The sequence below is a fragment of the Streptosporangium sp. NPDC006930 genome (assembly GCF_040635605.1).
GTDB lineage: Bacteria > Actinomycetota > Actinomycetes > Streptosporangiales > Streptosporangiaceae > Streptosporangium.
In genome coordinates this window covers 402407-604794 of the sequence record NZ_JBEYID010000002.1, presented here as the reverse complement: position 1 = coordinate 604794, position 202388 = coordinate 402407, and the positions used below count along the sequence as shown (strand labels likewise).

The 202388-nt window shown below is 68.2% G+C and carries 197 protein-coding genes, 2 tRNA genes and 3 pseudogenes (1 of these 202 cut by a window edge); 123 read left to right on the top strand and 79 right to left on the bottom strand.

The window, feature by feature from the left end; all coding sequences use genetic code 11:
• Positions 1 to 80: 80 nt before the first annotated feature.
• On the bottom strand, positions 81 to 1262 hold the full coding sequence (locus tag ABZ664_RS06080) for an acyl-CoA dehydrogenase family protein (protein ID WP_362503674.1): 1182 nt from the start codon (positions 1260 to 1262) through the stop codon (positions 81 to 83).
• Between the two features lie 68 nt (positions 1263 to 1330).
• Here ABZ664_RS06080 and ABZ664_RS06075 point away from each other — a divergent pair, with 68 nt between their 5' ends.
• From ABZ664_RS06075 to ABZ664_RS06060, 4 genes are all read left to right on the top strand, one after another.
• A complete protein-coding gene (locus ABZ664_RS06075) occupies positions 1331 to 1927 on the top strand; it encodes a TetR/AcrR family transcriptional regulator (RefSeq protein ID WP_362503671.1) in 597 nt (198 codons plus the stop codon).
• 354 nt (positions 1928 to 2281) lie between these two features.
• Positions 2282 to 3019 (top strand): GntR family transcriptional regulator, encoded by a 738-nt coding sequence (locus tag ABZ664_RS06070; RefSeq protein WP_362503668.1) that lies wholly within the window; start codon positions 2282 to 2284, stop codon positions 3017 to 3019.
• Positions 3020 to 3149: 130 nt separating this feature from the next.
• The gene (locus tag ABZ664_RS06065; RefSeq protein WP_362503665.1) at positions 3150 to 4328 is read left to right on the top strand and encodes a CaiB/BaiF CoA-transferase family protein; all 1179 of its coding nucleotides are present in this window, start codon (positions 3150 to 3152) and stop codon (positions 4326 to 4328) included.
• 223 nt (positions 4329 to 4551) lie between these two features.
• Complete coding sequence (locus tag ABZ664_RS06060; protein ID WP_362503662.1) at positions 4552 to 5700, top strand: acetyl-CoA C-acetyltransferase; 1149 nt, start codon at positions 4552 to 4554, stop codon at positions 5698 to 5700.
• A 356-nt stretch (positions 5701 to 6056) separates the two neighbouring features.
• Here the strand turns inward: ABZ664_RS06060 and ABZ664_RS06055 are convergent, their stop codons facing one another.
• The 9 genes from ABZ664_RS06055 to ABZ664_RS06015 form a co-directional block, all read right to left on the bottom strand.
• The gene (locus ABZ664_RS06055; RefSeq protein WP_362503659.1) at positions 6057 to 6752 is read right to left on the bottom strand and encodes an ABC transporter ATP-binding protein; all 696 of its coding nucleotides are present in this window, start codon (positions 6750 to 6752) and stop codon (positions 6057 to 6059) included.
• Positions 6739 to 7536 (bottom strand): ABC transporter ATP-binding protein, encoded by a 798-nt coding sequence (locus ABZ664_RS06050; RefSeq protein ID WP_362503656.1) that lies wholly within the window; start codon positions 7534 to 7536, stop codon positions 6739 to 6741. The genes ABZ664_RS06055 and ABZ664_RS06050 overlap by 14 nt, the downstream gene beginning before the upstream one ends.
• Positions 7533 to 8441: a branched-chain amino acid ABC transporter permease gene (locus ABZ664_RS06045; RefSeq protein WP_362503652.1), complete on the bottom strand. Its 909-nt coding sequence runs from the start codon at positions 8439 to 8441 to the stop codon at positions 7533 to 7535. The genes ABZ664_RS06050 and ABZ664_RS06045 overlap by 4 nt, the downstream gene beginning before the upstream one ends.
• Positions 8434 to 9285 carry a branched-chain amino acid ABC transporter permease gene (locus tag ABZ664_RS06040; RefSeq protein ID WP_362503649.1) on the bottom strand — a complete coding sequence of 284 codons (852 nt, stop codon included), beginning with the start codon at positions 9283 to 9285 and terminating at the stop codon, positions 8434 to 8436. The genes ABZ664_RS06045 and ABZ664_RS06040 overlap by 8 nt, the downstream gene beginning before the upstream one ends.
• A 189-nt stretch (positions 9286 to 9474) precedes the next feature.
• Positions 9475 to 9975: a VOC family protein gene (locus tag ABZ664_RS06035; protein WP_362503646.1), complete on the bottom strand. Its 501-nt coding sequence runs from the start codon at positions 9973 to 9975 to the stop codon at positions 9475 to 9477.
• A 110-nt stretch (positions 9976 to 10085) separates the two neighbouring features.
• Positions 10086 to 11270 (bottom strand): ABC transporter substrate-binding protein, encoded by a 1185-nt coding sequence (locus ABZ664_RS06030; protein WP_362503643.1) that lies wholly within the window; start codon positions 11268 to 11270, stop codon positions 10086 to 10088.
• 212 nt (positions 11271 to 11482) lie between these two features.
• Positions 11483 to 12472, bottom strand: coding sequence for an aldo/keto reductase (locus ABZ664_RS06025; protein WP_362503640.1), 990 nt, complete (start codon positions 12470 to 12472; stop codon positions 11483 to 11485).
• 41 nt (positions 12473 to 12513) lie between these two features.
• Positions 12514 to 13038 (bottom strand): MaoC/PaaZ C-terminal domain-containing protein, encoded by a 525-nt coding sequence (locus ABZ664_RS06020; RefSeq protein ID WP_362503637.1) that lies wholly within the window; start codon positions 13036 to 13038, stop codon positions 12514 to 12516.
• Entirely contained in the window at positions 13035 to 13505 is a 471-nt protein-coding gene (locus tag ABZ664_RS06015) for a MaoC family dehydratase N-terminal domain-containing protein (protein WP_362503635.1), read from the bottom strand. The genes ABZ664_RS06020 and ABZ664_RS06015 overlap by 4 nt, the downstream gene beginning before the upstream one ends.
• Positions 13506 to 13659: 154 nt before the next feature.
• Here ABZ664_RS06015 and ABZ664_RS06010 point away from each other — a divergent pair, with 154 nt between their 5' ends.
• Entirely contained in the window at positions 13660 to 14604 is a 945-nt protein-coding gene (locus tag ABZ664_RS06010) for an LLM class flavin-dependent oxidoreductase (RefSeq protein WP_362503632.1), read from the top strand.
• Positions 14605 to 14644: 40 nt separating this feature from the next.
• Here the strand turns inward: ABZ664_RS06010 and ABZ664_RS06005 are convergent, their stop codons facing one another.
• Positions 14645 to 15097 carry a TIGR03618 family F420-dependent PPOX class oxidoreductase gene (locus tag ABZ664_RS06005; RefSeq protein WP_362503629.1) on the bottom strand — a complete coding sequence of 151 codons (453 nt, stop codon included), beginning with the start codon at positions 15095 to 15097 and terminating at the stop codon, positions 14645 to 14647.
• Between the two features lie 159 nt (positions 15098 to 15256).
• Here ABZ664_RS06005 and ABZ664_RS06000 point away from each other — a divergent pair, with 159 nt between their 5' ends.
• The 3 genes from ABZ664_RS06000 to ABZ664_RS05990 are packed head-to-tail and all read left to right on the top strand — an operon-like array spanning position 15257 to position 18046.
• On the top strand, positions 15257 to 16270 hold the full coding sequence (locus tag ABZ664_RS06000) for an alpha/beta fold hydrolase (protein ID WP_362503626.1): 1014 nt from the start codon (positions 15257 to 15259) through the stop codon (positions 16268 to 16270).
• The gene (locus ABZ664_RS05995) at positions 16267 to 17055 is read left to right on the top strand and encodes an SDR family oxidoreductase (protein WP_362503623.1); all 789 of its coding nucleotides are present in this window, start codon (positions 16267 to 16269) and stop codon (positions 17053 to 17055) included. The genes ABZ664_RS06000 and ABZ664_RS05995 overlap by 4 nt, the downstream gene beginning before the upstream one ends.
• Before the next feature lie 52 nt (positions 17056 to 17107).
• Positions 17108 to 18046: an NAD(P)-dependent oxidoreductase gene (locus ABZ664_RS05990; protein ID WP_362503620.1), complete on the top strand. Its 939-nt coding sequence runs from the start codon at positions 17108 to 17110 to the stop codon at positions 18044 to 18046.
• A 159-nt stretch (positions 18047 to 18205) separates the two neighbouring features.
• On the opposite strand, the gene ABZ664_RS05985 is transcribed toward ABZ664_RS05990, so the two are convergent.
• Genes ABZ664_RS05985 through ABZ664_RS05975 form a run of 3 tightly spaced genes read right to left on the bottom strand, consistent with a single transcriptional unit; the run spans position 18206 to position 22326 of the window.
• Positions 18206 to 20164, bottom strand: coding sequence for an AMP-binding protein (locus ABZ664_RS05985; protein WP_362503617.1), 1959 nt, complete (start codon positions 20162 to 20164; stop codon positions 18206 to 18208).
• The gene (locus tag ABZ664_RS05980; RefSeq protein ID WP_362503614.1) at positions 20161 to 21138 is read right to left on the bottom strand and encodes a cyclase family protein; all 978 of its coding nucleotides are present in this window, start codon (positions 21136 to 21138) and stop codon (positions 20161 to 20163) included. Before ABZ664_RS05980 ends, ABZ664_RS05985 begins: the two co-directional genes overlap by 4 nt.
• Before the next feature lie 54 nt (positions 21139 to 21192).
• The gene (locus ABZ664_RS05975; protein ID WP_362503611.1) at positions 21193 to 22326 is read right to left on the bottom strand and encodes an alpha/beta fold hydrolase; all 1134 of its coding nucleotides are present in this window, start codon (positions 22324 to 22326) and stop codon (positions 21193 to 21195) included.
• A 369-nt stretch (positions 22327 to 22695) separates the two neighbouring features.
• Here ABZ664_RS05975 and ABZ664_RS05970 point away from each other — a divergent pair, with 369 nt between their 5' ends.
• Positions 22696 to 25692: a BTAD domain-containing putative transcriptional regulator gene (locus ABZ664_RS05970; protein ID WP_362503608.1), complete on the top strand. Its 2997-nt coding sequence runs from the start codon at positions 22696 to 22698 to the stop codon at positions 25690 to 25692.
• Positions 25693 to 25936: 244 nt separating this feature from the next.
• On the opposite strand, the gene ABZ664_RS05965 is transcribed toward ABZ664_RS05970, so the two are convergent.
• The 4 genes from ABZ664_RS05965 to ABZ664_RS05950 form a co-directional block, all read right to left on the bottom strand.
• On the bottom strand, positions 25937 to 27085 hold the full coding sequence (locus ABZ664_RS05965; protein WP_362503605.1) for an amidohydrolase family protein: 1149 nt from the start codon (positions 27083 to 27085) through the stop codon (positions 25937 to 25939).
• 137 nt (positions 27086 to 27222) lie between these two features.
• On the bottom strand, positions 27223 to 28404 hold the full coding sequence (locus ABZ664_RS05960; protein ID WP_362503602.1) for an alpha/beta hydrolase: 1182 nt from the start codon (positions 28402 to 28404) through the stop codon (positions 27223 to 27225).
• 35 nt (positions 28405 to 28439) lie between these two features.
• Complete coding sequence (locus ABZ664_RS05955; RefSeq protein ID WP_362503599.1) at positions 28440 to 28919, bottom strand: flavin reductase family protein; 480 nt, start codon at positions 28917 to 28919, stop codon at positions 28440 to 28442.
• A complete protein-coding gene (locus ABZ664_RS05950; RefSeq protein ID WP_362503596.1) occupies positions 28916 to 30067 on the bottom strand; it encodes an acyl-CoA dehydrogenase family protein in 1152 nt (383 codons plus the stop codon). The genes ABZ664_RS05955 and ABZ664_RS05950 overlap by 4 nt, the downstream gene beginning before the upstream one ends.
• 141 nt (positions 30068 to 30208) lie before the next feature.
• On the opposite strand from ABZ664_RS05950, the gene ABZ664_RS05945 reads away from it, so the two are divergent.
• Genes ABZ664_RS05945 through ABZ664_RS05925 form a run of 5 tightly spaced genes read left to right on the top strand, consistent with a single transcriptional unit; the run spans position 30209 to position 35553 of the window.
• Positions 30209 to 31102 (top strand): SDR family NAD(P)-dependent oxidoreductase, encoded by an 894-nt coding sequence (locus tag ABZ664_RS05945; RefSeq protein WP_362503592.1) that lies wholly within the window; start codon positions 30209 to 30211, stop codon positions 31100 to 31102.
• A 1-nt stretch (position 31103) separates the two neighbouring features.
• On the top strand, positions 31104 to 32693 hold the full coding sequence (locus ABZ664_RS05940) for an AMP-binding protein (RefSeq protein ID WP_362503589.1): 1590 nt from the start codon (positions 31104 to 31106) through the stop codon (positions 32691 to 32693).
• Positions 32690 to 33922: an acyl-CoA dehydrogenase family protein gene (locus tag ABZ664_RS05935; RefSeq protein WP_362503586.1), complete on the top strand. Its 1233-nt coding sequence runs from the start codon at positions 32690 to 32692 to the stop codon at positions 33920 to 33922. Before ABZ664_RS05940 ends, ABZ664_RS05935 begins: the two co-directional genes overlap by 4 nt.
• Before the next feature lie 27 nt (positions 33923 to 33949).
• Entirely contained in the window at positions 33950 to 35119 is a 1170-nt protein-coding gene (locus ABZ664_RS05930) for an acetyl-CoA acetyltransferase (protein WP_362503583.1), read from the top strand.
• On the top strand, positions 35116 to 35553 hold the full coding sequence (locus tag ABZ664_RS05925) for a Zn-ribbon domain-containing OB-fold protein (protein WP_362503580.1): 438 nt from the start codon (positions 35116 to 35118) through the stop codon (positions 35551 to 35553). The genes ABZ664_RS05930 and ABZ664_RS05925 overlap by 4 nt, the downstream gene beginning before the upstream one ends.
• A gap of 303 nt (positions 35554 to 35856) precedes the next feature.
• Here the strand turns inward: ABZ664_RS05925 and ABZ664_RS05920 are convergent, their stop codons facing one another.
• Together ABZ664_RS05920 and ABZ664_RS05915 are read right to left on the bottom strand one after the other, a co-directional pair.
• Positions 35857 to 37062, bottom strand: coding sequence for an alpha/beta fold hydrolase (locus ABZ664_RS05920; protein ID WP_362503577.1), 1206 nt, complete (start codon positions 37060 to 37062; stop codon positions 35857 to 35859).
• Between the two features lie 217 nt (positions 37063 to 37279).
• Positions 37280 to 38524 (bottom strand): LLM class flavin-dependent oxidoreductase, encoded by a 1245-nt coding sequence (locus ABZ664_RS05915; RefSeq protein WP_362503574.1) that lies wholly within the window; start codon positions 38522 to 38524, stop codon positions 37280 to 37282.
• A 166-nt stretch (positions 38525 to 38690) separates the two neighbouring features.
• On the opposite strand from ABZ664_RS05915, the gene ABZ664_RS05910 reads away from it, so the two are divergent.
• The 7 genes from ABZ664_RS05910 (at position 38691) to ABZ664_RS05880 (ending at position 45839) form a co-directional block, all read left to right on the top strand.
• Positions 38691 to 39713 carry a fumarylacetoacetate hydrolase family protein gene (locus ABZ664_RS05910; RefSeq protein ID WP_362503571.1) on the top strand — a complete coding sequence of 341 codons (1023 nt, stop codon included), beginning with the start codon at positions 38691 to 38693 and terminating at the stop codon, positions 39711 to 39713.
• On the top strand, positions 39713 to 41440 hold the full coding sequence (locus ABZ664_RS05905; RefSeq protein ID WP_362503568.1) for a CocE/NonD family hydrolase: 1728 nt from the start codon (positions 39713 to 39715) through the stop codon (positions 41438 to 41440). Before ABZ664_RS05910 ends, ABZ664_RS05905 begins: the two co-directional genes overlap by 1 nt.
• Before the next feature lie 69 nt (positions 41441 to 41509).
• Complete coding sequence (locus ABZ664_RS05900) at positions 41510 to 42640, top strand: ABC transporter substrate-binding protein (RefSeq protein ID WP_362503566.1); 1131 nt, start codon at positions 41510 to 41512, stop codon at positions 42638 to 42640.
• The gene (locus ABZ664_RS05895; protein ID WP_362503563.1) at positions 42637 to 43512 is read left to right on the top strand and encodes an ABC transporter permease; all 876 of its coding nucleotides are present in this window, start codon (positions 42637 to 42639) and stop codon (positions 43510 to 43512) included. Before ABZ664_RS05900 ends, ABZ664_RS05895 begins: the two co-directional genes overlap by 4 nt.
• Positions 43509 to 44177, top strand: a complete 669-nt coding sequence (locus ABZ664_RS05890) for a hypothetical protein (protein ID WP_362503560.1) — start codon at positions 43509 to 43511, stop codon at positions 44175 to 44177. Before ABZ664_RS05895 ends, ABZ664_RS05890 begins: the two co-directional genes overlap by 4 nt.
• Positions 44174 to 44956 carry an enoyl-CoA hydratase/isomerase family protein gene (locus ABZ664_RS05885; RefSeq protein ID WP_362503557.1) on the top strand — a complete coding sequence of 261 codons (783 nt, stop codon included), beginning with the start codon at positions 44174 to 44176 and terminating at the stop codon, positions 44954 to 44956. Before ABZ664_RS05890 ends, ABZ664_RS05885 begins: the two co-directional genes overlap by 4 nt.
• 16 nt (positions 44957 to 44972) lie before the next feature.
• Entirely contained in the window at positions 44973 to 45839 is an 867-nt protein-coding gene (locus tag ABZ664_RS05880; RefSeq protein ID WP_362503555.1) for an ABC transporter ATP-binding protein, read from the top strand.
• Positions 45840 to 46011: 172 nt separating this feature from the next.
• Here the strand turns inward: ABZ664_RS05880 and ABZ664_RS05875 are convergent, their stop codons facing one another.
• Both ABZ664_RS05875 and ABZ664_RS05870 read right to left on the bottom strand, forming a co-directional pair.
• Positions 46012 to 46917 carry an SDR family NAD(P)-dependent oxidoreductase gene (locus ABZ664_RS05875; RefSeq protein ID WP_362503552.1) on the bottom strand — a complete coding sequence of 302 codons (906 nt, stop codon included), beginning with the start codon at positions 46915 to 46917 and terminating at the stop codon, positions 46012 to 46014.
• 360 nt (positions 46918 to 47277) lie between these two features.
• Positions 47278 to 47403: a hypothetical protein gene (locus ABZ664_RS05870; protein ID WP_362503549.1), complete on the bottom strand. Its 126-nt coding sequence runs from the start codon at positions 47401 to 47403 to the stop codon at positions 47278 to 47280.
• A gap of 332 nt (positions 47404 to 47735) precedes the next feature.
• Between ABZ664_RS05870 and ABZ664_RS05865 the strand changes: the two genes are divergently transcribed.
• Positions 47736 to 49208 carry an ATP-binding protein gene (locus tag ABZ664_RS05865; protein WP_362503546.1) on the top strand — a complete coding sequence of 491 codons (1473 nt, stop codon included), beginning with the start codon at positions 47736 to 47738 and terminating at the stop codon, positions 49206 to 49208.
• Positions 49209 to 49365: 157 nt separating this feature from the next.
• Here ABZ664_RS05865 and ABZ664_RS05860 read toward each other — a convergent pair whose 3' ends face one another.
• Positions 49366 to 50349, bottom strand: coding sequence for a BtrH N-terminal domain-containing protein (locus tag ABZ664_RS05860; protein WP_362503543.1), 984 nt, complete (start codon positions 50347 to 50349; stop codon positions 49366 to 49368).
• Between the two features lie 209 nt (positions 50350 to 50558).
• Here ABZ664_RS05860 and ABZ664_RS05855 point away from each other — a divergent pair, with 209 nt between their 5' ends.
• The 5 genes from ABZ664_RS05855 to ABZ664_RS05835 all read left to right on the top strand — a co-directional run bounded on the left by ABZ664_RS05855 (position 50559) and on the right by ABZ664_RS05835 (position 52539).
• Positions 50559 to 50894, top strand: coding sequence for a hypothetical protein (locus ABZ664_RS05855; protein WP_362503540.1), 336 nt, complete (start codon positions 50559 to 50561; stop codon positions 50892 to 50894).
• A complete protein-coding gene (locus ABZ664_RS05850; protein WP_362503537.1) occupies positions 50891 to 51427 on the top strand; it encodes a MerR family transcriptional regulator in 537 nt (178 codons plus the stop codon). The genes ABZ664_RS05855 and ABZ664_RS05850 overlap by 4 nt, the downstream gene beginning before the upstream one ends.
• On the top strand, positions 51411 to 51740 hold the full coding sequence (locus ABZ664_RS05845) for a hypothetical protein (protein ID WP_362503534.1): 330 nt from the start codon (positions 51411 to 51413) through the stop codon (positions 51738 to 51740). Before ABZ664_RS05850 ends, ABZ664_RS05845 begins: the two co-directional genes overlap by 17 nt.
• On the top strand, positions 51737 to 52069 hold the full coding sequence (locus ABZ664_RS05840; RefSeq protein ID WP_350942990.1) for a YnfA family protein: 333 nt from the start codon (positions 51737 to 51739) through the stop codon (positions 52067 to 52069). Before ABZ664_RS05845 ends, ABZ664_RS05840 begins: the two co-directional genes overlap by 4 nt.
• 167 nt (positions 52070 to 52236) lie before the next feature.
• Positions 52237 to 52539, top strand: coding sequence for a hypothetical protein (locus tag ABZ664_RS05835; protein WP_362503531.1), 303 nt, complete (start codon positions 52237 to 52239; stop codon positions 52537 to 52539).
• Between the two features lie 276 nt (positions 52540 to 52815).
• On the opposite strand, the gene ABZ664_RS05830 is transcribed toward ABZ664_RS05835, so the two are convergent.
• Positions 52816 to 53394 (bottom strand): hypothetical protein, encoded by a 579-nt coding sequence (locus tag ABZ664_RS05830; RefSeq protein ID WP_362503528.1) that lies wholly within the window; start codon positions 53392 to 53394, stop codon positions 52816 to 52818.
• A gap of 248 nt (positions 53395 to 53642) precedes the next feature.
• Here ABZ664_RS05830 and ABZ664_RS05825 point away from each other — a divergent pair, with 248 nt between their 5' ends.
• Together ABZ664_RS05825 and ABZ664_RS05820 are read left to right on the top strand one after the other, a co-directional pair.
• A complete protein-coding gene (locus tag ABZ664_RS05825; protein WP_362503525.1) occupies positions 53643 to 54245 on the top strand; it encodes a class I SAM-dependent methyltransferase in 603 nt (200 codons plus the stop codon).
• Positions 54246 to 54616: 371 nt separating this feature from the next.
• On the top strand, positions 54617 to 55420 hold the full coding sequence (locus ABZ664_RS05820) for an SDR family NAD(P)-dependent oxidoreductase (RefSeq protein WP_362503522.1): 804 nt from the start codon (positions 54617 to 54619) through the stop codon (positions 55418 to 55420).
• Between the two features lie 23 nt (positions 55421 to 55443).
• Here the strand turns inward: ABZ664_RS05820 and ABZ664_RS05815 are convergent, their stop codons facing one another.
• Complete coding sequence (locus ABZ664_RS05815; protein ID WP_362503519.1) at positions 55444 to 55653, bottom strand: hypothetical protein; 210 nt, start codon at positions 55651 to 55653, stop codon at positions 55444 to 55446.
• A 71-nt stretch (positions 55654 to 55724) separates the two neighbouring features.
• On the opposite strand from ABZ664_RS05815, the gene ABZ664_RS05810 reads away from it, so the two are divergent.
• The 4 genes and pseudogenes from ABZ664_RS05810 to ABZ664_RS05795 all read left to right on the top strand — a co-directional run bounded on the left by ABZ664_RS05810 (position 55725) and on the right by ABZ664_RS05795 (position 57773).
• Positions 55725 to 56390: a hypothetical protein gene (locus ABZ664_RS05810; protein ID WP_362503516.1), complete on the top strand. Its 666-nt coding sequence runs from the start codon at positions 55725 to 55727 to the stop codon at positions 56388 to 56390.
• A gap of 18 nt (positions 56391 to 56408) precedes the next feature.
• Positions 56409 to 56702, top strand: a pseudogene (locus ABZ664_RS05805) (alkene reductase); the annotation flags it as partial.
• A 436-nt stretch (positions 56703 to 57138) separates the two neighbouring features.
• Positions 57139 to 57468 carry a type II toxin-antitoxin system RelE/ParE family toxin gene (locus ABZ664_RS05800; protein ID WP_362503513.1) on the top strand — a complete coding sequence of 110 codons (330 nt, stop codon included), beginning with the start codon at positions 57139 to 57141 and terminating at the stop codon, positions 57466 to 57468.
• 5 nt (positions 57469 to 57473) lie between these two features.
• On the top strand, positions 57474 to 57773 hold the full coding sequence (locus tag ABZ664_RS05795; RefSeq protein WP_343976147.1) for a helix-turn-helix transcriptional regulator: 300 nt from the start codon (positions 57474 to 57476) through the stop codon (positions 57771 to 57773).
• A gap of 273 nt (positions 57774 to 58046) precedes the next feature.
• Here ABZ664_RS05795 and ABZ664_RS05790 read toward each other — a convergent pair.
• From ABZ664_RS05790 to ABZ664_RS05770, 5 genes are all read right to left on the bottom strand, one after another.
• A protein-coding gene (locus ABZ664_RS05790; RefSeq protein WP_362503508.1) for an IS5 family transposase occupies positions 58047 to 58888 on the bottom strand; the annotation gives its coding sequence in 2 pieces (ribosomal slippage) (positions 58047 to 58540 and positions 58540 to 58888; 843 coding nt in all).
• Between the two features lie 149 nt (positions 58889 to 59037).
• Entirely contained in the window at positions 59038 to 59484 is a 447-nt protein-coding gene (locus ABZ664_RS05785) for a cytidine deaminase (RefSeq protein WP_362503505.1), read from the bottom strand.
• Between the two features lie 281 nt (positions 59485 to 59765).
• Positions 59766 to 59915 carry a hypothetical protein gene (locus ABZ664_RS05780; RefSeq protein ID WP_362503502.1) on the bottom strand — a complete coding sequence of 50 codons (150 nt, stop codon included), beginning with the start codon at positions 59913 to 59915 and terminating at the stop codon, positions 59766 to 59768.
• 76 nt (positions 59916 to 59991) lie between these two features.
• On the bottom strand, positions 59992 to 62940 hold the full coding sequence (locus ABZ664_RS05775; protein WP_362503499.1) for an immunoglobulin-like domain-containing protein: 2949 nt from the start codon (positions 62938 to 62940) through the stop codon (positions 59992 to 59994).
• A gap of 569 nt (positions 62941 to 63509) precedes the next feature.
• On the bottom strand, positions 63510 to 63698 hold the full coding sequence (locus ABZ664_RS05770) for a hypothetical protein (protein WP_362503496.1): 189 nt from the start codon (positions 63696 to 63698) through the stop codon (positions 63510 to 63512).
• A 112-nt stretch (positions 63699 to 63810) separates the two neighbouring features.
• On the opposite strand from ABZ664_RS05770, the pseudogene ABZ664_RS05765 reads away from it, so the two are divergent.
• The 8 genes and pseudogenes from ABZ664_RS05765 to ABZ664_RS05730 form a co-directional block, all read left to right on the top strand.
• Positions 63811 to 64658: pseudogene (locus ABZ664_RS05765) on the top strand (replication initiator); the annotation flags it as partial.
• A gap of 11 nt (positions 64659 to 64669) precedes the next feature.
• Complete coding sequence (locus ABZ664_RS05760; protein WP_362503493.1) at positions 64670 to 64876, top strand: helix-turn-helix domain-containing protein; 207 nt, start codon at positions 64670 to 64672, stop codon at positions 64874 to 64876.
• 92 nt (positions 64877 to 64968) lie between these two features.
• On the top strand, positions 64969 to 66207 hold the full coding sequence (locus ABZ664_RS05755; protein WP_362503491.1) for a site-specific integrase: 1239 nt from the start codon (positions 64969 to 64971) through the stop codon (positions 66205 to 66207).
• A 386-nt stretch (positions 66208 to 66593) separates the two neighbouring features.
• Entirely contained in the window at positions 66594 to 66839 is a 246-nt protein-coding gene (locus tag ABZ664_RS05750) for a hypothetical protein (RefSeq protein WP_362503488.1), read from the top strand.
• Positions 66836 to 67261 (top strand): PIN domain-containing protein, encoded by a 426-nt coding sequence (locus ABZ664_RS05745; RefSeq protein WP_362503485.1) that lies wholly within the window; start codon positions 66836 to 66838, stop codon positions 67259 to 67261. The genes ABZ664_RS05750 and ABZ664_RS05745 overlap by 4 nt, the downstream gene beginning before the upstream one ends.
• 460 nt (positions 67262 to 67721) lie before the next feature.
• The gene (locus ABZ664_RS05740; protein WP_362503482.1) at positions 67722 to 68093 is read left to right on the top strand and encodes a type II toxin-antitoxin system RelE/ParE family toxin; all 372 of its coding nucleotides are present in this window, start codon (positions 67722 to 67724) and stop codon (positions 68091 to 68093) included.
• Complete coding sequence (locus tag ABZ664_RS05735) at positions 68090 to 68446, top strand: helix-turn-helix transcriptional regulator (protein WP_362503479.1); 357 nt, start codon at positions 68090 to 68092, stop codon at positions 68444 to 68446. Before ABZ664_RS05740 ends, ABZ664_RS05735 begins: the two co-directional genes overlap by 4 nt.
• Positions 68447 to 68863: 417 nt before the next feature.
• Positions 68864 to 69406 (top strand): hypothetical protein, encoded by a 543-nt coding sequence (locus ABZ664_RS05730; RefSeq protein ID WP_362503476.1) that lies wholly within the window; start codon positions 68864 to 68866, stop codon positions 69404 to 69406.
• 504 nt (positions 69407 to 69910) lie between these two features.
• On the opposite strand, the gene ABZ664_RS05725 is transcribed toward ABZ664_RS05730, so the two are convergent.
• On the bottom strand, positions 69911 to 70156 hold the full coding sequence (locus ABZ664_RS05725; RefSeq protein ID WP_362503473.1) for a hypothetical protein: 246 nt from the start codon (positions 70154 to 70156) through the stop codon (positions 69911 to 69913).
• A gap of 375 nt (positions 70157 to 70531) precedes the next feature.
• Between ABZ664_RS05725 and ABZ664_RS05720 the strand changes: the two genes are divergently transcribed.
• A complete protein-coding gene (locus ABZ664_RS05720; protein ID WP_362503470.1) occupies positions 70532 to 71719 on the top strand; it encodes an ATP-binding protein in 1188 nt (395 codons plus the stop codon).
• A gap of 107 nt (positions 71720 to 71826) precedes the next feature.
• On the opposite strand, the gene ABZ664_RS05715 is transcribed toward ABZ664_RS05720, so the two are convergent.
• The gene (locus ABZ664_RS05715) at positions 71827 to 73119 is read right to left on the bottom strand and encodes a hypothetical protein (RefSeq protein ID WP_362503468.1); all 1293 of its coding nucleotides are present in this window, start codon (positions 73117 to 73119) and stop codon (positions 71827 to 71829) included.
• Positions 73120 to 73465: 346 nt separating this feature from the next.
• Between ABZ664_RS05715 and ABZ664_RS05710 the strand changes: the two genes are divergently transcribed.
• The 10 genes from ABZ664_RS05710 (at position 73466) to ABZ664_RS05665 (ending at position 82875) form a co-directional block, all read left to right on the top strand.
• Positions 73466 to 73756: a hypothetical protein gene (locus tag ABZ664_RS05710; protein WP_362503466.1), complete on the top strand. Its 291-nt coding sequence runs from the start codon at positions 73466 to 73468 to the stop codon at positions 73754 to 73756.
• A gap of 264 nt (positions 73757 to 74020) precedes the next feature.
• The gene (locus ABZ664_RS05705) at positions 74021 to 74752 is read left to right on the top strand and encodes a GntR family transcriptional regulator (RefSeq protein ID WP_362503464.1); all 732 of its coding nucleotides are present in this window, start codon (positions 74021 to 74023) and stop codon (positions 74750 to 74752) included.
• 593 nt (positions 74753 to 75345) lie between these two features.
• Entirely contained in the window at positions 75346 to 75786 is a 441-nt protein-coding gene (locus ABZ664_RS05700) for a plasmid replication, integration and excision activator (protein ID WP_362503461.1), read from the top strand.
• On the top strand, positions 75786 to 76064 hold the full coding sequence (locus ABZ664_RS05695) for a hypothetical protein (protein ID WP_362503458.1): 279 nt from the start codon (positions 75786 to 75788) through the stop codon (positions 76062 to 76064). Before ABZ664_RS05700 ends, ABZ664_RS05695 begins: the two co-directional genes overlap by 1 nt.
• A gap of 81 nt (positions 76065 to 76145) precedes the next feature.
• Positions 76146 to 77585, top strand: coding sequence for an FtsK/SpoIIIE domain-containing protein (locus ABZ664_RS05690; protein WP_362503456.1), 1440 nt, complete (start codon positions 76146 to 76148; stop codon positions 77583 to 77585).
• Positions 77586 to 77762: 177 nt separating this feature from the next.
• Positions 77763 to 79466 carry a replication initiator gene (locus ABZ664_RS05685; RefSeq protein WP_362503453.1) on the top strand — a complete coding sequence of 568 codons (1704 nt, stop codon included), beginning with the start codon at positions 77763 to 77765 and terminating at the stop codon, positions 79464 to 79466.
• A complete protein-coding gene (locus ABZ664_RS05680; RefSeq protein ID WP_362503450.1) occupies positions 79463 to 79717 on the top strand; it encodes an excisionase family DNA-binding protein in 255 nt (84 codons plus the stop codon). Before ABZ664_RS05685 ends, ABZ664_RS05680 begins: the two co-directional genes overlap by 4 nt.
• Positions 79717 to 80892 carry a site-specific integrase gene (locus tag ABZ664_RS05675; protein WP_362503447.1) on the top strand — a complete coding sequence of 392 codons (1176 nt, stop codon included), beginning with the start codon at positions 79717 to 79719 and terminating at the stop codon, positions 80890 to 80892. Before ABZ664_RS05680 ends, ABZ664_RS05675 begins: the two co-directional genes overlap by 1 nt.
• Before the next feature lie 247 nt (positions 80893 to 81139).
• Positions 81140 to 81838, top strand: coding sequence for a DUF6188 family protein (locus ABZ664_RS05670; protein WP_362503444.1), 699 nt, complete (start codon positions 81140 to 81142; stop codon positions 81836 to 81838).
• A gap of 377 nt (positions 81839 to 82215) precedes the next feature.
• Positions 82216 to 82875: a hypothetical protein gene (locus ABZ664_RS05665; RefSeq protein ID WP_362503442.1), complete on the top strand. Its 660-nt coding sequence runs from the start codon at positions 82216 to 82218 to the stop codon at positions 82873 to 82875.
• A gap of 309 nt (positions 82876 to 83184) precedes the next feature.
• Here ABZ664_RS05665 and ABZ664_RS05660 read toward each other — a convergent pair whose 3' ends face one another.
• Entirely contained in the window at positions 83185 to 83367 is a 183-nt protein-coding gene (locus ABZ664_RS05660) for a hypothetical protein (protein ID WP_362503439.1), read from the bottom strand.
• A gap of 216 nt (positions 83368 to 83583) precedes the next feature.
• Between ABZ664_RS05660 and ABZ664_RS05655 the strand changes: the two genes are divergently transcribed.
• Positions 83584 to 85896 carry a hypothetical protein gene (locus ABZ664_RS05655; RefSeq protein ID WP_362503436.1) on the top strand — a complete coding sequence of 771 codons (2313 nt, stop codon included), beginning with the start codon at positions 83584 to 83586 and terminating at the stop codon, positions 85894 to 85896.
• A 226-nt stretch (positions 85897 to 86122) separates the two neighbouring features.
• Here ABZ664_RS05655 and ABZ664_RS05650 read toward each other — a convergent pair whose 3' ends face one another.
• Positions 86123 to 90496, bottom strand: coding sequence for a hypothetical protein (locus ABZ664_RS05650; RefSeq protein WP_362503433.1), 4374 nt, complete (start codon positions 90494 to 90496; stop codon positions 86123 to 86125).
• Positions 90497 to 91218: 722 nt separating this feature from the next.
• On the opposite strand from ABZ664_RS05650, the gene cutA reads away from it, so the two are divergent.
• Entirely contained in the window at positions 91219 to 91479 is a 261-nt protein-coding gene (gene cutA / locus ABZ664_RS05645) for a divalent-cation tolerance protein CutA (protein ID WP_362503430.1), read from the top strand.
• Here cutA and ABZ664_RS05640 read toward each other — a convergent pair.
• Complete coding sequence (locus ABZ664_RS05640) at positions 91445 to 92878, bottom strand: helix-turn-helix domain-containing protein (RefSeq protein ID WP_362503930.1); 1434 nt, start codon at positions 92876 to 92878, stop codon at positions 91445 to 91447. The two genes, cutA and ABZ664_RS05640, sit on opposite strands and share 35 nt — an antisense overlap.
• Positions 92879 to 93254: 376 nt before the next feature.
• On the opposite strand from ABZ664_RS05640, the gene ABZ664_RS05635 reads away from it, so the two are divergent.
• The 9 genes from ABZ664_RS05635 (at position 93255) to ABZ664_RS05595 (ending at position 100623) form a co-directional block, all read left to right on the top strand.
• On the top strand, positions 93255 to 93605 hold the full coding sequence (locus ABZ664_RS05635; RefSeq protein ID WP_362503427.1) for a hypothetical protein: 351 nt from the start codon (positions 93255 to 93257) through the stop codon (positions 93603 to 93605).
• A gap of 464 nt (positions 93606 to 94069) precedes the next feature.
• Positions 94070 to 94765 (top strand): GntR family transcriptional regulator, encoded by a 696-nt coding sequence (locus tag ABZ664_RS05630; protein WP_362503425.1) that lies wholly within the window; start codon positions 94070 to 94072, stop codon positions 94763 to 94765.
• Positions 94766 to 94887: 122 nt separating this feature from the next.
• The gene (locus ABZ664_RS05625; RefSeq protein WP_362503422.1) at positions 94888 to 95328 is read left to right on the top strand and encodes a plasmid replication, integration and excision activator; all 441 of its coding nucleotides are present in this window, start codon (positions 94888 to 94890) and stop codon (positions 95326 to 95328) included.
• The gene (locus ABZ664_RS05620) at positions 95325 to 95654 is read left to right on the top strand and encodes a hypothetical protein (RefSeq protein ID WP_362503419.1); all 330 of its coding nucleotides are present in this window, start codon (positions 95325 to 95327) and stop codon (positions 95652 to 95654) included. The genes ABZ664_RS05625 and ABZ664_RS05620 overlap by 4 nt, the downstream gene beginning before the upstream one ends.
• Positions 95655 to 95738: 84 nt before the next feature.
• A complete protein-coding gene (locus tag ABZ664_RS05615) occupies positions 95739 to 97163 on the top strand; it encodes an FtsK/SpoIIIE domain-containing protein (protein ID WP_362503416.1) in 1425 nt (474 codons plus the stop codon).
• Positions 97160 to 97354, top strand: a complete 195-nt coding sequence (locus ABZ664_RS05610; RefSeq protein ID WP_362503412.1) for a hypothetical protein — start codon at positions 97160 to 97162, stop codon at positions 97352 to 97354. Before ABZ664_RS05615 ends, ABZ664_RS05610 begins: the two co-directional genes overlap by 4 nt.
• A complete protein-coding gene (locus ABZ664_RS05605) occupies positions 97351 to 99069 on the top strand; it encodes a replication initiator (protein WP_362503409.1) in 1719 nt (572 codons plus the stop codon). The genes ABZ664_RS05610 and ABZ664_RS05605 overlap by 4 nt, the downstream gene beginning before the upstream one ends.
• 19 nt (positions 99070 to 99088) lie before the next feature.
• Positions 99089 to 99295 carry a helix-turn-helix domain-containing protein gene (locus ABZ664_RS05600; protein ID WP_030924563.1) on the top strand — a complete coding sequence of 69 codons (207 nt, stop codon included), beginning with the start codon at positions 99089 to 99091 and terminating at the stop codon, positions 99293 to 99295.
• Positions 99295 to 100623 (top strand): tyrosine-type recombinase/integrase, encoded by a 1329-nt coding sequence (locus tag ABZ664_RS05595; protein ID WP_362503406.1) that lies wholly within the window; start codon positions 99295 to 99297, stop codon positions 100621 to 100623. Before ABZ664_RS05600 ends, ABZ664_RS05595 begins: the two co-directional genes overlap by 1 nt.
• A gap of 101 nt (positions 100624 to 100724) precedes the next feature.
• On the opposite strand, the gene ABZ664_RS05590 is transcribed toward ABZ664_RS05595, so the two are convergent.
• A tRNA-Gly gene (locus ABZ664_RS05590) sits at positions 100725 to 100798 on the bottom strand.
• A 130-nt stretch (positions 100799 to 100928) separates the two neighbouring features.
• On the opposite strand from ABZ664_RS05590, the gene dcd reads away from it, so the two are divergent.
• The 3 genes from dcd (at position 100929) to ABZ664_RS05575 (ending at position 103671) form a co-directional block, all read left to right on the top strand.
• The gene (gene dcd / locus ABZ664_RS05585; RefSeq protein ID WP_362503403.1) at positions 100929 to 101504 is read left to right on the top strand and encodes a dCTP deaminase; all 576 of its coding nucleotides are present in this window, start codon (positions 100929 to 100931) and stop codon (positions 101502 to 101504) included.
• Positions 101505 to 102048: 544 nt separating this feature from the next.
• Positions 102049 to 102666, top strand: coding sequence for a DUF47 family protein (locus tag ABZ664_RS05580; protein WP_030924556.1), 618 nt, complete (start codon positions 102049 to 102051; stop codon positions 102664 to 102666).
• On the top strand, positions 102667 to 103671 hold the full coding sequence (locus tag ABZ664_RS05575; protein WP_362503400.1) for an inorganic phosphate transporter: 1005 nt from the start codon (positions 102667 to 102669) through the stop codon (positions 103669 to 103671).
• A 116-nt stretch (positions 103672 to 103787) separates the two neighbouring features.
• Here ABZ664_RS05575 and mshD read toward each other — a convergent pair whose 3' ends face one another.
• Entirely contained in the window at positions 103788 to 104705 is a 918-nt protein-coding gene (gene mshD / locus ABZ664_RS05570) for a mycothiol synthase (protein WP_362503397.1), read from the bottom strand.
• A gap of 131 nt (positions 104706 to 104836) precedes the next feature.
• Here mshD and ABZ664_RS05565 point away from each other — a divergent pair, with 131 nt between their 5' ends.
• Positions 104837 to 106642 (top strand): bifunctional metallophosphatase/5'-nucleotidase, encoded by a 1806-nt coding sequence (locus tag ABZ664_RS05565; protein WP_362503394.1) that lies wholly within the window; start codon positions 104837 to 104839, stop codon positions 106640 to 106642.
• Positions 106643 to 107169: 527 nt separating this feature from the next.
• Here the strand turns inward: ABZ664_RS05565 and ABZ664_RS05560 are convergent.
• Positions 107170 to 107883: a response regulator transcription factor gene (locus ABZ664_RS05560; protein WP_362503392.1), complete on the bottom strand. Its 714-nt coding sequence runs from the start codon at positions 107881 to 107883 to the stop codon at positions 107170 to 107172.
• Between the two features lie 206 nt (positions 107884 to 108089).
• Here ABZ664_RS05560 and ABZ664_RS05555 point away from each other — a divergent pair, with 206 nt between their 5' ends.
• The 4 genes from ABZ664_RS05555 to ABZ664_RS05540 all read left to right on the top strand — a co-directional run bounded on the left by ABZ664_RS05555 (position 108090) and on the right by ABZ664_RS05540 (position 110543).
• The gene (locus ABZ664_RS05555; RefSeq protein WP_362503389.1) at positions 108090 to 108341 is read left to right on the top strand and encodes a MoaD/ThiS family protein; all 252 of its coding nucleotides are present in this window, start codon (positions 108090 to 108092) and stop codon (positions 108339 to 108341) included.
• 100 nt (positions 108342 to 108441) lie between these two features.
• Positions 108442 to 109122 carry a DUF2993 domain-containing protein gene (locus ABZ664_RS05550; protein WP_362503386.1) on the top strand — a complete coding sequence of 227 codons (681 nt, stop codon included), beginning with the start codon at positions 108442 to 108444 and terminating at the stop codon, positions 109120 to 109122.
• A gap of 48 nt (positions 109123 to 109170) precedes the next feature.
• Entirely contained in the window at positions 109171 to 109683 is a 513-nt protein-coding gene (locus ABZ664_RS05545) for a sigma-70 family RNA polymerase sigma factor (RefSeq protein WP_350943074.1), read from the top strand.
• Entirely contained in the window at positions 109680 to 110543 is an 864-nt protein-coding gene (locus ABZ664_RS05540; protein ID WP_362503382.1) for a zf-HC2 domain-containing protein, read from the top strand. Before ABZ664_RS05545 ends, ABZ664_RS05540 begins: the two co-directional genes overlap by 4 nt.
• Here the strand turns inward: ABZ664_RS05540 and ABZ664_RS05535 are convergent.
• Complete coding sequence (locus ABZ664_RS05535) at positions 110524 to 110682, bottom strand: hypothetical protein (protein ID WP_362503379.1); 159 nt, start codon at positions 110680 to 110682, stop codon at positions 110524 to 110526. The genes ABZ664_RS05540 and ABZ664_RS05535 overlap by 20 nt on opposite strands.
• Positions 110683 to 110812: 130 nt before the next feature.
• On the opposite strand from ABZ664_RS05535, the gene ABZ664_RS05530 reads away from it, so the two are divergent.
• From ABZ664_RS05530 to ABZ664_RS05510, 5 genes are all read left to right on the top strand, one after another.
• Positions 110813 to 111169 carry a thioredoxin family protein gene (locus tag ABZ664_RS05530; RefSeq protein WP_362503927.1) on the top strand — a complete coding sequence of 119 codons (357 nt, stop codon included), beginning with the start codon at positions 110813 to 110815 and terminating at the stop codon, positions 111167 to 111169.
• Between the two features lie 61 nt (positions 111170 to 111230).
• Positions 111231 to 111344 (top strand): putative leader peptide, encoded by a 114-nt coding sequence (locus ABZ664_RS05525; RefSeq protein ID WP_362503376.1) that lies wholly within the window; start codon positions 111231 to 111233, stop codon positions 111342 to 111344.
• A 62-nt stretch (positions 111345 to 111406) separates the two neighbouring features.
• Complete coding sequence (locus tag ABZ664_RS05520; protein WP_362503373.1) at positions 111407 to 111805, top strand: DUF4395 domain-containing protein; 399 nt, start codon at positions 111407 to 111409, stop codon at positions 111803 to 111805.
• 15 nt (positions 111806 to 111820) lie between these two features.
• Positions 111821 to 112660, top strand: coding sequence for a sulfurtransferase (locus tag ABZ664_RS05515; RefSeq protein ID WP_362503370.1), 840 nt, complete (start codon positions 111821 to 111823; stop codon positions 112658 to 112660).
• A complete protein-coding gene (locus tag ABZ664_RS05510; RefSeq protein ID WP_362503367.1) occupies positions 112660 to 112956 on the top strand; it encodes a DUF1416 domain-containing protein in 297 nt (98 codons plus the stop codon). Before ABZ664_RS05515 ends, ABZ664_RS05510 begins: the two co-directional genes overlap by 1 nt.
• Before the next feature lie 299 nt (positions 112957 to 113255).
• Here the strand turns inward: ABZ664_RS05510 and ABZ664_RS05505 are convergent, their stop codons facing one another.
• A complete protein-coding gene (locus tag ABZ664_RS05505) occupies positions 113256 to 114320 on the bottom strand; it encodes a DsbA family protein (protein ID WP_362503364.1) in 1065 nt (354 codons plus the stop codon).
• Between the two features lie 97 nt (positions 114321 to 114417).
• Here ABZ664_RS05505 and ABZ664_RS05500 point away from each other — a divergent pair, with 97 nt between their 5' ends.
• Positions 114418 to 115713, top strand: a complete 1296-nt coding sequence (locus ABZ664_RS05500; RefSeq protein WP_362503361.1) for a hypothetical protein — start codon at positions 114418 to 114420, stop codon at positions 115711 to 115713.
• Here ABZ664_RS05500 and ABZ664_RS05495 read toward each other — a convergent pair.
• The 3 genes from ABZ664_RS05495 to ABZ664_RS05485 are packed head-to-tail and all read right to left on the bottom strand — an operon-like array spanning position 115703 to position 118187.
• A complete protein-coding gene (locus ABZ664_RS05495) occupies positions 115703 to 116929 on the bottom strand; it encodes a hypothetical protein (protein WP_362503357.1) in 1227 nt (408 codons plus the stop codon). The two genes, ABZ664_RS05500 and ABZ664_RS05495, sit on opposite strands and share 11 nt — an antisense overlap.
• Entirely contained in the window at positions 116929 to 117534 is a 606-nt protein-coding gene (locus tag ABZ664_RS05490) for a hypothetical protein (RefSeq protein WP_362503354.1), read from the bottom strand. The genes ABZ664_RS05495 and ABZ664_RS05490 overlap by 1 nt, the downstream gene beginning before the upstream one ends.
• Positions 117531 to 118187 carry a hypothetical protein gene (locus ABZ664_RS05485; protein ID WP_362503351.1) on the bottom strand — a complete coding sequence of 219 codons (657 nt, stop codon included), beginning with the start codon at positions 118185 to 118187 and terminating at the stop codon, positions 117531 to 117533. The genes ABZ664_RS05490 and ABZ664_RS05485 overlap by 4 nt, the downstream gene beginning before the upstream one ends.
• 176 nt (positions 118188 to 118363) lie before the next feature.
• Here ABZ664_RS05485 and ABZ664_RS05480 point away from each other — a divergent pair, with 176 nt between their 5' ends.
• The 4 genes from ABZ664_RS05480 (at position 118364) to ABZ664_RS05465 (ending at position 125761) form a co-directional block, all read left to right on the top strand.
• Positions 118364 to 120301, top strand: coding sequence for a hypothetical protein (locus ABZ664_RS05480; protein WP_362503348.1), 1938 nt, complete (start codon positions 118364 to 118366; stop codon positions 120299 to 120301).
• Between the two features lie 273 nt (positions 120302 to 120574).
• Positions 120575 to 123547 carry an ATP-binding protein gene (locus ABZ664_RS05475; protein WP_362503345.1) on the top strand — a complete coding sequence of 991 codons (2973 nt, stop codon included), beginning with the start codon at positions 120575 to 120577 and terminating at the stop codon, positions 123545 to 123547.
• Between the two features lie 221 nt (positions 123548 to 123768).
• Positions 123769 to 125055 (top strand): MurT ligase domain-containing protein, encoded by a 1287-nt coding sequence (locus ABZ664_RS05470; protein ID WP_362503342.1) that lies wholly within the window; start codon positions 123769 to 123771, stop codon positions 125053 to 125055.
• The gene (locus ABZ664_RS05465; protein ID WP_362503339.1) at positions 125045 to 125761 is read left to right on the top strand and encodes a glutamine amidotransferase; all 717 of its coding nucleotides are present in this window, start codon (positions 125045 to 125047) and stop codon (positions 125759 to 125761) included. The genes ABZ664_RS05470 and ABZ664_RS05465 overlap by 11 nt, the downstream gene beginning before the upstream one ends.
• A 33-nt stretch (positions 125762 to 125794) precedes the next feature.
• Here the strand turns inward: ABZ664_RS05465 and ABZ664_RS05460 are convergent, their stop codons facing one another.
• A complete protein-coding gene (locus ABZ664_RS05460; protein WP_362503336.1) occupies positions 125795 to 126157 on the bottom strand; it encodes a DsrE family protein in 363 nt (120 codons plus the stop codon).
• A gap of 67 nt (positions 126158 to 126224) precedes the next feature.
• Here ABZ664_RS05460 and ABZ664_RS05455 point away from each other — a divergent pair, with 67 nt between their 5' ends.
• Both ABZ664_RS05455 and ABZ664_RS05450 read left to right on the top strand, forming a co-directional pair.
• Entirely contained in the window at positions 126225 to 126734 is a 510-nt protein-coding gene (locus ABZ664_RS05455; RefSeq protein WP_362503333.1) for an FABP family protein, read from the top strand.
• A 108-nt stretch (positions 126735 to 126842) separates the two neighbouring features.
• Positions 126843 to 127148: a DUF2470 domain-containing protein gene (locus ABZ664_RS05450; protein WP_362503330.1), complete on the top strand. Its 306-nt coding sequence runs from the start codon at positions 126843 to 126845 to the stop codon at positions 127146 to 127148.
• Between the two features lie 497 nt (positions 127149 to 127645).
• Here ABZ664_RS05450 and ABZ664_RS05445 read toward each other — a convergent pair whose 3' ends face one another.
• From ABZ664_RS05445 to ABZ664_RS05435, 3 genes are all read right to left on the bottom strand, one after another.
• The gene (locus ABZ664_RS05445; RefSeq protein ID WP_362503327.1) at positions 127646 to 127858 is read right to left on the bottom strand and encodes a hypothetical protein; all 213 of its coding nucleotides are present in this window, start codon (positions 127856 to 127858) and stop codon (positions 127646 to 127648) included.
• Between the two features lie 423 nt (positions 127859 to 128281).
• Positions 128282 to 128530, bottom strand: coding sequence for a hypothetical protein (locus tag ABZ664_RS05440; protein ID WP_362503324.1), 249 nt, complete (start codon positions 128528 to 128530; stop codon positions 128282 to 128284).
• On the bottom strand, positions 128527 to 128685 hold the full coding sequence (locus ABZ664_RS05435) for a hypothetical protein (protein ID WP_362503321.1): 159 nt from the start codon (positions 128683 to 128685) through the stop codon (positions 128527 to 128529). The genes ABZ664_RS05440 and ABZ664_RS05435 overlap by 4 nt, the downstream gene beginning before the upstream one ends.
• Before the next feature lie 116 nt (positions 128686 to 128801).
• Between ABZ664_RS05435 and ABZ664_RS05430 the strand changes: the two genes are divergently transcribed.
• From ABZ664_RS05430 to ABZ664_RS05415, 4 genes are all read left to right on the top strand, one after another.
• A complete protein-coding gene (locus ABZ664_RS05430) occupies positions 128802 to 129683 on the top strand; it encodes a helix-turn-helix transcriptional regulator (protein WP_362503318.1) in 882 nt (293 codons plus the stop codon).
• Positions 129680 to 129898, top strand: a complete 219-nt coding sequence (locus ABZ664_RS05425; protein ID WP_362503315.1) for a DUF397 domain-containing protein — start codon at positions 129680 to 129682, stop codon at positions 129896 to 129898. Before ABZ664_RS05430 ends, ABZ664_RS05425 begins: the two co-directional genes overlap by 4 nt.
• A gap of 128 nt (positions 129899 to 130026) precedes the next feature.
• On the top strand, positions 130027 to 130440 hold the full coding sequence (locus tag ABZ664_RS05420; RefSeq protein WP_362503312.1) for a Fur family transcriptional regulator: 414 nt from the start codon (positions 130027 to 130029) through the stop codon (positions 130438 to 130440).
• Positions 130441 to 130617: 177 nt separating this feature from the next.
• Positions 130618 to 131601, top strand: a complete 984-nt coding sequence (locus tag ABZ664_RS05415) for a glycine cleavage T C-terminal barrel domain-containing protein (RefSeq protein WP_362503309.1) — start codon at positions 130618 to 130620, stop codon at positions 131599 to 131601.
• A gap of 53 nt (positions 131602 to 131654) precedes the next feature.
• Here ABZ664_RS05415 and dtd read toward each other — a convergent pair whose 3' ends face one another.
• Positions 131655 to 132080: a D-aminoacyl-tRNA deacylase gene (dtd, locus tag ABZ664_RS05410; protein ID WP_350943120.1), complete on the bottom strand. Its 426-nt coding sequence runs from the start codon at positions 132078 to 132080 to the stop codon at positions 131655 to 131657.
• A 57-nt stretch (positions 132081 to 132137) separates the two neighbouring features.
• Here dtd and ABZ664_RS05405 point away from each other — a divergent pair, with 57 nt between their 5' ends.
• A complete protein-coding gene (locus ABZ664_RS05405) occupies positions 132138 to 133079 on the top strand; it encodes an asparaginase (protein ID WP_362503305.1) in 942 nt (313 codons plus the stop codon).
• Between the two features lie 39 nt (positions 133080 to 133118).
• On the opposite strand, the gene ABZ664_RS05400 is transcribed toward ABZ664_RS05405, so the two are convergent.
• On the bottom strand, positions 133119 to 134924 hold the full coding sequence (locus tag ABZ664_RS05400) for a DUF2207 domain-containing protein (protein ID WP_362503302.1): 1806 nt from the start codon (positions 134922 to 134924) through the stop codon (positions 133119 to 133121).
• Positions 134925 to 135058: 134 nt separating this feature from the next.
• Here ABZ664_RS05400 and ABZ664_RS05395 point away from each other — a divergent pair, with 134 nt between their 5' ends.
• The 3 genes from ABZ664_RS05395 to ABZ664_RS05385 all read left to right on the top strand — a co-directional run bounded on the left by ABZ664_RS05395 (position 135059) and on the right by ABZ664_RS05385 (position 137514).
• Complete coding sequence (locus ABZ664_RS05395) at positions 135059 to 136102, top strand: neutral zinc metallopeptidase (protein WP_362503299.1); 1044 nt, start codon at positions 135059 to 135061, stop codon at positions 136100 to 136102.
• Between the two features lie 159 nt (positions 136103 to 136261).
• Complete coding sequence (locus tag ABZ664_RS05390; RefSeq protein ID WP_362503296.1) at positions 136262 to 136900, top strand: SGNH/GDSL hydrolase family protein; 639 nt, start codon at positions 136262 to 136264, stop codon at positions 136898 to 136900.
• Between the two features lie 284 nt (positions 136901 to 137184).
• Positions 137185 to 137514 carry a hypothetical protein gene (locus tag ABZ664_RS05385; RefSeq protein WP_362503293.1) on the top strand — a complete coding sequence of 110 codons (330 nt, stop codon included), beginning with the start codon at positions 137185 to 137187 and terminating at the stop codon, positions 137512 to 137514.
• Between the two features lie 173 nt (positions 137515 to 137687).
• Here ABZ664_RS05385 and ABZ664_RS05380 read toward each other — a convergent pair whose 3' ends face one another.
• The 16 genes from ABZ664_RS05380 to ABZ664_RS05305 form a co-directional block, all read right to left on the bottom strand.
• Positions 137688 to 139247, bottom strand: coding sequence for a cellulase family glycosylhydrolase (locus ABZ664_RS05380; protein WP_362503290.1), 1560 nt, complete (start codon positions 139245 to 139247; stop codon positions 137688 to 137690).
• A 238-nt stretch (positions 139248 to 139485) separates the two neighbouring features.
• On the bottom strand, positions 139486 to 142287 hold the full coding sequence (locus ABZ664_RS05375; RefSeq protein ID WP_362503287.1) for a glycoside hydrolase family 9 protein: 2802 nt from the start codon (positions 142285 to 142287) through the stop codon (positions 139486 to 139488).
• Between the two features lie 129 nt (positions 142288 to 142416).
• On the bottom strand, positions 142417 to 145356 hold the full coding sequence (locus tag ABZ664_RS05370; protein WP_362503284.1) for a glycoside hydrolase family 48 protein: 2940 nt from the start codon (positions 145354 to 145356) through the stop codon (positions 142417 to 142419).
• 716 nt (positions 145357 to 146072) lie between these two features.
• Entirely contained in the window at positions 146073 to 147398 is a 1326-nt protein-coding gene (locus ABZ664_RS05365; protein WP_362503281.1) for an ice-binding family protein, read from the bottom strand.
• Positions 147399 to 147843: 445 nt separating this feature from the next.
• Positions 147844 to 149058 (bottom strand): ice-binding family protein, encoded by a 1215-nt coding sequence (locus ABZ664_RS05360; RefSeq protein ID WP_362503278.1) that lies wholly within the window; start codon positions 149056 to 149058, stop codon positions 147844 to 147846.
• A 313-nt stretch (positions 149059 to 149371) separates the two neighbouring features.
• Positions 149372 to 150949, bottom strand: coding sequence for a cellulase family glycosylhydrolase (locus ABZ664_RS05355; protein WP_362503275.1), 1578 nt, complete (start codon positions 150947 to 150949; stop codon positions 149372 to 149374).
• A 540-nt stretch (positions 150950 to 151489) separates the two neighbouring features.
• Positions 151490 to 152887 (bottom strand): serine/threonine-protein kinase, encoded by a 1398-nt coding sequence (locus tag ABZ664_RS05350; RefSeq protein WP_362503272.1) that lies wholly within the window; start codon positions 152885 to 152887, stop codon positions 151490 to 151492.
• On the bottom strand, positions 152874 to 153878 hold the full coding sequence (locus ABZ664_RS05345) for a LacI family DNA-binding transcriptional regulator (protein WP_362503269.1): 1005 nt from the start codon (positions 153876 to 153878) through the stop codon (positions 152874 to 152876). Before ABZ664_RS05345 ends, ABZ664_RS05350 begins: the two co-directional genes overlap by 14 nt.
• Before the next feature lie 105 nt (positions 153879 to 153983).
• The gene (locus ABZ664_RS05340; RefSeq protein ID WP_362503266.1) at positions 153984 to 154499 is read right to left on the bottom strand and encodes a GNAT family protein; all 516 of its coding nucleotides are present in this window, start codon (positions 154497 to 154499) and stop codon (positions 153984 to 153986) included.
• A gap of 253 nt (positions 154500 to 154752) precedes the next feature.
• Complete coding sequence (locus ABZ664_RS05335) at positions 154753 to 155082, bottom strand: DUF2516 family protein (protein WP_362503263.1); 330 nt, start codon at positions 155080 to 155082, stop codon at positions 154753 to 154755.
• A 419-nt stretch (positions 155083 to 155501) separates the two neighbouring features.
• Complete coding sequence (locus tag ABZ664_RS05330; RefSeq protein WP_362503260.1) at positions 155502 to 155972, bottom strand: hypothetical protein; 471 nt, start codon at positions 155970 to 155972, stop codon at positions 155502 to 155504.
• 3 nt (positions 155973 to 155975) lie between these two features.
• Positions 155976 to 156506 carry a helix-turn-helix domain-containing protein gene (locus ABZ664_RS05325; RefSeq protein WP_350943146.1) on the bottom strand — a complete coding sequence of 177 codons (531 nt, stop codon included), beginning with the start codon at positions 156504 to 156506 and terminating at the stop codon, positions 155976 to 155978.
• A gap of 313 nt (positions 156507 to 156819) precedes the next feature.
• Positions 156820 to 157743, bottom strand: coding sequence for a M56 family metallopeptidase (locus ABZ664_RS05320; protein WP_362503257.1), 924 nt, complete (start codon positions 157741 to 157743; stop codon positions 156820 to 156822).
• A complete protein-coding gene (locus ABZ664_RS05315) occupies positions 157744 to 158118 on the bottom strand; it encodes a BlaI/MecI/CopY family transcriptional regulator (protein ID WP_362503254.1) in 375 nt (124 codons plus the stop codon).
• A gap of 120 nt (positions 158119 to 158238) precedes the next feature.
• Positions 158239 to 159030, bottom strand: coding sequence for a class I SAM-dependent methyltransferase (locus ABZ664_RS05310; protein WP_362503251.1), 792 nt, complete (start codon positions 159028 to 159030; stop codon positions 158239 to 158241).
• 2 nt (positions 159031 to 159032) lie between these two features.
• Positions 159033 to 159770, bottom strand: a complete 738-nt coding sequence (locus ABZ664_RS05305) for an SDR family NAD(P)-dependent oxidoreductase (protein ID WP_362503248.1) — start codon at positions 159768 to 159770, stop codon at positions 159033 to 159035.
• A gap of 107 nt (positions 159771 to 159877) precedes the next feature.
• On the opposite strand from ABZ664_RS05305, the gene mshA reads away from it, so the two are divergent.
• From mshA to ABZ664_RS05290, 3 genes are all read left to right on the top strand, one after another.
• Positions 159878 to 161161 carry a D-inositol-3-phosphate glycosyltransferase gene (gene mshA, locus ABZ664_RS05300; protein ID WP_362503244.1) on the top strand — a complete coding sequence of 428 codons (1284 nt, stop codon included), beginning with the start codon at positions 159878 to 159880 and terminating at the stop codon, positions 161159 to 161161.
• 174 nt (positions 161162 to 161335) lie between these two features.
• A complete protein-coding gene (locus tag ABZ664_RS05295; protein WP_350943155.1) occupies positions 161336 to 161815 on the top strand; it encodes a YbjN domain-containing protein in 480 nt (159 codons plus the stop codon).
• Between the two features lie 99 nt (positions 161816 to 161914).
• The gene (locus ABZ664_RS05290; RefSeq protein ID WP_350943156.1) at positions 161915 to 162658 is read left to right on the top strand and encodes a phosphoglyceromutase; all 744 of its coding nucleotides are present in this window, start codon (positions 161915 to 161917) and stop codon (positions 162656 to 162658) included.
• Between the two features lie 140 nt (positions 162659 to 162798).
• Here ABZ664_RS05290 and phoU read toward each other — a convergent pair whose 3' ends face one another.
• The gene (gene phoU, locus ABZ664_RS05285) at positions 162799 to 163458 is read right to left on the bottom strand and encodes a phosphate signaling complex protein PhoU (protein ID WP_362503239.1); all 660 of its coding nucleotides are present in this window, start codon (positions 163456 to 163458) and stop codon (positions 162799 to 162801) included.
• A 158-nt stretch (positions 163459 to 163616) separates the two neighbouring features.
• On the opposite strand from phoU, the gene ABZ664_RS05280 reads away from it, so the two are divergent.
• Positions 163617 to 164798, top strand: coding sequence for an ATP-binding protein (locus ABZ664_RS05280; RefSeq protein ID WP_350943564.1), 1182 nt, complete (start codon positions 163617 to 163619; stop codon positions 164796 to 164798).
• Positions 164795 to 165484, top strand: coding sequence for a response regulator transcription factor (locus ABZ664_RS05275; RefSeq protein ID WP_329089757.1), 690 nt, complete (start codon positions 164795 to 164797; stop codon positions 165482 to 165484). Before ABZ664_RS05280 ends, ABZ664_RS05275 begins: the two co-directional genes overlap by 4 nt.
• A 233-nt stretch (positions 165485 to 165717) precedes the next feature.
• Here the strand turns inward: ABZ664_RS05275 and ABZ664_RS05270 are convergent, their stop codons facing one another.
• Complete coding sequence (locus ABZ664_RS05270; protein ID WP_362503235.1) at positions 165718 to 166305, bottom strand: copper chaperone PCu(A)C; 588 nt, start codon at positions 166303 to 166305, stop codon at positions 165718 to 165720.
• Positions 166306 to 166566: 261 nt separating this feature from the next.
• Here ABZ664_RS05270 and ABZ664_RS05265 point away from each other — a divergent pair, with 261 nt between their 5' ends.
• From ABZ664_RS05265 to ABZ664_RS05250, 4 genes are all read left to right on the top strand, one after another.
• A complete protein-coding gene (locus ABZ664_RS05265; RefSeq protein ID WP_030924410.1) occupies positions 166567 to 167049 on the top strand; it encodes a CarD family transcriptional regulator in 483 nt (160 codons plus the stop codon).
• Between the two features lie 17 nt (positions 167050 to 167066).
• Complete coding sequence (gene ispF, locus ABZ664_RS05260) at positions 167067 to 167525, top strand: 2-C-methyl-D-erythritol 2,4-cyclodiphosphate synthase (protein WP_350943159.1); 459 nt, start codon at positions 167067 to 167069, stop codon at positions 167523 to 167525.
• Between the two features lie 206 nt (positions 167526 to 167731).
• Positions 167732 to 167998, top strand: coding sequence for a GlsB/YeaQ/YmgE family stress response membrane protein (locus ABZ664_RS05255; protein WP_350943160.1), 267 nt, complete (start codon positions 167732 to 167734; stop codon positions 167996 to 167998).
• Between the two features lie 92 nt (positions 167999 to 168090).
• A complete protein-coding gene (locus ABZ664_RS05250; protein WP_362503229.1) occupies positions 168091 to 168357 on the top strand; it encodes a GlsB/YeaQ/YmgE family stress response membrane protein in 267 nt (88 codons plus the stop codon).
• Positions 168358 to 168959: 602 nt separating this feature from the next.
• Here the strand turns inward: ABZ664_RS05250 and ABZ664_RS05245 are convergent.
• Positions 168960 to 170492: a hypothetical protein gene (locus ABZ664_RS05245; protein ID WP_362503226.1), complete on the bottom strand. Its 1533-nt coding sequence runs from the start codon at positions 170490 to 170492 to the stop codon at positions 168960 to 168962.
• Between the two features lie 82 nt (positions 170493 to 170574).
• On the opposite strand from ABZ664_RS05245, the gene ABZ664_RS05240 reads away from it, so the two are divergent.
• The 5 genes from ABZ664_RS05240 (at position 170575) to ABZ664_RS05220 (ending at position 174204) form a co-directional block, all read left to right on the top strand.
• Complete coding sequence (locus ABZ664_RS05240; protein ID WP_362503223.1) at positions 170575 to 170979, top strand: PPOX class F420-dependent oxidoreductase; 405 nt, start codon at positions 170575 to 170577, stop codon at positions 170977 to 170979.
• Positions 170980 to 171082: 103 nt separating this feature from the next.
• Positions 171083 to 172480: a cysteine--tRNA ligase gene (gene cysS / locus ABZ664_RS05235; RefSeq protein WP_362503220.1), complete on the top strand. Its 1398-nt coding sequence runs from the start codon at positions 171083 to 171085 to the stop codon at positions 172478 to 172480.
• Between the two features lie 23 nt (positions 172481 to 172503).
• Entirely contained in the window at positions 172504 to 173472 is a 969-nt protein-coding gene (gene rlmB / locus ABZ664_RS05230) for a 23S rRNA (guanosine(2251)-2'-O)-methyltransferase RlmB (protein ID WP_350943169.1), read from the top strand.
• 72 nt (positions 173473 to 173544) lie between these two features.
• A tRNA-Thr gene (locus ABZ664_RS05225) sits at positions 173545 to 173617 on the top strand.
• A gap of 191 nt (positions 173618 to 173808) precedes the next feature.
• The gene (locus ABZ664_RS05220; protein ID WP_362503217.1) at positions 173809 to 174204 is read left to right on the top strand and encodes a VOC family protein; all 396 of its coding nucleotides are present in this window, start codon (positions 173809 to 173811) and stop codon (positions 174202 to 174204) included.
• Between the two features lie 134 nt (positions 174205 to 174338).
• On the opposite strand, the gene ABZ664_RS05215 is transcribed toward ABZ664_RS05220, so the two are convergent.
• The 7 genes and pseudogenes from ABZ664_RS05215 to ABZ664_RS05185 form a co-directional block, all read right to left on the bottom strand.
• On the bottom strand, positions 174339 to 174659 hold the full coding sequence (locus ABZ664_RS05215) for a hypothetical protein (protein WP_362503214.1): 321 nt from the start codon (positions 174657 to 174659) through the stop codon (positions 174339 to 174341).
• Positions 174660 to 175028: 369 nt separating this feature from the next.
• Positions 175029 to 175295 (bottom strand): hypothetical protein, encoded by a 267-nt coding sequence (locus ABZ664_RS05210; RefSeq protein WP_362503211.1) that lies wholly within the window; start codon positions 175293 to 175295, stop codon positions 175029 to 175031.
• A gap of 331 nt (positions 175296 to 175626) precedes the next feature.
• Positions 175627 to 176253 carry a response regulator transcription factor gene (locus ABZ664_RS05205; protein ID WP_362503208.1) on the bottom strand — a complete coding sequence of 209 codons (627 nt, stop codon included), beginning with the start codon at positions 176251 to 176253 and terminating at the stop codon, positions 175627 to 175629.
• A gap of 15 nt (positions 176254 to 176268) precedes the next feature.
• Entirely contained in the window at positions 176269 to 177591 is a 1323-nt protein-coding gene (locus ABZ664_RS05200; RefSeq protein ID WP_362503205.1) for a sensor histidine kinase, read from the bottom strand.
• The gene (locus tag ABZ664_RS05195) at positions 177588 to 178310 is read right to left on the bottom strand and encodes an ABC transporter permease (protein ID WP_362503202.1); all 723 of its coding nucleotides are present in this window, start codon (positions 178308 to 178310) and stop codon (positions 177588 to 177590) included. Before ABZ664_RS05195 ends, ABZ664_RS05200 begins: the two co-directional genes overlap by 4 nt.
• Positions 178307 to 179023 carry an ABC transporter ATP-binding protein gene (locus ABZ664_RS05190; protein ID WP_362503199.1) on the bottom strand — a complete coding sequence of 239 codons (717 nt, stop codon included), beginning with the start codon at positions 179021 to 179023 and terminating at the stop codon, positions 178307 to 178309. The genes ABZ664_RS05195 and ABZ664_RS05190 overlap by 4 nt, the downstream gene beginning before the upstream one ends.
• A gap of 83 nt (positions 179024 to 179106) precedes the next feature.
• Positions 179107 to 179253 (bottom strand): annotated as a pseudogene (locus ABZ664_RS05185) (multicopper oxidase domain-containing protein); the annotation flags it as partial.
• A gap of 307 nt (positions 179254 to 179560) precedes the next feature.
• Here ABZ664_RS05185 and ABZ664_RS05180 point away from each other — a divergent pair.
• The 10 genes from ABZ664_RS05180 (at position 179561) to ABZ664_RS05135 (ending at position 189214) form a co-directional block, all read left to right on the top strand.
• Positions 179561 to 180619, top strand: coding sequence for a hypothetical protein (locus ABZ664_RS05180; RefSeq protein ID WP_362503196.1), 1059 nt, complete (start codon positions 179561 to 179563; stop codon positions 180617 to 180619).
• Between the two features lie 159 nt (positions 180620 to 180778).
• Entirely contained in the window at positions 180779 to 182722 is a 1944-nt protein-coding gene (locus ABZ664_RS05175) for a glycosyltransferase family 2 protein (protein WP_362503194.1), read from the top strand.
• A gap of 69 nt (positions 182723 to 182791) precedes the next feature.
• On the top strand, positions 182792 to 183841 hold the full coding sequence (locus ABZ664_RS05170) for an energy-coupling factor ABC transporter permease (protein ID WP_362503191.1): 1050 nt from the start codon (positions 182792 to 182794) through the stop codon (positions 183839 to 183841).
• Complete coding sequence (gene cbiQ, locus ABZ664_RS05165; RefSeq protein ID WP_362503188.1) at positions 183841 to 184605, top strand: cobalt ECF transporter T component CbiQ; 765 nt, start codon at positions 183841 to 183843, stop codon at positions 184603 to 184605. The genes ABZ664_RS05170 and cbiQ overlap by 1 nt, the downstream gene beginning before the upstream one ends.
• Positions 184602 to 185381, top strand: coding sequence for an ABC transporter ATP-binding protein (locus ABZ664_RS05160; protein WP_362503185.1), 780 nt, complete (start codon positions 184602 to 184604; stop codon positions 185379 to 185381). The genes cbiQ and ABZ664_RS05160 overlap by 4 nt, the downstream gene beginning before the upstream one ends.
• A 121-nt stretch (positions 185382 to 185502) precedes the next feature.
• Positions 185503 to 185841, top strand: coding sequence for an STAS domain-containing protein (locus ABZ664_RS05155; RefSeq protein WP_350943203.1), 339 nt, complete (start codon positions 185503 to 185505; stop codon positions 185839 to 185841).
• Positions 185842 to 185904: 63 nt separating this feature from the next.
• Positions 185905 to 186678 (top strand): SDR family NAD(P)-dependent oxidoreductase, encoded by a 774-nt coding sequence (locus ABZ664_RS05150; protein WP_350943205.1) that lies wholly within the window; start codon positions 185905 to 185907, stop codon positions 186676 to 186678.
• Positions 186679 to 186688: 10 nt separating this feature from the next.
• Complete coding sequence (locus ABZ664_RS05145; RefSeq protein WP_362503181.1) at positions 186689 to 187453, top strand: crotonase/enoyl-CoA hydratase family protein; 765 nt, start codon at positions 186689 to 186691, stop codon at positions 187451 to 187453.
• Between the two features lie 161 nt (positions 187454 to 187614).
• A complete protein-coding gene (locus ABZ664_RS05140) occupies positions 187615 to 188265 on the top strand; it encodes a rhomboid family intramembrane serine protease (protein WP_362503178.1) in 651 nt (216 codons plus the stop codon).
• Positions 188266 to 188809: 544 nt separating this feature from the next.
• Positions 188810 to 189214 carry a BlaI/MecI/CopY family transcriptional regulator gene (locus tag ABZ664_RS05135; RefSeq protein WP_362503175.1) on the top strand — a complete coding sequence of 135 codons (405 nt, stop codon included), beginning with the start codon at positions 188810 to 188812 and terminating at the stop codon, positions 189212 to 189214.
• A gap of 117 nt (positions 189215 to 189331) precedes the next feature.
• Here ABZ664_RS05135 and serC read toward each other — a convergent pair whose 3' ends face one another.
• Both serC and ABZ664_RS05125 read right to left on the bottom strand, forming a co-directional pair.
• Positions 189332 to 190441, bottom strand: coding sequence for a phosphoserine transaminase (serC, locus tag ABZ664_RS05130; RefSeq protein WP_362503172.1), 1110 nt, complete (start codon positions 190439 to 190441; stop codon positions 189332 to 189334).
• A 248-nt stretch (positions 190442 to 190689) separates the two neighbouring features.
• Positions 190690 to 191796 carry a citrate synthase 2 gene (locus ABZ664_RS05125; RefSeq protein WP_362503169.1) on the bottom strand — a complete coding sequence of 369 codons (1107 nt, stop codon included), beginning with the start codon at positions 191794 to 191796 and terminating at the stop codon, positions 190690 to 190692.
• A 169-nt stretch (positions 191797 to 191965) separates the two neighbouring features.
• On the opposite strand from ABZ664_RS05125, the gene pdxH reads away from it, so the two are divergent.
• The 5 genes from pdxH to ABZ664_RS05100 all read left to right on the top strand — a co-directional run bounded on the left by pdxH (position 191966) and on the right by ABZ664_RS05100 (position 197957).
• Complete coding sequence (gene pdxH, locus ABZ664_RS05120) at positions 191966 to 192619, top strand: pyridoxamine 5'-phosphate oxidase (RefSeq protein WP_362503166.1); 654 nt, start codon at positions 191966 to 191968, stop codon at positions 192617 to 192619.
• Between the two features lie 95 nt (positions 192620 to 192714).
• The gene (locus tag ABZ664_RS05115) at positions 192715 to 193923 is read left to right on the top strand and encodes an MFS transporter (RefSeq protein ID WP_362503163.1); all 1209 of its coding nucleotides are present in this window, start codon (positions 192715 to 192717) and stop codon (positions 193921 to 193923) included.
• A gap of 159 nt (positions 193924 to 194082) precedes the next feature.
• The gene (locus tag ABZ664_RS05110) at positions 194083 to 194787 is read left to right on the top strand and encodes a metal-dependent transcriptional regulator (protein WP_350943215.1); all 705 of its coding nucleotides are present in this window, start codon (positions 194083 to 194085) and stop codon (positions 194785 to 194787) included.
• A gap of 117 nt (positions 194788 to 194904) precedes the next feature.
• Positions 194905 to 197130, top strand: coding sequence for a SpoIIE family protein phosphatase (locus ABZ664_RS05105; protein ID WP_362503159.1), 2226 nt, complete (start codon positions 194905 to 194907; stop codon positions 197128 to 197130).
• A gap of 53 nt (positions 197131 to 197183) precedes the next feature.
• Complete coding sequence (locus ABZ664_RS05100; protein WP_362503156.1) at positions 197184 to 197957, top strand: alpha/beta fold hydrolase; 774 nt, start codon at positions 197184 to 197186, stop codon at positions 197955 to 197957.
• 65 nt (positions 197958 to 198022) lie between these two features.
• On the opposite strand, the gene ABZ664_RS05095 is transcribed toward ABZ664_RS05100, so the two are convergent.
• Entirely contained in the window at positions 198023 to 198184 is a 162-nt protein-coding gene (locus tag ABZ664_RS05095; protein WP_350943219.1) for a hypothetical protein, read from the bottom strand.
• A 100-nt stretch (positions 198185 to 198284) separates the two neighbouring features.
• On the opposite strand from ABZ664_RS05095, the gene ABZ664_RS05090 reads away from it, so the two are divergent.
• Positions 198285 to 198821: a hypothetical protein gene (locus tag ABZ664_RS05090; protein WP_362503153.1), complete on the top strand. Its 537-nt coding sequence runs from the start codon at positions 198285 to 198287 to the stop codon at positions 198819 to 198821.
• A 220-nt stretch (positions 198822 to 199041) separates the two neighbouring features.
• Here ABZ664_RS05090 and ABZ664_RS05085 read toward each other — a convergent pair whose 3' ends face one another.
• Positions 199042 to 200187 (bottom strand): acyl-CoA dehydrogenase family protein, encoded by a 1146-nt coding sequence (locus ABZ664_RS05085; RefSeq protein WP_362503150.1) that lies wholly within the window; start codon positions 200185 to 200187, stop codon positions 199042 to 199044.
• Positions 200188 to 200448: 261 nt separating this feature from the next.
• Between ABZ664_RS05085 and ABZ664_RS05080 the strand changes: the two genes are divergently transcribed.
• Together ABZ664_RS05080 and ABZ664_RS05075 are read left to right on the top strand one after the other, a co-directional pair.
• Positions 200449 to 201912, top strand: coding sequence for a hypothetical protein (locus tag ABZ664_RS05080; protein ID WP_362503147.1), 1464 nt, complete (start codon positions 200449 to 200451; stop codon positions 201910 to 201912).
• A 12-nt stretch (positions 201913 to 201924) separates the two neighbouring features.
• A protein-coding gene (locus ABZ664_RS05075; protein WP_362503144.1) for a class F sortase crosses the window boundary here: on the top strand, positions 201925 to 202388 show its 5' portion. Its footprint extends 370 nt past the window's final position; 464 of the gene's 834 nt are visible here — the first part of the coding sequence; the start codon lies at positions 201925 to 201927; its stop codon lies beyond the right edge, outside the window.

Here is a 202388-nt window from a genome sequence, read left to right as displayed (position 1 = left end):
GTCCTCCCGCGGTCTAGACCACGAGATCGTTGGGCGACAGAGGCCAGGCGACCCCCGTCAGGTCGGTGCGCCGCTCTTCTTCAGCTCCGCTCCCCGTCGGCGGTGGTGATCGTCCCGCCTGGGTTCCCGGCGAGTGCGCGGCCGATGACCAGGCGCTGGATCTGGTTGGTGCCCTCGAAGATCTGCATGACCTTCGCCTCGCGCATGTAGCGCTCGACCGGGAAGTCGCGGGTGTAGCCGTAACCGCCGAGGACCTGAACGGCGTCGGTGGTGACCTTCATGGCGTTGTCGGTGGCGACCAGCTTGGCGATGGAGGCCTCCCTGCCGAACGGGAGCCCTCGGTCTTTCAGGCGCGCGGCGTGCAGTGTCGTCGCGCGGGCGCTCTGGACGGCCGCCTCCATGTCGGCGAGCAGGAACGCGAGGCCCTGGTGCTCGATGATCGGCTTGCCGAAGGTCTGCCGCTCCTTCGCGTACGCCACGGCCTGGTCGAGCGCCCCCTGGGCCAGCCCCGTGGCGACCGCCGCGATGCCCAGCCGGCCGGAGTCGAGGCCGGCCAGTGCGATCTTGAGGCCGTCGCCCTCCGCGCCGATCCTGCGTCCGGCGGGAACGCGGACGTGGTCCAGGCGTATGGTCGCGGTCGCCGATCCGGTCAGGCCCATCTTGTGCTCGGGCGGGTCGGCGCTCAGGCCTTCGGCGTCGGCGGGGACGAGGAAGCAGGAGATGCCCTTGCGGTCGTCGGAGGTCCGCGCCATCACCTGGTAGAAGTCGGCGTGCCCGCCGTGGGTCGTCCACGCCTTCGCGCCGTCGAGTACGTAGTCGTCGCCGTCCCGTACGGCGCGGGTGCTCATCGCGGCGGGATCGGAGCCCGCGTGCGCCTCGCTCAGGCTGTACGCGCCGAGCAGGTCGCCGCCGAGCATGTCCGGCAACCACTCTCGCCGCTGTTCCTCGGTACCGAACCTGACGAGCCCGAAGCACGACAGGGCGTGCACGCTGACGCCGACGCCGACGCTCGACCAGACCGCCGCGATTTCCTCAAGCACCTGCAGGTACACCTCGTACGGCTGGCCCGCGCCACCGTACTCCTCGGGGTAGGGGAGACCGAGGAGGCCGACGGCGCCGAGGGTCCTGAAGACCTCGCGCGGGAACTCCTCGTCGGCCTCGGCCTGGGCGGCTCTGGGCAGGAGTTCCTTGGCGGCGAGGTCTCGGACGAGGGTGATCAGGTCGGCGCTCTCGCTGGTGGGCATGACACGTGACGCGGGCATGGGATCCTCCAGAAACCGATATGAGTACCACGGTATCAGTTTCGGTACTCTGTCGTAGAGTCGGCCTCATGCCGATTCCAGGGAAGGCTCGCATGCGCCGCGAGGAGATGCTGGTCCAGCTTCGAGAGCTGTTCCTCGGTGAGGGATTCTCCTCGTTCGGCATCGGAGACCTGGCGGAACGGCTGAGGTGTTCGAGAACCACCCTGTACGCCGTGGCGCCGAGCAAGGAGCAGATCGTCGTCGCGGCCGTGCGCTCGTTCTTCAAGAACACGGCGGAACGCATCGAGGCCCGGGTTGCGGCCTCCGACGACCCGGCGCGACGACTGGTGATCTATCTAGAGGCCGTCGCCTCGGAGCTCCAACCGGCCTCGGCCAGGTTCTTCGCCGACGTGGCCGACTTCGGCCCGGCCAACGACGTGTATCAGGAGAACACCCGGTACGCGGCCAGGCGGGTGCAGGCCCTGGTGACCGAGGGAGTGCGGGCGGGTGCGCTGCGCCCGGTGCACGCGTCGTTCGTGGGAGCCGTCGCGGCCGAGATCATGGGCGCGATCCAGCGCGGGACCATCCAGTCGAGCACCGGCCTCGACGCCGCCGAGGCGTACCGGCAACTCGCCGACCTGGTCATGACCGGCCTGACCGATCCGAAGGAGAGAACGACGACCTGACCGCCGACGGCCAGGTCTCGGTTCATGTGACGAGGTGGACGTCTGTCACACGGACCCCGGCCACGCCGTGACCGTGACGGTGACCGCCGGTCTGCGCGGCATGGTCGAGGTCCGGCGCGGCGAGCTGAGCCGGTCGGACGCGCTGCGCCTCCACGCGGTCGAGGTGCGGGGGCCGGAAGCGTTGCGCCGCGCCATGCCCCGGCGGTTCACACTCCCCGCGTGGGTCTTCCGTGCCCCGGCCCGTCCAGTGTCCGCCCATCGAGGCCGTGTCGTGGCCCTTCGTATCCACCTAGGATCGTCGGCGCAGGTGGGACGCGAAGAAAAGAAGTCCCGATCGAGGCGAGAGGTCGTGCGTTGAGCGGCAGAATGACCGAGGGCGCGGGAACGGCCCCGACGGACGGTCCGCCCCGGACCTCCGAGGCGGACCGTCCCCAGCTCAGCGACGCGGCCGCCTCCTACATCCGCAGCATGATCATGTCGGGTCGGTGGCGCCCGGGCGACTCGGTCCGGCCGGAGGCGGTGGGCCAGGCACTGGGTATCTCCGCGACGCCGGCCCGCGAGGCGCTGCACGTGCTCCGGGTGGAGGGCTTCCTGCAGCTGCTGCCCCGCCGCGGATTCCAGGTCGCGCCGCTGACCGGTCAGGACGTCCGCGACCTGTTCGAGGCGCACGCGCTGATCTCGGGTGAGCTCGCGGCCCGCGCCGCCGTACGGGTGACGCCGGAGGATCTGGCCGAGTTGGAAGCGCTGCACCACGAACTGCTGGCCGCTGCGCACCGCAAGGACCTCACTCTGCTTGAGGAGAGGAACCACGCCTTCCACCGGCACATCAACCTGGTGGCGGGCGCCAGAAAGATCACCTGGGTGCTCGGCCTGACCGGCCGCTACATCCCCACCCGCTTCTACTCCGCGATCGAGGGCTGGCCCGAGGCGACCCTGCACGACCACGCCGGGATCCTGGCCGGGCTGCGGGCCGGGGACGCGGAGGCCGCGCGCAGGGCGATGCACGATCACATCGTGAACTCCGGCGACCTGCTGGCCAGGCAGTTCGATCGGCAGACCGTGGACAGCGAGACCCCGTCAGGGACCTCGTAGGATATTTTCTCTCAGTTCACGTCCCCGGTCATGAATCGGCTGATCAGAAGGCATCCCCGAGTAAAGCCTGATCACCCTGATGCCCTAGAGTAAAACTCTATATTTTATATTGACCAACCGAGGGGGAGCCGTGCTGCCGCTGACCGGGATCACCGTCGTGACGTTGGAACACGCGGTCGCCGCGCCGTTCGCGACCCGCCAGCTCGCCGACCTCGGCGCCCGCGTGATCAAGATCGAGCGACCGGGCTCCGGCGACTTCGCCCGCCGCTACGACGAGTCGGTGCACGGCCAGTCCAGCTACTTCGTCTGGCTGAACCGCTCGAAGGAGTCGGTCACCCTGGACGTGAAGTCCCCGCACGGCAGGGAGATCCTGCACGAGCTGGTGGACCGGGCCGACGTGCTCGTCCAGAACCTCGGCCCCGGCGCCGCCGACCGGCTCGGGCTCGCCGCCGCCGCCGTCAGGGAGCGGGACCCACGCAAGATCGTGCTCGGCATCACCGGGTGGGGTGGTGACGGCCCGTGGGCCGGGCGCAAGGCGTACGACCTGCTGGTCCAATGCGAGGCCGGGCTGGTCTCGCTGACCGGGTCGGCGGACGAGCCCGCCAGGGTCGGCGTCTCGGTGGCCGACATCGCCGCCGGGATGTACGGCTTCAGCGCGGTGCTGACGGCCCTGTACCAGCGGCAGGTCACCGGGCGGGGGGCCACGCTGGAGGTGTCGCTGTTCGAGGCGCTCGCCGAGTGGATGGGGCAGCCGGCCAACTACACCGCGGGCAGCGGGCGCCAGCAGCCGCGTGCCGGCGCCCGGCACGCCACCATCGCCCCGTACGGACCGTTCACCGCCCGCGACGGGCGGACCGTGCTGCTCTCCATCCAGAACGAGGCCGAGTGGATCCGGTTCTGCGCGGTGTTCCTCAAGGATCCCGAGCTCGCGACCGACCCGCGTTTCGCCACCAACACGCTGCGGGTGGCCGATCGGGACACGCTGGAGGCCATCGTCGACGCGCGCTTCGCCGAGCTGGACGGCGCCGACGCCGCCGAACTGCTCGATCAGGCCGGGGTCGCGAACGCCGGGGTGAACACGGTGGCCGACTTCCTGGACCACCCGGTGCTGCGCGAGCGTGACCGATGGCGGGACGTCGGCACACCCGGTGGCCCCATCCGGGCGCTGTTGCCGCCGATCTCCCTGGACGGGGCCGAGCCGCGGATGGACCCGGTGCCCGAGCTGGGGCGGCACACGGCCGACGTACTGGCCGAGCTGGGCCGCTCGCCGGAGGAGATCGCCGACCTCGTCGCCCGGTCCGTCGTCTGACCCTCGCCCTCGCCCTCGCCCTCGCCAAGCCGGGCAGGGCAAGGGCGAGGGCCGCGGTGCGGTCGACGACGCGCACGCGCGACAACGCGCGACAACGCGCGACAACGCGAGACGACGCGAGACGTGCGGGCGGCCGATCCGGCGTCAGGGGACAGGGGCGGGGTAACGCCGCCCGATCGGGCGGCGTACGGCCGGTTAACGTTTCGTCCGTACGGTCGGCGGCATGGCTGAAGCATTCATCATCGACGCCGTCCGCACTCCGGTGAGCAGGCGCGGCGGGGCGCTGAGCACGATCCATCCGGCAGACCTGGGAGCGCACGCCATTCGCGCGTTGATCGAGCGGGCCGGGGTGGACCCCGCGCTCGTCGACGACGTGGTGTTCGGCAACGTGGACTCGGTCGGCCCGCAGTCCTTCGACATCGCCCGCACCTGCTGGCTGGCGGCAGGCTTCCCGGTCCACGTGCCGGGGGTCACCATCGACCGGCAGTGCGGCTCGGCGCAGCAGGCCGTGCACTTCGCCGCCCAGGCCGTGATGAGCGGCACGATGGACCTGGTCGTGGCCGGCGGCGTACAGAACATGAGCATGGTGCCGCTGATGTCGGCGGCCGACTCCGGTAGGGCACTCGGGTTCGAGGACCCGTTCTCCACCTCCGAGGGGTGGACGAGCCGGTTCGGGAAGGGGGAGGTGAGCCAGTTCCGGGGCGCCGAGATGATGGCGACACACTGGGACATCTCGCGCGACGAAATGGAGCGGTTCGCGGTCGAGTCGCACACCCGTGCCCTGCGCGCGAACGCCGAGAGGCTGTTCGAGCCGGAGATCGCGCCGCTGGGCGGCCTGTCCGCCGACAACGGCCCGCGCGAGCCCGACTGGGAGAAGATCAGGTCGCTGCCCACCCTGCTGCCCGACGGCCGGATCACCGCCGCCTGCGCCAGCCAGATCAGCGACGGCTCGGCCGCCCTGCTGATCGCCGGGGAGCGCGCGGTGAAGCATCTGGGGCTGACACCGCGGGCGCGTGTTCACCACATGACGGTGATGGGCGACGACCCGCTGATGATGCTCTCGGCGCCGATCCCGGCGACCAAGCGGGCACTGGAGCGGACCGGGCTCACCCCTGACGACATCGACACCGTGGAGATCAACGAGGCATTCGCGCCGGTGGTGCTGGCCTGGCTGAAGGAGACCGGGTTCGACCCGGCCAAGGTGAACCCGGACGGCGGGGCGATCGCGCTCGGCCACCCGCTCGGGGCGACCGGCGCGCGGCTGATGACGACGATGCTCAACCGGCTGGAGCGTACGGGCGGCAGGTACGGGCTGCAGACGATGTGCGAGGGCGGCGGCCAGGCGAACGTCACGATCATCGAGCGGTTGTAGGGCCCCGGGGCGCGTGCCGAACCGGAGGGCGCGAGCCAGACCACAGGGCACGGGCCAGGCCGGAGAACACAGGTCTGACCGAAGGGCGCCGGCCTGGTCGGAGGGCGCGAGCCGAACCAAAGGCACGAGCCGATCCGGAGAGCACAGGTTGACGCTGAGGTACGAGCCGAAGCGGCCGGGCCGGCGGATTCATCCGCCGGCCCGGCCGCTTCTCTCGGTGTACGGGGCGTCGTCCTCGTACGTCCCGGCTTCCTGGCCGGATGGCCAGGAAGCCGGGAAGGGCGCCGCCCCGTACATCCCGGTGATCCGGGCCGGGGGAGGCCGGACCAGCGGGACGCCGGAAAGAGGGGAAGACCTCAGGCCAGGTACGTCTCCAGCAGGCTGTTCTCGTCCATGTCCTCGCTGCGCCCGGACGCCACGATGTCCCCGACCACCATCACGTACGCCCGGTCGGCCACCTCCAGCGCGAGGCCCACGTTCTGTTCCGCCACCAGCACCGCGGTGCCGGTGGCGACCACGCGGTGCAGCGCGTCCAGCACGTCGCCCACGATGCGCGGGGCGAGCCCCATCGACGGCTCGTCGATCATGAGCAGCCGCGGGCGGGCCATCAGCCCGCGCGCGATCGCGAGCATCTGCTGCTCGCCGCCGGACAGCACGCCCCCGAGGGAGTCGATCCGCCGTCCCAGCACGGGGAACAGCTCGATCATCTCGTCCATCCGCTCGCCGGCCTCGGAGCCGGGCAGCCGGCTGCCGCCCATGAGCAGGTTGTCCTTCACGGTGAGGGGGGACAGGATCGCCCGGCCCTCGGGCACGTGGCTGACGCCCAGCCGGGCGACCCGGTAGGCGGCGCGGCGCCCGGTCGCCTTGCCGTCGATCGTCACGCTCCCGGCCGTCGGCCGTACCAGGCCGGAGATCGTACGCAGCAGGGTCGTCTTGCCCGCGCCGTTCGGCCCGACCAGGGCCACGGCCTCGCCCGCACCGACCTCCAGGCTCACCCCGTGCAGCGCTTCGACGGCGCCGTAACGGGTGACCAGGGAATCAACGACCAGCATCCGGTGCCTCCACGGTGTCCGCTGTGCGACGTTCCTTGACGCCGAGGTAGGCCGTCTTGACCCGCTCGTCCTGCCACACCTCGTGCGGGCCGGCCTCGGTGAGCACGCTGCCCCAGTCCAGGACGACGACCTGGTGGCAGACCTCGGTGACCAGTCGCACGTTGTGGTCGACGAGCAGCACGGTCACGCCCTCGTCGTTGATCATCTGGATGAGCCGGCCGATGTCGTCGGACTCGGCCCGGTTCATCCCGGCGGTCGGCTCGTCGAGCAGCAGCAGCCGAGGCTCGGTGGCCATCGCCCTGGCGATCTCGACCCGCCGCCGCATGCCGTAGGAGAGCTCGGCCACGTCCACGTCGATCACCGAGGTGAGGCCGACCCGGTCGATCAACCGCCGCGCCACCTCGTGCTGCTCGGCCTCCTCACGCCTGCGCACCCGGCCGAGCTGCCAGCGGCGGCCCTTGAAGGACAGATGCCGGCCGATCAGCACGTTCTCCAGGACGGTGCTCTCGTCGAAGAGCTTCAGGTTCTGGTAGGTGCGGGCGATGCCCGCGGCGGCCAGCCGGTGCGGGCGCAGATCGGCGAGATCGGACCCGGCGAGGGTGATCCGCCCGGCGGTGGGCTTCAGGTAGCCGCTGATCAGATTGACCACCGTGGTCTTACCCGCGCCGTTGGGACCGATCAGGCCGTAGATGGCGCCCTCTCCCACGGAGAAGGAGACGTCGTTCACGGCCTTCATGCCGCCGAAATGCTTGCTGACTCCGGACAACTCCAGCAGCGCGGTCATCGGCTCGCCACCTTCTCAGCAGGGTCTTGGACGGTGGGCGCGGGCTGGTCCCGTCTGCCGCGCCAGCGGCGCCGCAGGCCCCGGTAGAGCGAGCGGTCGGACAGGCCGTTCGGCGCGACCAGCAGGATCACGACGAGCAGCACGCCGTAGATCACGTCCTCCCAGTTGGAGCCCGCGAAGTGCAGCGAGTCGCGCAGGATCGTGAGCCCCCAGGTGACCAGGATCGGCCCTGCCCAGTGCCCGTTGCCGCCCACCAGCACGTAGGTGAACACGATGACCAGCGTGGCGAAGCCGTACTGGTCGGGGCTGATCACCGTGGTGCGGTGCGCCTCCAGGGCGCCCGCGCACCCGGCGACGGCGGCGGCCGCGGTGAAGCTCACGAACCGGACGCGGAACACGTTCACGCCCATGCCCTCCGCGGTGCGCTCGTCCAGCCGCACCGCCTTGGCGGCCCGGCCGAAGTGGGAGCGGTGGCTGAGCTCCAGCAGTACGAACGCCACCAGCAGCGCGACGACCAGGTACTCGGTCTTGACCTCGATCGGGATGCCCGCGATGCCGTTCGGACCGTTGGTGTAGTCGTTGATCCGGATCAGCACCACGATGGCCTGGGCGAGGGCCAGGCTGCCCAGGGCCATGTAGATGCCGCGCAACCGCAGCACCGGCGGGGCGAACAGCGCGCCGATCATGCCCGCCAGCACCGTGGCGACGAGCAGGCCGATCGCGAACGGCAGCTCGGACTTGGTCGCGATGAGGGCCGCGGTGTAGCCGCCGACCGCGGCGAACCCCATCGGGGCGAGCGACATGATGCCGACCCGGAACGTGATGTGCACGCTGATCACGAGCAGGGTGAGGATGAGTGCGGTGTCCAGCCGGAACAGCTGGAGCGGTTCGAGCCACTCAAACACGGGCGGCCTCCTTCTTGCCGAAGAACCCGGACGGCCGCGCGACCAGCATCGCGAGGATGACGGCGAAGGCGATGATCTCCCTGAACGAGCTGGAGACGTAGGTGGTGGCGTAGACCTCGACCACACCGAGGACGAGACCGCCGATGATCGCGCCCTTCACCGAGCCCATGCCACCGAGGATGATCACCGCGAAGGCGATGAGCAGCAGCCCGTCGCCGGACGAGTACGACACCTGCGCCGCCGAGGCGGCGACGAAGATGCCCGCCACCGCGGCGAGCGCGCCGGCGACGAAGAAACAGATCGAGAAGACGAGCTGGCTGTTCACACCGAGCAACTCGGCGGTCTCCCGGTCGTGGGCCACCGCGCGGACGGACCGGCCGGACTTGGTCCGGTTCAGCCAGTACGCGAGGCCCACCATCGCCACCACGGCGATCACGAACATGACCACCTGGAGCCGGGGCACGTTCTGGCCGGCGAAGTCGAAGGCGCCGACCGGGAAACCCTGACGGGGGAACGCCTCGGTCTGCGCGTCGGTGTAGGTGCGCAGCACCGTGGTGAGCACCAGCGAGACGCCGATCGTCGCGACCACGAAGGAGAACTCCGGTGCCTTGCGACCGCGAAGCGGCGCGAGGACGGCCAGGTCGATCAGCACCGACAGCACACCGGCCGCCACCATGCCCACCAGGATCGCGACCGGTACGGGGACGCCCAGGCGCAGCGCGGCCAGGGCGGCGAAGGTGCCCCAGGTCAGGATCTGCGCATGGGCGAAGTTGAGGAGGTTGAGGACACCCCAGACCAGGGTGACGCCCACGCCCAACAGGGCGTAGGTACTCCCCAAGGCCAAGCCGTTAATGGTCTGTTGCACACCATCCTCCGTTCCCTCTCGCGGCCTCGGCCCTGGCTGTCCGCGGTATGACGAGATCGGGGCCAGCGTTGCGTTTCCTCGTTAACACCGGCGTTACGTGAACCGGAGAGCCCGGCGGGGGTATGGCCGCGGCCGTTATCGGTGCCCCGCGCGGGGCGGCGGCGCCGGTCATCCGCGCCCGCTCCCGGCCGGGGACGCCGAGGACCCCGAGAACTCCATCAGGTTCAGCAGCGTCCCGTCCGGGTCGAGGATGGTGACCACGCGCCGCTCGCGGCCCGGCATGGGGACGAGGGTGACCGGCCCGCCGACCACGGGGATGCCGTGCTCGGTGATCCAGGCCATCGTGGTGTCCATGTCCTCGACCCGCAGCCCCAGGCGGGCGAGCCCCGCGTCCTTGGCCGTGCGCGGCGCCGGTGCGCCGCCGTCGTCGGTGAAGTGCAGCAGGTCCAGATAGGTGTCGGTGTCCCGGGAGCTCCAGCTGAGCAGGGCCGCCTTGCAGCGGACCGGCCCTGTGACGTCCAGGATCGTACGGAAGTCGTCTCCGGCGTCGAACTCGAACGGCTGCCCGAGGATCCGGGCGCCGAGCAGGCGGGTGTAGAAGTCGAGCGACCGGTCGAAGTCGCTGCAGACCACGTTGGCGTGGACGAGGTGGTCGATTTTGAAGGTCATCGCGAGGTCTCCTCCGTAATGGGCGACAGGGGCACCCGCCAACGACGCCGCCCCGGCACACCGTGGTGCGGCGTGCCGGGGCGGCGGGTCGGTCGGGGCGGGGGCGCGGGTCAGCGCGCGCAGCTGGGGGACTTCTGGTCGTCGAACAGGGTGATCTTGCTGTCCACGATCTGGAGCTTGGTGCCCTTGACGTCGGCGGCCCGGTTCTGGGTGAAGCCGATCTTGCCGAACGGGGTGTCCAGGCCGTTCAGGGCCGCCAGCGCGTCCCGGACGGCCTTCTTGTCGTTGCTGCCGGCGTTCTTGAAGGCGTGCGCCATCGACCACAGCGACGCGTAGCCGGCCGCCTCGAAGACGGTGGCGGAGCGCTGCGCGCCGTTCTGCTTCCAGTAGTCCAGGAAGTGGCTGTTGTTGCCCTCACTGCTCTGGCCGTTCCAGGCCGTCACGTACACGAAGCACTGCATGGCCTCGCCGGCCTGCTCCATGGTGGCGTCGCTGACGTCCGGTGCCATGAACACCGGCTTGTCGAAGCCGATCTCGTCGAGCTGCAGGTAGATCGTGCTCATCATGCCGGGCAGCGGCATGGTGACCAGCACGTCGGGGTTCAGCTGCTTGAGCTTGGTCAGCTGGGCCCGCACGTCGGTGTCGGTGCCGACGAAGGTCTCGGTGCCCAGGGTCTGGAGACCGGCGCCCTCCAGCGCCTCCTGACGCTTGCCGATGACGTTCTTGGCCGCCTCGGAGTCGCTCTGGTACAGGTACGCCGCGGACTTGAGGCCGCTGAACGCTGCGGCGAACTCCTTGTCGGCCGGGGGCATCACGTTGGCCATGTCGGGATAGAGACGGAACATGTAGTCGCCGATCTCGGTGACGCCACCCGAGGAGAGGCCGACCGCCATGGTCGGGATGCCGTTCTGCTGCAGCTGCGGCCCCGCGGCGAGGAACGACGGGGTGAGGGTGAAGCCGACGACCGCGTCGACCTGGTCGGAGGCGAGCTTGAGCACCGCCTGCACGGCCTCCTGCTTGTCCGCCTTCGTATCGATCTCCACCAGCTCGATCTTCGAGCTGCCCAGGAAACCGGTGTCGTTGATCTCCTTGGTCGCGAGTCGCACGCCGTCGCGCTCGCTGGTCCCCACACCGGCGATGCCCGCGGCGCCGCTGACGTCCAGCGGAACACCGATCTTGATGGTGGCGGGCAGGCCGCCCGACTGCGCGGTGCTTCCCTCGTCACCGCCGGAGCCGCACGCCGTCGCCAGCATGGCCACCCCGAGAACAGCTATTCCGAGTTTGCTCTTTCGCATTTGAACCTCTCATATCGCCGGCTCCGCTGCGGGGAGCCACCTGGAACGTGACGGCGAAGCGCCGGCAGGACCAGATACTGCGGAGGTCTCGTTAACGTGCGCGTTACGTTGGGCGGGCGGAGTCACGGGGTCACAGACGGCAACGGTCGAATCAGGACGGACTCGGCCGATTCGCGGACGGCAACGGTCGATTCAAGACGGACTCGGCCGATTCAAAGACCCAGCAGGTTCTCGGTGGGCCGGTTGGCGGCCGACAGGATCTCCGCCACCCGGGCGAGCACCTCCTCGTCGAGCTCCACCGCGAGGCCGCTCAGCCCGTCCGCCACCTCGGCCGCGTTGCGGCAGCCGAACAGCGCGACGTCCGAGTACGGCTCCCGCACGGTCAGGGCGAGCGTGAACGCGGCCAGCGAGAGGCCCAGCGACCCGGCCAGCTCCCGCAGCCGCCCGGCGATCGCGACGTTGGCGGCGAAGGCGTCCCCGGCGAAGAACACGTTGCCCGACGTCCCCGAGCGGCCCTCGCGCCGGCTGCGACCGCGCCAGTCCTCCGGCTCGAACTCGTGGTCGGGGCGGAAGTTCTCCGACAGCAGCCCGTGTACGTACGAGCCGTAGGTGACGCGCAGCCCGCCGCGCGCCCCGGCGTCCGACAGTTCGGTCAGGTAGCGGTGGTCGAGCAGGCTGAAGCTGTACTCGACCGCGGACGGGATGCCGGTGGCGAGGGCCCTTCGGCTCGCCTCGGCGCCGAAGTTGCAGAAGCCGACGTCGCTGACCAGGCCCTCGTCCTTGAGCCGCTGCAGGTTCTCCATCTGCTGCTCGGGGGTGAGCGCCGGGTCGAACTGGTGCAGCAGGTACACATCGACCCGGTCGGTGCGCAGCCGGGTCAGCGACTCGTCCATGAACCGGCGCAGCGCGTCGTAGGAGGAGTCGCAGACCAGGGTGAGCAGGTTCGTCGGGTCGCTGTAGCGCACGCCTCCCTTGGTGCACAGCCGGACCTCCTCGCGCCGGCCCTCCAGCATCTCGCCGACGATCGCCTCCGACCGGCCCGAGCCGTAGAAGTGCGCGGTGTCGAAGAACCGCACCCCGGCCAGGTACGCGGCGTCGACGGCGCCCCTGGCGGACTCCTCGTCCACCGCGCCGTACCCCTGCGCGATCATCGTGCCGCTTCCGAAGCCGACGCGGCCGATCAGCTCGTTCCCATCAGGCATGACGGTTTCCTCTCCTTCGTCGGCGCGCGGTGCGGCGGCCGTCACTTGTCCTCGGAGCCGGTGCCACCGGCGGCGGATGTGCGTACCACGGCGGTGCCCGTCATCACGACCGCGCCGTGCTGGTCGGTCACGGTCAGCGTGACCGTGGCCGTTCCCGCAGAGCCGTCCACCGACTCGACCTCGGCCCGCGCGGTCAGTGTCGCGCCGGGGAAGACCGGGGTGCGGAACCGTGCCTCGTACCGGAGTGGCGACTCGGGGCCGAACCACTCGGTGATCACCCGGCCGGCCATGCCCATCGTGAGCATGCCGTGCGCGAACACCGACGGGTAACCGGCGGCCTCCACCGCGAACCGCTCGTCGGTGTGCACCGGGTTGAAGTCGCCGGACGCGCCCGCGTACTGGACGATCCTGGTCCGGGTGAGGTCCCTGACCAGCGTCAGCTCCCTGGTCTGGCCCACCGAGACGTCCACCGAGACGTTCGCCGCGACGTCCACTGCGCTGTTCGCCGCGACGTCCACTGCGCTGTTCGCCGCGCTGTTCGCGGCGGCGGGGGAGGCGGCGCTCATTCGCCCGCTCCGACCGGACGGGCGGTCCGCACCGTCACCAGGGTCGAGGTGACGACCGGTTCGCCGTCCTGGTCGCGGTACTCGGTGACCCGCTCGGCGAAGGTGAGCACACCGCCGCGCCGGCCCTCCTTGGTCCAGGTACGGCCGGGGCGTTCCACCGAGCTCAGCACGTCGCCCTCGCGCACAGGCCGGTGGTACTCGAACCGCTGCTCGGCGTGCAGACCGAGGTCGGAAGGCTCGGGACCGCCCGTCCCCGACGGCGTGCTCCCCGACCCGACCCACGGCTCGCCCGGCTTCGGGCGGACCGCGCTGTCGGGGTCGTAGTGATCGGCCGCCCAGATGAAGGTCGGCGGGGCGATCGCGGGAGCACCGGTCATCGCGCCGTGGTAGGCGGGGTCGAGGTCGCCTATGGCCCGCGCGAACATCATGATGTGGCCCCCCTCGACCGGGAAGCGTTCGACTGCCATGCTTGTCCCTCCTGCTCGGTGATCATGATCTTCGCGCGTCGTCGTTTACCCCGGGGTTACGGACGTGGTTCGTAACGTCGTGGGTAACGTGCGCCCGGACACGCTGGCCGCCACCGTTTCGCGACGGCGAGACGCCGTCGCCGAGGAGGCACGAGTGTCCGCCGTTGCACGACCGCGGATCGGGCTCAACCTGCCGCTGCGCTTCGCCGCCGGCACCGCCCCCAAGGAGATCGCGACCTGGTTGCGCGAGGCCGACGCCTCGCCGATCGACGCGCTGTGGACCCTGGACCAGCTCGCGGGCCGGACGCCGACGCCGGAGCCGGTCGGCATGCTCGGCTTCGCCGCGGCGCACACCTCCCGGGTACGGCTGGGGGTCGCGGTGCTGGTCGCCCCCGGGCGCAACCCGATCACCGCTGCCAAGGAGCTGGCGAGCCTCGACCGGCTCGGCGGCGACGGCCGGTTGGTCGTCGGGGTCGGCAGCGGCGACCGCCGGCTGTTTCCCTCGCTGCGACTGGACGACTGGGGGCCGGGGGCGGTGCTGGACGAGTTCCTCACCGCGGTGCGCCGGCTCTGGACCGAGGACGAGGTCGACCACGAAGGCCCGATCTGGCCGTTCACCGGGGTCGGGATCAGCCCGCGTCCGATCGCGCCGCCCCCGCTCTGGGTCGGCGGCGGGTCGGTCCCCGCGCTGCGCCGGGCGGCGCGGCTCGGGTCGGGCTGGGTCGCCGCCGGACGGCAGCCCACCGCGCGGTTCGCCGAGCTGGCCGCCCGGCTGGACGAGGTCCTCGCCGAGGAGGGGCGGGCCAGGGAGACACTGGCCGTGGCCAAGCGGGTGTACCTGCTCGTCGAGCCGCGGCGCTCCCGGGCCGAGCGGACGGTCGACGCCTGGTTCTCCGCCTTCTACGGAGGCCCCGAGCACGGCAGGGAGGCCACCGTCTACGGGGACGTCGAGTCCTGTGCCGAGCAACTGGCCGAACTGGCCGGTCTCGGCGTCACCGACCTGATCCTGCACCCGCTTGACGAGTCGGACCGGCACGGGGCCGCCGTGCTCGGCGAGTTGCTGCCCGCCCTCGCGACGGCCCCGGTTCCGAGGGGCTGAGTGGTTTCGCGGCCGGGCGACCTCGGCCGGCCGAGCGGTCCTAGCGGCGCTTCACCGTCCGGGCGAAGTCCCAGCTCGACCAGTGCTCGGGGCGGACCACGATGCCGACCCGCAGGCCCGACAGCGCCATCTTCCGGTAGTCGGGCCTGTTGGCCTCGGTGTAGTTGCGCGAGATGATCGCCTCGCCGATGCGCAGCATGGTCTCGTCGTCCTCGACGAGGTCCACCCGGCCCGACACGGTCAGGCCCTTCAGCTCGGAGTAGTCGTCGCCGGACTCCACCAGGCAGGTGATCCGGGGGTCGTTCCGCAGGTTGCGCGCCTTCACCGAGCTCCGCTGGGTCCACATCACGATGTCATGGTCGATCAGGCCGAACCACATCGTGGCCAGATGCGGTGAGCCGTCGGGGTTCAGCGTGGCCAGGTGCAGGCTCTTGCGCGTCAGCAGGTAGTCGTACAGTTCGTCCGCCTCGATCGGCAGCGGTCCCTTGCCCATGCCGGGCTCCTTTCTCCCGCCCTCACTACACCCGGTCGAGAGCACCCGGTCGCACCCGCGCACGGCGTAACGCGGCGGGTAATGGGGGGTCGCGTTACGTGGCGCGGAGTACCGGAAACCAGCCGAGTACCGGAACCATCCGAACGGGGGTCCTGCCACGTGATCGTGTCGGCAGACGACGGCATCCAGCTCAACCTCTCCGGCGGCCCCGAGGTCGACGCCGAGATCGTCCACTTCCAGAGCGACGGCCTGCGGTTGCGCGGCGTCCTGGTGACGCCGAGGGAGCGGGCCGGGGCGGTACCGGCCCTCGTCGCGAGCCACGGCTGGAGCGGCGCGGTGAACTTCCGTGTGCTGCCGCTCGCCGGGCGGCTCGCCCAGCGAGGGTACGCCGTCCTCGCCATCGACCACCGCGGTTTCGGCGACAGCGAGGGCGCCCGGCTGCGCTGCGACCCGGCCGAGCAGGTACGCGACGTCTCCGCCGCCGCGACCTACCTGGCCGGACGGCCGGAGATCGACGGCTCGGCGCTGGGCGTGATGGGCGCCAGCTTCGGCGGGGCGATCGCGGTCGCCGCCGCGGCCGCCGACGAGCGGCTGAAGGCGTGCCTCTCGCTGGTCCCGCTCGCCGACGGGCGGCGCTGGCTGGAGGAGCTGCACGGTGCGGACCTGCCCGCACTGCTGGCGCGGCTGGAGCGCGACGACGCGGAGCGGGCGCGCAACGGGTCCGGAGGGGACGACGCGGAGGGTGCGCGTACCGGGTCGGGGGAGGGCGACGCGGAGGGTGCGCGCACCGGGGCGGGTGAGCGGGTGCCGCTGTCGGTGCTGATGCCGCTGCCGCCGAGCCCGGCCCTCGACGCCGAGGCCGCGTTCATCCGGTCGGTCTACCCCGAGGGATATCCGCTGGAGAACGCCCGGCTGGCACTGGACTTCTCGCCGGAGAGCCTCGCGCCCGCCATCGCGCCGCGCGCGCTGTGCCTGATCACCCCGGTCGACGACACGGTGATCTCCGCCGACCACTCCCGGGCCGTGTACGCGCGGGCCGGGGAGCCGAAGGAGCTGCACCTGCCGCCGGAGGGCGGCCACGGCGGGCCGATGGGACCACTGGTGGACACCACCGCCGAGATCGCCGGGGCCTTCCTGGACAAGCACCTGCGCCTGTCGGGCGGTGCCTCGTGACCGGCCCTGTGACCGGCCCTGTGACCGGGCGGCTGGACGGCCGTACGGCAGTGGTCACCGGCGGCGGCTCGGGCATCGGACGCGCCACGGTCGAACGCTTCTTCGCCGAGGGCGCCTCGGTGGTGCTCGCCGACCTCGCCGAGTCGGCCGCCGCCGTCGCCGCCGAGATCGACCCCTCGGGAGAGCGGGTGGTGTTCCAGCGCACGGACGTCGGCAGCGCCGAGCAGGTGGAGGCCGCCTTCACGGCGGCCGTGAACCGTTTCGGCCGGTGCGACATCGCGGTGAACAACGCCGGCGTCATCGCCGGGGGCCCGATCGACGCCGACGGCGCGGACGAGGACTTCGAGCGCCTGTGGCGGATCTGCGTGGCCGGGGTCTGGTACGGCTGCCGCGCGGCCCTCGCGTCCATGCGGCCGCGCGGCGGCGGCGTCATCCTGAACACGGCCTCGGCTGCGGCGCTGTGGCCCACCCCTGGTGCCCCGGCGTACGGGCTGGCCAAGGCGGCCGTGGTGCACCTGACCCGCTCGCTCGCCCTCGCCTACGGCCCCGACGGGGTGCGGGTGAACGCGGTCGTGCCGGGTCCGGCGAAGACCGCGATCTTCGCGGCGGCGGGCGCGGCGGACGACGGCCTGGAGGCGAGGTACGCGGCCAAGACGGCGCTCGGCCGGATGATCGATCCACAGGAGGTCGCGGCGGCCTTCGCCTACCTGGCCTCGGACGACGCCCGCTCGGTCACCGGTGCCGCGCTCCAGGTCGACGCCGGATACCGCCCGAGCACCGCGTGACGCCCCCTCTCCCCGCACTTCCTCAACCCCTTGAAAGTCAGGAGTAATCACGATGACCTATCTGGTCACCGGCGCGACCGGGTTCATCGGCTCGTACGTCGTCGACCGGCTGCTGCGCGACGGCCACCGGGTCGTCGCGCTCGACCGGCGGCCCGAGTGGGCGGCCGAGCCGTCCGGCGCCCCGGACGCGCTCACCTTCGTCGAGGGGGACGTCACCGACTTCGCGCTCGTCGCCGACCTGGTCAGCACGCACCGGGTGGATCGGGTCATCCACCTCGCCGCCGAGTTGCACGACCGGTCGGCGGCGCAGCGCGGGCAGTGCATCCAGTCGAACATCGTCGGCACCTACAACGTGCTGGAGGCGGCCAGGCTGCTCGGCGTGGAGCGCACGGTGCTGGCGAGCAGCGCCGCCCTGTTCGACCCGGCCGAGTACGGCGCGGGGGAGCCGATCACCGAGGACGCCAGGATCCACGCCGGCGACGTGTACGAGGGCAGCAAGGTCTTCGGCGAGACGATGGGCGAGTACTACCGGAGCTCGCTGGGCGTGGTGAACACCTCGATCAGGATCGGCCTGGCCTACGGCGCCGCCTGCCTGATCGGCACCGCCCGCCGACTGATCGACGAGCTGGTCACCAAGCCGCTGGCCGGCGAGACGGGGCGGCCCGCGTTCCACTCCGGGTCGATGATGAACATGGTGTACATCCACGACACGGCCGACGCGTTCGTCCGGGCGAGCCAGGGGCCCGAGCCCCTGCACAACGCCTACCACGTGCGCGGCGACTACCGCAGCGTCGGGGAGATGGCGGAGATCGCGCGCGGGTTGATCCCCGGCGCCAGGATCGAGCCCGCCGACGCCGACCACCGCTGGCCGATGAACTTCGACGACACGTACTTCCGGCGGGACTACGGCTACGAGACGCGCTGGCCGCTGGAGGAGGCCCTCGCCGAGATCGTGGCGGAGAAGCGCGCCCTCCTCGCCCCGGCCGGCTGACCGGCCGCGACCACGGCGCCCCGGCTGACCGGCCGGGGCGCCTTTCGGTATGACGGGCGACCGCGAGCCGCGACCGGTGCACCCGCGACCGGCAGGGTGCTTCGGTACGCGTGACGCCGACGGCGCCCCCGCGACTCGCGGGGGCGCCGTCGGCGCGGGTCAGACGGTGCTCGCCTGCCGTGGCAGCGAGGCCAGCGGCTCCGGGCTCTCCAGCGCGGTCACGTCGCCCGGGTCCGCCCCGATGTAGACCGCCCGCGCCACCCGTCGCATCACCTTCCCGTTGCGCGTTTTCGGCAGAGCGGGCACCGCGTGCACCGCCTTGGGCCGGGTCGCCTTGCCCTCCCTCGCCACCACCGACGCCTCCAGCCTGGGCAGGACCAGGGCCGGGTCGGCGCCTTCGGCGAGCACGACGAAGCAGACCAGCGCCTCGCCCTTCAGCTCGTCGGGGACGCCGACCGCCGCCGCCTCGACCACCTCGGGGTCGTCGACGAGCAGCGACTCGATCTCGGCGGGGCCGACCCGTTTGCCGGCCAGCATGATGGTGTCGTCGGAGCGGCCCAGCAGGAACCAGTGCCCGTCGGCGTCGACGTAGGCGAAGTCGCCCTGCTGCCAGGTGCCCGGGTAGCGGCTCCAGTACGTCCGCAGATACCGCTCGGGGCCGTCCCACAACCCCTTGGTGATGCCCGGCCACGGACCACGTACCACCAGCTCGCCCACCTCGCCCCGGATCGAGCGCCCGTCGGGGTCGAACACGTCGGCCGCCATGCCCAGGGTGGGGCCGGAGAACCCGGCGGGTTTGATCGGCCGGTGCACCGAGCCGCTCACGATGGACGCGCCGCACTCGGTGCCGCCGCTCATGTTGACGATCGGCATCCGCCCCTTGCCCACGTGGCGGAAGCACCACCACCACGGTTCCAGGTTCCACGGCTCGCCGGTGCTGCAGATCGCCCGCAGGTCGGGCAGCTCGTGCGCGTCCGGCCACTGGTCGCCCAGGCCCGCCAGGATCCTGACCAGGGTGGGGGAGACGCCCAGCACCGTCACCCGGTGCCGCTCGACCAGCGACCAGAGCCGGTCGGGCGTGGGATGGTCGGCGGTGCCCTCGTACAGCACGGCGGTGGCGCCGTTGGTGAGGGCGGCGGTGATCGTGTAGACGCCCATCACCCAGCCCATGTCGGTGAGCCACAGCAGCCGGTCGCCCCTGTCCATGCCGTACCCGTGCCTCGCCTCCTGCGCGAACTTGAACGGCAGGCCGGAGTGGGTGTGCAGGCAGCCCTTGGGCCGGCCGGTGCTGCCCGAGGAGTACAGCAGGATGCACGGGGTCTCGGCGTCCAGGACCGGGGTTTCCTCGACGGGCTCGGCCGCGGCGAGCGCCTCGTCCCACCATTCGTCGCGGCCCGCGGCCATCGGGGCGTCCCGGCCCAGCCGACGCACCACCAGTACGGTGCGCAGCTCCGACAGGCCCTCGGCGGCCTCGTCGAAGGTCTCCTTCATCGGGACGAGTTTGCCTCGGCGCTCGAAGCCGTCCGCGGTGACCATCAGTTTGGCGCCGGAGTCCAGCAGCCGTTCGCGCACCGGGGTGGGGCCGAAGCCGCTGAAGAACGGTGCCACGACGGCGCCGATCTTGGCGGCGGCCAGTACGACCACCACGGCCTCGGGCACCATCGGCAGGTACAGCGCGACCACGTCGCCCATGCCGACGCCGCGCGCGGTGAACGCGCCCGCGGCCCGGTCGATCTGCTCCTTCAGTTCGCCGTAGGTGACGGTGCGGACCGAGCCGTCGTCGCCCTCCCAGACGATCGCCTCGTCGTCGCCGCGGTTCTCCTCGACCCATCGGTCCACCGCGTAGTCGGCCCAGTTGAGCCCGCCGCCCTTGAAGAAGTGCGGGAACTGCGGGCCGTCCGACAGGTCGAGCACCTTGTCGTACGGCCGCCGCCAGCGCAGCACGTCGTCGGCGGCGGCGCCCCAGAACCACTCGGGGTCGGCGGCGGCGCGGGCCGCCACCTCCTCGAAGGTGGTGATTCCGTGCCTGGCCGCCATCCGTCCCAGCGGGGTGGCGGGGAAGTCGGCGGGGTCCGGCTCCCAGGCGACCGGGAGCCGGTCGAGTTCGTCGATGTTCATTTGATCGCCATCGGGTTGAGGGGAGAACCGACCGCCTTGGTGAACGGGAGCGGCCCCGCGGCGAACATGAACTCGTACACGCCGTCGCCCGCGCAGTCCTCGGCCAGCTTCTCCAGGTCGAAGATCTCGCCGATCAGCAGTCCCGCGTTGACCAGCAGCACGATGTGCACCGGCTGGAAGATCTCCTCCAGCTCGTTCGGCCGCACCTCCATGCCCCAGGTGTCGGTCGCGACCCCGGCGATCTCGTTCCCGCAGATCCAGTGCGCCGAGTCCAGGGTGAGGCCGGGGGCGTCGCCCGCGGCGTAACCGCCCCAGGCGCCCTGCTCCCGGCACATCGCCATGTGACCGGTCCTGACCAGCACGAAGTCACCGCGGCCGACGACGACCCCCTGGGCCTCGGCGCACGCGGCCAGTTCGGCGCTGTCGATCCCCTGACCCGGCTCCAGCCAGGGCACGCCGCGGTGGCGGGGGATGTCCAGCAGCACACCGCGTCCGACGACCTTCTCGGTCATCAGGTGGATCGCGTTCTTCTCCGCCCCGGTGCTGGAGACGTGCTCCTGCCCGTAGCCGTTGTACATCTTGCCGTCGTAGAACACGTGCGACAGCGCGTCCCACTGGGTGCCCGACTGCAGGGGCATGTAGATCGCGTCGTCGGCGTACCTCAGCCGGGCCATGTGGTCCTGGGCGCCGATGGCCGCGTCGCCGCCGTCCTGCAGCATGAAGTGCAGCGGGTTGACCCGTCCGCCCCAGCCGTTCTGGGGGCCGTTGCCGTCGTAGGGCAGCGCGCAGGAGATGATCTTGCCTTGCCGGACCAGCCCCGCCGCGGCGACGATCATCTCCGGCTCGATGTAGTTGAGTGTGCCGAGCTGGTCGTCCGGGCCCCACTTGCCCCAGTTCCGGTACCGGTCGCACAGTGCGTGCACGTCGTCGAGCGTCACCTTGCGTGCGGACACGCCGCCGGTGTCACTACTCATGCCGATGTCTCCTCATTCTCACGAAATCCTGGCGAACTCGTGGACGGCGGCGGGTCAGTCCTGCGCCGGCAGGGTGCCGAAGCGCTGGCCGAACCAGTCGGCGATCAGCTGGCGGGCCGGGTCGGGCTCGTCGGTCTGGCAGTGCTCGGCGCCGCCCTCGGCGACCGTGAAGATCCGCAGCGTCTTGTCCGCGGAACCGGCCGCCGCGTAGGCCTTGTGCGCGTCCTCGACCGCGACCTGGCGGTCGTTCTCGCCGTGCACGATCAGCAGCGGTTGGGTGATCTTGGGGAGTACGTCCACCAGCGTCCACTGCCTGACGCGCTCCAGGCCGGCCTCCATGGTGTCGGTACCCATCACCCAGGGCAGCTGGAACCACGGCACGGACACGGTCTTGGACCGGGTCGCCCAGCGCTTCTCCCAGGTGGCGCCCCAGTCCCAGATGCCGCCCCAGGCGGCGCAGGCCTTGATCCTGGGCTCGAACGCGGTCGACCGCGGCGCGTAGTAGCCGCCGAGGCTGATCCCCATCACGCCGATCCGGCTCGCGTCCACGTCGGAGCGGGTCTCCAGGTAGTCGATCACGGCAGCGGTCGGCACCTCGTAGTCGGGACGCGAGGGCACGTCGCGCAGCCGCAGCGGCTCGCCCACGCCGGGACTGTCCATCACCAGGCAGCTGATGCCCCGGGGGACGAACTCCTCCTCGATGAAGCCGTAGAGGAACTCCTTGGTGACGTCGAAGCCGCCGTAGAAGATCACGACCGGGGCGGGTTCGGCGGTCCTGGCCGGGATGAGGTAGCCGGGCAGTACGCCGTCGGGCGAGTCCACCTCGATCCGCTCCACGTTCAGCGGCACCAGCTCGATCGCCTTCTCGAAGGCGTCCAGCGAGGCCTGGTAGCTCGCGCTCTTCTCAGGGCCCGGGGGGATCTGCCGCTCACCGCTGGCGTGGTAGACCGAGGCGCGCAGGTAGCGAAGGCCGGCGCTGCGGCGCAGCCCGGCGGAGAGGTCCTCCGCGGCCTGCGTCTCCTGCTGCTCGGCCATCCCCGCCCACGCCTTGCCCCAGGCCTCGTTGTCTGGTTCGCCCTCGCGCAGCGGCGACAGCCACCGGTTCATCTCGCCGAGCGAGCCGCCCGCCATCAGGGCGAGGTTGAAGGCCGACGACCACATGTAGTTGTCCGGGAAGTAGTAGAACACCGAGGGGCTCCGTTCGCGTACGGGAAGGGTGGCTCTACGGTCACCTCACCCCACCCGGCGTTACCACCACCGTTATGGGCCCGGGGCCGGATCGGGGGGCGTCACGGCGGTGGCCCGGGTGATGGCCGAGGTGACGCCCGGCGGCGCAGCATCGACGGGCGGGGACCGCTGGAAGCCGACGGCGATCCTCACTATCCGTTACTTAGGTCGCAGTGATCAATAAAGCCCACAATGTGTCGAAAAGGGTATTAAAAACGGCAAGACTCTTGACATAAGTATTGCCATAGCACTTGATTGAAGTGCGGTTTCACTCGACGGGGGTTTCTGTGGAGTTGCCGTGAAGCTACGTTCTGGTGAACTGAGGCTGGCATGATCTTGAGTCACAAAGTCCAACCCCCTGGACTGCCGCGTGGGACGATCACCAGGGACCGGCTGGACGAACAGTTCGCCGCCTTCCTGGAGTCTCACGAGACGATTGTGATCTTCGCTGCGGCCGGCTCGGGCAAGACCGTGCAGACCCGGATGTTCGCCACGCGATTCGGCTGGCCGCTGGCCTGGCTCACGCTCGACGCCGGCGACCGCAGCCCGTCCCGGCTGATGGTCTACCTGGCCGAGGCGCTGTCCGGCCTGAATCCCGAGGCGCCCAGGACGGTGGAGTCCGCCCTGGCGGAGGGCTTCCCGACGACCGAGGTGGCCGCGATGCTCGCCGAGAGCGTCGCCGACACGTCCCTGCTGCTCGTCCTGGACGACTGCGAGTGGCTGGTGGACGCGGACGAGGCGCTCGCCGTACTCGGTATCTTCCTCGACTACCTGCCGCCGGGTGTCCGTACGGTCATCCTGAGCCGCGAGGACCTGAGCGGCCCGATCGGCCGGATGATGATGCAGGGCAGGATCGCCAGAATGAGCGGCGAGGACCTCGCCCTCGACATGGACGAGGCCCGCACGCTGCTCGCCGCGCACGGCCAGGACGGACGGGACCCGGCGCCGCTGATGGAGGCCACCAAGGGCTGGATCGCCGCCGTCGCCTTCGACATCGTCCCCGGCCTCAAGTCCGAGAACGGGCCGGACGCGCTGGCCGGCTTCGTCTCCAGGGAGATCCTGGCCCGCCTCCCGCAGGAGGAGCAGGACTTCCTGCTCCGCACCTCGATCCCGGCCATCGTCACCGCGCGGGCCGCGGTCGCCCTCTGCGGCGAGGAAGGCTACCGGCTGTGGCAGTCGCTCGGCTCGCGGCACCTGCCGGCGACCAAGGCCGACCGCGCGCTCGTCTACCACCCCCGGTTCCGCCAGTACCTGCGCGAGCAGCTGCAGGCGCGGCTGCCCGGCGAGCTGCCCGGCCTGCAGAGCCGCTACGCCCGGCTCCTGGAGGAGACCGGGATGCACGAGGACGCGGTCGAGACCTACCTGGAGGCGGGGGAGGTGGAGAAGGCCGCGGACGTGGCCGAGAGCGCCGTCGCCGCGCTGTCCGCCCGCGCCGACTGGCGGGTCCTGCTGCGCTGGCTGGAGACGTTCGGCATCCAGGTGGTCGAGTCCCGGCCGGTCCTGCTCGGTGCCCTGCTGCGCGCGCTGTACGGGGTGCGGCGCATCCCCGAGGCGCAGGCGCTGATCGGCAGGCTGCACCAGGAGGGCGTGCTCGGCGACGTGGCCAAGTCCGACCCCGGCGCGGTCGCGTTCGTCGGATACGCCATGCAGTGGCGCCCGGCGCAGGCGCTTGAGCTGATCCGCAACTACGAGGGCGACTTCAGGGCCGAGGCGGTCCGCTACGAACTGGAGGCGGTGGCGGGCCGCGAGCCGGTCGCCTCCCCACCCGGCAGGGACTGGGTGGACAGCGAGCGCGTGTACTCCTGGGGTCTGCTGGTGCAGGGGCGGCTGGACCAGCTGCTGCGGATGCTGCCGGAGGAGGGCGACTGGCCGCCGCGCTCGTTCTTCCGCACCCCGCACCCGCTGCTCGCCCTGGTCTGGCGCGGCGAGCTGACGCTCGCCCGCGAGTTGCTGGACGAGGTTCCCGAGACGATCAAGTTCGGCGCGCACACCGACCTGTGGTTCTTCCACGAGGCGTGGCTGCTGTGGGCCGAGGGGCAGACGGAGAAGGCGCTGTGGGCCGCCGAGTCGGCGGTCGAGCACAGCCGCAGGACCCGGTTCGGCTGGGAGCCCTGCTTCGAGGTCGTGGTCGGCGTCCTGCAGCTCACCCTGGGCAGGGTGGACGACGCCCGGATGACCCTGGCCGACGCGATCAGCCGCTCGGCCGCGAGCGGCAACCGCTGCTACGCCGAGTGGGGCCAGACCTTCCAGGGCCTGGCCTACCTGCGGATCGACCGGCCGGAGGACGCCGCGCGGGTGCTGCGCAGCGCGACCGAGGCGATGCGGGCGGCGGGCCGTACCCTGATGCTGCCCTTCGCCGCCACCTACCTGGCCGAGGCAGAGGCCAGGCTGGGCAACGCCGAGGCGGCGTCGGCCTCGGTCGAGCTCGCCTACGAGACCGCGAACGCGATCGGCTGCCTGTTCATCCTGAAGAACGCGCTGAACGACGTGCCGGGGGTGCTGCGCCGCCAGATCGAGAACGACGTCGGCGGCACCCGCTGGCGTCAGCTGGTCGGCCACCAGCCACCGGAGGCGCGCAAGCGCCAGCCGGTCGCGGCCTCCGAGCGGGTGATCGTCGTCGACGTGCACACGCACGGCCCGGTGCTCGACCTGATCGTGGACGGTGTGCCGCGCTGCTCGCGCCGGACCAAGGTGCTGGAGCTGGCCGCCTACCTCACGCTGCACCCCGAGGGGGTGGAGCGGCACCGGTTGCAGGAGCGGCTCTTCCCCGACGCCGATCCGCGCCGAGGCGGCAACTACTTCCGCCAGGTGGTGCACAAGCTGCGCCAGGCGACCGGGGTGAACCTCGCCAGGACCTCGCAGAGCCACGTCCGCTGGGCCGACGGCCTGTACGTGGACAGCACCGACCTGCGCTTCGAACGGATGATCAAGGACGCGTACGGGTTGCGCGGCGTGGAGCGGCTGGAGCGGATCGAGTCGACGCTGGAGCTGGTCGAGGGGCCCTACCTGCCGGAGAGCGAGCTGGAGTGGGCCGAGGAGCGCCGGCACGAGCTGGAGGTGATGATCGTCAACGCGGCGGTCGACGCCGCCGAGGTGGCGCTGTCGCTCGGCTATCTGGAGCGTGCCAGGGGGGCGGCCTCGTTCGCGATCAACCGGGATCCGTTCTGCGAGTCCGCCTACTGCGTACGGATGCAGGTGGAGGGGGCGCTGGGCGCGCCGCACGCGGTGCTGGCCGAGTTCCAGCGGCTCACCAAGGCCCTGGCCGAGCTCGGAGTGGGGCCGACGCCGACGACCCGGCAGCTCGTCAGCGAGCTGCGCGGGAGCTGACCCCGCGGCCTTCCGAGCACGTCGCTCGGGCCGTGGACGCGGGCCGGGGAAGCGGTCCGGCGGCGGTCGTGACGACCGCCGCCGGATCCGGACGTGCCCGTCAGACCTTGACGGGCCGGGAGACCGTCGGGCCTTGACGGGCCGTCGAAGGGCCCCAGACCGTCAGGCCTTGACGAGCAAGGAGCGCCGTCAGGGCCTGACGAGCAGGGGCACGGTCAGGCCCTGACGGTCTGGGGCGCCACCGTCAGGCCTTGACGAGCCTCGGCAGCGAGAGGCCGAACAGGTCGATCGCGTTGTCGTGGGTGATCGCGGAGACCACCGACTCCTCGATGCCCTGGAAGTCGTGCGCGACCTGCTCCTGCGAGTAGGGGAAGTTGCCCTCGGTGTGCGGGTAGTCCCCGGCCCACATCAGCCGCTTCTCGTCCAGCATGGGCAGGGTGAGGATGCCCGGCCGGTCGTCCTCGAAGGTGGCCCAGAAGTTGCGGTTGAAGTAGTCGCTGGGCTTCATCGCCAGCTCGGGGATCGTCCAGCGGTGGTGGTCGGTGAACAGGTGGTCCATGGTGTTGAGCTGGAAGGCGATCCAGCCGATGCCGCCCTCGACCAGGATGAACCGCAGGTTCGGGTGGCGCTCGGGGACCGCGCCGTAGACCAGCTGCATGAACACCCAGCCCAGGCTGATCTTGTTGCCGACGGCGGTGGTCCAGAACACGCCCGGGGTGGTCTTGTCGTTGAACATGGCCACCTGACCGGCGGCCTGGTGGAACCCGACGGGCAGCCCGATCTCCTCAAGGACCGACCACAGCGGCTCCCAGTGGTCGTCGCCCCAGGCCATGCCGGGGACCGCCTGCGGGAGCAGGAAGGTCTTGGCGCCGCGCTCGGCCCAGCGCCTGGCCTCCTCGATCGCGGGCTCGACGGGGCCGGGGCCGACGGGGAGCGCGACCGCGCCGATCAGCCGGTCGGGGTTGTGCGAGCAGAACTCCTCGAACAGCCAGTCGTTGTACGCGCGCACGCAGGCGACCTTGAGCTCGAAGTCGGGGATGCTGTGCACGATCAGCCAGCCCGGGTAGACGATCTCGGCGAGGATGCCCTGGCTGTCCTGGTCCTCCAGCCGGGCGACCGGGTCGTACGCACCGGGCCGCTGGTCCTCGAAGCGGTAACCGGTGGGCTTGGTGATCACACTGTTGATCTTTGTGTTGATCATCGCGCCCTCGGTGCCGACCGGCTTGGGCGACATTCCGGTGTTGGGCACGATGAAGAAGTCGCCCTTGTCGGTGGACTGGACCTGGGGTGCCTGGTGCTGGAAGCGCTGCGGCAGCCGCTTGAGCCAGAGGTCCTTCGGCTCCACGACGTGGGAGTCGACCGAGATGAGCGGGCGGGGCTTACCAGTGGTCATCGAAATCTCCAGATGGGTCGTGCCGGGCACGGCGGTCGTGGTGGATCGTGGGTGGAGCGACCGCTCTCCGACAGGAGCACGCTAGGCCGCCCGCCGTTAAGCCGGTCGTTATCCGAACCTGCGCCTTCGCAGGGCCGTTATCCGGCGGAGGCGCCGAGCCGGTCGGCGAGCCAGCCGTTGATCTCGGGCACCGCGATCGACAGGTTGTCCATGTGGCAGTGCTGCGCGGCCCCCTCCTCGTTGGTGAAGATCCGCAGCGTCTTGTCCGCAGAGCCGCAGGCGTCGTACAGCAGGTGGGCGTCCGACACCGGCACCTGCTGGTCGTCCTCACCGTGCGCGAGCAGGAACGGGCAGGTCATCCGGGGCACCACGTCGGCCAGCCGGAAATCCTCCAGCAGCCGCAACGCTTCGGTGTTGGAGGAGGTCCCGGTGGACCAGACCAGGTGCTCACCGGGGACCGGCAGCTGCTTGGCGTACGCGGCCTCGATCCGCTCGCTCCAGATCCGGTGGTAGTCCCAGATCGCGCCCCAGGCGACGCAGGCCTTGAACCGGGGCTCCATGCTGGCGCAGCGCGAGGCGTAGTAGCCGCCCAGGCTCAGCGCCATCACGCCGATCCGGTCGGCGTCCACGTCCGAGCGGCCCTCCAGCCAGTCGATCGCCGCGCCGCCGGCCACCTCGTAGTCGTGCCGCAGCGGAATGCCGCGGAAGCGTACGGCCTCGCCGACGCCGGGACTGTCCAGCGACAGCACCGAGACGCCGCGGGCGATCAGGTCCTCGGCGCCGAGGAACCAGTTGTGCTCCTTGTTGCCGTCGAACCCGCTCATGAACAGCACCGCGGGCCGCCGGTCGTCGGGAGAGGAGGCTGCGGAGATGAAGATCGCGGGCAGCGCGGTGTCCTCGTACGGGATCTCCACGTGCTCGATCGTGTACCGGTCGTCCAGCTCGGCGGCGAGCCGGAAGCAGTCCGTCATCGCCCGGTAGGAGGTCAGTGCCTCCTCGTCCTTGGGGAAACGGAACCGCTCGGCGGCGAAGTAGTAGCTGGTGGCCCGGCGGTAGTGCGCGACGGCCGCGCGGCGGTCACCCCGCGCCTCGGCCTTCTCCGCGAGGCCCCGGACGTGGTCGCCCATCGCGCCCCACTCGCGGAACCAGCGCTCGTCGTCACCCACGTGACCGGCGAGCCGCCGACAGACCCGGTCGATCTCGCCGACCTCGGCACCGCCGGTCGGCACCACGGCGAACACCAGCATCACGTTGTACGACCACCGGTAGTCCTCAGGGAACCAGGCGCACCACTCGGCATTGCGGATCGCGGCAACCACTTGTCACTCCTTCGTCGAGTCCATCGGGATCTTGGTCAGAACAGCCGGTAGGCGCTGCGGTAGAAGAGCAGCGGCGCGGCCTCGTCGTCGGCGGCGAGCTCCAGCACCCGGCCGAGCACCAGGGTGTGGTCGCCGGCCTCATAGGTTTCGACGATCGTGCACTCCACGTGCGCGTGCACGTCCCTCAGCACGGGGGCGCCGGTCCTGCCGGGGCTGTGCGACACGCCCGCGAACCGGTCGCCGCGGCGGGCGAACTGCCTGGCCAGCCCTTCCTGGTCGGCCGTGAGCACGTTGGCGCAGAAGTGCCCGGCGGCCTGGATCGCCGGCCAGGTGGTCGAGGTGCGCGCCGCGCAGAACAGCACCAGCGGCGGGTCCAGCGACACCGAGACGAACGAGTTCACCGCCATCCCCACCGGGCCGTCCGTCCCCGAGGCGGTCACCACGACCACCCCGGTGGCGAAGCAGGCCATCACGCTGCGCAGGTCGTCGCCCGCGATGACCGGCTGCGTGCTCACAGTCCCACCCCGTCGGCGTACCGGGCCCGGTGATGGTCGGGGTCGCCGAAGAGCAGCGCCGAGGACGCCGCCCGCTTGAAGTACAGATGTGCCGGGTGCTCCCAGGTGAACCCGATGCCCCCGTGCACGTGGATGTTCTCGCCCGCGACCATGGTGTAGGCCTCCGAACAGTAGGACTTGGCCAGGGCGGCGACCACCGGGAGCTCCGGCAGGTCCTCCCCGGCCGCGTACATCGCGTAGTGCGCCGCCGACCGGGCCGACTCGACCGCCGTCAGCATGTCCGCGCACCTGTGCTTGATCGCCTGGAAGGAGCCGATCAGCCGGCCGAACTGGCTGCGCACCTTGGCGTACTCGACCGACATCTCCAGGCACCGCTGGGCGCCGCCGACCTGCTCGGCGGCGAGGCCGACCGCGGCCAGGTCCAGCAGGCGCTCCAGCACGGGGCCCGCGGCGCCCTCCTCGCCGATCAGCCGGGCCGGGGTACGGTCGAACTCCAGCACCGCCTGCCGACGCGTCCTGTCCATCGTCGGCAGCTGCGTCCTGGTCAGCCGGGACGCCTCCCCGAAGACGGCGAACAGCGAGAGCCCGGCGTCGGTTCGGGCGAAGACCAGCACCAGATCGGCCGCGTGCCCGTCCAGTACGAACGACTTGGTTCCCGACAACCGCCAGACGTCGTCCTCGTGCGACGCCCGCAGCGCGATGTCGCCGGGCGACCAGGACCCCGACGACTCGGTGATCGCCACCGAGGCGATCGTGTCACCGGCGGCGATCCCCGGCAGGAAGTCCTCCTGCGCACGCTCGTCGCCGGACAGGAGCAGGGCGTTGGCGGCGAGCACCACGGTGGCGAAGAACGGCCCGCCCAGCAGGGCACGGCCCGTCTCCTCCAGCACCACACCCAGTTCGAGGAAGGAGGCCCCCGAGCCGCCGAAGCGCTCGGGGATCGCGATTCCCTGCAGGCCGAGCTGATCGGCCATCTGCCGCCACACCCGCGGGTCGTAACCCGGCTCGGTGTCCATCAGGCGGCGTACCTGTGATTCCGGGGAGACCTGCTCCACGAACGACCGCACGCTGTCCCGGAACTCCTCGTGCTCCTCGGCGAGGCCGGTGAACGCCGCGGTCGCGTCGGCCAGTTGTTGAAGTCCGCTCATGGCCAGGACGTTAGAAGGGGCATGTGCACTCGGCATGAGCGGCGAGAGCCGTAACGCCCACAGTAACTCCCCATGGGCGATCGTTCCTACCGATGCCGAGCCGACACCGGTATGGGGCCACAGCCAGAGGAGGAAGTCACCGTGGATCTTAGCTTCGACGGCCGGGTCGCCGTGGTCACGGGAGCGGGCGGAGGGCTCGGCCGGGCCCACGCTCTCGAACTGGGGCGCCGCGGCGCGAGGGTCGTCGTCAACGACATGGGCACGTCCCTGTCGGGGGACGGCGTCGAGAGCGGCCGGGCGGCGATCGTGGTGAAGGAGATCGAGGCGCTCGGCGGCACAGCGGTGGCCGACGTCAACTCCGTCGCCACCCCCGAGGGCGGCGAGGCCCTGATCCAGACCGCGCTCTCCGCGTTCGGGCAGGTGGACGTCGTGGTGAACAACGCGGGCATCCTGCGCGACAAGACCTTCCACAACACCGGCCCCGACGATGTGGACCCGGTGCTGGACGTGCACCTGAAGGGCGCCTTCAACGTCACCCGCCCGGCCTGGCGGGTCTTCCGCGAGCAGGGCTTCGGACGCGTCGTGGTGACCTCGTCCTCGGCCGGCTTCTACGGCAACTTCGGCCAGGCGTCGTACGCCTCGGCCAAGATGGGCCTGATCGGGCTGATCAAGGTGCTCGCGATCGAGGGCCGCAAGTACGACATCAAGGCGAACGCGATCGGCCCGGTGGCGCTCACCCGGATGACCGAGGGCTTCGAGAACCCGATCGCCGACAAGATGGACCCCGCGCTGGTCTCGTCCGTGGTCGCCTACCTGTGCCACGACTCGTGCGAGCTGTCCGGCGAGGTGCTCAGCGCGGGCGCCGGACGGGTGGCCAGGGTGTTCGTGGGCATGACCCGCGGCTACGTCAACGACTCCCTCAGCGCCGAGGACGTCCGCGACCACCTGACCGAGATCTTCGACGACACCGGCTACCAGGTGCCGGGCAACAGCATGGCCGAGATGGAGCTCCTCGCCGAGATGCTGGGGAAGTGAGATGACCGAGCAGCGCACCCGCCCGGTCCCGCTGACCGGGCAGCGCCTGTCGGGGATCCGGATCGGGGAGTGGATCGACATGGCCGCGCGGCGCTCCCCGAACCGGGAGTGCTTCGTCACCGCCGAAGGCTCGCGCACCTTCGCCGAGGTTCGCGACCGGGTGCACCGGCTCGCCCGCGGCATGCAGGAGACGGGCCTGCGGCAGGGCGAGCGGGTCGCGATCCTGGACACCGACTCGCCGGAGTACGTGGAGATCCTCCTCGCCCTGTTCAAGCTCGGCGCGGTGGCGGTGCCGCTGAACTACCGGCTGTCGCCCGCCGAGATCACGACCCTGCTGCGCACCGCCGAGGCGTCCTGGATCTTCGTCGGCGAACGGTACGCGCCCGACGTGCTGCGGTCCCGGCCGGAGCTGCCGCAGCTGGCGCACGTGATCGGCCGCGGCACGGCGGTCGAGGGGACCGTCCCGCTGGAGGAGATCCTGGCGCTCGGCGCCGCCGGCGACCCGACACCGGCCGCGGTCGAGGACGAGGACGTGGTCGCGCTCGCCTTCACCAGCGGCACGACCGGCCTGCCCAAGGGCGTGATGCAGTCGCACCGCATGTGGAAGACGATGGTCTCCAACGCGGTCCTGGAGTACCGCTTCCTGCGGGACGAGTTCCGCTACTCGGCCTCCCCGCTGTACCACGTCGCCGGGCTCGGCCTGGTGCTCAACGCGATCCAGAGAAGCTCGACGTCACTGATCATTCCGCAGTGGGACCCGGCGGAGCTGCTGAGGTGGTGCCGCAAGGGCCTCACCGACGTGTTCCTGGTACCGACCATGATCAGCGCGCTGCTGCGGGAGCCGGACGTGGCCCCGGCCGACTTCGCCGCGCTGCGGTCGGTCTTCTACGGTGCCGCGCCGATGTCGCCCGACCTGCTGGTGCGGGCGATGGCGGTGATGGACTGCGACTTCTACAACGGCTTCGGCGCAGGCACCGAGGCGGGCATGCAGAGCGTGCTCACCCCCGAGGACCATCTGCGCGCGCTGAACGGGCACCCGCACCTGCTGAATTCGGTGGGGCGCCCCGGCTACAACATCGACCTGCGGATCTGGGACACCGAGGACCGGGAGTTGCCGACCGGCGAGGTCGGCCAGATCGTCACCCGCAGCGACATGGTGATGAGCGGCTACCACGGCCGCCCGGAGAAGACCGCCGAGGTGGTGGTGAACGGCTGGTTCAAGGGCGGCGACCTCGGCTACCTCGACGAGGAGGGCTACCTGTACCTGGCGGGCCGCAAGGACGACATGATCATCCGTGGTGGTGAGAACGTCTACCCGATCGAGATCGAGACGGTCCTGTCCTCCTACCCCGGCGTGGTCGAGTGCGCCGTCGTCGGCGTCCCCGACCCGCACTGGGGCCAGACCGTGCGAGCCCACGTCGTCCTCACCGAGACGGCCGCGGCCGAGGCCACGCCCGAGGGCATCCAGGGCTTCTGCCGGGACCGCCTCGCGAAGTACAAGGTGCCCGACGAGATCCGAATCCACACCGGCACCCTGCCCAAGAACGCGAGCGGCAAGGTGCTCCACCGTCTGCTGCGGGAGCAAGCGTGAGCGACCAGACAGAAAACCCACCCACCGGCGACGCCGCGTTCCAGGACGCCGTCCGGGCGTTCCTCGACGCGCACGCCAAGCCGCTCCCCGAGGCGCAGGAGGGCTGGGGCGTCGGCTCCGACGAGCTGAGCTCCGGCGCCGAGCCGACCCGCGAGGAGGAACTGCGGATGGTGGAGGCCGCGACGGCCTTCCGCCGCGAGCTCTTCGACGCCGGCTTCGGCTGGCTCACCGGCCCGGCCGAGTACGGCGGCGGCGGCCGGGAGGCGCGCTTCCAGGAGCTGTTCGACGAGGTGGCCGCCGACTACGAGCTGCCCTCGGAGGCCTGCTTCGTCGTCGGCCACCACATCGTCGCGCCGACCCTGCTCGCCTGGGGCACCCCGGAGGTGAAGGAGAAATACCTCCGCGCGCTGTACCGGGCCGACCTGCTCGCCTGCCAGCTCTTCTCCGAGCCCGAGGCCGGCTCCGACCTGGCCGGGGTCCGCAGCCGAGGGGTCCGCGACGGCGACGGCTGGCGGGTGAGCGGGCAGAAGGTGTGGACCTCCGGCGCCCACTACAGCGACATCGGCGAGATGCTGGTCCGCACCGACCCCGAGGCTTCCAAGCACGGCGGTCTCACCATGCTGATGATCGACATGCACGACCCAGGCGTGGAGATCCGTCCGCTGCGCCAGATGACCGGCGGCGAGGCGTTCAACGAGGTGTTCGTGGACGACGTGTTCGTCCCCGACAGCCATGTGCTCGGTAAGCCGGGCGACGGCTGGAAGGTGGCGATGACCACGCTCGGCAACGAGCGGGCGTCCATGGGCTACCGGACCTCCCCGCCCGCCTCCGACCCGGTCGAGCGGCTGCTCGGCCTGATCCGGCACTTCGGCCTCGAAGGCGACACCGGCATCCGGGCGGAGTTCGCGCGGATCGCGATCCGGCGCGACATCATCCGGTGGACCGCCGCGCGTGCCGCCGCCCGCGCGGCAGGGGGCGAACCCGGCGCCGAGGCCTCGATCATCAAGCTGATGGACTCGGAGAACGTACGCGCCATCGGCGCGCTCGCCGGCCGCGTCCTCGGAGCCCGCATGACCGCCGACACCGGCGAGTGGGGCACCTACGTCTGGGCCGAGCTCATGCTGAGCGCACCGTCCCTGCGCCTCGCCGGGGGCACCGACGAGATCATGCGCAACATCATGGCCGAACGCATCCTCGGCCTCCCGCGCGAGCCGGCTCCCAACCGCTGACCACCCTCACGAGGAGAGACCACACCCATGGTTGACCGCACGCCAGTCATCGCCGGGATCGGCCTGAGCGACTACCCCAAGGCTCCGCATCTCGACGCGGTCGGGCACCACGTGCTCGCCGCGCAGCGGGCACTCGCCGACTGCGGCCTCGCCAAGAGCGAGATCGACGGGTTCATGTGCGCCCAAGGAGACTTCGCGCAGCCCGACAACGCCGGCACCATGGCCGAGATCCTGGGTATCAACCCGCGCTACTTCGACGGCACCGCCGTCGGCGGCTCCAGCTTCGAGCTGCACGTCCAGCACGCGGCCGCCGCGATCCGGGCCGGCCTGTGCGACAACGTGCTCATCGTCTACGGCTCCGACCTGTACACCAAGTCGGGCACCAACCCCGGCTTCGGCGCCAAGAAGCCCGGCGAGGCGGTTCCCGGCGTCCTGCAGTTCGAGTCGCCCTGGGGCAACTCGCTGATCGGCGCCTACGCGATGGCCGCGCAGCGGCACATGCACGAGTACGGCACCACCTCCGAGCAGCTGGCCGCGATCGCGGTGGCCTGCCGCACGCACGCCGCGCTCAACCCGAACGCGCAGTACCGCAAGCCGATGACGGTCGAGGACGTGGTCAACTCCCGCATGATCGCCGACCCGCTGCACCTGCTGGACTGCTGCGTGATCTCCGACGGCGGCGGCGCGGTGATCGTGACCACCGCCGAGCGGGCCCGCGACCTGCGCCAGCCGCCGGTGTACGTGCTGGGCGCCGCGTCGGCGCAGACGCACTGGAACATCAGCCAGATGCCCGACTACACCCGCACCGCCGCGGAGCGCAGCGGGAAGGAGGCCTTCGCCCAGGCGGGCCTCACCCCCGACGACGTCGACACGGTGCAGCTCTACGACAGCTTCACCATCACCGCGCTGCTCATGCTGGAGGACCTCGGGTTCTGCAAGAAGGGCGAGGGAGGCCCGTTCGCGGCCTCCGGCGCGCTGCAGCTCGGCGGCGCCCTGCCGCTGAACACCGACGGCGGCGCGCTCAGCTCCTGCCACCCCGGCATGCGCGGCATCTTCCTGCTCATCGAGGCCACCAGGCAGCTGCGCGGTCAGGGTGGCGAGGCGCAGGTCGAGGGCGCCGAGGTCGCCCTGGCGTGCGGCTCGGGCGGCTGGCTGTCGGCGATGGGCACCGTGATCCTCGGAAAGGACAAGGCATGACGAACGTCACCACACCCGCTGACGCGCCCCCGATGGAGGGCCGTCCGGTACCGCTGCTCGACGCCTCCACCCGGCCGTACTGGGAGGCCACGCTGCGCGGCGAGCTGCTGGTGCAGGAGTGCCCGGAGTGTAACCACCGGCAGTTCTACCCCCGGCAGATCTGTGTCGAGTGCGGCGCCGTGCCCGGCTGGCTGACCACCGAGGGCAGGGGCGTCGTGCACACCTTCTCCGTGGTGCGGCAGAACGGGGCGTTCCCCTTCAGCCAGTGGACCCCGTACGCGGTCGCCGTGGTCGAACTCGACGAGGGGCCGCGGATCATGGGCAACGTGATCGGCTGCGAGGTGGACGAGGTCCGGATCGGGATGCGGGTCGAGGTCGACTTCGTCCCGCTGAACGATGAGGCGTCCCTGCCGTTCTGGCGTCCCGCGGGCTGACGCGGGCTCGCGCACCGTACCCGGCCGGGGCGTACCCCGGCCGGAGCAGGGCCGGTCGGCGCGGCCCCCGACAGGTGAGGACCTGGTCGGCGCGGACCGGCGGCACAGACTCGGCCGGCGCGGCCCCGACCGGCACGGACCTGGTCGGCGCGGACCCGACCGGTGAGAACCCGGCCGACGCAGACCCGGCCGGACAGACGGAGAAGCGCCCCAAGGTGGCGGGGCGCTTCTCCGTCGGTGTTTCCGATGCCTGGGATAAGAGGCCGTCGGTGTCTCGGATGCCTGAGGCCGGAGGCCCGGCGGTCAGACCGCCTGCGGCGAGGGTGCCCGCAGGTTCGTCCCCACGGGCAGGTCGCCCGCCTCCGCCGGTATCCGCAGCGACAGCCACTCGGCGATCAGCCGCAGGGTCGGGTCCGGGTCGTCGGTCTGCATGTGCTCGGCGCCGCCCTCCCCGGAGGCGAACACGCGCAGCGTCTTGTCCTCCGCCCCGGCCGCCTCGAAGGCGCGGCGCGCGTCGGCGACCGGGATCTCCCGGTCGTCCTCCCCGTGCACGATGAGCAGGGGCTGGGTCACCTGCGGCCACACGGTCGCGAGCGTCCACTCCTCCAGCCGTTCCAGGGCCCGCTCCACGCTCGGTGTGCCGAGCACCCAGGGCAGGAACCACGACGCCGGCTCGTACCCGGAGCGGTCGTCCCAGCGTCGTCTCCACACCGCGCCGCAGTCCCAGTTGCCGGCCCACGAGACGCAGGCCGAGACCCGCGGCTCGAACGCCGCCGCGCGGGCCGCGTAGTACCCGCCGAAGCTGATACCGAGCACGGCCACGCGCCGGGCGTCCACGTCACGCCGGGTCTCCAGGTAGTCGATGATCGCCGCGGTGGGCACCTCGTAGTCCGGGCGCGAGGGCACGCCGCGCAGCCGGACCATCTCCCCGGTGCCGGGGGTGTCGATGACCAGGCAGGTGACGCCCTGGCGGGCGAACGCGGTGCCCATCACGGCGTACATCAGCTCTTTGGTCAGGTCCAGACCGCCGTAGACGATCACCACCGGCCGCGGGTCACCGGCGTCCGGCGCGATCAGGTAGCCGGGCATCATGCCGTCGGGGGAGTCGATGTGGACGCGCTCAAGCGGCAGGGCCGCGCACTCCATCGCGTTCCCGAACGCCTGCAGGGCCGCGGCGTAGCTCTCCGACTTCGCGGGCCCCAGCGGGATCTCCCGCTGCCCGCTCGCGTGGTACACCGAGGCGCGCAGGTAGCGCGCCCCCGCCGTCGTCGGGTACCCGGCCTTCAGGTCCCGGGCGGCGAGTTCCTCCTGCCGGTGCGCCATCCCCGCCCAGGCGGCGGCCCAGGCATCCAACCTCGTCAGCGGCGGGTCCACAGCCGAGGGGGCCGCCGCCGGCAGGTCGCGGAGCGGGCCCAGCCAGCACTCCATGTCGCCGAGTGAACCGCCGGCCATCAGGGCCAGGTTCACCGTTGACGACCAGGCATGGTCGCCTGGGAAGAACTCGAACACGACGACTCCTCGCGAAACGGCGAGACGGGCGGCGGACGCGCACGCGTGCGAGCGTGCTTTCGTCCGCTGGCATCTGAGATTGGTAGTTGAGGTTCATATTGATAGCGCCACCGCATTACGGGTGGCGTTACCCGGTGCGCCCGCCGTCACCGGACGGCGGGCGCACCGCGCCGCCGCCCCGGGTCGAGGGCGGCGGCGGTCGTACGCGGGCGCCGGGTCAGATCGTGGCCCACTGCGCCAGCGGACGCTCCTCCGGACCGGCCATGCCGCCGATCTCCGGGTAGACCTTGGTGGCCATCAGCTCCATCTCGCGGATCACGTCGTCGGCGGGCTGCTGCGCCCAGTGCCAGATCAGCACCGAGTACTCGTAGGGGACCCGCTCCCACTCCGCGGAGAACTGGGCCCGCGCCTGGTCGACGGTGCCGCCCAGGAACAGCCCTGAGTCCTTGACGGCCTGCAGCACGTCGTCGCCCATCGCCATCTTCTTCTTGAAGAACTTCGCGTAGAAGTGCTCGTAGATCTCGGCGTCGTAGTCCATCAGAGCCTTGTCGAACGCCGCCTGGGAGTCGGTGATGTGCGGCCAGCGCACCGGGGCCTGGTTGGCGCCCAGCGGCAGCGGGTGCCCGACCGCGGCCGCCTCCTCGGCGTACACGCGGGCGAACTCCTCGGTGCGGGAAGCGGGCGAGAAGCTGGTCAGCACGAAGCCGTTGCGCGCGCAGTAGCGGACCGACTCCTCCGAGCTGGAGGACGCCACGAACACCGGCGGGTGCGGCCGCTGGTACGGCGGCGGCGTGACCGAGATCTTCCGGATGGCGCCGTTCTCGTCGACCTCGTCCGTCGCGCCCATCCGCGACGCGGTGTCGGTGGCCGGGTAGGTGGTGATGCCGGTGTCGTAGGGGAAGGGGACCTGGACCTTGGAGCCGTTGAAGTCGAAGGAGTCCTGGGTCCAGGCCTTGAGCATCAGCTCGACCTGCTCCTCGAAGATCCCCCGGTTGGCCTTGTCGGCCGCGCCGCCGTCCGACAGCGTGGCCTGGGTGCCGAGATGCTGGCCGAGCACGTCGGTCCAGCGCGACTGGTAGCCGCGGCTCACCCCGGCCCAGAAGCGGCCTTCGAGCATGTGGTCGAGCACGGCGCACTCCTCGGCCACCCGGATGGCGTCCTGGGTGCCCAGCACGTAGCCGTTGGTGCCGATGTTGATCCGGCTGGTGTGCGCGCCCAGCCAGGCGTTGATCACCCCGGGGGACGGGGAGACCTCGTAGCCCTCGGAGTGGAAATGATGCTCGATGCCGGCGATGCCCCAGTACCCCAGGTCCTCTGCGGCCTTGGCGATCCTTGCCCAGTCTCGCATGATCTTCTGGAACTCATCCCGATCGCGCCCGAGCGGTCGCCGGGCCGCGCGACCGGCGGCGCCGCCTTCGACCGGGATGACCGGGTACAGCTGAACGATCGCCTTGACGCCCACTGTCTTACTCCTCAGCAGTCACAGACCGAATTCACTGCCCATATCAAAAGGGGCGGCCAGTTACCGGGCCGTTCCCCGTGATCCGTAACGACGGAGTAACGGCTCCCGCAATAAACCGCACTTCACAACGGAACGACCATTCGGTCGCGATCGACGGAGGGTTCCCATGAGGATTTGCCGCTTCACACCGCATGGCTGGCCGGACGCCGAGGTACGCACGGGAGCCGCGGTCGGAGCACTCGACGCACCGATCGTCGTCGACCTCGCTGCGCTCCTCGCCTCGGAGATCCTCGCCGATGGCGGAGAAGCCGGCCGTGCCTCCGAGCTCGCCCGCGCGACCTTTCCCGGAAGCACCGTCGCCCTGCTGGGGTCGGGCGGGCGCGCCGAGGCCGAGGCGCGGCGGCTGCTCGACGCGCTGGGCGACGCCGAGGCCGCGCTGGGACGGTCGGGCCCGCTCGGCGCGCACGCCTACCGGCGCGACGCGGTCCGCCTGCTCGCCCCCGTCGACCGGCCGCCGACCGTGCGCGACTTCTTCGCCTTCGAGGACCACATGGTCAACGCCCTGCGCAACCTCGGCCGCGAGGTCCCGCAGGAGTGGTACGAGGCCCCGTCGCACTACGTGACGCGCAGCGCCTCGGTGTTCGGCCCCGACGAGCCCGGCCAGTGGCCCGCCTACACCGAGAAGCTCGACTACGAGCTGGAGTTCGCGATCGTGATCGGCCGCCGCGGCCGGGACATCCCGCCGGAGCGGGCCTGGGAGCACATCGCCGGGCTCACCATCTTCAACGACCTGTCCTGCCGCGACGTACAGGGCCGCGAGATGGGCACCCGGGTCGGACCGGCCAAGACCAAGGGCTTCGACCGAGGCTGTGCCACCGGGCCGTACCTCGTCACCGCCGACGAGATCCCCCGGCCTTTCGGCGCGGGGATGCGGGCCTTCGTCAACGGCGAGCTGTGGTCGGAGGGGTCCGCCGCGACGATCCACTGGTCGATCGAGCAGATCGTCGCGCACGCGTCGGCGGGGGAGACCCTGCTGCCGGGCGACCTGCTCGGCTCCGGCACGGTCGGCACCGGCGCGGGAATCGAGATCGACCGCTGGATCAGGCCGGACGACGTGGTCCGGCTGGAGATCGACGGGCTCGGCGCGTTGGAGACCCGCGTGGTGCGGGCCACCGCGGGCGAGGACTGATGCGGCCCCCGGTCCTGCGCGAGCGGGACGTGCGGATCCCGCTGCCCGACGGGGTGATGCTGCGCGCCGACGTCTACCGCGACCCGGCTTTCGGCCCGCGGCCGGTGCTGCTCCAGTACACCGCCTACGACAAGTCGAACTGGGCCTCGGTCTACGGTGTGATCAACCCCGAGCGCGCGGTGGACGAGGGGTTCGCCGTCGTGGTGGTGGACGCGCGCGGCCGGTTCCGCTCCGGCGGCGACGAGCCGTTCCGCCCGTTCGAGGACTCGGGCGCGGACGCCGCCGCCTGCGTGGAGTGGGCCGCCGCGCAGCCGTGGTCCAACGGCAGGGTCGGCATGTACGGGGCGTCGAACAACGGCGTCCCGCAGTGGCAGGCGCTCCGGCGCCGGCCGCCCGGGCTGCGTACGATCGTGCCGCACTTCACCGCGTCCGAGTTCGACGGCGGCTGGGTCTGGCGCGGCGGCGCGTTCCAGCTCGGCTTCAACCTCTGGTGGAGCCTCGCCAACCTCGCCCCCGACCAGCTCCGCCGCGCCGTCGTCCGTGACGGCGCGGACGCCCACCGGACGGCCTCCGGCGCCCTGGCGCGCGCCCTGCGCGACCCGGACGCCGCCTTCCGTGCTCTCCCGCTCTCCGACGTGCCCGCCCTGGACGGCGTCGCCCCGCACTACGGGGAGTGGCTCGCCCACCCCCCTGGCGACCCGTACTGGGACCGGCTCAGCGCCCGCGAGGCGCTGGCGGAGACCGACCTCCCCGTGCTGCACGTGGCCGGTTGGTACAACGTGCACCTGGACGGCAACCTCGCCGCCTACCAGGCGATCAAGGACGCGGGCGGCCCGGCCGCCGAGGCGCAGCGCCTCGTCATCGGCCCGTGGACCCAGTGGGCGCCCGCGCTGTTCGGCGACTCCTGCGGTCCTGAGCGGCGCTTCCCCGTCGGGATGGACCTGGAGGGGATCCAGCTCGCCTGGTTCGGGCGGCACCTCGCCGACGGCCCAGGCCCCGACCTGCCGCCGGTGCGCGTGTTCGTGATGGGCGCCGACGAGTGGCGCGACGAGCAGGAGTGGCCGCTCGCCCGCGCCCGCCCCACCCAGTGGTACCTGCGCGGCGGCGGAACGGCCAACTCCCGGCACGGGGACGGCCGGCTGAGCACCGAGCCGCCGCGCGGCGACGAGCCGTACGACGCCTTCCTGTACGACCCGCGCCACCCGGTGCCCACCCGAGGCGGCGCCGTCTACCTGCCCAATCCGGCCGCCAACTCCGGCCCGATGGACCAGAGCGCCGTCGAGGACCGCGACGACGTCCTGGTCTACAGCGGAGACCCGCTGAGCGAACCGGTCGAGGTGATCGGCCCGGTGCACGCCGTGCTGTACCTGCGCACCACCGCCCCGGCCACCGACGTGACCGCCAAACTGGTGGACGTCCACCCCGACGGCCGGGCGTACCTGCTCTGCGACGGCATCCGGCGGATCACCGCGGCGGAGGTCACGGCTGCGGGGGACGGGCCGATCCGGGTCGAGGTGGACCTGATCGCCACGGGGAACGTCTTCCTGCCGGGACACCGGATCCGGCTGGAGGTCTCCAGCAGCTCGTTTCCCAAGTACGACAGGCATCCCAACACCGCCGACGGCACGGCGGCCTCGCACCGGGACCTGCGGGTCGCGATGCAGACGATCCTGCACGACGCCGAGCACCCTTCGGCGATCGTTCTGCCCGTCACCCCCACCCGGTAACGGCGGGGATAACGGCCCCGGGGTGAGGTCGGGGCACCGCAGCATCCCGAATTCCGGCAAGGAGATTCGATGCCCCCCATGCGCGCCCCCCTCACCCTCCTCCGTTCCGCGGCCGCCCTGTGCCTGCTTCTGACGGTCGCGGCGTGCGGCTCCGGAGAAGAACCCGCCGCCCCCGCACCTCAGGGCGGCTCGGCCGCACCCGAGGCGACTCTTGAAACGCAGAAGGTGACCTTCAGCGGGGTCACCCCCAACGCAGGCAACTGGGCCATCCAGGTCGGCGTCGAGTTCGGCGTCTTCCGCCAGTACGGTCTCGACGTCTCGATGATCTATTCGCAGTCCAGCCCGAACGCGCTCGCCGCCATGATCGGCGGTTCGGTGCAGTTCACCTCCACCGTGTACGACGCCGCGATCCTCGCCCACCAGAAGGACCCCCGGGTCATCGCGGTCGCCGAGGGCTACCGGTCCTACCCCGAGTATCTGGTCGTGCCGCCGGAGGTGACCTCCTTCGCCGACCTCAAGGGCGCCACCTGTGGCGCGCAGAACCCCGAGGGCATCGGCGACGCGCTGTACCTGTCCAAGATGATGGAGCACGGCGGACAGCTGAAACTCGGTCAGGACTACAAGCTCACCAACGTCAACCTCAACGCCGGGCCGGCGCTCGCCGCGCTGAAGTCCGGGCAGATCAAGTGCATCGCGGTGCTCCCGCCCACCTCCACCCTGCTGGAGAAGCAGGGCTACAAGATTCTCTACGACCTGCAGCAGGTGCCCGAGTACAAGGACCTGTCCTTCTTCGGGATCAACGCGATGCGGACCTGGGTGAGCGAGAACCCCAACGCCGCCCGCGCCTTCCTCAAGGGCTACCTGGCCTCGATCGCCTACCTGTACGACCCGGCCAACAAGGAGAAGGCGATCGACCTGCTGGCGAAGAACGCGCAGGTCGAGCGGAGCGTCGCCGAGGCCTCCTACACCTGGGTGACCGCCGGCGCCTACCCGCGCGACGGCGCGATCGCCGCCACCGTGGTCCCGCGTACGGTCGCGTTGATGAAGTCCGGCGGCTCACTGGAGGCCTCCGCGCCCGACGACGTGGCCGGCCTGGTCGACAACTCCCACGTCAAGGCCGCGTACGAGGAACTGCCGGACTCGGTGAAGAACGGACCGGGACCCAAGGGAGTGCTCCCGGAAGGCCAGCAGCCCGCATGAGCCGACCGGTCTCCGGCGAGTCCGGCACCGGCCCGACCGCCGCCCGGCAAGCGGGGCGGCGGCCGGGCGGGGGACGGTGGCCGGCACGATGGCGAGCCCGGCGCGCGGGGAAGGGCGCGGGACCGCGCGGGCGCCGCGCCACGCTCAGCTTCCTCGGCTTCCTCCTGGTGTGGCACGTCGCCGCCGAGTACGTAGTGGACAACCCGCTCTTCCTGGCCGGCCCGATCAGCACCGCCGCCGCGATCGTGACGATGTGGCAGAACGGGACGCTCCAGCAGGACGTGCTGGTCAGCACGGGTGAGTTCACCAAGGGATTCGCGGCCGGCCTGGTGGGCGGCGTCCTGCTCGGCCTGCTGCTGGGGACGAGCCGCCGGGCCAAGGACTACATCGACCCGCTGATCAACGGGCTCTACGCCACCCCGATCGTCGCGCTCGCGCCGCTGTTCATCCTGTGGTTCGGCATCGGCGAGACCAAGACCGTACTGCTGGTGTTCATGCTGGTGGTGCTGCCGATCGCGATCAACACCGACGCGGGTATCCGGGTGACCGACCCGCAACTCCTGGAGGCGGCCCGGTCCTTCGGCGCGAGCCGCTTCCAGCTGTTCACCAAGGTCCGGTTCCCGACCGCGATCTCGTTCCTGATCGCGGGCATCCGGATGGGCATCGGACGAGGGCTGATCGGTGTCGTGGTCGGCGAGCTCTTCGGCTCGCAGAGCGGTCTCGGCTACCGGATCCTCGTCTCCTCGCAGTACTTCCAGACCGACGCCCTGCTCGCCGGGGTGCTCATCTTCGCCGTCACGGGTGTGCTGCTCGTAAAGCTCTTCGAATGGCTCGAACATCGTGCCGCGCCGTGGAAGAAGGACCGTCCGTGATCCCGCCCGTGCCGAACGCCTACCAGAAAGGGGCGGCCATGCCGACCGACGAACCCCAGGGGCTCATTCCGATGCTCCCCGTGGAGGAGGCCGCGCGGATCGCGGTCGAGGTGGGGATGCGCGAGGAGATGTCGCGGATCCACTTCTACCGCCTGCTGATGAACTCCCCGCAGTCCGCCCGGGTGGAGAACGAGATCAACGACCGGATCCTGTGGGAAGGGCGGCTCACCGTCCGTCCGGAGGCCACCCGGCTGCGCGAACTCGCGATCATGCGGGTGGCCTGGGTCACCGGCTCCGAGTACCTGTGGGCACACCACTACTCCCCGACGGTCGACGTCGACCTGCCGGGCAAGCGCCCCTCCGACGTGCTCGGCGTCCGCGAGGGCGCGGACCATCCGGGGTTCGGGTCCGCCGAGCGCGCCGTGATGCGCGCGGTGGACGAGATGGTGCGCGACGACCGGATCTCCCCGGAGACCCTGGGCGACCTGAGGTCGGAGCTGGCGAACGACGGCGAGGTCGTCGAGATCTGCTACGTGATCGCGATCTGGCGCGCCCTCACCACCCTGATGGCCACCTTCGAGGTGCCGCTGGAGCCGGGCTACCGGCCCTGGGCGCCCGACGGCCGCCGCCCTGAGAGCCGCGAGGCGGGGGTGCCGGGCCGGTGAGCAGGTTCGAGGAGTACCGCGACCGGTTCGCCGACGTCGCGATGGAACGGCACGACGGCATCCTGCAGGTCTCGCTGCACACCGACGGCGGATCGCTGAAGTGGAGCGAGCGGGCGCACCGCGAACTGCCGGAGGCGTTCCGGCAGATCGCCACCGACCCGGACAACCGGGTGGTCATCCTGACCGGCACCGGCCCCGACTTCCTGACCGAGATGGCCTTCGAGCGGCGCAACACCACCCCGCTGGGCTGGGACCGGATCGCCCACGAGGGGCGGCACATGCTCTTCGACCTGCTCGACATCGAGGTCCCGGTGATCGCCGCGGTGAACGGCCCCGCCACCGAGCACGCCGAACTCGCGCTGCTCTCCGACATCGTGCTCGCCTCCGAGACGGCCGCCTTCGCCGACCACCAGCACGTGGTCGCCGGGGTGGTGCCGGGCGACGGCGTGCACATCGTCTGGCCCTGGCTGCTCGGGATGAACAGGGCGAGGCACTTTCTGCTCACCGGCCGGACCATCGACGCCCACGAGGCGCTGGAACTCGGCCTGGTCGCCGAGGTGCTGCCGCAGGAGCGGCTGCTGGAGCGCGCCTGGGAACTCGCCCGGCAGCTCGCCGGCAACACCACCCTCACCCTGCGCTACACCCGCGCCTGCCTGACCATGCTGATCCGGCGCGAGCTGCGGTTCGGCCTCGCACACGGGCTCGCCCTGGAGTCGCTCGCCGCGGTCGACGCCCGTTCCTTCCCGTCCTCGCCCCCGCCGGCCTCAGGGCAGCCGTGACCGAGAGGAAGACCTGATGTTCGGGTATCCGCGCCGTCGCCCCGCCGACGACCCCCCGCCCCCCTCGCGGTCCGGGGCCCCGCTGCTGGAGATCGACGGGCTGTCGGTCGGCTACGAGCGGGCCGGCGCGTACACGCCGGTCCTCGAGAACGTCGGCCTCACCGTGCAGGACGGCGAGTTCGTCTGCGTGGTCGGCGCCAGCGGCTGCGGCAAGACCACGCTGCTCAAGACCATCGACGGCCTGATCGCCCCGGCGGCAGGCGAGGTCCGGGTGTCGGGCCGCCCACCCGACCCCCGCCGAGGGGACATGGCCGTGGTGTTCCAGCAGGACTCGCTCTACCCCTGGCGGACCGTGCTGGCCAATGTCAGGTTCGGCCTCGACCTGCGGGGGTCCCGCTCGGCCGCCACGGACGCGCGCAGCCGCGAGTGCATCGAGCTGGTCGGCCTGCGCGGCTTCGAGGACCACTACCCGCACGAGCTGTCCGGGGGGATGCGCCAGCGGGTCAACCTGGCGCGTGCCCTGGCGGTCGATCCGACCGTGCTGCTGATGGACGAGCCGTTCGCCGCGCTGGACGCGCAGACCCGCGAGGTGATGCAGACCGAGCTGCTGGACATCTGGACCCGGCACCGCAAGACCGTGGTGTTCATCACCCACCAGCTCGACGAGGCCGTACTGCTCGCCGACCGGGTGATCGTGATGGCCGCACACCCCGGGCGGGTCAGGGAGGAGATCCTGATCGACATCCCTCGCCCACGTGACCTGCACACCAAGCGCGGCGAGAAGTTCACCCGGTACGTGGACCACATCTGGAAGCTCATCGAGAACGAGGTTCGCAGTTCCCTCATCCCCGGCACCACCGCCTCCGGCCGAGATGGGACCTGACCTCTCCCGCCGTCCGCCCGCGCCGGCCTGTCGGGACAGGGCGGGCGCGGCGGGTGGCGATCTCCCGGTCCGTGTCCGTACGACCGGCGGCGGAGATCCCCTGGTCCGTGCCCGCTCAGCCGGAGGCCAGGTCCTCTTGGCCGGGGATCGGAACCTCTCGGTCCGTGCCTGCTCAGCCGAGCCCTTCGCCGGACCCCTCGGTGAACAGGACGCCGATCGGAGCGGGCTCGTACCGGGTCTCGTCCCCCGCGAACAGCCCGTCGCGGAACCGCGCGGCGGACTCCGCCGACCAGTCGGCCGGTTGCAGGGCCGTGCGCACCGGCGACCAGGTTCGCATCCGCCGCACCGTGTTCCCGGCGACGACGAAGACCTGTCCCGTCACGTCCTCGCCCTCGGGACCGGCCAGCCAGGCCACCACGGTCGCGACCTGTTCGGCGGGCAGTGCCCCGTCGGGCAGGCCGCCGAACGCCGCCTCGCTCATCGGGGTCCGCGCCCGAGGCGCGATCGCGTTGACGCACACCCCGTACCGGCCCAGCTCGGCCGCCATGGTCAGGGTGAGCGAGGCCAGCCCGGCCTTGGCCGCCGCGTAGTTGCCCTGCCCCGCGTTGCCGTACAGGCCCGACTCGCTGCTCGTGTTCACGATCCGGCGCCCGCTCCCCGGTCGCGCCCGCCAGTATCGGGCGAGCGCCCGGCACAGCCGGAAGGGCGCGGTCAGGTTGACCGCGAGCACCGCCTCCCAGTCGTCGTCGTCCAGATTGAAGACCATCCGGTCCCTGACGATCCCGGCGTTGTTCACCAGCACCGACACCGGCACCCCGAACCCCTCCGCCGCCTCCAGCACGTCCTCGGCCGCGCCCTTCTCCGCGAGGTCTCCCTGCCAGGCCACGGCGGTGCCGCCCGCGTTCCGGATCTCCTCGGCCAGCGGTCCGCTGTCCGCGAGGTCCGCGCACAGCACCGCCGCCCCGCGCCGCGCCAGCAGCCGAGCCTCGGCCGCCCCGATGCCCCGCGCGGCTCCGGTGACGATGCAGGCCCGCCCGCTCAGGTCGAGCCCGCCGCGGGTGCCGGATGAAGCCGTCATACCACTCTCCATGCATTGGAAATCGAACTCCGCCGAGACCCCGCGGAAAGCTCCGCCAGGACGAACGGAAGAACCTTCCTTATTGTAAATAAAGCCGAGTTCCCACATCAATGCATATCGGACATTATCTGTCGGTCGGCGAAATATGTCTGCCGTCCCATTGTCATATTCTTTTTTGAATTCAGGTGTGCGGGAAGTGGGTGCGATTCGCCGTGAAGGCTTTTCCCCTGTCGCGCTGTGCGGCGACATCGCTCGTCCTCCCAGGGGAGGGCGGGCGATGTCGGGGACGGGGTCGCGAAGGGCCTGCCGCCGGGTGTGCCGAGGACCGTTTCCGGCAGGCGCCCCATGAGCCGTTTCCGGCTACAGCCGACGCAGCACCCGCATGGCGTCCTTCTCGATGCGCGAAAGATCGTGGAGGGTGGCGCCGGCCTGCTGGAGACGGTCCGCGCCGCCGCTCTCTCCGGCCTTCGTGATCAAGGTGGCCACGTCCGTCCACAGGACGGCGGCCTCGGTCCCCGAATGCGTTTCCGCGTCGGCCTCCAATTCGTCTGTGGCCCCGGTGTCGCCGTCACCTTCTGGTGCACTACAGCATCCTCTGGCGCAAACCGCAGGACTGGGCAGGCTCAGCCGATGGCCTTGGAAATGATGGGGTCTCGGCAGAGACATGACCTCTGGCCTGGCCCTTCGCGCCTGGAGTGAGCGACGGGGATCGACCCCGCGCCTGTCGGCTTGGGAAGTGTGTCAACCGCATGGTGCTCGTGCGCGCGTTTTTAGGAGTACACTTTTAAGTACTGTACTCCTAAAAAGAGAAGGTCAAGATGTCGCTGCCGCGGCCGTCGGACATGTTCGACCGCGAGTGGGAGTGGGAGCAGCTCTCGCGGTTCGTCGCCAACGACTCCCAGGGGGCCACACTCGGGGTGGTCTCCGGACGACGCCGGCAGGGCAAGACGTTCCTGCTGGAAGCCGTCTGTGAGGCGACCGGTGGTTTCTACTACGCCGCCACCGAGGCCGTGCCCAGGGCGGAGGCGCTGCGCCAGCTCGGGGAGGCCGTCTCCGCGTTCGCCGGGACACCGGGACGGGTCAGGTTCGAAAACTGGGAGGAGGGAATCGACGGCCTGCTCTCCTTGGGGGATGAACGGACCGTTCCCGTCGTTCTCGACGAGTTCCCCTACCTGGTGCGTGATGCCAAGGACCTGCCTTCGGTCATCCAGAAGGCTCTGTCGCCGCGCCGCAAGCAGCGGGGGGCGTCACGGTCGCGTCTGCTGCTGTGCGGGTCGTCGATCTCCTTCATGGGCGGCCTGCTCTCCGGGCAGGCGCCACTGCGCGGGCGGGCCGGGTTGGAACTGGTGGTGCCCACCTTCAACTTTCGGCTGGCCGCCGAGTTCTGGGGGCTGACGGCCGAGCCTCGACTGGCGGCCCTGGTCTACTTCGTCGTCGGCGGCACCCCCGCCTACCGCACCGAATATCTGGCCGGGATCGCCCCGGCGGGTCTGGCCGACTTCGACCGCTGGGTCGTGGAGTACGTTCTCAACCCGGCCAGCCCTCTTTTCCGCGAGGTGCGTTTCCTGCTGGCCGAGGACCCGGCGCTGCGCGACACCGGCCTTTATCACACGGTTCTGGCCGCGGTCGCCGAGGGCAATGCGACCCGCAGTGGTATCGCGAGCAGAATCGAGCGCAAAGCCGTCGACATTTCTCATCACCTGACCGTTCTGGAGGACGCCGGCCTCCTCGTGGCCGACCCGGACGCCTTCCGCCGGAACCGCTCCGAGTATCGGATCACCGAGCCGCTCGTCCGCTTCTATCACGCGATCATGCGCCCCTACTGGGCGCAGCTGGAAAGGGCGCGGGAGGGGCGTACCGAGCGGATCTGGCGTGCCGCTCAGCCTCGCTTTCGCAGTAACGTCGCGGGGCCGGTGTACGAGCGAATGTGTCGGGTGTGGTGTGAAGGCTTCGCGTCCGAGGAGACGCTGGGTGATATGGCGGGAAGTGTCCAGTCGGGGGTTGTTCACGATGTCACCAGCCGTACAGGCCATGAGGTGGACGTCGCTGTCCACAGCCCTGACGGCGCACTACTGGCCATTGGGGAGGCCAAGTGGGGGGACGTTGTGGGGCTCGGGCACCTGGAGAGGCTTGAGCGGGTGGCGGCGCTCCTCGCGGCCAAGGGCGAGGCGCCGGGGCGGCTGCTGCTGTTCAGCGGGATGGGGTTCATGCCGGCGTTGCAGGACGCGGCGGCGCGCAGCGGTGGACGGGTGCAGTTGGTGGGGCTGGAGCGGTTGTACACAGGTTCGTGATCGCGATCGGACCGGTCCGAGCTTTTTCAGTAGTCCGGACACTGCGGCATGCATCCCTACGAGCAGGCCGATGAGCTCCGTAGACCCTCAACGTGCCGGGGCCCTGCCAGGTATGCCGAGGACCGTTTCCCGCAGGTGCGCCGTGAGCCGTTTTCGGCTACAGCCGACGCAGGACCCGCATGGCGTCCTTCTCGATGCGCGAAAGATCGTGGAGGATGGCGCCGGCCTGCCTGAGGTATTCCGCGTCGCCGCTCTCTCCGGCCTTCGTGATCAAGGTGGCCGCGTCCGTCCACAGGACGGCGGCCTCGGCGTACAGCCGGTGACCGGTGCGGAGGTCGTCGTTGTCGATCAGCCGGGTGCATTCGTCGAGGAAGTCGCGATAAAGGGCACGAAACAGGGCGCCGCCGGTGCCGCCCTTCTCCATGAGAAGGGCGGCCTGCGGCAGATCCTGCTTCGGCTCCCCGGCCCGTAGCAGCCATCCGGGCACCTTTTTGCCGGCCTTCTCGATACCGCGATGCCCCACGTTCGAGATGGGGGCGGAGAGAAAGGCGTCGGCGCAGTCCCTGACGGCGGGGATGATCTGCTCCTGCCAGGAGAGCGGGCGAGCCGGCGCGGTGACGGTGAAGGATCGGTTCCTGGCGGTCATCGGGCCGCGTTCGGCACGCGCCCTGGCGAGGCCGGCCCGGTTGTTGCGCACCGCTCCTCCCTGCTGGTCGGTGTCCACGAGATAGACGTCGTGCTCGTCGTAGCCGTACATCGCGACGACATGACCGCCGAAGTGCACCTTGGACCGGAAATAGTCCAGGTGGTAGCAGTCGAGCTGGAGGCCGACCGGACGACCGGCGTCGATGGGGGCGGCCACGTTCTCCCACGCCTTGCGCGCCGAGGTGGTCTCCTCGACCGTCAATGCCAGCCCCAGCCTGGCGGCCAGGTTCCTGGTGAGTTCGAAAGGCTTGACACGGCCTCCGAGAAAGGGGAACGCCATGGCCTTGCTGTCCCAGTAGATGAAGGACAGGCCGGAGCCCAGCCCGAACAGCATCGGCTCGGAGAGATCGAGCCCCTCATGCCGCAACAGCACTCCCAGCGCCGTCGTCTCGCAGTGCTGCGTGCCGCGGGCCTCGACGTCCTTCACGACGGTCATGTTCCGCCCTTCTCGTGTCGGTGCGGCGAACGGTCATACCGCTCCCATTCTCGACATCTTCTTGATCGATCGATGGGGGCGCAGAGACTAGCACGCGGCCTCCCGGGGTGGGCGGTGGGGAAGGGGCGCCCGTTCGGGGTTGCATCCTGTACCGGGGTACAGGCTTACCGTCGGATCGGTAGGGATCGCTCCCGATACTTGGAGGGCTCATGGAATGGGCACCGGCCGAATGCACGCTTCCGACCGAGGAACGGCCGCTGAGGGTGGCGGAGTTCGACGAACTGTTCGCCTCCGCACTACGCGGAGTGGAACGAGTGGGGCCGACACACCTACGGCTCACGCTCGATGCCGGAGCACGGGCGGAGGAGACCGCGCGTGACCTGACGGCCCGGGAGACGGGCTGCTGCGCCTTCTTCACCTTCACCCTCACCCCCGGCCGTGAGGGGCTGGCCGTGGACGTCGAGGTCCCCGAGGTTCACACGAGGGTGCTCGACGGCCTGGCGGTCCGGGCGACCGAGATGTCTCCCCGGACGGTCACGTCATGAACGGGGAATGGCTACGCACCGGAGAGGTCGCGGAAGCGGCCGGGGTCAACACCCAGACGCTGCGCTACTACCACCGGCGGGGCCTGCTGCGAGAGCCACGACGCAGCAACGGAGGGCACCGGCTCTATCCGCCGGAGACCGTGACCGTCCTGCGCGTGATCAAGGTGGCGCAACGGCTGGGCTTCACCCTGGAGGAGGTGGCCGACCTGGTCGAGGCGACCGCCCACCGTCACGGCAGACCGGACGGCGGCCTGCGGGCACGGGCGACGGCCAAGCTCGCCGAGGTGGAACAGAAGATCGCAGACCTTGGGACGATCCGCGAGACGCTGATCCGGGCGATGGACGCCGGATGCGACGACCTGGTGGCGTGCGCGGAAAGTTCGTGCTGCCCACTGCCGTTCCCCGGCCTGGCGGACGAGGGCCGGAATGCCGACCTCTTGGCGGGCGGGAGCCGACATGCCGACCTCTTGGCGGGCGGGAGCCGACATGCCGACCTCTTGAAGGACGGGAGCCGACATGCCGACCTCGACTGATCCCGACCGTCGTAAGCGCTTGTTCCCGGCCGGCCTGACGGGCTTGGCCGCGGTGGCCTGTGCCGCGTGTTGCGCGCTTCCCGTGCTGCTCGCCGCCGGGGTGATCGGGGGCACCGGGGCCGTCGCGCTCACCGGCGTCATGCCGACGGTGGCCCTGATCCTGGCGGGCGTGGCCGCGTCGGCCTGGGGGCTGGTGTGGTTCCTGCGCGGGAGAAAGCAGACCGGCGGATGCGCGGGCGAAACCGGCTGCGGCTGCCGGGGCGAAGGGAGGCGCCAACACGCCGAAGGCGATCCTCTACATTCGCAGTCGTGACTGTCGCACGTTCTCTTCTCCTGTTCGTGGTGGCCGCGCTCGCCGAGATCGGCGGGGCCTGGCTGGTCTGGCAGGGCGTGAGAGAACAACGTGGGCTGTTGTGGATCGGCGCCGGATTCATCGCCCTGGGCCTGTACGGGCTCGTGGCCACCTTCCAGCCGGATGCCAACTTCGGCCGCATCCTCGCCGCCTACGGCGGCGTGTTCGTCGCGGGCTCGCTGGGATGGGGCATGGTGGTGGACAGGTTCCAGCCCGATCGCTGGGACGTCATCGGGGCCGCCATATGCATACTCGGTGTGCTGGTCATCATGTACGCCCCGCGCGGTTAGCCGGAGTCGACCCCGGAGCACCCCGAGCCGGTCGAGGACCTCGATGACAGGCCGGTCCTGCCGGACTTCGAGGACGAGCCGATACGTACGCCACGAATTCGGCATGAGCCATCGACCGTGTGGGACAGTCGAGACACTGTTGTCCACCCGGTTTCGAAGTGGGAGCTATGGCGGCGGAGTTTCAGGTCGGCGACCACATCCTGGTGCAGGACGGCAGGACCCTCGAAATCTTTCACCGGGGCCTGTCCGAGAGCAGCCGCTACCACGTGGCGTTTCTCGGGGTGGACGTCCAACCACACGGCGACGGGTTCAAGGTTCGGCTCGGCGCCAGGCGAGGCGAGGGCCAGGTGGTGGGCGGGGTGAGGCTGAAGATGGATCAGGCGGAGTTCGCGCGCTTCCGCGATTTCATCGCCCTGGCCATCGCGGCCCGCGACCAGACGAGCCCTCCGAACGAGCCCACCTCACCCTGAACCACCTCGCCCCGAACCACGGAGGCTTCGACTCGCCCCGGGTTCGGAAGGGCCGCCCGCTCATGGTGCCGGAGGTGGTTCCGTCCTGCCCTGGCTTTCGGATGAGAGCGGGTGGCGGGAATCGAACCCGTGCGCCATCCACGCCGCAGGTTACGACGAGGAGTGGACGAGGGGTGTGCAGGGATCGTTGAACAGGCGGGTCCGCAGGTGCTCAGCCGTCGAGCGCCTGAGCCAGGGCGACGCCGGCGGATTCCGCCTGCTCGACGATCTCCGGCTCTAGACGCCCCAGGCCGGAACGGTGGCGATGGTCGTCCGCGTGTAGTCGTTCATGCCGCTCACGATGATGGCAGGAGGCTGGGCGGCCACGTCACCGAGCCCTTGGCAGTGGCCCCAGAGATCGATGACGAAGGCGTCCTTGTTCCACTCGGAAAGTTTGCCGTTGATGGTTCCGCTCGTGCGGCCGGCCACGAGGACGTAGTGGTTGTCGAAACCGCCCGTGCCTCCCTTCATCTCGACGACCTCAATGGGGACGGTGAAGCGCGGCGCGGTGGTCTTGAGCGCGTAGACGCACAGATGGGCGAACAGGATGCAGGTCAGGGGCCGGGTGGAGTCCTTTTTGAGGGCAGTCGCGACTATTTCGCCGCCGGCAATCCAGTAGTCGGAGGTGGTCTTCCACTCCTTGATCTTGCTCGGGAGCAGGCTGGCACCGTCCGAAGGCCTGACGAGCGCGATTTTCTTTTCGATTTCGCCGGCAGCCCTGAGTTTTTCCTGGTCGGCCGTCTCGTCGATGGGATTGGCGACCTTTGAGTCCGCGTAGACGCTCAACACTTTACGCGCGATCTCGGCATCACTCATTTGCATACCCCTCCGTCGTGCGCGGCGCTTTTCTCGGCCCCCGAATGCGTTTCCGCGTCGACCCCCAATTCTGTTGCCGCGTGCCGCTACGGCGAGTATCCGAACGGACACAATTAGGTGGCGTGCGTGCCCTGCATGAGTCATCGTGGTTCCCCGGCTGTTCTGGCACGAAAAGGCACGATCAACAGTGCCGCTCCGGAATCGCCGTCTCAGGGAATCCGTCGACGGCTGTTCGGCAGGATGAACACATGACCGTGAAGAACCGCAGGCGATGGAACCACAACATCCATCACCATCCCCACATCCTGCGCGCGATCCCTGGCGGTGCCCAGCGCGCCCTCGACGTCGGTTGTGGCGAGGGCACGCTCGCCCGCGAACTGCGGCGGACCGTGCCGAGTGTCACCGCGATCGACCTCGACGCGCCCAGCATCGACCAGGCCCGCGAGCACCCTGACGACGTCGACTACATCCTCGGTGATTTCCTCACCCACCCCTTCGAGCCCGCCTCTTTCGATGTCATCGCATCCGTGGCCACCCTTCATCACATGGACGCCGCCGCCGGGCTGGCCCGCATGCGCGAGCTGCTGCGCCCCGGTGGTGCCCTGGTCATCGTCGGCCTCGCCCGTAGCGTCATGCCCAACGACCTGCCACGCGAACTGGCCGGTGTCGCCGTCGGTGCCCTCCATCGCGCCATGAAGGGTCACTGGGAGCATCCGTCCCCCATGGTGTGGCCACCGCCGCTGACGTACCCGCAGATGCGAGCCCTGGCCGCCGAGACCTTGCCCGGTTCCCGGTATCGCCGTCACCTTCTGTGGCGCTACAGCATCGTCTGGCGCAAACCGCAGGCCTGAGCAAGCTCAGCCGACGGCCCCGGCCATCAGGCTCGTGACCTCAGCCGTTGCCACCAGGAAGGCTTGATGATCCGAGCAGTCGTTCCTCGCGGTGCCTCGCCTGCGACGGCGTACGTGAAGAACATCTCAAGAGCGCGCTCGGTCCTGCTGTCGAGATGAACAACCGTGCCCTCTTGGCCCGGTCCGCTCGCCGAACGATGGGCCACGCGTCTGCTCGTAAAGCACGCGCGAATATATGAATGCCGCGTCTGATTTCCGCCAGAATTGCTCGTCCGAATTGCGCCACCCCTCGTCACATGACGACTCGTAACGTCTTCGGCGAAGAGAACCATCCGCTTTGTCGGATGGAAACCAAAACGAGGGAAGACGATATGGATCTCCAGCTTTCCGGTCGGGTCGCGGTCGTCACCGGTGCTTCCAAGGGCATCGGTCTGGCCGTCACTCGCACCCTCCTCGCCGAAGGCGTCCGTGTCGTGGCGGCTTCGCGGAAGAGCACCCCCGAGTTGGAGGCGCTCAGCGGTGACCTGATCCATGTTCGGGCCGACCTGATGGACCCCGAGGCTCCCGTGAGGATCGTGGAACAGGCCGTGTCGGAGTTCGGCGGGCTCGACATCCTGGTGAACAACGCCGGCGGACCGCCGCCCGGCGTGGCCCTGCCGCGCTTCTCGTTCCTGACCCCCACCGACGAAGACTGGCGGGTGATGTTCGAGTTCAACCTGTTCTCGGTCGTGCGTACCATTCGGGCGGCCATCCCGCCGATGCTCGCCCGTGGCGCAGGCTCGATCGTCAACGTCTCCTCGGGCAGCGCCCGCCTGCCCGCTCCCGTGAACGTCGACTACAGCGCGGCCAAGGCGGGTCTCAACAACCTGACCAAGGCCCTCTCCGAGGAGTTCGCACCCCAGGGCATCCGAGTGAACACCATCTCCCCGGGGCCGGTGCGTACGGCATGGTGGACGGAGAGCGGCGGAGCGGCCGACATCATCGCCGCCCAGGTCGGAACGGACCGCGACAGCGTCATCAACCAGGTGGCACCGGAAATGATGAAGCTGTCGACCGGCCGTCTGGTCGAGTCTCAGGAGATCGCCGACGTGGTCGCCCTGCTCGCCTCACCTCGCTCGGCCAGCACGACCGGCGCGGACTTCGCCGTGGACGGTGGGTTCCTGAAGCAGACCTGACCATCGACCTTGATGCCCCCGGCTCAGATCTCCGGACTCATTGGGCGATCTGAGCCTTCAAGGTCGGAAAGGGCGACGGGATCGGAGAGGATCCGCTCCCGAGAGAGGTTTCTTTCCGGGAGCCGGTTGACCGCCTCCACCAAAATGTTTTCGAGAAAGTCCAGGTCATCGGCTTCAGCGGCTCGATTGACAAGGTCGGTGAGGGGGCGGCGGTCGATGCCGAACGCGGCCATGCCCTCGAACGTCCATCGATGACGGGTGAAATCTCGCTTGCCGGGGTCTTCGAGGAAGGAGACACTGCGGCATGCATCCCTACGAGCAGGCCGATGAGCTCCGCCAGGCCGTCGACGAGTTGGGCGTCCGCATCTACACAGCGTTGCGCGACGGTGGTCTCGACGTCGAACCCCTCATCGAGTTGGCCTGCCTGATGGAGGACTGGGGCGCGTCCACTCCTGTCACGCGGGAACTCCTCGAACGTCTCGCTACCGAGTTGACGACCGCCGACCTGGCCCGGCTGGGTGAAGCCCTTCTCGGCGGGATCGGCTTCATGCCGAGCTTCGCTCTGGAGCCGGGTCTGTTGGTGTCGATGGAGGAGGCACTGAAGGACGTGGAACGTGACCTCCGTGCTTCGGGGATCACCGGGACTCTTCGGGTGATCGTCCCTGACTGGGACAGCATGGGCATGGCATGGGTGGAGTTCGAGGGCATCTGCCAGGGCAACGGCATCAGTCCCCGGGCTGAGCCGCTCGGGGCCGTGGCCGACGCCACCCAGGAAGTGGTCATGGAGGTGCTCTGGAGGGCGTGGCCCGTCTGTCCGGTGCACAACCGGGGCCTGCGCGTCGAACCGGAAGACGGGATCGCCGTGTGGCGCTGTACAGGCAGCGGGACGCACACCGTTGCGCCGGTGGGTGAACTGCCGCCCGAACGGCGTCGGAGGTCTACCGATCCGCCGACTTGCCTCAACACCTGACGGAGCCAGGCCCAAGCGCGGACGTTGGACACCGCCGAAGTGCCCGAGCAGGCGCGTTCCTACGCCGAGGCCGCCCGCCGGGCCGTCGACGCCGGCTTCGACGGTGTGGAACTGCACGGCGCGAACGGGTACCTCATCGCCCACTTCCTTTCCAGCACCGCCAACCTTCGCACCGACGCGTACGGCGGATCGATCACCAACCGGATCCGGTACGCGGTGCAGACGGTCTTCATGACCGTAGAGGCGGTGGGTGGCCACCGCACAGGTCTCCGCCTCTCGCCCGGCGCAGGCATCTGGGGTGCCGAGGATACCGAGCACGTCGCCAGCCGCGGCCTTGAACAGTGCCTCGAAGGTCGCCGGGTCCTCGTGAGGCCAAGGCTGACAGCGGTCGCACACTATTGGCCCTCCCCTCGTACCGTGGAGATATGGCGGGGCGGAGTCCGCCAGAGCCGGGCCTACTGAGCCTGATGACACACCGCCGGTGTCCGGGCTAAGGGGGAACCTCAGATGCAGGTCAGCGTGGGAACGGTTGACTGTGAGTCCCCGTGAGTGACCTCGGTTCCCCGCCTGTTCTGGTACGGATCCGGCACGTGATCAACGTTGCGTGGGAAGCCGGACGACTGCCCTCGGGGGCGGAGTGTGCTGGGGAGCGTCCCGGTGCGGACCTTTCTCGACAGGAAGAACAGGAGCGTTTCCCGGACGTGATACTTGCCGTCGCTATAACGTCCGTGTTATGAATCGGGGAGAGGTGGAACTGGAGCCAGAGGTCGATGAGTGGTTCGACACGCTTGATCAAGAGAGGCAGGAGACGGCGGCGTTCTATGTCGACCTGCTGGCCGATCGTGGTGTCCTGCTGGATGAGCCCTACACTCGTCAGCTCCGCGGCAAGTTACGTGAGCTACGTTTCCACCTCGACCGGGAGGCGGTACGGATCACCTACTGGATCGCACCGGGTCGGCGGATCATCATGCTGACGGTGTTCCGCAAGCAGCGGATGCGCGAGTCCGCTGAGATCGAGCGGGCGTGGCGGGCCATGCAGCGGTGTAGCGCCGAGGCTCACACGGTGGATGAGGAGTGAGCGGTATGGGTGAGCGCAAGAGCTGGGGTGCCAAGCGGGCTGAGATCATGAGCCGTCCAGGGGCGGGTGCGGCGTACGAGGCCGCCAGGATCCGGTTCGAGCTGGGTGAGGCGGTACGGCTGCGCCGTGAGCAGCTCGGCTTGACCCAGAGTGAGCTGGCCGAGCGCGCGGGGTTGAAGCAACCTGCGGTGGCGCGGTTTGAGGCAGGCGGGACGATGCCGACCATCCCGATGCTGGAGCGGCTCGCGGAGGCTCTGGAGATGCGGCTGAGCGTTCAGTTCCAACCCCTGCGTGAGGCGAGCTGATCTTCTGAGGTATTTCCGGAGCCGCAGATCACCGAAGTGGGAACAGCCGAGCCGAACGACGCTGAAAACAGGGCCCAGATCGGGAATCATCCCTGAGCTGGGCCTTTGAGTGTGGAGCGTGTGACGGGAATCGAACCCGCGCTGTCAGCTTGGGAAGTGCATCAATCACGCCTTGTGGGGCGGCTGACCTGGGTGTTGGGCTGGTCGTGAGTGACCGTGGTTGCCCCCTCGTCACCCTGGTTAATGGCCCGCTAGAGGGTGTCTGAAAAGTCGTTAGGTTGGTGCTCGGGTGAGCCGGTGGAGCAGGGTGAAGCCCATAGCCAGGTAGATGGTGTTTTCCGAGGTGGCCGGCAGGTACTCGTAGTCCTTGGCCAAGCGGCGGTAGCGGCCCAGCCAGGCGTAGGTTCTTTCCACGACCCAACGGCGCGGGACGACGGCGAACCGAGGCACGATCCGGGGCGGTGTTCCCACAGGTGCCCAGGTATGCCGCATGCCGCCGTCGCGGCGAGCGACCACCTGCACGGTGATGCCGGCAACCCGGCGGGCCCATTCCAGGAATGGGCCACGGTAGCCCTGGTCGGCCCAGCGATGGCCAAGCCGCGGGAAGTCGTGCCGGATGTCGTGCAAGAGGAGGGTGGCGCCGACGCGGTCGTCGACGTTGGCCGCACTCACCTGGGCCTTGAGCACGATGCCCAGGGTGTCGACGAGCAGGTGTCGTTTGCGGCCGTTCACCTTCTTGGCGCCGTCGTAGCCGTGCAGCCCTCTTTTTCGGTGGTCTTGACGCTCTGGCTGTCCAAGATGCCCGCGCTCGGCTGCGAGAGTCGGCCCTGCCGGGTGCGTTCTCGCTCCCGCAGCACGGTCAGAATCTCCTGCCAACGGCCCTCGATCCGCCACAGCCGCCAGTAGTGATAGACCGTCTGCCACGGTGGAAAGTCGTGCGGCAGCAGCCTCCAGGCACACCCGGCCCGAAGCCGGTACGCCAGCGCGTTGACGATCTCACGCCGCTCATGCGCCGCCGGACGTCCACCCAGCTTGACTGGCGGGATCGACGGAGCAAGAGCCTCCCACTCGACGTCACTCAGGTCGGTCGGGTATGTGGCACGCTTCTCGGTCATCGACGACCTCCCGCGCTCCGACACGGGTCATTACATGGTCGACATACCCCATTAATGGACTTTTCAGACATCCTCTAATGGCGCGGCGATCACCGGCTGGTGAGGGGTATCGGCCAGGACTCTGTCACTGCGGGCCGTACTTGCGTCGGTCAGGAGAAGTGGACTTCAGGGGCCGGCCAGGTCCCGTCTTCGGTGAACTGCGGTCCCCAGTAGAACGGGTTCACGTCGCGAAGAGTGCGAGCCCTCCATCCCGTCGCGCTGGAGTCGTCGGGTACACCGACCTGGACGTCAGGTCCCCACAAGGCCAGACGCTCCTGGCAGATGCCACACGGAGGAAGGACGAGGACGCGCTCACGTTCGGGGTCCCGATATACGCATACGGAGGCGGTGATCTTCTTATCGAGTGTGTAGGCCTGGCAGAAGGCGCCGGTCTCGTGGCATAGGGATACTCCGCCGTTGAGGTTGTCCAGGCCGACGCTGGTCAGGATTTGCCCATCGTTCAAGTAGACGGCCGCAGCGCCGCCCTGCTCACCAGGGGGCCATCGCCGATCTATCTGTGCGATGGCCGCGTCAACAAGGTTTTGATCAAGCTGCATGTCAGCATCGTGACATATCAAGGCGTAGTAGAGCCCCGCCGGCTGCCCGGTAGACCGCCCGGGCTCGTATGAGCCCCGCTCGCGTACGGCTCGACGGCCACCTTGGTGGTGGTCGTGACGTCGCTGTTCGGGATCCCGCGGATGTCGTTCCACTCACGGACGGTGAGCGGGCTGCCAGTTGCTGCCATTTGGCGCCAGACTGGCAGTTCGCGGAACGCTTGCTCGTGCAGCGGCGTGATGAACCGCTGGTCTGGGCGCCCATCGCGCCTGCTCGCCTGGAGTCATTGGTTGCCGATGAGTTCCAGCAACGCGGCATGATCGGGAGCTCTGCGGATGTCTGCGACGCCGCTCTGCTGCGACGCGCTATGGGGGATCGTCGCGACCCGGTGATCGGTGTGGATTGTTCCGGTCACCGGGTCTTCATGCGACATCGATCTATGGGGACGGGGCCGACCGGTACGCGACCGGCCCCGGTTCAGTAGCGGGAATGCGCCGTGGCCGGTCGGGTTAGGCGCAGTTGATGGCGGTGTAGGAGGGGTTGTAGGTCGAGGTGACCTGCCGGCCATCGATCGTCGCGGTCGCCGTCACGGTCGCACTGCCCGTGGCGATCTGCCCGGCCCTGGTGCTGAAGGACTGGTAGGCCTGCTTGCCTTGGGCGACGTCGGCCACGGCCTTCGAACCGTAGGGGGTGGTCAGCGTCACGTTCGCCGGCACGGCGGCGTCGTTGACCGCGGTCACGGCCACGTACGCCGTGGTGCCCACGCAGCGGGTGGTGGCGGTCACGGTCAGCGCGAGCTCCGGAGCGCCCGGCACCGTGAACGACGCCGCAGCTTCCGACGCCTTCAGATAGTCGAAGCCGAGGTACTCGGCCTTGACCGTCCGGGTACCCGCAGGCAGACCCTCCGGCAGCGTGACCGTGGCCGCGCCGTCCTTCAGGTGGGCGAGCTCCGACCACGAGCCGACGCTGAACCGCACCTGACCGCCGGTCTCGAACCCGTCAGCGGCCTCGACGGTGGCGGTGGCCGTGGTCGTCTGGGCCCCGCTCGCGTACGGCTCGACGGCCACCTTGGTGGTGGTCGTGACGTCGCTGTTCGGGATCCCGCGGATGTCGTTCCACTCACGGACGGTGAGCGGGATCACGGTGCCGTGACGCGGACGGACGACGCCCGCGTTGGTCATCGTGAGCGGCTTGGCGTTCCAGGTCGGAGCCTCGATGTTCTCGTGGCACGCGGCCTGGTACCCACCACCGTTGGTGTACCGGTCACCCCAGAGGTAGAACTGGCCGGGGCAGGAGGTGTCACCGGGGTTGGCCTTGAAGATGACCGGCCCCTCGTACCCCTGGTTGGCGACCCACGTCGTGCGCCCCAGAGCCGGAGCGAGCGACGTCCAGTTGTTGATGTTGCTGTCCAGGAAGTCGGTGTGCTTCTCCGAGAAGATGTCCGAACCCTGGTTGCCGGCCTCGTTCTTGGTCACACGGTAGTAGTGGTCACCGACCCGGATCGCGGTCGTGTCGATCCGCGACAGCGGGGCCGGGTCCTGCCAGACCTTGGGAGCGGAGAAGGTCTGGAAGTCGCGCGTTGTGGCGTACCACATCTGCGCGTTCCCCTGACCGGTGCGGTTCACGGGGTCGTTCCACAGCGACTGCGCCCAGAACACGGCGTAGGCGCCGATCTCCTCGACCCACAGCGACTCGGGTGCGAAGGCGTTGCCCGCGTTGTCGGGCGCGACCTTCACGTGCCGCTGAGGAGTCCAGTTCACCAGGTCGTTCGACTCGAACACCTCGATGTACTGGGTGTCGTTGATCGCGTATCCGCCCTGGTCGTACCAGTTCAGGTCGGTGGCGATCATGTAGAACGTGTCGCCGTCGGGCGAGCGGACGATGTGCGGGTCACGAAGCCCCTGGTCGCCCAGCTGGGAGACGAGCGACGGCCAGCCCCCGGTCAGACCGGTCCAGTCCAGAGCGGTGTTTCCGTTGGACGTCGCGAACATGATCTGCTCGCCGTCGGCGATCCCCTCGCCCTTGAAGTACCCCATGAAGTACCGTTCGTGCTTCTCGGAACGGGGCTTCGCGGTGATGGTCACCGGGAACGACTTCGTCTTCGAGGCCGAACCCTTGGTGATGGTCGCCGTCAGGGTGGCGGTGACATCCGCACGGCCGAAGGCCGGGCGGGTCACCTCACCCGTCGGGGTGACGAGGTCGGTGGTCGACTTCCAGGTGATCGTGGATCCGAACTCGCCGTCGGCCGGAAGGTCGATGTTTCCGCGCACGTCGTCGGTGGCGTACAGGGCCAGGTCGAACGCGTCACGGTCGACCGCCTGCGCGTCGTCGAACTCGGCCTTCACCACAATGGGGATCTCCCGTGTGGTGACCTCTTGGGCGCCCTTGCGGACGGTCGCCGTGAGCGTGGCCGTCGCGTCGGGCTGCCCCTGCGCGGGTCGGGTGATCTTGCCGGTCACCGCGACCTTGCGTGCGCTGGGGACGGCCGGCGGGGTGTAGACCTCGACGACCGACGGGTCCGAACTCGTCCACGTGATGGCCGAGCCCGCCACGGAGCCCACCTTGGGCAGAACGATGTCGCGTACGATCGCACTGGTCAGGCCGAGGTCGATGGCGGCGGCGTCGGCGCTAACGCCATTGGAGACGGTCTTTTTCGCCAGGGCGAGTGTCTCTTCGGGGCTCACTGCCCTGTCGTAGACCCGGAAGTCCCGGAGCGTTCCGCGGAATGAGTAGTGGCCCGACGTCTGCGAGCGAGCGAGGAAGTTGCAGTTGGTCCCCGCGGCGTTCACCGACGGCGGCGTGGTCAGGTTCGTTGACGTCGCGTGCTGCACGCCGTCGAGGTAAAGCGTGCCGGTCCAGCTCGTGCCGTTCGCGTTCAGGGACTGGGTGTAGGTGACGTGCGTCCAGGCTCCCTCGGTCATGCGGACCCGGTTCTGCTGGAGGTTCGCCGAGCCCACCGCGACGCGGAACCGCTGGGTGTTCGACGCGAAGATGGAGCCCTGGGCGCCGGTGTCGACGTCGCACGAGCCGGACTTCCTGCCGAAGCCCCACATCTGGTGCTCGCCGACGTTCGCCGGGTCGATCCACACGTCATAGTCGACCGTGAGGTTCGACATGTCGGCGGTGATGTCCTTCGGCAGCGTCACGTACGCACCGTCGAGGGCGCTCGCGTAGGAGTCGGGGTTGAACCTGACTCCGTTGCCGGTCAAGGTCGCCTTCTCCGGATTGACGAGCGTGGCGTTCGCCGCCGAGCCCGCGCTACCCGAGTTGACCAACGTCGTCCCACTGGTCTCGTCGAGGGCGAAGTGGTGCACCAGCCCCTCGTTGAGCTGCTCGTCGGCAGCGTGCGAGGGTGTCGCTGCCAACGAGACGGAGAGAAGCACGCCCAGGGCCAGGCCCGCGACACCTCTCCCCTTCCGGATCAGCCGGTGGCGCGACCTTTGCTGTCGCAATCTCACTTGATCCTCCTTAGTCCGGTCGCTGTGGACGCGTGGGGCACGGCCCCGTTCGGGGCGGGGGCGACCGCACTCGCGGGAGAGGCGAAGCCCGAATGGATGGTCAGCGCGCCGGCGAGGCCCAGCGTGATCAGGCCTGGTTGAGCGCTCCGACGAGACGAGGGCAGCACAGACAAAGGTTCACCTCGTTGTGAGATGTGGGGGGATGGTGCTAACTGGGGGAGACGGGGCTATATATCACAAATGTCCGGGTCTCGAATGCAGACACTAACCGCCAGTCCCGGCGAAAGATAGCCTCAATTGCACCCAAGCTTTTGCGTGAACCGACGGAAATTATGCGAGCCCTGGATGAAAGTCTCGTCCTTGTCAGCACTGCGCAAGCATCAAAGCGACCATAGGGACGGGAATTACCAGGTCACGTGGGGTTCTTACCGCCGGTGCCGGCCGCCTGCTGCCCGCCGCATCCCCCGCCCAGGCCGACCCAGACGGGCGGAGCGGCGTCGGACGACCACGGCAAGCAGGGACCGCCAGCACATCGAGGAATGCGACCTCCACCGCGACGACGTGCCGTTTCACGTCAAGTACGCCCGCACGTGGTTCGATAGCGGCTCTGTTACTTGACTGCCGGCGAGATTGAGCAGTGCGCGCACGATCCGCTCGGCGCCGTCGATCGGGCGCAGCGCGGCACCGGCGACGCCGCCGCCGTCGGCGACGAGGGTGGCGTCGGGGGCGAGCAGGCCGATGAGGGCGTCGATGTCCATGGCCTGCCATGCATGCTTGAAGTCCTTGACGATGCCGGCGTGGCGGGCCGTCGAGGTGGCGGTGGGCTGCGCCGCGCGGATGCGGAGGCGGGCCGAGTAGGCCGGCTGACCACCGGTCGACCCGGAGACCTACGACTACCGGCAGGCCGCCCGGGACGCGCTGCACTTCTCCAAGCTGGTGGATCGGTTCGTGCAGAACCTTCGCCGCGTGGTGGGGTACGACGTGCAGCACTTCGCCAGTGTGGAGCCGCAGAAGCGGCTGGCTCCGCACCTGCACATGGCGGTTCGGGGCACGATGCCGCGTGCGGAGATCAAGGCTGTTGCCGCTGCCACGTATCACCAGGTGTGGTGGCCCAAGGCAGACCGGGTCGTCTTCGAGGGTGAGCACCTGCCGGTGTGGGTCGAACGCGACCAGGAGGCCGGGGATGTCGACCAGCGGGCCGGCGACTACCTCGACCCAGTGACCGGGGAGATCCTCCCGGCCTGGGATGAAGCGCTCGACCAGCTCGACGCCGACGAGGACGCCGAACCGCTGCACGTGATCCGGTTCGGTACCCAAGTCGAGGTCCAGGGTGTGCTGGCCGGCACCTCGGACGCCGACCAGTGCATCCGGTACCTGTCCAAGTACCTCACCAAGTCCATCGGCGACACCCGTACGCGGGCCGCCGCGTCCTGGTCTCGCGGAAGTGGTCGAACAAGACCCTGACCGAACACAAGCAGGACCGCCGCACCTGGGTTCTGGAAGCCCTCGGCCTCGGCGGCGACCAGACGGCCACCGACCCCGACCGCTACATCTGGCGGCCCGTCCCGAATGGCGATGCCAACGTGCCGCCGATCGCCATGCGGCTGCTGCGTTCGGTGGCGGAACGCCAACGTTGGCGCGCCACCCTGCAGCAACTACAGGCCAGAGCAGAGGGACAGCCGAGCTCTGATCTTTCGGCAACTCGTCCGGCGGCATGAGGGAGGGACAGTTGGATCAACTTCTCACCGTCATTGAAGCGGCGGACCTGCTGCACACATCCGTCCGCTTCGTCCGTCGCCTGGTCGCGGAACGGCGTATCGAGTTCGTGAAGGTCGGCCGTCACGTCCGCATTCGAGAGTCCGCACTGGTCGCCTATGTGGTGGCCGGAACCGTCCCGCCGATGTCGACCCATGACGTGACAAGGAGCGTGGCCTGATGGCCGGCAAGGAGAGCCGCCGTCGTTTCGGCAGTATCCGCAAGCGTGAGTCCGGCCGCTATCAGATTCGGTATCCCGGGCCTGATGGACAGATGCGGAGCGGTACCGAGACCTACGAGCGGAGGTCCGATGCCGAGCGGGCGCTGTCGCTGATCGAAGCCCAGATCATCAGAGGAGAGTGGACCGACCCCGACCGAGGCAAGGTCAAGGTGAAGGACTACGCCGAGACGTGGATCTCTCAGCGTCCCGGGCTTCGTCCCCGCACTGTTGATCTTTATAGGTGGTTGCTCAAGAAGCACATCACGCCCTCGCTCGGGAATGTCGCGGTCGGCAAGCTGTCCACGGCGATGGTCCGGCAGTGGCGGGCTGATCTTCTCGGCAACGGGGTCTCGATCAGTGTGGCGGCCAAGGCGTACCGCCTGCTCCGGGCCGTTCTCATGACGGCTGCTGAAGAAGGCCACATCATCCAGCGCAACCCGTGCCGGATCCGCGGGGCCGGCGACGAGCAGGCCGGAGAGCGCCCCGTGCTCACGGTCGACCAAGTCTTCGATCTCGCGGATCGGGTGGGCCGTCGCCCGATCGGCAACGTACGCAAGCTCAGCACCGGCTCTTACCGTCTGCGATACCAGCGGAACGGCGAGATGCGTACGCATCCCGAGACCTTCGCCACGCGAGGTGCGGCGGATGGTGCGCTGTGGAAGTTGGGCATGGACGGCCGGGCCGACTGCACGCAGGATCGACGGTTCCGCGCCCTGGTGCTCCTCGCCACCTTCGCCAGCCTGCGATGGGGAGAGGTGAGCGCACTTCGTCGTACGGATGTCGATCTCGACGCCGGGACGGTTCGCATCCGGGCGGCCTTCATCGAGCGTTCGACGGGCGGGCTCGTTCTGGGTCCTCCCAAGTCCAAGGCCGGCCGTCGCACTGTGGGCATCCCTAAGGCGATCGTTCCGGCGCTGCGCGATCATCTGAAGATCTACGTCAAGGACGGACCCGACGCGCTGATGTTCCCGGGAGCGAAGGGCGGCCCGCTGCGCCGTAGCGGTTTCAACACCCGTACCCGTTGGGTTGATGTGGTCAAGGAGATGGGGCTGCCTGGCCTGCACTTCCACGACCTTCGCCACACGGGCAACATGCTCGCCGCGGAGTCTGGCGCGGGGCTCAAGGATCTGATGGCCCGGATGGGGCACGACAACGTCCGAGCAGCCATGATCTACCAGCATGCCGTACGCGGGGCCGACAAGGCGATCACGGACGCGATCGACAGGCGGCTCGGAGAGCGAGAGGACGAGGAGGGGGACGGTATGGCCGGGGCAATGGTCCCTGCGGGCTGATCACGAGCTAATGGCCCGTGGATGGCCCGAGAAGATCGGAACGACCTACGAAACAATCAAGGCCCGGGTCGAGGACTATCCTCTGACCTGGGCCTTCGAGCGTGGAGCGGGTGACGGGAATCGAACCCGCGCTGTCAGCTTGGGAATCGTCTACTGACCTTGCTGCCCTGAGCTGGGAAAACAGGGGTGCAGGTCGGGGTGGATCGAGTCCCCGTGAGTCCCCATGGTTGACCGTGAGTCCCCGCCTGTTCCGGCACGCATCTGGTACGAAATCTCGATGTCGAGAGATCCCTTGACACTTTAAAGGACAGTGACCGGTTGGCTCGTAGCCGTTGGCGTGTACGCGCTGCTGCCGCAAGCGGAACCACTTGCGTAGACTCGTGTTCATGACCGCTGGACATGCGCATGAGGAGCTTCACCACCTGGTGGACCGGCTTTCGCCGAACCAGGCGCGTCGTCTACTGCGCCTGGTGAAGACAGATCCGGAACTGGCCGAGGCCGCAGAGGATCAGCCAGATGAGTCTGGTCGCCGTCGTCGGTTGTCGATTGCCGGTATCGGCGCATCTGGGGAGGGCGATCTGTCGGAACGGGTCGAAGATCTGCTGGCGGAGCGGTTCAATCGGTCAGTGTGAACGCCACGCTCTTGGACACCGGACCTTTGGTCGCCATCGTTGATCGAGATGACAAGCACCACGCCTCATGCCTGCGCCTCCTGGAGGAGCTGGAGGGACCACTGCTGCTGCCTTCGACGGTCCTTATTGAAGCTGGTTGGATCATCAACAGGCATATGGGCTCCGCAGTACACGCGCAGTTCCTTGATCACGTGATTGAAGAGTTCGAGTTGGTCGATCTGCTTCCTGCCGACGTGCGGCGCATGGCCGAGCTCGTCCGGCTCTACAAGGATGCTCGCCTCGACCCTGCTGACGTGTCCGTAGTCGCCATCGCGGAACGTCTCGGTGTTACCCAGATCGCCACGATCGATCGCCGTGACTTCACCCTGATTCGGCCTCGACATGTGTCGGCGTTCGCATTGCTGCCTGAAGTGCTCGTCTGAGTGGATCTCAAAGCATGGAGCGGGTGACGGGAATCGAACCCGCGCTGTCAGCTTGGGAAGTCTCTATCGCATCTGGTCGCTGAGCTGGGAAGATGCTGACCTGCGGGGGAGCGGGTCAAGTGACCGTGATTCCCCGTGGTTCCCCCTTGATCCCCCTCCTGACGGGCACGCAACGGGCACGGGGTCATGCGCCAGCGTGATCGGTGAAGTCTCCACGTGCCATGGCGATGGCCTACCAGGACGGCGAACCACTACGCAGGCGAATCCCCTTGACCTCAACCCCGTACAGGCCTAGCAGACGGTCGGCGGGGCCAACTATCGCCTCAGCTAGGCCAAGGGCTCAGCTGAGGGCATAGCGGCTGATCTGGGATGGCAACCAAGATCGAGAAGTGGACACGAGGTCAGGCCTGGTGCTCATCTCCGCCGCGGGTTACCATCGAGTGCATATACTATTGATGGTATGTCTCAGTGGGAGATCGACCTGGAGCCGGAGGTGGAGTCTTGGCTGGACGGACTTTCCTTTCTGCTCTATCAGCGGGTCATGCGGAACGTAGACGACTACCTCGTCACCGGTGGCATCCCTGATGGGGATCACGTGAAGAAGCTGAAGGATGCCGAAGGGGTGCACGAGCTGCGTGTTGCTCTCGACCGCACGACCTGGCGGTTGACCTTCTGGAAGCCATCCAACAAGGTGATCGTGGTCCTGACGGTCTTCCGCAAGACACAGGACGGGACGCAGGCCGCCGACATCGACCGAGCGATCGCTGCTAAGAAGCGGTGTGAGGTAGAGCATGACCTAACCACCACGCACGTGTTCGAGAGGAGCGCATGATGGGGCACAGCCGTTGGGAGACCTACAAGGCGAAGCGTCTGCGCGCGATGGAGGCGGATGCGCAGCCCCACTCCGAGTACGAGCAGGCGGGCCGTGACCTGGAGCTTGGAGACCAGTTGCGTGAAATCCGTAAGCGCCGAGGCTTGTCTCAGAAGGTCGTAGCGGAGCGCTCCGGGATGTCCCAGCCCGCCCTGTCTCGCATCGAGGGCGGTGGTGGCATTCCGGATATAGCGACACTGCTGCGCCTCGGTGCGGCAATGGGGGTGCGGTTCCGCGTCGAGCTTGTCGTCGACGACGACACCACTGAAATTGAGCCCCTAACGGTGCATCACCGACAGCTCACGAACGCATAAGTCGCAGGCGGCAACTTCGAGGCTCAGACCGTAGGCTTCCGCTGTTCCTTCCGCGGTAGCGGTCTTCAGCCGTGAGAGGCTTGCTCGGGAGTCGCCAGCGCCAGGGGAACGAGGAAGGGCCCGGCTCTAGATCACATTTTTGAGCCGGGCCTTCGAACGTGGAGCGGGTGACGGGAATCGAACCCGCGCTGTCAGCTTGGGAATCATCTACTGACTTTGCTGCCCTGAACTGGGAAAACGGGAGTGCAGGTCAGGGCGGGTCGAGTCCCCGTGAGTCCCCCTGGTTGACCGTGGTTCCCTGCCTGTTCTGGCACGGATCTGGCACGGAAGCCGCTCGATATCCATCGCTCGCGGGCAGCCCGGTGGCGCTGCCCTGATAGCCGAAATTGTCGCTGACGGACTCTATGCTTCCCGCCCATGAGCAGAGATGAGACCCCTGTCGTGCACACCAAGCAGATGGAGGTGGAGGTGGAGGACTGCGGTTCGGTCTATCTCCTGGATCGGGAGGACTACGAGGCCGACGTTGGGTTAGATGACTCCCCGACTAACTCCATTGGGCTCATCGAAGTGGAGGGTAAAGGCATCGCCTGCCTGAATATCGCCGCTCAGTGCGGGGAGGTGTCCTTCACGGTGGCTGTCGCCGATCGGGATCCGGGTGCCCACTTTGACGGCTACGAAGACATCGTGGAGATCAGTTTCGAGTCCACGTCGGGCGAGCTCCTCCTGGCGGGATGGCAGACGGATTGGGACGATGAAAAGGCGCACAGCCTTCCTCCGTTGCCTGCTGGTCCCGGAACATACCGCTTGCGGTATCACACCCAAGGGGATATGGAGAGCTGGTCCATAGATGGCTACTACCTTCAAATATGGCCCGCGCCGCAGCATGACCCCGCCGTGCTGAAAACTACGAGTCAATTCCTCCAGTACTTACTGAACCCCAAAGCTTGGAAATCGCAATGATCACGGACTTTGGGCACTGGAGCCCCTGGTCAAGGACAGCCTCGGGCCAGCCGTGAGTGCCCGTAGTTGACCCCTCGTCACCCTGGTTAATAGCCCGAGGATGAGCTGTCTCCGACTCCGAGAGCCCCGGCCGGCGAAATGCCATAGGTGCACGTAGAAGGGGAATCGAACCCCTGACCTACAGTTTACAAGATCTCGGTACGCGACCCTGTGAGCTGCTGCATTCCAGGTCAGAGGTGGTTTCGCCTTGCCCGTGAGTCCCCGTGATTCCCCCTTGGTGACCCTCTTGATGGGCACGCAACGGGCACGGCCAGAGAACCCCGTGCAGACGCACATACCTCGCCCGCTGGATCTTCCCGTCGCCGTCGTCCCACCCTCCGGGGAGCGGGCCAGGGCCAGGGGTCAAGGTGGAGTGCCCCACCGGACGAACGACCTTGACCCCTGGCCCTGGTCTGCTCGGCTTGTCCTGGGACGACGGCGACGGGAAGATCCAGCCCCCAGCCACTACGAACCTGGCTCTTGCTCCTGGCGATCATCCTGGAGCCGGAGTGCCCCCGCCGGAGGCTCTTGCTTTTTTTCTTGCTGTTCGATGATTGCCATGGCGAGCGCGCCAAGCATCAGGCCGATGCCGACCAGGGCGAAAACGATGGGCCGTCCAGGGGCGTATCTTGCGGCGCTGCCTGCGGCTTGGCACCCGCCGATGAGAAGCGCGAGCGAACCCAGTATCAGAAAAATCCGGGGGCCAAACATGGTGAGCGATCGTAAGCCATGACGACGATAGGCCGCCAGACGGAAGCGGAGCGACCGACGCTGATATAAAGCCGAAGCGACCTTATGGGCGGCGGCGCGGCCCAGGTGCGGCGGGCAGGTTGGGTACGGCGTGCGTACGGTGCGGCGGGCGGGCCGATTCTCGCCGCCGTTCGGGACCGGCGCCCACGCCGCACGCCCGGACGGCGGGCGGTGGGAGGGCCGTGCGGCGGCGCGCCGTGCCGCCGCCTTGATAACCCATAAGAACAATTCGGCAGTGCACTGTCCACTCATTCATGCATCCGTCTTTGGATCTAAGGCAGTCCGAATGATCTCAGAGGGGAAGACATCGCAGGGATGCTCCGCCATACTGGTGGTGTGACGGGTAGACCAGATGGAGTTCGCCCATGGCGGAGTGTAGAAATTCAAACTGATGCTGGCAACTTAACTGTATGGACGGTGGGAGGGGTTGATTTTGAAATATCTAGCAATGATGCATCAACTGCTTCACTGGGATCATTCCGTGATGCAATATTTGAGTATCTCGATTCGGCCTCCGGAAAGGAGATTTCAGAGAAGTCGGCGAGCCTGAATAATGGGGCCATAAATCTTTGTATCGATGATGTGGTGCCCCTTCCGTGGGAGGAGAGCCCTATGGTCTTTGTTGACTTCTTGCGGGGCGATGAATTTCCTTTTGAGATGGCAGTGAGATCCGCTAGAGAGATCCCTTTGCGGGCACTAGTAAGTAGAATTGGCTCGATTCTGGAAGGGTATGGATGCCGACTCAGTGGATCTGAAGGAGTTAAGGCGTCTGAGGCTGTACTCCTCACCGGAGATCCTGGACTGTATGCATGGGCTGTCCAGGCTGTCTGTCCATCTAGCTTAAGTGTTTCCCAGATATGCGCTGTTCGGAAAGAGCTGAACTATGCAACATTTTTCTTTAGTAATTCATTCGCCGACCCGCGAACAGTCTACGAGCTGGTTCGGTCTGGCGAGGTCGAGCGGATTTTAGGTATTCCTGAAAACGAGTGGCTAGAGGTTAAATCGGCCCCATATGAGATGAAGCGGGATAAGCAGTGGCAGTGCGAGCTTGCTGAGGATGTGGCTAGATTTGCCAACTCCGAATATGGAGGTATATTAATATTAGGGATACGATCAGAAAAGGAGGATGGGTGTGATGTCTTGCGGAAGATGGCTCCTCTGCCGATAGACCGTAAAAGAGTGCAGAACTATCATCAATCTCTGGATGCACACGTTCATCCGCCAATAGAGCGCTTGAGGATCGAGAGTGTTTCGGTAGATGGTGGAGAGGTCTTATGCCTCCTCGTTCCTCCTCAGCCAGAGGAGCGTAAGCCTTTCTTGGTGCAAGGTGCGTTCTTTGACGGAAAATATCAGCGCGGAATGATTTCCATTGTTCGTCGCAGAGGGGAGCATTCGATTCCTGTCACGGCGAGAGAGATTCATGCAATGCTTGTTGCTGGCAGGGCGCTTCTTCGCGGAGAAAGAAGTTTTGCATCTAATCCTTCAATGGATTGCGAGCCATCCAGAAAAAATGATTCTCCCTAGTGGGGGCGTGTTCGGCTGCGAAGAAAGTTAATCAATGCTTCTCTCCGCTAAGACGCGTTGGTGTCCAGGTTAATGACTTAAGTTCAATTTTTAATTGAGCTAGATTGTTAATCTAGAAGCTCTAAACGGCGGGTGCTCAGAGCGCGGCGCGCGGTCACGAACCGCTCATGGAACTCCTCGCTGAGTGCTTCACGCCGGTAGCGCTGGCGAAGGACGCGGTCCAGGTCTGCGGCCCGGTTGACGAGATCGGTAAGGGACTTGCGATCGATATCGAAGGCGGCCATGCCCTGTTCCACTGCGGCGTCCAGGTCGCCACGTCGGGCGTGGACGATACCGAGATCAATATGGGCGTCCGCGACGCGCATGGGAGCGTTGGAGGTGCCATCCGGGCGGGTGTGCATCTGGATCGTCTCAAGGGCGTGTTCTTCGGCGCGGTCGTTGTCTTCGAGCCAGGTGTATGCGGTGGCGGCGTAGAAGACCCACTTGGCGTGGTCGAACACGAAGTGGTGATCCGGGTTACCAGGAAGTGGGAGCTTCGCCAGGGCATCGGCTCCGCGAGTAAGGGCCTTGTCTGCTTCGCGGCGGTCGCCGATTCGGGCCAGTCCGCGAGCCTCTTGCAGGGTGAGCTGAACTTGAGCGCTGGATTGGCCGGCGACGGCCTGGCCCATGCGGGCAGAGGTGACGACATCTTCGTAGCGGCCTTCGACCAGGGCGAACCATGCTGACATCTCGTGTGCCCAGCCCATGAGTTCGCCGTGGCCGACCTGGCGGCCCATCTCGTAGGCGGCGCGGCGGGCGGTCTCGGCCTCCTCGCGCTCTCCCAGGTCGTAGTGAACGCACCCGAGCAAGGCCGTCAGCCATCCTGTGATGACGAGGAGTTCGCGGTGCTGGGCGAGGGTGATTCGTCCGCCGAGTAGGCCGTTGACCTGGGCGAGACGTTTCTGTGTGCGGTCGCGCAAGGTGGCGGCTGAGACGACGGGGTAGGCGCGGCAGAGCAGATCTACGGCCTCGGCGAGGGCTTCAAGCGTGCCGGTGCCGACGTCGGACGCCTGGAGCTGCTGGGCGAGTTCCATGGTGCCGTACAGGTCGGCTTCGGCTCGCAACGCGTCCATGGGAATGATGCTGGTGGCCTCGATGAGCTGGCCGGCCCCGCGTCTGTTCGGCCGGAATCCCAGGTCTTCGGGTTGAAGTCCGGTCAACTGGGTGATGGCGATCCGGTACGGAGAATGGGGCCACCTGACCTCTCCGGCCTCCCAGCGTCGAATGCGTTCCTCGTCGCAGGCCAGGGACTCCTTGATACCGATCGGTGTCGCATTGATCCGGTCGGCCAATTCGGCGCGGGTTAGGCGGTGCTCATTGCGCCACGCTCGGAGCTGGACGTTAGGGATGTTGTCGGGCATCTAAGGCCTTCCTCCCGGCTGGGGGCTCAAGAGGGGGAATTCAGGGGGGCCGTTTGGGGGTCCTGACGATCTTGGATTGCCGGTGGACTTGCCATCAAGCAACACGGTACGTCAGCCCGCCTTCCGCCGCAGGGAGTGCGGATCAATCCGAGGAGATGGCGACGGTGACCCGGCCAGACGAGACCAGCGAGACACGCCCCTGCCCCGCGTGCCGGGGACGTGGAACCAAGCTGCGCAGCTCGCGCCGTGCCCTTCTCGTCGGCGAGAGCAGCGGTGACCAAGAGACGCAGGGAGAACAGGAATGTCTCGACTGCCTCGCAACCGGCCGGGTCGAAAGGAACGTGAGATGAATCCGATCATGCAGACCGCTGCGGATCACCTCCAGCAGGAACACCAGCAGGACGAGGCCCTTGCCCTCACCCTCCTGCGAGATGAGTTGCTCCGGCTCGGTGTCCGCGCTGAGCTACGCGACAACGACAGTGCGCTGATGGTGCACCGTCCGCGGGTGGGCCTGCCGGTGTGGGTGTTCGTCGGCTACGGCGGCGCTTACTACTCCTGGCAGTCGGCCGAGAGGCGCCACCCGATCAACGACGTGACGGGCGCGGCCAAGACTCTGGCCGACTACGCCGGTCGATAGGCGGGCGCGGCGGGGCGGTGTCCTCCAGTACGGAGGGTGCTGGAGAGCGTCACCACTACTCCGTCGCGCTCCTCGACACCCGGCAGGCAGCAGAGCGACGCGCGGCCCACCCCCACGCAGCCGCAGCGTCCTTCTTCCCTCTCTCTGCCTGCCGGGATCTTCTTTGCCCTTGTTCCCTTTGTCTGCCCGTGACGTGACAGGCGAGGGAAAGCCAGGTTACGCTCTGACTTGGTAAAACAACCTGTCGGGTGATGGACGGTCGTAATGTCACTAGAGTCCGTGCCTCCGAAGTACGCCCAGCTTGTGCAGGCACTTCAACGGCGTATCGAGTCGGGGGACTATCCTCCGGGCTCACTCCTGCCCAGTGAGAATCAGCTCATCAATGAGTTCGGCGTCTCCCGGCCCACCGTGGTCGCCGCGCTGCGCGTGCTACGCGAACAGGGCTGGATCGACTCCCAGCAGGGCAAGGGACGCTTCGTGCGCGGTCGCCCGGCGATGACCTCCATGGAACAGCCTCGTCCCGGACAGGCGTACCTGACCGGTCCCGAAAGTGCCTCCGACGGTGAGGTGGTGGAGGCGGCGGCGCTGGCCGTACCCAACCGCATCGCGGCATTGCTGGACATCGCCCCAAAGAGCAAGGCGTTCCTGCGGCGTCGCCTGGTCAGCCGGGCCAGTGAACCGACCGAGATCGTCTCGGTGTGGCTGCCGCTGGAGCTGTCCGAGGGCACCGACCTGACCAGCGCCGACCCGCTGCCCGAAGGGCTTCGCGAGCATCTCCGGTCGCGCAAGGGGGTGCGTTTCGACCACATCGTGGAACAGATCGTCGCGCGCATGCCCACGACCGAGGAGGCCAAGCGACTGGGTATGCCGAAGAACGTCCCGCTGCTGTGCGTGTACGCGGCGGTGCGTGATGCGGCCGGTCACGCCCTCGTCGTGGCGGAGGTGCTTCTCCCGGCTGATCGGCATGAGCTGGAAGATGCCTATCCGATCGCCTGATCTTCTCCTGGAAAGCTGCTTCTTGCCCGCCGTCCGCTGCTGTGCTCAATGCAGTAAGCGGACGGCGTCGGCGTGCAGGACGATAGAGCCGGACTGTCCTAATTGCTCCCGATGTACGCCAAAACGATCGCCAGGGAGAGAACCGCCCCGAAACCGAACAACCAGGGGGCGTTTTTCCGGTTGGTCTGCCACGCGACAACACTCGCTGCCGTAGGTGTCACTACCATCATGATTCCGGCAGCTGCCATCAATCCTGCGGCTCGTTCGTGGTCGACAAAGGGGCGGTCCCAAGTGGCTAAGATCCCCCTGGCAAACAGGTATGGAGAGCCCAGTAACCAGACCAAGGTCAGGACGACCAAGAGGACACCGCTCCAGACTCGCGACTTCGGCGCCTCTGATTCCATGATCTGAATTCTTGCTCGGATCTATGAGATGAGCATGGGGGCGGTGGCCAAGTGACATCGAGTTGTTGCTGCTTCGTGGCTGCCTTCCACGACAAACGTCCTTAGGCACTTGACCTACCAAGTCGCATCTCTTACTCTCAAAGCACTTGATAGGTTAAGTGTCTGTCAGTTGACAAGAGGAGTGCCATCATGGCTCTGCAAGGACCCATCCCCGTCACCTTCGCCCAGGTCTTCCCGCACGGCTGCTACGTCGTCGGAGAGGTCGAGGCGGTCAAGGACTTCGACGCCTCCACCAACGGTCGGTTCGTCCAGTCCCGCGACAAGACCACCGGAGAACTCGTCTGGCAGGTCGCGGTCATGGACGCCGACCCGACCGTCAAGCCCGGACAGAAGACCGTGGCCGTCAAGATCCTCTCTCCGGTCCAGCCCGTTCCGCCGGCCCCCATGCCGGATCTGCCCTTCACCCCGGTCGAGTTCGACCACGTCACCGCCACCCCGTATGTCAACGGCGCCGGACGCCTCGCCTACTCCATCAAGGTTCGCGAGATGCGTGCCCCGCGCACCGGTCCCGGCGCCTCCGCTCCCGCACCTGCCAAGCACACCTCCACCACTGGAAAGGACGTCGCCTGATGACGCGTCGCAGGACTCACCGCATCAGCACCATCACTCTCAACACCGGCCGTGGTGCCCGCGCCACCAACCACCCCTACCTGGCGCGCCCCCCGGTCCTGGCGCTCGACTTCGGTGCCGTCTCGCTCCTGGTCACCACCTCGGCCGGTGACCTCGTGACGGCCTCCGATGTCGAGTTCGCCCGCCAGCTCGCCCACGAGGCCGACCAGTTCGCCCGCTCGGTCGAGAGCAAGTTCACCGTCCCGGCCAACGAGTCCGACCAGGGCAAAGCGGCCTGACACGTAAGCGGGGCCGCTGGAACTGGCATTCCGGCGGCCCCTCGTCTCCCCAGACAGCGAATCAAGAGAGGGCTCAAGCCTATGTTCAAAAAACTGCCCGGTGACGAGGCGCAACACCTCGTCTCCACGACCCCCGACACGGCTGTGGTGTTCCGCCCGGCCGTCCTCAAGACCCCTGCCGTCGTCACCATCGTCATCTTCACCTGGCGACTGCTGGCCGGTGCCGTGCGGCTGCTGTGGCGCTACCCGATCGCCTCACCCGTCGCCGTCGCTCCCGGAGTGCTGAGCTGGCTGTACGGCTGGCAATGGGGCATCGCGCTTCTCATCCTGGTGCCCGTCGCTCTCACCACGTGGCGGCTGGTCGATCGAGCCTCGTTCCTGCGTCTGGTGGGCTGGCGGCTACTGGCCTGGTGGCGACGGGTGTGGATCTACCGGCGGCACTGGCAACCGGTGATGATCGTCTCCGGTCTCGGCCGTCACCTGCGGGACCGTGACTACCTGCCCCACCTCGTCCGCGTCACCTGCACCTCGTGGGCGGACCTGGTCACGGTGAAGATGCTCGCCGGACAGTCGGTCAAGGACTGGTCCGACCGCATCGAGCACCTCGCCCATGGATTCGGTGCTACCTCGTGCCGGGTGACCGTCGCCCGGTCGGGTCGTCTGCTGCTGGCCTTCCCTCGGCGCGACCCGCTGGCCGTCCCCTTACCCGCGCTCCCGATTCCCGCCGTGGCGTCGGTGGGGCCGGTCGAGGTCAGCAAGCAGGAGGACGGCACCCCGTGGCGGCTCAAGGTTCACGGCACTCACGTCCTGGTCGCCGGAGCCACCGGGGCGGGCAAGGGCTCGATCATCTGGTCCACCATCCGGGGCCTGCTGCCTGCCGCCCGTGCGGGTCTGGTGCAGATCTGGGCGTTGGATCCCAAGCTGATGGAGCTGTCCTTCGGCCGTGACCTGTTCGACCGCTACGCCGCCGACCCGGCCACGTGCGCCGATCTGCTGGAAGCAGCCGTGAAGATCATGCAGGAGCGGGCGGGCCGGTTCGCCGGAGTCCAGCGCAACCACGTTCCTACCGTCGATGACCCGTTCGTCCTGGTGGTGGTCGACGAGGTGGCGTTCCTGACCGCCTACCAGTCCGACAAGGGGCTCAAGCTCCGCATCTCGGCGGCGCTGGCGACCTTGACCACGCAAGGTCGTGCGGTGGGGGTCGGCGTGCTGGCGGCGTTGCAGGACCCGCGCAAGGACGTGCTGAGCATCCGCAACCTGTTCCCCGACAAGGTCGCGCTACGGCTGGACGAGTCCGAACAGGTGGACATGGTCCTCGGTGACGGTGCTCGGGATCGGGGCGCGCTGGCCGACCTGATCTCACCTCAGCCGGACCTCGGCGCGGGCATCGCCTACGCCCGTCTGGAGACCTCACCTGAGCCGATGCGTGCCCGTGCCGGCTACGTCTCCGATGCCGATATCCGCGACATGGTCGCCGTGTTCACCGCTGACACGCTGCCGCTGACGGGTGAGGTGGCCTGATGAGAATCACCGTTCACGGCACCCCGTCCGAGATCGACGGCCTTCCCTTTCGGCGGCTGCGGACGTTCAACGCGAGGTGACGGTGATTGTCGATCTCGACACCGCTCACCTCCTCAAAGACCCCTACAGCGATGCCTGCCGGATCTCCGTCGACGTGGTCAACCGAGAGGAGGCCATGTGACCGATACCCCCATCCCCTCGCCGAATGGCTCCGACCGCACCTTGCCCCGCCTCGTCCGTGACACCCTGCCCCTCGCCTTGGACGTCGCCATCGAGGTCGCCAAGAACAACGGTGTGTGCATCCGGCCGATCGAACTGCGGCGCCTCGACACTCACACCGGCCTGACCGAGTCGTTCAACATCCCCTGCGGCGCCACCCAGGAAGCCAAGTGTCCGCCGTGCGCCAACCGCAACCGCCAGCTCCGCCGGGCGCAGTGCCGGGAAGGCTGGCACCTCGACCATGAACCGGTCGCCGAACCCAACCCCTCCACCGAAGAGCAGCGGTGGCTGATCGAGTTCCGGGCCGACGTGCAGGCCAAGCGGGATGCGGCCGAACACAACGGGGAAGAGGTCGCCGACTGGGACGAGGCGATCGCCGGGATCGATGCGGAGATCAACGTCGCTGGGATGCGGGGCAACGTCCTGGGTGGCCGATCAACTCCCAAGCGCTCCCGTTCCACGAGGCGGCGCCAGGATGCGCCGGACCTGCCCAAGCGGGCCAAGCAGAACACGACCCTGGGGCGGACCTTCATCGCCTCCGACGGCAAGGTCTACCGACCGTCCCTGTTCGTCACGCTGACCCTTCCCTCGTACGGACGCGTTCGCAACGGCGTTCCGGTCAACCCGAGCACGTATGACTACGCGGCGGCGGCTCGCGATGCCCTGCACTTCTCCAAGCTGGTCGATCGGTTCGTGCAGAACCTACGGCGGGTGGCGGGCTATGACGTGCAGTACTTCGCCTCTGTCGAACCACAGAAGCGGCTCGCTCCTCATCTGCACATGGCGATCCGCGGGACCATGCCGCGTGCGGAGGTCAAGGCGATCGCCGCCGCGACCTACCACCAGGTGTGGTGGCCGTCCGTCGATGAGGTCCGCTTCGACGGTGACCGTCTGCCGGTCTGGAGCGAGCGGGCCGAACGGGCTGAGCCCTACCCGGACGGGCAGGCCGGCGACTACCTCGACCCGGCCACCGGGGAACTCCTGCCCACCTGGGACGAGGCGCTCGATCTGCTCGGCACCGGCGAGGGGGCCGAACCCCTGCATGTGGTTCGCTTCGGTGCTCAGGTCGATGTTCAGGGCGTGCTCGCCGGATCACCGGACGCTGACCAGTGCATCGGCTACCTGTCGAAGTATCTGACCAAGAGCCTCGGTGACCCCCTCGACCCTGATGACCCGGACAACCACGCTCGCCGGGACCACGCGACTCGGATGGTCGAAGCGCTGCGCTACGAACCCTGCTCGCCGACCTGCCCGAACTGGCTGCGGTACGGCGTGCAACCCAAGGGGGCCAAGGCGGGCATGATGCCGGGCCGGTGTAAGGGCAAGGCACACAAGGCCGAACACCTCGGCTACGCGGGCCGTCGCGTCCTGGTCTCCCGTAAGTGGTCGAACAAGACCCTGCGCGAGCACAAGCAGGATCGCCGGGCCTGGGTGCTCGACATGCTCGGCCTGCCCGACGAGACGGTGACCGACCCGCACCGCTACGTCTGGCGGCCGGTCTCGCCCAAGGATCCCAACCGGACCCCGCTGGCCAAACGGCTGCTGCGTGAGGTCGCCAATCGCCAGCGCACCCGCGCACGCCTGATCGAACTTCAGGCCAGAGCGGACGGCATCTCTGTTCCAGGCCTTTCGGCAACTCCGGGACTGGAGGTGGCGGCATGACCAGGAAGACAGGGCAAGAGCCCGCCTCGCCTCTCCCGGAACTCGCTCAAGGCCGGTTGCTCACCGTCGAAGAGGTCGCCGAACGGCTGAACACCTCGGTCCGCTTCCCCCGTCGCCTGATCGAGGAACGCCGGATCGCCTTCATCCACGTCGGGCGCAACGTCCGCATCCCCGAAGCGGCTCTTGAGGCGTTCATCGCTGCCGGGCTGGTCGAACCGATCACCACCACACGACGCAGGAGGGCCGCGTAATGGTCAAGACCGCTGTTGCCGCTCCCGGGGAAGGTCCCCGGCGCAAACCGACAAAGAGGCGTTTCGGGCGCGTTCGGCAACTGCCCTCCGGTCGGTTCCAGGCTCGTTACCGGGGACCGGATGACATCGACAGGGCGGCTCCGGAGACCTTCGCGACCAAGCGCGACGCTGAGGTCTGGCTGACCAAGAAGGAGGCCGAGATCCTCGCGGGGGACTGGAGCAATCCGGACCTCGGCAAGGTGGCCTTCAAGGAGTACGGCTCCGACTGGGTGAACGAACGTCCCGGCCTGCGGCCCAAGACGGTCCAGCTCTATGAGGGCCTGCTCCGCCTGCACCTGGTCCCGACTTTCGGCAACCTGGCCGTGAGTGAGATCAAGGCGGCTCACGTGCGCAAGTGGCGCAAGACGCTCCTGGACGAGGGAGTCGGACCGGTCACCGTCGCCAAGGCGTACCGGCTGCTCAAGGCGATCATGAACACGGCGGTGGAGGACAAGATGATCAAGTCGAACCCGTGCCAGATCAAGAGCGGCGGTAAGGAGGAGTCGCCCGAGCGTCCGACGCTCACCATGGAACAGGTCTTCACGCTGGCCGGTGCGATCGAACCGCGGTTCCGGGCGCTGGTGCTCCTGGCGACGTTCGGCAGTCTGCGGTGGGGTGAGCTGGCGGCGCTCCGGCGCAAGAACCTCGACCTGGACGCCCGGACGGTCCGGGTGGTGGCCTCCACCACCGAACTCAAGGACGGATCGGTGACCGTCGGCCTGCCCAAGTCCGTGGCCGGTACGCGGACGGTCGCTCTTCCCGAGGTGGTGGTCTCGGAGCTTCGCGCACACCTCGACACGTACACCGAGGAGCATGACGAGGTGTTCGTCTTTCTCGGCGCGAAGGGCGCGATGCTGCGGCGGCCGGCCTTCAGCCGGATCTGGGCCAAGGCCCTGAAGGAGGCGAACCTTTCCGGCGTCCACTTCCACGATCTTCGCCATACGGGCAACACGTTCGCCTCGCAGTCGGGTGCGACGCTGCGGGAGTTGATGAACCGGATGGGGCACTCGACCACGCGGGCCGCGCTGATCTATCTGCACACCGAGAACGGGCGGGATCAGATGATCGCGGACGGCATGGGAAGGCTCGCCGAAGCGGCTCTCAAGAAAGAGGATCCACCGGGATCGGGCACGTAACGGGCACGGAAGATCGAAAGCGCTCCGGAAACAACTAAGGCCCCGGTTCGGATTTGCATCCTGACCTGGGCCTTCAGTCTTGGAGCGGGTGACGGGAATCGAACCCGCGCTGTCAGCTTGGGAAGTGTATGGATCACAGCTTGTAGGGGCGCTGAACTGGGCGTTCGGCCGGTCATGAGTGACCGTGGTTAACCCCTCGTCACCCTGTCTAATGGCACGCTAATGGCACGAGCGACAGGATGATCCGGTGAAGCTGAACGAGAAGGTCGCGGCGGGGATCGCGGAGGAGTACCTGGACCGGTGGCGACGTGTCGCACGCTACGACGAGCTCGCCGTGATGGAAGAGAACGGTGACAAGGACTGGGAGAACGTCACCGGCGAGGACGGCCAGGAGTACAAGGTTCTCTCCTACGTGCTTCCACATGGCGACGAGACGCTTCGGATGGTGATCTCAGTGAACCACCGGAGGAAGGGTGATCATGAGGCTGCTGACCCGCTGATCCGGGAAGCGGTCATGCGCTCAGACGGCACCGTGACCACACCGGCAGATCTGGCCGAGCTAGAGGACCGTTGGCTTCTGCCCTACCGCGGTATGCAGGTAGTCCAGGTCCAGGTGAGCTATCAGTTGACATTGCTCCTCGACGGTGACGCCGCGGTGAACATGGAGACCACGGCGACCCTCACCAGCGGCTCACTGAGCGCTCCCGACGCGGAGCCGGTCCAGCTGGCCCCTGAACGCCAGGAGGTGGCGCCGGCCCTGGCGCTCTTCGGCGCGACAGTCGTGTCATCGGTCGCCTTCAAGTCCGGTGCGCTGCGGCTGGTCTTCGACACCGGGACACACCTGAACGTGAAACCCGATTCCCACTACGAGGCGTGGAGCACCTGTGGTCCTGACGATGTGCGCTTCGTCTGCCTGCCGGGGGGTGGACTTTCGATTTTTCGATGATCGAAGAAGCCAGTTTGGAAGATCTCGGCATGTGGTTCTCCGACCTGCGGTGTTCCAAGTCAGTGACGGTCGCGCTGTATCCATGAGTCCCCCTTGTTCACCCTCCTGACAGACACCAACGGACACGGCATGATGCCAAACCCAAACCGCATTAGCAGCTCTAATCTTGCCCGTTCAGATCAGTTTCACCTGGACCAACGGGCGCGGCCGGTCCCTGCGGAACGGGGTTGAACGGGGCTGGATTGCAACTAGAACTGCAACTAGGCCAGTCGCTTCATGCCGTCTGCGCATCCCCGTGAGCATCGCTTTTTCCTCGGCGTCATGTGCGGTTCATGGGAAAGAAAACGTCACCGTAGGCGGGATAGTACGCTCAGTGGGTGGCCCGCATCCTGCTCACTGCCTTCCTGGTCGTGATCACCTACGCCGCACGTCGCCGTCATTTACGGCCCCCGTCATCGCCCGAACTGCCCCCCTCGATCCAGCCAACCAACCATTCCCGGTGGACCATGATCGGAACCGTCATGGCTGGTGCGGCTGCGATCGCCGCCCTCATCGTGGCAAGTTTGGCCCTTTTCATGCAGACCCAAGACCGTGCCGACCGGCTCGAACGGGAACGCCAAACCTTTGCCTCACGTGTCACGTTCTGGTTTGAGGCGAACAAAGCTAGCCAAGATATCATGTTCATACAAAACTCAAACACGGAGCCAATGATTGGCGCTCTAGTTATGCCTAGCGATCAATTGGGGGAATTCGATGCCATTATGCTCGGGGCCTTGCCGCCATGCAGTATCACTTATGGCGATACCGGGATGAGTCCAGTTTTAGTCCTGAGGCAAAAAACTGGAGAGCTTCCGACCCCTCTGTCGAAGGAGTACGATTACCTCCTCATTGCAGATCCGCAAAACAGGCAGTGGTTACGACGGTCCGATGGCGACGTTCGCGAAGTAACTGGTTGGCTGTCAGATCGACGGGTCCTCCAGCACGTCGTGCCAGTGGGTATTAGGCGTAAAGCGTCACCTAGCTGCTCCTCGAACTGATAGCCGCGGAGAGCGGAGCACCACAGATGATTGAGTGGTAAGGCCGCAATCGAGCGGTCATATTCGCGCCAGTAAAGAGCGACGGCTTTACAGGCCATGCCCGTTCCGGCTGAAAGATGGCCTCTCACCTGCAACGTCATCGTGCCTCGTTGCCATGAGCTTTATGATCATTGCACGTATATTGCACGGCGGTCCTTGGACCGGATGTTTGAGCTCCAAACCCAGAACCTACGGATTAAACGGCCTAATCATAGTCACCCTCTGCGCCCTCACCCATCGCCCCATCAGCGCAACACAATCAAGCAGCGGCTACGCGTAAGCAGCTACTCCAGCGAAAAAGATAATTAATGCGGTACCAGTCGCGCCGCCGCCAACCAGCAGTGCCCGAGCCCAGCCCGACCCGATACGTACTGTTATGAGCCCCGCAGCACAGCCGATGTTGATCGCGATCGAGCACGCGAGCAGCAGCACCAACACCTGAACCTGAGTCACCCTGACCTCCCTCATGAGTTATTTCTCACCGCCCCACTGTGCGCGGGCCAGCAATGCCAACGGTGACTGTCCACGCCGGTGTGCTGCTGCCGTATGCGACCCAGTAGGACACGTTCTGCCCCCTACTGCTGCTGGGAAGCCCTACGCTGCCCAGACATCCAAGGTGTCCAGCGCATGCTGACTGGACACCTGCGTACAAGAACCAGGGATCAGTCGATGGCCGAGCCAGATGAAGCGCCTGACCAGGACGCCAGGCCGCTGTTTGCCGATTTGCAGAAACTTCGCACGCTGCGCCAAGAACTGCTGCGAGGCAAACCTTCTGACCGCAAACTCGCAGCCGCAGCCACAGTGTCACCGACTACCATCGGCGCATGGCTACGCGGTGACCGCATGCCCCAGCGCATTGACGAACTCCTTGCCATGATCGAGGCCGTGCGCAAAGAGGCCGCTGCCCAGGGCATCTTGACAAGTACGGTGGCCGAACTACTGGAGTCGCAGCGTTGGCGCACCGCCTACCAGGCCGAATGCCGACGGCGGGCACACAACGATCGTGAAGCGGTTCAACGCGCCCACGCCATCGCGGCACTGGAAGAACAGGACCGAGTCGCGCGTTGGCGAGCGTTGATCGACCAGCCACATCCCGTACGTACCTGGACACCTCGCCGTCTGGGTGTCCATGATGCGATCAGCGGTACTACTTCAATGCGCGGCCGTAATTTCACACTGCCCGACTACATTCTTCGACCGCACGATCAGGAACTGCGTGATCACCTCACACACGCCGCCACGACCACGCAAACGATCCTGGTGGTGCTACGGGGAGGGTCATGCACAGGCAAGACTCGTGCTGCTACCGAAGCAGTCGCCGCGGTGCTGTCTGATTGGAATCTGGTTTTTCCTAAGGGGGCCGACAGCCTCCTAGCCGTCTTAGCCGCTCGCGCCGCAGGCCCGAACACCGTGCTGTGGTTGAACGACGCCCAAGACCTTCTGTACGGCACAGCTGGAGAGGCAGCTGCGGCTGCCCTACGTAGCCGTCTCGAACACCCTGGCCCGACCGTGATCATAGCTACGCTGTGGCCCTCCTCCTATAGAGAACTGACCGCTGCCCCAGCTCACGGTTCGCTAGATGAGCATCCACACGCACGCGGACTGCTGGCCCAAGGCCACCTAATCGATTTACCTGCCGCTTTCACGCCCGACCTACTCGCACAATTACGCGTTTCCGCTGACCCCTCCCTGGTCGCCGCCGCCCGCTCACGCCGAGCAGACATCACCCAAATCCTGGCTGCTGGCCCAGACCTGATCGATCACTACGAACACCCCAGCCTTCCTCACGGCATATACGGCAAGGCGCTGATCACTGCCGCGATGGATGCCCGTCGCCTCGGAGTGAACAGCCCCCTTCCCTTAGCCTTCCTTCATGACGCCGTCCCCGGTTACTTGGACGACGACCAGCGCGCAGCCGCTGCCCCCAACTGGTTCACCACCGCCCTGGCTTACGCTCGCACTCCGGTCAAGAACGTGGTGTCGGCCCTGCAAAACGTCCCCCGCTTCAAGGGAATGGGCGCTCAAGATAACCTGGTCCACCTCGCCGACTACCTTCAGCAACACGCCCGCAGCACCCGCGGTCGATGGTGCCCACCGGCGCCCTTCTGGGAAGCCGCAGTAAGCCACATCTATGACTCCCAAGCTCTCACCGTTCTGGCCCAAGCAGCCCAACGTCGCTTACGCTTACGACACGCTGCGCTGCTCTACCAGGCCGCTGCTAACGCCGGAAATCCCGGCGCGCTCCTGTCTTTGGCCCAGATGCTAAAAGACGTCGGAGACCAGGAAGGTGCCGAACGGTCACGTCAAACCACTACTGCCTGTGGAGAGTCCGGCAAACCTGCGGCTTTACATGACGAACCACGTCTTCAAGCTCGCGTCGCGCTGAAATCTGACCTGCTCACCATGATCCCCGACATAGCTCAGATGCTGACTGAAACTCAAGGGCATGAAGGGATCAAGCGGTTGTACCGGCCTGTAATTGCCTCTAAGAAACCTGGCATGCCTCAATCATTGGACGCCGAGCGACATTACCTTACGGATCAGGAGAGGGAGGAACAGCTCACTCTCTTCAGGTTGGACGCTGTCCGTCTTGTCACGCTCACTTTCCTAGCCCAGGTATCAGAAGAAGATCAGAACCGAGAGCAAGCTGAGCAGATGTATCAGGCTGTCGCCGACAGTGGAGGCATCATGGGCCTCGCGCTCCTGGCTTATGCGCGGGAACGGAGCGGAGCTCAGGAGGAAGCTGAACGGTTAGCCCTCCGTGTGGCTGACGCCGGACTTCCCGTGGCGCTCCGAACCCTAGCCGAACTACGGCAAGCAGCCGAGGACTGGAAAGGAGCTGAGTCAGTAGCCCGCCAGGCGGCCGACGCCGGCGCTCCTGAGGTCCTCATGTCTTTGACCCAAAAGCAGGCTGAACCAACACAGCAGCACTTGCTGAGATACGGGTTAGAACCAGACGGATCCATTTCTGATCCGTGGTGAGAAAATCGGCCCATCAGCCAACCTTCACAACCCACTAAAGTGGTTTTTCTGAGCAAGAGACGCACGTTTCGTGCATATTGACAAGTGTTTCTTCTTATTTCCCACGGACACGAAGACGAAGGACTTTCCCTATCTATCAGCCCGGCTCTGAGTTCCCTAGTCAGTCGTCCTGGCCGAGGTTTGGGAGGCGATGAAAGGTGTTTTGTCCGAAGCCATGATCAAGTATCTAACGCTGGTCAATTGTGCGAAGAAATTCATCGGCCATCACTTCGACGACCTCCGGTTCAACGCGAATTAGACTCGTTAGACAGATTTGCCAGTGGCCGACCGTTAATGCATGCGCGAGAAGATGTCTAGCTTCGTCTGTTATGACCTTGTCGGCTAAGTTTGCAAGCGCACGCGTTTTCTCGGCAAGATCGATAATTGATCGGGAAATACTTGCAGCGCGTACTGTGTGGCCAGCGTCAGCGTAGGCTTCCGCGACAATACGAAGCGCCCGCGATTGCTCTAGAGGGTCGCTAATTGAAAAAGCAATAGCTTCCGCCTCGCCTAGATCGCTAGTTTTAATACCAGCCCGCACAATCGCGGCAAGCCACTTCTCATGCTTTGAGGAATCTGCTATGGAAAAAACAATTCTTTCTGCTTGACCGATTTTACCGAGCGAAGCGACCGCCAACGCGATGGCAGCTAACGCCTGACCTCGCAGAACTGGGTCCGAAAAGGAGCGGGCAATTTTTATTGCTCGATCACCGTTATCAATCTTAGCCAATTCCGGCAAAAGTTCCTTAATTACCTTGTCCCGAAAGCTAGGATTAACGGTTGAGCTAGCAATCACTAGAGCTTGATTGATTAAACTTTGGGCTCGTTTTGTGTCACCAGCATTTGCTATTGCTCTTGCAATGACGACAAATGCTCTCGTTCGTAACTGGACGTTGGCGATAGTACCGACTACTCTTTCGGCCCGATCGATATCACCAGCTCCCACTGCCGCCTGCGCAACTAAAATCAATGAATTAGATTGAGGGTAGGGTTTTTCTATTGAATGAGCAATCGACTCTGCCCGATCTAAGTCGCCAGAATTAAGTTGCGACTTCACATATTTATCGAGTGTTCCTGGCTGAGAAGAGGATTGGGTTATAGAGTCATCAGTTGTCAGTGACTGATACGAATCCCTAGCACTCGATATGAGCGCCAAAAGCTTTGTGCGTTGAGTAGGGTCATGAATTTTTTGGGTCATTCTCTCTGCGTTTTCAAAGTCTCCGGAAGCGACCCCTGCTCGGACAACAACCTCGAGAGCTTTTTCCTGCTTTTCTGAGTCGGTAATTGAGACGGCGACTTTCTTCGCCCTCTCCAGGTCGCCTCTTGCTGCTATCGCTTCCGCGATAATAGTCAGTGTGTGCCATCGCTGCGCTAGGTCAGAAATGGAGTAGGCAATCGTTTCGGCACGTTCTAAGTCCCCGGCAGTGACTGCTGCTTGCGAAAGTGTGCTGAGTCCCTTGCTTTCATGGGATGAACTAGTGATCGAGCGTGCCAGAGCTTCAGCCTCACATGCGATCGCTTCGGCTTGGCCTTGGTGACCGCTTATAACTAGCCCAGACGAGACAGCAGCAAGCGCTCTAGCCCGTCGAGAAATGTTAGCGATGCTGCGGGCGATAATTACGGATCGGCTCGGGTCACCAACAATTGCTCTCGCTCGCGCGATATTAATTAAAGTATCTTCGCGGTCAGATGGTTTCGTTATTGAACCAGAAAGCTGCTCGGCCGAATTCAGGATTTTTTCGGCCTTATCTTGATTATCGATGGTCGCCATCGCGTGCGCTATAGCAATAAGCGCCCATGCTTTCCGTCCTGGATTTCGAATTACGCTAGCAATTACTTCGGCCTGTTCTGTGATCTCCACAGCCTTGCGCCAATCGCCAGCTGCGCTTGCTGCACGTGCAACAGCGGAAAGGGCTTGGGCACGCTCAGATCTACTTGAGATAGTGGCGGCGATATTCTGCCCCACTGGTAAATTCCCAGAATTGGCTACTTCGGTTGCAACAGCAGCAATCGCTTGATCACGCTCGGACCACGTACTAATAGAGTAAGCGATGCTCTTTGCTCGCTTTACATTGCCCACAATAGCCACAGCTCGCGCAATGGCAATAAGCACAAAAGTTTGCTGAGAGGGGCTGGCCAGGGTGCGCGTTAATGCTTCAGCCTGGTTTATTAGGATATCGGCTCGTTGTGAATCCTTGGCTTCGGCAACCGCGCGTGCGACTACCGCAAAAGCGTTAGCTCGCTGGTATGGGTCTGCTATGGAAGATATAGCTTGCTCAGCATGGATTCCGAGAATTTTAGCGCGCTTAAAATCTCCACTGGCAGCTATCTCCCGCACGACAGCAGCAAGTGCTCGGACCCGGCGAGAGGGATGACTTATTGAACGGGCTAAGGCCTCAGCACGGCTGGGACGATCAAGCTGTACCCATACTCCGGGAAGATTGACAGGTATATTTTCATTTCTATCTATTATTTTGGTACGATGTATAGCAAGTCGGCTCATTGCGAGCAAATCGGGAACAGCTTGGTCGGCGATAGCTTCTTGCGTCATCGTAATTTCGGTCAATGCGCTAGTATCGCCACCTATAATATCGAGCATCCGGTCGTGACGGTTCGTATCTATAGCAAACATAAGCATTCGCTGTAAATCATTCGTAGCATGTAGGAGCCTGAAGTAGCCACGTAAGAGGTACTCAGGGGTTTCATTCGGCCAATTTCGATTATGGTATTCTGCGGCCCAAACATGCAATCTACTCCTATATGACTCCAATCGCCCCTCACCGATGAATTTGATAGCCTGCTGCTGGAGTTCTTCGTGCCCGAGTAGATAAACAATAGTTTTCGGGCGCCAACGTCCAGCTCTCGGAGTAAAGGTTCGGCCAGAAACCACTCTTAGATGATCTTCAATTTCCCAGTTTGATGAGCCGGTAAGCTCGGCTAAATCTGCTCCGGACAAACCTCCGCCAGCAGCCGTGATTAAACCGAGCAAGTCCTGCTCAACTGTAGTGCCGCGGAGAAGCCGTTTGAGCTCGCGTTCTGCATCCTGACGGACGACCTCGGCATGCGGAGATGCCATGAGAGGCCGGACGATCTCTAAGTCGCGTAAGGGGTGATCGTCTGGCACGTCCGCAGGAATGGGAGGGTTCGGCCTACCCGCAACCACTACGCGCATGCCGGCTGGCGGGTTCGCCGGTAGTATCGCAGCAATGCTATGCGAGTCAAGCCCCGTAGTTACCCCTAAATCCTCATCAAGTCCGTCAACGATAAGGATTAGACGCTCGCCTTTGTCTTGGCAGATTCTGGCTGCTCTAGCAAGTGAGCCCAGCAGATGTGCATCACGGGTAGCATCAGATAATAATGTAGGCATGGGCTCACCGATTAGCTCTAAAACCTGCTCAAGGATCACATCGGTGAACGCGATTCGATCGCCCTGTCCCGCAAGACGGGCAGTAATAAAGAAAGATACAATCCGAACCCCCTTCGGGGGATTTAGTACGAACGATGATAACAGTGCCGACTTACCAGCCCAAGCCGCAGCCTTCAACCACAAATATGTTTTTGAGTCGGAGGCGACACAGAATTCAGTTAGATAGGAAGTTTCCTGCTCGCGGTCCAGCAGTTTCCCTGGAGCGATACGTTGGACTTGAGACAAATAATCCGAACGCACCGCAGGGCTAGCCTGCCCCATGGTGCCGCTAGAAATTATGCCAGCACTTGCTCGCCCTGCTAATTCGGCAGCCCTAATGCTTTCAGTGCTGAATGACTTCACAAGACCGTTAAGATCACGCCGAAGTGTAGAATTATTTTTTGTCGCAGCCGCAGGCGCATACCGGCCTACAAGCTCAGCAAGGCGACTAAATAACCTATCAGCTGCATCAACAGTTTCCGATTTCGTGATCTGCCGAAGCCGTGCAACCGCAATCGTTCGATCGCTTTCATCAACGCCTTCCAGCCGAAGTTCTCGTAGGCGTAGAGTTGAGAGAAGTGACCATGTTAGATCGCTTGCGGAGGCTCGTTTTATGTCAATATCAACAGCGATTGCAGCCGCCGCCACAACTTTATCAAAATGTATAAGCCTATCTCGAACTTCTTGAGCTGTCCGCCCTGGCCGAGCAACCTCCGCACGAAACTGCCTATTGTCGATCACATCCCGGGCAATACCGGCTAGCTCTCGAACCTGCTTCACGTGGGTATTAGGACTTGCAACCGCTAAGGCAAGCCGCCATTTTCCTGACGTCACTTCAAATGGATGATTATTCAGTACACGCAAGTAAGAGCTAATCAGGTCAACTGACGATTCGTCACTTAGAACGAACGATGGGGTACGCCGTACACCTATCGATACCCGGCGCTCCGTTCCATCTTCCAAGTATCCACTTACGACGATGTCATCTACCGCACTAAAAGCGCTGGCCTGAAAGGTAATCTCATGAGGGGTGACATCATCGCCTAACTCGAAAAGAGGATCAGCAGTCAAAAGGTGGCTAAGGAGCAGTGCCCCGTAGCGATGCTCGAGCACTGTACCGCCGCCGCCTGTCGAGTATGGGTTTGTTCCTCCCACATCGCTCCTTGGAGAGAGAATCAACTGTCGTAGACTACGCCCTAAAAGGCGTTTGGCTATGCGGGTTGGGGATCTCCAATTGGATGGTTTCGAAGCGGAGACCGCCGCTGAAGAACCACCTCATCGCATCTTTGCTAGCGGGGATCCTCCTAGTTGGCGCGACAGGTTAGGACTCGAACCTGCATAGGCTGAGCCGGTGATTCCGAGTCCGACATCCCTCTGAGCTGGCCATACGACTTTGTTTAAGGTGCTGGCGCGCAAGATTATCCATCGTGTACCCAAGATCTTGCTGTGCGCTCCCACTTCTCCATCGCTGTGGCTACGGCGATTGACCACGTTCCCCGGTGAGCCAGGGTGAGGAACGAACCCTGGATCTTCGATCGCCCCCGACCACGGCAGACCTCAACCAGGATGAGGCGATCGTCGGGCTGCATCGGGGCGGCGGCGCGACCAAAGGCCAGCGAAGGACATAGGTACGGCGCGGCGGGCGTGCGGCGACGGCCCGGAGTCCTGCCCGCGCGTCGGGACCGGCCCCCAGGCCGCATGCCCGGCGTGCGCCGCAGGCGCAGGGCCGGGCCGACGGCGCGCAGCGCCGCCGCCCCTTGATACCTATGAGAACAATTCGGCAGTGTGTTGGCATGATCCAAAACGCTTCGCATTGCATCGAGGTTCGCGTCACTGCCGGCAGCCGTGATGAGGCCGATCGGATTTGTTCGGCAGTGGTGGAGCGTCGGCTGGCCGCGGGGGCACAGATCGTCGCGCCGATCGAGTCGACCTACTGGTGGGCCGGGGAGATCCAGCGATCCAGCGAGTGGCTCTTGCTGATGACGACCACCACCGCGCGATTCGAGGACCTGGCTCGGTGTGTGCGAGAGCTGCACTCCTACGAGGTGCCACAGATCATCGCCAGCGCACTCGTAGCCGGCACGACTGACTACCTGGAGTGGATCAGGCGGGAGACGGCCCCGCGTTCCGGCGGGTAGCAGCAATGTCGCCGAGCAGCTCGCGAACAGCCTGGTCGCTGTGGGGTGCCAGGGCCTTCTCCACGGTGGCGAGGTGCTCGATCCCCCAGGTGGATTCGCTGCGCTGAGCGGATTCCAGAGCGCGACGGGCGTAGGTGATTCCTTCGGCAATGTCGCCGATCTGGAGTTGGGCCTGGGCGAGGTCGGCGTAGACGATCGCGGCCTTCTTGTGGTCGCTCTCCTGAGCAACCGCGGACAGGGCGGTCTGGCCGGCTTCGATGACGTGGTACTCATCGCCGAGTCGTACGTAGGTGGAGAGCTGGAAGGCGGCCATCCGGCCAGGGTCCAGGAAGCGGGTCCAGGCGCGTTCGCGGTGCGGGCGGGCTCGACCGTATGCCTCTTCGGCCTGGTACATCACCTCGATGGCGCGACGGTCACCCAGGGCGGCGAGTTCTTCGGCTTCGCGGCTGAGCAGCCAAGCGCGGGTGGCGTCGTCGCCCTGGGCGGGGAGGAACTGCTGGGCCTGGCGTACGGCCTCGTAGGCGGCGCGGCCTTCGACGGCGTAGGACTTGTAGGCGTGGGTGCACGCCTGAATGATCTGGTGCCCGCTCTCTTTAGCGGCCAGGGCCGAGACGCGCTCGAACGAGGCGGACTGTCCGGGCTGCTTCAGATCCCAGGCGATCCAGGAGGCCAGGGTGGCAGCTTCGCCGGCGGTGGCGGCCAAGCGGCGGCGGAAGCGGTCGGAGGGGCCGCTTTGGAGCAGGGTGCTGAGTTCGTTGATGTGGGTGGTGAGCCCTTGGTAGATGGCGCGGGCCGGAAGGACGTACTCCAGGCGGTGAAAGCCGATGGTGCGCGCTTCGAGACGCTCGATGGTGTCGTCGTCGAGGGCCTGGGGTCCAGTCAGGGCGCGGGAGAGGCGCTCCCAGGGGTCGCTGATGGTGGCCGCGGCTTCGGCGGTCATTCCGGCGGCGAGCAGGAGCATCGTTCGACGGTCCACGTGTGAGTCCAGCCTTCCCACGATCCAGGCCAGCGTTGGAAGGTCGACGTCCCAGGGGTCGTCGAGTCGGCGCGGGCCGGTGGCTACAACGCTTTCCACGTTAGGCAGAGAGCTTGTTGGCCTTCCATCCCGAGACGGGATGACTGCGGCGGGATGAGTGGTGGTGTCGATCACTCGGGATGGCGCGGTGCGGGTGGGGGCGAGTCCCAGGGCCATGCGGGCGGGGTTGGGCATGTCCAGGCCATCGGCGACGCGTTCGAAGACGTCGAAGGCGGTGACCTTGACGGTTCCCTTCATGATCTCGCTGATCTTGCCTTGGCTGAGATTCACGGCGGTGCCTATGCGGGTTTGACTGACCCCGGCGTATTGGCGGATTAGTTGAAACACTTGGCCGATATTGCGTTTTTGGAGGGCCGTTAGCATTTCGGGGCGCTGCCACAGTTCCGGCAGGATGACGACTGGTTTAGTCGCATCTGCGGGCATGTGTGGTGTCTCCCTTGCGGCTTCGGCTTCCGGATATACAACGCTTGCCGTTGAGAGTTATCCCGTCAAGGGATATCGACTATTCGGGGCAAGGATTCCGGCTCGGGATGGGTTGGGTAACCCCAGGTGACGAACCTTGATCCATGACTTCCGAGGATGAGTCGACGGGCGAGGATTGCGGGGCCTGCTGCGGTCGTGGCTGGCGGTGGATTCGCCGGAGCCGTGCTGATGTCGAATGCCGCATGGACGGCCAGGCGGTAAAGCCGGTCCGGATCAAGTGCTTCGACTGCCTGGGTTCCGGCGAGGTGGCGGCCTGATGAGCGGCAACGAGATTCCGGCTATCAGCCGGCAGAAAGCGATCACCCCGGTTCGGGCGGCGCGGCGGCTGCATGATGAGTTGGCGGCGTTGAACATCGCCTCGGATGTTCACGACGGGTACGGGCTGGCGCTGGTGTCGGTCTGGTTCGGGTTGGTCGTGTGGACCGATGGCCAGGTGTTCCGCTGGTGGGCCGGGCAGGAGGCGGGGCGGGCTCGTCTTCGGCGCTATGCCTTCTGCCCTGCGGGTGATCCGGTGACGGCTGCACGCCGGGTGGCGAGTCGTTGTGTTGAGCTTCGCGAGCGGGGGCCGGTTCCGGTTCCCGGCCCGAACGGGTGTGCTCCGCAATGATCGAGCTGACGGGCTGCTTGAGTCCCCACGTGTCCACACCGCAGGGTGGCCACACGCGGCTGGTCTGGCTGACCCCTGACCGGGGGACGGCGCGCCTGCGAGTGATCACCTGGACCTGCCGGTGCCGGGCCACGCTGTATGAGCTGTGCCAAGCCGGAGGACAGGGCTTCATCCGGCGCACGCTCCAGCGGGAAGGCAGTCCGGAAGTACACGAGACCTATCGATGGCCGATCCGGCAGGCCAGCGATATATGGAGGGCGTTGCTCTCCGGGGAGGCCCGATAGGCGGACGCGGCGACACGGCTGGCCTCGGTTGGTCGTGTCGTCGCGTCACGGGGTGAGAACTTCCTGTCGATCGAAGGGCTTCGCATCATCGACATGCGCTGATAGCCTGCTTGGCTAGACAAGCATGTTGAATGTGAGGCTCTAATGTCGTTTGAGTACACGCCTCCCAAATACGCGCAGTTGATCGCCGAGCTTGAACGGCGCATCGATTCCGGCGAGTATGCGGCGGGCTCGCTGCTGCCCAGCGAACACACGCTCATGGCGGAGTTCGGCATGGCACGGCCCACCGTGGTCAAGGCTCTCGGCGTCCTGCGCGATCAGGGATGGATCGTCACCCAACAAGGCAAGGGCCGTTTCGTACGCGGTCGCCCGGCGATCCCCAAAGACCAGAAGGCGCGCACGGGCCGCGAGCTCCTCGACCGGACAGAAACTCAGGCCGCGAGCAAGCTGCTGGCGGCCGGACCGGTGGAGGCTCCCAACCGCATCGCCGCCTACCTCGGCTTGGAGCAGAAATCCACGGTTGTACTGCGCAAGATCCTGGTGGAGCGCGACGGCGAACCTACCGAGATCTCCGCGACCTGGGTTCCGGCCGCTGTCGCCGAAGGTACGGCCCTGGCGGAGTCGGCCGATCTGCGACAGGGCATCCGGCGCTATGTGGAGAGTGCGGCCGGCGTCTCCCTGGATCACGTCATCGAGCACATCACCGCGCGCAACCCCACGGCCGAAGAGCGCAAGCTCCTGAGTGTGAAGCCCTCGGCCGCGCTGCTGGCTGTGTACGCCGTCGCCTGTGATGCGACGGGCAAGCCGTGGGTGGTGGTGGAGACCGTACTTCCCGGTGATCTTCACGAGCTGGAAGACGCCTACCCGATCCGGTAATCCAACTTTCCCCACGAAGCCCGCTTGGTGCACTTGACTAACCAAGCGGGCTTCGTGCTTAATGTAGAAGCAACTTGGTCAGTCAAGCAGGCTGAGCAATCAAGAAGAGGAGTTGTTGCTTTATGGCTATCCAAGGCCCCATCCCCGTCCACTTCGGGCAGGTTTTCCCGCACGGCTGCTTCGTCGTCGGCGAGGTCGAGCAGGTCAAGGACTTCGACGCCTCGTCCAAGGGCCGAACCGTCTACGCCAAGGACAAGAACACCGGAGAGCTGGTGTGGCAGGTCGCCGTCATGGACGCCGACCCGACCGTGAAGGCCGGCCAGAAGACGGTCTCGGTCAAGATCCTGTCCCCGGTCCAGCCGACCGTTCCGGCCGCGCTGCCGGGCCTGCCGTTCGTGCCGGTGGAGTTCGACGGCATGACCGCCACCGCCTACATCAACCAGAACACCGGACGCCTGGCCTGGTCCATCCGCGCCACCTCGATGCGCCCTCCCCGCACCGCGGCGTCCCCGGCCAAGGCTTCGGCTTCGGCTTCGACGGCCGGTAAGGACGTGGCCGCGTGAGAGAACACCTGCCCTACACCCGCGCCGTGGTGACCCTCGACGAGGACGGCACCCGACTCGACACCTCGTTTCGCACCCCGCACCTGTCGGTCATGGTGCTGGGCGCCGATGGCGGGCGGCCGTTCCTCCACCTGTCCTCCCGTGAGGCCCAAGTGATCGTCTCCACCACCGGCGGCGGACCGGTCACCGAACAAGACGTGACCCTCGCCCGGCAGATCGCCGACGCCGCCGCGCGCTACCTCGCCGACTGCGAGCGCCTGCACACCGAACAGTCCACCAACCCCCACCAGGTCGTCGACGAGTCCGAGCAGGGCAAGGCGGCCTGACACGAAGCGGGGCCGCTGGAAGGTGCAACTTCCGGCGGCCCCTCGGTTCTCCCCAGACGCGAATCAAGAGAGGGCTCAAGCCTAATGTTCAAAAAACTGCCCGGCGACGAGGCTCGTACCCTCGTCACCACGACCCCCGATACCGCTGTGGTGTTCCGCCCGGCCGTGGTGCGTACCCCGGCCATCTTCACCATCACCATCTTCCTGTGGCGGCTGCTGGCTGGCGTGGTCCGGCTCGTCTGGCGTCACCCGATCGCGGTGGCCGTCCTTGCCGTTCCCGTGGTGCTCGGTGTCCTGTACGGCTGGCGCCTCGCCCTGGTCGTCGTCGCCGTTCCGCTCTCGCTGCTGGCGCCGTGGCCGTTCTTCGATCGGGCCTCCTTCAACCGCTGGATGGGCTGGCGGCTGCTGGCCTGGTGGCGGCTGGTGTGGGTGTATCGGCGGCACTGGCAACCGGTGATGATCGTCTCCGGGCTCGGCCGGAACCTACGCGGCCGGGACTACCTGCCTCGCATCGTGCGCGTCACCTGCACTTCGTGGGCGGACCTGGTCACGGTGAAGATGATCAGCGGGCAGTCGGTCAAGGACTGGACCGACCACATCGACCACCTCGCCCATGGGTTCGGCGCCACCTCGTGTCGGGTGACCGTCGCCCGGTCGGGGCGTCTGCTGCTGGCCTTCCCTCGGCGTGACCCGCTGGCCACCCCCTTACCCGCGCTACCGATCCCCGAGAGGGCGTCGGTCGGGCCGGTCGAGATCGGCCGATGTGAGGACGGCACCCCGTGGCGGCTCAAAGTCCACGGCACCCATGTTCTGGTAGCCGGTGCTACCGGGGCGGGCAAGGGCTCCATCATCTGGTCCACGATCCGGGGCCTCCTGCCTGCGGTGCGGGCGGGGCTGGTTCAGGTGTGGGCGCTGGATCCCAAGCGGATGGAACTGTCCTTCGGACGCGCCCTGTTCGGTGACCGCTACGCCGCGAGTCCTGCGGCCTGCGCTGATCTGCTGGAAGCGGCGGTGGCTGTCATGCAGGAGCGGGCCGATCGGTTCGCCGGCCTCCAGCGCTCGCACACGCCCACCGTTGAGGATCCGTTCGTCCTGGTGGTGGTCGACGAGGTGGCGTTCCTGACCGCCTACCAATCCGACAAGAGCCTCAAGCTGCGCATCTCCGCTGCCCTGGCGACGCTCACCACCCAGGGCCGCGCGGTCGGGTTCGGCGTGATGGCAGCGCTCCAGGACCCGCGCAAGGAGGTCATGAACGTCCGCAACCTGTTCCCCGACAAGATCGCGCTCCGGCTCGATGAGTCCGAGCAGGTGGACATGATCCTCGGCGACGGCGCACGCGACCGCGGAGCACTGGCCGATCACATCTCCCCGGTCCCCGAGCAGGGCGCGGGCATCGGCTACGTCCGCCTGGAGACCTCACCCAATCCCATCCGCGCTCGCGCCGGCTACGTCTCTGATGCCGACATCCGCGCCATGGTCGCCGACTTCGCCGAGGAGGTACACCAGTGAAGATCATCATTCAGGGCACCCTCGCCGAGATCGACACCATCCCCTTCCGCCTCCTGAGCACCCTGTCCGACTCCCCGCCGCGGTTTGAGCTGGTGCTGTCCGACCTGGTGAACATCCGGGTGCGCTGTGACCCCTACAGCTCCTCCTACCGCTTCACCGCCGACGTGCTCGCCCGAGAGGAGGACATGTGACCGACGCCCCCACTTCCCCATCCGCCCCCTCGCCGGACGGCTCCGACCGCACCCTTCCCCGCCTCATTCGCGACACCCTGCCCTTCGCCCTGGACGTCGCGGTGGAAGTCGCCAAGAACAACGGCGTCTGCATCCGCCCCATCGAACTGCGGCGCCTCGACACCCACACCGGTACGACCGAATCGTTCAACATCCCCTGCGGCGCCACCCAGGAAGCCAAGTGCCCGCCGTGTGCTCAGCGCAACAAGCAGCTGCGTAAGGCTCAGTGTCGCGAGGGCTGGCACCTGGAGGCCGAACCCGTCGCCGAACCTCACCCCTCCACCGACGACCAGCAATGGCTGATCGAGTTCCGGGCCGACGTCCAAGCCAAGCGCGACGAAGCCGAACGCGACGGGGAAGACACCCTCGACTGGGACGAAGCCATTGCGGGCATTGACGCGGAGATCAACGCCGCCGGGATGCGCGGCAACGTCCTGGGCGGGCGGATGGCTCCCAAGCGGTCGCGTTCGACGAGGCGGCGTCAGGATGCGCCGGATTTGCCCAAGCGGGCCAAGCAAGACACCACCCTCGGCCGGACGTTCATCGCCCCCGATGGCAGGGTGTATCGGCCGTCGCTGTTCGTCACGCTCACCCTGCCCTCGTATGGCAAGATCCGTTCCGGTCTGGGCGTGCCGGTCGATCCGAGCACCTACGACTACGCTCGCGCGGCTCGTGATGCGCTGCACTTCTCCAAGCTCGTCGACCGCTTCGTGCAGAACCTCCGGCGGGTGGCGGGCTATGACGTGCAGTACTTCGCCACCGTCGAACCACAGAAGAGGCTCGCCCCGCACCTGCACATGGCCATCCGCGGCACCATGCCGCGCGCGGAGATCAAGGCGATTGCCGCCGCGACCTACCACCAAGTGTGGTGGCCCTCGGTCACTGAGGTCCGCTTCGACGGCGACCACCTGCCCATCTGGGCGGAACGGGCCGACCTGGGCGACGGCGCCACCTACCCGGACGGCCAGAGCGGCGACTACCTCGACCCCGCCACCGGGGAACTGCTGCCCACCTGGGACGAAGCCCTCGACCAGCTCGACACCGACGAGGCGGCCGAACCGCTGCACGTGGTCCGCTTCGGTGCTCAAGTCGATGTTCAGGGCCTCGTCGCCGGATCACCGGACGCGCACAAGCGCATCGGCTACCTCACCAAGTACCTGACCAAGAACCTCGGCGACCCCCTCGACCCTGACGACCGGGACAACCAGGCCCGACGTGACCACGCCGTGCGGATGGTTGAGGCGCTGCGCTACGAACCCTGCTCGCCGACGTGCCCGAACTGGCTGCGGTACGGCGTGCAGCCCAAGGGTGCCAAGGCGGGCATGTTGCCGGGCCGGTGCAAGGGCAAGGCGCACAAGGCCGAACACCTCGGGTACGCGGGCCGTCGCGTCCTGGTCTCGCGCAAGTGGTCCAACAAGACCCTGCGCGAACACAAGGCCGACCGCCGGGCCTGGGTGCTCGACATGCTCGGCCTTCCCGACGAGACGGTGACCGACCCGCACCGCTACGTCTGGCGACCGGTCTCCTCCAAAGACCCCAACCGCACTCCACTGGCCAAACGACTGCTGCGTGAGGTCGCCAACCGCCAGCGCACCCGCGCACGCCTGATCGAACTCCAGGCCAGAGCAGACGGACAACCTATTCCAGACCTTTCGGTGACTTCACTGGCCGCCTGACACCTGACAGGAGAATCCATTGGACGAACTACTCAAAGCGCACGAGGCCGCCGCACTGCTTCACACCTCCGAGCGCTTCATCCGCCGACTGATCGCGGAACGCCGGATCGAGTTCGTGAAGATCGGCCGTCACGTCCGCATCCGAGAGTCCGCACTGCTCGCTTTCGTCGTCGCGGGGACGGTTGAGCCCCTGATGACTCACGACGTCACCGGAAAGGCGGCCTGATGGCAAACAAAGACGGTCACCGACGTTTCGGCAACGTCCGCAAGCTCCCGTCCGGACGTTTCCAGATCCGCTATCCCGGCCCGGACGGGCGTATGCGGACCGGCTCGGACACCTACGACCGTAAGGGGGACGCGGAACGGGCACTGTCCCTCGTTGAGGCTCAGATCATCAAGGGGGAGTGGACGGACCCGGATCGCGGGAAGATCAAGCTTCAGGACTACGCGGAGACGTGGATCTCCCAGCGTGCAGGCCTTCGCCCCCGCACCGTCGACCTCTATCGCTGGCTGCTCAAGAAACACATCACCTCGTACCTGGGCGGGGTCCAGCTCGGCAAGCTCTCCACCGCGATGATTCGGCAGTGGCGGGCCGACCTGCTCGGCAACGGGGTCTCGGTCAGCATGGCGGCCAAGGCGTATCGCCTGTTGCGGGCCGTGCTGATGACGGCGGCCGAAGAGGATCACATCATCTCGCGCAACCCGTGCCGGATCCGCGGGGCCGGCGACGAGCACGCCCAGGAGCGCCCGGTGCTCACCGTGGCCCAGGTCTTCGAGCTGGCCGACCTCGTGGGCCGTCGTCCGGTCGGCAACGTTCGCAAGCTCAAGGACAACGCCTATCGGCTGCGCTTCCAGCGGCACGGCGAGATGCGCACCCATCCGGAGGTCTTCACAACACGGGCGGACGCCGAACGGGCGCTGTGGAAGATGGGCACGGACGGTCGGGCTGACTGCACCCATGACCGGCGTTTCCACGCCTTGGTGCTCCTGACTACTTTCGCCAGTCTGCGATGGGGCGAGGTGAGCGCGCTCCGCCGTAGTGATATCGACCTCGATGCGGGGACGGTGCGCATCCGGGCGGCCTTCGTCGAGCGCTCCACGGGTGAGCTGGTCCTCGGTCAGCCCAAATCCAAGGCCGGGCGTCGTGTGGTCGGTATCCCTCAGGGCGTCATTTCGGTGCTGCGGGAGCACCTGGCCACCTATGTCCAGGAGGATCCCGGCGCGCTCGTCTTCCCCGGTGCCAAGGGCGGCCCGCTCCGGCGCAGTGGGTTCAACACCCGCACGCGCTGGGTGGATGTGGTCAGAGAGATGGGTCTTCCTGGTCTCCACCTCCATGATCTCCGTCACACGGGCAACATGCTCGCCGCAGAGTCCGGCGCGGGGCTCAAGGATCTGATGGCCCGGATGGGTCACGACAACGTGCGCGCCGCGATGATCTATCAGCACGCCGTGCGGGGCGCCGACAGAACGATCACGGACGCGATCGACCGGCAGATCAGTGGGCGCGACGACGAGGAGGACGGTTCGTCGGGGAAGTTGATCCCGATGCGCTGATTGAAAGCTAATGGCACGCTAATGGCACGCGAAGATCAAATAGCTTCAGAAACAAACAAGGCCCTGGTCGGGAATCCATCCCTGACCTGGGCCTTCGCTCTTGGAGCGGGTGACGGGAATCGAACCCGCGCTGTCAGCTTGGGAAGCTGATGTTCTGCCATTGAACTACACCCGCGTGCGGCGTACCGCGCGTCACCACTCTAGCGGAAAGTTGGGCGGCTCTCGCCCCTGAAGGGAAGCAAGATTCGCAGGACGGGCTTCACGGCTTCGGCGTCGGCGGGTTCCGAGTTGGTAGGTTCCAACACGTGCTGCTTTCCGATCGTGACATCACCGCTGAGATCAAGGCCGGGAGGGTGAGGATCGATCCCTTCCAGCCGGAGATGATCCAGCCGTCCAGCGTCGACGTGCGCCTGGACCGCTACTTCCGGGTCTTCGAGAACCATCGATACCCTCACATCGATCCGGCGGTCGAGCAGCCCGATCTGACGCGGATGGTCGAGCCGGACAAGGGTGAGCCGTTCATCCTGCATCCGGGGGAGTTCGTGCTGGCGAGCACGTACGAGGTCGTCACGCTGCCGGACGACATCGCCTCGCGGCTGGAGGGCAAGAGCTCGCTGGGCAGGCTCGGGCTGCTGACGCACTCGACGGCCGGGTTCATCGATCCGGGGTTCAGCGGGCACGTCACGCTGGAGCTCTCCAATGTCGCGACACTGCCGATCAAGCTCTGGCCCGGTATGAAGATCGGTCAGCTCTGCATGTTCAGGCTCAGCTCTCCGGCCGAGTATCCCTACGGTTCGGAGAAGTACGGATCCCGCTACCAAGGGCAGCGGGGCCCGACGCCGAGTCGTTCCTACCTCAACTTCCACCGGACACCGATCTGAGGACTCCGGAGCGGGCTCCCGACAAAGATGAACTGACAGTGAATTCGAAGTGAACTTTCCTGTCGGGACGGGCTGTTTTGACGGGATGAATCCACTGGAGAGCGGGAGTGTCCCGGGGCTCGTGAGGGCGAGAGGCCGAGGGGGCAGTCCTGCGGTCAGGGCTGCTGTGAGCAGCGACAACGCGGTTCGGCGGGTGGCCGTGACGGAAATCACTCCGAGGTTTCTCGACGGGGCGACGGCCTCTGGTGATCTCGGTGAACCGCCCGGGAAGTACGTCAGAGGCGGAGGTTTCCGACGTGAACCTGGGGAAGATGCCGGATGGCGTTCAGGGGCGAAGAAGTCCCATACTTGGCCTGTCTTCGTCATACTGTGGCCGAAAACCAGCAAAAACGGTCATCGGAAAGATGCCCTCAAGGCTGCCTCAAGCCGTGTGTCACTGGGTAGCGACATCGGGAAGAGTGCATGTCTAGCGGGTGAAGTTCGTATTTCCGCTGGTAACCCTTACCCTTCTCTGCGGACCATCCCCGCACATCTGGAGAACGACGTGCGTCTGCGTCTCACACCTAGTGAGGACAGCTACTACGACTTGTTCGCCGACTCGGCGAACAACCTCGTCACAGCGTCCCGCCTGCTGGTAGAGATCATCAGTGACGGATCGGACAGGGAAGCCCTGGCTGAGAAGATGCGCGCATGTGAGCACGCCGGCGACGAGCGTACTCACGCGATCATGAATCGACTCAACGAGAGCTTCATCACCCCCTTCGACCGTGAGGACATCTATCGCCTCGCCTCGAACCTCGACGACGTCATGGACTACATGGAGGCGGCCGCCGACCTCATCGTCCTGTACCAGATCGACCACCTCCCCAAGGAGGTCGTCCGGCAGGTCGAGGTCCTGGAGCGCGCCGCGGAGCTCACCGCCGAGGCGATGCCACGGCTGCGTTCGATGAAGAACCTCAACGAGTACTGGATCGAGATCAACCGGTTGGAGAACCAGGCCGACCAGGTCTACCGCCGCCTTCTCGCCAAGCTCTTCGGCGGGGAGTACGACGCGTTGACCGTCCTCAAGATGAAGGAGGTCATCGATCAGCTTGAGATGGCCGCCGACGCCTTCGAGCACGTGGCCAACACGATCGAGTCGATCGCGGTCAAGGAAAGCTAAGTGGATCTCACGCTCGCACTCGTCATCAGCGTGGTGGTCGTGGCGTTGGTGTTCGACTACACCAACGGCTTTCACGACGCCGCGAACGCGATCGCGACCTCCGTCTCGACGCGCGCGCTGACGCCGAGGGCCGCGCTGTTCATGGCCGCGGCGATGAACTTCCTGGGTGCGCATCTCGGTACGCAGGTGGCCGCGACAGTCGGCAAGGGCATCATCGACGCTCCGCAGGGGAGCCACGGTCTCGTCATCGTCGGTTCCGGTCTGATCGGTGCGATCACCTGGAACATGGTCACGTGGTACTTCGGCCTTCCCTCCTCGAGCAGTCACGCGCTGATCGGCGGCCTCGTCGGTGCCGCGCTCGCCTCGGCGAGCGTCGTCCACTGGGACGGGGTGGTGGAGAAGGTCGTCATTCCGATGATCCTGTCTCCGCTGGTCGGCTTCAGCCTCGCCGGGCTGATCATGATCGGGATTCTGTGGGGGTTCCGGCGCGCCCAGCCCTCGAAGGCGAACCGGGGCTTCCGGCACGCGCAGACCGTGTCCGCGGCGGCGATGGCGCTGGGGCACGGCCTCCAGGACGCGCAGAAGACCATGGGGGTCATCTTCCTCGCCCTCGTGGTCGGCGGCTACCAGAACGACGGTGACCCGATTCCCCAGTGGGTCATCCTCGCCGCCGCCACGGCCATCTCGCTCGGCACGTACGCGGGCGGCTGGCGGATCATGCGGACGCTGGGACGCCGGATCATCGCGCTCGACCCGCCGCAGGGGTTCGCCGCGGAGGCGGCCGCCGCGACCGTGCTCTACACGGCGGCCATCGGCTTCGGCGCCCCGATCTCGACCACCCACACGATCACCAGCGCGATCATGGGCGTCGGCGCCACCAAGCGCCTGTCGGCCGTGCGCTGGGGCGTCGCGGGCAACATCGTGACCGCCTGGGTCCTCACGATCCCGGCCTCCGCGTTCGTCGCCGCGCTGTCCTACTTCGTGCTCCACTGGATGATCGAGTAGTCCTCGGGCGACCGCGCCGGACCGGGGTGCCCTCGGTCCGGCGCGTCCTGCCTTCGGGGGCACCCCAGGTGCCCGGGGGACGCCTCCGCCCCCCGGGTGTCACGCGAGGGATGTCCCTACTTCCGGTACATCACGTCGACGTCCCAGCGGGTGAAGCCCAGCCCCTCGTACAGGCGGATCGCCGCGGGGTTGCTCTCGTCCACGTACAGCATCACCTGGCTCAGGCCCCGCGACCGCAGGTAGGCCAGGCCCGCGAGGGTGAGCGACCTGCCCAGGCCGCCTCCCCGCTCCGCGGGGTCGACTCCGACGACGTACACCTCGCCGAGAGGATCGTGCGCGTGGTCGCCGTCGCCGTGGACCTTGGTCCAGTGAAAGCCCACCAGCCGGTCGCCGTCGCCGGTCGGACGTACGGCGAGGAAGAATCCGGCCGGGTCGAACCAGGGTTCCCGCTCACGCCGCTCCAGATCCTCGATCGTCCACGCCCCCTGCTCGGGGTGCTGGGCGAACGCCCTGGCGTTGAGCGCCACCCACGCCTCCCGGTCGGAGGCGCCGGGCTCGAACGTGCGCAGCCGCACCCCCTCGGGAAGCTCGAAGCCGGGGATGTCGGAGGACAGGGAGCGGCGCATCCGCCACAGGGACCTGATCCTGTCGAAACCCGCCGACCGGGCGAGGGCCTCGGCGGCCGGATGCCCGCCGTGCGCCCACAGGCGCAGGTGCCCGCCGGTGTGGTCGAGCACGGACTCCAGCAGCCGGCGCCCGTATCCCCTCCCGCGGAACGCCGGGTGGACGACCAGCTCCCCGCTGGGGCCCTCGACGGGGTCGGTCGGGTCGACGTGGGCGTAGCCCGCGAGGTCGTCCCCGACGTACAGCAGCACGGCTCCGGCCCGCTCGTCGCCGCCGTAGCGCAGGTGCAGCATGACATGTTCGTTGAGCGGTCTGACCTTGTCGGCCTCGGTGGCCGCCTCCACCACCGCGAGAACGTCGGACACCTCCTGGTCGCCGAGCGCTCCCCGGTACTCCACACGCACGTTCATGGTGTGGACTCTAGGCGGGCAGGTCCTTCCCGAGCTCACCGGGGACTGGCAAAAGGCGCCATGCGCTCGCCGGGGGAATCGTTACCTCTAGGCCATTCCCTGCACAGATAGTCCCTTTAGTGTCGTGGTCCATGACGTCTCGTTCCTTCCAGCGGTTGGTCATGGCGGGTGTGCTCGCCGGGACCAGTCTCGTGCTCGCGATTGGACCGGCAGAGGCGGGCAACAAGCCCGCCAAGCCCGCCAAGACGGTGCCGGTCCGCCTGCTCTCCCTCAACGACTTCCACGGCAACCTTGAGCCACCGACCGGTTCATCCGGCCGCATGGTCGACGAGACCGGCGCGACGGTCGACGCGGGCGGTGCCGCGTACGTCGCCACCCACCTCAAGCAGCTCTCCGACAAGAACACGTTGAAGGTCGCCCAGGGCGACCTGATCGGCGCCACCCCCCTGATCTCCGCGGCCTATCACGACGAGCCTTCCGTGGAGTTCCTCGGCAAGGTCGGCGTCACCGCCTCCGCCGTGGGCAACCACGAGTTCGACGAGGGGTACGCCGAGCTCAGGCGCATCATGAACGGTGGCTGCCACCCGGTGGACGGCTGTTCGCCCGCCGGTAGGTGGAAGGGCGCGAAGTACAGCTACATCGGCGCGAACGTCATCTTCAAGCGGCCGGCGAAGGGCGCGGAGAAGCAGGCGCTGGAGGCGCTGGGCGGGACGAACAGCGCCTCGCTGCGCAACCTCCTCAAGGACTACGGCATCCCCGCGCTGCCCCCGGTCGCGATCCGCTGGATGAACGGCGTGCCGATCGGCTTCATCGGCCTCGTCACCAAGACCACCCCGGACATCGTCACCTCCGAGGGCATCAAGGACCTTGAGTTCATCGACGAGGTGAAGGCCGCGAACGTCGCGTCCAAGCTTCTCCAGATCGTCGGAGTCAAGGCCCAGGTCGTGCTCGTGCACGAGGGCGACCAGGTCACCGCGGGCCAGTCGCCCGACGCGTGCAGCGCCCAGCCCGGCGCGGGCAACCGGATCGCCACGCAGGTCGACGCCGAGATCGACATGATCCTCAGCGGTCACTCCCACCAGGCGTACCTGTGCAATGTGGCCGACCCCAGGGGCGGCAACCGTCTCTACAGCCAGGGCGGCTCCTTCGGCCGGGTCATCACCAAGGTCGACTTCCAGGTGGACGTCAAGACCCGCGACGTCGTGCGCTCCACGGTCGTGGCCGACAACCAGGTCGTGACCAGGACCGTCACCCCCGACGCGGAGATCGCCACGTTCGTCCAGACGTGGAAGGACCGCGTCGCGACGGTGGCGAACCGGCCGATCGGCAGGATCACCGCGGACATCACCAACACCGCCGTGGCCTCGGGGGAGTCCTCCCTCGGCAACCTCATCGCGGACGCCCAGCTCGTCTCGACCAGGACCGGCGGCAACGCCGAGATCGCGCTGATGAACCCGGGCGGTGTGCGGGCCAGCCTCAACTACGCGGGCTCGCCCGCCGGTGAGGGAGACGGCGTGGTGACGTATGGCGAGGCGTTCACCGTCCAGCCGTTCAACAACCTCATGCAGGTGGTCACGCTCACCGGTGCGCAGCTCAAGACCGTTCTGGAGCAGCAGTTCGTCGGCGGTCCCAACGCCCAGGCGTTCACCAAGATCCTGCAGCCGTCGTCGAACTTCACCTACACCTACAGCGCGAGCGCGCCGTGGGGTTCGAAGGTCTCCGACATGAAGATCGACGGTGTCGCGGTGACGGACACCCAGACGATCAGGGTCGCGGCCAACAACTTCCTCGTCGGCGGCGGTGACGCGTTCCTCGCCTTCAGGGACGGCACCGACCTGTGGAGCGGCCCGCTGGACATCGACGCCTTCGCCGCCTACTTCGCGGCGAACCCGTCGATCACGCCGCCGGTGCCCAACCACATCACGATCGTTCCCTGACGCGGGTGCGAACCGTAACGCGGGCGAAAGGCGCGCCGCGCCGCGGAGGTCGCGGTACGTCGTGAGGCGTGACGCACCCGTGAGGATGTGACACGCGGCAGAGGTCCACCGGACGCGTCCGGTGGGCCTCTCTTTCGAGATTCCGCACTTCTGTGGAGGGGCGGCGTACGTCAGGGGATGTACGGGTGACCTCCTCCTCGCGGGGGTCGGCGAGGCGGGTGCGGTGACCTACCGTGTCAGGGTGAGGACCAGGAGGACCGACGCGCTGACAGCGGCCGTGGTGCTGGCCGGGATCGTCGGGGGCACCTACGGCGGGCTGTCCGGTTCGGGGTCCCCCGAGCGCCCGCTGGACACGCGTCGCCTTCGCCTACGAGTCCGGACTCGTCACACCGGGCAAGGCCGGGACGCCCGGGCGCGAGGGCACCTGACTCCCGCCCTCGCGAGAGCCGTCGCGGGGGGCGGGAACGTGCCAGGGCCGTTCCCGGTGACTCCTGGAAGTCCTGGGAGCTCCAGGGAGAACGGGATCCCTAGTGGCGGACGGGCTCGCGCTCCTCGACGGCCTCGTTGCCGCGCTCGGGAACGAACCGGTAGCCGACGTTGCGTACCGTGCCGATCAGCGCCTCGTACTCGGCGCCGAGCTTGGCGCGGAGCCGCCGGACGTGGACGTCCACGGTGCGGGTGCCGCCGAAGTAGTCGTATCCCCAGACCTCCTGGAGGAGCTGGGCGCGGGTGAAGACCCTGCCGGGGTGCTGCGCCAGATACTTCAGGAGCTCGAACTCCTTGAAGGTCAGGTCCAGCGCGCGGCCGCGGAGCCTCGCGGTGTAGGTGGCCTCGTCGATCGACAGGTCACCGTTACGGATCTCGTCCGGCACCTCCTCGGCGGCGGACAGGTTGAGCTTGCCCACGGCCATCCTGAGCCGCGCCTCGACCTCGGCGGGTCCGGCGGTGTCGAGGATGACGTCGTCGGTGCCCCACTCCGCGGTCAGCCCGGCGAGACCGCCCTCTGTGACGATCACCACCAGGGGGCAGGCGACGCCCGTGGTGCGCAGCAGCCGGCACAGGCTTTTGGCCTGGACGAGCTCGCGGCGCGCGTCCACCAGAATCGCATCGGCGGGCGGGGCGTCGAGCAGGGCGGATGCCTCCGCGGGCGCGACCCGTACCGAGTGCAGCAGTAGCCCCAGCGCCGGAAGCACCTCAGTCGAGGGCTCAAGGGCGTTGGTGAGCAGCAGGAGATTGCTCACGATGCCTCCTTCCCGCGTCATGTCGGCGATAGCCGTACAAACACGTAAGGACCCGGGGGCTACGTTGCCCAGGTCCCGTAGTAGGTGAGGATAACCCACAAGGCCGTAGCGTCCAGCGAACGTCCACCTGGTGAACACCCGTTCTCCAGGTGAATTCGCCGTAATGGTGCGGTAACCCTACGTGTGTTTGGGGAGTTGATTCACAGATGGCGTTGGTCGTTGTCAGATATTGGGCTGCGGCAAAGGAAGCGGCGGGGGTCGCCGAGGAGCGTTCGGAGGCCGCGAACCTTGCCGAGTTGATGACGAAAATCACATCGAACCGTGACAGGCTGGCTCGCGTGCTGACCCTGTCGTCGTTCCTGGTGAACGGGGATCCGGTGGGCAGGAGGGCCCACGAGACGATCATCCTGACGGACGGGGCGACGGTCGAGGTGCTTCCCCCGTTCGCGGGCGGCTGAGGGGGGTGGAAGCTACCGTCGGCGCGGCGTTTCGGACAGGATTGCCGGGGGAGGTCACGCCAATGGCACCCCTTGGGCCGGAGAACGAAAAGGGAGTCGAATGCGCAAGCTGATCGGTTTTCTCCTCCTACTTCTCGTTCTCGTGGTGATCCTCGACAGGGTCGCCGTCGCGGGTGTCCAGCGCGAGATCGCCACGCAGGCGACGGCCAAGTACGACCTCTCGGCCCCACCCGAGGTCACGATCGAGGGCATCCCCTTCCTCACTCAGGCGATCGCCGGGCGCTACGAGGAGGTCAACGTCGCCGCGGGCGCGATGACCGTCTCGGGTATCCGCCTGTCGAGCGTCGACTTCACCCTGCGCGGTGTCACGGCCCCGCTGGAAGACCTGGTGCTCCGTCCACGGCAGGTGGACATGCGCGCCGAGCGCGTGGAGGGGGCGGTGGTCGTCCCGGTGGAGACGATCAACCAGAGGGCACCTCGCGGGATCAAGGTCGAGGTCGCGGGTGACGCGCTCAACCTCAGCGGGGAGATCACCGTGCTGGGGCAGAAGGTGCCCGTGAAGGCGGATCTCAAGGTCGAGATCGCCGAGGGCGGCCTGCAACTCACCCCGGGGAAGGTGACCCTGGGCGGCGGTATCCCCGTCCCCAACCCCGAGCGGTTCATCAACTACCGCATCCCGATCGGGAAGCTGCCGTACAACCTCAAGCTGACCGAGGTGAAGGCCGTGCCGGAAGGGCTGCGCATCTCGGGCGAGGCCTCCGACGTACCCCTCCGAGGCTGAACGTGGCCCGTGCCTGAACCGGATCGTCCCGCCGTACGTCGTGAGGATGTGAGCCAAGCCGGAACCGCCGACGAGCAACTCGTGAGGGCGCTCTTCGACGAGCACGGCGGGCCACTGTACGGCTATGTGCTGCGGCTGACGGGCGACTCGGGGAGAGCGGAGGATGTCGTGCAGGAAACGCTGTTGCGGGCCTGGCGCCATCCCGACGCGTTCGCCGGCCGCTCCATCCGCGCGTGGCTGTTCACGGTGGCACGCAATCTCGTCGTCGACCAGCATCGCGCGCGCAAGGCGCGCCCCCCGGAGACGGGGGACGAGGCGCTCGCCGTGGTGCCCGCCGACGACGAGCTGGAGCGGGCCGTCGAGTCGTGGGCGATCGCCGAGGCGCTGGCCGCGCTGAGGCCCGAGCACCGCGAGGTACTGGCCGAGGTCTACTACCAGGGGAAATCCGTGAAGGAGGCCGCCGAGTCGCTCGGCATCCCCGCAGGGACGGTTAAATCGCGCACGTATTACGCGCTTCGGGCGCTCAAGCTGGCGCTGGAGGAGCGGGGGCTCGCGCCATGATGACCTGTGAAGAAGTACGGATATCGCTCGGCGTCTACACGCTCGGTGCCCTGGAGGCGGACGAGCGGGTGCTCGTCGAGGCCCATCTCGCCGAGTGCGCCGAGTGCCGGGCCGAGCTGGAGGAGCTGTCCGGGGTGGTGACGTTCCTCGGCAGGGTGTCCGAGGGCGACGTGGCGCAGGTGGCGAGCCCGCCCACGGTGGTGCTCGACCGGCTGCTCAGCGCCAAGGTCAGGCGGCACCGTACGAACCGCCTGATGCTCTCGCTCGCCGCCTCGGTCCTGGTGGTCGGGCTCGGCGGCGGGACCCTGTGGGCCGTCACCCAGTCACCTCCGGAGACCACCACCGCGTCGGCGCCCCGGTCGTCGGCCGAGGACGCCGGGGACGCCGGTGACGCCCAGGAGGACACCGAGGGCGGGGCTCCGGCCGACGCCGCCGGCAGTCAGGAGAGCACCCGGTCCTTCTCGGACTCGGCCGCGCCCGACGGCGACGCCAGGGCGAAGGCCTCCCGTTCCCCGGTGTCCAGTCCAGCGCCGGAGATCCTGCTCGCCCCGAGCGAGCTGCGGTTCGAGGGAGCGGACGACACGGGTACGGTCCGGGCGGTGGTGACCGCGTCCGCGGGCGAGGGGGCGACCACGGTCAAGGTCGTGCTCACCGGGGTGGCCAAGGGCACGCGCTGTCGGCTGGAGGTGATCGGGGAAGGCGGACTGAGGGAGACGGCGGGCAACTGGGTCGTCAACCGGGCCGCCTATGACAGGTCGGGCTCTTTCACGGCCACCACCACGATCCCGCCGGAACGGATCACGGCCTTCGAGATCACCACCGCCGGCGGACGGGTACTGCTCACGATCCCCACCCGCTGAACATGTCGGGGGTCGCGTTCGGGATCTTCACCCGTTGAGCCTGCCGGGGGTCGCGCTCGCGATCCCCGTCGCCGTTGAACCCGTTGACGTGCTGCTCGCGGTTTCCGTCCGCCGAGCCTGCCGGGGCGGCGGTGCTCACGGCTCCCACCGGCCGAAACCGTTGGGGCGGCGAGGGAATGGCCTGGGACGTGCGCCTGTTGTCGTGTTCCGTGACAGGTTCGACGGTGGTGGTCGTCACCATCGCCCTCGCCACGCTCACGGGGGTGGCGATGCGGCGGCGAGACGGCGTGGCGCGAGAGGTGACGGACGAGGTGGAGCGGCTCACGTCCGGCGACATCCACGCGGAGCTGGGGGAGCGGGCCACGCTCGTGCAGTTCTCCACCTCCTTCTGCCAGCCGTGCCGGGCGACCCGGCGGATCCTCGGCGAGGTGGCCGAGATGGTGCCCGGCGTCGCGCACGTGGAGATCGACGCGGAGTCCCGCCTCGACCTGGTCCGATCACTGAACATCCTGCGCACCCCCACCGTCCTCGTCCTCGACGCGTCCGGGCAGGTCGTCAAGCGTGCCTCGGGCCAACCCAGGAAAGCCGACGTCATCGGCGCCCTCGGTCTGGCGGTGGGCGAATGAGCGGGGCACCCTATCGGCCATTGAACGATCATGTCTCAGAAATTGGACAGGGATGTGACAGATGGCGGGACGCCGGGGTAATGTCATGGACATGAACTCCACGACAGAGCTGCTCACGAAGCGGCGCGCGGTTGATTTCTGCCGCGTGACCACCGCGCTCTGTCGCATTTCCTAAGGGCGATCTCAAGCGGCCGTCGAGCCGCACCGATCTGCACAACCCTTCAGGAGCATCAAGCGATGCAGGTTGATTCCCGAGCTCTCCGTTTCTCCGCGGTTGTGACCACCGTTGTGCTCGCACTCGTCCTCGTGACGGGGAACGCATGGCTGCTGGTCGCGCAGGCCGTCGTGTTCGCACAGGGCGTTCTCGGCACCTCGCCGTACGGGATGATTTTCAAAGGGATAGTGAAGAGTCCGCCGAAGGAACTCGAGGACGCAGCCCCGCCGCGCTTCGCGCAGGGGGTCGGACTCGCTTTCGCACTGGTGGGCTTGGTCGGATACGTCGCACAGATCACGCCGTTGGCCCTCGGCGCCGTCGCAGCGGCACTTTTCGCCGCTTTTCTCAATGCCGCTTTTAGTTTCTGTCTCGGCTGCGAGATGTTTTTGATCATTCGCCGTTTACTACCCGCCGCACGATGATCCTGGAGGATCACCATGAGCCGCTCCGCCGTCCTGGTCGACGCCGACTGGGTCGAGGCCAACCTCGACACCCCCGGTGTCGTCCTCGTTGAAGTGGACGAGGACGCCAGCGCATATGACAAGGGCCACATCCGTGGCGCCGTGAAGGTCGACTGGAAGCAGGACCTGCAGGACCCGGTCCGCCGTGACTTCGTCGACCGCGAGGGCTTCGAGGCGCTGCTGTCCGCCCGTGGCATCGCGAACGACGACACCGTGGTTCTCTACGGTGGCAACAACAACTGGTTCGCCGCCTACGCGTACTGGTACTTCAAGCTGTACGGCCACGAGAACATCAGGCTTCTCGACGGTGGCCGCAAGAAGTGGGAGCTTGAGTCCCGCGAGCTGGTCAAGGAGGTGCCCAGCCGCCCCGCCACGACCTACAAGGCCAAGGAGCAGGACCGGTCCCTGCGTGCCTCCCGTGACGAGGTCGTCGCCGCGATCGGCAAGCTCAGCCTGGTCGACGTGCGCTCGCCCGACGAGTTCACCGGCAAGCTGCTCGCCCCCGCGCACCTTCCGCAGGAGCAGGCTCAGCGTGTCGGCCACGTACCCACCGCCCGCAACATCCCGTGGTCCAAGGCTGCCAACGACGACGGCACCTTCAAGTCCGACGAGGAGCTCAAGTCCCTCTACGAGGGCGCGGGCGTCGACTTCGGCAAGGACATCATCGCCTACTGCCGCATCGGGGAGCGCTCGGCTCACACGTGGTTCGTGCTGCACGAGCTCCTCGACCAGGCCGGTGTCAAGAACTACGACGGTTCATGGGTTGAGTACGGCTCGCTGGTCGGCGTGCCGATCGAACTGGGAGAGGCCCGATAATGACTCAGGGATGCGCTGCTCCGGAACAGACGGTTGCCCTTCCGGCCGGGATCGATCTTGCGAACCAGGCCGTCATCCAGGGCGTGGTAACGGGCGCGGGCACGGCCTACGCCCGTCTGCTCGACCACTCCGGTGAGTTCACCGGTGAGGTCGTGGTGTCCGAGGAGGGAGTCTTCCGCTTCTTCGCCGCCCCCGGTGACTGGACCGTCCGCATCATCGCGGGCGGCGGGGTCACCAAGGACATCCCGGCCCAGGCCCGCCTGGGTGAGGTCACCCAGCTCGCCGTGGCCGTCTGACCCTTCGGGGCCGACCTCGCCACAGCGAGAACCGGTACGTTGCTCGACCGGCAAGAACGGTAAGAACCAGCACGTTGAAAGGACCGGCGTTCCCTCGGGAGGGCCGGTCCTTTTCGCTGTGCCGGACGCGCGGAAGGCTCGCCGTCCACGGCGGTCCGCCGGTTCCGCGGACCGGCTGTTCCGGAGGGTCGCCCGTTCCGGGGCCGATGTTCCCGGAGGTCAGTCCCCGGGGGTCGCGTCAGGCGGTTGTTCCCGGAGGTTCACCCTCGGGGAAGAGGGCGAACCTCCACTTTCTCGCGTCAGACGGCGAGCCGGCTCTCGACGCGGTCGACGGCGTCGACGTAGTCGGGATCCGGGGACATGGCCGCAGCCAGACGCAGGTGCGGCAGGGCCTCGGGGTGCCGGTTGGCGCGTTCGAGGGTCCTGCCGAGCAGGAACCGGGCGTAGTGGTCACCGGGGGTGCGCTCCAGAAGCGCCTCCAGCGTCTCCCTCGCCCTGCCCAACTGGGCGGAGCCGAAGTAGGCGCGGGCCGCCAGCAGCCGGACGGCGGGGTCGTCGCCATGATCGGCCAGTAGCGGGCGCAGCGTTCGCAGGGCGCCGAGGGGGTCCCGCGCATCCAGCAGGGTCTCGGCCTGGCGCAGCCACCTGACCTCGTCGGGGAGTTCCCGCCGGGGAACGGCGTGCCGTACCAGATCGGCGAGGACCTCCGGCGGCTGCGCGCCCGTGACGGCCGTGTCGCCGACCACGAAGGTCGGCGAGGTGGTGACGCCCTCGGCCTTTCCGCGCAGCAGCCAGGAACGAACCTCGTCCGCGCCGTCGCCGCGGTCGAGAGCCTCGGCCATGCCGTCCAGACCGGCTTCGGCGGCGAGCGCCGCCAGGGTGGCGCGGTTCCCGATGTCGGAACCTTCGACGAAGTGGGCGCGCAGGATCCGCTCCACGACCGTGTCCTGGAGCGCGGCCCCGCCCTGTTCGTAGGCGAGGGCGATCACCCGGTGGGCGTCGAACGTGTTCGCCCGCCACACGGCGCCCCGTCGCCCGCCGTCACCGGGCCGGTTCCCCGCCAGGGCCGGAGCCGTCGTCGCGACCGGAGTGGAAGCCGGAACCGCGGTCGGGGTGGAAGCCGAAGTCAGGGGCGAGGGCGGGGTCGGGTTCGAGGGCGGGGTCAGGGCTCGCAGGGCGCCCTCGGCGACCTGGTCGCGAAGCTCCTCCTCCAGCGGCTCCGACGGCACCGGAGCCATCGGATCGATGACGTACGGGCGCCAGACGATCTCCACGTCCTCGCCGAGTTTCGCCTGCTCCAGGCGTCGCTTGCCGATGTAGGCCCACGCGCAGGCCATGTCGGCCCAGACTTCCATGCGCTTCATTGCCGCTGCAACAAACGGGGGCGGTCGTTTATTCGACCGGCGTTTCGGCCTCGTCGGCCGGGCTGCGTTCCTTCAGGGGAGTCGTTAGCATGCGTCGGTGCCTGAAACGCCTGTCATACCCACACAGTCGCCGGCAGTCGACCGGAGGCCCGCCTCGCTCTCCGCGGTCTCGCTGCCCATGCACACACTCAAGATCTTCGGCGCCTGTGCCCTCACGTTGATCCTCTGGTTCTCGGTGGGCAGGGTGGTCAGGGAACTGCTGATGGTGGCCGCCAGCGAGGTCTCCCACGGTGACCACCGGCAGGTGCGGCTCGTCATCACGATGTTCGTCTTCACGTTGATCGTGCTGAACGAACTCGTGGTCATGGTCGGCATGCTGCACGCGGTGCGCGGTGCGCTCCGGGAGATCCGGGTGCGGCGGGAGGCGGGCGAGGCGGACGAGAGCATGTTCGGCGCGCTGAACCGTGCCACCCTGCTCTTCGCCACCATCTACCTCGCCTGGGGGTTCCACACCGCGGACGCCAGGGAGTTCATCGCCGTCGACACCGCGAGGCGGGTCGACCAGGACTTCGCATCGAGCCTCGCGGGGAACGAGATAGAGGGCGGCACCGGGCTCTCCACGCTGGACGTTCGGGTCTCCATCGGGGTCGCCGTGGTCGCGTACCTGCTCAGGGTGCTGTTCGGCCGGCGGCACGTCAACGGCAAGGGCAGGGGCAGCGGCGTGTTCGCGACCTTCTTCGAGCTGGCCTTCGCCTTCTACAGCATCAACGCCCTCCTCGCCTTCGCGGAGGCGCGGGCGGACTGGCTGGACCAGCGGGTCGTCGTGGTGACGTTCAAGGAATGGGCCGAGGCGGCGGGTGAGGCACTGCCGTGGTGGAAGCCCTTCTGGAACGCGGTCGGGGACACCTGGCCCCATGTGGTCGACGGGCTGATCGTCCCGCTCACCTGGCTCACGGTCGCCTCGCTCGTCTACGGCGCCTTCGCCGAGGACACCCGGGCCGTCGTACGGGGAACCAGGCTCGACAACGTGGCCACCAGGGTGGAGCGGAGCCACGATCTCACCCGGAGCACGATGGCCCACGCCACGGCCGGATTCCAGGAGCGCTGGGTTCCCCCGGTGAACGCCTTCCGGCTCGCGGCGAGGGGTGGTCCCGTGCTGTTCGGCGCCCTGTGCCTCTGTTATGTCGCGATCCGCGTGGTGACCGACTACGCGGACCGGGGTGTGCGGATGCTGATCGGCAACGAGGACCCGTTCGTCTGGTTGGCACTGGCCGGGCCGGTCGAGTTCGTCAGGGAGCTGGTGGTGCTGACGCTGACCGTCTGCCTGCTGGCGGCCACGTTCGACATCGCGGCCACACACGGCCGTGAGGCGGGGAAGACGCTCACCGCCTGAAGCGCAGCACCTGGTCCTGGACGGGGTCCTTCTCCGTCGCCGCCTTCTTGAGGATGTCCTCCACGGGTTGGTTCTCCACCACGTGGAACGTGGCGGGACGGACGTGGACCTCGACCTGCCCGGCCAGATGCCTGGGCACCACGCTGATCATGTCGTAGGAGTAGGCGGTGCCGACCCTGTGGTCCTTGACCTCGTCGGGGATGTCGTCGCTCTCGGGGAGGACCTTCCACACGCGACCGTCGGAGTGCCTCACCTCGACCTCGGGATCACCACGCAGGCTGACGCCCTCGGCGTCCAGCGCGGTCCTCGTCACCTTGATCTTCAGCCACTGGCGGTCGGGCGGGAGGGGCTTCTGGCCGGGCAGGTCGTCCACCTGCTCGACCGAGGCCTTCCACGACACGTGCATCAGCGTCATGTCACCCCCGGCGGCGACGGTGTAGATCCTGTCGGCGGGGTTGCCGGTCCTGTAGACGGTGTAACCGCTCCAGGTGGAGGCCACGATGCCGAGTCCGACGGCCACGATCGCCCCGCCGACCCGCAGTGTCGTACGGCGGCCTCGCCTCGGCGGGGTCTTCGGTGCGGACGGTTCTCCGGCGGGCACGCCGTCGGCCGGTACGGCGACGGCTGCAGCCGTTCCCGTTCGGGTGGCGGAGGAGCGGGGAAGCGGGGGAGCGGAGAGGGAGGGGAACGGCTGGGTCGAGACCTCCGCCGGCTCCTCCGCGGGCGGCTTGGGAGGCCAGACCTGTTCGTCAGGAAATATCCGCAGGGGAGCGGGAGTCCACTGGCCGCCCGGAGGTTGCCGACGCTGAGGTGGGGTGGGACGGTTCCGGGCGGGGGCCGGGGGTGCGGCCGGAGGTTCCTGGGTCTGTCCGGTACGCGTTTGCCGGTCGGTGGAAGGCACCGGCCAGGTGCCGAGGGCGGTGGGCCAGGGGCTGCCTCGGTAGGGATCGTGAGGCGGTGCGGAAGTATGACCTTCCTGGGCGGGCCGTTCCTGTCGTACGGGCCGGTTCTTCGGCGCGAGTCGGTTCTCCCATGCGGGCCGGTTCTCCATCATGGGCGGGTTTCCCGTCGAGGGGTTCTCCCGCGCGTGCCGATCTTCTCGCGCGTGCCGTTCCTCGTGCACGGGCCGTTCCTCGTGTGCGGGCCGCTCCTCCCGCGAGGCGGACCAGGTGCGGTCCTGATCGTCCTCGGAGACTCCCCGGTGCGGCGTCCCCATCAGTTCCTGCTCGCCAACTCGTAGACGTCCTTCGCGGTGGAGGTGAGTTGCCGCGCGGCCGTCTCATCCAGGCCCAGGTCTATCTCGATCTCGGGTCCGTTCGGCTCGACGATGAAACCCGACGAGGGGGCGAGCAGGATCCGGGAGTCCGGGAGTTCCCCGGGCGGGATCTCGAAGACCGTCACGCCCTCGGTCCACCAGCCCGGCTGGATGTAAGGGTGGGTGATGGTCAGCGTCTGGTCCACCCTGTCGGAGGCCACGTAACGGCGCCCGCCGGCCGTGAGCAGCCGGGGAGGCCCGAACCGCTGCGGCTCCCAGGTCGCGGTGGCGCCCACCTCGACGATGATGAAGATCCCCTTGGCGGTCACGCGTTCCTGCTCGCCGCTCGCCTTCCTGGTCGCGATGGCCTTGGCCGCGTAGACCGCCTTGACCCGCGCGGAGATCCGGGAGCCGGTGACCTCCTCGTTGAAGGCGCCGGTCGAGGTGAGGGGCGCGTCGTGGTCGGCGATCTCCGCGCCGAAGGCCTGCAGTCCCACGGCGGAGGCCGCGAGCGAGATCCCGGCCAGTACGGCACCGGCGGTGCGGGGACGGGAGGAGACGTTCACGAGCGCGCTCCCCCCGGCATGACGGGCAGCGTGACCTGGGCCGTCACCACGGGCTTCTCCCTGCCCTCGTCGCCTTCGTCGTCCTCCGTGACCAGGAACCAGCCCGGCGCGAGGGTGATCCCTTCACGCCACTCGTACGTGCCGACGTCGATCGTGAGCTGTCTGGGAGGCCGCTGCCCGTCCTCCAGTTCGTACCGGACCACGACGCTGGTCGGCAGGGCCGGGTGCAGTTGACTGCTTTCGCCCCCTCCTGTGGGGGTGAACACCGACGCGCCGTACTTGCCGTTGATCTCCGGGGTCACTTTGAGCAGGGACGTCCCGAAGGATCCGCCGACCAGGCCCTTCTGGTAGGGCGCCCCCATGCCGGCGGTCTCCTCGCCCTTGTTGACGACGAGGAGCTCGATCTCCAGGAGACGCTTGGCCGGGCCGCCGAACAGGCCGGGCTCGCTCACGGTGCGGGATCCGACGAACGTGGTCGTGAACTGTTCCTGATCCACGGTCGAGCCCTGGCCCAGCCGCTTGGGCGGCTTCTCCGAGGCCGTGGCGAAGCCGCCGAGGACGGTGGTGACTGCCAGACCGGTGACCGCCACCAGAGCGACGAGCGGGACCGCGATGGGGCGCCGTCCGGTGGGACCCTTGGGAGGGGCAGTCATGAGAAACGATGTTAAACGCTGATGTCCGCCCCATCTGCCCCACCTGTCCCTTAAGTAGTGGTAAACCTGGGGAAAATGGAGCGGATTGACGGGAACGCTGCCCGAATACGATGGCGAACTCTTACGCTGTCTCCGAGGCTTTCGATGAGCCCGATGGCGGAGGTTCCGTGGCGGACGTGCATCCCGAGCATGCGCAGCTCCAGGCGGACCGGATCTACCTGGGCTGGCAGTACGCCTTGTTGCACCCTGATCCGGGTCCGGCTCCTAAGCGACCCTCGCCCGTCGAGAATCCTCCTGAGCCGCTCGACCCCGAGTGGGTGCGCAGGGAACGCCTCAACGAGGACCTCCTGAACCGGCCGGTCAAGATCGTCCGCGGGTTCATGGCCGCGCTCGCCACCCTGATCCTCGTCCTCGGCCTCACCGAGATGCTCAGCTGGTCGTTCGCCGCCGTCGGGGTGATCGCCGCCGGCGGCATCGCGGCGTTCTGCAGCTACGCCGTCCACCAGGGCGACCGGGCGGTACGCCAGCGCATCAAGGAGCGCGAGATGGCGGGTGACCGGCTGCGGGAGGAACGCGACCGGGAGCTCTTCCTCGCCCAGGAGGAGCACGCCGCCCGATACCGGGAGTGGGCGGAGAAGAAGGAGCGTCACGACCGCCAGCTGACCTGGTACGCCGTGGCCGTGCCCGACGAGATCGACCGGATCGACGTGGCCGGAGGCACCCTGCCCGGCTGGTCGGCGCTGATCACCCTGCTCGGCGCGACCCGTCTCTACAGCGGCGGCCACCTGACCGTGCTCGACCTGTCCGAGGGCGCGATCGCCAAGGACCTGATCGAACTCGCGCGCAGGGGTGGCGACGACCCGCTGGTCTGGGTGCTGCCGGTCGACCTGCCCCGGCTCGATCTGGGCGCCACGCTGGCCCCGGAGGCCTTCGCCGACGTTCTCGCCCACGTCGTGAGCGTGAGCGAGGAGCACCGTACGACGAGGGATCTGTCGTTCGACAACGCCATCCTGGAGCGGGTCCTGGAGGTCCTCGGCGAGAGTGCCACGATCAACCAGGTCACCGCCGCCCTGCGTGCCCTCGCCCAGGTCGGCGACCCCCGCGAGGACCTGCGGTTCGGCCTGATCACCGCCACCCAGCTGGAGCGGATCGGCACGCTGTTCGGCCGGGGCGTGAGCGACCGGGTGGTGATCGAGCGGGCGTGGGCACTGGAGTCGCAGTTGCGCAAGCTGGAGACCCTCGGCTCCGAGGCGGTGCGCCTGCCGCCCGCGCGCCTGCGGGTCGTGTCGATGGACCGTCAGGCGGGCGTGTTCGGCAACCGCGTCCTCGGCACGTACGTCGCGACCGCGCTCACCCACATCCTGCGCCAGTCGCCCGCCTCCGAGCGGCCGTGGTACCACACGATCATCGTCGCCGGCGCGGACAAACTCCGTGGCGACGTGCTCGACCGGCTGATGGACGCCTGCGAGACCTCAAGGACCGGCCTCGTGCTCACCTACCGCGCGCTCACCCCGACCGTACGGGAGCGGCTCGGGCGCGGGCACGCGGCGGTGACGTTCATGCGGCTCGGCAACGCCGAGGACGCCCGGATCGCCAGCGAGCACGTCGGCACCGAGCACCGCCTGGAGCTCGCCCAGCTCACCGAGACGATCAGTGCCGCGGGAGCGGGGATGGACGGCGGTTACGTCTCCACGGTCGGCCAGGCGGAGGAGGGCGACGAGGAGCGCGACGTGAACCACACGGACCTCAAGGAGGACATCACCTCCTCCACCGAGTGGGGCCGCCGCGCGACCAAGGCGATGGGGGAGACCGAGCGGGTGTTGCACCGCTCCAGGGAGTTCCTCGTCGAGCCCCATCAGCTCCAGCAGCTCCCCACCACCTCGGTGATCGTCACCGACGCCACCGCCGAGGGCCGCAGGGTCCGCCTCGCCGACGCCAACCCGGCCATCCTGACCTTCCCCAAGACGACGCTGGGCGAGTTCGACGAGATCAAGGAGGCCGCGCTGGAACAGGCGCAGGAGAAGAAGCCGGAGCCGCACGCGTCGAGCGCGTTCGAGGACGCGCCGCCCAACCTCGGCCCGCCTCCGGCGAGGCTCGACTGGCGCCGTCGCTGATGAGATTCCGGTCCACGCCGAGGGGCCTGCTCCGGGGGGGGAACTCAAGGTGAGGATCGTTCGAGCGGCGACGTTTTCGCCGGGTGCGTCAACGAGGCGTCCGTATGTCGTAATGGGATGGTCAATGCCAGGGTGCGAGCCCCGAGTCAGGTTCGACCGTGGTCGCGGGGGTGACCTACCCTCGATCTCGATCATGCGTCGGCCGGTACAACGGAGCGATCCGTGAAGCGTCAACCCTCCGGCCTGGAGCCGGGTCCCCCGGGTGGAGACCAAATGCAGCCAAGTGTTTCCCGTCCGCCCAACGCCCTGACAGGGCCCTGGTACAGAATCCAGGCGATCACGGCGCCCTCGCGCAGTTCCTCCGCCGAGTGGGACTTCGTCACCGTCCTGCCCGCGGTGCTCTCCACGGCCCAGCGCAACCGTCCCTTCGTGGTCGGCTGGCTCTCGCGAGGGTCGGGCGCCCCGCTGGAGCTGATCACCAACGCGGGGCCGCTCACCCCGCCGCGCCCGCCCCGCAGGGCCGCCACCGAGGTCGAGCAGGTCCCAGGCGGTCCGGAACCGCTGCTCTTCCCCAGCGGTGCCCGTGGCGTCCGGATCGGCGACGAGTGGCTCCGCGACCTGTCCGACCTCGCCTGGACCGTCTGTCCGGGACGTCAGGCACCTCCGCTCGGCGGACGCCGAGAGCCGGACGCCGATGAGATCAGGCGGCCCACACTTTTCGAGTCGACGCTGGTCACGCTCATGTCCCGGCCGTTCGCCTGGCTGGTGGTGGCCGAGCAGACCGACCTGCTCGACGCCGAGGTCGCGCACCTGCGCACCCAGCTCAACGTGCTGCGGCAGTACGGTGACGCCTCCGAGCGTTCCCGCTACGACGCGGAGCGGGCCGAGCGGCGCATGCAGGAGCTGGACGCCTTTCGCGAGGCCGGGCTCTGGAACGTCCGGGTGCTCGCCGGGGCCGCCGGACCCGAGGAGCTGCGCCAGATCGCCCCGGTGCTCGTCGGCTCCGCCGAGATGAGCCATCACCCCTACCGCCTGCGCAGCGCGCTGTCCGGCCCCGTCTACGGTTTCGCCGAGGCGCTCGCGACCACCCTGCAGGACCCGGCGGACGGCGCGGCCTCCCCGTTCGCGGCCACCGCCGGGGCGCTCGCCGCCCTCGCCGGGTTGCCGCACCGGGAGGTGCCGGGAGTACGGGTCCTCGACGCGGGCTTCTTCGACGTGACCAGCGAGGCGGACACCGTGCCCGGCGAGCTCACCGTCGAGCTCGGATCCATTCTCGACGGCCAGGACAGGCCGGTCGGCTCGTTCAAGGTCCCGCTGGCCACCCTCAACCGGCACGCGTTCATCACCGGTGCCACCGGCTCCGGCAAGTCGCAGACCGTCAGACACCTGCTGGAACAGCTCACCGGCGCGGGCATCCCGTGGCTCGCGATCGAGCCCGCCAAGTCCGAGTACGCCTCCATGGGCGGCAGGATCGAGCCCCTCGCCCCGGTGACCGTGATCAATCCGTCGGCACCGGAGAGCGTGCCGTTCAGCGTCAACCCGCTCGCCCCCGAGCCCGGATACCCGGTCCAGGCCCACATCGACATGGTCCGAGCCCTGTTCATGGCGGCCTTCGACGCCGAGGAGCCGTTCCCGCAGATCATGTCGCTCGCCCTGCAGCGGGTGTACGAGGCCAACGGCTGGGACGTGGTCACCGGCTGGGCCGCCCCCGGTGCCGCCGTCAGGCCCGCCGTGCCGACCCTCGAACAGCTCCAGCAGCACGCGATGGATGTGATCAAGGAGATCGGCTACGGCAAGGAGGTCCAGGCCGACGTGGAGGGCTTCATCTCACTGCGGCTGCGGTCGCTGCGGGTGGGCTCCGCGGGCCGTTTCTTCGAGGGTGGACACCCCGCCGACATCGGTGACCTGCTCCAGCGCAACGTGGTGCTCGCGATCGAGGACGTCGCGAACGACGAGGACAAGGCGTTCCTGATGGGCACCTTGATCATCCGGATCGTGGAGCACCTGCGGATGCGGGCCAGGAAGGAGCGCAGCAGCGGGCTCAAGCACGTCATCGTGATCGAGGAGGCGCACCGGCTGCTGCGCGACCGGGGCGCGGGGCGGGCCAGCACGCACGCCGTCGAACTCCTGGCGGGCATGCTCGCCGAGATCCGCGCGTACGGCGAGGGCATCGTGGTCGCCGAGCAGATCCCCACGAAGCTCGTCTCCGACGTGGTGAAGAACACCGCGCTGAAGGTGATCCACCGGCTCCCCGCCGAGGACGACCGCCAGCTGGTCGGCGCGGCGACGAACCTGAGCGAGGAGCAGTCCCGGCAGGTCGTCTCGCTCCCTCCCGGTGTCGCCGCAGTCTTCGCCGACGGCATGGACCGGCCGTTGCGCGTCCAGGTGCCGCTGGGCGAGGATCGCGAGCGTCCGGTTCCCGGCCAGATGCCGCCCATCTGCGGCCGTCGCTCGGCGGCCTGCGGGCAGGAGTGCCGCACCGGCCGGGCGTGCACGCTGGTCGAGCTGCGCGAGGCGGACCTGCTCGCCGCGGCCTCCGAGTGGGCCTGGCTGCGGATCTGGGCCGACACGCTGGTGCTGGCGTTCTGCACCAACCGGCCGCTGCCGGGAGTGCCCAGGGCGCTCGCCGGCCTCTGGGCGGATCTCCCGCCGCGACGGCGCGAGTGCCTGCTGGCCACGGCGGTGGAACGCTGCGTGGGCCGTCGCGCGTGGTCGCTGCGGACCGTGAACGACCCGACCACGTTGACCGAGCAGGTCGCCGTGGTCGCGACCAGACTGCTCGGCCCCGACCGCGACCCCGGCGAGCGGCCGGGACCCGCCTGGGTGATCCCGCAGGTGCGGTGGCTGCATGAGGTGGACAGGCTCTTCCCCCACGGCCAGCCCGCGCCCAACCCGCGCGGCTCCGCGCCGGTCATGGAGTACGCCCTGTTCAACCGTCCCGCCGGGGGCACCGAGCTGCTCGGTCACCGGGCCAAGGCGCTGCGCCACCACCCGCTGTCCATGGAGGTGGAAAGGAACCGGGAGCTGGCCTGGCGGGTGATCCTCGGTGACGACGAGCGAGAGAGCGTGGAGCGCGACATTCTCACGGTCACCATCGGCCTCGACCCGGCGGAGCGGCTCCGGCACGTGTCCCAGACCATGGGGGCGGGCTGGCTGGAGAGTGTGCTGTCGTGGCCGCGCCGGTTCGTGCTGCCCTTCGACGAGGATTCGCCGGAGTCGGCGGAACTCGTCTTCACCGAGGGGTGAGGACGGTGTTGTCTGTCGGCTTTTTTCGGTTCTTTCTTACCGGATGCGAAGGCTTCCCTATCTCACCGTCACCGGGGGGCGCGTGTGACGTGCCTCCGGGGGTGACGGTGCCGAAGCAGGGCTAAGATCTGCGGCATGAACGATTCGGTGATTCCGGTCCCGCGGCCGGGCCGGTCGGCCGCCGGGTCGTCCCGTGACGGGTCGCCAAGCGAGGAGACGGCATGACTCAGCTTCCGCTGCGGGCGCAGCTCGCCACCGCTCTCGGCCGGACGGCCGCGACCCTGTCCCGGGTCACCGGGCGTGGGGACGGATCGGTGATCGGGGGCAGGGTCAGCCTGGTCCTGGAGCCCGATCTTCTGCGCAAGCTCGCGCACGACCGCAAGCTCGCGCTGGTGAGCGCGACCAACGGCAAGACGACGACGACCCGCCTGATCACCTCCGCGCTGTCGGAGCTCGGCGACGTCGCCACCAACGCCTTCGGCGCCAACATGCCCGCCGGGCACGTCTCGGCGCTGTCGTCGGCCAAGTACGCCCCGTACGGCGTGCTGGAGGTCGACGAGAAATACCTGCCCGAGGTGATCGACACCACGGGGGCCGGGGTCGTCTGCCTGATGAACCTCAGCCGCGACCAGATGGACCGGGCGGGTGAGATCTGGCTGCTCGCCCAGAAGTGGCGGCGGGCGCTCGCCGGCAAGAACACCCACGTGATCGCCAACGCCGACGATCCGCTGGTGACCTGGGGCGCCTCCACCGCGGCCTCGGTCACCTGGGTGTCGGCGGGACAGCCGTGGAAGGAAGACTCCTGGTGCTGCCCCGAGTGCGGCGGCCCCCTCGACCGCAAGGGCATGGAGTACGTCCCGCCCGGCAGCATCGGCGCCGGCGCCACCTCGACGGCGGGGGAGAACGACTGGGCCTGCCGCGAGTGCACCTTCCGGCGGCCCGAGCCGTCCTGGGTCCTCGACGACGACGCGGTGATCGACCCGCGCGGGCAGCGCTGGGTGCTCGACATCCAGCTTCCCGGGCGCGCCAACCGGGCCAACGCGGCGATCGCGCTCGCCACCGCGGAGGTGTTCGGCCTGCCGGTCGAGCGGGCCCTGCCCCGGCTGCGCGAGGTGAAGTCGGTCGCCGGTCGATACACCACGGTGGAACGCGACGGTCGGCACGCCCGGTTGCTGCTCGCCAAGAACCCGGCCGGATGGCTGGAGGCTTTCGACGTGCTCGACGCCTCGCTTCCGGTGATCCTCTCGGTGAACGCCCAGGGGCCCGACGGCCGCGACACCTCATGGCTGTGGGACGTCGACTACCGCGTGCTGCGCGGCAGGCCGGTCTTCGTGACCGGCGAACGGCGGCTCGACCTCGCGCTCCGGCTGGACGTGGCCGACGTGCCGTTCCAACTGGCGAACTCGTTCGAGCAGGCGCTCGCCGCGCAACCGTCGGGCAAGGTCGACGTGATCGCCAACTACACCGCCTTCCAGCAGATCCGATCGGAGTTCGGTCGTGCAGTCTGACAGCGCCCTGCGCCTTGTCTGGATTTATCCGGACCTACTGAGCACGTACGGCGACCAGGGCAACGTCCTGGTCCTGGAGCAGCGCGCCAAGCGCCGGGGCATCCCGGTCGAGACCGTGCACGTGCGCTCGGCCGACCCGGTTCCCGAGAGCGGCGACATCTACCTCATCGGTGGCGGTGAGGACCGGCCGCAGATCCTGGCCTCCGAGCGGCTCCGGCGCGACGGCGGCCTGCACCGGGCCATCCAGCGGGGCGCGGCCCTGCTCGCCGTGTGCGCGGGCTACCAGATCATGGGCACCACGTTCGGTGGTGAGGAGGGCCAGCCGGTCGACGGCATCGGCCTGATCGACATCTCCAGCGGGCGCGGCCAGGGCCGGGCCGTCGGGGAGTTGGCGGGGGAGGCGGACCCGGCACTGGGCATCTCCACGCTCACCGGCTTCGAGAACCACATGGGTGTCACCAGGCTCGGGGCCGGGATCCGGCCGCTGGCGCGTACGGCGGTCGGTACGGGAAACGGCGACGGCACCGAGGGCTGTTACACGGGCAAGATCGTCGGCACCTACCTGCACGGTCCCGCGCTCGCCCGCAACCCCGGCCTCGCCGACCTGCTGCTCACCTGGGCGGTGGGCGCCCAGCTGCCACCGATCGACGACGCCTGGTTCGACCGGCTTCGCGAGGAGCGCCTGGCGGCGGTGCTGCCCCGCTGACGGAGGTCTTCCGGTGGGGGCGTTCCTGCGGTCTCAGTAAACGAGAGCCTGGACGCCCTCGCCCAGGACCTCCTCCACGAAGGTGGGGGCGCCCGCGATGCGTACGCCCTCGATCACGTCGTCGACCGTGATGTCCCGCCGGGCCGCGCACTGCGTGCACAGGGTCACCCTGCCACCCGCGAGCACCGCGTCGAGCAGGTCGCCGAGCTGGGCCGCGTGCGGGAGGGTGAACTCCTTCGCCCTCCCGGGAAGGGCGAACCAGGCGGACTCGCCCGTCAGCCAGAGCGAGACGGGAACCCCGCTCGCCAATGCCGCCGCGGCCACCGTGAAGGCCTGGTTGCAGCGCTCAGGTGAGTCTTCGCCGGCGGTAACCTTGATCACCAGTGATCGTGCCATGTTCGCAGCCTATGTGGCCCGGCGTCACCGGCGCGAACCATATCGCAGCGGCTCTAGGCTCGTTTCCATGGACGTTCCCGAACTGCATCCCGATCTTGAGCCGATCGCCTTCCTCGTGGGTCGATGGGAAGGCGCCGGGGTCGGGGGATATCCGACGATCGAGAGTTTCAACTTCGGCCAGGAGATCGTCTTCGGTCACAACGGCAAGCCGTTCCTGACCTACAGCAGCCGCACCTGGCTGCTCGACGAAGCGGGCGGCAAGGTCCGCCCGCTGGGCACCGAGACCGGTTTCTGGCGCCAGCTCCCCGGACGCCAGCTTGAGGTGTGCCTGTCACACCCCACCGGCATCGTGGAGATCTACGTCGGCGAGGTGGTCTTCAACAAGATCGAGCTCCAGACCGACGTGGTGGCCCGCACCGCGACCGCGAAGGAGTACACGGCGGGCCACCGCCTCTACGGCCTGGTCAACGGCAACCTGATGTGGGCGTACGACATGGCCTCCATGGGGCAGCCGCTCCAGTCCCACATCTCGGCCGAGCTCAAGAGGGTCGGCGACTTCGTACCCGACGAGGTGTGAGGCCGGCCCGATGGGGTCCACCCGGTGGGGTTCGTCCCGACGGCGGGTGAGGCGGGGTGTCCGGCACCCGCGCTCGGGTGAGGTGGGGCGCTGGTTACGCTCTGGGACATGAGCACTCCCTTCACCCCCGACGTGGTCGAGGCGATCAAGCGCCACATGAACGACGACCACGCCGATGACGCGCTGCTGATCTGCAAGGGCCTCGGCGGGCAACCCGAGGCCACCGGTGCGACGACGACCGGCGTCGACGCCGAGGCGATCGAGTTCGCCGCCGTGGTCGGCGGGCGGGACGTCACGGTCCGGGTGCCCTGGAGCACCACGCTGACCGAACGCGCCCAGGTCCGCACGGAGGTCGTCCGCCTCTACCGTGACGCCTGCGCCGCCCTCGGCGTCCCCGCCCGCGGCGAGCACTGAGGGAACGTCAGGGAACGAGCACTGAGGGAACGTCAGGGAACACTGAGGCCGCGCCGACCGGCGAATCCCCGCCGTACGAGGTGGCGCCGCCGGTCGGACCTCGCCCACCGGCTCCTCCTGAACGGGAGAGGCGATCGAGAAGGAAGAGCCTGGAAAGGGAAGAACCCCGGGCCACTTCCCCCTGCTCGGCAGGGGGGCCGGTGGACTACAGGCGGGATCGCCCGCCTCCGGCGGCCCGGGGTTCCGGTGATTGTCGTGGATTCGCCGAACGTCGCCTGACGCCCGGACAGAGTCCGGTCGCGGCGTCCTAGCGGACAGCCACCTCGCTAGCCCAACTATGATCAACCATCGTTCGGACCACCTCCTTTCGGCGTGCCTGTACGTTACGAAATTCCGCGCCCCCGGGGCAAATGAATTTTCCCGGCCCGTCGCGGCTCTCCAGAACCTGTCATCTGACCTGCCCTGACGCGGCTCGGCGAGGGGCCGACGTGACGTGTTCAGGGGGCCCGGCGCGATCGGGTCATGGGACCGTGCTCGGTCGGGCGACAGTGGATGATCAGTCTGCCGTACAGGCGGATGGCGTCGGTCATGGCGACGCACGTTCCGGTAGCGCTGGTGAGGAACAGTTCGACGCCGGGGTGGCCGTGGACGAACCACAGACGGCCGGTCGCCTCCGACGAGACGATGTCACCGGGGTACGGCTCGATCATGATGGTCTCCTCGCTGCCTGACGGGTGCGGATTACGGAGCGATGCCTTACTCTTCGGCACCCGCCCGGCCGATCCGTTCTTGTCGAGGCCGGTCCCCGCTCGCACGTGGGGCGAGCGGGGACCGGATATCCAACGGCAGGCACGGGGGCACCTGCCGTTGGACGACTGGAGGTCTCCGCCCGAGCGTGGGCGGACGGAGACCAGGCCCGGTAGAAGGTGGGACTTCTTCCGGGCGGGGGCCGGGCGGGAAGTACGAGCTTCTCTGCCGACCCCGTATTGGGCGGCCCCGCCCTTTCACCCCTCCAAGCTGGGGGCGGGACCGCACCTCACGGGCCCCTACGACGCGTGAGGTTCCCGGCCTGTCATGGCAGGCCGGGAAATGGCCCGACTACCGCACATCCGGTGGCAGCGGCAGTCGGGGGCTCAGGTGGTGGAACCGCTGCACTTGTCGGTCAGCGCGGCCTGCTCGGTTAGCTGCCGGCACAGGTCGGCCGGGGTGTCGGCATCGATCGTGCGGTCGATGCCGGGCTGCTGCTCCTCGGCCCTGCTGAGCGGGGCGTGGCGGGTGGCCCACCAGCGTTCGGTGTCGCTGCGCCAGATGGTCCAGCGAGGAAACTTCTCGGCGAGCAGGTCGCGAGCGGTCGCCTCAGCAAGATCGGGCGTGGGGGTCATGGGGTGACCTTCTTTGTGGCTTCGGTAGGGCTGTCCAAGATTTTCTTGCCGATCATTAGCGCCGAATGCTTGGCCGTCGTCCATCGGCAGCCCGTTTCGAGAAGCCCGATCAGCCAATCGAGATGGGCTTCACGCACGCTGTCCGCAGACAGCATTACTCGCACAGTCATGAGTCCTAAACTCCGCGTAGCGGTTGAGTGCTTCTATAATCACCCCCAAGACTCAAACTTGCAAGACCAAAACAAGCAAGACCCAAATGTTCGTTTTGCGTATGATCGATTTCTCCCTTCAGGAGGCATTCATGACCTACAGCCCTACGGTGAGACGTCGTCGCCTGTCCGCAGCTCTTCGTCGGGCGAGGGAAGAGGCTGGTCTCACCGCTGATGCAGCAGCCAAGCTCCTGCGTTGGCCCGCTTCCAAAGTGACGCGTATCGAGCGGAACGAGTGGAGGCGGCCAACGGTCAGCGATGTGACCGATCTGCTCGACATCTACGGAGTCACGGACGAAGTCGTACGCCTGGCAATGACCACCCTCGCCCGGCAGGCGCGTGAACGTGGCTGGTGGGAGGGGGAGATGAAGGCCGAACTGGGTGGCAGCCTGGTCGAGTTCGAAACCGAAGCCTCACGGATCAGAACATTCGAAGCGCTCCTGGTCCCCGGCCTGTTGCAGACCGCCGACTACGCGCGGGCGATATTCAAGGGCGGTATGGTCCTCGATGAGGTCATGATCGAACGACGCGTCCAGGCAAGGCTCGCTCGTCAGCGGATCCTGGACCGTGATCAGCCGCCCGTCTTCTGGGCGGTCATCGACGAGGCCGCTCTGGCCAAGTATGTCGGCGGTGCGGCGACGATGCGTGAGCAGCTTCATCACCTGATCGAGATGGCTGCCAGGCCGAACATCGGGATTCAGGTCCTCCCGAACGTCGTAGGCGCTCACGCGGCGATGACCGGCTCGTTCGCGATTCTGGCCTACGCGACACCTGATGATTCAGAATTGGTGTACATAGAGACCGGGGCGAACGGAGACCTCTATATCGAGTCCCCGGAGGAGATAGAGCGCTATACGCTCAAGTACGACCATGTACGCGCGAGCGCGCTCTCAGTGGATGCCTCGGTGTCGTACCTGTCGGACCTGGTCGAACAACTGAAGTGAGGGAGATCGTGGACCACACCCAGTCTGAGACGCTCACCTGGCGTAAGGCCCGTCGCAGCAGTGCCGAGGGCGGCAATTGCGTCGAGGTGGCAGACCTGTTCGACGGCGGCAGGGCTGTCCGTGACAGTAAGGACCCGAGTGGGCCGGTGCTTCGCTTCACTTCCACGCAGTGGGGTGCGTTCGTCGCCGGTGTGAAGGCCGACGAGTTCGGCTGATCGACTCCGGTCACGAGTGGGCCTCCGCTCATCCGGTGAACGGCGGGGGCTTTTCTCCCCCGGTGCCGTAAAGATCTTTGCTGTGAAGGGGTAGGCGTGCGGAGCCGGGGTCCTCATAGACTCTTGGTATGACCGAGACGTCGTGGCATGAGGAACTTCGGGCGCGCGGTTACCGGGTCACTCCGCAGCGCCAGCTGGTGCTTGAGGCGGTCAAGGCCTGTGAGCACGCCACTCCGGAGGAGATCTGCAACCGGGTGCGGGAGACCGCTCGCGGGGTGAACATATCCACCGTCTACCGGACCCTTGAGCTCCTTGAGGAGCTCGGCATGGTCACCCACTCCCATCTCGGGCACGGTGCCCCCACCTACCACCTGACGTCCGAGGCCGATCATGTGCATCTGGTCTGCCGTGGTTGCGGGGAGATCAGTGAGGTCAGTCCGGAGCTGGTGGAGGGCTTCGTCGCCAACCTCGACCAGAAGCTCGGGTTCCTCACCGATGTGCACCATCTGACGGTCTTCGGCCGCTGCCGCAAGTGCCGTTGAGCCGCAGAGGAGGTCGTCGCCGGACCGGCGGGACCCCGGTGCCGGGACTCGTCGCGCTTCGGCCGCCGAGCCGCTGAGCCGCCGAGCCGAGCCGCCGGGGTGTGTCGCGCAGGCAGGGACCCGTCTGTGGGAAGAGTCGCCGCCGTCCTCTTTGGCGGAGCCTCGTAGGCTGTGTTCATGCGAAGCCCTCTGCTGGACACTCCCGGCGCGGTCGCGGCCGAGAGCCCCGACGCCGACGTCGCCGGACACTACGGCGACCCGTTCGCCGAGCAGCGCGCGCTGCTCGCCGGGGAGGCGATGGTCGACCGGAGCAACCGCGAGGTCGTCCGGATCTTCGGACCCGACCGGCTGAGCTGGCTCAACAGCCTCAGCTCGCAGAAACTCGACGACCTGAAACCCGGTCAGCCCACCGAGACGCTCCTGCTGGACGCCCAGGGCAGGGTGGAGCACCATCTCGTCCTCGTCGACGACGGCGAGGCGGTGTGGGCCCACGTCGAGCCGGGCACCGGCGCGGAGGTGGCCGCGTTCCTCGACAAGATGCGGTTCATGCTGAGGGTCGAGGTCGCCGACGTGACGGATCGCTACGCCGTGGTCTCCGTGGCGGGGCAGGCGCGTCCAGACCTGCCCGAGGGCGCCGTCGCCGTGGGGCAGGACATCCTGCTCCCGCGCGAACTGCTGGCAGGGCGGCTCGGGCTGGGGCTCGCCGGGCTCTGGGCGTACGAGGCGTTGCGGATCGAGGGGCACCGTCCCCGCCTGGGGTTCGAGACCGACCACAAGACGATCCCGCACGAGGTGGGCTGGATCGGCTCGGCCCTGCACCTCAACAAGGGCTGCTACAAGGGCCAGGAGACCGTGGCCCGAGTCCACAACCTGGGCCATCCGCCCCGCCGTCTGGTCTTCCTGCACTTGGACGGCAGTGTCGACACCCTGCCCAAGCACGGTGCGCCGGTCACCCTGGACGGGGTGGAGGTCGGTTTCGTGGGGAGTTCGGCGCGCCATCACGAGCTGGGGCCGGTCGCGCTCGCCGTGGTCAAGCGGACCGTGCCGGTGGACGCCACGCTGGAGGCCGCAGGAGTGGCCGCGTCCCAGGAAGTCATCGTGCCGCCGGACGCCGGACGCAACGTCCAGATCGACCCGAGCCTGCGCCGCCGCATCCGCTGACCCCCGACATCTGACGGCGTCGCGTCCCGGCCATGGTCTTCGGGGCGCGGGGGTCAGATGTCCAGGATCAGGGTGATCGGGCCGTCGTTGGTCAGTCCGACCTTCATGTCGGCACCGAACACCCCGGTCTCCACGCGGGCGCCCAGCGCGCGCAGTTCGGCGCAGACCGCCTCCACCAGCGGTTCGGCGACCGGCCCAGGGGCGGCGGCCTGCCAGGTGGGGCGGCGGCCCTTGCGGGCGTCGCCGTACAGGGTGAACTGGCTGACCACCAGCAGTGGCGCGCCGATGTCGGAGCAGGACTTCTCGCCTGAGAGGATCCGCAGGCCCCAGAGCTTGGCGGCGAGCCTGGCCGCCTCGGCGCGCGTGTCGGTATGGGTCACGCCGACCAGGACGAGCAGCCCCGGTTCGTCGATCGCCCCGACCGTCGCGCCGTCCACCACCACCGACGCGGAACTCACCCGCTGTACGACCGCACGCATCCCCCCATCATCCCGTGTCCCCGGGCGTCCCTAGACTTCGGGCGAAAGGAGACAAAGGTGTCTGCTGAGTCATTGTTCGTCGAGGTTGTCCGCTCGGGGTTCGTGGAGTCCACCCATCGGGCGCGGATGCTCGCGGTGGCCGCCGACGGGTCGCTGGTGAGGGTTCACGGGGCGGTGGACGCCCTGGTGTCGCCGCGTTCGTCCATGAAGCCCCTGCAGGTGCTCGCGATGGTCCGCGCCGGGCTCCCCCTGGAGGGGGAGTTGCTCGCGCTGGCGTGCGCGAGTCACGTGGGGGAGCCGTTCCACGTGGACGGGGTACGGAGGATCCTGGCCGGGGCGGGGCTGGAGGAGAGCGCGCTCGGCTGTCCTGCGGACCTGCCGGAGGACGTCGCCTCCCGCGAGGAGGTGCTGCGCTCGGGAGGGGGCCGGGCCAGGGTCTACATGAACTGCTCGGGCAAGCACGCGGCGATGCTCGCCACCTGCGTGGCCAACGGCTGGCCCCCGGAGGGCTACCTCGACCCGGCGCATCCGCTGCAGCGGGCCGTGCGCGCCACGGTCGAGGAGCTGACCGGTGAGCGCGTCGCCGCGAGCGGGGTGGACGGTTGCGGCGCACCGCTGTTCTTCGTCTCGATGCTGGGCGTGACCCGGGCGTTCCGAGCCCTCGTCCTCGCCGATCCCGACTCCCCGGAGCGTCGCGTCGCCGACGCGTTCCGCGCCCACCCCGAGTGGACGTCGGGGACCACCCGCCCCGAGGCCAGGCTGATGCGGGCGGTCCCTGGGCTGCTGGTCAAGGCCGGCGCGGAGGCCTTCGACGCCTTCGTCTTCACCGACGGGCGCTCGGGAACCGTCAAGATCGAGGACGGTGGCCAGCGCGCCCGCGTCCCGGTCACCGTCGCGGCCCTGACCGCCCTCGGCTTCGAGGCCCCGGGACTCGACGAACTCGCCACCGGGGTCGTGCTCGGCGGAGGGCGTCCGGTGGGCGAGGTCCGCGTGCGGTAGTCGCCGCGGGCTCGCGTACGGGCTCGCGTACGGCGGCTCTCACAGGGAGCGGAACTGGCGGGTGGTGGAGATCGCCCCCGAGGTGGACATGGTGAAGGTCCGCATCGAGTCGGCGAACCTGGACAGGTCCCACTCGGCCGGGCCGTGATACCAGTACAGGTTGTCGGCCTGCTGGCCGTTGCCGGTGACCGAGGAGACCACGCGGGCCCAGCGGTCGACGTTGTCGAAGATGACGGCGTAGGGCAGGTAGCGGGAGAACAGCTCCACCCGCTGGGCCTCGGGGACGTCCGCGCCGAGGTCGGCGCTGGACAGATACTCCCTGAAGCCGAGGGTGTGGGCGAGGGCGCCCGCGCCCTTCGCGGTCTTGGCGGGCATGTACTGGCCGCCTACGGCGAGGGCGGCACCGGCGATGATCAGGGCCAGGCCGAGCACCCCGTACGTGGTGAGCCAGGCCAGCCCGACGGTGGCGAGGACGCCGAGCCCGGTGAGGACCACCCCGAGGGTCGTCCAGCGGGTGCGGACGGTGTCGGGGCGGCGGGCGAACCAGCCCTGCGTGACCACGTCGCGGTAGAGCGCCTCGCGGACCCTGCCCAGCTTGGCTCCGAACGATCCCTGGAGCTCCGAGAGCAGCACCGCGTCACGGCCGTCGAAGATGGCGTCGTAGAGCTCCCGCTCGTAGGGCAGCAGCGGGTCGACCTGGGCCGCGGGCATCCGCACGAGCCGCCAGTCGGGGGTCTCGTACGTCTGCCGGGGCTGTTCGTCGATCCTGAGGTAGCCCCGCACGGCCAGGTCGACGATCGTGGCGGTCACGTCGATCACGTCGGCCTGCTCGTCCATGAGGGTGCCGATCTGGCCGGGGCGGACACCGTCCGGCGGGGCGAAGTGGCCGTTCTCGACGCCGCTGAGCGAGCCCGACTCGTGGCCGACCACGCGGGCGTCGCGGCCCCTGGTCCAGTAGAGGAGGCCGAGGCCGCCGAGCATCAGCAGGAGCAGGCCGGCCAGCGCGCCGCCGGTGACGGCGTTCAGGGTGAAGGCGTTGGACAGCTCGAAGCGGCGCTCCAGGACCGGTGCCCCCTTGGTGGCGCCGGCGGGGTAACCGACGACCACGGTGAGCACCTCACCGGCGCCGAGGTCCTGCTGCCCGAACTCGGCGGCGACGCCCGTGTGGTCCATGGACGCCTCGGTGCAGGCGATCGCCGAGGTGAGGGGGCCGGCGAAGCACGACAGGTTCTGTGTCGCGGCCGGCCCGCTCACGCTGACCCTGGCCTGCTCCACGGGAACGGACCAGGCGCCCACCGCGTACCAGCGCAGCTCCTGGGCGTCGGCGAGCGGTGTGACGGCGCCCTGGACGTCGTACTCCAGGGTGGCGCTTCCCGATCCCTTCAGGGTGATGGTCCCCTCGGTCAGCGTGGCGTCGCCCTTGAGGCCGGTGACCTGGTAGAGGCGGTCGCTGCGATCGTCGTAGCGGGTCCGGGCGACGAGGTCGCGCGACGGCGCGTCACCCTCGAAGACGATCTCCTCCTTGACGTGGAGCACGCCGTCCTGCCGGAGCTCCAGCTGGACGGTCGTGCTGGTCACCTTGCCGTCCTGCGCGGAGCGTACGGCCTGCGCGGGGCGTGCCGCCTGGACGATGCTCCGTCCGGTCCGAGAGGAGTGGGGCTCCGACCCGGTCCACCCGGCCTTGGGGGGCTCCGCTCCGGTCCGCCCGGTCCGGGGGGACTCCGCTCCGGTCGGGCCGCTCGCCAGGGCGGGGGACGCGAGGGCGAGGGACGTGCCGAGCGTGAGCGCGAGGATGGCCGTCGTGGCCAGGGTTCCGGCTGCTCGGTGCGAGAAAGATGCCGCCATGTGCCGGGAGCTTAGCGAGATCCACCGACCTGTGACGGCCCACCTCGTATCCATTTTTTCCCGCTTATAAACCCATATGTGGTTATATCCGCTAGATTGCCGCCCGTAGATCAACTCTTTGGAGGGGCGGTCGCATGCGCTCACGGGGGGCGAACCCGCTGGCCTTCGGCGTGCTCGGCGTGCTGGCCACGGCGTTCACCGCGGTCGTGGTGATCGCGAGCCTGGCCGGTGAGAAGGATGTCGAGCTTCCCGCCGGGCCGGGGACCGCCCCGGTGGCGACGAGGAGCGCCGTCCCCCAGCAGACGGGTGACAGCGAGATCACCACGCCGGACTTCACCCCGCCGGAGAAGCTGAACCTCGGCTCCCTGGGCGACGCCGAGATCATGCCGGTCGCCGCGAAACGGAACGCCGCGGGAAGGAGCGCCGCCGTCGACCTCCGCCAGATGCGGCGTTCGGACACCGCGGCCCGGCTCAAGCGCAACCCGCTGTACGGCACGGGCCTGATGCGCCCCACCTCGTGCCGTGCCCCGCGGCCCTCGACCCGGCCCCGCGAGATGCTCTCCTATCTCAACGCCGTCACCGACTGCCTGGACCGGGCGTGGTCGGCGAAGTTCTCCCAGGCCGGCGCGCTCTTCCTCCCGGCGCGCAGGGTCTACTGGTCCCGTCAGGGGCGAGGACCCTGCGGGACATACCCCGACGCCAACGCCTCCGCCTACTACTGCCCGTCCAACCGGGGCATGTACATCGGCCTGAGCCATGTGATCGAGCAGAGCGGCGCCCTCGACCCCGCCGCCAACCACGTGCCCTACATGACCGTGCTCGCCCACGAGTACGCGCACCACGTGCAGAGCATGGCGGGTATCGGCGGAGCCTGGTGGTGGGAGGTCTCCAACAGGTCCCGTGCCGCCCAGGACTCCCACTCCCGCCGCAGCGAACTCCAGGCGCAGTGCCTCGCCGGAGCCTTCGCCCGCACCGTACGGGTCCCGCTGGGAGTCACCAACGCCCGCTGGCAGGAGGTCCTGCGCACCGAGTACGGGCGCGGTGACGACCAGAACGGCGGTGCCCGGCGCGACCACGGCAGCGGCGAGCGCTACGCCGCCTGGCTCGACCATGGCTGGAAGTACGCCAGGATCGCCTACTGCAACACCTGGTCCGTCGGCCCTTCCGATGTCAGCTGACCCCTCCCCACCACCGGTGGACATCTGCAATCATGTCGGGAGCCTGACGTTTCCTGAGGTGGTATGCGCGCGCCCGTACGTAGCCGACCGTGGGCGTTCGCGGCCGCATTCCTTGTAGCGATTTCTTCCCTTATTTCGGGATGTAGCACTGGAAGCGGTGTGGCCACGCCGATGACCGCCGGTACGAAATCCCCGCCCGCCTGGCCGTCCCGGGCCCCGCTCGTCATGATCGTCGGTGACAGCTTCACGGTCGGGTCGGGGCCGGTACGAGGATGGGACGGCTACGCGGCCCGGGTCGCGCGGGAGCTGGGCTGGCAGCTGATCACCGCGGGCGCCGCGGGGACGGGCTTCGTCAACCCCGGCAGGGTGGGCCGGACCTTCCAGGACTCCTTCGTCAAGGAGCTCTCCTGGCGTCCCGAGCCCGACATGCTCATCATCTCCGGAGGACGCAACGACCGCCGGGTCGAGGCCGCGAGGGTCGAGAACGCGGCCGTCCGGCTGGTGGAGCTGGCCAGGCGGAGGTGGCCGCACACCAGGATCGTGCTGGTCGGTCCGATCTGGATGACGAAGGCACCCCGGTGGGCCTACGGCGTGCGGGAGGCCGTCGCGCTCGCCGCCGACCGGCAGGAGGTGTCCTTCCTCGACCCGTTCGAGGCCCTCGGCCCGCACGGCCGGGGCTGGGGGCGCGGAGCGGTGCTGCCCGACGGCGTTCACCCCACCCTCGTCGGCCATGTACGTCTCTCGCGCTGGATGGTCTCCACGCTGCACAGGCACGGCATCGACGCGCGTCCTTCCTGAGAGGGACGGGGATCGGCCGACCGGGGACGGAAGGTCTGGTAGCAGACGGGCGTCGGCCCTCATGGAACATAAAGGACATTTCACCATAAAACCATCTGCCGGAGTTTAATAACTGTCATAAGCGGACAATCGCTGTGCAAAAGGATTGAAATACCGTTTATGGGCAGACATGGCAGGAAAGTATGACAAGCGGGATGGCTTGCATTCATCCATCTCTAGGTGATTTCCGACTGATCCAGAAATGTCGGTAATCGGGGTAATTGAACCTTTCGAGGGGAAAAGCAATGCCCAAGTTCAAGAGTGTCATCACCGGGCTCGCCTTCACCGTGGCGCTGACCGGAGGGGTCGTCGGCGTGGGGGCGGCGACCGCCGCCGCGAGCGCCGCCGCGTCGACCGCCGCGGTCACCGCGGCGGCCTTCCCGACCTGGGGGGGCGGTGGCTGTGGCCGCCGCTGCGGTTGCGGCGGCGGCGGTTGCGGCGGCTGGGGAGGGGGCTGGGGCCGGCACGGTGGTGGCCACCAGCGCTTCAAGCTAAGGATCAACAACCAGAACAACAACCACAACTTCCTGTCGAACAGGAACAGTAGCGGCCGCTTCTTCGGGCTCGACGACTGACCGGACCTCCCGATTCGGGAGCATGCGCGCCCGGATCCGGGCGCGATGCGAAAAGCCCCGTGGCCGGTGTGAACCGGCCACGGGGCCGCGGTGAGACCGCCGATGACGGTGGTCTCATCGTCCGGTCTGCGGCCGGGAGTCGCAGACGCGGGCAGGGACGCCTGGGGGTACGGCTAGGAGATGGCGGGGGTGGGCGGGGTGCCCGTGCCCGACCAGCTACCGATGAAGCCGAAGGTGGTGGACCCTCCCGCGGGGATGGATCCGTTCCAGGCGGCGTTGGTGAAGGTGAAGACCGGGGGAGCGGCGGAGAGGGTGGCGCTCCACGCCTGGCTGATGTTCACGCCCGAGGGATAGGTGAGGACGGTCCGCCAGCCGGTGACGGCCGAGGTGCAGCGGATGGTGACCTCGCCCTGGAAGCCCCCCTGCCAGTGGTTGGTCGTCTGGTAGGTCGAGGTGCAGCCGCTCGGCGGGGTCGCGGTGGTCGTGAAGGTCGCCGCCGGTGAGGCGGTGGAGGTGTTCCCCGCCGCGTCGCGGGCGACGACGGTGACGGTGTAGGCGGTCTGCGGGGTGAGCCCGGTCAGGGTGATCGAGTTGGTCGCGGACGAACCGAGCTTGGTGGTTCCCCGGAAGACGTCGTAGCCGGTGACCGCGCGGTTGTCGGTGGAGGCGGTCCAGGACAGCCGGGCACCGGTCGAGGTGATGTCCGAGGCGGTGGGCGTGCCGGGCCTGGTCGGCGCCTGGGTGTCCGGGGTGGTGGTGCCCCCGTAGATCGTGGCCTCGACGGAGGTCTGCGCGATGCCGTTCGCCCCGTTGAACAGGCGCTGTCCCCAGGGAGTGAGGCTGGCGACGTTGAAGTTGGTCACCTGGTCGAGATACTCGACGCCGCCGCTGTTGCCGCTCCAGGACCAGCCGAGGTAGCCGATGCCCCTGGCCTGGGCCTGGGCCATGATCGTGTCCTCGTCCGGGTTGCCGTCGGAGTGGTCGAAGCCGAACTCGCCGATCACCAGCGGCAGTCCCGCGGTCTGGAACGCCTGCATGTAGGAGGTGACCTCGGCGGCCGTGTCGAACACCCCGTACATGTGGACGGAGAAGACCGTGTTGCGCTGCGGGTCGGCGGCGAAGACCGTGGAGGCGCTGTCACGCATGGTGAAGCTCCAGTCCTGGCCCCAGTTCGGCGCGTCAACCATGATCAGGTGCTGGAACCCGTTGCTCCGCAGCCGGGCGATCGCGGCCGAGGTGGCCTGGGTCCAGTTCGGGGTGGTCGCGTTGTTGCCGATGGGTTCGTTGCCGATGTTGAGGACGACGTAGTCCTCCTGGCCGACGATCGAGTTCTTGACGCTGATCCAGTAGTCCACGGCCTGGTCGAGGGTGTACGCGCCGGCCTGCTCGCCATACCCGGTGGTGTCATGATTTTCCAGGACACAGATGAGCTTGTTCTGCTTGCAGAGCGAGACGACGTTCGCCACGTCGGAGGCGCTGTTCGCGGTCCACCGGCCGCCGCTGAGCACCACCCTGACGGTGTTCGCGCCGAGTGACTTGATGCCCGCGAACGAGCCGGTCTGGGTCGGGTACCAGGTGTGCGCGTGGCTGGTTCCCCGCATGACGAAGGCGTTGCCGTTCGCCTCAAGGATCCGCGTACCGCTCACGCGGAGGCCCACGGCGGCGTGGGCGGGCGGTATGGAGACGACGAACGGGAGAAGGAGCGCCAGGAGCAGCGCCAGTTTGATTCGCATGACCTACCTCGATTGGGGGGGTGCCCGGCCGGGCGGAGGGGTCGTCGCGCCCGGCCGGGGGCGAGGAGGCGTCCGTGGGGGAGAGACGGACGCCTTGCTAGGGAGCGGGAATCGGTTCGCGGTGTGGACGGTCGGGGGTCAGCGCGAGGTGCCGGCGGGTGGTGGAGACGGTCGGATCGGGGTGCCGGTTCGCGGTGCGGACGGTCGGAGGTCGGTGCGGGGGTGGTCGGAACGAAGGTCAGCCGGTGGTGCAGTTCACCGGGGTGGGAACGCCGTTGGTGCCGCTCTGGGTCGCGGTGAACCCGAAGGACGTCGAGGCGTTCGGAGCGAGGGTCCCGTTCCAGGCCGCGTTCCTGACGGAGACGTCCGCGCCCGTCTGGGTGTGCGTGCCGCTCCAGAGCTGGCTGATCGTCTGACCGTTGGGGAACTTCCAGGTCACCGTCCAGCCGGTGATCGCCGAAGTGCCCGCGTTCGTGACGGTGACGTCTCCCTGGAAGGCGCCCTGCCAGCTGCTGGTGACCGTGTACGTGGCCGTACAGCCGCCCACCGGGGCCGTCGTCGTGGTGAACGTGGTGCTTTCCGAGGCGGTGGAGGAGTTGCCGGCCGCGTCCTTGGCCACCACGGAGACGGTGTAGGCCGTCGCGGGGGTGAGGCCGGTGAGGGCGTACGTGGTGGTGGTGGCGGTGGCGACCTTCGTCGTTCCCCGGTAGACGTCGTAGCCGACGACGCCCACGTTGTCGGTCGAGGCCGTCCAGGTCAGGGTGGCACCGCTGCCGGTGATCGCGGAGACGGTGGGCTTGCCCGGCCTCGACGGCGCCTCGGTGTCGTTCTCCGGGGCCGTCGTCGTGGTGAAGGCGGTGCTTTCCGAGGCGGTGGAGGAGTTGCCGGCCGCGTCCTTGGCCACCACGGAGACGGTGTAGGCCGTCGCGGGGGTGAGGCCGGTGAGGGCGTACGTGGTGGTGGTGGCGGTGGCGACCTTCGTCGTCCCCTGATAGACGTCGTAGCCGACGACGCCCACGTTGTCGGTCGAGGCCGTCCAGGTCAGGGTGGCACCGCTGCCGGTGATCGCGGAGACGGTGGGCTTGCCCGGCCGCGACGGCGCCACGGTGTCCGCAGGCTCGTCACCGGGCGGGTTGCCCCAGATCTTCGTCGTTCCCGCGTAGACCGTCATGTTCTGCGTCCGCACCGGGGTCGCGCCCGGCGTGGTGGGGATACCGGTGTACGACCAGTCGTTGGACGGGTCCCACGTCCCGGTGCTGGCGATGCGGAACTGCACCTCGCGCCGGTGCTGCGACTGGCCCGCGGGGGCGATCGAGGTGTTCGAACAGTCGACGGTGACGTAGTAGGTCTTCCCGGACAGCAGGGTCGGCCCGGTCGGCGCCTTGCACTGGTTGTAGGCGGACGTCACGGAGACCTGGCTCGCGGTCGTGCTGCCGTCGAGGGTGAAGTAGTAGCGGAAGGAGCCGTTGGTCAGCGCGCGCGCCGGCCAGGCCGACTGGTTCCTCACGATCGCCTTGATCTCGGTGAACGTCGAGCCCGTGGCGTTCACCCCGGCCTCGACGAAGATCTCGGGGCCGTCGGGGGTCTCGGCGACGGGGAAGTTCGCGGCCGGGGCTCCGCCGTACTCGCGGTACAGGCGGGCGAGGGCACTGGTGAAGCCCGCGTTGTAGTCGGTGGCGACCTCGTTCATCACGTAGTCGTCGCGCTTGTCGGTGTACTTGTCGTCGGGGTCGGGCGGGCCGCCGACGAGGGCACCGTACAGGGTGTGCCGGGTCTCGACCGGGTTGGTCATCTGGTCGGTCCACGAGCCGTGCGCGGTGCGGTGGTGCGGGTTCTTCGGCGGGTTCGCACCGAACCCGATCATGTACGAGGAGTTGCGCGGGTTGTCACCGAGGGCGTAGTTGATCTGCCTGACCGCGAAGTCGTGGTACCGCGCCTTCCGCGTCGCGTCGGTGATCGAGTCGGAGTGGACGAGCGCGGCGAACGAGGTGTTGGCCGCGTAGCGCAACGACCCCCATCTGTCGAGCACCGCGTGGCCGCCGGGGGAGTACTTCACCCGCTGCCCGTTCACGCCGACCGTCCAGAAGTCGAGCCAGCGGTTGGCGTCGTCGAGGTATTTCTGCTTGCCGGTCAGCTTGTTCAGCAGCACGTAGGCGCCGTAGGACTTGTCGTCCCAGGCGATCGTCCACTTGTATGACTTGATGGTGGACTGCGGCTCGGTGCCGAGGTTGTCGTAGTACGACTCCGCCTTGGCCAGGTAGGAGGCCTCCTGGGTGGCCCGGTACAGCCAGATCGCGCCCCAGACCAGCTCGTCGTTGTAGCCGCTCCACGACTGGTAGTAGCCCGACGCGTCGGTGATGCAGTCGCTGTACTTCTTCCGCACGGTGTCGGCGAAGGTGTAGAGCTGCTTGGCGTGCGTCACCAGCGTGTCGGCGTAAGTCGGATCCGTCGGACGGAAGACGATCGAGGAGGCCGCCATCGCCGCCGCCGTCTCGCCGGCCAGGTCCGACCCCCCGCACGAGGCGTCGATCTTGTAAGAGGGCCGCTCCATCTGCATCGCCTCGGCGGGGCCCCACCAGGCGTGGTCCTTGCCGCCGTTGCCGACCTGCCCGTACAGCACGTTCGCCGACGGGTGGGCCTTGATGAAGTAGTCGTTGACGAACTTGAGGTTGTTCAGCAGGTGGGTGAGTTGCCCCGAGGAGGCGTACGCGTCGCGGTACTCCACCGCGCCCCAGGCCAGCATCGTCGCGCTGGCCGCCATCGGCAGGCCGAACTTGACGTGGTCGCCCGCGTCGTACCAGCCACCGGTCAGGTCACGACCGACGTCCTGGCCGTCGCCGAGCCCGGAGGGGCCACGCCAGCTGACGCGGTTCCAGCTCGGCAGCGGCCCCGACTGCTGGGCCTCGTAGAACCAGAGGGACTTCTGCAGCGCCTCGCCGTACGCGAAGGCGGGCGCCGCGGCCTGGGCGCCGGTGGCGGACACTGTCACCGGCACGGCCGCCAACGCCAGCAGCGCGAGCGCCGCCAGGGTCTTCTTCATGGGGGGTGCGCCTCTCGGAGGTGGTGCTCGGGGCGTGACGGCAGGTCAGGGGTACCGTCACGCCCCGAGGTCTCAGGGGGTAGAGCCCGGGTCCGGCCCGGGGGAGAGCCGGACCCGGGGGGCGGGTGGTCAGGGGAAGAGGCGGCCGTACTCGGCGAGGGCGACGGCGACGTCCACCTGCGCCCAGAACCGGTGGTAGTTGAAGGACGGGGCGGGGCCCGTGCCCTTCAGGTAGGCGTCCACCTTCGGCCAGTCCGGGTCGTTCTTGTAGAAGGACCGGATGGACAGGAAGGTCGAGTTGGAGTTGATCACGTCGCCGTTGGGCATCTTGCCGGTCCAGCCCGGGGGCACGTAGACCGGGTCGTTGAGGCGGTTGTAGTCGGCCTTGGTCTCGACGACCGAGACGCCCTTGGCGTCCTGGTTGTTACGCCACATGCCGTCGAGCAGACCCTTGGCGACGGTCTTGGCCGTGGCGTTGCCGGACTTGGCCGCGTAGTACATCAGCACCTTGGCGTACGAGCCCGCCACGCCCACGTCGGTCGTGTAGTCCCTGATGCTCACGTGCAGGTTGGTGTTGGCCGTGGGGTTGTCCGGGTTCCAGGTGTTGGGCTGGCCGGTCCAGATCAGCGTCGAGGGGATCTGGTAGGTCCCGTCGGCGTTGATCGTGGTGTTGTCGGTGGCCCACTTGACCCACTTGTCCAGGACGATCTTGGCGTCGGCGTTACCGGTCGCGTAGTAGAGCTCCGCGACCCGCTCCAGCGACCACGCCTGGAAGCCGAACCACTGGTTGGACGGCGGGTCGTGGTAGACCGGCTGCCAGTCGTAGGCCATCCCGTAGAAGGTGGGCAGCGTCGACGGCGGGGCCGCGTAGTGGCCCTGCCAGCTGTTGGTGGCGCCACCGGCGATCGCGCCCTCGCTCGACTGGAGCCAGCGGTAGAACTCCATCTGTCGCTTGGTGCTGGTGGTCCAGTCCTGAACGGCGGTCGCGCCCTTGGGCTTGAGCGCGTCCACGCTGGACAGCACCCACGCGGCCATCGGGTTCTGGTAACCGGAGTGGTTGTGGCTGGAACCGATCCGCCAGGACCAACCGGCGGAGGTGTCGTAGGCGCCACCCCAGGCGTAGTACCAGCTCAGCAGGTAGGCCGAGCTGTCCTTGCCGGTTCCGGCCGGGCATCCGGTGCTGGTGCAACCCTGCTTCTTGAAGTACTTGTCGTACATCGCGTAGCGCAGGTAGTCGCCCATCTTCGCGGCCTTGGAGATCGTGGACGAGACCTGCGAGGCCTTGCCCTGCTCCGTGGCCCAGGTGTGCGCCCAGTAGGCGACCTGGACGGCGCGGGCGTCGGCGTCGGGGGCGTTGGTGTACTTCCACTGCTTGGCGTACGCGCTGTCGCCGGTGAACAGGTCCAGGAACCCGTTCGTGCCGCCGTGCTTGAAGGTGTCGCAGGACGGCTGCGGAATGGTCTCGAAGACCGACTCCTCAGGACCGCGCTGGTAGGTGTTGATGTACGCGGGCTTGGTGGTCCCGTCACCGCAGCGGCCGAAGCCGTAGGTGTTGTCCACGTCCAGCAGCCAGTGCATGCCGTAGATGTCGCTGGTGCCGTACGCCGTCTTGAGCTCGTTCGCGATCGGGTCGACGCCGACGCTCACGCCGCTGTCCAGCTTGGACGGGTACTGCTTGATGTCGTCCCACTCGCCGGCGTACGTGGCGGGCTTGGACGGGTTGTAGGTGGAGTTGGTCGGCTGGTCGGCCGTGGCCGGGATGATGTACTTCTCCATCGAGGCCCAGGCCGCGTTGAACTTGGTCCAGTCGCCGGTCACCTTGCCGTACGCCGCCTCCAGCCACAGGTAGTAGCTGTAGGCCTCGGAGGTGGTCTCGTGCCCGTGGTCCGGAGCCTCGACCAGGAAGGTCTCGACGGAGTGGTAGGGCACGCCCTCCGGCGAGAAGTAGCCGTTCGCCGGATCCTTGAGCTTGTTGTACATCGTGATGAAGCGCTGGATGTACTCGTTGTCGCCGCCGCCCGAGTCGTTGTCGACCTCGGTGGCGGTCGTCGTGGCCGAGGTGTGGCCGGTGGCGCTGGAGGTGAACACCGCGCTGCCGGAGGTCTGGTCGGCGTCTTCCGCCGCCGCGAGCCGTACCGTCTGCGCCGTGTTCCAGTTGGAGGTGGTGAAGGTCAGCGACGCGCCGGAGGCGACCGTGAGGTCGGTGTCACCGCTCGTCCTCGCGGTCGTCACGGTGACGTTTGAGGACGGGGCCCGGGAGAGCTTCACCGCGAGGTCGGCGTTGCCGCCCTCGGGGACGGCGACCGTGGCCGGGGTGACGAGCACGGCGGGGTCCGAGTTGGCGCTGACGGTGATCCCCACCGGGTTGGAGGTGGTCGTCGCCCCCTTGTCGTCGGTCGCCCTCGCGGTGAGGGAGTAGCTTCCGGCGGCGACGTTCGCCCAGCTGTAGGTGTACGGCGCGGTGGTGTCGGTGCCCAGCAGCGTGGTGCCGTTGTAGAAGTCGACCTTGGAAACGGTGCCGTCACTGTCGGTCGCGTTCGCGGCGATCGCCACCGTCGCGGGTGCGGCGAAGGTGGCGCCGGCCGCCGGGCTGGTGATGCTCGCGGTGGGCGGCTGGTTGACGGGGTTGGTCCCCCCACAGGTGGTGCCGTTGATCGTGAAGGAGGTCGGCTTGGGGTTGGAACCCGACCAGCTGCCGTTGAAGCCGATGCTGGTCGAGGCGCCGGTGGCCAGGTTGCCGTTCCAGTCGAGGTTCTTCGCGGTGACGTTCTGACCGCTCTGCGCCCAAGTGGCGCTCCAGCCCTGGGAGATCCTCTGGGTGCTCGTCGGGAAGGCGAATCCGAGGGTCCAGCCGGTCAGCGGGTCACCCAGGTTCTTGACGGTCACGTTGGCGGTGAAGCCGCCCTGCCAGTCGTTGGTGGCGTACGTCACATCGCAGGAGACCGCCGCGAGGGCAGGGGAGGCCGCCAGTGCGGTGGTCGTCCCGGCCGCCAGGCTGAGTAACACCAGTGCGGTGATCCGTCTCCGGAAGCGTGGGAGCGCTCCCGCTTTGATGGGGAACAGATGCATGAAATGGGCCTCCGTGAGTGTGGATCGATGCGAATCCGCTGGTGGTGACACCGCATCGGATCAAGCAAGGGAGAGAGGGGGTGGGAGCGCTCCCATAAAGGATTCTGGAGACGGTGAACGGGATGTCAATGGCATGTGCCTCCGGTTACGTCGATGTTTCACGGCCCATGCCGCCAGGCTGCTGTGATCCGGTCGGCCTTTTTTCCGAACCGTGAAAGTTTCAGAGCTGTTGATCTTTCCAGCCGAGTGCTTGTTTGTGCGGGTGTCTCCACCCCCGGGCCCGCAGCCCAGGGCGGCCACCGATCCACACGGGTCCCGGCGTCTCGGGCGGGCGCGTGACGGCCCGCGCGTCCGGTGTGTTCGGTGGCACGCGGCGGGCTGTGCGACGGCCTGCCCTTCCCTCCGTCAAGTGCTACGCCTCACCGGCCGGCGGGGCGGCTTCGCCGGCGCCGGGCGGCGGGTGGCTCTCATGGGGCCTCACCCCGGCCGGCGACGGCGACCGGGAAAGGCGAGCGACGAGGAAGAGCCGTGACAGGAAAAGCAGTGCGCTTTCGTGCCTCCTGGGAATTCCCGGGCGTCGCTCCTCGGGAATTCTCCATTTTTCGAACCCCGGCCGATCGCTTCACCTTTCAGGGGTCTCCGACTCTCGGAGGCATCCGAAGACTCCAAATCCTCCGGCGTCTTCGGGGGTCGAGAACATGTTCTCCTCCGGTCTTTCAGCGCTGATGGCGATAGTGTCCGGACCGTGGGTGCCGGTGACGGTTGCGCTCCCGGTTCTTTGCCTTGAACATTTTTTTCCTGGGCGGATATGTAATGGTGCTCCGGTTGCGTTTCTTGTCGTCGCGCGCGTCGCCCGCGTTGCCCGTGCCGCCCGAGGAGAGGGGGCCGGCGCCGGTGGAGGCCGGACTCACCGTTGACGCCGGGCAGACCCCCTTGGGGCCGACGACCATGGTCAGGACCGGCGAGGAACTGGGATCGAGTCGGTTCGTGCCCGCGAAGGCGGCCACGAACTCATGGGTTCGTTGCGGTACCTGGGACACGATCAGGGTCGCGCGGCCGGTGGCGTCGGACTGGGTCCTGTCCTGGCTCACCCCGTTGGCGAAGAACTCGACAGGCCCTGCCGGAGGGACCGGCCCCGAGGAGGTGACGCTCGCGACGAGAGTGAGGTGACCCGGCGCTTCCGGATCGCAGAACGCGGCCAGCTTGGTGGAGGTCTTCCTCGGCGGCACGACCGTGCAGGCGGATCGTGTGACGGTGGTGCCGTCCATGCTGATGCTGCCCTCGCGGGCCAGAAGGCGGCCGTTCACGGTCGTGCCGTCGGCCGTGGTGATCGAGGTCAGCGCGAGGATGTTTCCGACGAAGCCGGAGCCGGCCCCCAGTGTGGCCGAGCCGTCGACCTGCCAGAAGACGTTGCACGCCTGGGCGCCGTTGACGAGGCTCACCGTGCTGGCGGGCGCGGTGATCAGGCCGGGTGCTCGCAGGACGAAGAGAGCGTTCGGGTTCCCCTGACCGTCGAGGGTCAGCTCCCCGGCGAGCTGGAAAGCGCCCGAGACGGAGTTGTAGACGCCCGGCTTCACGGTGGTCCCCCCGAGCTGCGCGGGGAGGGAGGCGGTGCCGCGCCGCCCCGCCACGTTCTTGTAGGCGGTGGTCAGGTCGATCTGCGCCTGTGCGGCGACGGGGTCGGCCGTGTAGACGGCACCGGCCATGACGCCGGGCGGGAAGCCGGTGGCCACCGATCCCGGGCTCACCCCCAGCTCGCCGGTGACGACGCCGGAACCGGTGTTGGTGACCGTCTTTCCCGCCAGGATCGCGAAGTTCGTGGCCGTGCCGAGCTGCACCGGTGCCATCGCGTCCGTCTCGGGCGTCGGGTGCGCTGTGGTCGCCGTGTGCACCGGGTCGGTCTGACGCGTCGTGTTCGCCGCGTGGGCCGTGTGCGGGGTCGCGGCGACACAGCCCAGCGTGACCGCGACGGTGAGTGCCCCTGTCAGCCAGGAGCGGACGGTAGTTCGAGCGACAATACGTGAGTGACCAATTCTTGTCACAATGCTTTCCTTTTCTTTTTGGTATTTCTCCGTTCATGCGCATTGCCTATGATGCGCCGTTTTTCCGACACTACTGACCTTTGGCGTCGCGGTCGTCGTACGACATGCGGATTGTTTTGTCGCGTTGCCCGCGATGAGCGTCATGAAAATACGGCCATGTTATTGTTTGTGTGGATATCCAAGGGAATGCTGTGGCGTCCGTGGGCCTCGCACCTCTGCCGTGAGCGTCCACGTCCGACGATTTCCCGCGCCGAATGATCGCCGTAGGACGCCCCCGCTCATCACGAGAGGGCGTGCCGCCAGGCGGCACGCCCTCGATGGTCCCGGGGCACGGGAAGGCCGGACACGGTCCGGGAGACGAGATGCGCCGGGTGCCCGGACACGGCCCGGGAGACGACACACACGGGGTGCCCGGACGCGGCGGATGGGCTTCCGGCGCGGGGCGCTAACGCGGGTGGCGGCAGCACCTGGCCCACGAGCGGTGGCGGTGATGCCCACGCTTACGGTCCCTTATCTTGATCGCGTTGCCGCTGTGCTGCCTGTTTTTGATGCTCTGGCCACCCTTGTTCTTTCTGTTCCCCGCCGCCGTCGTCTGCGCCTGAGCCTGGGCCGGGCAGAGAGCGTTCCGGCCGACGACGAGGGGCTGCGGTGTCGAGGCGCTGGGATCCAGGTCCGTGTTGCCGGGGAAGGCGGCCACGAGCAGGTGGGTTCCCGGTTCGATGCCGGTCACCGGCAGGAGGGTGCGGCCGTTCGTTCCGATCGGGGCCGTACCCAGGCTCACCCCGTCGGAGAAGAACTCGGCCGATCCCGTGGGTGCGGTGGGCCCGGATGGTATGACGTTCGCGGTGAGGACGAGCCGGCCCGCCCCCCTCCGCGAGCACGCCGTGGCCAGCGTGGTGGCGGTCTCCCTCGGTGGTGAGACCGCGCAGTCGGCCGTCGTGACGATGCCGGTGTCCAGGGTGACGGCGCCTTCGCGGGCGAGGAGACGGCCGGCGACGTTCGCGCCGGTGGCCACGGTGATCGAGATCAGCGCGAGGATGTTTCCGGCGAAGCTGGAGCCGGGGCCGAGCGTGGCCGAGCCGCCGACCTGCCAGAAGACGTTGCATGCCTGGGCGCCGTTGACGAGGTTCACCGTGCTGGCGGAGGTGGTGACGAGGTCGGAGGTCGTCTTGAGGATGAAGACGGCGTTCGGGTCGTTCTGTCCGTCGAGGGTGAACTCCCCGGTGATCGCGAAGGCGCCCGTGGCGGAGTCGTAGGCACCGGGGGTCACGGTGGTCCCACCGAGCTCCGTCGGGAGGGTGGCGTCGACGGGCTGTCCCGCCGCGTCGTCGTAGGCGGCGGTCAGGTCGAGTTGGGCCTGCGCGGCGGTGGCGTCGGCGGCGTGGACGGCACCGACCACGATGCCGGGCGGGAAGCCGGTGACCACCGATCCCGGGCTCACCCCGAGGTCCCCGGTGACCACGGTGGGGCCGGTGTTGGTGGTCACCGTCCCCGCCAGGACCGCGAAGTTCGCGGCGGTGCCGAGCGGCGGTGTCGCCGCGTTCGCCGTGTGCGGGGTCGCGACGACACAGCCCAGTGTGAACGCGACGGTCAGGAATCCGGCCTGCCAGGAACGAGCGGCATTTCGCGAAGCGGTATGCGAGTGACCAACTCTTGTCACAATGCTTTCCTTTTCTTTTTGGTATTTCTCCGTCCAGACGCATTGCCGATGATGCGCCATTTTCTCTGACCCTACTGATCGGCGGTGTCGTACCTGTTATACGACATGCGGGATGCTTTATTGCGTGGTTATCGGCTCATATTAGAGAGATATGGCCGTGTTGTTTCCCGGAATATCTCGATCCGGGGCGGGGCTGCCCTCCGGTGGGTGAAACGAACAGAGGGCGTGCCGCTCGGCGGCACGCCCTCGATGGTCCGACGAGATGACGCGTCAGGACCGGGTGCGGGATCGACGGTGCATCAAAGGTGCGCGGTCAGGTGCAGGTGATGCCGGACGCGCCGGGGGTGGAGGGTCCGTTGGCGGTGAATCCGACGACGACGGACTGGCCCGCCGCGAGACTGGTCGCGTGGCTCGGGGCCTTCGCGGTGAAGGTGGTCCCGCTCTGCGTGACGGTGGCGTTCCAGCCGCTGCCGAGTGTCACCCCGGACGGCAGGGTCCAGCGCACCGACCAGTTGTTCCAGGCCGAGGTTCCGGTGTTCTTCACGGTCAGCGCTGCCTGGAAACCTCCCGACCAGGAGTTCGTGAGCGCGTAAGACGTTTCGCAGGCCGCGGAGCCCGGCGTCGGTGTCGGGGTCGGTGTGGGTGTACCTGTGCCGCCCCCGCCGACCGGTGCGATCAGGTACGGCTGGAGGATGTCCTGCTTGTCTTGGTTGATCGAGCTCCAGTCGTCCTTGGCGATACCACCGGTGTCACCCGAGTTGGGGTTCCACGACCAGTAGGTGAACGACATCCCGTTCACCCCGGTGCCCAGGTACTTCATCAACTCCTGGAGCCAGACCTTGTCCACGGCCGCCTGCATGGTGGTCCCGAACTCGCCGAGCATGATCGGGGCGATGTTCTGCTTGTAGAGGTAGCCCCAGTACCTGTCCCAGACCGCGGGCAGGTTCGCCGGATAGTTCGGCGCGTCGAACCACGCCTGGCGGTAGACCGAGGTGGCGTAGTCGTGTGGCGAGTAGACCAGCCGGTTCGCCACGTTCAGCCGCACCGGGAACTCCCCGGCCTTCGACAGGTTGCCGCCCCACCAGCCGCAGTCCTCGTCGTTGCTCGGGTCGTTGTCCCAGACGTTGGACAGGCCCCCGCTCGGGCAGCTCACGCCCTCAACGAAGATCAGCCAGTTGGGGTTGACCGAGAGCACCGCGTTGCCCGCCCGCTCGGCGGCGAGTCGCCAGTCGCGGGCGGTGTCCCCACAGCCCCAGCACGCCCCGGTCGCGGCCGGGTTGGTGCCCTCGGCGTGCGGCTCGTTGTGCAGGTCGGCGCCGATGACGGTGGTGTTGCCCGCGTACCGCTGGGCGAGTGCCTTCCAGTCGTTGATCCAGGTGCTCTCCGGCGTCGCGGGCACGTACCACAGCGGCGACTGCCCGGCGGCGGTCGGCCGATGCCGGTCGAGGATGATCCGCATGCCCTTGCTTCCGGCGTACGCGATGACCTTGTCGAGGATCTGCAGCGGGCTGTTGCCGACCAGGTCGGGGTTGACGAAGTCGTTCACGCCGCTGGCGACCGCGCCGGGCTTGAGCGCGTCGTTGGAGAACGGTACGCGGAGGGTGTTGTAACCGAGCGAGGCCATCTTGTCGATCTGGCCTCTCCACGGGTTGTTCGACCACAACCCGTGGAAGGTCTTGTTGTCGGTCTCCATGCCGAACCAGTTGATACCGGTCAGCCGGACGGTCGCCCCCGTACTGTCGACGATCTTGTTGCCGGAGGTGCGCAGGTAGCCGGTGCCGGTCCCGCCCGCGGCACCGGCCGGGGAGGAGCCGAGCGCGACCGCCAGCGCCGAGGTGACCGCGAGCGCCGCGAGCGCCGCCGGCCACCTGCGAACACGCAGGACTTTCATGGAAGGGCCCTTCAAGGACGTGATCTGTTCGCGGGGTGGGAACCTCGCGATCGAAAGGTGCGGCCGGACGCGATCGCCATGGTTCGGCGCCCGCCCCGCTCCCGTCAACCACCGTGGGAACCGGTTCGCCCCGATGCCACGCCCGCACCCCGTCCCAACTCGCCCTGTGCGACCTCGGCGCACCTGTCGTTCCGTGAAAGTTTCACCGTGCCGGACCGCCTCTCCCACACCCGGCGTCCAGGGCGGCGGTCACCGTCGGTGAATCCCCTTCGGCGTGTGCGACCTCGACCCGCCGTCGAATGGAGCGCGTTCCGACCGTCCGGTGAAAACGGCGGCGACCGCTTGGCGGCGCCGATCCTGTCAAGGATGAAAGGTGGCCGGGAATCCCTCTCGATCGGGCGTCGGTGTTCGCCCGAGGTTTCACCGGCGATGTCGAAAACGGCGAATTCGATAGGCTCCCAAAGTCGGCGCCCGGGTCCTCTCGATTCAAGAATCGAGAGGACCCGGGCGCGTTTTTCGACTTTCCTGCCGGTTGGTTTTCTAGCCTGTCAACGCGACCGCCACGAGCATCAACTGGGCCTCCAGGGCGTGACGGAAGTCGTCTGGCAGCGAGCCCTCCCGGTTGCGCTCGGCGATCTTTTTTCGGATCGGGTCGAGGTCGCCGGAGCCCCAGACGCTGTTGGCCAGCACCTGCCGCAGGTCCAGGGCCACGTCCGGGCGGATCTCGCCCTCGTCCTCTCCCTTCGCGAGCACGGCGTTGAAGTGCCGCACACTCTGGTTGAGGTTCGGTGCGTAGGAGTGGATCGCCTCCGACCCGGGCGCCGGTTCCGCCATCTGCCCACCCCACTTTCGGGTAGGAGAAGTAGGAGAAGGCTGCGGATTCGTGCCCGGTTGCGGGTAGGCGGTTGTGGGGTCGAGCATCGTGGGCGGTGCCGTCCCGCGACCCTGCGGACCGGCCACCTGCTCGTTGTGCGAGCCGGAGATCCGGCTCCACAGCAGGAGTCCCGCGAGCAGAGCCGCCACCGTCGCGACCACCACCCAGCGCACCAGCCCACCCCTGCCCGCCGAGTGCGCCGGGGCCAGGGGGGTGGCCGGTGTCCTGAGGGCCGCGGTCAGGCCGTCGGCCACCTCATGGGCCTTGGGTCTGGCCTCGGGCCGGTGCGACAGACAGACCTGGCAGAGCGCGCTGATCCGCGCGGGCATGCCCGGGACCTCCGCCAGCGGCGGAGGTCCCTCCCTGCGGACGTTCTCGATCTCCTCCCAGGTCCGTTCCGGGTACGGGGGAGCGCCGGTGAGCATCTCGAACAGCAGTACGCCCAGCGCGTAGATGTCGCTCGCCGGATCCGCGACCGTGCCGGTGAGCCGCTCCGGAGCCACGTAGGGAGGCGTCCCGTAGTCGGAGGTCCAGTCGTCGCCGTCCTCCCCGATGAAGGCGGCGATGCCGAAATCGAGCAGCTTGGCGCCGGTCGAGGTCAGCAGCACGTTCTCGGCGGTGACGTCCCGGTGCACGATGCCCCGCTCGTGGGCGGCGGCCAGCACGGTGGCCAGCCTGGCGGCGATCGTCGCCGCCTCCGTCCACGGCAGCGGGCCCTCGGCGACCCGGTCCGCCAGCGGGCGTCCGTCCAGCAGGCGCATCACCACGTACGCGGCGAGGCGCCCCTGCGAGGTCACGGTCTCCCCGTAGTCGTAGACCTCGATCGCGTCGGGGTGAATGAGGCGCGCGGTGGCACGCGCCTCCCTGCGGATCAGCTCGCGCTCCCCTCGGTCGAGGCCCAGCTCGCCGTCCAGCAGCTTGACGGCGACCATCCGCTGGAGCGACTGGTCGAAGGCACGCCAAATGACGCTCATGCCCCCCCACGCGATGCGCTCCAGCAACAGATACCTGCGGGTGAGCACATCTCCCGCGCGAAGCCCGACGTGCTGGTCAGGCGGACTCACGGACCACCAGCTCAGTGGGGAGTACGGGATTGTCGCGGGGAGAGCCGGCCGAGCCCATGGAGAGCAGCAACAGCCGGGTGGCGAGTGCGGAGAACTCCTCCACCGGCTGGCGGACGGTGGTGAGCGTGGGTGAGGTCCGCCGGGCGGTGGGGGAGTCGTCGAACCCGATGACGGCCACATCCTCCGGCACCCGGCGGCCGGCACGCCGCAGGGTCTGCAGCGCGGCGGCGGCCATCACGTCGGAGGCGGCGAAGACCGCGTCGACGTGCGGCATCCTGCGCAACAGCCACTGCATGCCGTGCACGCCCGACGCGTGGCTGAAGTCGCCGTACGCGACCGGCACGCTGGTCATCCCGGCCAGGGCGAGGGTCTGCAGGAACCCGTCGAGCCGGTCGCGAGCGGCCGGAAGGGCGGGTGGGCCCGCGATCACGCCGATGGACTTCCGGCCGCCGAGCAGCAGGTGTTCCGCCGCCTGCCGACCGCCGTCGCGGTTGTCCATGTCGACGTGGGGGAGGTCGATGCCGTCTGGGGGACGGCCCGCACTCCGTACGGGAATGCCCGAGGCGGCGAGGGTCACCACGAGCGGATGCCTGTCGCGGGCCGCGATCAACAGGACGCCGTCGATGCCTCCTGCGACGAGCGGTGGCGTGGCGATGGTGGAGGTGGCCGCCGTGGCGGTCATCACGGCGAGGGGTACGCCGTGCCCGGTGAGGACCTCCTCCGCAGCCGTGATCATCCGCGCGTAGAACGGCTCGGTGAACAACCGGTGCGCGGGTTCGCAGACCACGATGGCCACGACCTGGTCGGATCGGCGGCCGGAGCCGCCACGAGGAGCGCGATGCCTTACGTAACCAAGACGCGATATTGCGTCATGCACCTGCCTACGAGCCGACGTGCTGACTCTGACTGAACCGGTGAGTACCCGGGACGCCGTGGCGGGGGAAACCCCTGCCTCTGCTGCGACCTGGGCAAGTGTGGGTAGATCGGTCATAACTTCCTCCACACCAAGATTCCGCACAGGTGGGAGCGCTCCCATTGAACCTAGCATTGTTTCGGAAGTGTCAAAAGATGTTTCCGAAAAATCACCTTGTGTATGTCAAATTTCCCTGACAACCCAGTCAGGGGCAAGTATCGACATGATTACGGAGTCATACCATTCCCCGTTTAGGTGCAGGGCGTCACGGCAGACACCCTCCTGGACGAACCCGAGCTTGCGGTAGACGTGCGCGGCCCGTTCGTTGAAGGCGTAAACCTCCAGGCCCACCCGATGCAGCGGCGTGGTGCGGAAGACATGGTCGAGGGTGAGCCGGATCGCCTCGCTGCCGTAGCCCCTCCCGTACGCCCGGGGGCCGATCAGCGCGATGCGCAGGTTGCAGGAGAGATTGTCGGCGTCGAGCTGGTTGAGCACGATCTCGCCCACGTAGGCGTCGTCACCGGCGGTGCAGATCGCCAGGTCCAGCCGGTCGTCGATGTCGCCCCGCGAGCCGTACCAGGCCTTCAGTCCTTCGTAGTCGGGCTTACCGTGCGAGCCGGTCAGCCGGACGGTCTCGGGGTCGTTGACCAGCTCCCAGAGGCCGTCCACGTGCTCGGGGCCGACCGGCCGGAGCGTCACATGCTCTCCGGGGAGTGTGGGTTTGCGCGCGAACATCATTCGGCGTGTCTACCGGCAGGAATCCCGCCGGGCAAGCCGATTCCCCGCGAGGGCACGACGGACCCCCGCTCGGGGGTGGGCCACCGGGGTCCGTACGGACCCCGGTCGCACGGCGCGGTCGAGGAAGCCGCCGATGACGCGGTCCGGTCACCGGGGTCGGTACGCACTCCGGTCGCCTGACCCCGTGCGAGCCGCACCATGGCGCGTCCCCGCGTCACCAGGGTCCGTACGGCCCCTGGTTGCCGCCGCCCCTGCCGATCTCCCCCACGGCGGGACGCACGTCGGCGAGGTAGATGCCCGAGGCGATGACGGACGCGATCGTGAAGATGCTCAGGACGCTGAGATACTGCACCGCGGCGGCGAAGCCGAACAGCGCCGCCAGCCCGAGGATGACCAGCCACAGCTTCTTGGTCTGCTTGCCGGTGGCCGCGAACGCCCGCGCCGGGGTCTTCGCCGCGTGGATGAGCGCCCAGCCCGACAGTGCGAACACTCCGACGGCCAGGATCCAGAAGACCAGGTCCAGAGCACCGTGGATTTCGATCATCGTCTCTCCAGAACGTTCGCCTCGCCGGTCTCCCTCAGCCTAATGCCGAAAGTCCCGTTCGCGCCGCCCTCGACTCTTACCGGCTGGGGCCGGTGGCTCGTTTCCTGCCCGTGCCGGCCGGGACGGCTCGTCCCCGCGTCCGCGTACCGGCCAGAGCCGGTGGTTCGTTCTCGCGCCCCATCACGTCGATCTCGCTCGCCCCCGGCACGGTCCCAGGACGCCACAGGACCCGCCCCGGCCGTGCCGGAACGGGTCCTGGAACCGGAGCGTCGTCCGGTCGCCACCTCACGGGGTTTGTGGAGGCGGCCGCGAGCTCGTGCACGGCCCGGCCGCGCGAAGCGGTGGCGAGTCCGCGGGGGCCGGTCTGGGGTTTTCGTGAGGTCCGCCGGACCGGTCAGAAGGTTTCGCGAAGGGCTCGCTCAGCTCTTGGTCGTGCCGGACGTCCTGGAGGTCCTCGTCGTGCCCGACGTGCCCGACTTCGTGGTGCGGGTGCCCTTCCTGGGCGTCCGGGCGGAGGTGATCGCGGGCTCGGCGGCCTCGGAGACCTCCTCCAGCTCCAGGGCGATCTCGCCGCTGGTCTTGGAGACGACCTTGCGGCCGCGGCTGGCGAACTCCTCGTACAGCTCGTTGGCCCTGCCCGCGATGTGGTCGGCGTAGTCGCGCGCCTTCACGGGGAAGTCCTTGGCGTAGACCTCGGCCTTTCCGGCGAGCTGCCTGGCCCTCTCCGGGAGGTCCTTCGCGGCCTCGCGGATCTCCTCACGGCGGCCCTGCAGCTTGTGGATCTGCTCGGGAAGCTCAAGGAGCTTTTCGACGGCGAAGTCGCCGGCCCCGGCGACGGCGTAGAACGGCTTGGACTCGGCCAGCTTCTTGACTTCGGTGGTGATGGGCATGGGTTAACCTTCCTTGGTTTCCTTGGTGATGTGGCCGTTGCTCGGAGGGGCCGCGTAGGGCTTCAACGCGGTGAGGTATTCCTTCGGGAGCGGCACCTCGTCGTCAGACGAGGAGTCCGCGTCACCTCGCCGGGGCTCCGGTGCGAGAGGCGCTTTCTGGGAGGTCTGCGCGTCGTCGTCCGGGGCCTCGGCCTGTTGGTTCTCCTTGCGGAACGACTCGTAGATGTCGATCAGCACCTGGCGCTGGCGCTCGGTGATGAGATGGTCGGCCCTGATCGCGGTCAGCACGTCGCTGTCCGGCTCGCGCTCCTCGATGAGGCCCGCCTGGACGTAGAGCGCCTGCGACGAGATGTGCAGGCCCTTCGCGATCTGGTTCAGGATCTCGGCGCTGGGCTTGCGCAGCCCGCGCTCGATCTGGCTCAGGTAGGGGTTGGAGACCCCTGCCGCCGCGGCGAGCTGCCGAAGGGAGATCTTCGCGTGCGTGCGTTGCTCGCGGATGTACTCACCGATCGAACCGACCTTGGGTAGTGCCATGGTTCGAGTCTGCCGCACGGTGCTTGCAATTGCAAACGGGTTGGCTAACACTTGCAAGCACTTTGGGGTGAGCTTGGTTAAACCTGGATGAAACCGGCCGCATCACCAGGGCGGCCCCCGGTTTCGGCATGCGGATCCGTCGTACCTTCACGGAGGCCCAACGCGGGACCGCACTCGTACGGGGGTCTCGGTGCCGTGCGTGCGACGGTCGCCGCGCCCGGTAAGGAGCCCGATGCGGGTTCTTCGATGCGGGACCGGCCACAACAGCGGCGCCGACTTCAGTACGGGACTAGCCACAAGAGCGGCGCCGACTTCAGTACGGGACTAGCCACAAGAGCGGCGCCGAGGACGTCAGGGCGACGGAGAAGGCGACGATGGCGTAGCGCACCCCGCGCGGCAGGACCGGGACCGGGTTCACCAGACGCTCGACCCTGGCCATCACGGCGGCGGCGGAGTTCGTGGCGCCCAGCGCGCCGTGCGGGGCCGGGACGGCGCCCGCGGTGCCGAAGCGCAGCAGGGCGGTCGCGAGGCGGCGTGCGGAGCAGCCGCGGCGGGCGACGTCGTCGGCGGCCATCTCCACGAGCAACCCGACCTCGCCCTGCGCGTCCCTGACCACGCGCGACCAGGGCAGTGCCCTGCGCAGCGCGGCGAACGGCAGCAGCACCAGATCGTGCCGCTCACGCACGTGGGCGGCCTCGTGGGCGAGCACCGCGCTCAGCTCGTCGGCGGAGAGCAGCTTCAGCGCCCCCTCGCTCACCACCACCTGGGAGCGCAGGCCGGGCACGCAGTAGGCGGTGGCACCCGGGTGGTCGAGCACCCGCACGCCGGGGATCACCGGATCCTCCCTCGCGATCAGGGCGAGCAGGGTGCGATGGCGCCTGCGGGCGCGGAGCGTCTGCGCGCCCGCGGCGAGGAGGACCAGGATCAGCACGGCGAGCGCGGTCAGTCCCGCGACGAGCGCGAGGATCCTCGGCATGTCGTACGGCCTGGGAAGCTCCTCCCCGGCGCCGAACGCGGAGATCGCGAACTCGTGCAGGCCGTGCAGCACGCCCTCGCCGTAGGGCTCGAGCGCGTAACCGAGCAGGGCGCCCGTCCCGGCGAGGCCCCAGGTGACCCCGAGCGCCTGCCACAGGACGATGGCCACGTGCGGGGCGCGGTAGGTCCATCGAGCCCGGGTGAACCGCCAGGCGCCGACCGCGCAGACCAGGGCGAGCGTCGCCAGCGCTGCCGCGGTCATCTACTCGTCCTCCAGCTCCTCCAGCTCCTCCAGGTCCGTCAGGGCCCTGCGCAGGATGTCGGCTTCGGTGCCGGTGACGGCCTGGGCGAACCGGGTGAGGGCCGCCGACCGGTCACCGGTCAGATCCAGCGCTTCCAGCATAAGCTCCGCGATGTAGGCGTCGCGGCTCTCCGCCGGTGCGTACCGCCACGCGCGCCCGTCGCGGGTGCGGAGCAGGAAGCCCTTGCGGGTGAGTCGGTCGAGCACGGTCATCACAGTGGTGGGCGCCAGGTCGCGGTCGGCGATGAGACGCCCGACCTCCCGCGCCGTCACAGAGGATGGCTGTGCCCAGATGATGTCCATGATGCTGCGTTCAAGCTCGCCGAGACCCTTCACGCATCCAAGCCTAACTCCCGCACCACGAGGGGTAGTACTACGGGTTGTCGAGTGATGTGCGTCACACGCGTTTGACCATGTGTTATCCCACCCCCGTCGTCGCCGGGGCGCACTTCGCGATCATCGCGGAGCGACCGCGGACCAGGGCAGGGTGATCTCGCCGAGCCGCCAGCGCGACCGGCCGCCCAGCGGGGGACGCTCGGCGAGCGGCCAGGTCCCGGCGAGCGTTCCCGCGGCGGCGATCCAGCGCTGCCGGGAACCGTACGAGCTCAGGGGGGCGTTGACCGCCCAGGCGCGGTCGAAGTCGCGCAGGAAGGCGTGGACGGGCTCACCGGGGACGTTGCGGTGAATGAGCGTCTTGGGCAGCCGGTCGGCCAGGTCGGAGGGGCGCTCGAAGGAGTCGAAACGGGCCGAGATGGTGAGTGTCCGCGGCCCCGAGCGGTCGAGCCCCACCCAGACCGCGCGGTGGCCCACCTCCGAGCAGGTGCCCTCGACGATCATCCCGCCCGGCGCGAGCCGTTCGGACAGCATCGCCCAGTATCCCCACGCCTGCGCCTCCTCGTACTGTCGCAGCACGTTGAACGCCCTGATCAACAGGGGTGGCCTCGCCACCGGCAGCTCGAAGCCGCCCAGCGCGAAGGACAGTCCCGGCCGCTCGTACGGTTTGGCCGCCGCCACCCGGGCCGGGTCGATCTCGACGCCGACGACCTCGACCGAGGGGCAGACCGCGCGCAGCCGCAGGAACATCTCCAGGGTCGTGGTGTGCGAGGCCCCGTACCCGAGGTCGACCACGAGAGGGCGGACGGCGGAGCGCAGCGCGCGGCCGTGCGCGGCGACGATCCAGCGGTCGGCCCGGCGCAGCCGGTTGTGCCCCGTGGTCCCCCTGGTGATCTCTCCTATCGGCTTCGGCACGGTCAGACGCGGTGGACCTTGTGCTGGGCGGCCTGGGCCCGGGGGCGGATGACGAGGCGGTCGATGTTCACGTGGGCCGGGCGGGTCACGCACCAGGCGATGGCGTCGGCCACGTCGTCGGCGGAGAGCGGGTCGGGCACGCCCTCGTAGACCCGGTCGGCGGCGGCGGAGTCGCCGCGGAAGCGGTTCAGCGAGAACTCCTCGGTGTGGACCATCCCGGGGGCGACCTCGACGATCCTGACCGGCTGTCCGACCAGCTCCAGCCTCAGCACCTCGGTCATCGAGGTCTGCGCGTGCTTGGCCGCGTTGTATCCGCCGCCGCCCTCGTAGGAGACGAGCCCGGCCACCGAGGTCAGCATCAGCAGCACGCCGTCGCCCGACGCGACCAGCTTGGGCAGCAGGGCCTGGGTGACACGGAGCGTGCCGAGCACGTTGACGTCGTACATCCGCTGCCAGTCGGCCACCTTCCCGCTCGCCACGGGTTCCAGGCCGATCGCGCCACCGGCGTTGTTGACCAGCACGTCGCAGCGGTCGAGCGAGGCGGCGAGCTCGTACACCGACTCCTGCGACGTCACGTCCAGGGTGACCGGGCGGATGCCGGGCACCTCGGCGGCCAGCTCGTCGAGCCGCTCCCTGCGCCGCGCCGCGGCCACCACGTCGAAGCCCTCGGCGGCGAGTCTGCGGGCCGTCGCCTCGCCGATTCCGCTACTGGCCCCTGTCACCACAGCTGTCCTCTTCATGGCCCCTCATCCTGCCAGGAGCCCTCGGGACCCATCCGTCCGGACTCGGAGAGGCCATGTGTCGGGAATGTTGCGGATTATCCGGTGGTTGAGCCCTCTCGGAGGTGGTGTCGGTGAGGCGACGGCGGGTCAACCGGGTCGCGACGATCAGCATGCACACGTCTCCCCTGGATCAACCGGGGACCGGGGACGCGGGCGGGATGAACGTCTACATCGTCGAGGTGGCGAAACGCCTGGCCGAACTCGGGGTGGAGGTGGAGATCTTCACCCGGCAGACATCCCGGGATCTGCCACCGGTCGCGGAGATCGTTCCAGGTGTCTCCGTCCGCCACGTCACCGCCGGACCGTACGAGGAGCTGGACAAGGGAGACCTGCCCGGCCAGCTCTGCGCATTCCTGTCGGGCGTGCTGCGCGCCGAGGCCATGTACGAGCCGGGCCGCTACGACGTCATCCACTCCCACTACTGGCTCTCCGGCCAGGTGGGCTGGCTGGCCAAGGAACGCTGGGGCCTGCCGCTGGTACACACCATGCACACCATGGCCAGGGTGAAGAACCTCCTGCTCGCCGCCGACGACAGGCCGGAGCCCGCCGCCCGCGTACTGGGCGAGCAGCAGGTCGTGGACATCGCCGACCGCCTGGTGGCCAACACCCCGACCGAGGCCGAGGAGCTCGTCCAGCTGTACGGCGCCGCCCCCGCCCGTGTGGAGGTCGTCAACCCCGGTGTGAGCCTCAGAGTCTTCCAGCCCGCCTCCCAGGGGGCGGCCCGGCGCCGGCTCGGGCTGCCGCAGGACGCGCACGTGCTGCTGTTCGTGGGCAGGGTGCAACCGCTCAAGGCCCCGGACGTGCTGCTGCGCGCCGCGGCCAGGATGCTCATCGACGACCCCTCGCTCAGGTCCAGGCTGGTCGTCGCCTGTGTCGGCGGCCCCAGCGGCAACGGCCTGGCCAGGCCCTCCTACCTCAACGACGTGGCCGCCTCGCTGGGGATCTCCGACGTGGTGAGGATCGTTCCCCCCGCGCCCCAGCATGAGCTGGTCGACTGGTACCGCGCGTCCGACGTGACCGTCGTCCCCTCCCACAACGAGTCGTTCGGCCTGGTGGCCCTGGAGTCCCAGGCCTGTGGCACCCCGGTCGCCGCCGCGTCCGTAGGCGGGCTGCGCACCGCCGTACGCGACGGCGTGTCCGGGGTGCTCGTCGAGGGGCACGACCCCCACGACTGGGCGCGGGTGCTCGCCAGGTTCGTCTACGAGCCCGCGTGGCGGGAGACGTTGTCGGCGGGCTCGGTGGCCCACGCGGCGGCCTTCGGCTGGTCGGCCACCGCGGCCCGGCTGGCGGACGTCTACGCCGGGGCGATGGCGAACCTGCACCGGCTCCCGGTCGCGGTCAACTCGTGAGGACCACTCGCGAGGCCGTCGACGCGACCTCCGGACTCCGCTTGCGAGGGTGGTGACGCGGCCTCCGGATCCCGCCGCTCACGAGGCGGGTGTGACCCGGACGCCGGCACATCGTCCGAGGGGCTCGTGAGACGGGGACGGCCCGCGCGTGAGAGCCGCTCGTAAGCTGGGCCCATGCGTGAAGTGATCGAGGCGGCGCTGAAGAGCGCGGACGCCTCCTACGAGCAGCCCAGGCCGGGGGCCTTCCTGGTGAGGCTGCCCGGCCAGCACAAGCTCGCCACCATGACCTGGTTGATCGTCGGTGACCAGGCCCTGCACGTGGAGGCGTTCTTCTGCCGTCAACCCGACGAGAACCACGCCGAGTTCTACCGTTGGCTCCTCACCAAGAACGGCTCCATGTACGGGGTGCACTTCGCCCTCGACCCGATCGGCGACGTCTACCTCGTGGGCCGTGTCCCGCTGGCCGCGGTCACCGACGAGGAGGTCGATCGCCTCCTCGGGTGCGTGCTCACCTACTCGGACGAGGGCTTCGACCGCGCGCTCGAGCTGGGCTTCGCCTCCTCGATCCGGCGCGAGTGGGAGTGGCGCGCCAAGCGCGGCGAGTCGCTCGCCAACCTCCAGGCCTTCGCCCGCTTCGCCGACCCCGAACGCTGAGGACGCCGTCCCGAGAACGGGTCGCCCGGTACGTCGGGCGGTCCCGGGGCGGGTGGAGTGTCCGGAAACGTCCAGCAGGCGCCCACTAAGCTTGTCGGCATGTCGACTTTGGTGCTGCTTCGGCACGGTGAGAGTGAGTGGAACGCGAAGGGTCTGTTCACCGGATGGGTGGACGCGGGGCTCTCGGCCAAGGGCGAGGAGGAGGCGCGGCGCGGCGGGCAGCTGCTGCTCGACGCGGGGGTGCGGCCCGATGTTGTGCACACCTCCCTGATGAGCAGGGCGATCCAGACGGCGAACCTCGCGCTGGGCGCCGCGGACCTGCTCTGGCTGCCGGTCTCCCGGTCCTGGCGGCTCAACGAGCGCCACTACGGCGCCCTGCAGGGCAAGGACAAGGCGCAGACGCGGGCCGAGTTCGGTGACGAGCAGTTCATGCTCTGGCGCCGCTCCTACGACGTCCCGCCGCCCCCGATCGCCGACGACGACGAGTTCTCCCAGGTTGGTGACGCCCGCTACGCGCTCCTGCCGAGCGAGCTGATGCCGAGGACCGAGTGCCTCAAGGACGTCGTCGAGCGCATGCTGCCGTACTGGTACGACCAGATCGTGCCCGACCTCGCGCAGGGGAGGAGCGTGCTGGTCGTCGCGCACGGCAACTCGCTCCGCGCGCTGGTCAAGCACCTGGACGGGATAGGCGACGACGAGATCGCCGGGCTCAACATCCCCACCGGCATCCCGCTCAGGTACGAGCTGGACGCCGACTTCCACCCGGTCACCAAGGGCGGACAGTATCTCGACCCCGCCGCGGCCGAGGCCGCCATCGAGGCCGTGGCCAACCAGGGCAAATAGCCCTCATGTCCTGAAAAATACGGAAAAGTCCAAAAAAGCGTAAAAAGAGGGAGGGCCCGCCGGATCCGGCGGGCCCTCCCTCTCTCCCTTTTTCCATGAAGACGTTCGTGAAGACCGGCGGGGATCGGCCGACGGGGGACTCAGAGCACAGAGGTGTCCTGGGGACGGGAGCCCGTCACCAGATAGACCACGTCGTGCGCGACGCGGACCGCGTGGTCGGCGTAGCGCTCGTAGTAGCGGCCGATCAGCGTCACGTCGATGGCCGGCTCGACGCCGTACTTCCAGTCGGGGGCCATCAGGATCTTGAACAGCCTCCGGTGCAGCCTGTCCATGGCGTCGTCGTCGGACTCCAGCTCCAGGGCCGACTCCACGTCGCGCGAGGCGATGCAGCTGCCGGTCTTGGTGACGAGACGTTCGGCGATCTGGCCCATCTCCAGGATGGTGGAGCGGACCTCGGGCGGGATCGCGGAGTCGGGGTGGCGCAGCCTGGCGATCTTGGCCACATGCTCGGCGAGGTCGCCCATCCGCTCCAGGTCGGTGCCCATCCGCAGCGCCGCGATGATCATTCTGAGGTCCACGGCCACGGGCTGCTGCCGCGCCATCAGGTCGAAGATCGTGGCCTCGACCTCCGCGAAGATCCGGTTGACCTCCTCGTCCTGGGAGATGACGCTCTCGGCGAGGTGGAGGTCGGCGTCCAGGAGGGCCGTGGTGGCCCGCGATATCGCCGACCTGACGAGTCGGGTCATCTCGACCAGTCGTCCGGTGAGGGCGTCGAGGTCTTCGTGGTAGGCGTCGCGCATGCCACTCACGGTAGGGCGGTAACGGTGAACGAACCTCGACCGTAAAGTGAACTTTATGGGAAAGCCCGTGGTCATGCCCCTTTAGCCGTCCCCAACGGGAAAACCCCGACCTACCATCGAGGACGTGAAGCCTACGGGAGGACCACGTGAGTGAGCTGATGGCGAGCCTGGCCGCACTGGCCGGTTTCGTCGTGGGAGCGCTGGCCGTGATGGTCGTCCGCCAGAACCACGGACAGCGGAGAGCGATGACACCGGTTTACGGCGTCGAGCCCGGCGCGTTACCCCAGGGGGTCGCCTCGGTGCTGGCCGTGCTGCCGTCCTCGGCGGTCGTGCTTGACAAGGAGGACCGCGTGCTGCGCGCCAGCTCGGCGGCCCGCGCGTTCGGCCTGGTCAAAGGAGATCACCTCATGGCGGCCGAGTTGCTCGCACTGGCCAGGAAGGTGCGCAGGGACGGCGAGATCCGCGAGAGCGAGATCGAGGTGGCCGGCCACAAGTTCGGCCAGGAGTCGACCAGCTTCGCGGTGCGGGTCGCCCCGCTCGGCTCCCACGGCCAGGTGCTCGTCCTCGCCGAGGACCAGACCGAGCACCGCCGTGTCGAGGCGGTTCGCCGCGACTTCGTGGCCAACGTGAGCCACGAGCTCAAGACGCCGGTGGGCGCGCTCTCGCTGCTGGCCGAGACCATCCAGGACGCCGCCGACGACCCCGAGGCCGTCACCCGCTTCGCGGGGCGCATGCAACACGAGGCGGCCCGGCTCACCTACCTGGTCCAGGACCTCATCACCCTCTCCCGCATCCAGGGCGCCGAGCCCATCCCCACCCCCGGCCCTGTTCTGATCGACGAGGCGGTCCACGAGGCCATCGACCGCTGCAACACCACCGCGGCGGCCAAGGACATCACCCTCGTCGCCGGCGGGGTCGAGGGCCTGCGGATATGGGGCGACGACGAGCTTCTCGTCACCGCCCTGCGCAACCTCATCGACAACGCGGTCGCCTACAGCCCCGAGCACACCCGGGTCGTGGTCAGCGCCCGCGCGGCGGGCCCCAACACCGAATCCGTCGAGATCAGCGTGAGCGACCAGGGAATCGGCATCCCCGAGAGCGCCCAGGAGCGGATCTTCGAACGGTTCTTCCGTGTCGACGCGGCACGCTCGCGGGCGACCGGTGGCACGGGCCTGGGCCTGGCCATCGTCAAGCACGTGGCCGCCTCCCACAACGGGGCGGTCACGGTGTGGAGCAAGGAAGGTTCCGGTTCCACATTCACCCTCCGCCTGCCCGCCTTCGGCGGCATGGCGGTTACGGAACCAGCTACGACCACGATCCCCCTGGAGGCCGCGCAGTGACCCGCGTGCTCGTTGTCGAGGACGAGGAATCGTTCTCCGACGCCCTGTCATACATGCTGCGCAAGGAAGGCTTCGAGGTGGCCGTGGCCGCCACCGGGCCGGAAGCGCTGGAGACCTTCGACCGCAACGGCGCCGACCTGGTGCTGCTCGACCTGATGCTTCCCGGCCTGCCCGGCACCGAGGTCTGCCGCTCGCTCCGCCAGCGCTCCAACGTGCCCGTCATCATGCTCACCGCGAAGGACAGCGAGATCGACAAGGTCGTCGGGCTGGAGCTCGGCGCCGACGACTACGTCACCAAGCCCTTCTCCTCCAGGGAGCTGGTGGCCCGTATCCGCGCGGTGCTGCGCCGCCAGGGCGACGTGGAGGAGCTGGAGTCGGCGGTGCTGGCCGCCGGTCCGGTCAGGATGGACGTCGATCGCCACATCGTCGCCGTACGGGGTGAGGCGGTGCAGCTGCCGCTGAAGGAGTTCGAGCTGCTGGAGGTGCTGCTGCGCAACGCCGGGCGGGTGCTCACCCGGGGCCAGCTCATCGACCGGGTCTGGGGCGCCGACTACGTGGGCGACACCAAGACCCTGGATGTGCACGTCAAGCGGCTGCGGGCCAAGGTCGAGTCCGACCCGTCCAACCCGCGCTGCATTCTCACCGTCCGGGGGCTGGGGTACAAGTTCGACCCCGCTGAGATCTGAGTCTCTCCGCGGCCTCGGAGGCGCCCGTCCGGCGACGATCGGTCGCCTCCGCGAAGGCGACCGGCTTCCGCGACGCCGACTTTGGGGTGATCACTCGCCTCCGCGAAGGCGACGGCTTCGGTGACGTCCGCATCGGGATGATCGCTCGCCTCCGGACGATCCGAGGGGCCGTACGGCGTGCCCGCGCCGTACGGCCCCTCGGCGTGTCCGGAGGCCCTCACCGGGAGCGGCGATCAGTGTCCGGAGGAGTGCTCCTCGCCGGTGGCGGTGGCCGAGGGGGTGGGCGACGGCGTGGGCGCCGCGGAGGCGCCGGGAGCCTGCGGGTAGGCGGTGAACTCGCGGCTGCGGGTGATCACCGGGATCGTGAGCTGCACGATCCCGGCGTTGGCGAACTGCAGCTGCACCTTGACGCCCTCGCCGCCCCTGAGCGGCTTCTTCAGCCCTTCGATCAGGATGGTTGGGGTCGGCTTGCCGACGCTCACCCGCTGGTTGTGAGGGAGCGGCACGGGCGCGCTCACCTTCGCCGTACCGAGGGCGGGGTCGACGCCGAGACCGACGAGCTGGTCGGAGCCCGCGTTGGTGTTGATCAACGACAGGTAGAGCGGGGTGGCCGCACCCTCCGGCAGCGTCGCGCCCGAGTCGGGCCCCAGGAAGAAGGCCTGGGAGATGTCGATGCCGTTCGTCTTGACCGTGAGGGCCTCGGTCGGCGAGTAGGGCTTGTTGGTGATCGCGTCGGATCCGGCACCGCAGCCGGCCAGTGCCGAAGCGGCTGCGAGGAACGCCGCGGCGACGATCGCCCGGTGGCGGATGTTGCGGGTCACGGTGCGAGTTCTCCTTGTCACGCGTGAGATAGGGCAAGGGCAACCCTATCGGCGACGTTCACCGGGTTTCCCGCCGACCCGCCTCATCATCCGAAGGCGGGGAGCGCAGGTCATAAGCGCTTTTTGTCCCTCTGATTCATACACTTGGCCACTTGTCAAGTCATAAGATGCGGCTTTGACCTGCAGTTATGGTGATTTCACTGTTCCGGGAGGCTGTGGATACGTGGTACTCTTGAGTACAGCGGAAGGGGTACTTGTCACATGACTTTCCAGGTCGGCGACACTGTCGTCTACCCCCACCACGGGGCTGCTCGGATCGAGGCGATCACGACCCGAACCATCAAGGGTGAGGAAAGGACCTACCTGGTTCTTAAGGTCGACAAGGGCGACCTTACCGTCCAGGTGCCGGCAGACAACGCAGAGCTCGTGGGTGTTCGCGATGTCGTCGGACAAGAGGGCCTTGAGCGCGTTTTCGACGTGCTTCGAATGCCTCACACCGAAGAGCCCACGAACTGGTCACGACGCTACAAGGCGAACCTTGAGAAGCTGGCGTCCGGTGACGTCAACAAGGTTGCCGAGGTCGTTCGCGACCTGTGGCGGCGAGACAGGGAGCGCGGACTCTCCGCGGGAGAGAAGAGAATGCTGGCGAAGGCCAGGCAGATCCTCGTCAGCGAGCTCGCGCTCGCGGAGAAGACCAACGAGGACAAGGCCGAGGCCCTGCTGGACGAGGTTCTCAACTCCTGAACAAGACATTTCCACGGGTGGGCGTCGGGGTCGACGTCCACCCGTTCGCTTCTGGTCGCGAGCTTCACCTCGCGGGTCTGCACTGGCCGGGTGAGACCGGCCTGGCCGGCCACTCCGACGGTGACGCCGCGGCCCACGCCGCCTGTGACGCGCTGCTCTCCGCGGCGGGTCTCGGTGACCTCGGCGGCCTGTTCGGCACGTCCGACCCCCGGTGGTCCGGCGCCTCGGGCGCGGCCCTGCTGGAGGAGACCGCCCGCAAGGTGCGCGCCGCGGGCTTCGAGATCGGCAACGTGGCCGTTCAGGTGATCGGCAACCGTCCCAAGCTCGCTCCCCGGCGTGTCGAGGCCGAGAAGGCCCTCAGCGCCGCCGTGGGGGCTCCCGTGAGCGTCAGCGCCACCACGACCGACGGGCTGGGCCTCACCGGACGGGGCGAAGGGGTGGCCGCCGTCGCGACCGCGATCGTGGTGAACCTGTAGCGGGTGCCGGACGTCTCCTATACGGAACGTGGAAAACGTTCCGGCGAGCGGCGCGGAATGCTCGTCGATCCATATCGAGGCGGTGGCCCGTTTCCTGGCGCGGTACGGGCCACCCCTTTTTACAGCGTGATCGTTTCTTTAGCGTGATCAGTGAATGCTCTGGGTAACCCCTTGGTGACCGTGTCTCGTAACAGGGGGAGCCAGACATGATCGTCTCGATTGTCTCCGCAATCATCATCGGCGCCATCATCGGCGCCCTGGCGCGACTCATTCTTCCAGGACGCCAGAACATCAGCATCGGCCTGACGCTCATCGTCGGCATCGTGGCCGCGCTTATCGGCACCGCGATCGCCGGGGCGCTCGGCCTGATCCACACGCGCGGGATCAACTGGTGGGAGCACATCATCCAGTTGGCACTCGCGGTGCTGGGGGTGCTCCTCGTCGTCCAGATGCAGGCGAGAAAGACGCACTGACGGATTTTTTGCCGCCGACAGGCATATCCGTGACCCAGGGGGTAGCCACCTCCCCATGAGAGTGAAGGTCTCACCCTCACTGGGAGGTTGAAATGACTATCGCGTCCATTCTCGGGGCAATCGTTATCGGCGCGGTCATCGGAGCCCTCGGCCGTCTCCTGCTTCCCGGTAGGCAGGCGATCGGAGTGGTTCTGACCGTTGTCGTCGGTATCATCGCCGCGCTTATCGGCACCGCCATCGCCCAGGGTCTCGGCGTCGCCACCACGAGCGGTATCGACTGGATCGAGCTCGTCATGCAGGTGGGTCTGGCTGTCGTCGGTGTCGGCCTGGTCGCCGGTCTCAAGCGTTCCAGGGTTTAGGCGAACACCCGGGTGAAGATCCCGGTGACCTCGCCGAGGCTCGACTGGACCCCCTCCGGTCCGGAGGTGCTCACGGTGCCGACGATGTCACCGTGCTCCAGGAGAAGACCCGCTCGGCTCCGTCTGGCATGCCGAGCGGGTCTCGGCCGTTTCCGGCCGGTTCGAGGCAACGTGCCGAATCGGCTTCCGGCCGATCCAGGACACGGGCCCGGAGGGGAGCAAATCGCCGGTCCGCAGCGGGGCGCCGCTCACACATGTGTGAGCGAATAGCTGCGGGCCGGTCCAACACCGGGTGGCGAACGGCGGTCTTGGCCGAAGGCCGCGCCGTTCGTTCCATCCGAAGGGTGAGTTCAGGCCTCGCGGCCCGGCCGCGAGGCCTGAACGGACACCATCCGAAGACGTGGTTCTCGAACGTCTGGGTCTCCAGCGCGTACGGCGGGACCGAGACGACGCCGACCACGTAGCCGAGCTCGACGATCTCCGCGGGGGAGATCCGGCCGAGCCGACGGCCCGAAGACCGGGTCAGCTCCTCCCAGGCCCCGGAGCTGACCCGACGGGCGTACGACGGGTGACCCGCGTCCGCCCCTGTTCCTAACTGTTCCTCACTCGCCCGGTGGTACGGGCGTGCTGCGCATCCGCCCGGAGGGCGGTGCCGCGGTGCCGTTCTCGTCATCGTAGGACCGCGCCGCGGCCTCCTCCCCGGCCTCGGCGGCCTCGGCGCCGTGCGCGAGGTCGGGCGCCCCTGCCTTTCTTCCGCTCGTGCGCGCCTCTCGCGCCGCCACAGGCGCCCGCACGGCCGTCTCCTCGGACGTCTCGGCGCTCGCCCCTCGGGCCTTCCTCGTAGCCCTCTCGGTGGCCTTCGCCGGGGCCTTCTCCGCGGTTTTCCTCGCGGTCGTCCTCGTCGCGGCCCTCGGGGCGACATTCGCCGGACGGTCCTGCCGGTCCTGCCGGTCCCCCTCGTGGTCCTTCACGGCGAGGAACGGCTGGGTGTCCTCGTCGCGCTCGCCCTCCTCGTCCGTGCCGCGCCGTGCCGTGGCGCGCGGGCCGGTCCCGGCCGTACCGGACTCCTCCGCACCGTCCGTTTCCGCGGCCTGCTCAGGTGGGAGGTCGGCGTCGCTGTCCCAGGTCTCCACCCGCTCGCTGACCCTGCCCTCGCTCTCCGGCTCCTCGCTCGGTGTCCGTACGGCGGGACGAGGCGGGTGGACGAGCAGGTCGCCCTGGCGGGGCCTGACCAGGTCGCCCCAGCGCATCGGCTTGCCGGGACGGGGAGCCGCAGGTCCCTGAGGGTCCTGTGGGATGTCGGCGACCTCGGGCGTCTCCGGCGCCGCCGTGGGGCCGACCACCGGCTCGCCCACCGGAAGGTCATGGTGCGGTGCGGTCTCCAGGGGAGGCGCGGCGTGCGGGTCCAGCATGATCTCGGCCGCGGGGTGGTGCACCAGCTGGCCAGGGTGACCCGGGTGGCCTCCGTGGTCGGGGCGGGCAGGCTGCTCAGGATGGGCGGGCGGGGCCTGCCCCTGCCACCGTTCCCCGGTGTCGGGCGCGCCCGAACGCTCCGTGGCCGCCCGGTTCGCCTCGGGGAACGGCACGATGTCGCGCTCGGACGACAGGCCGGAAAGGGCCGCGTCGGCCGCGGCCCTCCGGGCGGCGGCGTGTTTGATCAGCAGGAGCCAGAGCCACAGGGCCAGGATCAGCATCACCCAGGGGGCGACGGCGACCACGACGGCCGCTCGCCCTTCGTCCACCGCCATCCGCATGGCGGTGGCCACCTCGGCGGCGACCGCGCCGGCGAGCAGCAGCGTCAGGATCACGCCCGCCTGCAGCCGCACCGGCCACCAGCCGCCCCTCAGCAGCAGTACGCCGATCATCGCGATGACGAGCAGGGCGTCGAAGGCCGCGGGGTAGAGGTACGCGAGGTCGGCGGTCGCCCTGCCCGCGACGGCGAGAGCCCGTAGATCCTCGAAGGAGAGCACGCAGGCCGCCGCGGTGAGGGCGGCGACGCCGACTCCGGTGACGACGATCCCGGCGTGGCGCAGGGCGACGGCCATCCGGCTCGGCTCGGGGGCGGCGATGGTCAGTGGCGGGGGCGGGGACGGGCGGGAGATCGAGCCCGTCGCCCCGGGGGATTTGGCGTCCATGGCTCTTTGAGCCTACAGAATCGACATCTAGCATGATCGGGGAAGTTTTCCGAGGGCGACAGAGAACGATCGAGGCGAAGAAATGGCAGAACTGTCCGATTCCGTACGCGAGATGTTCGACGCCGCGAACTTCGCGACCGTGACGAGTCTCAACGAAGACGGGAGCCCGCAGGCGAGCGTCGTCTGGGTGAAGACGGACGGGAACGACGTGGTGTTCTCGACGATCAGGGGCAGGCGCAAGAGCCTCAACTTCGCGCGCGACCCGCGCACGGCCATCGTGGTGTTCGATCCCGCCGACCCGTACCGCTATGTCGAGGTGCGGGGGACGGTCACCCTCGCCGACGATCCCGACGGGGCGCTCATCCAGGAGATGTCGCACAAATACCGCGGTGAGGACTGGGTCGAGGAGAAGCCTGAGGTGGAGAGGCTGATCGCCAGGATCGTCCCTGAACGCGTGGTCTATCACGGTGCTGTTTCGACGGACTAGTCGGGCGACATTCACCGCTAGTGGTCATAAAACACTCTGCTGAGTGTCTTCAACGTCCCGCAACTCGGTTTGTGAGGCGAGGTGAGGCATTAGCCTTGCCTTCGTGAGCCTGCAGCTATACGACACCAGCGTACGCACCGTCCGCGAATTCGTCCCGGTAGAACCCGGCCGGGCCTCGATCTACCTGTGTGGTGCCACCGTGCAGGCTCCCCCGCACATCGGGCACATCCGCTCGGGCGTCAACTTCGACGTGCTCCGTCGCTGGATGATCAGGTCTGGGTACGAGGTGACCTTCTGCCGCAACGTCACCGACATCGACGACAAGATCATTAGGGTCGCCGCAGCCGAGAACGTGCCGTGGTTCGCCGTCGCCGAGCGTAACCAGAGGGCCTTCACCTGGGCCTACGAGGTGCTGGGTTGCCTGCCCCCGACCGTCGAGCCGCGTGCCACCGGTCACGTGCCCGAGATGATCGAGCTGATGGACCGGCTGATCGCCGCCGGTCACGCCTACGCCTCCGGCGGTGACGTCTACTTCGACGTCATGTCCTACGCCGACCGATACGGCTCGCTGTCCAACCAGAAGCTCCAGAACATGCGAGCCGCGGGCGACACCGAGACCGACTCCTGCAAGCGAGACCCGCGCGACTTCGCGCTCTGGAAGGGCGAGAAGCCGGGGGAGCCGACCTGGCCGACCCCGTGGGGCCGGGGCCGTCCCGGCTGGCACCTGGAGTGCTCCGCCATGGCGACCAAGTATCTCGGCGCCACCTTCGACATCCACGGCGGCGGCGTCGACCTGATCTTCCCGCACCACGAGAACGAGCTGACCCAGTCCCAGGCGGCGGGCGACGGCTTCGCCCGCTACTGGATGCACAACGGCATGCTCAAGATCGGCGCGGAGAAGATGAGCAAGTCGCTCGGCAACTCCCTGCTCGTCCCCGAGGTCACCAAGAAGGTTCGCCCGGTCGAGCTCCGTTACTACCTGGCGGCTCCGCACTACCGATCCTCGATCGAATACTCGGAGGAGGCGCTGTTCGAGGCCGCCTCGGCCTACCAGCGGATCGAGGGCTTCGTCACCCGCGCGGCCGAGGTCATCCACGACGTCGACGCGCACGCGCCGCTTCCCCAGGCGTTCTCCGACGCCCTCGACGACGATCTGGGCACCCCCCAGGCGCTCGCCGTGGTGCACGAGGTGGTCCGCGAGGGCAACGTCGCGCTGGCCCAGGGCAACAAGGAGCAGGTCGCCAGGCTGCTCGCCGAGACGCAGAACATGCTCGACGTCCTCGGCCTCGACCCGCGCTCGGAGCAGTGGCGCTCCTCGGGCGGCGAGACCGGCATGCGGGCGACCGTCGACGCGCTGGTCGCCGTCGCGCTGGAGCAGCGGCAGGCGGCGCGGGCGCGCAAGGACTTCTCGGCGGCCGACGGCATCCGTGACCAGCTTTCCCACGCGGGAATCCACGTCGAGGACACCCCTCAGGGCCCGCGCTGGGAACTCTCGCGGTGAAACCAGGCCGTACGCTATAGACCATGGCTGGTGGGGGTAAAGGGTCCGGGCGACCCGCGAAGAAGAAGAGTCCGACCAAGGGCACGGGCGGTAACGTCCGCCGAGGCTTGGAGGGCAGGGGAGCCACCCCGCCGGCGCACATGCGGCACTGGCACAAGGACAAGGCGCGCACCGAGCGGGTCGAGCGCGAGGAGAGGACCGGCAGGTCTCCCTCCCCGCGCACCCCGGTCCGCACCCGGCGTAGCGACGACGCGCCCGAGCACATCGGCGGGCGCAACCCCGTCGTGGAGGCGTTGCGGGCCGGAGTCCCGGCCAGCACGCTCTATGTGGCCCTGCGCATCGACAACGACGACCGCGTCAAGGAATCGGTCCGCATCGCCGCCACCCGGGGCATCGCGATGCTGGAGGTCGGCAGGGAGAAGCTCGACCGCCTCACCGAGGGGGGGATCCATCAGGGCATCGCCCTGCAGATCCCCCCGTACGACTACGCCCACCCCGACGACCTGGTCCGCATCGCCCAGGAAGGTGCGGAGGTCCCGCTGATCGTCGCTCTCGACAGCGTCACCGACCCCCGCAACCTGGGCGCCATCGCCCGCTCGGCCACCGCCTTCGGCGCCCACGGTCTGGTCATCCCCTCCCGCCGCTCGGCCGGGGTCACCGGCGGGGCCTGGAAGACCTCGGCCGGCACGCTGGCCACCCTGCCGGTCGCCCGCGCCGCCAACCTCACCGCCACCCTGCGGGAGTACCGCGAGGCGGGCCTGTTCGTGATCGGCCTGGACGGCGAGGGCACGGTCGACATCGGCGAGGCCAACCTCCTCGACGGCCCGCTGGTCGTCGTGGTGGGCTCCGAGGGCAAGGGCCTGTCCCGACTGGTCCGCGAGGCGTGTGACCTGGTCGTCCGCATCCCGATGCGGGCCGCCGCCGAGTCCCTCAACGCCGGCGTAGCCGCGGGTATCGCCCTCTACGAGGTCGCCCGCCACCGCCGTTCCTAACGGTTCGCAATCGGCGGGGCATACCTCGGTGACGTACGGGGAGCGAGCCGACTACACTCGACTGGCGACCGTGCCGACGTAGCTCAATCGGCAGAGCAACAGTCTTGTAAACTGTAGGTCAGGGGTTCGATTCCCCTCGTCGGCTCGCAGTAAAGGGCCAGGTCAACCGGCATACGGTGACCTGGCCCTTTGATCGTTAAGCGGACTTTTTGCCTTTTCGTGCCACCCGCGTGCCCCTGGTCTTCTTCGTGGACGTCTTGCGTGCGACTTTGAGTGCCTTGCCCAGGGCCTCCGCGATGGCCTTGTCGCGGTCCTGGCTTGTGGCAAAATCGCGGGATGCTGCAACTCACCGATTTCATCATCGACTGCCCGGACACGATGAAGCTGGCAGCCTTCTACTCTGAGGTGACGGGCCGCCCGATCAAGGAAGACAGCGACGAGAACTGGGCCGGCATCAAGTTCGGCGAGGTCGAGCTGGCCTTCATCCGGGTGGACGACTACCGCGCTCCGCAGTGGCCCGACAGCGAGCACCCCAAGCAGTTCCACCTCGACTTCGAAGTGGACGAGATCGAGTCCGAGCAGCGCCGCGTCCTCGACCTCGGCGCGACGCTGCGGCAGGACTTCATCGGCCCCAACGGCTATGGCTGGCGGGTCTACACCGACCCGATCGGCCACCCCTTCTGCCTGTGCCGCAACAAGGGCGTCGTCTGGACCGACCAGGGCCTGGTCTGACCCTGGCCATGGGGCAGCCATCACAGCCGTACAGGTCGCGATCGCGCTGTGGCTGATCACCGAGCGGTTGACGGTGATCGAACGTCCGCCCGGTCGATGTCGGTGGTGACCTTCCACCGTTCAGGGGTGATCGGCTACGTGGACGACGTCCGGTGGTCGCTCGTGTGCCGGGCGGACATCCCGGTCGGTGGGGTCTCCTCCTGGTCGAAGGTGATCACGATGTCTCTGCCGTTGGCGTAGCTGACCACGGGCCGTTGGAGCATGTCACCCGCGTGGCGGGCGACCCTCTGCCACAACTCCACCATCTCCGGGGTGTCGGCGGTTATCCTGAACCGCCCGTTGGCGACGAGGTTCTGAACGACCAGGGAAGCAAAGTTCGCCTCGGCCCGGGCACTCTCCTCTGAGTCGAGAGGGGTACGCCGGGGCGCGAGGTGCGGACCGGGAGGGTGAATCATCGAATACCTCCAGCGTGGCCGCCGATGACGGCCGCGAGACCGTAGGCGATCACGTCGGGGGCCGCGACCCGGGGACGGGCTTGGTCGCCACGCTCATCGCGACGCCCACCAGGACCCCGACGAGCACCGCCAGGCCGGCGTCGGCGGGGTTCGTCCCTCGGCTCACGGTCTCACCTTAAAGCGCGAGGCGTGGAACGCGTCGCGCGATCGCCACCGGACTTCTTCATGGCCACCTCGAACGTCCGTGATGCCCCTGTCGCAGCGCGGGCCGGCGTGCTGGTAGATCGGCCCGAGTGGAGGAACGCCACCGGACGGCGGCGAGAATCGGGCCGCCGTGCATCGCCCCCAGTCGGCCCGCCGTACAGAGCTCTACGGCTGTCCGTGGTGGAAGATGCAGGTCATCTGTGTGATGGAGTCCGCGTACACGCTCTCCGACACGTGACTGAGCGTCCACCCCTCACGTTCGATCCCCTCGATCAGATCGGCCGCCTCAGGGCTTGTGGAAGCCCCGGAACCGCTGTAGTCGATCCGAAGGCGGGACACGAAGACCTTGCGTCCTTCCGCGTGCGCCTGCCGAGCCTGCTCGATGGTCTCGGTGATTTCCTGTCCCTTGTCCTTGGATTTAAAGAAGCTCATGATCGTCCGACTCCTTCATGAGAGCTGCCACAGCGGGGTCACCAAGGAATGCAACGACCTCGTGTCCGAGTGGGTTCCGCCGGAGGGCGACGATCAGGCCTCAGGCTTGGGAGTGATCACTTGGGAGCGAAGGTGGTGCCGATTCTCCTCAAAGGCCGGTTACGCGGTCATGGGGCGGGTGTTCGGTAGCGTGCCGGGTGGCGATCGGTCGGTGAGTGTTGGAGCTGGGATGGAGATCGGCCAGACGGGTCCTCGGACCGGGCAGCGCATGACCCGATGGCTCCTCGAGGCCGGCCTTCGGTCGCGAAACCTCGGAGTCGGGAATCGACGCTCACTCTGAAACGGCCGGTTTGAGCAGGCCGGTCTCGTAGGCCGCCGCGACCGCGGCCGCCCGGTCGTTGACGCCGAGCTTGGCGAAGATGTGCAGCAGATGCGTCTTCACCGTCGCCTCGGTGATGAACAGTTTCGCGGCCACCTCGCGGTTGGTCGCGCCACGGGTGATGAGGCCGAGCACCTCGATCTCCCTGCGGCTCAGCACCCGTTGCTTCGGCGTGCGCACCCTGTGCGCCAGCACGCCGGCCACCGAGGGGGACAGCACCGTCTCGCCGCGGGCCGCCGCCCGTACGGCATCACGCAGCTCGGCGCGCGGGGTGTCCTTGAGCAGGTAGCCGGTGGCGCCCTGCTCGATCGCGGGCAGGACGTCGGCGTCGTCGTCGAAGGTGGTCAGGACCAGCACGTGGATGCCGGGCGTCTGTTCACGCAACCGGCGGATGATCTCGGCGCCGCTCATCTTCGGCATGCGCAGGTCCATGAGCACGACATCGGGGTTCGTCCGCAGCGCGACGGCGAGGGCCTCCGGCCCCTCGGCCGCCTCGCCGACGACCTCGAAGGCGTCGTCGCCGGTGAAGATTCCGCGCAGCCCGTCGCGGACGACGGGGTGGTCATCGACGATGATCATACGAATCGGCATGTCTCAGACCGCGTTTCCGTGGTTTCGGTGGTTTCTGCGGTGGCCGAACGAGCCGGGGCCCGTGTCTGCGTCCGTGTTTGCATCCGCGCCGGCGTCTGTGTCCGCGTCCGTGTCGGCGGGAGGAATGGCGGGGACGGTCGCCGAGATGCCCGTTCCCTGGCCGGGGGCCGTCTCGATCACGAACTCGCCGGCCAGCCGGGTGACTCGCTGGCGCATCGCGATGAGGCCGAAACCGCTCGCGGTCGAGGTGTCCGCCGCCCCGGGGGTGAAGCCGCATCCGTCGTCGCGCACGTCCAGCACCACGACATCCTCCATGTACGACAGGGTGAGTCCGACCCGGGTGGCCGAGGCAGCGTGTTGCGAAACGTTGGCCAGCGCCTCCTGCGCCACCCGCAGCAAGGTGGTCTCCACCTCCGCGTGCAGCGGCCGGGGGTCTCCGGTGACCGACACGGAGGCGGGTTTGCCGGTGGTTCGTGACCATTTGGTAGTGACATCGTGAAGGGCGGTGGCGAGCTGGGCCTCGTCCAGCGGTGCCGGACGCAACCCCTGGACCGATCGCCGTGCCTCGTTCAGGCTCTCCCTGGCCAGGGTGCGTGCCGTGTGCAGGCGCGCGCGAACGGCCGGTATGTCGTCGAGCACGTCGTCGGCGGCTTCGAGCTGGGTGAGGATGCCGGTCAGGCCCTGCGCGATGGTGTCGTGGATCTCCCTGGCCATCCGCTGCCGCTCCCCGAGCACGCCGGCCTCACGAGCGCTGGTCAGGAGCCGGGCCTGCAGGTCCGCGTTCTCCTCCGCGAGCGCGGCGAGCGCGGCGCCGGTCTTCCTCAACTGGAGGATCATCGCTTTGCGCTGGTCGTTCTGGTCGGAGACGATCCGGGTCAGCAGGCCGATCGCGGAGGCGACCAGCGTCGCGACGAGGAAGGCGTAGAGCATCTCGGCCGGGGAGCGTCCGGGGCGAGGGGTGACGGTGACCAGCACGCCGGCCGTCGCGGCCACACCCGCGTACGCCCACCGGCCGGGCAGCAGGGCGAAGGCCTGGATGAACGCCCCCACGCCTGTCACCGTGAACATCGTGTCGATTCCGATCAACGTCCCGATGGCACCGAGCGTCACGGCGAAGTGGACGGCCATCGCGATCGGCCGTTCGGTCCAGGCGGGGTGCGAGGTCACCATGAACCAGTGCCAGGCTCCGGCGAGCACCGCGAGTGCCAGCACCTCCGGCCTCCAGTCCCGCAGCAGGGAGAAGACCGTCGGAAGCAGGAGAAACACGTATGGCAGGGCGAGCCGGGCGCGATCCCAGCGTGAGGTGTCGAGGTCGGTGCCGGTCACCACCGGAAGGCCCTGACGGCGATGCCGCCGATGACGAGGGCCGTCGCCACCATGAGCCCCAGGGTGACCGGGGCGATCGCATCGCCCTCCCACGCGGCGCGGATCGCCTCGACCACGGGGGCCATGGGGGTGAGGTCGCCGATGGCGCGCATCGAGCCGGACATGGTCTCGCGGGGGATCATGGCACCGGAGAGGAATACCATCGGGAAGAACACGCTCAGCCCGATCACGGTCGCGGCGCGGCCGTTCGGGACGAGAGCGCCGATGAAGAGGCCGATGGCGCCAAGGCTCAGTGCGCCGAGTGTCCACGCCAGAAGAAAGCCCATGGCGTCGGCCGGCACCGACAGTCCGAGGGCGGCCAGTCCGATGGCGATCAACAACACCGTCCCGATCGCGGCCAGCAGCGTGTGAGCGGCCCACTGTGCCCCGACCAGCATCGCGGGCGAGGCGGGGGTGGCACGCAGCCGCTTCAGGACGCGGCGTTCCCTGTACTGCGCCAGCGTGGCAGGGAGGACGACCAGCCCGGCCAGGCCGATAACGAAGACGCTCAGCATCGGCACCGTGGCGTCGATGACCGGCAGCCCGCCGGGAAGGGTCTTGCCGGTACGCGTCTTGACCCACAACATGATGGCCGGGAAGGCGAGGGCGAAGAACCCCGACATCGGATCACGCACGATCAGTTTGAGTTCGACCGCGATGACTCGTGTGATGCCTTTCACGTCGTTTCCCCTCCGGTCAGAGCGAAGTACGCGTCCTCCAGTGAATCGGATCGTCCCTTCGCGATCAGTTCGCGTGGGCCGCCCTCGGCGACGACGCGGCCCCGGTCGATGATCGCGATGCGGTCGCACAGGGCCTCGGCCTCGTCCATGAAATGGGTGACGAGAACGACGGTGACCCCGCGCTCGCGCATGTCGCGGATCAGGCCCCAGGTCGTACGGCGGGCGGAGGGGTCCAGGCCCGTGGTCAGCTCGTCGAGGAAGACGACTTCCGGGTTGCCGACCAGGGCCAGCGCGATGAACAGCCGCTGTTTCCAGCCGCCGGACAGGCCCGCGAAGCGGGTGCTCCTCCTGTCCGCCAGCCCCCACTCGTCCATGAGCTTCCGCCAGTCGGCGGGCTTGTCGTAGAAGGAGGCGTACATCCGCAGCGCCTCGCCGACCTTGATCGCGTCGGGCAGGGCGGCCTCCTGCAGCTGGACGCCGACGCGTTGCAGCAGCGCGCGCCGGTCGCGATCCGGGTCCAGCCCCAGTACGCGCAGGGTGCCGCCGTCCCGCCGCCGCAGCCCCGACGCGCACTCCACGGTCGTGCTCTTCCCCGCTCCGTTGGGACCGGCTATTCCGAAGATCTCGCCGTGCTCCACCTTCAGGGAGACACCGTCCACCGCCTTGCCGCCCCCATAGCTCTTTTGCAGGCCGTCGATCTCGATGACTGTCATGTTCCGAGAATCATCGGTGGGCGGCACCTTCGGAATCCACCGGACGGTTGATGGGGGCGCCCCTTTCGATCCCCGCGACCTGATCATTCCGGCTGGTCGGGGGTCCTGTGGCCGATCTCGTAGGAGGTGGAGACCCCCTCGTAGGTCATGCCGTCGGCCGCGTGGCCGAGGTCGTGGCAGTGGTCCACCCAAACCTCCGGATTGTCGGCGAGGAATTCGATCTCGTAGGTTTCGCCAGGTCGGCGTCGGCGGCGGGGTGTGTCCCTCGGCTCACGGTCTCACCTTGAAACGCGACCCTGAAACGCGTCGCGCGATGGCCGGGGTGCCCGTGGGCACGAGAAAGACACGTCCTCCCGGAGCCTGCGCTATCTGTGGTCAAACGACTACTATTCTCAAAAAGGATCTTGATGTGCCCTTTGGGTGCGGGGGGTTCGGGGGCCCGGCGGTGCTCGTGGGCGCGATGACGGTAAGTGCGGTGGCGGGCATGGCCGCCCGAGCGGACTCCGGTGGCGTTCCACGACGGTAGGGGGATGTGCGGTGGCCGGAAGACTTCAGTGCGTGATCGTCGCGTTTCTCCTGGCGGGCGACATGGCGTCGGCGATGGGTTCCGTGGCTTCCGGGACGTCCGGCTCGGCCCCGGACTTCTCGCTGACGGTGAGCCCGGCACGCCTGGTGGTCGGGCCGGAGGAGATCGGCAAGCCCCAGTCGTTCCATGTGGCCAACAAGGGGCGGTCGCCGGTCGAGGTGGTCGTCGACAGGGCGAGCTTCGCGGTGGACCGAACCGGCAGGATGGTCTTCGAGCGTGACACCCCCCGCTCCGCCGCCGGTTGGCTCAGGGTCACGCCGGCGGCCTTCCGTCTCGCCCCCGGGGCGGAGCGGAGCGTCACCGTACGGATCGATCCCCCGCCCAGGCCCGAGCACGGCGGGCACCAGGTGGCCCTGCTCTTTGCTGTTCCTGCTGATTCCGGCGGGAAGGACATCAAACTCGACCGGGTGATCGGAACGCCCATCTATCTCACGGTTCCAGGGCCGATCGACACGTCCGTGCGGCTCGGCGACCTCGCCACCTCCGGCGGCCTCGCGACGGGTGGTCCTGTCGACTTCACCGTCACCGTCGACAATGTCGGGACCGTCCACCGCGATTTCTTCGCCCCCCGGGGCCTGAAGGTCGCCGTGAACGGGTACGACGTGCCGTTCCCGGACTTCACCCTGCCTCGCGGGGCCAGCAGGACCGTCACCGCGAGGTGGGCGAATCCGCCGTTCATGTGCGTCTGCCGCGCGACGGTGTCGATCTCGGGTATCGGCTGGACCTCCACTCAAAGCACCGTGCTGATCATCCTTCCGCTCCGTCTCCTCGGGGTGCTGTTCGTGGTGGCGGTGGCCCTGTATGTCCTCGCCTGGCTGCCGCGTCGTCGGGTCCGAGCGTGGGTGTCCGCGGCGGTTCGAGCTTCGCGCGGTCGTGACGACCATGCCCGGGAGGACGACGACGATTCAGGCCCGGGAGATGACGACCTCGCCGGGGACGGCCGTGAGGACCCTGCCGGGGTCGGTCGCGAGAATTCCGCAGGGGCGGCGTCGAGGTCCAGTGAGGTCTAGCGGCGGCACAAGGTGCACGAAAAGGGTGTTTCGCTCCCCAGGGGTCTGCAGCGCCGGCAGATCGGGAGGGCAACCCTGGGGATTCGCTCCGTACGGACGGCCCTCCATCACATACTGAGACGCTAGATAAGCGGAGAGTGACCGACGAGGGGCGCGGCGGTGACAGTAACGATCCTCCAGCGAGTCCGCACGGGGCGGGGTGGCTGTGACATCACGGGTATGGAGCGGGGCGGCCATGACATCACGAGCGAGGAGGCGCTCCGGTCCGACATCGACGTCACCGTGATCGTTCCCCTTCACAACTGCGGTCCCTATCTCGACAGATGCCTGACCTCGCTGCTGATCCAGCGCGTCGCCCTGGAGGTGGTGGTCGTCGACGACGGTTCCACCGACGGGGGTGTCGCGCTGCTCGACCTCTACGCCTCCTGCCACCGCGGTGTGATCCGCGTCGTCAGACAGGAGGCGTCGGGCGGCGCCGGGCGCCCGCGCAACGTCGGGCTCTCCCATGCGCGCGGCAGATACGTCTTCTTCTGCGACGCGGACGACTACCTCGGCCCTCAGGCGCTGGAGCGGATGCTCGCGATGGCCGACCGCAACGGTTCCGACATCGTGCTCGGGAAGATCGTCGGGCATGACCGCAAGGTGCCGATCTCGATGTTCAAGGAGAACGCCGAACGGGTGCCGCTCGGCGACAGCGCGGTCTACAACAGCCTGAGCTGCTTCAAGCTCTTCCGCAGGGAGATGCTGGAGCGGCACGCCATCCGTTTCGACGAGACGCTCCTGGTGGGGGAGGACGTCGTCTTCACCACCCACGCCTACTGTCACGCGGAGGTGATCTCGGTGGTCGCCGACTACGACTGCTACCACCTGGTCGCCCGGCCGGACGGCACCAGCATCATGCAGCGGCAGGGGAGCCGCGATCCGGTCTCCTGGCTGCGGATGATCAAACGGCCGGTCGAGCTGATGCTCGCCCACGTGCGCCCGGGAGATCTCCGTGACCACCTTCTACGGCGTCACTTCCGTATGGACGCCTTCGGCAACCTCGGCAGGCCCTTCCTGGACGCCGGGGAGGTCGCGCGCAAGGAGATCGTCGCCGAGGTGGCCGACATGTGCGAGCGGTGGCTGACCGACGGGGTCCGTGAGCGGCTCCCGGCGATCGACCGGAGCCGGATCGCCGCCCTGCAGGACATCGACCGCCTGGTGCGGCTGGCGCACATCGAGTCGGCCTCGGTCCGCCGGGAGCTCACCGCCCTGCGCTGGGAGCGGGAACGGGAGGGGCGGCTGGCGATCTCGGGCAAGGTGGCGCTGAGCACGTTGGAGCGCTACGGCTGCCCGGAGATCACCGGCGGGGATCTCGCCCTGGTGCTGCGGCGCCGGCACACGGGAGCCGGCCCCTGTGACGAGGTCGTGGTCCCGGTGACCGGTGACTGCGCGGGGTTCACCGGGACTGTCGACGTCACCACCCTGTCCTCCGGCATCTGGGACGTCCACGTGAGCGTCGTCTTCGAGGGCGTGCCCCGGCTCGCACGTCTGGGCACCGAAGGGGAGGGGCCGATCGCGCCGCCCGCGCCTCGCGTGGTGGGCGATGTCGTCGCCGTCGTCGCCCTTCCGTACTTCACCCACCCGTACGGCAACCTCAGCCTCGACATCGGCGGGCACGTGGTCTCGGTGCCGGGGAGCGTGAGGCTGGTGCGCGCCCGCTGGGCCGCCGGGCACCGGCTGGTGCTCGACGGTGAGGTCAGCGTGGGCGCGGAGGCCCCGGCGGCGGACGCGGTGCGCTTTCTGGTCTGGCGGGAGCGGGAGTCGAGCCGGGAGCGGCGCGAGCCGGTCACGGTCGGCGAGGGCGGTATGTTCACGGCCTCCCAGGCGATGGGGCGACTGGGGCCCGGCACCTGGGACGCCTACCTGGAGCTCGCCCTGGGTGGGCCGCCCGCGCGCTTCAGGATCGAGGCGGTGCCCGAGGTGATCGAGCATCCGCGCACGTGGTGGCGTGGCGCGGTCAGGTGGAGTGTCAGGCCCTACGCCACGGCGGGGAAGGGCAGGCTCAGCACGGTGGTCCGGACCCTCGGCCCCAGAACTTTCATCAGACGTATCGTGCGTTAATGCCACCTTCTTGCAACTACAAGCTCATGGCCTAAAGTTAGGGGCAAATCCGCATTTCGGAGGCTTGTAGTGCACGTACCCGATGGCTTTTTCAACGCCGCCGTCTCGGTGTCGGCGGGGGCGGTGGCCGCCGCCGGTGTGGCCGTATGCCTGCGCGGCGCCCGTCGCGAGCTCGACGACCGCACCGCTCCGATGGCCGGGCTGGTCGCCGCCTTCGTCTTCGCGGTCCAGATGCTCAACTTCCCGGTCGCCGCGGGCACCAGCGGGCACCTTCTCGGCGGTGCGCTGGCCGCGATACTCGTCGGCCCCTACACAGCGGTGTTGTGCGTGGCCGTCGTCCTCCTGGTGCAGGCGTTCTTCTTCGCGGACGGCGGACTGACCGCGCTGGGCGTCAACATCACCCTGATGGGCCTCGTCGCCGTGCTGGTCGGGTGGGGCGTCTTCCTCCTGATCACCCGGAGCGTTCGGAACAGGGGCGTCGTGGTGGTGGCCTCGTTCGTCGCGGCGCTGCTCTCGGTGCCCGCCTCGGCGCTCGCGTTCACCCTGCTGTTCTGGATCGGCGGCACCGCGCCCATCGAGATCGGCACGGTCGCCGCGGCGATGGGCGGCGTGCACCTGCTCATCGGCGTGGGGGAGGGCCTGATCACCGCGGTCACCGTCAGCACCGTGCTCGCGATCCGGCCCGACCTGGTCTACGGCGCCCGCGGGATCGTCGCGCCGCTCGTTCTGCGTGGCGCGGACGGCGACGTGATCGTCACCTCGGAGACCCGGAAGGCGCCTGTCGCCGCCCGCCGTCCCGGCTGGTTCCTGCCCGCGGGAATCGCGGCGGCGGCGCTGCTGGCGGGCGTCGTCAGCTTCTACGCCTCCTCCTCGCCCGACGGCCTGGAGTGGGTCGCCGAGGACAAGGGCTTCAGCGACCAGGCGACCGACCACTCGCTGGGTGAGCAGCCGCTCGCCGACTACGGGGACGTGGGCGGCATCCCGGTGGGCGTGGCGGGAGTGATCGGCGTCGGGGTGACGCTCGCCGTCGGCGGCGGGGTGTTCTACGCTGTGCGCCGCCGGGGTGACCACGGTGACGGCACCGGCTCCGACGACAGCGACAAGAAGGTGTCCGCCTAGTGGGATCGGGCCACCACCACCAGCTCCACCGGCCGGGTGACACGCTCGTGCACCGGCTGCCGCCCCAGTGCAAGCTGGCGGCGGTGGCCGGGTTCGCCCTGGTGGTGGTCGCCACTCCGCGCGAGTGGTTCTGGGCCTTCGGGCTGTACGCCGCGCTCCTGGCCGTCGTGGCGGCCCTCGCCCGGATCCCGGTGGGGTTCGTGCTGCGGCGGATGGTGGTCGAGGTCCCGTTCGTGGTGTTCGCGCTGGCCATCCCGTTCATCGGGTTCGGCGAGAGGGTGACCTTCATGGGACTCTCGCTCAGCGTCGCCGGCCTGTGGGCCGCCTGGAACATCCTGGCCAAGGCGACCCTGGGCGTGGTCGCGAGCGTGCTGCTCGCGGCCACCACCGAGCCGCGGCTGATACTGCTTGGCGCCCAGCGCCTGAGGCTGCCGCCGCTGCTGGTGCAGATCGCGATGTTCATGCTCCGCTACATGGACGTGATCCTGGACGAGATGCGCCGGATGCGGGTGGCGAGGGAGTCGCGCGGGTTCGTGGCCAGGGACGTGCGGCACATCCCGGTGATCGCCAGGTCGGCGGGGGCGCTGTTCATCCGCTCGTACGAGCGGGGCGAGCGGGTGCACCTCGCGATGCTCAGCCGGGGCTACGCCGGTGCGATGCCGGTGATCCAGGACCTCTCCGCCGCCTCGCGGCAGTGGCTCGTCGCCGGTATGTTGCCGGGTGCGGCACTCGCCGTGTTACTCGGGAGCTGGGGGTTCGTGTGACAGTGCCGTCCTCGCGGCCCGTGCCGGCCTCGTCCCCGCCGCCCGCGCCGCTCTCGCTTGAGGTGAGCCGCCTGGCGTACGCGTACCCGGACGGCACGCAGGCGTTGTTCGGCGTGGACCTTCGGGTGGAGCGCGGTGAGCGGGTCGCGCTGCTCGGGCCGAACGGCGCGGGCAAGACCACGCTGGTGATGCACCTCAACGGCATCCTGACCGCCGGGCACGGCACGGTGGCCGTGGCGGGACTGCCGGTCGCCAAGGAGTCGCTCAGGGAGATCCGCAGGCGGGTCGGGCTCGTCTTCCAGGACCCCGACGACCAGCTCTTCATGCCGACCGTCCGCGAGGACGTGGCCTTCGGTCCGGCGAACATGGGCGTCGCGGGCGAGGAGCTGGAGCGGAGGGTCAAGGACGCGCTGGAGCGCGTGGGCATGCTGGAGACGATCGACAGGCCACCGCACCACCTGTCCTTCGGCCAGCGCCGCCGGGTTGCGGTGGCGACGGTGCTGGCGATGGAGCCGGAGATCCTGGTGCTCGACGAGCCCTCCTCCAACCTGGATCCGGCCTCCCGGCGCGAGCTGGCCGAGATCCTGCGAGGGCTCGACGTGACCGTCCTGATGGTCACCCACGACCTGCCGTACGCGCTGGAGTTGTGCGAACGCTCGCTCATCCTCTCCGGGGGCGTGATCGCCGCGGACGGGCCGACCCGCGAGATCCTCGCCGACGCGAGCCTCCTCGCCGCCCACCGGCTCGAACTGCCGTACGGTTTCGCCGCCCCCTGACTCCGACGCCTTCGGCTCCGGGGCTCGTGTCACATCAACTTCCTGTGAACAATCGCGCATGACCTCGCGTGGAGTGAGGGCGAAGTAAAGTGGATCTGCCCTTCGGGCGCGAGGAGGACTGATGAAGCTACGGCTGGCTCGCCGCGCCGTCGGTGACGCCGTGGTGGTGGCTGTCGAGGGCGAGCTCGACCTGTTCACCGCTCCCTTCCTGCGAGACGAGGTCCGCGACGCGATCAAGCTGGATGGCGCGCGGCTCGTCCTCGATCTCACCGCCTTGTCCTTCATGGACTCCAGCGGCCTGTCCGTGCTGATCGAGGCATGGCGGCTGGCCACGGGCGAGGGCGGCGGGGTCTGTTTGGCGGCACCTCAGCCTCCGGTGGCCCGGATCCTCCGCACGACGGGCCTCGACCGGCGGATCAAGGTCTATCCCGACGTGAGCAGCGCCGTTGGGGAGATCTAGCGTCGGCGAGTTTTACCCTACCCCGAGTAGAACTTCATTCGGTCTGCGCGTTAAGGTCCGCACATGGACGTGAACGGAGCAGCAGCAATCATCTCGGGCGGTGCCAGCGGTCTCGGCGAGGCCACGGCCCGCGACCTCGCCGCGCAGGGTGCCCTCGTCGTCATCGCCGACCTCAACGAGGAGCGCGGCAAGTCACTGGCCGACGAACTCGGTGGCGTCTTCGTCAAGACCGACGTGTCGGACGAGAACCAGGTGCAGGCGGCTGTGGACGCGGCCGTGGCGACCGGCAGGCCGCTGCGTGTCGTGGTGAACAGCGCGGGCATCGGCTGGGCGAGCCGGACCGTGGGCCGTGACGGCTCGCCCCACGACCTGGCTTCGTACCGCAAGGTCATCGAGGTCAATCTGATCGGCACCTTCAACCTCATGCGCATCGGCGCCGCCGCGATCGCGAAGACCGAGCCGGTCGACGCGGACGGCCAGCGCGGCGTAGTGATCAACACCGCCTCGGTGGCGGCGCTGGAGGGACAGATCGGCCAGGTCGCCTACTCGGCGTCCAAGGGGGGCATCGTCGGTATGACCGTCCCTGCCGCGCGTGACCTCGCCGCGATCGGCGTGCGCGTCAACACCGTCTGCCCCGGCATCATCGACACCCCGATCTACGGTTTCTCGCCCAACGCCGATGAGTTCAAGGCCAAGCTCGTGGCCCCGGTGGTCTTCCCCAAGCGCATGGGGCTCGCCTCCGAGTTCGCGCACCTGGTTCGCTCGTTGATCGAGAACGACTACATGAACGCCGAGACGATCCGTTTCGACGGTGGTATCCGCTTCCAGCCCAAGTAGGAGTCATCCGGTGTCTGACGAGGTTCTGGTCGAAGTCGACGGCGGCGTGGCCGTCATCACGATCAACCGCCCCAAAGCCAGGAACGCGGTCAACGGCGCCGTGGCTCGGGGCCTCGCGGCCGCGATGGACGAGCTGGAGGAACGAAAGGACGTGGCGGCCTACGTCCTCACCGGCGCGGGCGGAACGTTCTGCTCGGGCATGGACCTGAAGGGGTTCCTGACCGGGGACTTCCCGGTCCTGGAGGGCAGGGGGTTCGGCGGTATCGCCGAGGCGCCGCCGAAGAAGCCGCTCATCGCCGCCGTCGAGGGCTACGCCCTGGCCGGAGGCTGCGAGCTCGCGCTGGCCTGCGACATCATCATCGCCTCCGAGGAGGCGAAGTTCGGGCTCCCCGAACCCAAGCGAGGCCTGGTCGCGGCGGCGGGCGGCGTGATGCGGCTGCCGCGGCGCATCCCGTACCACATCGCGATGGAGATCGCCCTGACCGGCGACCACTTTCCCGCCTCCCGGCTGTACGAGCTCGGCCTGGTCAACCACGTCACGCCCGTAGGCGAGGCCCTGGCCACGGCCGTCGAGCTCGCGAGGAGGATCGCCGCCAACGCCCCGCTGGCGCTCGCCGCGACCAAGCGCGTGATCGTGGAGTCGGCGGACTGGAGCCGTGACGAGATGTTCGCGAAGCAGGGAGAGATCATCAACCCGGTGTTCGCGTCCAAGGACGCGATGGAGGGAGCGGCGGCCTTCGCCGAGAAGCGCGCTCCCCGGTGGGAGGGCGAGTAGCGCAGGGGGCGGCGGGAATCGAAGGGAAACCGTGTGCCGGGCGCGATCCGAGGGGTCGCGCCCGGCGCATTCACAGCCAGGAGTGCGTACGGTAAAGGTGTGGACAGGTGTGGCGAGGGCACTTGACATTCACGCCGACGCTCCAAAGGCCAGGAGAGTGCATGAACGACCACGCGACCGGAACGACCCCCACCGGCCGATCCTCCGGCGATCTTCTGAAGCGCAGGGCGGGAGATCTGGCCGCGGGCGCGCTGGGCGCCGCGATCGTCAACGTCCTCCTGGTCGGTGTCATGTGGGTGGTCGAGATCGCCGACTACGTCCTGCCGGGGGAGTTCGACGTTTACGGCATCCGGGCCTGGAATCCCGACAGTCTGGGCGGCATCTTCCTCGCCCCCTTTCTGCACGCCGGATTCGGCCACCTGATGGCCAACTCGCTTCCCCTGCTGATTCTCGGGTTCCTTGCCGCGCTGCGCGGGATCGCCCGTTTCCTGGGGGCCAGCCTGATCATCGTGCTGGTCAGCGGGCTTGGTGTCTGGTTCACCAGCTCGCCGTATGCGGTCACGGTCGGTGCGAGCGGCCTGGTCTTCGGGTACTTCGGTCTTGTCGTCGCCCGAGGGCTGTTCGACCGCCGGGCCCTCGACATCGTGATCGGTGTCGGTGTGGCGATCGCCTACTACTCGATCATCTGGGGCGTGCTTCCCGGTGAGGACGGCATTTCCTGGCAGGGGCACCTGTTCGGGCTGATCGGCGGCATCATCGCGGCCTGGGTGATGCGCCGCAGGCGCCCCAGGGCCGTCACTCCGGCCTACTGAGAGACACAGACCTTTCAAAGGCGCGCCGCGTCCGGCTTCGGGAGCCTCCCCGGAAAGTCACCTCAGGAAAGCCGCATCTCCGTCTACCGAACCTCCAGGTATCGGGCCTGTCTCGGAGACGGGTTGTTCGACCGACTTTCGAGGGCTTTACCGAGGAAGGGTGCTGTACGGGGCTGTGGGCGCTATGTGGCGCTTGGTAGCGCCTTGGGGGTCTCATGGACCGGGCAGGGTGGTTCGTGGCCTCCGGGGGCGAATAAAGCCGCTCCGGGGGTCGTCCGTCGGCGGGGCGATGACTGTCCGGGGACGCGGCCGGCATCCGGGATGGCCGGACCCGGTGGCGGCGAGTTCTTTTCGGCCGCATTCCCGAGGAGTTTTTTCCGTGAACGCGCAACAGAAGATTCTGCTGTAATTCATCAGCTATGGAAGCATCGGTTGATTTAAGTGACAATGTGACAAAATTTCATGTGTGAACCTGCCTGGCCGCGTGCCCGTACATGTTCCAGGGCCATCACAGCCGGGCGCGACCCTCGAAAGGTGGCCGCGGGTGAACCTGGGATCCCTGGAACGCGCGATCATGGACGTGCTGTGGGGCTGCAAGCAGCCGATGCTGGTTCGCCAGGTGCAGGACATGCTGAACCAGAATGCCGAACGGAGCCTGGCCTACACCACGGTGCAGACCGTCGCCGAGCGCCTCGTCAGGAAGGGCCTCCTGGAAAGGGCGCCCGTGCGCAACGCCTTTCGCTACACCGCGAGCCGCTCACGGGACGAACACGTGGCGGGGCTGATGCTCGCGGCACTGGCGAACAGTCCCGATCGGGCTCCCGTACTCTCGCGGTTCGCGGAGGGGGTGGATCCGGACGACGCCCTGCGCCTGCTGCACGAGCTGGCGCGGCTCGCGGGCGAGCGGGCGCACGCCTCGGCGGGCGGGACCCCGAGCGCGCTGCCCTAGGCTCCCGTCCCGGGAGCCGGTGATCCGGCTTCCGGGGCGGGAGAAGGGGAGCGAGTCCTCGCGGACCGTCCTCGCCGGGCCGACGAGGACGGATGCCCGACCTCGGTGAAGCGGGGACTACAGGCGCTCGACGACGTAGTCGACGCAGGTGGTCAGGGCCTCGACGTCGTCGGGGTCGATGGAGGGGAACATCGCGACGCGCAGCTGGTTGCGGCCGAGCTTGCGGTAGGGCTCGGTGTCGACGATGCCGTTGGCCCGCAGGACCTTCGCGATCGCGGAGGCGTCGACGTCGTCGGAGAAGTCGATCGTGCCCACCACGTTGGAGCGGAACTCGGGAGCCGCGAACGGGGTGGTGTAGGAGGTCTTCTCCGCCCAGGTGTACAGGCGCCGGGCCGAGTCGGCCGTGCGGGCGGTCGTCCAGGCGAGGCCGCCGTTGCCGTTCATCCACTCGATCTGCTCGGCGAGCAGGAAGAGGGTGGCGACCGACGGGGTGTTGTACGTCTGGTCCTTGGAGGAGTTGTCGATCGCCACCGGGAGGCTGAAGAACTCGGGGACGTAGCGCCCGCTGGAGGCGATCTCGTCGACCCTGGCCAGCGCGGCCGGGGACATCAGGGCGATCCAGAGGCCGCCGTCGGAGGCGAAGCTCTTCTGCGGCGCGAAGTAGTAGACGTCGAACTCGCTCGCCTCGACGGGCAGGCCGCCGGCGCCGGAGGTGGCGTCGACCAGCACGAGCGAGCCCTCCTCACCCACGCGCCTGATCGGCATCGCGACGCCGGTCGAGGTCTCGTTGTGGGTGAGCGCGTAGACGTCGACGCCCTCCTCCAGGCGGGCCTCGGGGTGAGTGCCGACCTCCGACTTGATCACGGTCGGGTCGCCCAGCCACGGGGCCTTGGCCGCCACGGAGGCGAACTTCGAGGAGAACTCACCGAAGTGCAGGTGCTGGGACCTGTCACGGATCAGTCCGAAGGCGGCGATGTCCCAGAACGCGGTGGTGCCGCCGTTGCCCAGGACGACCTCGTACCCCGCAGGGAGGGAGAACAGCTCGGAAAGCCCCGCGCGAACGCGCCCGACCAGCGCCTTGACGGGCTTCTGCCGGTGAGAGGTGCCCAGGAGACTGGACCCGGAGGCCGCGAGAGCCGAGAGTTGCTCGGGGCGCACCTTCGAGGGCCCGCAGCCGAAACGGCCGTCGGCGGGCTTGATGTCAGAGGGAATCACGATGTCAGCCACCTGACCAGCCTACTGAGCCCGGGGATCGATCCAGGACGTGGTCCGGATTTCGAGACGAGCCGTTGAAGGGTTTTGGGCAGGGCGGGACGATCACGCGGGGTGCCGCGGGTTCTTCGGGGTTCCGGGGCGCTCGACACGTCCGGTGAGCTCCGGGGGGCGCAGCCGTGTGCCGTGGGTTCTTCGGGGACCCGGGACCGGCAACGGCTGCCGCGCGAGATGTCGCGCGACAGCCGTACAGGAGGGGGACTTCAGAAGGGGTGGATGACCTCGGCGGCTCCGGGGACGTCCTGGACCGAGCGCTGGGACGGACCCACGTAGTCGGCGCTGGGGCGGACGAGCCTGCCCGTGCGCTTCTGTTCCAGGATGTGGGCGGCCCAGCCCGCGGTGCGTGCGCAGGTGAACATCGAGGTGAACATCGAGGAGGGGACCTTGGCGAAGTCCAGGATGACCGCCGCCCAGTACTCGACGTTGGTGGCGAGCACCCGGTCGGGCTTGCGGGCGTGCAGTTCTTCCAGCGCGGCCTTCTCCAGCGCCGCGGCGACCTCGTAACGCGGCGCGTCGAGTTCCTTGGCGGTGCGGCGGAGCACGCGTGCCCGGGGGTCCTCGGCACGGTAGACGCGATGACCGAAGCCCATGAGGCGCTGCCCCTTGTCGAGCTCCGACTGGACGTACTTCCTGGCGTCGCCGAGCTGCTCGACGCCCTCGATCATGTGCAGCACGCGCGCGGGCGCACCGCCGTGGAGCGGTCCGGACATGGCGCCGACCGCACCGCTCAGCGCCGCGGCGACGTCGGCTCCGGTGGAGGCGATCACCCTGGCGGTGAAGGTGGAGGCGTTCATGCCGTGCTCGGCGGCGGACGTCCAGTAGGCGTCGATGGCCTTGACGTGCTTGGGGTCGGGCTCACCCTGCCAGCGGATCATGAACCGCTCGACGATGCTCTCCCCCTTGTCGACCTCGCTCTGGGGAACCATCGGCTTCCCCAGGCCGCGCGAGGACTGCGCGACGAAGCTCAGGGCGTTCACGCTGGCGCGGGCCAGGTCGGCACGGGCCTGTTCGTCGTCGATGTCGTGCAGCGGCTTGAAACCGTACGCGGGGGCCAGCATGGCCAGCGCGCTCTGCACGTCGACGCGGATGTCACCGGAGTGGACAGGAATGGGGAAGGGCTCCGCCGGGGCCAGGCCCGGCTGGAACTTGTTGTCGACAAGCAGGCCCCACACGTGTCCGAAAGAGACGCGACCGACCAACTCTTCGATGTCGACGCCCCGGTAGCGAAGGGCGCCCCCTTCTTTGTCCGGTTCCGCGATCTCCGTCTCGAAAGCCACCACGCCTTCGAGCCCGGGTTTGAAGTCGGACATTCTCGGCTGCCTCCCTTTCTTGAAGTCAAAGCCTTGATGTCGAGATACCGGCGGGTCATATTCAACCCCCTGGGCCGAGGCGGTGTGCCGCCGGACCCGCCGGAACGCGATCGCCCCAGGTGGGGGGCGCCGCGCGGGCTTCCTGCTCGGCACGGGAGAATACCTTCCCGTGGATGCCACATCGCGACCGCCTTCGATGGCGGGCCTTCGCCGCACGTACCAGGGGCTGCCCCTGATCGAGGCAGATCTCGCCCCCGACCCCTTCTCCCAGTTCGCCCTGTGGTTCGGCGACGCCGTGGACGCCGGGCTTCCCGAGCCGAACGCGACCGTGCTCGCGACCGCCTCGGCGGGTGGGCGGCCGACGGCGAGGACGGTTCTGCTCAAGGGCTACGACGAGAACGGGTTCGTCTTCTACACCAACTACGAGTCGCGCAAGGGCCGGGACATGGCGGAGAACCCGCGTGCCGCCCTGCTGTTCCCCTGGCACTCCATCCGTCGCCAGGTGCGGGTGGAGGGGTCGGTGGTACGGCTGCCGCGCGAGGAGTCGGCCACCTATTTCAGGTCCCGGCCCTACGGGTCGCGGATCGGCGCGTGGGCGTCGAGGCAGTCGGCGGTCGTGCACTCCAGGGACGAGCTGGACGCCCGTTACGAGGAGTTGGCGGAGCGCTGGCCCGAGGATCCGCCCGTCCCTGATTTCTGGGGCGGGCTGCGCGTGGTGCCGTCCGAGGTGGAGTTCTGGCAAGGTCGCACCGACCGCATGCATGACCGCCTCCGTTACCGGCGCTCCGGCGCCACCTGGGTCGTCGAACGTCTGGCCCCCTGAACACCCTCCCCGCTTTGTGCTGATATATCCATGTGTGTCGGTTGAGGGGTGTTGGGGTGGGTTTCGGGAACTTCGTTGGTAGGCATGCGGCTGATATGCGCCCGCTCGCCATACCCGCCTACCGGAGGCTCTGGGCCGGTCAGGGTGTGTCGTTCATCGGCTTCCAGCTCACCTCGGTGGCCGTCAGCGCCCAGATCTACGACATCACGAAGTCGTCCTTCTGGGTCGGCATGCTCGGTCCGGCCAACCTGATCCCCCTGATCGTCTTCGGACTCTGGGGAGGCGCGATCGCCGACGCGGTCGACCGGCGCAGACTCCTCATCGTCGGCGCGCTGATCGCCTGGTCGGGGACGCTCGCGCTCCTCGTCCAGGCGGCACTGGGCTCGACGAGCGTCGGCCTGCTGCTGGCCACCGTGGCCGTGCACGCCACCGGATTCGCCATCACCGGGCCGACCAGAGGCGCGATCATCCCCAGGCTGGTCCCCGTCGACCTGATCCCCGCGGCCAACACCCTCAACTTCCTGGCGGGCGGCCTCGGCACGGTCATCGGGCCACTGCTCGGCGGGGCGGTGCTCGCGCGAAGCGGCTTCGCCGCCGCCTACCTGATCGACGCGCTGCTGTTCGGCGCCGGTTTCTACGCCGCGCTGAGGCTGCCGAAACTCGAACCGATCGGAGAGGTGACCCGCCCGGGTCTGCGGTCGGTCGTGGACGGTCTGCGCTACATCTCCGGGCATCCGGTCGTGCTGATGTCGTTCGTCGTCGACCTCATCGCCATGGCGTTCGCGCTGCCCAGGGCGCTGTTCCCGGAGATCGTGGACGAGCGGTTCGGCGGCTCTCTGATCGCGTTCGGCTGGCTGTCGGCCAGTATCGCGATCGGCTCGGTGCTCGGTGGCCTGCTGTCGGGCTGGGTGGGCCGGGTCCAGCGCCAGGGACTGGCGCTCACGTACGTGATCGCCGCGTGGGGGCTCACCGTCGCCGCGGCAGGGCTCGCCGACCAGTTGTGGTTGATGGTCGCCCTGCTCGCGTTCGGCGGGGCCGCCGACCTGGTCTCCGCGGTGTGGCGGCAGACGATCCTGCAGACCCACGCACCCGACGACATGCGCGGGAGGATGCAGGGGGTGTTCTTGGTGGTGGTCGCGGGAGGTCCCCGGCTGGGCGATCTGCGGGCCGGCGGCACCGCCTCGTGGTTCGGCGCCACGTGGGCCTGGGTGGGCGGCGGGATCGCCTGCGCGGTGGCCGTGCTCGCGGTGGGGCTGGCCGTCCCGGCCTTCAGAAAATATCGTCCGCTCGCGCGCAGCGTTTGAGCAGCTAGGGAAGGATTTGGCGTCCTCGGGCGTTGCCCTTCTTTGTCATCGTGGGCTGTTCTCCCAATAGGGTCGTCTTCTCAGACTTCCGAGGTCCCGCGCCGCCCTCCCGGGAACACCGCGCGATGGACGTAGCATCGAGAGAGGACGGGAGGAACCTTGACCGCACACGGCCTGATCGACACGACGGAGATGTACCTTCGTACGATCTTCGAGCTGGAGGAGGAGGGCATCGTCCCCCTACGCGCGCGTATCGCCGAGCGTCTCCAGCAGAGCGGTCCCACCGTCAGCCAGACGGTCGCCCGGATGGAGCGCGACGGCCTGGTTCGCGTCGAGGGCGACCGCCATCTGACCATGACCGATCTGGGACGTACCCTCGCGACCCGTGTCATGCGCAAACACCGCCTCGCGGAATGCCTGCTCACCCAGGTGATCGGTCTGCCCTGGGAAGAGGTGCACATCGAGGCGTGCCGCTGGGAGCACGTCATGTCCGAATCCGTGGAGGCCAGGCTGATCAGTCTGCTCAACAATCCCACGGAGGACCCGCACGGCAATCCGATCCCGGGCCTTGAGGAGCTCGGTGTCGTCGGCCATCCCGGGGGGAGGCTGGAGTCGCTGCCGTCGATGGCCGCGATGGCCGGACCCAGAGATATACCCGTTGTCGTGCGGCGAATTAGCGAACAAGTGCAAAGCGATCCGGCTGTGATGCTTAAACTCAAGCAAGTTGGGATACAACCCGGACGCGAGGTGACGCTCGCGGCGAGCGACGACGGTGTGCGGGTGACAGGTGACGACGAGGCGGACAATTTTCTTGCGGATCTCCCGCGAGAGATTGCCGCGCACGTTTTCGTCTCCACACGCTGACCGAGGCCCCCTAGCTCGGTTGGATCCCGTTCGGGAGTCCCTCCGCTCCCAGGCCGAGACTGCAGGAGCAACCGTGGTTCGCTTTGCACACACCCGCCCACGAGGGGCGGTCACCGGATGAAGCGGTGGGGGGATGTCTCCCAGGACGCCGCTGATCATCTCACGGCCGGCTCCGTCCTGGATCTCGCCGAGATGGCGGTGGTGGTCACCGACAGGTTCAGCAACCTTCTCTACTGGAACCCGTTCGCCGAAAGGCTGTTCGGGCGCCCCGGCACCTCGGGACCCCGTGACCAGTCGCTCTCCCTGGGCATCATGGAGAAGGACCACCCGCTCGCCGTCGAGCTCTCCAAGCACGTCCTCAAGGGCGGCGTCTGGGAGGGCACGTTCGACGTCAGGCGCGGTGACGGGACGATCATCTACGTACGGGCACAGGCCGTGCCGCTGCGGCATCCCTCGGGAGCGGTGACGGGCATCGTCATCACCGCCCGCGAGGCGATGCGCAGCAACGAGCGGGAGAAGGACCGCTTCGGCCTGCTGGAGCGGATCGGCGAGCGCCTCGCCGGATCGCTCTACGTCGAGGAGACGCTCAAGCGCGTCGCGGAGATGCTCGTCCCGCAGTTCGCCGACCACTGCTTCATCGAGTTGGTGGAGGAGGGGCGGCTCACCCGGAGGGTCTCCACCCACGTCCAGGGCTGGAGCCCGCCGCCCAACACCTGGGCGCCGCTCGGGGCGGAGATCCACTACCCGGTGGGGCACTACGCCGAGATCGCGCTGCGCCGCCAGGAGACGATCCTCGTCGAGGACTTCTCCCAGACCAACTATCCCAGTCCGGGCGAGGCCAACACCCGCCTCGCCGCCGAGATCGGCATGACCTCGGCCATCGTCGCGCCGCTGTGCGTGCGTGGAGAGACCCTCGGGCTCATCTATCTGGGGCTGTCCAATCTGACCGACCGGCGCAGCCCGCACTACGACGCCTTCGACCGCGACTTCGTGGGGGCCATCGCCACCAGGGTCGCCCTCGCCGTCGACAACGCCCTGCTGTTCGAGGAGGAGCGGCACACCGCGGAGTCCTTCCAGAAGCACCTGCTGCCCCGTGCGCTGCCGCAGCTCGACGGTCTGGAGATCGCGGTCCGCTACTTCCCCGCCGCCCCTCTGGTCAGCCACGGGCAGGGCATCCAGACCCAGGTCGGCGGCGACTGGTACGACGTCATCCCGCTCTCGGCGGGCCGGGTCGGCATCGTCATCGGCGACGTCGAGGGCCGGGGCGCCAAGGCCGCGGCGGTGATGGGACAGCTGCGGGCGGCCCTGCGGGCGTTCGCCCAGGACGACAAGCCGCCCGCGGAGATCCTCGCCAGGCTCGACGAGTGGACGCGCATCATCGCGACCCCCGAGCAGGACGAGAGCGGCACCGACATCAGCGTCCCGCCCATCGTCACCTGCCAGTACCTCGTGTACGACGCCTGGTCGCGGCAGCTGTCGTTCGCCAACGCCGGTCACGCCCCTCCGCTGCTGCTGATCGGCGACACCTGCACCGAGCTGGACATCCGCGAGGTCGGCCAGCCGCTGGGAGTGCGGGCCAAGGGCATGCACGCCGACCTGGTCTACAAGGAGGAGACGCGGACGCTGCCCCCCGGGGCCTCGTTGCTCCTCTACACCGACGGGCTCGTCGACCGCCGCCCCATCCGCGACGCCGACGGCAGGCCGCCCAACGTCGAGGAGGCGCTGGCGCAGCTCTGCGGCAAGCTGATCAAGATCAGTGACGCCTCCGTCGAGGAGATCGCCGACGCCGCCACCGTCGCGGTACCCGGTGAGATCGACGACGACATGGCCATCCTCGTCCTCAGGTCCGCCTCCGAGGACCTGGCCGTCGAGGAGCGTACCTTCCCCGCTCAGCCGATCATGGTCGGGGAGGCGCGCCGGATGGCCTCGGAGGCGTTCATCGGCTGGAACGTCCCCGAGGAGCGCGCCGAGCTCGCCTGCCTGCTCGTCTCCGAGGTCGTCACCAACGTCGTGCTGCACGCCGCCACCGCCAGCATCCCGCGCAGGGAGCTGACGATGGACGGCCCCCCGCTGCCGTTCGACGAGTCCTGGGACGTTCCGGGCTTCGAAGACGAGATCGTCAACGAGAAGGAGTTCACGCTCAGGATCCGCCGGGGCAGGGAGTCCGTCTGGGTCGAGGTCTTCGACCAGGACCTTCGGCTGCCACGCATCCGCAGCGCGGGGGAGAACGACGAGGGCGGGCGGGGTCTCTACCTCGTCGACCAGCTCGCCAGGCGCTGGGGCTCCCGCCCCACCAAGGAGGGCAAGGCCGTCTGGTTCGAGATCCCCACCAGGTCGCGCTGAGCCGCAAGCGGCACGACTGGCACCCGTTCCCGATCGATGGTTGACTCGGGGGCATGGAGCTGGCGTTCGAACGGCGCGGGACAGGTCCTCCCCTCGTCCTGCTGCACGGCATCGGGCATCACTGGCAGGCATGGTTGCCGATGCTCGACAGACTCGCCGCCGAACGGGACGTGATCGCGGTCGACTTCCCCGGTTTCGGCATCTCGCCGCCGCTGCCGCCCGGTACGCCGTACACGGCGGAAAGCCTGGCGGACGCGATCGAATCCTTCTTCGATGTGCTCGGCCTGCGCGACCCTCATGTGGCGGGTAGTTCCCTGGGGGGTTACGTCGCTCTCGAACTCGCCTCACGCGGGGTGGTCCGTTCGGCCACCGCGCTCTCTCCGGCCGGATTCTGGAACCGCAGCGAGCTCATGTACGCGCGAGCCGTCCTCCGCGCCGGCAGGGCCTCGGTTCGCGACCTTTCTCCCCGGCGGGCCGCCGCCCTCGTGGAAGATCCGCTGGGCCGCCTTCTCTGCGCCGGTGTGATGGTCGCCCATCCGAGAAGGATCTCGTCCGAGGCGCTGCTCGCCGGGTTCCAGGCGCTGGGGGACGCCTCCGGTTTCGACGAGACCCTCGCCTCGTTCGCGGGGCTGATGCCTCCCGCGCCACCGAAGGTGCCGGTCACGATCGCCTGGGGCGAGCGCGACCGCCTGCTTCCGCGCCGGCAGGCCGTCCGCGCGGCCAGATGGTCGGGGCAGCGGGTGAAGCTGCTCAAGGGGTGCGGACACCTGCCGATGACCGACGACCCCGAGCTGGTCGCGAGCGTGCTGCTGGAGGGCTCCCGGTAAACGGGGCTTTCGAGGATTCACGGCTCGGGAGGGCGTCCGAGAGGCGCCCGGGGCCGGGGGAGAGATCAGCGGACGGTCTGTCCCCAGATGGCGAGCATCGCGATGACGAACACGGCCATGACGCCGATGTACGCGACCGGGCCGAGCCGGAAGGCACGCCGCACCCGGTTCAGGCCCCAGGCGAACAGGAACGCCAGGAAGATCAGCAGAATCAGTCCGCTGTCCATCGTCACCACCTCGGGGAGTCTCCGTTGACCAGTATGCGGCGCCGAAGCCGTCTTCGCGGTTGGTAAACGCAATCCCCAACCCATGGGATCGTTACCTTTCGTGAACAGGACCTCGAAGGCGACGCGTGCCCTGCTGGTAGCAGCCCTGGCCGCAGCCCTTTCCGCATGTTCCGGTGGGAGTGGGGCCTCCGGCACGCCGGCGACCGTCACAGCCACCGTTATCGTGACCGCCTCGGTCACTCCGTCTCCCGTGGCCTCCGCCACGCTCTCCCCGTCCCCCGCGCCGACCCCGGCCGCCTCCGCGTCGACGGATCCCGACGATTCCGTCACGCCGTTGCCGTCCGTGAGCGTTCCCGGGAGCCGGGACGTCGACGCCACGATAAGAGGGAAGATCGCCCTGCGCGGGGCGGACGGGATCACCGTGACCTCGGAGAGCGACCGGGAGGTGAAAGCCCTCCTGCTGCCGTTCACGGTCGTGCGCGACGCGCGGGGGCTGGTCTGCAGGGAGGGACAGGCCCCGTACAGCTGCTCGATGGAGCAGTTGCAGGCGGCGATCAAGAAGAGGGGCGCACTGTTCGCCAAGGTGACGATCAAGGACGGGGTGGCCACCCAGGTCGAGGACATCACCGAGGGGTGAGGGCCCGGCCGGTCGCGGGGAGCCGCAGTCCCGCGAGGGCGTGGACTGCGGCTCTTCGCCGGGCGTTCCGGGGTGTCTCAGGAGCCGGGTGTCCTTGAGCCGGAGTGGCCCGTGAGCGGGAAGAGCCGGTCCTGGATCGTCTTCCCGCGTCGGGCCTCACCTGCGTGGCCGAAGCCAGGGCTGCGCGCCCGGCCTCTCCGATCGGGTGCCGAGGCCGGTCTCAGAAGCCGAAGGAGCGACCGATGATCTCCTTCATGATCTCGGTGGTGCCGCCGTAGATGGTCTGGACGCGGCTGTCCATCCAGGCCTTGGCGACGGGGTACTCCATCATGTAGCCGTAACCGCCGTGCAGCTGGAGGCAGCGGTCGATGACCTTGGTCTGCAGCTCCGTGGTCCACCACTTCGCCTTGGCGGCGTCCACGGCGGTGAGTTCCCCTGCGTTGAGGGCGAGGATGCACCTGTCCACATAGAGGCGGGCGATGTCCACCTCGGTGTCCAGCTCGGCCAGGACGAAACGGGTGTTCTGGAAGCCGCCGATACTCCGGCCGAAGGCCGTACGGTTCTTGCAGTACTCGATCGTCGTCCGCAGGACCGTCTCCGCCGCCGCCACCGCCATCACCGCGATCGAGAGGCGTTCCTGCGGCAGGTTGGCCATGAGCTGGAAGAAGCCCTGCCCTTCCTGCGGGCCCAGCAGGTTGGCCGCGGGGACCCGGACGTTGTCGAAGAACAGCTCCGCCGTGTCCTGGGCGTGCATGCCGATCTTCTCCAGGTTGCGGCCCCTGCTGAAGCCCTCCATGCCCCGCTCGACGACGAGCAGGGAGATCCCCCGCGCGCCCGCGTCCGGGTCGGTCTTCGCCACGACGACGACCAGGTCCGAGTTGATGCCGTTGGTGATGAAGGTCTTCTGGCCGTTGACCACGTAGTGATCGCCGTCGCGTACCGCGGTCGTCCTGATGCCCTGCAGGTCGCTGCCCGCGCCGGGCTCGCTCATCGCGACCGCCGTGATCAGCTCACCGGAGGCGAACCCGGGCAGCCAGCGGGCCTTCTGCTCGTCGTTGGTGAGGTCCACGAAGTACGGGGCCATCACGTCGTTGTGCAGCGAGTAGCCCAGGCCGGTCGCGCCGATCGCCATCACCTCCTCGACGATCACGGCGTTGTAGCGGAAGTCCGTGATTCCCGCACCGCCGAACTCCTCGGGCACCCCGAAGCCGAACATCCCGATCTCTCCGGCCCTCTTCCACACCTCGCGCGGGACGATGCCGTCCTTCTCCCACTGATCGTGGTGAGGCGCGACCTCGCGGGCCAGGAACTCGCGCACGGTCTCTCGGAAGAGCTGGTGCTCCTCCTCGAAGAGGTCTCGCTGCATGGTGTGCCTCCTTGGGACTCGTGGCGACTCGCGACGGCTCGTGATACAGAATACAATTCTGTTACTAGCAGGTACAGTCGATATCGCGCTGTTAGCGTGGCTTGCTGTGGTATGTAGAGGTATATCCAGATCACAAGTACGCCACGGTCTTCGAATCCACCCACGATCTCGCTGCGCCGAAGATGGTTCAAACCGTACGATCTACCCTCGGTGTGCTATGGGTATGCCTGTTGGCGGCAGCCTTCGTGATCGGAGTATGTGGTGGTTCGGTGGCGATCTGGGCTCCGTAGGTCCCTCGCGGTTTCGGCCCTGTGCCTTTTCGGTGGCGCGCTCGTCGCACTGCCCTCCGGCGCCTCCGGTGCGTCCGGCTCCGGCATCGCCGAACTCGTGGTCGACTACAGCTGCACCGGGGGGATCGCCCTGGGAGGCAGCACGGTGAACCTCCGGACCAAGGTGTCGATTCCCACGACGCTCACCGTCGGGGAGCCGCTCAACATCGGCTGGGACCTCAACTACAGGAACGGCGACCCGGCCAGGTTCGGCTCGCCGGACTACTTCGGCCCCGGAGGCAAGGTCCTGGTCACCGGGAACGTGCAGATGTCCGGGAGCTGGATCGGCGTACTGCAGCCGAAGGGTGTCGTCGACCAGCCGGGCAAGCTGCAGCCGGGCAGCATCCTGAAGCTCCCCGAGGGGATCTCCGACGCCGCCCACACCGACCAGGCGGGCACGCTCAAGGTCTCTCCCCGGAAGCTGTTCGTGGACTTCATGCCCCCGGCCGGCGAGATCATGGTCAACAACGACGACCCCCGGGTGAAGTACCACGCGGCGGCCGACTGGTACGAGCTGAACGACGAGGCGCTCAGCATCGGCGACTACGGCCGCGACCTGCACCGCACCGACAGGGTGAACTCCTTCGCCACCTTCACGTTCACCGGCACCGGGATCGAGTACATCGCCCGGCGCAGCACGGAGGCGGGGCAGGTCGGCTTCAAGATCGACGGCCAGGACGCCACGCCGGCCTTCATCGACGCCTCGAAGGACGCCGACGGCACGCCGACGAACGCCGCGCACCGGGGCGGGCTCACGCTGTGGAGGTTCAACGGCCTCAAGTACGGCGAGCACACCATCCAGGTCACGAACCTGGAGGCCGGTAAGTTCGCGCAGGTAGACGCCTTCCGGGTGATCACGAAGCAGTTGCAGAACCCGCCGGCCGACTACCGGGCCACGTGCGCGCTCGTCAGCGCGCCGGTCTCGGTGGACGTCACCATCTCCGAGCGGGGCGTGTCCCCCTCACCCAGCGGGACGGGCTCCCCGGACCCCAGCGTCACCCCCAGCACTACGCCCACGGGCAGCCCCACGGCCACTCCGACGGGCACCCCGACGGGCACCCCGACGGGCACGGCCACCCCCACCCCGACGGGCACCCAGACCGGGGCCGGCAACCAGACGCCCGGGCCGAACAACACCACCAGGAGCACCACCACCTCGACGCCCAAGCCGACCCTCACCGTGACCGCCACCGTCACCCCCACCAGGCCCACCCCCACCGCGCCGCAGGTGGTCATCACGCCCAGCGGCGGGGCGCAGACGGGTGAGGCTCCCGAGGGCGGCTCCGGGCTGGGGCTTCTCAGCGCGGGCACGGCGATGGTGACGGGAAGCGCACTGGGCGGTGTGGCCTTGATGAGGCGGCGGGCGGCACACGCGCGCGGCCAGAGGGACAGCTGAAGGAGGCGCCGGATGTATCAAGGACCTGGTCAGGGCGGCCCCGGCCCCTATCACGGCACCGGCCCCGCTCCCAAGCCCAAGGGGAGCATGCTGATGGCCGGGCTCCTCGTGGCGGGGTCGCTCGGCGGGGTGGCCGCGATCATGGCGGGGCTCCTCGCATACCTGCCCCCCGCGATAGAGGACGCGCCGTACGGGCCGCCCGTGCCGCAGGCGGCGGACAGCAACATCCAGATCCAGGAGGTCCCTGCCGCCGGACAGCAGCCCGTGGGAGTGACGCCGTCCTCGGTGGGGCCGGGCGGGCTGGACGCCCCGCTCACGGCGGCCGCGCCCACGGCGGCGCCGCCACTGCCGGTGACCATGCCTCCGGAGCCGCTGAAGAGCGACGGCGTGCAGCCCCGGCGGATCGCCATCCCGAAGATCGGCGTGCTCGCCCCGCTGATGGCACTGGGTGTCGACTCCAAGCGGGAGATCCAGAC

Coding starts and splice junctions, on each gene's coding strand:
- ABZ664_RS05250 (WP_362503229.1), top strand. CDS start 168,091: ATGACTATCGCGTCCATTCTCGGGGCAATCGTTATCGGCGCGGTCATC.
- ABZ664_RS05515 (WP_362503370.1), top strand. CDS start 111,821: ATGAGCCGCTCCGCCGTCCTGGTCGACGCCGACTGGGTCGAGGCCAAC.
- ABZ664_RS05970 (WP_362503608.1), top strand. CDS start 22,696: ATGATCTTGAGTCACAAAGTCCAACCCCCTGGACTGCCGCGTGGGACG.
- ABZ664_RS06080 (WP_362503674.1), bottom strand. CDS start 1,262: ATGCCCGCGTCACGTGTCATGCCCACCAGCGAGAGCGCCGACCTGATC.
- ABZ664_RS05190 (WP_362503199.1), bottom strand. CDS start 179,023: ATGACAGTCATCGAGATCGACGGCCTGCAAAAGAGCTATGGGGGCGGC.
- ABZ664_RS05100 (WP_362503156.1), top strand. CDS start 197,184: ATGGAGCTGGCGTTCGAACGGCGCGGGACAGGTCCTCCCCTCGTCCTG.
- phoU (WP_362503239.1), bottom strand. CDS start 163,458: ATGCGCGACGCCTACCACGAAGACCTCGACGCCCTCACCGGACGACTG.
- ABZ664_RS05980 (WP_362503614.1), bottom strand. CDS start 21,138: ATGAGTAGTGACACCGGCGGCGTGTCCGCACGCAAGGTGACGCTCGAC.
- ABZ664_RS05680 (WP_362503450.1), top strand. CDS start 79,463: ATGACCAGGAAGACAGGGCAAGAGCCCGCCTCGCCTCTCCCGGAACTC.
- ABZ664_RS05730 (WP_362503476.1), top strand. CDS start 68,864: ATGAGCAGAGATGAGACCCCTGTCGTGCACACCAAGCAGATGGAGGTG.
- ABZ664_RS05290 (WP_350943156.1), top strand. CDS start 161,915: ATGTCGACTTTGGTGCTGCTTCGGCACGGTGAGAGTGAGTGGAACGCG.
- ABZ664_RS06025 (WP_362503640.1), bottom strand. CDS start 12,472: ATGCCTGATGGGAACGAGCTGATCGGCCGCGTCGGCTTCGGAAGCGGC.
- ABZ664_RS05335 (WP_362503263.1), bottom strand. CDS start 155,082: ATGATCGAAATCCACGGTGCTCTGGACCTGGTCTTCTGGATCCTGGCC.
- ABZ664_RS05510 (WP_362503367.1), top strand. CDS start 112,660: ATGACTCAGGGATGCGCTGCTCCGGAACAGACGGTTGCCCTTCCGGCC.
- ABZ664_RS05125 (WP_362503169.1), bottom strand. CDS start 191,796: ATGTCCGACTTCAAACCCGGGCTCGAAGGCGTGGTGGCTTTCGAGACG.
- ABZ664_RS06005 (WP_362503629.1), bottom strand. CDS start 15,097: ATGGGCAAGGGACCGCTGCCGATCGAGGCGGACGAACTGTACGACTAC.
- ABZ664_RS05210 (WP_362503211.1), bottom strand. CDS start 175,295: ATGAGCTTCTTTAAATCCAAGGACAAGGGACAGGAAATCACCGAGACC.
- ABZ664_RS05555 (WP_362503389.1), top strand. CDS start 108,090: ATGGCGTTGGTCGTTGTCAGATATTGGGCTGCGGCAAAGGAAGCGGCG.
- ABZ664_RS05150 (WP_350943205.1), top strand. CDS start 185,905: ATGGACGTGAACGGAGCAGCAGCAATCATCTCGGGCGGTGCCAGCGGT.
- ABZ664_RS05435 (WP_362503321.1), bottom strand. CDS start 128,685: ATGCTGTCTGCGGACAGCGTGCGTGAAGCCCATCTCGATTGGCTGATC.
- rlmB (WP_350943169.1), top strand. CDS start 172,504: ATGGCTGGTGGGGGTAAAGGGTCCGGGCGACCCGCGAAGAAGAAGAGT.
- ABZ664_RS05860 (WP_362503543.1), bottom strand. CDS start 50,349: ATGACCGTCGTGAAGGACGTCGAGGCCCGCGGCACGCAGCACTGCGAG.
- ABZ664_RS06015 (WP_362503635.1), bottom strand. CDS start 13,505: ATGGCAGTCGAACGCTTCCCGGTCGAGGGGGGCCACATCATGATGTTC.
- ABZ664_RS05395 (WP_362503299.1), top strand. CDS start 135,059: ATGCGCTCACGGGGGGCGAACCCGCTGGCCTTCGGCGTGCTCGGCGTG.
- ABZ664_RS05700 (WP_362503461.1), top strand. CDS start 75,346: ATGGCTCTGCAAGGACCCATCCCCGTCACCTTCGCCCAGGTCTTCCCG.
- ABZ664_RS05655 (WP_362503436.1), top strand. CDS start 83,584: ATGGCCGAGCCAGATGAAGCGCCTGACCAGGACGCCAGGCCGCTGTTT.
- ABZ664_RS05850 (WP_362503537.1), top strand. CDS start 50,891: ATGAACGGGGAATGGCTACGCACCGGAGAGGTCGCGGAAGCGGCCGGG.
- ABZ664_RS05450 (WP_362503330.1), top strand. CDS start 126,843: ATGAGCACTCCCTTCACCCCCGACGTGGTCGAGGCGATCAAGCGCCAC.
- ABZ664_RS05705 (WP_362503464.1), top strand. CDS start 74,021: ATGTCACTAGAGTCCGTGCCTCCGAAGTACGCCCAGCTTGTGCAGGCA.
- ABZ664_RS05780 (WP_362503502.1), bottom strand. CDS start 59,915: ATGTCGCATGAAGACCCGGTGACCGGAACAATCCACACCGATCACCGG.
- ABZ664_RS05940 (WP_362503589.1), top strand. CDS start 31,104: ATGACCGAGCAGCGCACCCGCCCGGTCCCGCTGACCGGGCAGCGCCTG.
- ABZ664_RS05155 (WP_350943203.1), top strand. CDS start 185,503: ATGAAGCTACGGCTGGCTCGCCGCGCCGTCGGTGACGCCGTGGTGGTG.
- ABZ664_RS05455 (WP_362503333.1), top strand. CDS start 126,225: ATGGACGTTCCCGAACTGCATCCCGATCTTGAGCCGATCGCCTTCCTC.
- ABZ664_RS05215 (WP_362503214.1), bottom strand. CDS start 174,659: ATGATTCACCCTCCCGGTCCGCACCTCGCGCCCCGGCGTACCCCTCTC.
- ABZ664_RS05220 (WP_362503217.1), top strand. CDS start 173,809: ATGCTGCAACTCACCGATTTCATCATCGACTGCCCGGACACGATGAAG.
- ABZ664_RS05320 (WP_362503257.1), bottom strand. CDS start 157,743: ATGACCGCGGCAGCGCTGGCGACGCTCGCCCTGGTCTGCGCGGTCGGC.
- ABZ664_RS06060 (WP_362503662.1), top strand. CDS start 4,552: ATGGCTGAAGCATTCATCATCGACGCCGTCCGCACTCCGGTGAGCAGG.
- ABZ664_RS05810 (WP_362503516.1), top strand. CDS start 55,725: ATGCATCCCTACGAGCAGGCCGATGAGCTCCGCCAGGCCGTCGACGAG.
- ABZ664_RS05520 (WP_362503373.1), top strand. CDS start 111,407: ATGCAGGTTGATTCCCGAGCTCTCCGTTTCTCCGCGGTTGTGACCACC.
- ABZ664_RS05565 (WP_362503394.1), top strand. CDS start 104,837: ATGACGTCTCGTTCCTTCCAGCGGTTGGTCATGGCGGGTGTGCTCGCC.
- ABZ664_RS05910 (WP_362503571.1), top strand. CDS start 38,691: ATGAGGATTTGCCGCTTCACACCGCATGGCTGGCCGGACGCCGAGGTA.
- ABZ664_RS06075 (WP_362503671.1), top strand. CDS start 1,331: ATGCCGATTCCAGGGAAGGCTCGCATGCGCCGCGAGGAGATGCTGGTC.
- ABZ664_RS05420 (WP_362503312.1), top strand. CDS start 130,027: ATGACCGAGACGTCGTGGCATGAGGAACTTCGGGCGCGCGGTTACCGG.
- ABZ664_RS05830 (WP_362503528.1), bottom strand. CDS start 53,394: ATGAGTGATGCCGAGATCGCGCGTAAAGTGTTGAGCGTCTACGCGGAC.
- ABZ664_RS05615 (WP_362503416.1), top strand. CDS start 95,739: ATGTTCAAAAAACTGCCCGGCGACGAGGCTCGTACCCTCGTCACCACG.
- ABZ664_RS05460 (WP_362503336.1), bottom strand. CDS start 126,157: ATGGCACGATCACTGGTGATCAAGGTTACCGCCGGCGAAGACTCACCT.
- ABZ664_RS05710 (WP_362503466.1), top strand. CDS start 73,466: ATGAATCCGATCATGCAGACCGCTGCGGATCACCTCCAGCAGGAACAC.
- ABZ664_RS05595 (WP_362503406.1), top strand. CDS start 99,295: ATGGCAAACAAAGACGGTCACCGACGTTTCGGCAACGTCCGCAAGCTC.
- ABZ664_RS06055 (WP_362503659.1), bottom strand. CDS start 6,752: ATGCTGGTCGTTGATTCCCTGGTCACCCGTTACGGCGCCGTCGAAGCG.
- ABZ664_RS05825 (WP_362503525.1), top strand. CDS start 53,643: ATGACCGTGAAGAACCGCAGGCGATGGAACCACAACATCCATCACCAT.
- ABZ664_RS05380 (WP_362503290.1), bottom strand. CDS start 139,247: ATGCGAATCAAACTGGCGCTGCTCCTGGCGCTCCTTCTCCCGTTCGTC.
- ABZ664_RS05905 (WP_362503568.1), top strand. CDS start 39,713: ATGCGGCCCCCGGTCCTGCGCGAGCGGGACGTGCGGATCCCGCTGCCC.
- ABZ664_RS05990 (WP_362503620.1), top strand. CDS start 17,108: ATGACCTATCTGGTCACCGGCGCGACCGGGTTCATCGGCTCGTACGTC.
- ABZ664_RS05900 (WP_362503566.1), top strand. CDS start 41,510: ATGCCCCCCATGCGCGCCCCCCTCACCCTCCTCCGTTCCGCGGCCGCC.
- ABZ664_RS06030 (WP_362503643.1), bottom strand. CDS start 11,270: ATGCGAAAGAGCAAACTCGGAATAGCTGTTCTCGGGGTGGCCATGCTG.
- ABZ664_RS05105 (WP_362503159.1), top strand. CDS start 194,905: ATGAAGCGGTGGGGGGATGTCTCCCAGGACGCCGCTGATCATCTCACG.
- ABZ664_RS05690 (WP_362503456.1), top strand. CDS start 76,146: ATGTTCAAAAAACTGCCCGGTGACGAGGCGCAACACCTCGTCTCCACG.
- ABZ664_RS05385 (WP_362503293.1), top strand. CDS start 137,185: ATGCCCAAGTTCAAGAGTGTCATCACCGGGCTCGCCTTCACCGTGGCG.
- ABZ664_RS05525 (WP_362503376.1), top strand. CDS start 111,231: ATGGCGGGACGCCGGGGTAATGTCATGGACATGAACTCCACGACAGAG.
- ABZ664_RS05430 (WP_362503318.1), top strand. CDS start 128,802: ATGATCGATTTCTCCCTTCAGGAGGCATTCATGACCTACAGCCCTACG.
- ABZ664_RS05330 (WP_362503260.1), bottom strand. CDS start 155,972: ATGCCCATCACCACCGAAGTCAAGAAGCTGGCCGAGTCCAAGCCGTTC.
- ABZ664_RS05625 (WP_362503422.1), top strand. CDS start 94,888: ATGGCTATCCAAGGCCCCATCCCCGTCCACTTCGGGCAGGTTTTCCCG.
- ABZ664_RS06050 (WP_362503656.1), bottom strand. CDS start 7,536: ATGACCGCGCTGCTGGAGTTGTCCGGAGTCAGCAAGCATTTCGGCGGC.
- ABZ664_RS05240 (WP_362503223.1), top strand. CDS start 170,575: ATGGCAGAACTGTCCGATTCCGTACGCGAGATGTTCGACGCCGCGAAC.
- ABZ664_RS06020 (WP_362503637.1), bottom strand. CDS start 13,038: ATGAGCGCCGCCTCCCCCGCCGCCGCGAACAGCGCGGCGAACAGCGCA.
- ABZ664_RS05725 (WP_362503473.1), bottom strand. CDS start 70,156: ATGTTTGGCCCCCGGATTTTTCTGATACTGGGTTCGCTCGCGCTTCTC.
- ABZ664_RS05875 (WP_362503552.1), bottom strand. CDS start 46,917: ATGACGGCTTCATCCGGCACCCGCGGCGGGCTCGACCTGAGCGGGCGG.
- ABZ664_RS05880 (WP_362503555.1), top strand. CDS start 44,973: ATGTTCGGGTATCCGCGCCGTCGCCCCGCCGACGACCCCCCGCCCCCC.
- ABZ664_RS05815 (WP_362503519.1), bottom strand. CDS start 55,653: ATGGCCGCGTTCGGCATCGACCGCCGCCCCCTCACCGACCTTGTCAAT.
- ABZ664_RS05550 (WP_362503386.1), top strand. CDS start 108,442: ATGCGCAAGCTGATCGGTTTTCTCCTCCTACTTCTCGTTCTCGTGGTG.
- ABZ664_RS05255 (WP_350943160.1), top strand. CDS start 167,732: ATGATCGTCTCGATTGTCTCCGCAATCATCATCGGCGCCATCATCGGC.
- ABZ664_RS05505 (WP_362503364.1), bottom strand. CDS start 114,320: ATGAAGCGCATGGAAGTCTGGGCCGACATGGCCTGCGCGTGGGCCTAC.
- ABZ664_RS05415 (WP_362503309.1), top strand. CDS start 130,618: ATGCGAAGCCCTCTGCTGGACACTCCCGGCGCGGTCGCGGCCGAGAGC.
- ABZ664_RS05985 (WP_362503617.1), bottom strand. CDS start 20,164: ATGAACATCGACGAACTCGACCGGCTCCCGGTCGCCTGGGAGCCGGAC.
- ABZ664_RS05540 (WP_362503382.1), top strand. CDS start 109,680: ATGATGACCTGTGAAGAAGTACGGATATCGCTCGGCGTCTACACGCTC.
- ABZ664_RS05325 (WP_350943146.1), bottom strand. CDS start 156,506: ATGGCACTACCCAAGGTCGGTTCGATCGGTGAGTACATCCGCGAGCAA.
- ABZ664_RS05965 (WP_362503605.1), bottom strand. CDS start 27,085: ATGACCACTGGTAAGCCCCGCCCGCTCATCTCGGTCGACTCCCACGTC.
- ABZ664_RS05375 (WP_362503287.1), bottom strand. CDS start 142,287: ATGAAGAAGACCCTGGCGGCGCTCGCGCTGCTGGCGTTGGCGGCCGTG.
- ABZ664_RS05820 (WP_362503522.1), top strand. CDS start 54,617: ATGGATCTCCAGCTTTCCGGTCGGGTCGCGGTCGTCACCGGTGCTTCC.
- ABZ664_RS05635 (WP_362503427.1), top strand. CDS start 93,255: ATGAGCGGCAACGAGATTCCGGCTATCAGCCGGCAGAAAGCGATCACC.
- ABZ664_RS05370 (WP_362503284.1), bottom strand. CDS start 145,356: ATGCATCTGTTCCCCATCAAAGCGGGAGCGCTCCCACGCTTCCGGAGA.
- ABZ664_RS05445 (WP_362503327.1), bottom strand. CDS start 127,858: ATGATCGAGCCGTACCCCGGTGACATCGTCTCGTCGGAGGCGACCGGC.
- ABZ664_RS05470 (WP_362503342.1), top strand. CDS start 123,769: ATGACTCAGCTTCCGCTGCGGGCGCAGCTCGCCACCGCTCTCGGCCGG.
- ABZ664_RS05930 (WP_362503583.1), top strand. CDS start 33,950: ATGGTTGACCGCACGCCAGTCATCGCCGGGATCGGCCTGAGCGACTAC.
- ABZ664_RS06035 (WP_362503646.1), bottom strand. CDS start 9,975: ATGACCTTCAAAATCGACCACCTCGTCCACGCCAACGTGGTCTGCAGC.
- ABZ664_RS05265 (WP_030924410.1), top strand. CDS start 166,567: ATGACTTTCCAGGTCGGCGACACTGTCGTCTACCCCCACCACGGGGCT.
- ABZ664_RS05305 (WP_362503248.1), bottom strand. CDS start 159,770: ATGAAGAGGACAGCTGTGGTGACAGGGGCCAGTAGCGGAATCGGCGAG.
- ABZ664_RS05735 (WP_362503479.1), top strand. CDS start 68,090: ATGATGGGGCACAGCCGTTGGGAGACCTACAAGGCGAAGCGTCTGCGC.
- ABZ664_RS05245 (WP_362503226.1), bottom strand. CDS start 170,492: ATGGACGCCAAATCCCCCGGGGCGACGGGCTCGATCTCCCGCCCGTCC.
- ABZ664_RS05475 (WP_362503345.1), top strand. CDS start 120,575: ATGCAGCCAAGTGTTTCCCGTCCGCCCAACGCCCTGACAGGGCCCTGG.
- ABZ664_RS05140 (WP_362503178.1), top strand. CDS start 187,615: ATGAACGACCACGCGACCGGAACGACCCCCACCGGCCGATCCTCCGGC.
- ABZ664_RS05115 (WP_362503163.1), top strand. CDS start 192,715: ATGCGCCCGCTCGCCATACCCGCCTACCGGAGGCTCTGGGCCGGTCAG.
- ABZ664_RS05530 (WP_362503927.1), top strand. CDS start 110,813: ATGCGGCGGCGAGACGGCGTGGCGCGAGAGGTGACGGACGAGGTGGAG.
- ABZ664_RS05400 (WP_362503302.1), bottom strand. CDS start 134,924: ATGGCGGCATCTTTCTCGCACCGAGCAGCCGGAACCCTGGCCACGACG.
- dtd (WP_350943120.1), bottom strand. CDS start 132,080: ATGCGTGCGGTCGTACAGCGGGTGAGTTCCGCGTCGGTGGTGGTGGAC.
- ABZ664_RS05205 (WP_362503208.1), bottom strand. CDS start 176,253: ATGATCATCGTCGATGACCACCCCGTCGTCCGCGACGGGCTGCGCGGA.
- ABZ664_RS05495 (WP_362503357.1), bottom strand. CDS start 116,929: ATGGGGACGCCGCACCGGGGAGTCTCCGAGGACGATCAGGACCGCACC.
- ABZ664_RS05770 (WP_362503496.1), bottom strand. CDS start 63,698: ATGGACATCGACGCCCTCATCGGCCTGCTCGCCCCCGACGCCACCCTC.
- ABZ664_RS05085 (WP_362503150.1), bottom strand. CDS start 200,187: ATGCAGCGAGACCTCTTCGAGGAGGAGCACCAGCTCTTCCGAGAGACC.
- ABZ664_RS05355 (WP_362503275.1), bottom strand. CDS start 150,949: ATGAAAGTCCTGCGTGTTCGCAGGTGGCCGGCGGCGCTCGCGGCGCTC.
- ABZ664_RS05695 (WP_362503458.1), top strand. CDS start 75,786: ATGACGCGTCGCAGGACTCACCGCATCAGCACCATCACTCTCAACACC.
- ABZ664_RS05280 (WP_350943564.1), top strand. CDS start 163,617: ATGGCGAGCCTGGCCGCACTGGCCGGTTTCGTCGTGGGAGCGCTGGCC.
- ABZ664_RS05740 (WP_362503482.1), top strand. CDS start 67,722: ATGTCTCAGTGGGAGATCGACCTGGAGCCGGAGGTGGAGTCTTGGCTG.
- ABZ664_RS05795 (WP_343976147.1), top strand. CDS start 57,474: ATGGGTGAGCGCAAGAGCTGGGGTGCCAAGCGGGCTGAGATCATGAGC.
- ABZ664_RS05750 (WP_362503488.1), top strand. CDS start 66,594: ATGACCGCTGGACATGCGCATGAGGAGCTTCACCACCTGGTGGACCGG.
- ABZ664_RS05440 (WP_362503324.1), bottom strand. CDS start 128,530: ATGACCCCCACGCCCGATCTTGCTGAGGCGACCGCTCGCGACCTGCTC.
- ABZ664_RS05855 (WP_362503540.1), top strand. CDS start 50,559: ATGGAATGGGCACCGGCCGAATGCACGCTTCCGACCGAGGAACGGCCG.
- ABZ664_RS05485 (WP_362503351.1), bottom strand. CDS start 118,187: ATGACTGCCCCTCCCAAGGGTCCCACCGGACGGCGCCCCATCGCGGTC.
- mshD (WP_362503397.1), bottom strand. CDS start 104,705: ATGAACGTGCGTGTGGAGTACCGGGGAGCGCTCGGCGACCAGGAGGTG.
- ABZ664_RS05925 (WP_362503580.1), top strand. CDS start 35,116: ATGACGAACGTCACCACACCCGCTGACGCGCCCCCGATGGAGGGCCGT.
- ABZ664_RS05865 (WP_362503546.1), top strand. CDS start 47,736: ATGTCGCTGCCGCGGCCGTCGGACATGTTCGACCGCGAGTGGGAGTGG.
- ABZ664_RS05675 (WP_362503447.1), top strand. CDS start 79,717: ATGGTCAAGACCGCTGTTGCCGCTCCCGGGGAAGGTCCCCGGCGCAAA.
- ABZ664_RS05835 (WP_362503531.1), top strand. CDS start 52,237: ATGGCGGCGGAGTTTCAGGTCGGCGACCACATCCTGGTGCAGGACGGC.
- ABZ664_RS05950 (WP_362503596.1), bottom strand. CDS start 30,067: ATGAGCGGACTTCAACAACTGGCCGACGCGACCGCGGCGTTCACCGGC.
- ABZ664_RS05640 (WP_362503930.1), bottom strand. CDS start 92,878: ATGCTAACGGCCCTCCAAAAACGCAATATCGGCCAAGTGTTTCAACTA.
- ABZ664_RS05095 (WP_350943219.1), bottom strand. CDS start 198,184: ATGGACAGCGGACTGATTCTGCTGATCTTCCTGGCGTTCCTGTTCGCC.
- ABZ664_RS05715 (WP_362503468.1), bottom strand. CDS start 73,119: ATGCCCGACAACATCCCTAACGTCCAGCTCCGAGCGTGGCGCAATGAG.
- ABZ664_RS05755 (WP_362503491.1), top strand. CDS start 64,969: ATGCGGAGCGGTACCGAGACCTACGAGCGGAGGTCCGATGCCGAGCGG.
- ABZ664_RS05345 (WP_362503269.1), bottom strand. CDS start 153,878: ATGACCGATCTACCCACACTTGCCCAGGTCGCAGCAGAGGCAGGGGTT.
- ABZ664_RS05295 (WP_350943155.1), top strand. CDS start 161,336: ATGCGTGAAGTGATCGAGGCGGCGCTGAAGAGCGCGGACGCCTCCTAC.
- ABZ664_RS05895 (WP_362503563.1), top strand. CDS start 42,637: ATGAGCCGACCGGTCTCCGGCGAGTCCGGCACCGGCCCGACCGCCGCC.
- ABZ664_RS05845 (WP_362503534.1), top strand. CDS start 51,411: ATGCCGACCTCGACTGATCCCGACCGTCGTAAGCGCTTGTTCCCGGCC.
- ABZ664_RS05785 (WP_362503505.1), bottom strand. CDS start 59,484: ATGCAGCTTGATCAAAACCTTGTTGACGCGGCCATCGCACAGATAGAT.